Raw genomic sequence first — 230,686 nt, 5'->3', positions numbered from 1 at the left:
TCCTTATGGTTAAACCAGCAATCTGTATCGATACCGAAATTTGTATTATCTTTCCGGCAGGCAATTTTGCTGTTTAGAAACTGTTCCATTGTAGGTTTTTCTTTTTGTAAAAGCCGCGTACAAGCTAAATGGTACTCAATTTTCCGCGGTGATTGATCCACCTCAGAAACAAAAATAGTACCATACTCGTTTTCAAATTTAACAGCTAATACGTCGCCCACCTTAAAATAAGGTTCTCTCTTTGTTTTAGATTTACGAACCTTAAGCGGCTTTGGATTTTTGCTCTGTAGCTGCAGGGCTAACTTATCTAATACCTTTTGACGCTGTTTAAGGGCCTTACTATCGATGTCTAGCCAAAACTCATGAGGGCCCTTAGCAATTACGTTTAATGCCTTCTCTTTAACGTCATCTGGCAGATGCCCTATCTTCCACAGCGAATAGGCCACAGCAGTCCAATAAATTTCTGTGTAAAACTCATCAGTACAAAAATTTTGTTCCTCACCTAAGATTTCAGAAATTATAGTATCGACACTGATACCATCCTTGTACCGCTCAACAATAGCATTATAAATATCATGACCGTCATCGCTGTCTATGATCTTTACTCCATCAATTGCCATACGATTCTCCTATTACAACACAAAACCTCTTGAAACACTCTTTTTTTGCTGATTATTTTCCCATTTTACATATTAAAAGAATAGACCTTCATAAGGCGTAATACTACCATCTTCTTCATGGTAAAAGCCTTGGTATACAGGTTCTCGATGTGCCGCATCGTAAAACTTTTGCAGTACAGCAGCCAAGTTTGCTTCAGAAGGCATGCCTAGCGCCTTAACAACTGTTTCCCATTCGTCCATTTCTGTATAAGATGTAATTTGAGCATATCGCTCCTTAGCATACGATTCAAGAATTCCTACATCCGTATATTGGCTAGAGTCACAATAGTCATGCCAGCAAATGCTATACACCAATAAACAAATTAAATCGTCTATACTTTCAGCTATGCGACCGCATTCACCTTCGCTACTCATATATCCAATTGATCCATCCTCTAGTTGATGATATTCACCGCCTGCACCATCACGAGCAAAGGCTACTCCATCCACGGAAAAGGTATATCGCCCCTCTACCTCATCACGTTTTGTAGGTTCATCAAGCAAAAAGAAATCAAATAGTGCATCAAAATCTGCTGCTAAGTTAGAATCTTCATGTAATATTTTTAAATACTCCATATTGTTACCTCTTATAGATTCGCCTATTCTCTCTATTTCATCTCTTATTTTCTCGTAATTCTAACAACGCAGAAACCTCGCTCATCCTGAGATTAAACATGTTGCTTTCTAAATCAATAGGTACAAAATAATAACAAACTATATCTGCACCAAACTCATCTTCTAGCTTTAGCCATTCTGTCCCTGAAAGCACGGTAAATCCGAGCGTATCATCGCCAAGGCTTTCAGCAAACCAGCGCACCTCATAATCAGGTTTAACGAAGTCGTTGAAATATTTGATAGTCACATCCCGGTCTTTCTCATCACCATAGGGAATTAGCAATTTTTTATTGCCCTTTTGTAGTACAATATCGTCACCATACTGCTTTCCATTGCTAACGGTTTGAATGTCGATAGGCTCATCCATCATATCATTGAAATAGTTCACCACATCTTCGTCATCCTCGCGCCAATCAATCCAGATAATAGCCTCAGAATCAAATAAATCATCTAAATCCATATCATGACTAAAGAAATCTTTGACTAATTTATACATATCTTCCATAGTCTCTCTCCTGCATATCACTTATATTTTTAGGTAGAATACAACACCAGTATCACCACTTTAAAACAACTCTATAAGGTTTCGTATATCACATCTTGTTGAGCCGTAAAGTTTTCATCAAAAGGAACTAAAACATATAGATGTCCTGCTGGGGATTCTCCCACATCATAGCCTAGTGCAAATGCATCGTAACAACCTGATTTATCCAGCATTATATCCGTTAGCGTTAGTACAACAGACTCTTCTTGCGGTATTCCCTTTTGTATGAGCCCCTTCGCCAGTTGGTCTAATTCATCTAATTGAACATATAATTGCTCCCATATTGATAGTGAAAGTACATCATCTTCAGTATAACCGGTACAACTAATATTAAGTTTTTTAAAGGCTTGTCCTTCATTCTCTAAACGATTAATGCCCAATCGGCGAGATACAAAGTAAACGCCATACGGTTCTTCAGACCAGCTTTCAACATTCCATAATGTCATTAATTCCGATTTTCTCATTAGGACTCTCCATTAATTGATTATCCTGCAATATCTGCATCAATAGGGTTCCCATCCGCATCAATATAAGCTATGATACAGTGCCCCCAGAAGATATCATCGTCGTCATAATATACCTCTATGGTGCCATCGTTACGAAACGCCAATTCGCCCATCGTAATACGCTTGGCAAATACGTCTGATGTAATCGGATTCTGGTCATCATTGTCGAGCCAATCATTAGCAAGGTCTAGCAATTTTTCACTAATATATGTACTAATTCGTTGTTCAAATTCTTTGAAATTATCGATTGTATTGAAAGCAGCCAATGCTATGGTGCAGCTTTCATCAGAACCCTCATCTACATCAAGGGTGAATGCATAATCATCAATTCTCGCTGTGTAATATTGATACTCTCGATTTAAAAGGAAGTCACCCCTGTCGGTATGAAGGTATTTAGGGGTTTTCAAATACGCCGACAACGCCTCCAACTCGCTATGTTTAGCATGCTCCTCTAATACCTCAAGCACATAATAACGATTATTCCAAGAAGGACGCATATAGCCCAAGTCCTCTAATGGTTTTGCTTTCTTAACTAATAATTTATAGACCCCATGAGGCTCAAAACTATACCCCCATCTATCGTCAAGGCCCTCAATAATCCACGTCAAAATGCCTTCGCTACGGTCAAGCACGCCAGTTCGAGTATCTAGAATAGCATCAGTAGACACCAGTGGTCTATGGTACTTCTCTAAATAAGGACTAGCCCCATTCGCATCACTCCGCGGCAATGCATAGATTTCAAACTCTTCCGGCTCAAACTCTGCTTCATATTCTGGTAGACGTACAATACTCATATGACTCTCTCCTACATTATAATCACACTACTCATCATAATTTCTGTTATATCATAAGCGTTCAGCTACATTGATTCTATGTAATAGTTCTTTCGCTAATTCTTGGGCTGTTTTGAATTCCTCATTTGAAAGCACCATAAGTACAAAGCTATCGGTTCCGATATCCATACCTACTAACTTATAGGTTTCCCATGTGGCATTAAGATCCGCACTCCAGTCCGTAATACATTGGTCTTCATCTAATGCTGCTGTATCAATAGTTAGATTTTCGCTAGTATCTAAAGACTTGTTACGTATTAATTTCTGTACATTATGAATAAAATCCTCTAGTTCACACTTGCAGCTTAGCTCTACAGCATATCCTTTAGATACTAGTTTCTCATAAAGGTTCCACCAACTATCTTCTAATTCTTCCATGGAGCGCAACTTAGCCTCGGTCATAAAAGATTTAGCTTGTTTAGCATCGCCTAGTAATAACATTGCTAGCTCTGTAAATGTCGGTTTCATCTGCTCTATATCTAGATTTGCTACTTCTACACACAAACTACAATCAGGTACTCTGCGTTTTTTCACAAAAGCCCGCATCATCTTCACTGCATCAGGATAACTTACATCAGCCATACGATACATCTTACCATCTCTTTCTAAGAATATATCCACTGCATCCTGTGTTTTCCCTACACGGGCTTTCATCGCAGTACAACCATTGATCGCATGAGGTGGGTATAACTCCATATACATAAAAAATCCATCATGCATGGCCTTTAATGTATTATCTATGCCAACTATATTAAAACCGTTTCGATTATAATCAGGGCACTTCAAACGCCATTCTTCGTAATCATCAAACAGTTTTTCTTGAATCCAATTGTAAAAGCTCATATACTACTCTCCACTATATACTATCGCTTACATATAATGTTTAACTGAATATGTATCTTAATTATATCATTATTAAGGAATACTTATCATAAAACTTATGTTTAATTAGCATAAGAATAGTTTCTGATAAAATAGGTTTTCAAACCTATTCTGCTCTATGAGACAGTGTTTTAGGTTTCAAAACCTAAAAAGAGCCAAGATTTAATTCTTGGCTCCTAAAAAGACATAATACTAAAAAACATATGCCCATTAATTATTTTATTGGTGCGCCTAACCGGAATCGAACCAGTGACACGCAGTTTAGGAAACTGCCGCTCTATCCAACTGAGCTATAGACGCATGTACACTTTATTATATCGTTTTTAATAAAGTATACGCAAGACGTCCTTATTGTTGTAAATATTGATTATTCACTTGTTTTTGTTCTTCTGGGCTCAGGTTTTGGTAGCCTTTAGCTAATGCACTTACCCAAGATCCGTAAGCAGGGTTTGGGAATACGACAAAGGTAGTACCAAAGTCTTCTTTATGATTGTCGATGATGGCATTTCGTTCAGCTAAGGTCTTACCTTTTGTGCCAATAGGAAAATCACCGGCGTTATCGCCCATATATACAACGACATAATATTTTTTAGCAATCATATCAAAGCGAGGTTGTTTATCAGAGTCTTTTTCGAATAGTAGTACATGGTCTTTATCAACAGATGGGAATCCTAGTTCTTTAAAATTCTGTATCGTTACGTCAAGGTTTACAGGTGCGTAGCGATTTGAAACATAGAAGATTTCTACCCCTTGTTTATGAACTTCATTTAAAAATTCAACGGCTCCAGGCATGGCTTGCGATTTGCCTTGATGCACGGCTTGACGCCACCAAGGAGCATCAAAACGACCATTACCGTTTGCTATACTTTCACCCATCAATTGGGTATTGTCCACTACGGTTTCGTCCGCATCAAGAACGATAGCTAAAGGTTTTCTTTGATGAGATGGATCAGTAACGGCCATCTTAACGGCATTCATTGCCACATTGTACCCTTGATACGCCAATGCTCTGTACTCTGCAGAGGTGCGCATCCATAGCAAGCCCATCGTTTCAGTTTCGGCTTGGTACTGTTGTTTTTGCTTGAGGGCTTCCTGTGCCGCTACATCATTAGTTACTACATTATTAGTTACTGTATGATTTGCTGTAGCACTAACTTTATCATTCTTATCTGCTGTAACAGTAACAGGCTGAGCTACTTGGGCTTGCATTACAATAGCTGCGGGAACAGAGTTATTTGCTTTCACCGTCGCTGGAGAATTCGCCTGTACTACGGATCCAAGACAAAGACTTCCTCCAATGCAAGCCACCATCACATACCATGCCAAACTACTAGATTTCATAACTGCCTCCTATTCACATGTAACATTTCGTGCAAATTCAACACATCATATATTTCTACATAGTTATACTAAAATCCTTTTAAAATTTGTATATTACTAACACAATAAAAGAGCCTTTGCTACATATCTTTAATAACATTTAGTTTAGATATGATTAGCAAAGGCTCTTTCAAGGGGTTTATTTGTTTGTGTTTATAAGATAATTGGTATCAGTGTATAAAAATTTTGTGTGAATTTAGATTTTTATAGATTAGTATTTTGTATAAATGTGAAAGTGTTATTAGTTAAGAAAGTTCTTTTCAATCGTTAGTATTGTTTAGATAAACTATTTTAATATTGTTTAAATAGTATCATTAATCTTATTTTACATCGCTGAAATCGATGTTCATGCCCAAGGCTTTAGCAACGCCTTTACCATAAGCGGGATCGCATTGGTAGCAATGTTTTGCATGACGTTCTTTGATAAAATCAGGTACGCCATTCATAGCTGCTGCGGTGTTATCAAATAAGACTTGTTGTTGTTCAGGGCTCATGAGGCGGAACAGTTTACCTGGTTGTGTAAAGAAGTCAGAGTCGTCTTCATAGAAGTCATATTGGTAGGCTGGGCCAGATACGTCGAGAGGAGGATTTTTGAATTCCGGTTGTTCAGCCCATTCACCAAAGCTATTTGGTGCGTAGCCAATTGTAGACCCATGGTTTCCATCTATACGTCCTTGACCATCGCGATGATAGATATTTACAGGACATTTAGCGGCATTAACAGGGATTTGATAATAATTTGCCCCTAGACGATAGCGTTGCGCATCCGCATAGGAGAACAAACGACCTTGTAGCATTCTGTCAGGAGAGAAAGAGATACCAGGAACGATAGTTGTTGGTGCAAATGCAGCTTGTTCTACATCTTGGAAATAATTTTCTGGGTTGCGGTTAAGTTCCATCACACCAACTTCGATTAATGGGAATTCGTCATGATACCATACTTTTGTTAAATCGAATGGATTGTATGGCATATTGTTAGCTTGTTCTTCGGTCATCACTTGGATGCATAATTTCCATTTAGGGAAATCGCCTCTTTCAATAGCCTCAAAGAGGTCACGTTGGTGACTTTCACGGTCACTAGCTACCACATTAGCCGCCTCAGCATCGGAAAGATTTTCAATCGGTTGTTGGCAAACCCAATGGAATTTAACCCATACGCGCTCATCGTTTTCGTTAATAAGGCTGTATGTATGACTACCGAAACCATGCATTGTGCGATAGGATTTAGGAATACCACGATCACTCATAACGATTGTTACTTGGTGGATTGCTTCTGGTAAACTAGTCCAGAAATCCCAGTTTGCTGTCGCATCGCGAAGATTTGTTTTCGGATTACGTTTTACAGCACGGTTCAAGTCAGGGAATTGCAATGGATCGCGGATAAAGAATACAGGTGTATTGTTACCTACGAGGTCCCAGTTCCCTTCTTCCGTATAGAACTTTACGGCAAAGCCACGAATATCGCGCTCTGCATCGGCTGCACCGCGTTCACCGGCAACTGTAGAGAAACGCACGAATAATGGCGTTTGCTTGCCCACTTCAGAGAAAATTTTTGCTTTCGTATATTTTGTAATATCGTTAGTTACTGTGAAAGTACCAAATGCACCGGATCCTTTAGCATGCATGCGGCGTTCAGGAATCACTTCGCGCTCAAAATGCGCTAATTTCTCCATGAGCCAAACATCTTGCATCAATACAGGACCACGTTTACCTGCTGTAGCAGAGTTGCGATTATCTGGTACGGGAGCGCCAAAGGCGGTTGTTAGTTTCTTTTCATTATTCATGTTACAAACTCCTACTTAGAGATCAAAATTAAAGTAATTTACTTTACATAATTTTTAAATCATATATCTCAATTACGATAAAATTATTAATGGATAATTATTATCCATTAATATGTAATTAGAATAGCACAAATTTTTTAACATAACAACCCTAAACCTTTATAAATTTTGTATACACGATATCATTTATAATTTTAAAATGAGAATTTCAATGTTATATATTTAAATTCTGTTAAGATATACCTACAAAAATACGCAAAACAAAAAACACCTTGTTTCTACTAACTTGTAGATCACAAGGTGTTTTCATTCAATTTATGCCGGACGACTCCAATCAACTTGTACGTCGATCGCTTCCCACATACGTGTTAAAGCTAACTTAAGATTATCCAAAGATTCTAATGGTTTTACGGTCAATCGTTCATACGTATCAAGACCTGTAGCATGCTCAATAGCATGTTCATTATTCAAGTAAGCGATTACCTTATCAACCCACTCTTGTTCAGGTAAATCTACGGACACTGTTTTTGTTTCTGTATCATAGGACAAGAAACCATTGCTGTTTACGCCATAATGAATGGCCACACGAAATAAACTCATATCTATACCTCTCTTGCGGTAATTTATTAACACTCCACCCATATTGTAACACGAACAATTATATTAGCGAAAGTATTCAATATAATCTTTATAAGTCCTTTTTGACGGTCTTTTTAGGTCCTTCAATAGATGGCTGTGTATCTGCAATTGTAGACCGATTAGCCTCTTTAGTTGAGACTACATCAACATTAATAGACTCCCCATCCTCTTGATCAGGCTGTGCATCCACTGCCGCTTTCAACTCTGACCGTTTTCTGCGTATTCCATTGTCTCCGTGAAAGCGTTGCCATAACGCCCCACTCATGACAGCGGTTTCACCAAATTTAGACTCTAAGGAGTCTAACACACTAGATAGCTTATCCTCTGTTTTATCCTGTGGGGATTCAAAGAGACTGTCCTGCATAGGAACCTCCTCATCGAGACCACTCACAGTAAGGCCTAATAAACGGATAGGACCAGGCGGATCCATAAAAGTAATCTCACTAGAACTACTATATTTAGAAGTACTATATTTAGAACCAATATGGTTAGAACGATTATCTTTAGAACTACTATATCTAAAATCAGTAGATTTCACTTTCATAGTTGCCCCTAGTGCTTCTACGTCTTTCTTTGTACCTTTCGGATTCTTACTCATTTTATCTTGCATGAGCTTATTCCACAAGAGCAGCGCAGTTTCAAAAAATACATGCTCATGATCTGACGGCGTATCTAGCCGCTTCTGCCGTGATACGGTAGTGAAATCATCATACCGAACCTTGATAGATACAGTATGTCCATAAAGGCTACGTCTCCGAAGCCGTTTCGATAAACGGTTTGCAAAGTACCTAAATTCTAATTCAATAGCACGGCCTTCTGTGAGATCTTCTTCATAGGTTTCCTCAGCGCCAATCGATTGTGTCTTGCGTTCTGTTTCAACAGGTCTATCATCGATACCATTCGCCAGCTCCCATATGCGCTTTGCCTGATTTCCCACAAGAGGAATTAAAGTGCTTTCATCAGGCAAAGACTGAATATGACGTATCAGATGAAAGCCACCAGCTTTTAAAATTTTCTCTGTCCGAGGGCCAACACCCCAAATACGTTTAATAGGCAAAGGAGCTAGCACCTCTTTTTCACGACCGTATGGGATGACCACAAGACCATCTGGCTTATCTAAATCAGAGGCTAATTTAGCAAGAAATTTATTGGGTGCTAAGCCTGCAGAGATAATAAGTCCTGTTTGCTCGAATACACGATCTTTAATGGCTTGTCCTAGCGCTTTAGGACCACTATACATGGTAGACATGCCGCTCACTTCAAGAAAGGCTTCATCAATAGATAGAGGCTCAATATAAGGGGTGAATTCTTTCATGATGGAAAAAATTTGGTTCGACACTTCTTTATATCGATCCATCCGAGGATATACATAGATGCCATCAGGACAGAGTTTCTTAGCCCTCGAGATTGGCATCGCAGAGTGAACACCAAATTTTCGAGCCTCATAGGAACAGGTAGCTACAACACCACGTGAAGAAAGACCACCCACGATTACGGGGTGGCCTTTATACTCTGGATGATCCAGTTGTTCTATGGACGCGAAGAATGCATCCATATCAACATGCATAATCCAACGTCTCATTGTTACGCTTCTTTTTCGTGCTCAGAAATGCGGCAGTATTTAATTTGCGCGCAAATGCACTCATCTTTAGTTTTGTATAATTGAGGGAGAATATCTAAAATATCCGCAAATGTAGCTTCATTAATGGAGTAACGCGTCCATAAACCATTACGTTGAGAGTTAACTACACCTGCATCAATTAAGATTTTCATGTGGTAACTCAACGTAGATTGAGACAAATTGAAGCTCGCTAAAATATCGGCTGCACATAATTCATTGCAAGACAACATATCGATGATGTGTAATCTCGTTTCATCACTTAATGCCTTAAAAATCGTCGCTAAACGTTCGTAAGAAACTTCAACCATATCTTTAACTCCTCAGATCCTTATCAAAAAATATCAATCTACTTCTTGGTATTATTATATACTATTTCTTAATGTAAATCTATTTTTTTCTTTATATTTGTATCTTAATAATTTATTATGAATACAAAAAAATTATAGATAAGTAAATTTCGTCTTATTATAAACTAATTTAAGCACGTATCTCTTTGTATAAAATGAATATTTTAAACAAATTTTCATTTTATAGATTTATCTGAATATACATTTTTTTGTATATATAACAATTGCGCTCTATTATCCATTATATATTTCTCGATATACTCACACTTTAATAACTATATAGCATACTTCGATATACCGCACCACTGTAGCAACCTAAAGGATTAGATATAGAGTATCCACGTTTATATTCTACATCTATTCAACACAAAAGACCCCTCTACGAGGGGTCATATCTGTATAATTCTATAAATCGATTGCATAGCAAAAAATATTAAAATGTATAATATTATATCAATGCTACCAAATACAAATTTCCTATTATATCAAATTAGTATAGCTTAGAATACATTTACTAAGTCGATAGTTTGGCTGCGGTTAGGACCAACAGATACAATGCCTAAAGGCACGCCTGTTACTTCTGCAATACGTTCTACATATTTACGAGCATTTTCAGGCAATTTATCATATTCACGGATACCAGAAATATCTGTTTCCCAACCTGGCAATGTTTCGTAAACTGCTTCGCAGGCTTCAAGATCTTTTAAGTTAGCTGGAAACCCTTCTACGTCTTTACTATTCAATTTGTAACCTACGCAGATCTTCAATTCTTTAAAGGTATCAAGAATATCCAACCGTGTAATAGCTAAGTAATCAAGGCTATTAAGACCTGCTGCGTATTTTACAACCATGAGGTCTAACCAACCACAACGACGAGGACGACCCGTTACAGTGCCGAACTCATGACCAAGTTCACGAAGGTTATCGCCAGTTTCGTTAAGAAGCTCTGTAGGGAACGGACCTGCACCAACGCGCGTAGCGTAAGCTTTTACTACACCGAAGATGTTTTTCAAGTAGTTAGGACCCACACCAGCGCCTGTGGAAGCACCACCTGCAATTGGATGAGAGGATGTTACAAATGGATATGTACCATGATCAAGGTCGAGCATAGTAGCTTGAGCACCTTCGAACAATACCTTTTTATCCTCTTTTACAGCTTTAAGAACAGCCGCATTAGTATCTGTTACATAAGGCTTCAACGCTTCAGCGTATTTGATGTAATCCGCTAAGATTTCATCGTAGTTAACAGGTTCAGCATCGTATACCTTCGTAAGCATTTTATTTTTGAACTCTACATTGTACGCTAATTTTTGTTTAAATGCTTCCATATCATACAAATCGCAAATACGGATACCGATACGATTGATTTTATCAGCATAGCAAGGACCAATACCATTTTTAGTAGTACCGATTTTAGCATCCCCTTTAGATGCTTCTTCCGCAGTATCTAGAGCGATATGGTATGGCATAATAACATGTGCACGGTCGGAAATTTGAAGGGTTTTAGCAGATCTGCCTTGCTTTTCAAGGCCTTCAATTTCTTGTAACAGAACTTTAGGGTCGATAACAACACCAGTACCCACAATATTTTGTTTGTTATCGTATAAGATACCACTTGGCAAAAGGCGAAGTGCAAACGCTTTATCATCAACTACAACAGTATGACCCGCGTTATTACCACCTTGACTGCGCACCACAACATCCGCACGTTCTGCGATCCAGTCAACAATTTTACCTTTCCCCTCGTCACCCCATTGAGTGCCGATAACCATACTAGTTGCCATATCTATATCCTCCATATGAAAGTCTAAATAATTCAATATCATTATACAACAATGTTCGGATTCTGTGAAAGTATTTATACAAATTCAATCTTTAGTTTCTTTCCAAATGCATGCGCTATTTTCTGTAAAGTTTTTAAGGATGGATTGCCATCACGTCTTTAATATGGCTCTATTACTCTATTACAGAGATGTCATTTTGGTTCTTTTAACCAAAAACTCATCAATAAGCCTATAACACCTACCGGTATCAAGGTCATCAATGCCGTTTGTACGTCATAGATATCTGCTAGATGTCCTACATAAGGAGCCACAAGGCCACCTAAGGTAATACCAAGACCTAGCGTAATACCTGATGCAAAGCCTGCATTTTTTGCAAGGTATTTTTGACCCAGTACCGTAATTGGTCCGTATTGTGAGAATACGCCAAAGGCCATCGGTATCATAGCACCAAAAAAGCCCCACAAATTAGGCACAAAAATAAATACTAAAACAGAAGGCAAGAAAATCAGATTACCTAAGCGCACAGTTTTAAGAAATCCAAGTCTATCCGATAAGGCCCCTCCCATATAGGTAAGGACGGCACCCATCGCAAAGTACGCAGTAAGGGCCAAACTAGATGCACTAGCTTCACCATTAATAACAGTAATATACAAAATAGGAATAAAGATAGCCAATACAGAGAAGAGTATAGATCGAGAAGCAATCACAAAAAATAACTTACCGAAACTCACCCAATCATTTGTACCGGTACTAAGAACCTTAGCACGGCTTTCACGGTTACCAGCATCAGCAACATCAGCAATATCAGTATCATCGGTAGCTTCACCCTCACCCATAAAGGCATAGAGATATAACAATACACCAAGTAGCGCGATAAGCGTAAATACCCAAAGGAATTGTCCCCCAAAGACGTAAACACCACCAGCAATAAAGGGTCCCAACGCAAAGCCCGCACTGCCGCCGACTGCAAAGCGGCCCATGGCGTTACCGATTTCATGAGATTGCGTACAATTTACAAGAAGAGCCGCCTCGGGATGGAATAACGCGGCCCCTACCCCGGCCAAGAGCGACAAAGCAAGAATCATTTCGTAACTCGTAGCCAATGCCATAGCGCTAATCGACACAAGAGTCACCGTAAACCCAACGGGAATAAACCAGGGTACGCGCCACCGATCTGCCACATAGCCCAATACGGGCTGTGCCACGGAAGCCACCACGGTATTACAGAAAATGATGGAAGCCGATTGATAATAATTAAGGCCAAAGTTAGCGATAAAAAACGGTATGAGGGCCGCCAGCGAACCTTGACCAAAGTCATTAATACAGTGAAAAATAGGCGGTCCGTACTTCCGTATAATACGTTTCATATAACCTCCTAAAACAAATAGATGGTTTCCTAATGTAAGACGAATATATAAAAGCCTGCTAGAAAACTAATTTATAATTATCTGTTAAAATAATATACTTCTATCTAAAATGGCATATTGCTTTCAAAACAAAAAAGGTAGATATAGCCAACACCTACTGCATGTACCATAGGCTTGTTGGTCTATACCTACCCTAGTCTTTCATATGTTATGTGGGAAGTACCCTACAATTATAGGCCAAAGCGAGCCATGATTGTATCTACATGTCTTAGCAATTTATATGGATCGAAGCATGCATCAATTTCCTCATCAGTCATGTATTTCTTAATATTTTCATCAGCTTTTAAACCTGTTGCAAAGTCTTTGCCTTCAAGCCAGCGTTCCATAGCATGTTTTTGAACCCAACGATATGCTTCGTCACGTACCGCACCTTTGTCTACAAGGTGTGTCAAAATTGTTTGGCTAAATACGAGGCCCCCTGTAAGGTTAAGATTTTTAAGCATAGTTTCAGGGTATACCAACAATTTATCAATGGTGCGAATTGTTAGGTGCAACATATAATTTAACGAGATTGTCGCATCCGGCAAGATAACTCGTTCTACAGAGCTATGAGAAATATCGCGTTCATGCCACAATGCTTGATCTTCGTAAGCAGATTGTGCATAGCCACGAAGTAAGCGAGCCATACCGCAAATTCTTTCACATGTGATAGGGTTGCGTTTATGAGGCATCGCAGAGGAACCCTTTTGTTTAGGGCTAAAATATTCTTCTGCTTCGCGCACCTCTGTACGTTGTAAGTGACGGATTTCTAAAGCGATTTTATCCAATGTGCCGCCTACAACAGCAATAGTGGACAACAATTCAGCGTGACGGTCACGTTGCACCACTTGTGTAGCAATTTTAACAGGTTCAAGACCTAATTTTTCACACACATATTGTTCTACGAATGGATCGATATTGGAGTATGTACCAACAGCGCCAGACAATTTACCAACGGCAACGCTTTTACGCGCATGTTCCATGCGTTCAATATCACGTTCTACCTCTGCCATCCACAACGCCAATTTCAAGCCGAATGTAGTTGGTTCGCCGTGGATACCGTGGGTACGGCCAATCATAGGTGTGTATTTGAACTCAGCTGCACGACGACGCAATACTTCGTGCAAACGCTTTAAATCATCAATTAAGATATCACAGGCTTGTTTCATCATATACCCAAGCGCCGTATCTTTCACATCTGTAGAGGTAAGACCAAGATGGATGTATTTAGCCGCTTCAGGACCTACGTATTCGCCCACTGCTGTTACGAAGGAAATGATATCATGATTCGTTTCCTTTTCGATCTCATGAATGCGCTCAACGTCGAAATTGCCCTTTTCCCGAATTGTTTTCGCCGCTTCTTTAGGAATAACGCCCAACTCAGCTTGTGCCTCAGAGGCGAGGGTCTCTACCAATAACATTGTGTCGAATTCGTTGCGTTCGCTCCAAATATGGCCCATTTCTTCTCGTGTATAACGTGGTATCATGATGTCTCCTTTGCATGATAAAAGCTAGATTTATAGGATTATTGTACCATATGTGAAAGCTCCATTCAACGAACGGAGCTAAATTTTCCGAATGATAATTATATTAATTTTACTTATTGTTCGTATTTATTAAATTAATTATCACTTTAACGATTTTCTTTAAGACTTTGCTTGAGATTATATACCTCTATCCCTTCATTGATACGTTGTATTCGCTTAATCATTTTTGGATGAGTAATAAACAAGCGACTGAAAAATCCTGTACTTTCACAATCATATAATTCACCATTCTCTAGAATACCAATTTGTTCAGTAGCAAGGCCTAATGAAACCAGCCCATCACGCAGCTCCCGCCCCAAACCAATCGAAACGGCATAGGCATCAGCAGCATACTCTCGACGACGGCTATCAAAATAATAGGTAATCCACTTCGGTAATAGAAGTACATATTTCACGATTGCAATCATAACGATAAGAATTAATTGAATAATACGTACTACGATATTAACAATTGGTATAATAGCCAGTATATTTAAAGCAAAATTTAGATATATTACAAGATTTAAAATTAATTGCCCTAGTCGATCCATAGCATAGGTAATGGTTAAATAGATAGTATCACGATGTCGTAAATGGCCTAATTCATGGGCAAGAACACCTAATAAATGCCGTTTATCTAACGAATACAAGGCTCCTGTATAAATCGTAATGTGATTTAATCCAGATGCAAAGGCATTAATTTCCTCATCTGTACGCATGCGCAATATCAGTGAGTTACGTGCTACACCGCTAAATGCACATAATTCCTCAAACAGCGGTTCAATATATTCAGATTCTTCTGCATTTGGTTTTCTTTCACCTTGCAATACATGGACAATCCAACTAAAAGGTGGCAAAAATAATCCGATGGCCACAATAATAGGCAACGCAAAGGATATAATAATATATACATCGAGCTTATCCACTAAATGTAGCGGTTTTATAAGCCAGTCCCATGAAAACGGATACACATATTGAACTACAGATTCTAAAATAGGAAAAAATACAAATACAATAATAACATTAACAATATAGGTAAGAATAACTTGAATCATAATCTCTCACTTTGATTTCTCATATAGTTATATAGTAATAAATTAATTTATAATATATCATAGCTATACATTGTGATATATAATAAACATACAGACTAAATGTACTGCGAATAATTGCTCAATCTATACACGAGCTTTATACTAATAGTAACAAACATTTCTACTATGGGGGAGGCTTTCATGGCAACTTTAAATCGTAAGGAACGCCGCGCACAGCGCAACGAATCTAATACTATAGGTATTCTATTACGTCTATTCTTTGGGCTCAGCTTTATCGGCTTGGCGGTAGTCCTTTTTGGCGAGTTTGATTATAACTTTATCTTCTCCATCTTTACGGCAGACATCGTAGTATCTTTAATTTACGTAATGACGAATAAATCGCGTATTACTACATCCTTAGCAGTAAACACAAATGTACGCGTTATCATCGCATTTCTCATCATGTTGATTACCATGTTCTTCTATGCTTTTGCATTGTGGCGAGCTGATCAATTCAGCACTCCTATGCAAGTCACATTATTCATCGGCGGCGCCATCGTATATCTAGCCGTCTTCAACTCCACGAAAACAATACTTACCAATCAAAATTAATACAATACATATAATTAATCCTTGAAATATAACTCAACATGACTCAGATAGAACAAGTATTTCATAGTAATACATAGTATCAATCAATACAATCATTTTTTACAACCATAACAAAGAGGCATATCCCATACTAATGTATGTAAGATATGCCTCTTTATTGTCCTAATACAACAGGAACTGCTAGATATACAGGTTCCCCTCTTCGATTGATAATAGAACCACTGCTTTTAACGATGCGCATTGCTTCCTCTTTGACTGGTTGCGGTACATCCTCTGCGATGAGCGGTGTATGTTCTCCTACGATGACATGTCCATTAACGTCAAAGTTAACGCGCACTACAACCTTACCTGTTACAATTGACCCCTTCCCCTGTTCTTGTACAGTTCGTAAATATTCTTGGGGGTTGATATCCGACTTTTGTAAAAGCGCTTGTTGCCCTGGTGTTAGGAGCCCCCACGCAAGATCAGATAGGAAGGATAAATCACTAGCTTCGGCAAAGCCGTTTCCATTCGCATTCGGATCAGATGTTATATCCTTACCTATAGGAGCATTGTCAGGCTTAGAGGATTTCCCGTATTTGGAATCATTTCCACCCGTAACTACAGCTTGTTCATTATTAGTCGTTTCCGATTCTATGGCCTTGGGAACGGCCCATTCACGACGAGCATTAGATGTAGTCTTATTGGCATTTAAATTGTGAGCACTTTCATCACCTGTATTTTCCGTTACAAGAGGATCTGCCTTAGGCGCAGGCCCTTCTGGAGTCGGAGGTTCAACCGGTGGCTTATCCTTAGGTATAGGCTCAATAGCGGTAGTTTTCGCATCACTTTCACTATCCTCAGGCAGATGAAAGCTAACCTCTGCGGCATCATAAGCCACACCGGTTCCAACGATACCACGCAAGGAAAGCCCCATGCCAGAGATAAGCATGATGGTAATGCCTAAAGATATAATAAAAGGTTTCAGATAATGTGATTCAAACATGGAATCACTTCCGTTCCGTAGCGACGCTAATATATTTAGCACCGTTCACCTTGAGCATGTCCAAAAGCTCGATAACATCGTTATAATATACATCTTTTGAAGCACGAATCACAAAGGCTTGTTGAGGTGCTTGTGTAACGATAGATTTGACCTCTTGCGCCAAGCGATCCGAAGAGATTTCCTGATTATCGATATACAGCGTGTGCGTTGTGGTCAAGGTAATGGTGATAGGTTCGATAGATTTCGCTGTAGACGTCGATGCAGATGGTAAATTAAGCGGAATTTGTTGCTCTGTATTCATGTACAGCGTGCCTACCATGAAAAATACTAATAAAAAGAATACGATATCAATCATGGGAATAATCATGATGGTAGGCTCTTTTTTAACCCCTAACGTGCGTCGTCTCATATATCATGTTCCTCGTTGTACGCATCAAGAATGTTGCCGCACTCATGTTCTAATGTCGCCACAGAATCATTGACCTTTGCCGCACAGTAACTGTGAAAGCCAAGGGCAATAATGGCCACGGTCAAACCTGTAGCCGTTGCCACTAAGGCTTCAGAAACACCACCTGTAATAATGGTCGGAGCCCCAATGTCGCCACCTACCACAGCAAACGCACGAATCATACCGAGGACCGTCCCTAGCAACCCCAATAACGGAGCCATTGTTACAATCATGCTGAGCCAACTAAGGCCGCGTTTTAAACGTTCATCAGCGTACGACACTACATCTTGAAGGCGGTTTTCCAAGCCATTATAATTCTTTGCATTGCGGATAGCACGGGCAAATAAAGAACCAAGTTCCTCTGTATCCCGTTCCAAAACACTTGGTAACATAATCCAAGATTGATTCTTCTCTAAGACCTTATTAAAACGGCGCAAATCCTTTGTAAACTTGCGATATAGAAAGATACGTTCAATGCCAATCATCAAGGTAAACAGTAAAAAAATCACCAGCGGATACATAACAAATCCACCAGCTACAAATAAATGCGCTATACTACTCATACTAACCTCCAAAAGCCACATACTTTTAGGCTCTATCCGGGTTAATTATACCACGTTTTATCCCACCGAAAACAGATATAGAGCGTAAAACCACAACATAAATAGATATAGGATGACTTGCAAGATAAATATAGACTAATTCGCTAGATAGACATAAGCTAGCTAAAGTCCACAGGATAAAATTAGGGTTATAGGGCAAAACCAACACGTTTTGTCCTATAACCCTAAAATTAAAATACAAAAAGGCTGCACTAGAAATGATATACATTCTAGTACAGCCTTTGATACGTTCCTAAATAGATTAGTCTTTTTTAATAAAGCCTACAATGAAGCCACCTACTGACAGTGCAATGCCTAAACCGCTACAGAACATACCAATAGAATACCACAATGTGTAAGATTGGTTATTCTCAGAAATCGCCTTTGCTGCCGCTTGAGCATTTGTAGCATTTCTCGCAATTTCCAAATTAGCCGCCCCTGGATCTGGATTTAATAATAGAATCGCAATACCAATAATTAGAACGACTACACCTACAGGTAATAATAATTTTTTGTTCATTTGAATGCCCCTCTCGTAACATTAAACGATTAATAAATAATATAACTTAATTATACACTGATTTTTGCATTTTAAAAAGATGAACTTATATATTAATCATCTTTTATTAGACAATTAATAGCAAATAATTAGTCGCAATTAGTTATTATGACATAGAAAAAGGCATAGTATGCAACTACTATTGGTCCAAATCCAACAGTGAACATTGATACTATGCCTTTTACAAATACATCTGTAGTTATATCGAAATGCATACGATTGCTAGTGGAGTGCGTATTAAGATAAGTTATGCCGGCTTATCTAATATATATTTAGCAATACGATTATATTTAATAATACAATATGTATTTACCGATCTACTTATTGTAAAGACTTATCGAAAACGCCAATAAGTTCTTCAACGGCTTGAGATTCGCTCATTTCACCGTCTAAGACAGCGGCTTCGACTTCGCCCATGCGACCTTGAATGACTACATTGTTAAAGAATAGGTTGTGCAAGTGTTCGTCAATCATATCGCGTACCCAACGGAGGGATTGTTCTTGACGACGTTTTAAGAAGACCCCATTTTCTTTGCCTTGTTCAGTAAACTCTTGGATAACATCCCACAATTCATCGAGGCCATCCTTTGTAACAGCTGAACATGTATAGGCTTGAGTCTTCCATTTTTCCGTAGCTGGACGGATATAATGTAACATCCGATCGTAATCACTACGAGCAATGAGTGCTCGTTTGAGATTATCTCCATCAGCCTTGTTGACCACAATAGCATCAGCAAGTTCCATAACGCCTTTTTTGATGCCTTGCAATTCATCGCCTGCCCCCGTTAAAACGATGAGCATAAAGAAGTCTACCATGGAACGCACGGTAACTTCGCTTTGCCCAACCCCAACGGTTTCAACGAGAATAATATCGTACCCAGCAGCCTCACAAAGTAGCATAGTTTCTCTACTTTTACGAGCCACACCGCCTAGTGTACCACCAGCTGGCGATGGACGAATATAAGCCTCTGGGTGTTTCGTCAACGTTTCCATCCGCGTTTTATCACCCAAGATACTGCCTTTTGTGACTTGGCTCGTAGGGTCTACAGCCAGTACGGCAACCTTGTAACCCGCTTCAATGAGCATGTTACCGAAGGCTTCAATAAACGTACTTTTACCGGCCCCAGGCACACCAGTAATACCGATGCGCAATGCCTTGCCCGTGCGAGGCAATACGGCTTGCAACACCTGTTGAGCTAGTTTGAAATGGTCCTTATTATTACTTTCTACTAATGTGATAGCCCGTGAAAGTATAACGCGGTCCCCCTGCTCGATACCGCGTACATAATCAGCGACAGTCAATTTCTTTCGCCGCTGTACGGGACGTACCGCTGGAGCCAGATGAGCTGAACTAGATAAGAGGCCGTCATGCATTTCCTTGACGCCTTTCATTACGTGACACGCGTAAGTATCATCTTTCTTCGCTTCTTCTGGCACCCAGTCGGGACGATAGGTACTACCCTCGGTGCTTGCGTTTTTTACACCTAATTCAGGGGCTTTGCCTTCACCAGTGGTGAAAGTTGCGTCCTGTGTATTGCGCAATTCATCCGGAGTAGGCCGTTTGTTATCAGTCATGAGACTCGTCTTGAACGTGACTAGTCAATGTTTCTAGTAATTTTTTCGCCGCTACTGGCAAAACTGTACCAGGGCCAAAGATAGCCACTGCGCCATGTTCGCGTAGGAATTCATAGTCCTGAGCAGGGATTACGCCGCCGATGGCAACTAAAATATCTCCACGGCCCCGCTTGTTGAGTTCCTCTACAAGTTGAGGCAATAATGTCTTATGCCCCGCCGCAAGAGAACTAAATCCGACAATATGAACGTCATTATCCACCGCATCTTGTGCTGTTTCTTCTGGAGTTTGGAACAAAGGTCCGATATCCACGTCAAAGCCCATGTCCGCGAAGGATGTAGCGATAACTTTGGCACCACGGTCATGACCGTCTTGGCCCATCTTCGCAATCATGATACGAGGGCGACGACCTTCGAGTTCTTCAAAGTTATCTGCCATTTGGCGTACTTCTTTGATTACATCGTCATCTTCAAATTCGCTGGAGTATACACCGGAAATAGAGCGAATAACCGCTTTATGACGACCGCATACCTTTTCAACAGCAAAGGAAATCTCACCCAAGGATGCACGAGCACGAGCCGCTTCAAGTGCAAGGGCAAGCAAGTTACCTTCACCCGATTCTGTAGCCTTTGTGATCGCTTCAAGACATGATTGAACCTTTTCTTCATCCCGGTTAGCACGCAATTGTTCGAGACGACGAATTTGCGCTTCCCGTACAGCTGTGTTATCTACGTCGAGGATATCCAATGGATCTTCTTTATCTAGACGATATTTATTGATACCGATGATTGCTTCACGACCAGAGTCGATACGAGCTTGGCGACGTGCGGCAGCTTCTTCGATACGCATCTTAGGAAGCCCTGTGTCGATAGCTTTCGCCATACCGCCAAGGGATTCGATTTCTTGGATATGACCCCAAGCGCGACGAATCAATTCATCAGTCAACGCTTCTACATAGTAGGAACCGCCCCATGGGTCGATAACCTTACATACCTTAGTTTCATCTTGGATGTAAAGCTGAGTGTTACGCGCAATACGTGCAGAGAAGTCCGTAGGCAACGCAATGGCTTCGTCAAGCGCATTTGTATGTAGAGATTGCGTATGACCTAACGCGGCACCCATCGCTTCCATACATGTACGAGCCACGTTGTTGAACGGATCTTGTTCTGTAAGAGACCAACCGGATGTTTGGCTATGTGTACGAAGTGCCATGGATTTAGGATTTTCAGAGCCGAAGCTATTGATAATCTTAGCCCACAACATACGAGCCGCACGCATTTTTGCCACTTCCATGAAGTAGTTTTTACCGATTGCCCAGAAGAAGGACAACCGTGGTGCGAACTGGTCAACATGAAGGCCTGCATTAACACCGGTACGGATATATTCGAGACCATCGGCCAATGTGTAACCTAATTCGATATCTGCAGTAGCGCCCGCTTCTTGCATATGGTAGCCGGAAATGGAGATACTGTTGAACTTAGGCATGTACTGGGATGTATACGCAAAGATATCACCGATAATACGCATAGATGTAGCTGGAGGGTAAATATAGGTATTACGTACCATGAACTCTTTCAAAATATCATTTTGAATTGTACCAGCCATAACCTTTTTATCTACGCCTTGTTCTTCACCAGCCAAGATGTAGAACGCCATTACTGGCAATACGGCGCCGTTCATTGTCATGGATACGGACATTTGATCAAGAGGGATACCGGAGAATAGAATTTCCATGTCGAGGATGGAGTCTACCGCAACACCCGCTTTACCAACGTCACCTACTACACGAGGATGATCGGAATCATAACCACGGTGAGTAGCAAGGTCAAAGGCGATAGACAAACCTTTTTGGCCCGCTGCCAAGTTACGACGATAGAACGCATTGGATTCTTCCGCTGTGGAGAAACCAGCGTACTGACGTACTGTCCAAGGACGAGTAACATACATTGTGGAATAAGGTCCACGCAAGAATGGAGGTACACCAGCCATATAGTCAAGGTGTGTCATTCCTTCATAATCCATCTCTGTATAGAGAGGCTTTAGTTGGATTTGCTCCATTGTTGTATTATATAAATCTTCAAAGCTTTTTCCTGTTTCTTTTTGAAGTTCAGCAAGCCATGCATCGCGAGATGTTGCTGTCTGAGATCCCAAGCCAAGAGAGGAGAAGTCTGGATTTTTAAACATGAGCTCACATCCCTTTCTTATCTTGTAACGTATTCAAGATTTCGTAACAATTTGCACGAACAGAAATGAAGTCGTCCACGCCAGCTTCACGGTATACAGGTTCTAAGTCCTTAGGAGGTGCCCCTGCTAAAATAACCGTTACATGTGGCATAGTTTCTTTCAATTCCTTAGCGAGTGGTGGTACCAATTCTGGATAGGTATCATCTGTAGAACAGATAACAACAACATCAGCACCACTTTCACGAGCAGCTTTCGCCGCATCAGCCGTTGTTTCATGACCATCATTTTTGATAACTTCAAAAGCCCCTACTTCGAAGAAGCCTGTGGAGAAGTCCGCACGAGGTTTATGTTGAGGGATTGGCCCCATATTGGCCAAGAATACCTTCACATTATCTTTCGTACGTTGTTTATAATTCTCAGTGCGCATGCGAAGTGCTTCAAACTGTTCAGTCCAGCGATGGGCTGCAATGGATTCAATCGTTTCGGATGCAATATCGCCAGCATCTAAAGCCTTGCGGATTTGACGTATTGTTAATTTTTGTAATGCACCGAGTTCAATAAGGCCAATCAAAGCGCCTGGCTCTGTCGTACCTGCTTCTAGGGTAGCCTGTGCTTTCACAACAGCATCTGGCTCCGCACTCGCCAAGTACTCTTCGATTTGAGCAACCCGTTTTTGACGCAATGTTTCTTGATTTTCTGGTTTTGGATCAAGCAATTCTTCAGTCATATTCGCATACATGTTGTTACCTACAGCCACATCTTTGCGGAATGCAAGGTTTTTGAAGCGTTCATCAAGAACTGCTTTAACTTGAGCTTGTGGATAGCCTTCTTTCAAGGCTGCTATGATACCACCTTTAGACTCAATAGTTTGGAACTCGGCCCAAATTTTTTCGCATAATTCAGCTGCCAATGTTTCCACATACCAAGAACCACCTACAGGGTCCACTGGTTGACGTAACTCGAACTCAGTTTGTAACATCACTTGAATATTACGGGCAATACGGCGAGAGAAATCGTCAGCTTTGCGAATTGGTTGGTCGAATGGGGACACTTCAAGGCTATTCAAACCGCCTACAACGCCAGAGAATGCTTGTGTTGTATTGCGCAACAAGTTTACATATGGGTCGTATACAGTTTTTGTGAAAGCCGATGTTCTGCCGTGTACATGAACAGCACGGTCAGCTTCTTCGGCACCGAACGCTTCCATGATGCGCGCCCAAAGCACACGTAATGCACGTAATTTAGCAATTTCCATGAAGAAGTTTGCACCCAAGGAGAATGTAAACATCATGCTGTTAGCAATAGTGTGAATATCGATGTTACGTTGTGCCAATTGACGTACGTAGCAAACCGCTGTCGCCAATGCATACGCAACCTCTTGCACATCGTTCGCGCCACCATTAGCGTATACATCGCCAGATACAAGTACAGTTTTAAGCTCTGGAGCTTGTTCTTTAGCCCATACAACAGTATGTGCCATTTCATCAAAGGCTGTATCTAAAGACATATGCAATGTACCATCTTTAGCCCAAACACCAATAGGGTCTGCGCCAACGAGACCTTTCAAGTCAGAGGTCTGTTTTTTAGAGCCTTTCACCGTAGCGGCTAGCATACCGAGCAAGATAGCTGCAGAAGCACCTGTTTCAATGTATAAAGGATTTTCCTTTAAATTAAAACGTTCAATCAATTGGCTACAATCATCCATAGTAGACAGAGATGTACCGCCGATACCAACAGCTGCGCCTACTTGCACATCTTGATCATGGCGTGTTGCTTCATCAAGGCGAATATTGTGAATGGTGCCACCTTTTACAATTTCGTATAAACTTGCATGGTTAGCATCCTTAGGAAAGGATTCGTCTACATATTGGGATACGCCCCAAGAGTCTTTAATATAACCACTTGCCTTTGTGCCACGTAGGAACTCACCTGCTCCAGGATATACACCCTTTGGAATTTTTTCTCCATGCAATGCAGGCGTGTAAATTGGTTGTAACGTAATTCCCTCATAGGTCTTAGTGAACATCTTCTTATGGAAGTCGCCACCTTTTAACGCTTTTTCAACCTCGGCCTGCCATTGTTCATACGTAGGTTTCTTAAACTCATCAAAGGATACAGGTGCTAATAAATCACGTTCAGCATCCTTTGAAGTCTTTTTGTCAGACATATATGTGCCTCCTTTTCAACTCGAAACCATACCGAGAAACAGCGCACCGTACCTGCGAATTGTTAGATATATGAATCACTCGAGCTTTATCTTATTGGACCACATCAACCTCAAAATGTGTCCATCGGTTTAATGTCTATAAAACTTGACGCATATACTCAACATCCACTCTAAGGGCAATAAAAAACGTGCCACCTAAAGTGACACGTAAGGTTTCTTATTGAAAGGTACACTAAAAAATACTGTAGCCAGCATACCCCAATCCCCTTCCTATCGCTCGTAGGTACATAACGGTGATTATCAAATAGGCAGTTCTCCTGGCTCGGGATCATCACCTCGCTTTCGCCTTCCCAGATTACTCCAGTGACATATATGAAAGCAGGCTCATCCTTACAGTGGCGGGACCGCATCGGCTTATACCGATTTCTCTATTAAGTCTTACGACACCTATTCTCTATATTCGTTGTTCTAAGTCCAATATAGTGTAACAATATGCACAAAGTCAATGAACATAACATTTAATCATAAGTACCAAAACTAAAGTTATAACTGAAAATCATATGCAATAACTAAAATGCATGAGTTAAGAATTTAAGGATTAATGATATAATAAGTACTATCACGAGGAGGCATTATGGACCATACAAGTAAAAAAGGGTTAATCACAGCCCTTAGTTGTTATATAATTTGGGGCTTACTCCCTCTATATTGGGCATTATTAAACCATGTTTCACCGTATAATATACTGGCACAACGCATTATCTGGTCAGGTATTTGCATGGCGATCGTTGTATTTGGCCTACATTTTAAACAATTCAAAAAGGACTTTCAATTACTAAAAGAACAACGTTCACAACTATTCCTACTTTTAGTTGCGGCAGTCATCATCAGTGTAAACTGGTTCACCTACATTTGGGCCATCGCCAATAATCAAGTTATGAACACGAGCCTTGGCTATTACATCAACCCACTCTTCAATGTAGTATTAGGTGTCATCCTATTTAAAGAGGTTCTATCTATACCGAAAAAGCTGAGTGTCCTCATCGCTACCATCGGCATCGCCTTACTCACCTATCAGGTAGGATCCTTGCCATTAGTGTCGATGATCCTCGCCGTTTCCTTCGGTCTCTATGGAGCCGTAAAAAAGAAACTGCTCATCTCTCCCTTTACGAGCATCGCCTTTGAGGCTTGGTTATTAACACCGCTAGCCTTACTATATACGACCATGGTCGATAATACCGTGTGGTCCTATTTCGGCACAGACTGGTATACGACCATATTGCTCATAGCCTGCGGTCTAACTACATCTGTCCCATTGGTTCTATTCTCCTATGGTGCGCAGCTATTGCCGCTCAACCTACTAGGTTTCTTGCAATATGTATCCCCTACCATTGCCTTGTTGCTAGCCATCTTTTACTTTGGTGAAAGCTTTGGCACACCACAGATGATTGCCTTCGGTTGTATCTGGATAGCCTTAGTATTATTCTCGTTATCGAGCCAAATTACAACGCGCATTAGCCTAAAAAAGTAAGGTATATCCTATATATCAACTAAAAAGCTGTATCAAATGATACTCTCATTTGATACAGCTTTCTTTTATATAAACGTATTAATCTAACTCATGTTAATCTAACTCATTCATATTGGTCGTATTCAGATTAGAAATGTAATGGTTATAGGCCTCAATCATACGATTATAGTCATTATCTTGTTTTGAACCCATATAGGTACGGATTGCCCCAATTGTAGAGTTTACAGAGGTTTTAACAGAATCATACTTAGGACTAGTAATACCATTTGATACATCACCAATAGCTTGCAACTCTTGATTGATAGCATTTACATCTAATTGTTTTTCACTATCGATCTTTTCTAGGACCGCAGTAAGTCGCAAATGAACCTCTTGTGCTGCAGCTGCATTTTTCTTGCCTGCATCACGCAATTGTTGTAACCGTTGTTGCAAGCGGTCCGTATTGATTTTATGCATAACATTATCAAAGTCAGCATAAATAGGAACAAATTGTTCATACAATTGAACATATTTAGGACCTAATTGTTGCTCCTTAGCATAGTTATCTGTGGTATACCCTTTAGATTTATAGTATGCATCGAGCTCTTCGGCCACCGGTGTAATTTCATTCAATTTTGAAAGCAACTTATCTAAAGGCTCCTTCATTTCATCATAAGGAATACCGGCTTGCTTAGCCTCTTCTAATTCTTTTTGTAGCTGCTTAAAGTTCGGCGCATTAAATACAGTTAAATGCTGCCCAGCTTTTAACTCATTAAGAGTTGGCGTATTCGCATAATCAAACATTACAGCCATGCGATTGTATCGACTTACAGCTTTCACATATTGATTAAATAACTGCACCTGATCCTGCTCAGACCGTTGCGCAATTTCCTTACGGCTCTGTTCAGTACCCTGCCATAGTTCTGACATACTACAACCGCTCAAAAAAAATGGGGATGTCAATGTCGCCGCACACAACACAGCCATTACTACCCTTTTACCAAATGGTTTCATGATGAATCCTCTCCTTCCATCAATACACAACCTAATTTATACATATTAATTATATACTAATATGATTTTTATGAATAGGATTAATATATAAAGGTCATTTATCAATTTTGTCAAGTGACTAATAGAATCAGGGGTGACCAATGGTCACCCCTATTTTCCTTTATATACTGTTAGACTATAAATAAGAATGTATAACTCCTAATAATTGTTTTGTACGTATACACGTGTTATCATAAAAGGAGAGAATATGAAGGATAAGGATTTACTTAAATTATTACTGCAAAATGGCTGGAAGGATGTACGGCAACGAGGTAGTCATCATCGTTTAAAAAAGGATGATCAAGTTGAAGTTATTGCCGTACATGGAAAAGATGTACCTATCGGTTTATTAAATGCCATTTTGAAACGTACGGGACTAAAATAAGGAGGACCTATGAAATTTATATACCCTGCCATAATCCATGATGATGCCGATGGTTTCTGGGCCGAATTTCCAGATCTCGAATACACTAGTAGCACCGGCTCAACACTAACAGAATTAATAACCAATGCACAAGAGGCTATGGAACTCTATATATTAGGCGCTTTAGAAGATGGACAAACTCTACCTACCCCCACATCTATTCGCAGCTTACCATGTACCGATACAACATATCCTACATTAGTGCAAACAGATATTGATTTAGCTAAAAATAGTAAGTCCGTAAAGAAAACCTTAACGATTCCTGCATGGCTTAACGACAGAGCATTGGCTAAAGGAATTAATTTTTCTCAACTTTTACAAGAAGCATTAGTAGAGAAAACAATGTAATTTACATCATCAATTGCTCAGTAAAATTAGAACTATTGTCCATGCAATAGCTGCTAAGATGAGTAATAGTATACAGATCATCCACAGGATTGTTACAAAATAGAGCAGTAGCTTGAGTACATATAGCACATCAAACCATATACTATGTTGGTCCTCTAGACGGTTCATATAGGCACTAAGACATCGCACCAAATAGGGCGGTTTAACATTAGGATTCAGTTTTTTCCAATAAAACACCAAATAAGGCATAACAATACACCCTACCACCACTATATAGCTAAGGAAAATTGGTGTTTCAATATTGTACCGAGTCATAAACCCTGACCAGTCTACGACCATTAGACCGCCAAGGTATAGAAAAATAAGCCAATATATAAATCCTATCACCTTTATAATAAGGCGAATCACCTGTTTCACATCCATGTCTATAACCCAACCAATGTTTTAAATCGCCTATTATTGTGAAAGCGTTCAAAGTGGTCTTGTTCAGCTGCAACAGCTTTTACAGAAGGATCAATTTTTATAGCCTTTTCTAGCCAATCAAGGGCCTTAGTATCATCCCCTTGGTCTGCATAAATGGTAGCAATACCATACACAGACCAGGTGTTACTAGGGTCCTTTTCCAATACCTTTTCAAACCATTGTTTAGAATCATTTAACTGACCTTGTAACTTATATACCATGGCCATATTATAGTAATTAGCCACATTGCTAGGATCTAAATCATAAGCCTTTTTAGTATCTGTCAACCCTTTAGCCGCATCACCATTTAATGCTGTTGCAAAGCCGCGTACAGAATAGGCTTCTCCGTTGTTAGCATCTTGTTTAATAGACGCAGTGGCTTCCTCTATGGCTTTCGCATACTCACCAACAGATAAGGCTTGCTTTGCTGTAATTAGATGGTCATCTTGCTTGGTAGTCGCTTGGCTGTTTCCCGCAGCAGATGTAGAGGAACCCGTTCCAGTGGCGGAACTAGTTGCATTTGATTCTGTTTTATTACTATTCGTATTTTGATTCAATCCACATCCCGTAAGAGCTATTATTAAAAGAAAGAAAAGCACAAATTTCTTCATTAAGAATTCTCCGATCATTAATTATATACAAGACTCCTTAGCATGATGATATAATATAAAATACCTCCCGAAAGGAGGTGGTATATTGCAGGAGCTGTTTTATGCACTCTGGGGCACCTTGCTTGCCCCTATTATTGTTGCCTTAGTTGTAACTACCTACAGCTACTGGCTTAACAATAAAAACAAAAAATAAGCAAGAAAAAGGACGAGCTGCCACTCGTCCTTTTTTTGGTTATATTGCAGGTAATTTCATACACTCTACTACCTACGTTTAGTATACCACATTTCTTAGAAAAATAAAGAATTAGCAATAAATCTCATAAAACTCCTAAAAACTATTAGTAGTTTTAACATAATTTACGAGCAATATTAAAGCAACATTAATATAAACTACCAGTTACTTTAACCCAACCTACTAGTACCCTTAGTGTAAACTACTAGCACCATTAACGTAAATAGCAATAGATATACAAGACTTATTTCTTAGCCTTAGAACAACGATCTAATAAGAATGCAACGCCAACGAATGGGATGCCGCCGTTTTCGCCAAGGCCGATTTCACAGGTAGAGCTGGAACTTACGCCTAATGTTGCGCCGTATTCAGCGATTTCAGCTGCGAGGTCTTTGGTAGCAGATTTATTGAGTTCTGGTGTGAAGAAACCTTTTTGACCGGCAAAGCCATCGCATGCAAAGGATTTAATGTTGAATACATGGTCTGTACATAGACGAGCCAAATCTTCAATATATTGAGATTTATTCAAGGATTTAATCTTACATTGTTTGTGTACGATGACCCGTTCATCACATTTTTCAATATCGAGATGAGGTACAACGTATTTACACAAGAATTCAGAAATATCGTTGATTTCTAAGTCTGGCATGTATTTGAAAGCATGGTTGAAACATGCACTATGATCGATCACGATTGGATATTTACCGTTTTGAGATGCTTGCATCAATGCATCGTGTAAGTCCTTAACAGCGCGCTCATGAACGTCATCATAGTTTTCAAAACTCAAGCCACAGCAGAGGTTTTCGATATGTTGAGGATAGATAATATCGATATGGGCCTTGTTGCAAAGGCTTTCCACTACTTGTTGCAAGCTGCGTTCATCGTCGTAACCTTGATTAGGTTTGAAGGCGCGGTTCGCACAAGTACTAAAGTATACAACCTTTTCAAAATTAGTCGGTTTAATACGGCTTCTCAATCTGTAACGATTGGCCTTAGGTGTAGTCTTAGGAATGTACGGAGTAATACCTGTTACACCATGTAAGCCTTCTGTAATCTTGGAAATCGCTTTTTGTGTAACGATAGAACCTGCAATACCTTCGAGACTTACGCCGGCACGAGCCATTTGAAGTGTAGTAGGGAAATTATCGTAAATCTTCTTAGCTAATTCCGGTGCTGGAGGATTGATGCGGCGCATGGATAATGCAATTTGAGCAGTATCGATGCTGAGCGGGCAAAGACCTTTACACATGGAGCACGCAGCACAGGTATCTACACCAAAGTATTCATAGCCTTTTTTAAGTTCCGCAGCCAATGTGAAATTGCCTTCGTTTTCAAGGCGTTTTGTTTCACGCAACAATGCAATACGTTGACGAGGAGTCAATGTTAAATTGCGGCTTGGACAATGTTTTTCACAGAAACCGCATTCCATACAGATTGTAAAAGCATCATCGATAACGCATTGAGCTTTAAGATTTTTCTTATACACATCTGGGTCATCAGTAATGATAACATCAGGATTCAAGATACGTTCAGGGTCAAAGATAGCTTTAATACGACGGTTGATTTCGTACGCTTTACGCCCCCATTCCATTTCAATAAACGGTGCCACCATACGGCCTGTACCATGTTCAGCTTTTAAAGAACCACCGAAGCCAGAGACGCGTTCAGACATTTCTTTTACCAAGTCACCGAAGTTCTTAGTATCTTTAGGATCGCTGAAGTCAGGTGTAATGTTAAAGTGAACATTACCAGATAACGCATGTCCAAAGATTACGCCACCGTCTACGAAATCGTATTTGTGGAATAATTCGGTAAGCATTTCGATGCCCTTAGTGAAGTCTTCGATTTGGAAACATACGTCTTCTGTAATAACAGTGGTGCCTTTTCTACGTTGACCACCAACGATTGGCAAAATGCCTTTACGGATAGCCCACCAAGAATCGTATTCTTTAGGATCTTGGGAGTAAAGACTTGGAATAGCTGTTGGAATATCTTTCAATTTATCTTTAATAAAAGCTAAGTTTTCATCGACAGTTTCTTTGGAGTAGCTTTCAGTTTGGAACAAAATAGCACTTGTACCTTCAGGAACTTCGCGAACGAAGTCAGGCACATTGTCTAGCGCTTGAACGGCCTTAAGGGATTGATAGTCCATCATTTCCGCAGCAACAACCTTGTCACGACCCATATTAGCCAAGGCTACAACAGCAAGAGATGCATCGTTCAATGTTTTAAAGAACATGAGACCGCAACCTTTATACGGTACGTCCTCAACAGTGTTATATACGATTTCAGACACGAAACCTAATGTACCTTCAGAACCGATGAACAAGTGGTTGATGATATCAATAATATCTTCAAAATCAACAAGGGAGTTCAAGCCGTAACCTGTGGTATTTTTGATTTTGTACTTATGGTGAATCAAGTGTGTCAATTCTTCATCGGCCAAAATATCCTTACGCAATTGTAAGATATCCTCTACCATTTGAGGTTTTTCTTTAAGGAATTGATCAATACTCTTTTGGTCAGACGTATCAAGGATGGAGCCATCTAATAATACAACGCGAATGGACCGAATTGTTTTATAAGAGTTTTGCGCCGTACCACAGCACATACCAGAGGAGTTATTATTCAAGATACCACCTACTAATGCTGTAGCAAGCGTTGCAGGATCTGGACCAATTTTACGATTGTACGGTTTCAATAAATCATTCGCATCGGAACCGATAACACCGCATTCACATTTCAAGGCTTTCCCATCATCAATAACTTCCATTTTCTTGAAGCCATCATTACATACGATGAGCACATCTTCACTGGAGCATTGACCAGACAAGGAGGAGCCGGCCGCACGGAATGTAAATGGTGTCCCACATTGTTGACACAAACGAATAAGTCGTCTTACTTCTCGTTCATCTTCAGCTTTAACAACTACCTTTGGTAAATAGCTATAGCAAGACGCATCAACGCCATATGCATAACGACGTAAATGATCGGTGTATACGCGACCTTTACAAATCTCATTTGCCTCCTTGGCAAAACGTTCATAATCTCTAATAAGTGTACTCACTTCTATTTCCTCCTATCCTTTCTTAAGGAATCTATTACTTTTAGTATACGCCGTTCTCATTCTCCTCACTATAATTATGCATAATTTATATCTCTTCTAATAAAAATCGATATGCATTACCCTTTTATTCCCTCAGTTGAAAGTACATCTCATTAGCATTATCATGTACCCATTTTTCCTCATATACAATCAAGAATCCTTATTTATTAAGCATGTATAGATATAGTCAGTAATTATATGCTAAAACCTCTCTAAACAACGATTCGTACTACCTATAATTCTATAGTAAATACATTACCAACATTATGCATAAAAATAGTATGATTTATATATTTTAAATTTTTCATTCTCATTTATAGTTCTCTATGACTTTTAGTTATACCCTTTTATAAAATGCTGAAAATACAGAAAGCTCTCTAATGATAAACGCTTACGAATCACCATTAGAGAGCTTTACTAAATTATGCTTATTAAAGATAGATTAATTATAAAACCATATTATCCCAAAATACCAGATTTAAGAATGAGGCGTACCGCCAATGCAAAGACAGCTATGCTCATGAGGGCGAGGATAGCTTTTGCTTTGAGACGTTTTGCAATACGAGCACCTACTTGAGCACCAAAGATAGCGCCAATACTAGTAGGAATAGCAATACTAAATATGATGTGGCTTTCAATTAAATGTGTAATAACCCCCACCGTTGTTGATACGGCGAGAATAGATTGACTTGTAGCCGTTGCCATATGGGTAGGAAAGCCCATGAGATAAATCAAAGCCGGCACATGGATGAGGCCACCACCGATACCAAAGATACTCGAAATAAAGCCAACAAAAAAGCTAATACTAATACCGATAGGTTTACTATAGCTCAACTGCTCAAGAGTAAGGCTTTCTTCCTTTCTTTCCCCTTTTCTAAAATTTTTAAAACCAATCAATACGGATGCACACAGCATAAAGCATCCAAAGGCAAACATAAAGCCTTTACCAGAGAACCATCCAGACATTTGGGCACCTAAAATAGCCCCCGGAAAGGTAGCAAGACTAAAGATGATAGCAGCGTTAATGTATACCTTTTTTTGCTTAAGATACGCTATAGATCCAGAAATGGCGTTACACATAACAGAAAAAAGCGATGTTCCTACGACCATGGACGGAGACCACTCTGGGAACCAGTACATAAAGAGAGGCACAAAGACAAGTCCTCCACCGGCACCGATGATGGTACCAATCATAGCAGCTAAAAAGCCAACTATGGTAAAAAATATATAGAATACCACTATATTATCAAGCACATTAACCCCTCCCATGCCGTTTGAATTATTGTTTCTCCATATATACAAAAGATAATCCCGTTTCATCCTGTATTTCTCTAACGGCTTTATACCCCATTTTTGTATATAACTTTATATTGATCCAGCTTTTCGTACATGTATATAATACACGCCGGTCTTGACTGCATTGTTCATCTACGAAAACTAATAACTTCCGAGCCAACCCTTGTTGCCGATGGTTTGGATGCACCATCAAGCGACCGACCTCTACCACGCCATCGTCATATTGATAGCGAATACCTCCGATGATTCTTCCCCCATCATCTACTAGTTTATAGGTATGCCATTGGGTGAAAGTAGCTTTAAACTCCTCTTCCGACTCCATCAACGCAGGAACCATTCGACTACCAATCATCTCCGCTTCGCTTTCAAATGTAAGCAATTGCAATTGATACAATTCTAATATATCTGACTCGGTAGCTTTTACAATCTTCATCTACTAACACTCCTAATTAGATTGAAAATACGCCTTCGCGGCTTTCAATCGGCCACGCTCACAAGAGACTTGTAATTCATCCCCTGGTTCGAGTTTTACATCGCCTAACGGCACAATATAGGTACCATTACGGCGAATACTTACGATCAATGTACCATCTGGCAATGCCAAGTCTTGTAGCTGTACATCCGTATAGTTTGCCACCACAGGCACCTTCGTTTGAAAGAAGGTTTGCACCGATTCTAGATTGCTTTGACCACTCATGGCTTGCAACAAGGAATCGTAAATCGGCGGTTCTTTTAAAAGCTCCGCCACAAGATAGGCCACGAGCGTAACGATACCGATAGCATAAATATTAGAGAAACTATCCGTCATTTCAAGAACGAGCAAAATCGCCAAAATTGGGGTCCGCATAGCGGCCGCTAACATGCCACCCATGGCACAGATAACGAACTGTGGTACAAAATCAGGAGAAATAAGTCCTAAGGTTGAAAGTAAGCTTTCACAAAAAGCACCTGTTGCGGCACCAATTACGAGCATGGGCAAAAATATGCCCCCTTGAGCACCACTGCCATAGCAGAAGGTGGTAAGTAAAATCTTGCCTAATACGATGCCACCTAAGAGCAATACGCCATGAGATTGAAAGGCAAGCTGACCCACAAGGTCATTGCCCCCACCCAAGAGGAGCTGCGAATCAAAGCCAATGGCTGCCACCGCCACAAAGGTAAGGGCTAATTTCAAGAATCGAGAACATTTGAGCCAGTCAAAGAACCTCTTGAAAGCAAAAATCATACGGCAAAATAACACGCCACATAGCCCCATGATAACACCAACCATGAGCAGTATCGGGAAATATTCAAGAGGAACCCCTGAGGTCACCGTAAAGCCCAGCGCTGGTGTAAGTCCAAAGATACTAACTGTAATATAGTTAGAAATCAAAGTTGCCACGAAGGTTGGTACAACGAGATACGGATAAAAGCTTTTATGTACCTCTTCAAAGACGAACATCGCCCCCGATACGGGCGCACTAAAGGCAGCTGTTAAGCCTGCCCCAGCACCTGCGGATGTCAAAATACGCTGTTCTCGTAGCCCCGAATTCATCCAGTAAGACACAATCTTCCCAGCAGAACCACCAATCTGTACGGCTGGCCCTTCACGACCTACGGAAAATCCTGCAAAGCCGGTCAGTACGCCACCAATCATTTTAGATACTAGTGTCCGATAGGGCTTCATATCAAAGAGTCCAAGCATTTCCCCTTCGATTTGCGGGATACCAGAACCACCAGACAATGGGGCCCATGCGAGCAATCGATCTACAATAAACGCAAAAATGACCATTACCATAAGCCAACCTATGGCCCATTCCATAGTAATATCATCCATCAAATGCCACCTGATATGCTCTGATTCAAGTATCAAATAGCGGTATGATGCCCCAAAAAAACCTGCAATCACCCCAACAAGAGCACCCTTTGCAATGAGCTCCGTTAAGAGCACTCGATTCATGGACATATCTGCCAAGGTAGAACTACGCTTATTAAATTTCCATAATTTCATAACATCCTCCTTAGCAGTGACCAAAACCAACCTTTCCTCTGCCGACATAGGTCTACACGAACTATGCATTCATATCCTTAGTATACTTATGTAAACCACCATTTTCAAGAAAGGATTACGTATAAAAATAGCTTTCTCACGGAACACGAGATCAAAGGTCCGAATCACAAAACAATAGATAGCGCTTTAAACACAAAGCTAGCCACCTCTAAAAAGAGATGGCTAGTTTTGTTAAGCAAGTGTGTAAATGTATTTTCTTTACACATTCGGAGGCATTTGAAATATGTAAAGACACTAATTAGAATATGGATTCATAGATGCCGATTATTTCTTCTAAAGATGCATCTCGTGGGTTGCCAGGTGTACAAGCGTCATTGAAAGCAGATTCAGCGAGGAATGGAATATCTTCTCGTTTCACGCCCGCTTCGCTAAGGGATTTAGGAATACCTACATCATCAGCTAGCTTTTGGATGACATCGATTGCTGCTTGACGATAGGTTTCTTGATTCATGCCATCTACATCAGGAACGCCCATAACACGAGCGATTTCACGGTATTTTTCGCCTGTAGCAGGGGCATTGAATTTCAATACCGCTGTTAACAACATCGCACAAGCCTTGCCATGAGGGATATCGTACACAGCACTCAATGGATGAGCCATGGAGTGAACAATGCCGAGACCTACGTTGGAGAAGCCCATACCCGCGATGTATTGACCTAAAGACATAGCTTCACGACCTGCGTAATCGCCAGCCACAGCACTGCGCAAGGAACGACCGATGATTTCGATAGCTTTCAAATGGAGCATATCAGTTAGCTCCCACGCACCTTTAGTGATATAACCTTCTACGGCGTGTACGAGGGCATCCATACCTGTGGCAGCGCAAAGACCTGTTGGCATAGATGCGGACATATCAGGATCTACGATGGCAACGATTGGGATGTCATGCGGGTCAACACAAACGAATTTACGGTTCTTTTCAACATCTGTAATAACATAGTTGATAGTAACCTCTGCTGCCGTACCAGATGTAGTAGTAACAGCGATGATTGGCAAGCACGGATTCTTAGTAGGCGCTAAACCTTCAAGGCTGCGTACATCGGCGAACTCAGGGTTCGTAATAATAGTAGCAATTGCCTTGCTTGTATCGATTGGGCTACCGCCACCAACAGCAACGATAACATCGGCGCCAGCCGCTTTACAAGCCTCAACACCAGCCGTTACATTTTCGATAGTAGGATTTGGTTTGATACCGTCATAGATTTCATAATCGATGCCTGCCGCATCAAGCAACTCCGTAACCTTTGTAGCTACCTTAAACTCAAATAAATCAGGCGTCGATGTAACGAGGGCTTTTTTGAAATGACGATTCTTAATTTCGTTCACAATCTCCTGAATCGCGCCTTGTCCAAAATAGGACGTACCGTTCAACATAATTCTACGAGCCATATACTTCACTCCTAACAAAACAAACTATACAATAAAAAATAAACCGACAGAGAATCACTTTACCTATTAATTCTCTATCGGTTTAATAAAATCCTTGAAAGCTCGTTATGTATACACTATATATTTTTCTATTGTAATGATTCTAAATTTTGCTCATTTTCATAAGCAAGATTCGTTTCACCGATTCGTCGAATCGTTCTTTCGAGATACGTCCGTCTTTCACGGCTTTCATAAGGCCATTATAAGCCTCTTGCATGTGTTCGTATTCGTGACATACGAGCAAGATATCGCTACCGGCGAGGATGGATTGTACCGCCATATCGCCAAAGGTATAGTGATTTGCAAGGGCACCCATGTCCATATCGTCCGTTACCACAACGCCGTTATAGCCCAAGTCCTTGCGCAACCAATCCGTAATAATCGCTTTCGATAAACTAGCAGGATGATCTGGATCGATTTGTGGGTACATCGCATGAGACACCATGATTGTATAGGTATTCGGTTTAGACTGTTTGATAAGGTCTATAAATACCTTTGTGTCCTCTGAAAGCAGCGTTTTTCTAGATACAGGAACGATGCTTGTATCCGCGTGCAAGTCTACATCGGTCTTACCAATGCCTGGAAAATGCTTATAGGAATACCACAAGCCCGCTTCATCGTAAGCCTTGCTAACGGCGCCTGCATAGCGAACGACCTCATCAGGGTTCGTACTATAAGAACGGCCATAGGTTAATCCCAAGTCCGCCACAGGAGCAAAGTTAATGTTAAAGCCCAAGTCTTTTAGTTCCGCACCAGACTGTTTTGCTAAGGATACCGCTTGCTCAACAGATGTCTTGCCCAATTCTTCTGCAGGAGGAACCTTGATGAGCTTATCATCCATGCGCGCTACCGCACCACCCTCTTGGTCGATGCCGAGGAACAACGGCGTTAAACCCGCGCTTTTGCCAGCCTTATTAATATCTGCAATGAGCGTTTTAACTTGATACTTGGACTCCATGTTACGGTCGAACAAGATGATACCGCCCACACGGTACTCGTTGAGCATAAATTTAGCGTCATCGTTTAGCGTTGTGCCGTGAATGCCAATCATCAACAATTGCCCCACCTTGTCTGCATCGGACATATTAGCCACTAACTTGTCCACCTTTTGCTCTGGTGAAAGCTCGCTTTGTGCCACGGACTCATAGGTCACAGGCTCTGCCTTTGAAGTAAATGGATTATGTAAACCGCAGCCCGTTGTGAGTGCTAATGCACCAATCATAGTGGCTGCTACGAAACGTCGAAACATGCATACCTCCCTTAAATCTCTAAAAAGTAATATGTATAGTATATCAAAAAATATAAACGAGCCCAACATAATCAATACACGACAAGCAGCAGTATAGTACATGCATCTTACAAAACAAAAAGATTGTTACTCGAAAACCCAACGTGTATATCCATTGAGAGAATCAAATAACAATCTTTATATGTTTCATTTTTGTTGTGTAAACATTATAGTTTACATTTTGGAGTGTAAACTATGTATCTTACATTTTGGATGTGTAAAATGTGTATGTCACATTTCGCAAATTAAATTTTTCCTTGCTCTTTCATTTCCGCTAAGAGCTTTACGATACGAGGCCCACAGCCTTTGCCACCGCAAGCGCCCGTGCCAGCACGAGTTGCTTCTTTTACTTGTGGAAATGTATGAGCACCATCTAAAATGGCTTCTTTAATCGTTTTGCGCGTAATACTACGGCATGTGCACACCTTTGTAAGCTTGTCCAGAATCGCCTCTGGCACTTGATTTTCTTCAAAATTCATATGTAATTCCTCATTTATTCACTTGAATATCTATATACAGTATCAATTTAGTGTATCGATTTAGTGTATCGATTTACTATATCAACAATATCTAGTGATGCACTATAATATTGCTATATCGAAAATTTACGATTTCTGTATTTATTATAACACAATTGAGGAACTACATCGATAGTTTTTAATATAAAATCCAAAGAACAGTCAAAAGTAAAATTGTTACTATAAAAAACGAAAAAAATTTACAAATACATTATATGTAAAGATAAGCTAAATCTATCTATAAACTATAAAAAACTACCATAAAGATATTATCTTTATGGTAGAAACTTTCACAAAATATAATTATAGTATGAGCCCAATAATGGCAAAGTAGATTTTAAATATCGTTTGTTGTAATGGACGAATAACCATGGAAATAATGGGTGTATTAATAAGGATGATAAAGAATAATAAATTAAGCATCCCTAATTGGTAATATCTCATCTGCCACTCTGTAGGCAACCACGGTAAGATAATATTAAAACCAGGCAATGGTGGGAACGGAATCAAACAGAAGATTGATAAGCCAATACTATATAAAATAATATATTGCATAACCATGGCAAGACCTTGGGACTCCATGAGGCCTAATTTTCCAAGGAGCATATATATAAAGGTGAATATGAAGCCTGCTATAAGACCTGCCACAGGACCTGCAAAGGCAAGCAAGCTTATATCACGTCGTGGATCTTTAAAGTAAGATGGATTAATTGACATAGGTTTTGCCCAACCAAAGCCAACAAGAATAATACAGATGGTACCAATTAGATCAAGGTGTGCCATTGGTGACAATGTGAGGCGTCCCGCCAGACGCGGCGTTGGATCACCAAACCAAGTTACTACCTTTGCCTCTGCATATCCAAAGATAGAAAAAACGATCATAATAGCAGGAATACTTGCTAATATCTGAACCGGATTTAAATCAAACATAGAACTCCTTTATTGTTTAGCTTCCCATGCGGTGTAGCCTTCTTGAATGCAACGAAGGGCATTTAAGGTACGAGGATAGCCGATATACGGCACGCATTGGGATGCGATGTTAATCAAATATTGTTTACTGTTCCCTACGTTCAAATTACCCTCTACATGAGCCTTGAGTTGAGCTTCACAGCCACCTTGAGCCGCAAGGAAGCAGAAAGTAATCATTTCACGATGAGCCACGCTAAGGCCTTTACGCGTATAGTAATCGCCGAACATATTGGCAAGCCATTTGTTGATGTGACGAATATCTTCTGGCCCTTCTTGGTAAGAATTACGCATAGGCTCGCCAAAGATTTCCACTTGCTTTTCTACGCCTTTTTCAAGACGAGACTCGCCAGTAATCGTGCTACGAGATGGATCAACAATAGCTTCTCCTCGATAGTCAAAAATCTTATTGGTCACCTTAAAGAATGGGCGCACACGTCCGATGCCAAGATAGGGTACCGCTTGATAAATGAGCTCTACCACTTCATCAGGAATAAGACCAAAGTTTAATGCTGCCGGTAGCATTAATGCATATTCATCAACAGCAGAGGCGCCTACTAATGTTGCAAGAATGGCTAAGAAGCGATCTTTTGCCGGTACATTACGGCCTTCTTCGGTGATGACTTCATCAAAGGCAAAATTATCAAACAATACTTCAAACTCTGGATCAATATAACCTGCTGGGGCTGCAATATCAGGGAACATACGCTCAGTGTAGGCTTGAGCAAATTCAGATTTAGACATAAAAAACCTCCATAAACAACACTGGTGAAAGCCCAAAAGGAGCTTTCACCAGCAATAGTTATGTAATTATTACGATACGGGCCATCAAATTATAACGCTGGGAATTCGAAAGTTGTGCCGTATACTTCTTTCCAAGCAGCCATGAACATATTGAACTCATTTGTTCCAGGTTGAATTTGGTAAACTTGACCATCTGGAGCGTAACGATATACAGTATGTAAGCTTGGATTAACAAGATATTTGAACAATGTAGCTTCCCCGTATTGGTTATTATGCATGTTAATTACATTAACACCAAATACGTTGTTACGGCTGCTATCGATACCTTTAAACTCAGATGCTTTATCAAAGAAATACGTTTCTGTACCATTTGCACTATTTGGAACCTCTGGGTAGTTAGCTAACCCATTCCAGTTTGCTGCGTTTGCAACACCACCTACTAATAATGTACCGGCTAATACAAATGCACCTAATAAATTTTTATTCATAATGATCTCCTTTGTGCCACGAGGGCAAATCATGAATCAGTCATACTCTCACATGACTTGAATACAATACGCTATATGTATAGTATATCACATTTTTAATAAAATTTTTAGATTTCCAAGGTTACAGAATATATGCATATGAGGTTGTATCAAATTAGCCCTTCATGTTCTCTGCTGTTTTTGCGTTTGCATTATCGATTGCTTCTAGTAATTTATTGAGCAACATACGCAATTGACGTGTCTCTTCTACATCAAAAATTGGACCTGACGCTTCAGCCAAGCGGCGTGGTATATGAACAGCTACATCACGTAATTCTTTGCCCGTATCAGTAAGGGTTACCATAACTACGCGTTCATCTTGACGACTGCGTTTGCGTTTCAAGAATGCTTTAGCTTCTAATTTCTTTAAAAGCGGTGTTAATGTACCGGAATCTAGGCGCAATACTTGGCCCAATTCCTTAACAGATAAATCACCATATTGCCACAATGCCATCATTACGATGTATTGAGTATATGTCAAATTTAAAGGATCTAAGTGATTACGATATGCATTAACAATTTCCTTCGCCACTACATAAAGTGGGAAGCTCAATTGGTTTTCCAATCTTAAATATTCTGAATCAGGAACATCTTCTTTATGTTTGTACCCTTCAAGTACACCAATTTCTGCCATATTCTACCTCCATATGCACACAATTATCTACTAATTAATTGTACACAATTTTACGGTAAACAGTCAACGCAAAAAGCCTACTTTGAACAGATATTTTTAAATTTGTCAATTAATTAATATTTATTTTCTTATTCGTTAAGAATTAGGCACTTCTATAGAATTTATGGGTAAAAATCATACCATAAAATTGTTACTTTATTTATAAATTATTTTAATATTAAATTAGAAAGTTATAACTTCTGTTTTCAATGAAATCTTTTTTCGTTGCAGGACCGTCTCCTAATAGATGACTTAGTAAAAATACGCCCCCTACTAGGTCCTTCCTTGTAGTATAATAAAAGAAATTCTATATCAAAGCTAACTTATAATAGGAGGCCTATATGAACACCTTAGAGTGCATCAAAACTCGTCATAGTACGCGTAAATTTAAAGCAGATCAAGTATCTCGAGAACTTATTGACCAAGTACTCGACGCTGGTCGACGCGCTCCATCCGGCGGTAATACACAATTAACACATTTCATGGTCATTACAAACCAAGATGTGCTTCAAGAACTAGTAACACTCATTCAAGAAGAATACGGCAAAATGCCGATTACAGAAAATACTTTACCTTACATGGTGAATATCATTAAGATGTCCTCCGAAGGCAAATTTGTATTCCACTATAATGCACCTGTGCTCATCGTATTAGCTAGTAAAGCAAACTATGCTAATAACTTTGCTGATGTATCTTGTGCTATGCAAAATATGATGCTTGCTTGCAATGAACTCGACCTTGGCAGTTGCTGGGTTAACCAAATCCGTCATCTTCAAGATAATGAACGCATCCAAGCCAAAATGCGTGAACTAGGTCTTAGCGAAGACGAAAAAGTCTACGCTAGCCTCGCTATCGGCTACCCAGATCTACCAAATGACCTTAACCGCCGCGAAATCGAGCCAAAAGGCTATCCTGTAACATACATTGATTAATCGAGACTAGAAACCATCGATTTCATACTATAAATGAAACAAAAGCGCTATCTATCCTACAACTCTATTTGAGTTTCGTTAGGAATAGATAGCGCTTTTTATTGACTATATTATTTTTTAACGCTCACCGATTTAGTAATCAAATCGATGCACACTCCATACTTATATTTATAATGAACTACTATTAAGCCTCAAACACGCGTTTACGTGCTGCTTTCACAAGAACGGAATGATCATCATCTACTACATGGTTAGATTTGTAAGCCCAACGCAATAGTAATGCAGAGTTTGCAACTACGAGAAGGCTCCCTCCGTTATGAACAAGGGCCCCCCACACTGGAGATAAAGTACCAACCATTGCCAAGATGATAGCTACGAAATTCAAAAGCAAGGAGAAAGAAAGATTAATTTTAATAGTAGTCATCATGCGTTTAGATAATGCTACTAAGTGAGGAATTTCCTTTACATTATCGTTTACAAGAACGATATCTGCTGCCTCTACCGCGATATCACTACCAACACCACCCATGGCGATACCCACATCGGATTTTTTAAGGGCTGGTGCATCGTTTACTCCATCGCCAACCATAGCTATGATGTTGCCGTCTTGTTGTAATTGAGCCACTGTATCCATCTTGTCTTCTGGCAAACAGTCTGCAATCACATTGGATACGTTCAATCGTTTACCAATCGTTTTCGCTGTTGCCACATGGTCACCTGTTAAAAGAACAGGCATCACATCAAGTTCGTTTAAGGACTCTACTACGGCGCACGAGGAAACCGTGTTGGCTCGCATTAGAAATAGCCGCCATAATCGCTGCCGGCGTTGCCAATACAAGAGCACAAGGACAGAACACAACGAGAATGGTTACGGCACGAATGATTTCTCCAGTTACCACATAGGTGCCAACCGCGGCCAATAACGCAATCACTACAATCCATGTGGCCCAACGGTCAGCCAAGCTAACGATTTTCGCATTACCTTGTGTCAATAACAAAATATGTACAATTACTCATATACACTCAAAAGTACAGGAAGAATGCGGATTCAATAAGATTATATTATTCATGCATAGCCTCATTACGCAAATGCATGAACAGTTATTCATATATATATTTGCAAATTGATAATTTTTACATAGAAGATATTCTGATATTTTCAACCTATTCAATACTATTTCACCCTAATTAATATTATCCATAATTCAGTTTTCTAATAACTATTTATTATAATAAAAAATTAAGTATAGTCGACTACATACCCTACATGGTATTATTACAAATGACATGTTGTAGAAAGGATGTGTAACGATGTCGATTTTCTCTCCTGCTCCTCATATTGAACGTTTACCAGAGGCGCAAATCGATTCCACCTACAAACGTCTTCGACGCGAAGTCTTTGCAGGTACATTTATTGGTTATGCTACATTCTATTTGATCCGTCAAAACTTTAGTTTAGCTGTTCCGTACATGATTGCTGAGTACGGCTACACCAAAGCGGATCTTGGTATAGTTATGACCATCTTATCCGTAGCTTACGGCGTAAGTAAATTTGTTATGGGTAATGCGTCTGACCGCTCTAACCCAAAATACTTCTCCACAGTAGGTCTATTGCTTAGTGCTTTAGTTATGTTATTATTCGGCACCTTACCAGGTGTTATGAGCAGTATTCCTATCATGTGCGTTCTTGCCTTATTAAACGGTTGGTTCCAAGGTATGGGCTACCCTCCATATGCGAAAAACATGGTAACTTGGTTCTCCCGTTCCGAACGCGGTGCTTGGTGGTCCTGGTGGAACGTTTCCCACAACCTAGGTGGCGGCATCATCGCTCCTCTTGCTACGCTTGGCATCTACCTATTCGGTACATGGCATAGTATCTTCTTCTTCCCTGCCCTTATCTCTATCGTGCTAGCGATTATTACCTTTGTATTGTTGAAAGATACGCCTCAATCTTGTGGCTTACCACCTATCGAAGAATACAAACATGAAGTCGTTCATACACATACAGAAAATGAAGAAAAAAGTACTTTTAAAGAAATCTTCTACAAATATATTTTGCATAATAAATACTTATGGTATCTTGCGATTGCAAATATCTTTGTATACTTCATCCGTTACGGCGTAGTTAGCTGGGCTCCGACCTATTTAACCGCTGTGAAAGGCTTCACAAAAGAAGGTTCCCGTTGGGCTTACTTCTTATACGAATGGGCTGGTATTCCAGGCATGCTCGTAAGTGGCTACTTGAGTGACCGCGTATTCCGTGGCCGTCGTGCTCCAGCTACGATTTGCTTTATGTTATTCGTTATTTTGGCGATCCTCGTGTACTGGTTTAACCCTGCAGGCAATATTCTCATCGATAACTTAGCACTCATCGCTATCGGCTTCCTCATCTACGGTCCTGTTATGATGATTGGCCTTCAAGCAGCAGATATGGTGCCACGCGTAGCAACAGGTGGTGCTACTGGCCTTACAGGCCTTCTTGGTTACCTCATCGGTTCTGCCGGTGCTGGTGCTTTCATGGGTCTCATGGTTGACCTCTACGGTTGGGATGGTGGTTTCATTGCCCTCGTTGGTGCATGTATCCTATCCATCGTATTCCTACTCCTCACCCTTGGAGACAAAGGACAACAATAGAATATGTACTGTATAATACATACCATATAATACGTAATGTAAAATACATACTGTGCAACTCACTGTTGTATATACAAAACTCCCCTAGTAATACTTATGATTACTAGGGGAGTTTAATTATTTATGCGACGCACAAGGAGCCGTTTAATACTTTCAAATTATACACGAGACCGAGTCGCGCCAAGCCGTGCAATGCAGCGGCCGTTACAGGATTGATAGATCCTAACACACCAGCACCGATAATGACAACGTGGAACAAAATGGACACGATGAGTAAACCCAAATGGCATTGTTTCGCCTCTTTTGAAAGCCCCGCTGTTGGAGAGTTTTCATCTACGAGAGAACCCATCATGAGTGCCACAAGAACGAGTTCCAAAGAGCATGGGCAAAGGATAACTAGCAATGTAATGGTATGCATAAAGTTCTGCGTCAATGCATAGGAACCCATGGAAAGCAACATGACAGCCACAACAATAACAGATGAATAATTGTTGATGCCCTGACGCAAGGCTACAAGCTGTGTAGGCATGGTCGGCAACATATCATCATCCAATGTATAATGTACGTCGCCCGTAATAAGCTGCTCTAAGAAAAAGCCACCATGTACGATGAGTCCTACATAAGCCGCCGTATGATAATCTCCGATCGCAATAAGCGCCACCATAGCTATCACGATGAGAAAATTAGCGTGAATCTCTAAATGATCCAAAATACTTTGCACGCTATTGATGAGCAATGGCAAGCCACAAATGATGACCGTTACCCACGCCAAATCAATAGCTGGGTTCATAGGCTCCGTAAGCGCATCTAATATAATAAATAACAAGCCGAGTGCCAAAATAGCCCCCTGCGTACGCAGAGACACCTGCGCTGATAAAGACTGTAAAAACTTCATATAGACCTCTCTATAAATGAAATACCGGCCTTACTTAATCCGGAAATACCTTTTACTTCTATAATTAATACTATTAACACTTATATTGCTAACGCCTAAAATACCTATAGGGGTATCTCTATGGTGTAATCATTATACAAAACATAAAAGAAATATACAAATCAAATTTTTTAATAAATGAAAACCCCTATCTTTAAAAATGGCTTAGCCGTTAAAAGGTCCTAGTTGTGAGCTCTAATTTCTTTATTAAAACGTAGAAAGAACAGGTCCCTAAAAACGACTTAGCTCGCTATGGAGCTCCTTTTAATAGGCACTAGTTGAAGATCCTAATTTCATATAAAAGGAAAAGCCCCTATCTCTAAAAATGACTTAGCCGTAAAGAGGCCTTAGTTGTGAGCTCTAATTTCTTTATTAAAACGTAGAAAGAACAAGTCCCTAAAAACAACTTAGCTCTCTATGGAGCTCATTTTAATAGGCACTAGTTGAAGATCCTAATTTCATATAAAAGGAAAAGCCCCTATCTCTAAAAATGACTTAGCTCGCTATGGAGGCTTTTAGAGATAGGGGCTTTGACCCAAGGTTATGAAATTAGAGCTTCAACGCCTCAATCCATTCTGCTTCTTTAAATCCAACGAGTACTTTGTCTTCAAGAACCAAGATAGGACGTTTTACAAGCATGCCATTAGATGCTAATAAAGCTAGTTTTTCTTCTTCGCTAAGGTTTGGCAATTTATCCTTTAATTGTTGTTCACGGTAAATCATACCAGACGTATTAAAGAATGCTTTCAAATCCTTACCAGATTGTGGATACCAAGCAGCAATTTCCTCAGCTGTAGGGTTTTCGGACTTGATGTCACGATCTGTGTACTTGATGTTATGATCATCTAAGAATTTCTTTGCTTTTTTGCATGTTGTACATTTAGGATATTCAACGAATAACATAGGTTCTCCTTATATCAATATTCAATGTTATAACAACTTACTAATTTAAGATAATTGTACCAAATACATCGAAAATTATCAATCTCTTATTGACAATCTACGGGGTCTAATGAAGCACAATGTGCAATAGAGGATAATACTTCATCCATCCCCTCACTAAGTTTTGCTGTACGCAAATCAACATCCATCTGTAAACGCAAGAAATACCCTTCCGAAACATCAAAGTATTTCGCTAAACGCAACGATGTATCTGCTGAAATAGATCGTGTACCATTCAATATTTCTTGAATCCGTGAAACAGGCACATGTATATCCTTAGCCAATCGATATGCAGATAGTCCTAATGGATCCATAAACTCTTCTTTTAATATTTCACTAATGGTAGGTGTAGGAATAAACTTTTCCATATTAATTTCCTCTCTATTAATGATAATCTACAATTTCTACATCATAAAAACTACTACTATCTTTCACTTTAAAACACAGTCTATATTGACCATTAATCCGCAAACTATACTGACCAAATCGATCTCCTTGCAACAACTCCAAGCGATTACCTGGTGGCCAACGTAAATCTTGTAATGATTCAGCATTATCTAACAATAGTAATTTACGAAGAGCTAACCTTTGTATAAACGGAGAAAAGCGTTTAGAAAAGCTTTGATAGTAAACTTTTTCTGTTTCCTTATCCTTAAATCCGATAATCATAGAATCTCTCTTTCAATTATACCTGTTAAACAGGTATAATTCAATAACATATACTTGATGAATAACTATACATAGAATTAAAATTATTCTACAAATAATTTTAATAAAGAGATTCTATAAAACATCATCTAAATCCTACACTTGAGATGACTCTATTGGCCACCTATTTCGGAATGTAATCAATTTACCCTATCGTCATAATTGAATTAAAACTGTCATTAATTCCCACTTCAACTAAATTAATTTTAAAAAGTAAAAAGACCTACATCCTCGACCGTATCATGTATAAAATACATATTAAAGGTTGAGAGAATATAGGTCTCTTATAAAAATCTATGTATTATTTATAATGCTAGTTATAGCAAAAATGTAAGCCCCATTGCCACGAAGATGGCTGGCAAAAGGTTTGCAATACGTACTTTACCAGGCCAGATGAGGTCGATACCAACGCAGAAAATCAGAATAGATCCAACGTAGGATAGGTTATCGATGGCACTAGGTGTCATCAACGGCGCTGCGATATGTGCCATTGCCGTGATGAGCCATTGCGTAATACCTACAGGAATAAAGGAGAACAGCGCCCCTTTACCCATAGAGGATACCATAACCATAACGATGATGCCGTCAAGGATGCCTTTTAAAAGTAATGTCTGATAATTTCCAGTAAGACCGTCTTGAATAGAACCAAGTACACCCATAGCACCTACGGTAAACGTCAGAGATGCAGTGATAAAGGCGTGCGTAAACTTTGGATCACCAGCGTTGCCAGTGCGAGCTTTCACCCAGTCACCAAACACAGTAATCCAATGATTAAGGTCGATAATTTCACCAATAACGGCGCCTACGACCATGCTAATAATCATCAACAGCGGGCCCGTTGTCTGTAGAGATCCATTGACAATGACAAGCATATACTGCATGGCCCCGCTCATACCGAGGAGGAGCACGATAATACCGCTCACAATCATGAGCGTTTGCTTTAAATTTTCTTTCATAAAGCGACCAAACGCGAGGCCACATAGGCTACCAGCTATGATAAGGCCAATGTTAATGGCCGTTCCCAAACCAATCATATATTTCCCTTCTTTAATTGTGAAAGTAACACTATCAATTTACTTCAGTATAGCAATCATATCGAAATAAATCAATTTATATGGCGTAAAATATATAGTTGAAATTGGATTAATTAAAGTTTTTTAGGACCATACATAGAGCCTGATTAATGCTGCTATAGGTTTTCCTAATACAGTATGACTCCTTTTATAGCATTATATACAGCAAAAAGCCTCTATCCAATAAAGATAGAGGCTCTGTATAGTTTATAGCGTTGAGAGAGAACTAATGATAGACCCGCTTAGGAGAGAGAGAGTATATGTGTTTATATATAAAGCGGGCCGACATGAGATGAGTCGCTATCGCCTCATCGACTTTAGTGTACACCCAATTCCACATAACAACAAATTCAATTATGTAAACACAAGTATGCGCAAAAACTATTGTTAACCGATCTATGCTTATCTCCCTTACGCTTCATCGTCTACAGGTAAACGTATGATATCTGCGGTTTTATTAATCTCCTCAAAGCAAGGACAGTCTTTACCATGATCATTGATGAGGCCACTGGCTTGTAGATGCGAATAAATTGTGACAGGGCCTACAAACTTAAAGCCCCTCGTCTTTAGGTCTTTGCTAATCCGCGTAGATAAACCATTCTTTGTAGGGAAATGACCTTCTGGATGGTTTTCATAAATAATCGTTTTATGATTGGTAAATCCCCAAATATAGTTGCAGAACGAACCAAATTCAGATTGAATACGTTTAAAAGCAGCAGCATTATTGATAATAGCTTCAATTTTAGAACGATGCTTAAGCATCCCTTCCGTCTGCATGATGCGTTCAATATCACTTTCACCATAAGCAGCCACCGCATCAATATCAAAATGATCAAAGCATTCTCGAATGATGTTCCGTTTATTCAAAATCGTAAGCCAACTGAGACCACATTGGAGACTTTCAAGACAAAGATGTTCAAATTGATGTTGGTCATCATGAATTGGTCGGCCCCACTCGTAATCGTGGTAATCCTGATATAAAGGCGTCGTCGGCCATTCACAAGTCGTCATCACACACCTCCATGAGCCCATACGAGGACGTCATACATGAGCGCTACTACGAGGCCCATTACGAGATGACCACCCACATAAAATGGCACTAGATAATAAATGAATAAAAGCAAGGAATGCAAGGCTTTACGAAGCCATACAATCGGCGTAGATGTGTCGCCCCCTACCTTACTATCAAGCCAATTATGGACGGTGTAAATAGGCGTTCCTAAACGGCGAATCCAGTCTGGAGCACGTACCCCAGGATTCAAACCAGGGCAATAGAAGATCACCAAGGGCAACGCCACCACATCAATGACGAGCAATAGGGTTAACATAAAAGCAAACCAATCTAATTCACCTTCCCACGTGAAGGGTTGTGCCATGAAACGGGCACCCCACAAATAGGCTTTATATACGATATACGGTTCTAATAGCCATAATAAGGGCTTCACTACACTCATGGGACTACCTACACCAAACAAAAAATAATAAAAACTACGCATTTGCGTAGTCATTTCATATATACAACATTCCGATTATATCGACTGAATACCAAGGACATAGCGATTTTCTAGGTTAGAAAATCACTTCATACACACCATTTTTAGTCCTTACATACATCGATTTTCATATTAATATTATATCAGATTTTGTAGTTCTTGTGGGATTATATTTTATAAAAATTTTATCAATTTACACTATTTATAGTACTGATTAATAAAAGAAGTCACTATATAAGCCATTTTCTGTAGTCAGCTCTTGTATATTCATTTTTCATCAAAGTCATGACCTCTCTTAATCATGGGCTCTAAAAAATATAGGATTCAAATCAGATAAATTTATTCCAATAATATGTGGCATTTTATACTCATTAACTATGTTATTATAAATGCAGGTAGTAAATACCGTCTCACTTTCTCCTTTTGATAAAAATAGCAAAAAAGGCAGTCCCTAACGTAAACTGTACCTCTCAAAAATTGTGTCCAATTTTTGGGGATACAGCTCAGGGCTGCCTTTTTTGTTTGTCGTTTATTTATCTGTATTTATTTTATCTATCGTCTACACAATCATATGTTATATAGGATCTATCTATTATGCATTCTGCCCTATCTTGCTAAGTAGCTATTAACTAAACAACTATTATTCTATATTTCTATTGTTCTATATTTCTATTGTTCTATAGCCTCTACTACTTCGCCAATGTACATATAATGTGGTTCCCAACGATCATGCCCAGCTTGTGTATATACAGCAGGATTAGATGCGTAATAATCTTTTACCTTTTCTGCCAAATAGGCTTCATCGAATTGGTGTTCATATAGCTTTTTACATACAAAAGTTAACTCTGCTTCTTTGAAAGTTACCCCATCGCCTGCCGCAACTGGCGTTAGTCCAGAATTTGCCACCTTATTTTCGTCGCGGCCAGAATGAGAACCTAAATAACCAAGAGCCTTGCGATAACTTTCAGGGAAAAAGCTAACTGTAAAGGTATCATATTTCGCCATAAACTCTTGAGTGTAACGCGCTGGATGAATGTACACTGTCACCGTGGATATATCGCCACCATTAGGGCCCCATATGTTGCCCATACTGCCCCAACTAACCGTACATGTATTAAAATCATCAAGCATTCCAGCCGTAACAAGAGCCCAACGATTCTCAAACATGGTAAAAGCTTTATAATCCTTTGTTTCAAATGCTTTCATAAGAACCTCCAGTTTATCTCAATTTGACGATATAAATCTTTACCCCTATAATATAGGTAGATAGTCAGACGAGTCATACCGTCAGGCTCATCTCTGAAAACAAAAAAGCTTGAGAAATGGCCTTTCAGTTATCGAATCATCTAAGATAACGAAGGGCTATTTGTCTTTTGTGAGACAAATAAGCGCTATTAAAGCTCCAAAAGCAATAACCACAGTTATCACCTGTAATAAGAGCATGATTATTTCATAATCACTCATAGGCTTATCCCTCCCTTCGATGACGAAGAGAGGCCCAACCTCGTCTAACTATCCTATGCTTATTATATAGCGAACTAATATGCGATACAATAAGCATTATATTATACAAATATATGAATACAGTAATAAAAGCCGAGCTAATTCTATGAATTAAAAGCTCGGCTTTTTTCATAGATATGGTAAGAATATAATCATTTATAAATCAAAATCTTACTGACTTTATCGCCTTTTTGTTCAAATTGTATGCCGTTCATCATATCAGTTCTATATTGTAATAATCCATAAAACCAACGATCATCATAATCAATGTAATCTGGGCGCCCATAAACTTTTAAGACTTTTCTCATAGAGTCTCCCACAGCTATTCCTCTATAAGTTACCGCATCACGATTCGTAATCGATATATACGTAACAGTATTATCCATACCTCCCAATATAGTATTACCAAAAGTTACCCCACCATAGGATAAGCCATATCTAGTTTCCTTTGTTGGTTGGCCTAGACTGGCTTTCACCGCATCAAAAGTACTACCTAATGGAACTCCAAGCACCATAAGTTCTTCTTGTGGCAATCTCTCACCTACATACTGACCAATACTATAATGTCTATATTGCTCAGCTTTCGGCCAATCGTAAGACTGTTTCGCTGCATTTGTTTCAAGGCGATCCCACGTTTTGCTCAACCAACTTGCATCTGTCACATAACTATAACCACTTACCAATTGCAGGCCGATAACAAGCCCCGTAATCATGTATTTTCTTTTCATGTTCTCTCTCCTGAACGATCTTATAAACAACTGAATTACATTTTATCTTTACTTTGCATACGGATTACTTTATTCCGCAGTGTCTCAACATTTGCAAAATCAGAATATTCTACCGTATTACGCAGCTGAATATGAGAATATGGCGTAGCCCCATCAATATAAACTAAGCTCATTATATATACATTCTTGTCATCACGTAAGAATCGATGCATTAAAGACGTTTTTCCTGGTTGATAGTTATCTACTAAAAGACTAGGAACGCCATTATTCCAAACAGATGCTGATTGAATAGGTGCATCACCTATGATTTGACTTTCTGGCTTTATTTCCGAAATCTCGTCAATAAATGAATAGATATATTTATCATCTACTTTTACAGGTTTCTTAGCTACAATAAGTCGGATACCTGATCCACGATAGTCTCTCATTTCGGCAGAGTCCTTTAACGATTTCTGTGCTATTAGTTTGAGCCCTTTAGGAATACGATATGTGAAATTATCCCATTGAATACTTTCACTATAATGATCCATGTCATCTAACGATCGAATCGACGGAATTACATAATTACTCATAACGTGCTCGAGCTTGCCGGTAACAGGCTGATTTTTGTAGCTAAGACCTACCATATATTCTTGATTCGGTTGATTAAATAAACCAACTACAGCAACCATAGCAGGCGTATTCTCACCGAAAGACTCAGTTTCAATAGCCCATTTACCATGTGTGATACCCGGATATGTAAACTCCCCTTTTCGCTCTGATTTTAATTTGCCTAATGCATCATCATAATTCTGTTTTGTACCAATCGCAAAAAATATGGAATTCTCTCTTACAATAGATAAACGTTCACCATCACTGCGTTTTGGGTAATACTTACTTGCTAATAGTAGTCCAGGAACAGATGCCCGAATGTTATTACGCTCATCATGCAACAACACAACTGCAGACTCATTAACAAGTAAGTCCATCAACTTCTCCGAATCGCTTGCTATCTGATTGACTTCATCTCGTGTTAGTCCCCAGTCAGTTACATACATGTCCATGCGTTTTTTAGATTCAGAATGTAATTTTATAACATCACTAGCTCCTACATTGCTCAAGCTACCGGCCCGATAGTTTTCATAGGCATTGGCAGGGATATTCGCATCTGCCCCTGGTATAGGTGGCTGTCCTGCTGGCACTTCTATCTGTACAGCGCTTACATTCATGGTGAAAGCAGCTAGTACAGCCATGATAATCAAACTTTTACGTAACATAAAACCCTCTCTTTTTTCTCTCACATTACAACATAAATAAGCACAACCTTATTAGCATAAGTATACTATGTAAACAAGGCTGTGCCTATTATTAATAATTTTATAATTTAGTATATGTATGATATATCTATAATTGGTATATATAAGGTTTATCTCCATTTGACGATATATCCCTTTATCCCTATAATATAAGTAGATAGTCAGACGAGTAGTGACGTCAGGCTCATCTCACAAACAAATAACATGTAGAAATGGCCTTTTCGTTTTATCTAATTTTCGAAGAAACGAAGGGCTATTTTGCTATTTCTAGACAAATAAGCGCCACAAGTGCTCCAAAGGATATCATGACTGATAAAATCCCAAGGATAATCATAATGATTTTATAACCACTCATAAGCAACCCTCCCTTCAAAAACGAAGAGAGGCCCAACCTCGCCTAACTATCCTAAGTCTATTATAGAACGAACTAATATGCGATACAATAAGCATTATATTATATAAATATACGAATAAACTAATAAAAGCCAAGTTATTCCTAACTATGAATAGCTTGGCTTTTACATTATGTAAATAAGTTAAAAATATATCAGAAATCTAATATGCGTATTTAGGAGCTTTCAAAAGCTAATGAAATATCAGTCCAATAATAATCAGAATCGGAGCCAGGTAAGAAACACAAAAATAACAATAGCTAAAACAATAATAGTGCCATACATTAATATCCCTAGCTTTATAACAAAATCTATACTATAAAAGATAAATGTCCCCACTAAAGATTGGTCTTTCAAAGAAAAGTACCAAGCTTTCACTCTATAATAAATTTTTGGTTTATCAAACGCTGGATATAGTTTCTCATGCCACAAAATAAGCCACGGTAAAACCCAAATATTCCCGAAGGTAAATATCAATACTGGCAAATAATCCCTTAATGGATATGCTTCTAATACATATCGATCATAGAGCAATGTATAGAAAGCCCAAATAGAGATTCCCCAAATAAGTAAAAGCACAAGCTTTATTAGGAGTCCAAAAACAAGTTTTATCTTTAATCTATGTTTATTCACTGTTTTAACCACTCTAGTGCCATACATAAATATTACAACTCATCATCATAAGATAGTCCAAAGATCTTTTTATAGATCAAATTAGGCAATTTATATTTTTCATCACCAAATTCAGCAGGTAGAATCATAGCTTTTAGATTTTCTGCATATATACGTTGTTGGCGAATTTGTCCATTATTGTAATAGGTACCGCCATCATTAACGGTCCCTGTAATTCCTGAACTTCCTTGCTTTGCACGCCAAATAGAGATATATGGGGTCTTATCACCTTGTTTTAAACTTCTATCATGATCATTAATCAAATGGCGCAAAGAACGATCCATTTGGTAATCGTATTGTACTGAAAGTCCTTGAATCATATTCGCAGCAGGCATGGAAACATAAATGACGGCTTCAATACGACGATGGCCATTCGGCGCCGTTACAGACTTAACAGATGAAAGATCCAAATATTTTCCATCTCCTCTTCCAGAGTCAGCACTCGAATCGATGTGTTCAAATCGTTCTGCGTTTAATAAGTCAGCTTGTGATACGGCTTGGATTTGCATTGGCAACACGAGGCAGCTTAGTAACCATAGTGAAAGTAAATATATGCGTTTCATCATCCACCTCATTGGGCCACAATATCATCAAAATGCTGCTGATATACAGATACAAACATAGCATCCGCTATATCATATATAATAGTATTATTACGGTTAAGTGGGACCTTACGCGTATCGTTTACATAATGCATTGGCTTTGTCGCCCCATCAAATGTATATCTCGCTACATCTACCCCTGTCATAGCTAAACCAGACTTACTTTCACTAGCCTCAATCAAAGCCAGCATAGACGGGCTCGGATTCATGATACGAGACGAATGAATAAGTGTCGCTAACGAATAGTTAGTATCATAATCCACGGTGAGCTGTCTCTCATTGATGATAGATTGATAAGACGTATCCATCACAATATAGTAAGTCCCGCGCAAGGAATACTGTGGCGGTGCATAGCGTAGGGCCTCAATCGAATAAGTGTTTAAATAGATATACAAGCCACCACTCTCTATGGGCCCATTAATCGACTGAGAATAAACAAGCTTAAACTGTGGCGACGTTTTCAATTCCTGATAAGTAATTGCCTCTGTAGGCATGGTGAAAGCCAGCAACACAAGAGCTAGCATCAAAATACGTTGAATCATAAAAACCTCTCTCAAAAAATGAATCTTGTCTCTTAATAAAATAAGCACAGTCTTATTAACATAAGTATACTATGCAAACAAGGCTGTGCCTATGATTAATAATTTTATATTTTAGTTCCTAATATATATACATTCTCCAACGTTCCAAGAAACTCCTCTTTGTATTTTCCCCAGTTTTTATGGATAATTAAACTATACTTGATATATGCACCGCAAGTAGTAAGGGTGATTTAGTATGAATCTCTAGATAGTGTAAATTTTTGGAGGTGTCATATGGATTCTCTGACTATTATTTGGGTTATTGTTTGCGCCTATTTATTACTGAATTTATTAGTCGGCGTGTATTGTCATATTCGTGTAAAAGATAGTACTGACTATCTACTCGCAGGTCGTCGTATTGGGGTTCTTATGACGGCAGGCACATTAGCGGCTACAGAAATCGGTGGTGGGAGCACCGTAGGTGTAGCAGCGAAAGCGTATGGTTCGTGGGGCTTATCTGCAGGTTGGTACGTCGTATCTGCAGGGATTGGTGTTATTCTCGTTGCTTTCATCGCACCGCTTTTACGGCGTGCCATGGCAACAACTGTACCGGAGATCATCGGCCGTCGCTTCGGCGCGTCCAGTCATCTCATTACTTCCATTCTGTCCATGCTGGCAACAATTACACTAGCAGGCGTACAGATTACAGCAACTGCAACCATTATTAGCGTTCTCACCGGACTTTCAACAGAGCTCGCCATCCTCATCTGCGGTGCGGTACTCGTAATTTACACCATGTCCGGCGGTATGTGGAGCGTAACGATGACAGACGTTATCCATTTCTTCGTTCTCGTTGGGGGCTTCTCCCTCGCGGTGCCGTTTGTGTTGCACAATGTAGGTGGCTGGGAATCGGTAGTGACAAAATTGCCACCTGAACAGCTAGGCTTTACAAAGGGGGGTTGGAAAACCATCATCGGCCTTGTCATCATGTACTTCATGACATTCTCCACTGGGCAAGAGTCAGTTCAACGGTACTTCGCAGCGAAAAATGAAAGAACGGCCGTTCTCGGTTCTATCATTTGCGGGATTATTATGGCTCTATTCGCCTTTGTTCCTGCCGTATTAGGCCTTGTAGCATTAGCTGAATTCCCCGGAATTGAAGCCAACAATGCAGTGGCAACGGTAGCACTCAACCTCATGCCTCCAGTAATGGCAGGCTTTGTTATGGCCGCTGTCGTATCGGCAACGCTTTCATCAGGCGCAGGCGACCTCTTAGGCGCCGCAACTGTATTTACTAAGGATATTGTGGAACATCATTTTGGTAAAAGCCTCACCGATGCTCAGCTCACTAGATATAGCCGTCTATGTGTGCTATTCCTCGGCATCATCGCTATCATAATCTCCCTCGTAAGCAAAGCCATCATTCCGATGCTCGTATTTGCTTTCACAATGAGATCCGCTGGCCCATTCGCCGCATTCCTACTTGGTCTCACGTGGAAAAATGCAACAGCTGGCGCTGGCATTTGGTCCATCGTGCTCGGCTCCATCGCAGGCGTGTACTGGGAATTCGTTGGCAACCCATATGGCATTATGTCCATCATCTTTGGTTCCATCGTCAGCCTCATCGTCTTTGTCGCTGTGGTATTTATTGAAAGATTCATGGGTAAACCACCGGCTCCACCGGCTATACCTGATGATGTAAAAGAAATATAATCAATTTGTTATAATCTGTGTCTTAATAATAGTCCTAAAAGTGCTATAAAATTACAATTATAAAACCAAAAACTCCTATCGGTGAAAGTCAATAGGAGTTTTCTCATTTTACAATACCCTCATCAAACTGTATGCCATACACGTGTTCATCATAATTTGACGATATATAATAACCTTACTATAATATAAGAAGATAGTCAGACGAGTAGCTACGTCAGGCTCATCTCGGAAAATATAAGATTTTGAGAAATGGCCTTTCAGTTATCTAGTTACACTAGGCAACGGAGGGCTATTTGTCTTTTGTGAGACAAATAAGCGCTATTAATGCCCCAAAGGCAATAACAACCGTTATTACCTGTAATAAGAGCATGATTATTTCATAATCACTCATAGGCTTATCCCTCCCTTCGATGACGAAGAGAGGCCCAACCTCGTCTAACTATCCTAAACCTATTATAGAGCGAACTGATATACGATACAATAAGGAACGAATAATAGAAATATACAGATAAATATATAAGGAAAGCCCGTCTTAGGACGGGCTTTTTAGTATTCATAGGATAGTGATTTATTTATATTTTTGTAGTACTCGATCTGCAAATTGAACGGCTAGACCAAGGTAGTTATGAGGGTCTAGCATATAGTCGATTTCTGTTTCTGTAAAAGCTTCCGTAACCTCTGGTTCAGCCATCAAGGCATCTTTCATTTGTGCTTCTTCTTCATAGGCTTTCATACAGGTACGGTATACGATAGAGTGTGCTGTCATACGGCCCAAACGAGGTGCCAAATGCATCATGATACATTCGCTCATCATCAAGCCACGTAGTTTGTATAGGTTTTGTTCCATATGTTTTGGATATACAATAAGATTTTCTAATACGTCTTTAGATTTTTCTAAAGCAGCAGCCAATAATTCACAGGCTCTTGGGATGGATTCCCATTCTGTTAATAAGCATCCCCAATCGCGTTCATTTTCACAGATCATGGCTTCCGTAATACCAGGTGCAATGGTACGTACGCTACGGCAGACGGCGATAATGTTTTCTAATACTTGAGGATTACGTTTATGTGGCATAGTAGAGGAACCAACTTTACCCATAAAGAACGGTTCTTCTAACTCAAGAATTTCTGTACGTTGTAAGCTTAAAATCTCATGAGCGATGCGGCCTAATGTACCGGCACATAAAGCTAGTGTACTAGCAAACTCTGCTTGGCTATCACGAGCAACATGCCAGGAGATGGTCGGTTGACCGAGCCCCAAAATTTCCATCATGCGTTGTTGTGTTTCTAAGCCTTTTTTAGGTTGTGATGCTAATGTACCAACCGCACCAGACATTTGCCCCACAAATACACGTTTTTCAATCTCTTCTAACCGTTGAATATCGCGCCCCAATTCATCGGCCCATACAGCTACTTTATAACCTAATGTAATCGGCAACGCATGAATAACATGAGTACGACCACACATAATGGTATCTTTATATTTTTTTACAAGATTGAGTACATGTTGTTGGCACACTTTCATATCTCGTAAGATAATTTGGTATGCCTCTTTCTCTTGCAAGATAAGACCTGTATCGACAATATCTTGGCTTGTGGCTCCCCAATGGACATATTCGCCTGCATTATCTGGCAGGATTTCTTTGAAAGCTCTCAACAAAGGAACAATGGTAATAGAGGATTTGTAGAACTCGCCAATCTCATCAATATTAAGAGCCTTAGCATCAGCATATTTAACGATATCTTCAGCTTGAGTTTTAGGAATGACACCGAGCTCACCTTGTGCCTGTGCAAGAGCTGCCTCGGTATCTAACCATTTCTGTACAAGATTTAGATCGCTAAATACACGTCTCATTTCATCAGTACTAAATAATGCACCAAACACTTTACTATCGATTACTGTGCTTGCCATAATATGCCCCTCCTATTCTCCAACTACATCATTGAATTGCACACCATACACATTCACATATGCGGTTTGCCAAGAGTATACCTAATGCAAATTATGTTGCTTGAATCACTATACTTTATTATACATCTTATTATTAAATTTAATTGTCAGTACTCAAAAATAAATCCGTTCAAGAATACTAATCTAATACAATTGTACATATTCATCTTAATTTGATGATATACCTTTATCTCTATCATATTAAAAAATAATCAGACGAGTCGTAACGTCGAGCACATCTCGAAAATAATGAAATCTTAGGAAATAGCAAATGATATTTATCCTTTGAAAGCTCCCCAATCTTATACACACTAAATAATAAATATAATTACTTAATATATTATAAATATCACTTATTTTATTTCAATAATCCACCCCTCATTTTAAGAGAGAAAGTAACAAAACCTTAAGTATTTATAATACAAAACAATTAAACCCTTAGATTATACATAAGGCACTACCTACAATAATAAGGTAGTGCCTTTCGGTCCCCTAAAAGGGGTTATTTAATTTAACTTTGACAATAACATCATCACTAATAAAATGCTACAAGCCAATTCGTTTCCGACCCCTAATGAGGATTATTTAATTTAACATACAGATGGTACGGCTCATGTATACACTTATAATCCATGGAAGTTTCCGTCCCCATCAGGGGATTATTTAATTTAACCTGCTTTAAAATGGGCGGCGTCCATATGGATTATTGGATCCATGTTTCCGTCCCCTAATGGGGATTATTTAATTTAACATGTAAACGGAATGCACTTTATGATTCCCAAGACTGCAGCTGAGTTTCCGTCCCCATCAGGGGATCATTTAATTTAACTTTAATAAATGTAAAAAACATAGTTGCAGTTATTGCTATTCTGTTTCCGTCCCCATTAGGGGATTATTTAATTTAACTCTTCGATGCAAAATAAACGAATGGTTAAAAGATATTTTGGTGTTTCCGTCCCCATTAGGGGATTATTTAATTTAACTCTATGATTTCTCAATTGACGATATAATTTTAGAAGACTATACGTTTCCGTCCCCATTAGGGGATTATTTAATTTAACTCTAATGCTTTGAATGTAGCAATTAGATCTTTTGTAATAGAGTTTCCGTCCCCATCAGGGGATTATTTAATTTAACCCTGTCTTTGAAACAACAGATATTTACTGGTTCCAAAATGCAAAAAACGGCGGAGATTACAAATTAATCTCAAAAAGCACTTTAGCAAGTTAAAATAACATCGTTAAACCGCACCACTATCACAACGGCGCAGATTTAATTTCTCAGGAGTTAAATTCTAGACCCATTATATCATATAAGAAAATAGATAATACAATAATAGAATCATCAATACAAAACATCAAGCTCTGAAATACTTTTACCAATATTAATGATTCTATTATTATTAATTACACCTCTACATCGTAACAGTATTAATCGAGAGTAACTATTTATATTTAAAGTACGATACAGTCTTGTTCCTTACGTTCTCCAATACCCCAAGTATAGATATTTATAATGTCATCAAGGACATAGACTCGTAAGGAGTCCTCTATAGGATTAATCATCTTACTAGCTCGCCGCATCATAGCATCATATTGTTTCCTATTAAGCAATGCTTCAAACGCAGACTTTTGGACACGAACGCCATAACGCTCCAGGCATTTAACAAGACGGTTACGCGTTTTATTATCCACCACATCATAGATAACTAGGACGATAAACTTTTTCATATCAGTGAATCTCCAATGGCGTATACAAATCTACATCTTCGTGTATAATTGCACTAGCAAATTGCTTGCACTGTTTATAGATAGATTCACGATAGCTTTTACGATCATCAATATATTGATTTTCAGAACGAATTTTCTTATTATAGGCCATTAGAAATGCCTTACGCCCCTCTGCTGTCAGGTAGCAACCTTTATCAGAATTATCAAATTCGGATAAATCTACCATATTACGGCTCACCATAGATAGCACCATAGAATCTATAATTGGCGCCCGCCATTCTTCAATTAAGTCAGATGCGAGGGCTGGATGACCTTTAGCTAGGCTATGCATGACTCCTACGAATGGATGGAGACCTGCATTAATAACACCAGCTAAGATTTCATTAAACAGCATGCTGTAACCTAATCCGAGCATGGCATTAAACGGATCTCGAGGCGGTTGTTTTGTACGTTTTGTAAAAGCAAAGGCAGATGGCACAATTTTACCGAGTGCTTCAAAATAAAGACGACTTATCAGCCCTTCATACCCCATGAGTTCAGATACACGCATACATTCACCAATATGACTACGTACAGATTTAATATTCGCAATCTGTACATCTATATTGATATCCTCTTCCAAATTACGTGCGTAGCGGCGAAGAATAGTCAGCTGATTACGCACCTTTGCCCGAATAATTTTACGTGACATAGCCACTCTAAATGCATTATCATCTAACAGATCAAATTGCTTCTTATGTTTGTTAATGTCAATAGTATTCGTATTGATTATAGTACCAAAATACTTGCCATAACCAGATAGCCATGTAATCGGTACGCCACGTTCAATAAAGTCAGTTACCAATGAGCTTGTTATAGATACTGAGTCAAAAACAGTAATATCTTCGATTCGCTCTAAAGGGACCTCAAACAATACTTCATTATTACGACCAACTACAACATGACCACCGTCACGCTTGATAAACGATCCTGCTTCTGTAACATATAAGGATGACATATAGTCGCCTCCTTTTATACAAATGAATATGCTAAGGAATCAATTTAGGTCTAAAGATGATAACGATTAAATTTCTACAGTAGTACAAATGTCTTAGCCTTCACATCGCCGCCAAACACTACTAAGAATTAAAGCTCTCTTTTTTCATTATATATTCATTTCCAATTTAATCCAATAGAAAACTACCAGATTTATACAAAAAACCAGTATATTCACTAAAAAGAATATACTGGTTATATTTTTGTACTCATATGAGTTTTTGAGATAAAAACCGACTCCTAGTGGGGATTATCTTTTTAACTTGTACCGTTGGCGAACACTAAGGGTATTCGTGGTGGCGGGTTTCCGTCTCCTAATAGGGATTATCTTATTTAACCGATGCGCCAACAAATTATGAATAATCTTGTATTTACGAAAGAGTTTCCGTCCCCTAATGGGGATTATTTTATTTAACCGTGTATTCCATTTCCGTATTGCGACAAGTGGTGCTATTGTTTCCGTCCCCATCAGGGGATTATTTAATTTAACGATCTACGCCCACGCGTAGATTATACTAGATACGAGGGATATAGGTTTCCGTCCCCATCAGGGGATTATTTAATTTAACCTGCATCTGTAGAAACAAAGATTGCAGCTCAACAAAAGGTCGAGTTTCCGTCCCCATCAGGGGATTATTTAATTTAACGTTCTATGGCTGAGGCTATCAATACTTTAGAAAAAGGTGGATAGTTTCCGTCCCCATCAGGGGATTATTTAATTTAACTTTAGAGGAGCTAAACGATAATATGAATCTTGGTGTTTTATTGTTTCCGTCCCCATCAGGGGATTATTTAATTTAACTCTTCGTAATTAGAGCATTCATACAATATTTTGATATCAATGTTTCCGTCCCCATCAGGGGATTATTTAATTTAACAAATGAAAGCACAGAATGCTATGCTTATGCGTATTATGCAAGGTTTCCGTCCCCATCAGGGGATTATTTAATTTAACTACTAACTGTTACAGTACCCGTTGAGTGGAATAAATCTAAAACGTTTCCGTCCCCATCAGGGGATTATTTAATTTAACTTGAAATGAAAATCTTTATCAATCGAGAATTGCTGCAAGCCAGTTTCCGTCCCCATCAGGGGATTATTTAATTTAACTTGATGTAGTCATGTTTGATAATAATATCAAAGAAGATGATTTGTTTCCGTCCCCATCAGGGGATTATTTAATTTAACTTAAAAAAACAGCATGCGTCCGTTCTCCCTTTATCGGCAAACCGTTTCCGTCCCCATCAGGGGATTATTTAATTTAACCCTGTCTTTGAAACAACAGATATTTACTGGTTCCAAAATGCAAAAAACGGCGGAGATTACAAATTAATCTCAAAAAGCACTTTAGCAAGTTAAAATAACATCGTTAAACCGCACCACTATCACAACGGCGCAGATTTGTTTTTGCAAGGATCAAAACTACCTACATTATATCACAAACAAAAGAAATAGAACCATTAGCTCTAATACAATAGATCTATCAAGATACCATACTAACGCTAATGATTCTATTAATATATCGTACATACTCTAAATAGTAAGTGCTATTGTAATAGGTAAAATATGTCAGATTAAAGAAATCAAGTTAATATTCCGTTTCAATACCGTAAACGGTAAGCACTGTTCCAACTGGTCGTCGGTAATTTTAAAAATGCCGAAGATGCGGTTTCAATACCGTAAACGGTAAGCACTGTTCCAACAATCAAAGTAGGTTCTCAACCGTTACATGGAAAATCCAGTTTCAATACCGTAAACGGTAAGCACTGTTCCAACTGCAACTCTGTCTCCAACTTGAAGCTGACGAGAAGTTTCAATACCGTAAACGGTAAGCACTGTTCCAACAGCATACCTCAGAAGGCCAGTATTCATGGGGCTTAAAAATAGGTTTTAGCAAACCTCACACCGTAAACGGTCAGATTAGACTCCCATGGGATTAAAAATGCCGATGAGCATAGGTAAATACTGGTGGTAAATGATTTTTCTAAGGTTATAGTAATTATAAGGTTTTTCATATTTTACGTCAATATTTAATTCATTTTCTTTTCATTATATTTTAAGGAAATACTATTAATAAAATTTTGATAGTTAATTTTTTTCAATAAATAGTTTAAACAAAAGAACCCTCCTAACGTTTTGTTAGGCGAGTTCTTTTATTCTTTAAGGCATAAAGATCATAACTATATAGTTATGTTTTAGGCTCATAACCTCAATCTATAAATAAAATTTTGTATGGAAATCTTTATAAAAATAGGTATATAAATTTTTCTATATAGTCTCTACTTATACATATAAAATACATACTTATCTAATGCTTTTTTGTATTCTTCTATCGTTTTATAGGTCACGGTACTATCTTTAATCCAATCTTCAAATTTCAGATCTGGCCCACTATAGCCAAAATCTTTGTAGGTCTTCCATATGCCACCATGTTGTTCTTCGTATTGTTCCCAGCGTGCTTCACCGAAAGTAGCCATGGAAAGGGCTTTGTGATAGTTTTCTTTTGCTATTTCTATATTTCCTAACGTTTCATTAACTTGAGCTATTATATAGCAATCGAAGAAAGGCCATGTATATCCACTAGGTGCATCCTCCATAGGTTCTTTCTTATTAGGAAGAGCCATATCAAATTCTTTTTTATATTTCTCGGCTCGTTGCATATCTCCAAAATGAACAGCTAGCTTAATCATATAGTTAACACATAGCTCATAGTCATTTATGCCATAAAAAATAGGTATGTAGTCCTGTTTTTCCCATTGTTCTGCCAATTCATTCCAGAATTCTTTATCAATATCAGATAAATAGAACGTCCACAATGCTCTTAGCCATAAATAGAAATCTCTATTAGAATAATTTTCACAGTACTTACCATCTTCACCGTATAACAGTATATTCTTTTGTACTTTATAGTCTGAATCTATTCCCAATATTGGTGGATATAATTCTTTAATATAACATTCATAGCCAAGTTGATTATTGGTTTCTATGTAATAATGTAGCAATGCATAGCGTAAATGTTCTGTATTAAAAGCATGTTCTGGATCGTCTAAATTCTCAAAAATAGAATCTATATGTTCTTTATACAAAACTGGATCTTGCTGTTGCATAACCATTAAATCTTGTAGTATTGCCTCTATTCTTTCATCTCCTAAACAAGCATAGGCTAGTGCTCGATACCACTGAGATATGCGAGATACTTTCACCAAATATTCAACTTGCCAAGTATCTGTCGCAGAAATTTGTACCTTTGCAAGTTGCACATCTAACTTGTCTACAATCGGTAAAATATCAGCATACATGTGTCTATTAAAAGCATGTCGACATGCATCAATCATACAATAAAATGTACAGCACAGGCGAACGTCTAGAGTTAGTACAGTTGCTAAGTCTTGCTGCTTATAAATGTCTCGTCCATCTATCTTTTTTTCACATATTTCCTCAAAAATAGACTGCACTGCCTCATCATAGGTGAGTATAAAGTTAAGATAGTCCTTACGCTGCTCATTTTGAGGAGATAACTGAACTAACAGTTTCTCTCGTGTGAGTTCTTTTACAAGGTTATCAAGTAAAGGTCCTACAAGATATTGTTTCTCATAGCCGATTACCCCATCGTCATAGGATGGAAACTCATCATTATAAACGTTAAGAATCTGTAAATAATCATGTATAGCATAAGCATCTAATATTTTATCTACCCAAATATTACATTCATCATAAATGGATATGCTAAAACATCTATTGTTAATCATAAAACACTTATGTAAACTACAACACATCTCACAGACAAATGGATCCTCTGTTAAAGCAGCTAACTGTTCACTCTCTGTATCACCTTCCATTGCTTGTACCATGTAAGCACCAAAGGCATCAGCGATTAATAGGAACTCTGTATTAATTATCGTAGGTTCGTCCATGGTATGGGTATTGGAAATTGAGGAAACCGACAATGGAGAGGGTACTGCTTCACGCTCGAGATCTTCCAAAATCTGTTGAACTGTTGTGACAGATAAGGGGGTATCAATATGAAATGCACCGTCTAAATAACCAAAAAAAGCATCTGGTTCAAAGAAGGCCTTTAAAAAATATCTAAGCATATGATCGAATATATACTGAGCCTCCTCTTTAGAAGATTGATGTGTTGGGAATAGCATATCTCTACCTCGATAGCTTTTATACATAGGATAAATAGTATAATATCCATCACGAGGTTCAGATAATAATGGTTCCCCATTATAGGTACCATGACTAATAAACTCTGGCAAACAATTGATAACTTCTGTTCGCAACTCCTCTATAGGCTTTCCCCAGTCATTGCAAAGTGCTTTTACAAAAGCACGAATACGTTTACGTTCTAAATCATACCTTTCTCGAGCTGTCTCCACATCCTTTTGTTCATCTTCTAAGAAACATCGATCTGGTACATAATAATCCAAAGCAAGTAAAAATGTCGTTGTTTCTTTCCCTTCTATAGGTGGAAACAACGATGGTCGAATAGCATTAAATATACCTGTTGTACTTAAGGTTAAAAATCTCATAAATCCTCCCTGTGCATAATACTACATAAAAACAAACTCTCTTTATTTAAACGGTTTAACATATAACAACTATTTGCTCAATTATTACATTAAATCTTATTTCTCTATTTAATACCCTATGCAACTGTTTTCGCTTTCACTTCAACAGCCATTACGGTCAGCCCTAGCTTCCGCAGATGATTAATAACCTCAGGATTGTCTTCGTGAAAGCATAGTTCCTCTGGTTCACAGTCAAAGAGCACACAGAAATCTTGCACCATATGGGATATATCGTTCTCTGTTTTATTGCTAAAGCGTATTGCTCTATAATCAGTGACCATATGGTGTCTTAGCAACATGCGTATCCGTTCAGGATTAGCCGCTGTCCATAAGGCACATCGCTCTCTGCCATATGTGCTGAGCACACGAGCTACAGAGGAATTCAATTGAGACATATCTAAGTGGCTTTCTACATATGCTTGTTTTAGGGTAGCCATATGAACTAAGTCATACTCTGACAGCTGTGGATACCATTCCTGTACGATTTCACGTGTAATACGTGGCACGACCTTACGGGGTTCTAGTGCCATACATGCCAAAGCGTGTACATAGCCAGCTGTATTTAATTCGTCGGTAAAGACCAATGTATTATCTACATCTACAATATGAAACATGAGAACCCCCTTTAGTCATATACATATCAAAATAGTTTTTGCTGTGCCTCTAGAGCTGGATTTACAAGGCTTACTAGATCATCCACCGTTACCGATGTATACCCTGCAGCACCTACCTCACTTGGAATTGTCACTAATTGTTTTGCTTTTTGCTGTGAAAGTAGGCTACGGTTCAATTTCATCTCAAGTACTTCGCTATCTGTCGTTTCATCGTACATAGCACAGGCAAGATGTCCGTAAGAATGTGCTTTTCCCATAGCATGGCGGGATCCACTGTCTCCATCACGGCCTTCATAGCTTGCGATGAGCACTACAGCCTTAGCAAATAACGCTTGCAACCGATCTCGCTCTACATAACGGTTTATGGCCTCATGACGACTACGGGGACCATTGTAGTATTCAGAAATAACAAGACCACCTTTTTCGATAATTTGATGGGCCATGTCCCGATGGTCTGCCGGTGAAATAGCATTTAATGGTGATGGCAAGATGGCAATTGTTTTTCCTCCGTAATCCATACAAACGGTATGCCCAATAGCATCACAACCTTTTGCAAGACCGCTCACAATATGCTGACCGCGCTGTACTAATTGCTCAACAATCTTACTTTCACGAGCCATGATGTCCTCGTTCGGCGTTGTGTAACCAATAACAGCCACATTCCGATTCAAATCACTCAACAAAGACAAGTCACCCTTATAAAACAAGAGATACGGGCGATCCCCTTTAGGGGCGCTTTCATTAATAACTGGAAAATCCGCATCAAAGCAGCATACCGCGCCGTCCATCCAGTCCATGTCATCTACCGCAACGGATAGGTCATGCACTACATCATCGATGTTTGGAATATCGCTCATCATGGCGAGGAATTCATCCTCTGTTTTCCAGTTATCATGAAAGCTCTTTCTCGTTGTAATGCGACTCGTCGTATTATGGACGGCCCAGATTTTTAGAGCTATCGGTGAAATATTCATATTATGCCCCTTTTCTATAAGAAGAACGACGGTAGGTGTATGCCACAGCATAGAATATAACACGAGCTGCGCCCGCATCATATAATGCCTGAATACAATCCTCATCAACGTTCACTGTTTTTGTATAAATATCATCAATTAAAATAACCGTTTTGTCTCGAACTACATCGGCATTGATATGGCAAGTGTCATTTGTAATCCCCACATAGGGCTCCCTACCACAATTATCAAAGCCTGGCAAATTTTTATGAATATGTGTTGTCTTCGTATTTGTATGTCGCATAATACAACTGATGCCATCTGTGATACCTGAGTATCCGTTGGCCTGTAATATTCTGACACACTCTTGCACCGCATCGCGGAAGCCCAACTGGTTAGGTGACATAAATGCTTTAGATCTAGGTACAACGGCAACAACCGCCTCCTCAAGCTTTTCAGCCTTCATGATATCGGGTATATCCCTTTTTACTCTATCATACACTTCCTGACGGGCAGATTTTAGGACACTAGGACAATAGTTGTTCAATGTATTTTTTAAGGTATTAAGAAAATCAGGATTTCCAGGCTCACGAAAGCGCAAATACAAGTCACGATAATAACCAACACAGTCACGAGATAAATATTCATTGCTAGATAAAGTAAAACGTCTAATTAACTGTTCCATATGAACCTCCATGTATAAAAACTACATAATTATTGTTAAACCTGTGGAGTGCCCATCACTCAATTTCAAACCGTCAAGGACGGTCTCCAAACAAAGGAGATTTATATATGTAGAGAGGAGAAAATTTATTTTTAAAAGGAGAACTATCATGCTACTTGATGTTTCAACCCCTCAGGTTTAACTTGTGTGTTCATTATACGGATTAAACAAAAATAGAGATAATCAAAAAAACTAGGAACCAAAAAAGAGGTCTCAAAGACATCTATAACAGATGCCTTTAAGACCTCTTTACTTGAGAGTAACTATATTTGAACTCCAATTGAGTTCAGTTTGTATGAGGTATAAATCCTATTTATTTTGTAATGTCACACGCACTTGACCAAGACTTTGGCTAGACAAACGACCTATGCCACAATGCTGTCCAAAAAGAGCCAAAATAGTAATCAGTTGATTTTCTTCTTCTGTTAATTTGGAGATATTAAAGGTAAACTTACCTACAAAACCAGTAAGCCCTCGATCACGACCATAAAACACTCGTTTTGTATGACCTTCCCAACGTTCAAGGATAACCTTGTCAACGACCGACCGTATTAAATCCTTATCTAATACATCGGTCATATCGCCAGCATTCCATTTATCTACGAGAGAAGAAAAAATAAGACTTGATGTAGGGAATGTTATATCTCCATAGGTTCCGTTAAAGGATGTAGGCATCATAACCTCAAAGGTTATGTATTTCGCCGGTTTTGCAGAGAGACGGCGACTGATGAGCTCTAGTTCATTATCTACTTTCAAAGGTAAATTGAAAGGTGCGCCATACCGAATACCTATAATAGTAGTACGTAAACGTCCGAAGATGACCTCCAGTCCCTCAGGTATACCTTCTAATAAGCCCCATAACTCACTATGCCATACAGAAACATGTAAATATAAGATATCCCCACTTCGAATGATATTATCTTGACGAGGCTCTTTAAAGGATAATTGTAGTGAGAAAGGCTTTATTCCTTCCATATCATGCCACCATGTAGCCTCATCTGCATCTACATGACTAAGAATAGAGAAAAGTGCCGCATGTAGATATCGCCCAGGAAAGGCAGGTAAGCTGCTTCTATTTTGAGCTTCTAAAGCAATAGTAACTGTTCCAAGCATTATTTAGACCACTTTGCAATGAAGGATTTAGGTGTATCTAGCTTGCTACGGAATCTGATACGAGGATCCATTTTATTATTCTTAATAGTCATCATAGAAATACCTTCAGTCCAGTTTTTAGCTGCATTTGGGCCATTAGCAATATTCCAATCTAGCATCATGAATAAATCATCTAACACAGCTTTATAAGAGGATATGTTAGAACCTAGTACTTTATCGCGATACTGAGTGAAAGATTCTACATACTCATTAAGAGTAGTTATGCTAGCGCCAGTATTCCAAGTATCACCACCGAATAGGCTACCATAGCGTTCTTTACTATCGAAAACCGTTACAGCAGACTCTAGTTTAATACTACCAAAACCAATGGATTTCCCCATACCAAGTTTATAGTATGTACGACGATTACCGCCAGAGTAATGATCTAAATCTAGGGACATCAACAATGCACCTAGCTCAACGCTGCTTAATCGGTCAAAATGAATGCGGCTTTTAAAGGTGACGCCAGTATCAACTGGACGGATTTTACGAGTACCTTTAATGGCCTTTTCCTCTTTTGTACGAGTCCAATCTTTTGCTTTTGCTAAAGGTTGATGCCAGTACATTTTATAACCGCGAATGGACGCCCTTTCGTGCCCCCAATGGTTATAATTAGAATGATCATCTACATCTTGCTCTAAATACAATTGGAAGGATGTTGGATTAGGCCCCATTAATGGATGCGGATAGTCGGATTGGCACATTCTCACAGGCCCCACAACATGAGCATCGGAAAAGGATAAGCGGCCTGCCCAATTATCGCCATAACCAAATACACTATCACAAAGATCCACACCATTATTATGTTGCTCTAATGTAGTTGGTAAATGGTCACTAATTTTCAAGTCATATGCAATACGATAAAATCGACCATGACCAAAATGCTTTACGATACTATCTTTTTCAGAGAAGAAACATGGCACTACAAACTTAACATCATTACAACGAGTATAATTCTTGGCTGCATTGCCAGATTTACCAACTTTTTTATCCAATAGGTTTAATGTACCGCGGTTCTTATCATCTTTATAACTATCAATACATTCTTGAAGAATTGGAATGCGCTTATCTGTAAAGTTACCAGGTCGAGTAATACGCATATAAGACATTTTAGAGTCCATGCTACCAGTATGAATGTTTACATACTGATCATTCCAATCGATAGAACCTCTGCCCTTCTTATTCTTCTGCATTTCATAATCATCAGTATAAGACATTTTTCTAGATTTACTAGGCACAGCAAAATAGTTATTATCTACAGTCTGAATGATAAAGCCTGGTGTCGCTTTTGTAGCAGGCTTCATTTCACCTTTGCCATTCTTTTCCTCCCCTACCATACGAGAAGTATAGTATTCTTTGAGGGATTTAATAGAGCTTGCAAAATCACGGAAATAAAGATATCTATCTTCGAAATCACCAAGCCCCGTTCCCCGTTGGTATGGTCTAAAGCTACTAACTGTAACAATCTTGAAGATTTGTTTTACCATACCTTTAAGACTTGCCCCCGGAATTGTAGGATTATCTTGGCCACCATAAAATTCAAGTGGTGTCTCCTCATCTTGTTTAGACGGTCCACCAATGAATAATGGTGTTTCAGTAGTAATCGTAAGGTCGATATAACCTGTATGCATGTCAGCTTGTTGTACATGATCACAGTATGCTTTTAGCACATCTTTTGTAACCCCTTCAAAGTGACCATTGTAAAACTCAGCTGGAATTACATGCTCTGGCAAGCGTACAAAGTTGTATGCCGCACTTGCTGGCCTAGTAGGATATTTACTACTCTTACCACGATTACTGCTATTTTGATTATTATTGGAATTATTATGATTATAAGAAGAAGATTTTTTTGGACTATTTTTTTTACTTTGTTGTTCTACATAATCCTGTCCATTAACTTCTTCTAAACGAGCACGACTAGCCTTCTGTCTGTCAGCGATTGTTTTTGCCATACTAGACCTCCTTATCTACGATTTTGACATATCGATAATCTGTATAGCTCGCTTGATGATTATCTAAATAGCCAATGTAATTGCGTGTCGTTAAATAACAGTATTGTTTTATTGTGAATACAGGGATAATTTGTGAAAGTTTACGTCCTGTATCAACTAAGCTTGTAAATCCTTCTACTCGGTTCAACTGAGTACGACCTGCATCAACTTCACCAATCATACGGGAGGAAGAATCAACGTATGTTACAGGTTCACCAGCTTCATCGTTAATATAGCGATACACAATCTCACCATGTTGTATGGTGAGACGCAATTCTTCCGTTTCATTAAAGATACGCATATCTTGTAGATATGCCAAGTCTATATCAGTTGTTCCATCAGAAAATTGGAAGCCACCTTGCTTGTAATAGCCCCATTTAACTTCATGGACAGACCAAGTAATAACTCGGCCCTCTTGTTTCATGTATTCATTTACTACAGCTAGTACGTTCACATTAGCTGTAGGGCCGCATGTGCCGCAAGTACGTGTATATACACCTTCATGGCTATGTAATTGTTTACTCATGAGCACCCTCCTTAGCTAACATTGTATCCTCTGTAGATTGATGTAACGCTTGTACCAAAGCTTCAAGTTTAGTGGATTCACCTTCCGTAACCTTACCAGTACCATCGATACCATAGCTTTCACCATGATATTGAACCGCAACAGAGTTACCTTTAATGCGACCATAACCGATTGTACGATTAGCGCCCAACGTAATTTGACCTGTCATAAGATCTTTTACAAGGAGTAGCACAAGGCCCGCTTCACTATCACTACAGTCTTTAACAGTCATATGCAATGGAAATACTAACTGTTTACCTTTACTCTTACGTACAGGATGGTCTTGGAATAAAGCACCATTCATGGCACCACCTGTAAAGCGGTCCACTCGAATGCGAGGTTGTTCCTCTTGTATAAAAGATTTATCAAAGTAAACTTCATCTACCATGACACGACCTTTACGGCTTTCATTTGTTTTTTCAATGCTATAGCCAAAGAGTGCATCCACCGCTTGATTGCTACGGCTTAACGCCTGTAGTATACGGCTACAATGGTGACGTAATACGCCCTTAATGGATGTACCTGGAATAAAGAGAGCTACGGACTTATCTTCCCAAGCCTCTTCGAAAATAGATTTAATAAGAACTGTATCTTCTAAGCAGCATTCTATATCTATAACAAGGTCTTTTTCAGCAATCATGCATCGCTCAGGAATAGCAACAGATGTACCCGCTTTACGTAGTAACCACGCTTTTACATGTTCTGGCTTAGTGAAGTCATAATGCTCTAAAGAAATATCTTTACATGTTACGCGACCTAAACCATTCACCGTACGAGCACCAATGGAGATGCCGTTTTTAAGTAGATTAGCTAACGCTACAAGAGCTCGCTCAATCTTATCCGCTTGATTTTCGTGGCATTGACGAATCACGCAATCGATACGCAATCGACCAGTCGCACCAGACTCGATGACTTCAAAGTCATATTTTGCGCCATCTTTAGTGACACCACGCACATCGTCTATACAGATGCCATCACGAACGACAATATTTGTATTATCTAATGGAATATCATTGATCTGTAATGCGCTTTGTGTACCTTTGTCATCAATGGAACCAAATAATACATCTTCAGATACAGGTTCAAGGCCTTGAATCGCTTGGCGCAATACGCCTGCTAAGGATGTACCAGGAATGAATGGTTGGCCATCGTGATATGTTACCACGATATCATCTACTGTATCATTTAAAATATCATTACTAACACCAGCTCGAATAACGAGAGGGCTTGTGAGATTGACAGTACCAGTTAGAGTGTACCGCCCTATTACACTTGCAGAGTTTAACATACGACGGTCCTCCTTACTTAATCTTTCTAATATGTCTAAAGAAATATGTCCAATATTCGTAGGCCACTACATTTGAAAGTTTTTGTTTGTCGAGCCCTACCATATCGACTAATTCAGCAGGAATTTCGTAGTATGTTCCACTTTCGCCAGATTTTGCTAAACAAGCTGCCACTAATGTAGGCGCATCAAAATCAATGATATACTCCATCAAGTTAACACGTTTTGTTTCACTGCGCGTATAAGCATGCTCTAAATGGAACTCACGCAAGTTCTTTTCAATAACTCTAGGCTCATTTTTCTTTTGCCCTTCTGCCTTCTTGTCTTCCAAGAATTGTTGTAATTGCTTATGACCAGTTTCATGATTTGTACCAAGTTCAGTCAATAGTACAGATGCAAAATGCTTAGATATACCACTTCTAGACATAGTACGTTTAATATACGTATCTACATCGTGAGCAGCACGCAAACGAGCATTTACAATAACTTGTTTTTCCAATACCTTTTTTGCAATTTCTTGGGTTGGCATATGTAAAGATTTGAGCTTAGGTACTTCTTGCTTACCTAATTTCACTAGTTTGAACTCGCCAGGAATCCATAAACGGCCTTGACCGTAGCCCTCTTGAAGTCGAGTACCCATGCCGTTATACAAGATATTTTGTAGTTTATCTAGATCATCTTGAGACCAACCAGATTCCTTTACAAGCTCTACGATACTACCAGCTGATGCAGACGCTTCAGCGCTACTACGAACGCCCCAAATACTATTAAAGCTTTGCTCCTCTTGATAAGAGGCAAACACCGTACCTACAGAAATATCTAAACCAATTGATTGGACTGCTTGAGCTACTACATGACCAATAGACTCATTACCTAGCACTAATGGCGTATGAAGTCTTACATATACAGAGTTACCACTATTTACTGGCGTTGGAACAGCTGTAATATCACCAATTTCAACGAGACAATAACCATATTCAGTACGACGAGAGCGACCGATATGACAATCCAACTGTTTAGGGAATTGACGTACAAACTCTTCTAATGTAGCTTTAGGCCCCACCACACAGCCAACAAACACTTGATTTGGTTCAATGTATTCATAGTTAAAAATATTTCTGCCCTCATTACTGCGACCTTGCACACGTTCTTGCTCTAAGGAACGAGACATATGTAATTTAATAGCCGTTTCAATTTGTACAGGGCTACATTCTTTGCCATCTACAATAACAAAACCTTTAACACCTTTAAAACCCAAAATATCTTTACCAGTGTAGAAGTCTACGACATCATCACTGGCATAGCCTTCTGAATTTTTGTTCTTTTGTAAGCTCAACGGCGCTGGGAAAGACGTACCTTTTGGCGTATGCTTATAGGCAGCAACAAATCGCAAGTCACCATAGAATAACTTCATAAAATCTTGATTTTTATGAGCCTCTCTACCAAGCTTATGAGAGGAAATAAACTGAGATGCAAAAAGACCGCGTAATACTCGTCCATCAATGGAGCCACGTGTAGATGTTAATACACCTGCTGTGGAGGAATTCGCAATAAGCGTTGGGGATTTAACAGTAATCGTAATATTTACTTGTTCCATAATGTACCCCCTAAAGATTCTAAATCAAAAGATGTGTCATCAATTATGCATTCCACTTGACCAAAGCCGCGGTTACGTTTACCACCAATGCCAGTCAAATTACGCACTGCACATGCTAAAATCAATCGTTCTAATTCCGTCATATCTTCCACATCGATTTGACCACTGAAAGCAAGACCTCTATTGAGAACGCGAGAGTTATGCAACGTCCCCTCTAGTGCTGTACCTGTTACTTGATCGATAGATGTGTAATAACGCATAGATGTGTACTCTTCGAGGACACGTTCCTTCGTAAACACTGCTGGATATTGCTCTTCAAGAGCCGCTAATTCACTAGCTACCACGTCATAATCAGCAATTGTTAAATTAGAAATAGATAATCTAGGGTTATCCTCTGCACCTTCAAGGCGATTAAACAATACCTTTACATCATCAATAGTAAAGGTATTCAAACCTGCGGCATGCATCATTTCAGCTACTTCAATGGCACTTTCATATAAAACACCACGCACACGTTTAGCAGGAATAAAAGGAATTCCATAACGATCATGGACGATAGTGCTGTCCGTGTTGACATCGCCTTGGCCGGACATAAGCATCGTTGGCGACAATAATTTAATAGTTAATGTGTACATACTTACTCCAATCCAGGCAAAACATAATCCATTAATTCTATGGCATCAACATATGGCGTACGCATTTTACCATTTACCTTAGCCCATAGTTTTTCTTTGAAAGCATCCCAACCAGACACAGTAGGCATAAATTTATTAGTGTTGCGCAGCTGCTCGAGGAATACAGTCCACATATGTTCATTATCTTGTAATACAGAACGCAATTCTTTGACCTTATTATGAGCCAGTAAATCACCTGAATATGCTTTATCCTTAACCAAAATAAATTGATGTGTACACTCTAATAATTTTGAAAGAGCAAATATATCTTTTTCAGCCTCAATATTATCATTAAACACTTGATATGGCCCAAAATGCATATTACCGGTTAAGCTACTATATTCATTAGCGAAAAACTGCTCCAAGGTAGGTGCTGTTTCACCATGAAGGAAGGCAAAATCCATCCAACAAGACTCATTAACCTTGTGCACCGCATTATATTCACGCATTTTAGATTTAGCGCTATCGCAAAGCTGCTCTGCCATTTCATAGCCTCTAAAGAATGGGTAAGACGTAGGAATTACAGCAATACCAGCACAAGAAGAAATGGATATGCTGTTCTTATCACTCAAGAGTTGTTGCATTAAATAGTGAGAGGCTTGCACTGCAATACGAGCATTGCAAATAAAAGTAATATCATCGCCACCAATGATAATCGGACGGATTGGCAACATATTCTTAGACAATTCGAGGTTTTCATCAAGAATATCGTATTTATCAATAATCCATTGCACCAATGCTTTAAAGCTCTCCAATGTCTTTGTAGCTACACGTTTAGAAAGAGCACTTCGTTCTTCTAATGTTTTACATTGTCTAAAGTGAGCACCCATGTTATTACCATCGATATGAACGATTGCAATATCATTAATTCCTGTTTTACTCTTTTCGGTAGATTGGTTTTGACCTAACTCTTCAAATTCAGATGGAAATACCCAATCAGTCGTTTCCGTACCAAATAAGTCTATTTTTAAACGGCTATTCGCAGCCTCAAAGGCTTCAAATTTAGCTGTGAAGGATGTAGCAACTAAGCGCTTGTCATCACCAAAGCTTTGCGTTGTATCTGCTACCTCACCACTGAAATCACAAATGGTTGTCAAACCTGTATTAGCAGGATGCACAATTGGATTCAATGCAAATTGATTAGCTTTCAATTGTTTATATAATTGGCCAAGATCTGCAGAAAACTGTGTTCCATCAAGAGTAATGTGACCAGTTGTGGCACCTACTTTTAGACCTGGATACTGCACCAAAACTTGAGTCGTAAATTTCTTAACAATATCTTGAACCAAACTTTCATGTTTATCATCTATAAGAACCAGAGCATTACCGCCGCCAATATACGCAACGTATACAGGTTCTGGAAGAGATGTAATGCTATCACTACGAGTCAACCAAGATGTAGTGTCAGCCTCTACCCCAAGCTTATTGATAATTTCTTTACACAATACATACTCAAACAATCTATCCACAATAAACGATGCTCCAACATTAGCCTTCAGTTTATTGTTAGCAAAAATATACTTTTGAATAGACTGCACATCAAACAATATGGCATTTACTTGCATAGGCTCACTCCTTACCTATTAACACAACATTTATAAATGACAATATTCTCGAAATTGAACAAACTGAAAGTTGACGATTTTCTCATTTATGCCTGCTTCGTAAGATTCACTCACCAAGCGCTCACTAGTGGCTACTAATACAGTAATTCCCACTGCTAATAGTCGTTCCACTAAAGCGTGACAGTATACAAATTCCCCCTGGCACAAGACAGCCTGTGGATTGAGACTTATAATCCTCCCTGCATATTCCTGTACTAGCTGCCCAATTTCACCAGATGGTAACGCTGGATCAATGAGGGGAAATGGTATATCTACCACCTCACCATATTGATGAGCTGCTGCCAACTGTTCATCCGACCAATATTGAGAAGGATGATTCGTATGATTGATAAACATAACCACTCCTCACTATACAAACTACAAAACAGAATTCATTTATTATTCATCTTTAATAATAGCAAATCGTATAAAAAAAATCACTCATAAATACATGATTTATGAAAGATTTTTCATATTTTATAAATTGTATATAATTACACGAATGTATAGGCTAATACCATATTTTTACATATACATCAGCCCCTACTATCAAGATATATTCTCAGATTTTTCAATATCTACTGTTTCACCTAACGATTTGAGATATGAAATAAAAGCTTGTATTTCTTGTTGAATCCATTTTCTTGGTGCTAGATTATCAAGGCGAGAAAGCTCCGCTTTCATATAGTCCTCATAAAGCTCCACCCATTTCTTATTGGTCTCTTTAGATAAAAAACAACCTCGTTCTGATAGATCAAAATCTTCAGGGAGTATCATATGACGATTCAATAGTTTTAATACAAAGCGATCGATTATATCTTGTCTAAATATATCCATTACATCGTACACTAAACTATCCTTTCGATTATTCGTGCTATGTAGAACACCTATGCGTACATCTAAACCAGCAGTCAGTAAACAGGCACGGACTTCCCGTTCTAAAAACGAATAGCCATAACTCAAGATAGCGTTAACAGGATCAGGGCTAGGATGACGTTTACGCCCAGAAAATTCCCATGGTTCAGATAATACATGCCCTAATACAGAAAAATAAGTCCTAGATGCTAATCCCTCTATACCACGTAATGTGTCTACTTTTTTTGTTCTTTCTACACGTTTCAGCAACGCTTGCATCGTTCTATGTACGGCCACAAAATTTGGAATGCATTTACTCTTTTTGTACTGATTCAACAAGGCTATCTGACCTTTAATCTTACGTCGAACAATATATTTTGCCCCATCTAAGGCAAATTCTTGATTTTGAAAGCATGCTACTTGCCACAACAAACGTTGTAAAGTCGTATGCTCATCCCCTAAGATTCCTACAAGCTGATACTTATAATCTACAAACTGAATGAGAGAACCTTGCTTCACTAAAGAAAACATAACCTGCGTAGAAATTTGAATCGTTCGGCCTAATACAAGATTTGATACAGTCGCTATAGGAATTTCTTTAATAACAGAATGATCTTTTTCAAGTACTAACAATCCTCCATCTTGTCGTATCGATATACCAGGTGTCATTACATATAAAGTTTCTAACATCACAACCTCCTAGAAAATTAAATAATCAACATCTTATCCTCTGTTAATGGAATCATTTTATTACACCATATAGGTGTCTTAGCTGTGTCAGAAATAGAGACGATGAGGAGGCGCCGTGTTTCATCCCCTTGTGTTAGCACCTCGAGCTTTTTGGCAATCGTTTCTACTCTAACGTGAGCATAAACACATAAAAACACACTATACTGTACGCGGTAACAGAAGGATTCTAAATACTTAACTACCTTATTTCTAATTTTAGTATCGGAAATATCATAAGAAATAAGATACCGCATCAGAACCTCCTGTATCTTTACTTTCTACCATTAGTCAGAGAATCAAAAATCATAAGCAATACAATCCCACATAAAAATATCCCTATGAAGCCAGTCATTCCATTTACTCCTTTACTAAACAACAATCATTGAATCCGGTCTTTCACCATAATGATTAGGATCTTCATCCCCTGGCATCAGCACTAAACCAATTTTTACAAATCCCATTATTTTAGCCAAAGTGGGCTCAAAAATAGCTATTATAGCGGCCACAATATAAATACCTGCTAAATAAGTTGGTCCATTTAAATCATGAATACGTCGCGATGCAATAGCTAACTCTCGAACAACAGAATACCCTATGATTGACCAACCCAATACCCAGAAAAACTTTGATACAGGGGCAAGACTAATACAAAGGCCCCCAAGATAGCCAATACCAATAATCATCAACAAATTCATAAAATAAGAGCGACGATTCATACGCCCTGATAAGGACAACATAGACTTTAATTCTTGCTGTAAATTTTCCATAATACCCTCCTTAATAATCATTCCGTGATGGTAATACAAACCACACCAATAAAGTTAAAAACAACATTGCCATATACTACCTCCTATATAAGACCAATTAAACTTGTTGAGTTCATTATACGAATCATACTGAAAGTGAACTAATCAGAAAAACTAGGAACAAAAAAAAGAACTGTATCTTTGTGTGACATACACAAGAACACAGTTCTTTATTATTATGTAATTTTTAAGTTAGATATTCACATTCTTCGACGCATACTGTAAATGGTAAGTGCTGTTGCAACTTTTTCTGGAAAAAAGAAATCACTGCAAATACAAATTCTGACGTGTTTCAATACCGTAAACGGTAAGACTATTACCTCATCATATCTGTTTCACCTTCACTTTGTTCAGGTATTTGAGATGTGCGGACCTCATCGTCGCTTTGCGCCTCTGTTGTCTCGCACCCTTCTGCGCACATCGTAACCGGTAAGTACTGTTGCAACTACATTTGCGAAATAGTAGGTGATCCAATTATCTCCGAGCGTTTCAATACCGTAAACGGTAAATATTGTTGCAACTTATAATAATGATGGGGCTGGTCTGATGTACTGGGACTCGTTTCAATACCGTAAACGGTAGGTACTGTTGCAACTCGACTTAAGGTGAAGTAATGATACAGCAAAGAGAAACTTTGTTTCAATACCGTAAACGGTAAGTACTGTTGCAACTGACAAATACGGAAAGCCGACGCAACTGTATGTCGGGTTTCAATACCGTAAACGGTAAGTACTGTTGCAACTGATAAATATCAAGTTCCTTATAGATGGGCTGAAGCTAGTTTCAATACCGTAAACGGTAAGTACTGTTGCAACTTAGGAATCAACTCTAAAGGCAAACGCGCAGAATTAGAAGGGTTTCAATACCGTAAACGGTAAGCACTGTTGCAACTCCCTCATAGCGCTAGGGGTGAATTCGCTCATGTGCTATGTTTCAATACCGTAAACGGTAAGCACTGTTGCAACCTATTAAACCTGGCGATAAGGTTGCAGTACCTATCTATCGGTTTCAATACCGTAAACGGTAAGCACTGTTGCAACGAGTATGCAACAATCGCTATGTCTGCAGCATCATTACGGTTTCAATACCGTAAACGGTAAGCACTGTTGCAACTAAGCAAAGAAAGGATAGAGGCTAAGCCCCTACGTTTCAATACCGTAAACGGTAAGCACTGTTGTAACTTAATGAGTTCTCCTATGAGTAAAATTTCTAATTATGTTCGTTTCAATACCGTAAACGGTAAGCACTGTTGTAACAGCATACCTCAGAAAGCCAGTATTCATGGGGCTTAAAATTAAGTTTTGGCAAACCTCACACCGTAAACGGTCAGATTGGGCTCCCATTAGATCAAAAATACCGATAAGCATAAGTAAATACTAGTGGTAAATGATTTTTCTAAGGTTACAGTAATTATAAGGGTTTCTCGATTTTACGTCAATATTCTTTATCGTTTTCTTTCTGACTTATGGCTTATTTTTAATTAAATGAAGATAGTATCTAAGTTTAACAACCTTTAACTTAATTTGACTACCTAAAAAAGGATTTAGTCTATCTACTACATATAAAAAGACCTATCCATACATCATCATATGAATAGGCCTATATACAATTATATTCCATCATTATTTCTACTATTAAGCCTCAAGATACCAAGCGAATATATACAGCAATAATAATCCTATTAGAGTTGACATGTACACCTCTCCTATACTCAATCAAATAATTCGTCTAGTACAAAATCTACTGCTTCATCAACAGCTATTTCTATTACTAGATCCAATAGTTCATCCATATTTTTACCTCATTACAATTAAAACCTTTTAATACAATCCTTAAAACTTACATCTCCTGTTTTCTACTAATTTATATTGTAACAATTGTTTCATACTATTTTCTCCTTACATTAGTCCTCAAATAATTTACATACTATTAATCCTACGGCAAAGCCTATATATGGATACATACTATCATCTACCTTTCTTAATATATCAACCAACAACTAGTCATCAGACTTAACGGCTTGATATACGGACACACCTAATAATACACCTGCTGCAAAACCTTCCCATGCGGCTGCGGCCGCTGCTGCTGCAAATAATGGTAGCATATTAATTCCTCCTAAAATACATATAAACAAAACAAATCCTTTGACATTTACAATTTCAAATATCCAATTCTACAAGTCATTCATTACCTCCCAACTCATATGACTAAATTAACTATCCATAGTATAACCTTATCAAAGATACAATTGAATTCATAAAAACTAAGGCGAACTATCATCTTTATAATTCATAGTATTTCCCTTTGGGCTACAAAATAATTATAGAATGAAAATCGACAAGTCCATATTCAAAAAAACTAAGACGCAAAAAAGGGTGAATCTAAAGATTCACCCTTTTACATTAAATATGAAAATACACAATTATAAACGATAAAAACTGTTACTTTGTCACCTTCGTTTTACCTTCACTTCGTTCAGGTACTTGAGATGTGCGGACCTCATCGTCGCTTCTCTCCTCTGCAGTCTAGCACCCTTCTGCGCATACCGTAAACGATAAGTGCTGTTACAACTATCCAAAGGCGATAGCATGGCATTCATGAGCTATGAGTTTCAATACCATAAACGGTAAGTACTGTTGCAACAATCTAACATGACTCAATTTATTAATATGGCAGTCTCAGTTTCAATACCGTAAACGGTAAGTACTGTTGCAACTGCCTTATTATGCTGTAGCACATGGTTTTGCATGTGGGTTTCAATACCGTAAACGGTAAGTACTGTTGCAACTGATAAATATCTACGAAAAGATATCAAAGAATTTGATAGTTTCAATACCGTAAACGGTAAGTACTGTTGCAACGAGGATATAATCATGACAAACTTAACATTCTTAAAGTTTCAATACCGTAAACGGTAAGTACTGTTGCAACGACAAGATAGCAGTACCTATCTATCGTTAGTTTATTAAGTTTCAATACCGTAAACGGTAAGTACTGTTGCAACTAAAAAAGTGATTACAACAAGCAATAGAACAGCAGAACAGTTTCAATACCGTAAACGGTAAGTACTGTTGCAACAGATTGTTGGTGTTCGTCATACTGAAGTTTTTGCTAGTTTCAATACCGTAAACGGTAAGTACTGTTGCAACAGTGTCTCTCAGAAAGCCAGTATTCATGGGGCTAAAAAATAGGTTTTGGAAAACCTCATACCGAAAACGGTCAGTTTGTGCTCCCCTTAGATTAAAAATGCTCATGAACATAGGTAAATACTGGTGGTAAATGATTTTTCTAAGATTACAGTTATTATAAGGTTTTTTGAATTTGGCGTCAATATTCCTTATCATTTTCTTTTTTAATCATCTTAGCCAAATACAGATAAAACTTATATTCAGCAAATTTTATAATACATTTATTACAGTAGAAAATGATTGTGACCAAATGTTACATATATAAAAGACCTACTCATATGAGACATCATATGAATAGGTCTAATTAACATCAGATTCAATTATAATGATCAAAATTACTCCTCAACACAAACATGAACTAAACCAAACTCAACAAATAGTGCCATACAAACACCTCCTCCAATACTAAAAGCTTGAAACAACAAAAGTACAATTACATATCTACACGACTAATCTTTCTACACATGTTACCTCCTTATTATATGAACTTAAATTAACCATCTAAAGTATGAACTAATCCGGTCTACCTATGAGTTCATAAAAGTAGAACGAATCTTTGGTTTTATGAATCAAAAGGTATTTTATTTAGGTTACAAGGTTATTATAAAATGTGAACCCATATATCCCTATTCAAGAAAACTAAGACGTAAACATAAATTTTAAGATTCGCTTATATATCTATTATTTTACTATGGGCTAGGCTCTATGTAATTTATATAAAATTTGGTATAGTATTCATAAAAGCTTCATTTTTAATTCTCGATTCTCTAGGAGCCATATTATGGAACATCATATTTACCTAACATTTTTAAGCACCTTACATACGAAAGATAATCCATATAATCCGCAAAAGCTAGAAAAAACAGTTGTTAATCTTACTGAGATAGCTCCCTTTGATGTCATCCGTCAAACCAATGAATCCGCTTTAAAGTATCTTTTACATAATAAAAGAAAAGAGAACTCTGCTTTCAAATTAGATAAGCTATTCTTTTTTAAATCACCAGAAATGGAGAATACGTTTAAAGAATCTACCATATCAAGCCTAAACGTATTTGAAGAGCAAATGTGTGATTATATCAATAAAACCAGTATACCTATTACGTGGGACCCAGAAACAATTAATTATATAGATTGTGGTGACATCGACTATATAGACAATCTAAAGGACAGCATCATAGATATGTCTCAAGCTATAATGGAATATTACAAAAGCAAGTCATCTGACGACAGGGTTATCTTACATGTAGACTTATCTGGTGGCCCACGAACAGCTATTATGCTGATGATTGCCATCATTAGACTAGTAGCTTTTCAAGGTATTGAAATTGGATCTATTTTATATGCCAATGTAAATGCAAATAACAATAGCATAGTGCGAGTATATGAAGGGAACTCCATCTATAATATTTACGATATGATTACAGGATTTGCTGAGTTCAACCAATTTGGTAGTGTTGATACATTAAAAAACTATGTAAACACCTTAGATAACCCCGATGTCCAAATCAAAGAACTAATCTCTAGCATGGGAGATTTTTCAGAAGCCGTTCGTCTATCTAGTCGCGGTATGTTCCAAAGATCCATGGAGGACATTCATAAACTTTTAACAGATATCGAATCCTCTAAACAAGAAATACCTGCAAATAATAGGGAAAACCATAAAAACTTTGAAATTGAGGCACTCAAATTAATGAGTGGCAAAATTCAAAATAACTATAAAACAGTGCTAGCTAATAAAGAAGACGATTTAGCATACATTGATTGGTGCCTAGCTAATGGTTATCTACAGCAAGCCTTAGCACTATTCGCTGAATTTGTACCTCGTGCTATTTTAGAATCTAAAATGATTATTTTAGACGACACAATCTTCCCTACAGACTCAGACAATGAATTGAGTGCCTCTATGGAGAACTTTAATACGATTAATGAGTATACCGCCAAAACAATGGAAATCGTAAACAATAGAGCGACTAAGATTAATAATAAAATAAAAAGCGTATTACTGAAATACTTTAGTGGTGATTTTTCAAAAGAGTCTAAGCAAATTATCCAACGAACTTTAAAAAACAAGAAAAATAACATTAGCACTAACATTACTAGAGAGGATACACAATACCCTAAATTTGAAGAGCAACTAATAAACGATATTAATCAAATAATCTTAAAAGAAGCAGAAAAAGAGCCACATAATTATTTGAAATACAAAACGTTTACCAATAATAATGTTAATGTGCCTAGTAAGCTACTTCGACTTATCAGTAATATAGGTATAAATACCAAATCTATTGTAGGTATAAATGAGTTCAGTAAAGATATTAGAAGATATTTTACTGCTGCACTTGTACAGCAATTAAAAGAAATTAAAGATTTACCTAGCAATGTTGTAACAGTTAATGATCAATATGAAATTACACTTAACGACACTAATAAACTCTTTAAGGTAAGAGATGCATTTATTTCAATCTTCACGAACTCAAACAATGATGATATATATCGTTTTCTATTTGCTAATTTTGTATCATATCAATATCCAATAGATTTATTCCCCCATCAACTTTATGGAATAGATGGACTCACACTTAATTCAGTATTAAAAAGCAATCCAGAAAAAATAACACAAGTAGCTCGCATATTAAACCTTTATAGAACATTAAAAGGTAGTCGAAATGATACGGCACATGCACGTGAAGAAAAACGGGGCCAGTTTATTGAAAGTGAAGACATAAAAAGGGAATTAAAACAATGTCTTAACGATATTCGTGAGGTTCGTGAGTATATCTGTACGTATAATCAACAATAATTTCATAAAAACCAAAAGGCTATAGATTATTATTATCTATAGCCTCTTATATTAAATATCCTATTTTCTGCTCAATTCTCTTGCCATTGCCACACATTTGCGCATCTCATATAGCAATTCTTGTGAAGTAGTATATTTACATAATGCTTCTTTATTCGCATAATTACTATCATTACGTGCCTTTTTTATCTCAAAGTATTGCTCAATAAACTTCATTGTCTTAGTTACATCCTCTAATGCTACATGCGGAATATATACACCCGAAACCTCAAATAAAGGAACCCCTTTATCATACGGTTTTCGTTGTGATAACAAAAGCTCAGCCGCAGTAACTGCACTATCTTTAGTATCTGGTAATTGATGCATAATAAGACTCTTATATGCCTTATATTTTTTTTCTTCAATTAAATGATTTAATATAGCATTACATACCATATTACGCGCTAACATACTTGTTTTTTTCAACCTAAACGAAGAATTATCTGCATCACAAATAATATACTCTTTATATTCCTCTTTACTTAAAACTTCAGATATTATATTTTTACACAATGACTCTAATATATTATTAAAGTTCTCTATATTCTCTGAGCTTTCTAGAATATCTTGTAAAAACGAAATATATTCTAATAATGTATAATTATCAGCATATCTACCGTCTTGTAAATAAAGTGTAAACCCATATTGATTTAAGAGAACCTCACATTTTTCTCTAAGTTTAATAGTTTCTTCATCCACCATCAGATGAATACGTTCTTTCTGCTTTTGGAGGTCTCTTTCAACAATTTGTATTTTCTTTTTTTCGTTTCTTACGAATTTAATATAATAAGTAATTACTTTATCGATATTAGGAGCTACTTCATCTTTTTTTGCATTTATCATAGCTGCCAAGCATTGCATACGAGCGTTATTAATAGAATTAAATAAGCGCATAGGCATAGACCGTACATCTTTTTCAGAAGTTTTCTTATCATGATCGGGCATGACTACATTATAAAATGCACTAAACTGGATATTATTCCCCGCTCTATTCCATGCGTTTATAGCAGCTTGGAGCAATCTCTTTTCTTTATTCTGTTGCGTATCTTCATAATATGCATTAAACACGAGTGGATCACACTCTATAATACCTTTATCTACTGCGTATTCCGGTACATATTCACAAAATAAGGTAAGTGCTTGTTGCAAATAATCATGATCTAAACACCAGTCAATATAGGCTAGTTCATCAGAGGCATGATTACGATGATGTTGTAAAAGGGTAGTATATGACTGCTCAATAGGTTTATGCAATAATTCAATTAATTCTTGGTCAAAGGTCTTATTGTTATCTGTATTATTTGCCATACTATGTACTAAGGATAAGCTATCATCAAGACGAGCTATAGATTTTTCAAATGCACCACGGCTTGAAATATTAATAGCTTCTGAAAAGCTGTCCATGGCTTTTAGCAATTTTTTTGTAGCGGTAGCAGTCGATTCAATATTACCTGTTCCAATATTTTCAGGAGGCTTAAAATAAGTATTTAATTTTTTGGCACTACCAAATAGTTTAAACTCTTCAAATCCTGCAATAATATCAAATAGCTCATAAATATCTAGCACTTTATGAACTGTAATTTCTCCTGGGCCGTTCTCAATCTCCTTATAACCAGAGTAATATACATCATCAACAATGATACCATGATAGGCGAGCAGTCTACTAATAACAAGGAGAATCATAGCTGCATTGCGTGGGCCACCAGTGATATCCATATAGAGGCGGACCTCATCTTTATCATTGGTGAAAGTATCTTTAAAATCAAGAATCTTCTTTGACATCTCAATGATGCTAGACTTAATACGACTAATATCATCTAAGTCTGTACCACATGGGACATGATCAAGAGCATCAAAAAAGGCCTGCTCATTGTGGCCCATCACGTTATAAAACTTACACATTTGATTAACAAAGATATCATAAGATGATGGACTATTACTTTGATGTGCCATTACACCATCAGTACATAATAAATATATCTTATCAAAGGATATATCTCTTGTTTTTTCATCCTTCCATGTATGGTATAAAATATATTTCAAAGACGACTCATTCGTGGCAATGCTACTACGAATAGCATCTTCCATATCTGCATTTACAATCGTCTTTATACTCGTATTAGACACCTTACTCAAAAAAGATAAAAATATATTATGAATTGCCATAGCTTTCACCAAACTTACATTAATTGATTAACTACACTTGGTCATCCGTGTATTATCAGAACCTAACCTCGAATTTTATCCTTACATTTTATATTGTATCATGTTATATTCATAATTAAGAATCGTTTTGTACAGTCGGGAATGTACATATTTAAAAGGGAGTCAATAATGGCAACAACAACTAATTATCTAAATGATTTAGCTAGTATGCGCCAATTTATCCGCAGCTTAACCTTCGGGAACCATAATAGAGGTAAAGCAACAGTTCGTGGTATCAAAGAAAGTCAGCACGACGATATGATTCGTCGCCTTGATTATTTTGATATCATACGTCACATTTACACGCAAAGAATTGGGAAAACATCCATTCATCATTTGGCAAAAGATGATTTTGTAGATGGCTATAATTATCTTAACAATTTATATGAATTATATGCTGCCGTTCCAGAACAAATTTATGTACAGCTCTGCATCTTATCATATATTGGAGCAAACGATGATGTAACTATTACAGATTTATATACTAATTTAAACCAAGAACCATACTTGGATCACTATATTGATTTAGTAGAAAACCTATATGAACAACGAAATAAAAAACAAGAGCCACCTTGCATTATTGACCAACAATATATTCAACGCCAAGTAAAGACATTAGAAATTTTAGGTGCTATCACCAAAACAGAGCTCACAAAAGGCTATACATATTCAATAAAACCAACTATTATAAAGGAACTATCAAAACAGCAGTTGCAAGAGCTAGCAATGGCAGTATTCTTTTATACTAATGTTTCTATTACTTCAGCAGCAGGTCATATCTTACTCAAGAAAATTATGTATTTAATTAATGACTTTTCTTTAAAAGACCAACAAAAGTGTATGTACTATGACTTTAATAATACATATTTTTCTTTCAAGGATAATAACCCAAATAATGTAATTGATGGAGATATTTTCTACCCTTTAGCCGATGCCTTACATCGACAAAAAAAGGTGCGTCTATCCTTTTATGAATCTGGGAAACCTAGGGAAATCGTTAGTCCATTAGCGTTACAAACCTATTATGGGGAAAATAAAAATATACTATGTAGTATTAATAATGGACGTATCCAATGGAATCGTATTGATCGCATCAAGTCTCTTGAGGTTACAAAATATAACAGTACTAATACTGTACCAAAAATACAAACAAGAGATAAAACATTTGATACTTGTATCATTCACTTCTTGACCTTAAAAGATTATGAGTTGGTCTACGATAAATTTATTCGTCATTTCAAAGAGTCACTAACAGTGCTCTCAAGAACAGATGAATATATAGAATTACAACTAGAAGTACAAGATGCATTACAATTATTACCGCAATTACGTAGCTATTTACCTTATGTATATATTACATACACAAACAAATCCAGTATTAAGGATAAATTCTACAATAATTTATACGCCTCTTTAAATATAGATTTTGTAGAACCAGAAGGATATAAAAAGCGAAAGAAAATTAATCGATTCCTTCATCCACTCCAAAGAAAAGAATCTGATAATAACAGAACTAAAAAAGACAAAGACTTAGATGGTACCTATGTATCATCCGTTTTAAACGATATCAATGCTATTACCTTTACGACACAATACCAATTGCAATTAGACTTAATTAATGGTGTTGTCCATACAAAACAAGATATAGAAGGATTAATTAATCATCGTAGGCTGCTCACGCCAGCCCCATACAAAAAAACATTGCGGAATGATGATTATGAGCAATTTCTAGCCGATGCATTAGTAGAGCCGAATGAAAATGGCGAAGAGGTTGAGTCTATTCTTCCAGATTTACCTCTTATTATTATCTCTGATGCTGAAAGAATGTTCTTAAAGGACCTCATTTCTGATATTCGAGCTAACTGGCTGCTTTCACCAGAGCTATGTCAAATATTATCTACTGAATTAAAAACTGTAGACACTACCTTTCCAAAAGGATCATGGACACGTGTTCCAACCATGACAGACGATACTCCGTTAACAATGCAAGTAATCACCCAGTGCTTACAAGCTATCCAAAATAACGAACGTATCATGATTCAAGATAAGGAGCTATCTCCTTGTCGGATAGAATACTCTGTAGGAAGCAATGGCTATACGCTTATTGCCTATGACCATGCAACGGATACCTTTTTAGACTATCCACTACGCAATGAATCTAATATCATAAAAACGGCTGCACCACGACTAGAAGATATAGAAACTATATATGCTAACTATAGAGATGAATCAAAGCGAACCGTAACATTTACCTTGTACGATGCAAACAATGCAGTTGATCGTTGCTTTAACTATTTTAGCAACTATACAATTCAAGCTAAAGATATCAACGATGAAGAGTTTACCATTGAAGTTAGCTATCTTCCCTTCCAGGAAATAGATATCTTACGACATTTATTAAAACTAGGCTGTGCAGTCCGAATTACAGATGATAGTCCGTTAAAAAAGCAACTAGAAGCAATTTATAAAACAGCACTCATTCATGCCCCTAGTATCTAATATTTATAAAATTATACGATTAAAAGGATATCTTTATATACAATAGAGCTATCCTTTTAATAAACTAAAAGACCTAGTCACATATCTCTATGCACTAGGTCCTTTAACTTTCTTGTATCCAAATCAAAATCTACACCAATTATACAATAATACTATGTACTAAAACTTAACGAATCCAAAAAACCGAGGTCACTTACTACGCTCTGTTCGAGATAGTATGAAGCCTGACATATGATTAACTGTCTATACAATTTAACAAAATAATTACTTTTCTAATCCAATTCTATACTTACTCAAAATATCACCACCTTACAAACTTTAACCGATCAACATACATAAATAAAATTACTCTTCAAGTGCATCAAGCACCGCTACTAACACTGCTACTGCAGAATCCACTGCTAAAGGCGACATAACATCCCTCCTATCATTACAACTAAATATACTATTATTAGAATAATCCATTCCAATTAACGTTCATATACTACCTCCTATACCTAACACTATACATATTTTCTACAATCCCCAACAAGCTACCAATGATTTAATACAAAACTAAGATACCCTAAGCATATTAAAATTATTACCGCTTATCGGCTACATCTTTAGTATAGGATGAAATCTAATATAACCAAATTCAAAAAAACTAAGACTAAAAAACGAGTGAATCAAAAAATTCACTCGTTTTCTATTAGATATAAAAATATAGTGCAACCCCTTATCACCTTTATTTACCTTCAATCTGTATAGATACCTGCAATATGGGGATTTCATCGTTGCGCTGTGCCACTTCTATCTCACAGTCTGCGACATATATCATAACGGTAAGTACTGTTGCAACTAAAAGCCGTTCTCATATCGGCAAGCTAGTTCGATTGTTTCAATACCATAAACAGTAAGTACTGTTGCAACTCAGAGAAATCGAGAATAACATTCGTGATATGCGAGTTTCAATACCGTAAACGGTAAGTACTGTTGCAACACTCCAAATGAAGTACTAAAAGGTCTTATCCGTGGTTTGGGAGAGTTTCAATACCGTAAACGGTAAGCACTGTTGCAACGTTATGCAGATCTAAGACAAATCAAATAGTTTGTATAGTTTCAATACCGTAAACGGTAAGCACTGTTGCAACATGGAGAATTAAAAGAAGGCGATGTATTATAGTTTCAATACCGTAAACGGTAAGCACTGTTGCAACTATCGTCATTAGACACACTAATGATAAAACAATCATTTAGTTTCAATACCGTAAACGGTAAGCACTGTTGCAACTTTCTGAATTGTGCAGATCTACTAAAGATGAATCAGTTTCAATACCGTAAACGGTAAGCACTGTTGCAACCTTGAGTCTTATAAAAAAGGTTCATTCGGCGGAACTGGGTTTCAATACCGTAAACGGTAAGCACTGTTGCAACTCGTTGGTCGAGATATATCTACTGACCTCAATCCTGAAGTTTCAATACCGTAAACGGTAAGCACTGTTGCAACCAAAAAAAGAAGTAACGGCTAAAATCAACGCTCACTTCAGTGGGTTTCAATACCGTAAACGGTAAGCACTGTTGCAACGGTAGCACAAGGCTTTCGCAAGGAGGATTCAAATGGCGTTTCAATACCGTAAACGGTAAGCACTGTTGCAACGATAAGAATTAGAGATAATGAAAGATATGATACAAGTGAGTTTCAATACCGTAAACGGTAAGCACTGTTGCAACAGCGTGTCTTAGAAAGCCAGTATTCATGGGGCTTAAAAATAGGTTTTGGCAAACCTCACACCGTAAACGGTCAAATTGTGCTCCCATTGGCTCTAAAATGTCGATGAGCATAGGTAAATACTAGTGGTAAATGATTTTTCTAAGATTACAGTTATTATAAGGATTTATAGATTTTACGTCAATAATTAAACTCATTTTCTTTTCATTTGTTTTCAAAAAGAATTAAATCACTTAGCTATCAGTATTACCATTAATATATTAATTTAGATACTTTCATAAAACTAAACTATAATTTCGCTCTTCACACCGCCCATGCCAAGTGCCGTTTTAATACCTAGTCCAGTAAATTCGCTATAGTAACTCAACAACGCCAAAATCCTTTGCAACTCTGGATTCCTTTTAAATTGCATAACGACTTGCCCACGAAAGCCTCGGATTTTTACACCTTCAAGACCATATATACCCATGCGTAGATTGTAATCTTTAATAAAAGCTCCAGTCTCGAGAGCACCTAAAAGTAAGTCTGTATCCATCGTTCCAAAGGTACTAAATTGATTCCATTGACGTAACAAATACCGATAAATACGAAATGCTTCAGGAAAGATTGTATATTGTTGATCCACCTTAAAACTTGTAGTACTCATGCAATGTAATTTGGCCTGAGTATATGATGAATCACTACTCCAGAACTTATTGATTAAAGCCTCGTAACAGGTTTCTTCCAAAATAGTTCTGCTTTTAATATATATATGACCTCGTTTTTGCTTTAAAAAAATTTTCTCACATATCTCTAACGTAGGTCTTACTATGCGATTAACTGCGTCAGCTGTTACAGCTGAAAGACGCCATATATATTGTTTTTTATCTTTATCAAAATAAATATATTGGCTATAAGGACGTAAGCCAGATTCATGTAACTGACCTGCATACTCTGTACCTACAACCTCCATCAGTACACCATGTAAAACACTACCTATGGACTGTACAATTTTTATAGATGGATCAGCCGCTATAACTAGCTCTACAGACATAATCTCTACAGTATTAGTCAATAAAATGCCTCCTTCCACTATGCTCATGACATAAATATCATAAACATGCTTTATCGTTTTCATTATATAGTTAGTTCTGATTAAAACCAATAGAAAATCACTAGATTTATACAAAAAACCAGTATATCCACTAAAAAGAATATACTGGCTATTTGTCTTCATATAAGTATTTGAGATAAGAATCCGGCCCCATTTTATTTAATCATAATAAATATATCCGTATAAACGCAAATAATATGACTGGAGGGTTTCCGTCCCCTAATGGGGATTATTCTGATTAGCTTAGTTACAAGCTGATATGATTATTGCCAAAAACGCAGTAGGGATACCGTCCCCTACCTAATAGGGATTATGTATTTTAATTACACCAACTATCATAAGAACGTAGATTTAATTTCTAAAGCTAAAATATACGTTTATTATATCACATAAATCATAAAGGAAAATAACAATAGAACCATTCTTATTATATGAACTATAGCACGAATGGTTCTATTATCCTTAACAGCTTTATTCTGTATTACATTATGGAACTTGTTTTAATAATAATTTTTCCAAGACTTCTACAAGTTTTTGACCTCGTTCGTCAATTTGAGTTTTATCCCAATATGTTATTTGTTCAGGGTTATCCACTGTAAAATATGTATTTTGGAAGTTAATTAAAGGTTGTTGATTTTGAACAGGGCTGTCTATTTCTTCTGCCAAAGCTCTTGTAATAACAAATTCACAGGCTTTATAATGATCTAATTTATCAGCAAAACTACCATTCTTAACAGAGGCATTTAAACTCTTATCTAAAAGCGTCAAATTACCTAGATGATTCAGATATTCCTTTCGAGTGTCTTCATCATCAAAGGAGTAATTTGCATTATCTGCAGCTTGTGGCATGATATGTTCTAACTCAATCTTTTTATTTGTTTTTATACTGTCTTTTTGGTTCAAGTATAGCTCGATAAATTTAAGAATTTGGAATGCTTTTGGTGCTTTTTTCTTGTCTTTAGAGCCAAAATCTTTCACAGGCAATAAAGCACGAATCAAGTCGACATATGGTTTTGTTCGTAACTCTAACTCTGTTACTGCAACCTCTAGTCTGCGTGCTGGATCAGATTCATGCAAAATCTTTTCTATAATTTCAGGCAATTCCGCTTCAATAGCATTCGTCTGTGTATACGAAAATATTACTGCTGCTACATATCTCACAGCCGCATCAACAAGTCGCACCTTATCTACACGTGGAGCATTATAGAACGGCATTAACAACGGATGAATTTGAACGGTATTAAACAATGTAAATAACGTATACATCCCATCATCATTAGACAAAAAATCGTTAGATAGTGGATCTTTATTGATACTAGCATAGACCTTACTGATAGAATTGATATCTGATGAAAGTTGCAAAATATCGTTAGCTACGAGTTCATTGTCTTTAAAATGTTCAAACAAATCCTTCTTCTTTACATTAATTGCTTTTGTACCAATAATAAAATGTTTAATGAAAGTAGATGTTTCAATCGCTTTTGATTTGCCTGTATCTTTCAGATTTTTCAAGAACTGACTCCAACTGTCAGAGAAGTCCTTAATCTGATTCTGTGTAATGCCAGGTGCAGAGGTAAGATTTTTCAGTAAGTAATTTTTTAAAAGATCTAATGGCTCTAAAGACTGACCACGATTATTTAAAATCTCAAACAACTGGAATGCACGTTCAATCGATGGTGCTGTAGTTTCAATTAACTTAACTTTAGTAGTTAAATACTGCAAGAAATACAATAATTTCTGAGGCTCATCATCATAAATGCTTCTTAAATGCTGAAGAATAGATTCATAAACAGCCTCTAAGTTATTAGCACTTGTATTATCCTCATCACTCACTAGAGCACCTTGCTTGATGATACTTTTATAAGTCTCTTTAAAATCTAAATCCTGAGTATGAAGAATCTTATAATCTACAAACTGTAAATTATTATCTAGTATTCTAAAGTACTCTTTAAAGCTAAATGTATGCCCCATCCACATATCTGCATTGGCACCTAAATTTCGACGCGTCTCTTCCACAATATCCATAAATAAATTATTTAATGCACAGAAAATGAGCGTTAATGTTGTAAGCCTTTGCTGACCATCAATCACATCAAATCTAGTCGGATTATTTTCATTGCTAATCAAAACAATATTGCCTAATAAATACCCAGGCAACGTATCAAGCCTATCCGTGTAATTATCTGTATCTTCCTTAAAATCAGAAAAAAGTGTATCTACATCTTTATCTGTCCATACAAAACTCCGTTGAAAATCAGGTATAACAAATTGATTTTTATTATCTAATATCCCCTTAATATCCTTCATTAAGGACGTAATTTCAGCCATGATATCCTCCCCATACCAAAATTTAGTTTAACTTATCTCTATTAGATCATAAAAATAAGATGAAGATCAACACTTTAAATATATTAGACTAACCAAAGAAGGAAAATCTTCATTACATAAAATAACCACCCTATAAATAAGAGTGGTTATTTTTGTCTTTAAAACTTTATAGCAATTTTACTCTGTCCCCTAATGGGGATTATTTAATTTAACTGCTAGTCAAAGATGAAACAAAATATTGCTGGTGTGAGAATGAAGTTTCCGTCCCCTAATGGGAATCATTTAATTTAACTGAATTTAACAATCGTAAACTATGTATCCGCTTTATCTGATAAGTCTCCGACCCCTAATGGGGATTATTTAATTTAACTATTCTAGCCTAATCGGTAGTACTAAAAGTGGTAGTGAGTACGTTTCCGTCCCCATCAAGAGAGTATTTAATTTAACATGCGGTAATAGTGGATAGCTACGTCGATGCATGAGATATAATGTTTCCGTCCCTATTAGGGGATTATTTAATTTAACCAGAAAACCAAAAGAAACGTAATAATGTTTCAGCTATTCAAGCGTTTCCGTCCCCTAATGGAGATCATTTAATTTAACATGGCTACAACTTACCTGGTTTTTACTGGGAACTTATTTTATAGTTTCCGTCCCCTAATGGGGATTATTTAATTTAACCCTGTCTTTGAAACAACAGATATTTACTGGTTTTAAAATGCCAAAAACGGCGGAGATCGTAATTCTTCCCCAAAAGGTACTTTAGCGAACTAAAATAATGCTGTTTAACCGCGCCACTATCACAACGGCGCAGATTCGATTTTCAAAAGATTAAATCTAGGTCTATTATAGCACATCACTAGCATTAATGAAAAACATATGAAAATAGAGCCACCTTCTATAAGGTAGCTCTATTGAGGTGCCATATGTAACTTATTTTCAATAATTCATCTGCTCCCGCAGTTTCTTCTTTTTCTTATACGCCTATCCTCCTTTTCCAAATTTCTCTCCACCCTCCTACTTCTACTTTCACCGTCCAACGAGTTATCTCGTTAGGTCTCTCCAGGCGATAAATAGTTCGGCCACGACTTGAGGGTTTTGGCTGAGTTTGATGCGGGCTAGCATTTTTCGGACATAGTTGCAGTGTTCTAGCATCGCTTCATTCAGTTTGTGTTTGACATGACGCGGAGATTGGTACACCAAGATGGGTGCAAAGTCCGCCACATGAATATAGCTCGTATCGGGTTCTGGACCTTCCGTAACGATATATTCATAGGGTATAGCCACGTTAAAGAGGCCGTACACCACGTCCTTACCGATAGGGCGGCGACATTTAATATGAGCAAAGGTTAGATGCGGACCATAGGTCTTAGGCGCGGTATAGCTGCTACGTCGACCATCGCTAGTCATGATGTAATTGGGTCTCAGCCCTTCCTGCATCGCTAGCTCTCGCGTGATCGTGCGCATCGGCAAATGAACCATTTCTTCCCGTCCATCCACAAAATAACACTTCGTACTGTCCCCACCACTAGGTTGATAGGTAGGAATAAAACAAACAATGTGATTCTTTGGATTCGTATAGATCAAATCCAAATCTTCTCCCTTAGATAGCCGAGTGGCCATCAAATCTGTTAGTTTATCATCTATTGCCATGGAATCCTCTCCAATCTGATCAGGAACATTCCTTTCAACAATACAATGAACACGTGTTCTGTGAAAGCAGATTAGCATGCTTTAATCTGCTGCTGACTTAATTGTATATCAGCCTGTATAATTTGTAAATATATATACAAAACTATAGAAATTTATGTATATTTAAAGACTTTATGATCTTGTAAAAGTTATATATACCTTGATGTGTCATTATTTTCTCATTTAAATTGAGAATTGCATATTTTATGTATATTTGTTAATCGAGATTAAAAGAAATATGCAATATATAGGATATAAATAAGAAATTAAATTATAATAACTAATGTACGCGCACGTCTGTAAAGTCCGTACTTAAATACCTGCGCAGCTTCCGAATGGCTCGTTCGTGGCGCCGTTGAATGGCTTGACGACTGCAGTTCAGTTCTTCACTAACCGACACCAAGCTTTGGCACTCACCATAGACACGGCGCAGTAGGTCTCGTTGATCAGGAGATAGTCTGCCTAAGGCCCATACGAGGCGTGCTCGCAGCCTATGCTCTTCATCGGCACTCATCACCATATCCGCTACATTCTCGCCAGATGCGAAGATATCCATGCCAAAGGCGACTTCTCCATCATCGGTGGTGCGATCTGGGATGTGTATTTCACGGCGATAACGCAATCGCTCACGCTTCCAGTACCGCATATAACCATACATGATGCCAGCTTTCACAAAGCCTGGGAACGGTACAGCCCCGTTCAAATCAAAGCTATAAATCGATTCTATGAGGATGGCCCAGAGATAGTTCTCTACGTCCTCGCGGAACTCGCGGTTTCCCATGCGATTCGTATAGTGCAAGATGAGCGGTCGATACCTGCGACAGAGCTCGATTTGTGCCGCATCATGACGAAGCTCATCAGCGGACCACGGTTGATAGCCTACCGTCTGAATCCGCATATTCGGCTTTTGACAGATGGACACGAGGCTCTTGTCCGACAAGGACGATAAAACTTGATGACCACAGACGAGGGTCTGTAATTTCAATTCCTCTGGAATACTTTCCTTAGACTCATTAGCTTTCGATAGTAAAGAATGAGATGGTAATGCCTGTGTTTCTAACGTTTCTGACTGATAGTTGTCATGTTGTAAGTTTGCAGTTTTAATACATGTTCTTTGTACTAAAGGTTCTTCGTTTGTGTATAACATAAATCCCCTTTCCTGCCATGGCATAGCGCTTATGTACACAATACCGCGGAAAGAGTGTTTTGACAAATCAGCAATTCCTTGGAATTTCCCTATATTCTGTTATATTTGAACCTTAATTTCTATCCAAAGTACAACATAAGTATGTAATCCAAAGGATAATTACTGAAAATATATAATTACTAAAAATGACACCACATATGTAATGTGGTGTCATTTTTTAGAGGAAATATATACTATCATTGGGTAATAGTATTCCATCTTTAGGTAGTAGTATTCAATCTGAAATTGTCTGATTAAATCGCAATACACGCGGCTTGGACAAAGTCCTTTAGCTGCGGTTTTACATGATTATAATATACATCAGCGCCATAGCCGCGCACGATGTCTCCCCAGTATTTATATACATAGCGATACCAGAAATGGAACATACTGTTCGTAAAATGGTAATCCGCGTACTTTGCGTTCCCACGGTTACTTGCTTGAATGCGACCCACGAGTCCCATAGACATGAGATCGTTCAAACGAGATGTAAAGGTACCACTTTTAATTTGGCTTTCTTGTAAAAGCTCCACGTAATACGGTCTTTCCAAGCTAGCAAGGCCCGTTAAAATAGCATTGGCTCCGGTTATATTTTTCATATCTCGATGCAAGATATATTGTGTTTCTTCAAAGAGAGCTCCCGTTACTGAGAAGAACAAATTAATAATATTCGTATCGATGCTTTCACCATTATCAAAGTATTGCACATAGGCAGGTAACCCACCGGTTACGGCAAAAACAGTGCGCAAATCATCCTTTGCATAGTGAAGGCCCAAGGATTTCATATCAACTAAGGAAAATGGTTTCACTTCAAGATATTCGGACACGAAAGGCCCGATGAGGCTACGATCGCCAATGATGCGGCCATCGAGCTGTTCCAGACCATTAGCCATCAATATGATATTCAAACGGCTCGTATCTTTGTAGGTATCTAACAAATCGCGCAAGTGAATGGGAAACTGAGGAACTGCTTCCACCAAGGATGGATAATCGTCAATCACCACAGTCTGAGGTGTTTTCACACTGCTTTCAAAAAGTCTCACAAAAGCCTGCTGCAAACTCTCTACAGGCTCGAATGTATCTTGAGCATTAACAGGAACAAAACGTGCCTCAAGAGCTCTATTTATATCAGCTACATGGACGGATTCATTAGCCATGCGCCCCGCCAAATATATCGCCTTATGACGGCGCACAAGTTGCGAAGCCACATAGGATTTACCACTGCGATGAGGACCATATACAACACATAAACTCATTTGGCCCATTGCAATTCGGGACTGGATACGCTCTATAATTTCAGCACGTCCCACAAAATTCATATACTCACCTCCAACTATTTACGGAAATTATTATATCATAATTTTAAATCATTATTAAACTTTTTTTCATATAGTTAACATAGCTTTTTATTATGTTAATTTTTTTACGCATCAAATCAGAGCTTTTATGCGATACGTATTGCCTTACCATCATAAAAGGCCTTATGATTACTTTATTCCCAGATACGTTTGATATCAACATATCCTATAAGGCATGGTTATATAACTTATACATTATAAGATATACATATTAAATTATAGATTTTAATTTATATAGTTTAATCTATATAATTTAATCTATATAGTTTAAAAATGACGTGCTAACCAAAAGGTATAGCACGTCATTTGCATATTAAGCATATTAAATTATTACTGAATTTTCTTATACTAAGTCTATTAATGGTAAATATCTAACTTGTAAATATCTAATTCGTAAATTCCTGATTACAAAATCTGATATTCCTAAATATCTTATGGATCAATTTGCGTTTGCATTTTCATCAATAAGATGCGCTTAACCGATTCATTGAGGCGCTCGGTCGTAATCGTTCCATCCGCCACCGCTTGCGTCAGCGCACGATGGACTTCATCGATATGAATCGTATCCGCATCAACAAGAATAAGATCACTGCCTGCCAAAATAGAGGCCACAGCGTAATCGCCTATCTTTTGGTTAGATTGCAACGCACCCACATCGATACGATCCGTCATAACGATACCCTTATAACCGAGCTCCTTGCGAAGCCAACCGTCTATAATCGGCTTAGAGGAACTCGCCAAGTGTTCGTTATCGATAGCAGGAATCTGGATGTGACTCATCACAAGCATATAGCTATTCGCCGTCGTCTGCGCAATGAGCCGTTTAAAGACGGCTACATCATTATTGCTGAGATACGCTTTCGCCTCATTAGCTGAGCCAAAGGACGCATCCCCTAAGGTCACTGCCGGAAAGTAGTTATAAGCGGACCACATATGATTAATTTGGTAACGCTCCACCATGGCAAGGTTTATGTGACCTGCCCACGTGGGGTCCGATGTATAGGACATATTCGGTACACCAAGGTTAGCATTAGGTCCAATAACCAAGTTAAAGCCCATATCCCGCATTTCAATAGCAGATCGCGTGGCCAAGTTAATGATACGATCCATAGGCAATTGCCCCCATCGATTGGGCTTCGGCAACCGCAAGAAACTTTCATTCCCATGCAATATGCGATCACGATGCACCGCAATATAAGGTGTCACCATGCTAGAGGTTATCGCTGTTTGCATAATATCACTGGTGAAAGTTTTCACTTGGTTCTTATTAATAAGATTTTCATTCGTTAGCATAACGCCACTGACACGGTATTTTCGGATCACATCCTTTTGGGATTGTCCTATCGTACTACCATGAAGGCTGATCATCATCAGCTGCCCCACCTTATCCTCTTGGGACATAGCCGCAATCCAAGTGTCCACCTTTTCAGACACGGGTTTGTTGGACTCCAGGACGGCACGGTACGATACGGTTCGTACCGTTTCTTGTTCTGCCTGACTCTCATGTTGGCATCCAGTTGTACCAACGACAGCAACTAGTAAGGCGAGGCCACTCAGGACCCGCCGAAAAAACTGGTTCATCTCTCCTAAAAGCTCCTTAATGCTTACGCAATATTATGAATATTATGGGCTTTCTATGTTGCTCTCCCAATGCAACACCCATAAGTCCCCTCTTGATCCGTACAGTATATTTTTATATTATACACTAAATGATTCATCTTTTCCTCATAATAAAATAATTTTTTTATACTGAATTATTATAATAAAGTTATACAGTAAAAATATGTGAATTTTGAATAATTATATAAAAAAATCCTACGAATCGTTTAAAAAGTGACCGCACTGTAACAAAAGGCTACGTGAGTATCAAGTCACTCATGACCCGTAGGATTTTCTATTTTATGTTGTTGTACCCTAAATAGCTAACGCTACTATGAGTGTATAAGCATTTAATTTCTTTATAACAGCCTGCTGTTTGAGTAATCGACTATTATTAACCTTTAAATTTTTCTTTATTTACTGGCCACATCGTCAACACCAACTTTTACCATATTTAAGCAATCGGCTATCATTAGCCTTTGAATTTAGGGGATGTTGGACATGTTTCAGGTGTTACGTCTTTACGAGTACCAAGAACCGCGCTGCGATCTGTGTAGTGTGTATGTAAAAGTTCGTGTGCCTTATGGCCCAATGGTTCGCCCAAGAAATCTTTGTACAATGTTTGGATTTCTTCATTTTCATAGGACGCAACCCATTTGTAGTTTTCGTCAGCTTCATAAAGACCGCCGATACGGGCTTCCTTAGTTTTAACTGCTTGCGGCAATTTAGTGCGCGGTTGGCCACCGCCACCAATACAGCCACCTGGGCATGCCATAACTTCGATGAAGTCGTAGTGTTTACCGCTATCTTTCAATGCATTCAAGAAGTCACGTGTATTTTTACCGCCATGAACAACAGCAACGGACAATGTTACGTCATCACCCAATTGAACAGTTGCCTCTTTTACGCCTTCCATACCGCGAACGTCCTCGAGGTGAGTCAACGCATATGGAGGTGGCTCTTTATCAGTGATGAGTTTGTAAGCCGTACGCATCGCAGCTTCCATAACACCACCTGTGTTACCGAAGATGATGGATGCGCCAGTTTCCATGCCGATTAAGTCGTCAAATTGAGATTCTTCTACTGTGTTGAAGTCAATATGTTCCTCTTGAATCCAACGGATGAATTCACGAGTTGTGATGGAAATATCTGTGTCCATGCCAAGAGATTCATCATTGTGGTAACGAGCCGCTGCATTTTCTTCTTCCCGTTTCGTTTCTGCTTTTTTAGCCGTACAAGGGTTTACAGATACGGATACGATCTTACGAGGATCGATGCCTTTTTTCTCTGCAAAGTACGTTTTAATCATAGCCGCTTCCATAGCGATACAAGAACGTGTGGAAGACAAGTTAGGAATCAATTCAGGGAAATAGATTTCCGCAAAGCGTACCCACGCTGGGCAACAGCTTGTAAACTGAGGAATTTGACCACCGTTTTTAAGGCGTTCCACAAGCTCGGATGCTTCCTCCATAATGGTTAAGTCCGCACCAAAGTTAGTATCTACTACATAGTCTGCACCAAGTTTACGCAAGGCACCAACCATTTTGCCTTCCAAGAATGTACCTGGTTCATAGCCAAAGCCTTCACCGATGGATACACGAACTGCTGGAGCTGTTTGGATTACGACGATTTTCTCAGGATCAGCAAGGGCTGCTTTTACCTTTTCAAGCTCGGATTTAGCATGCATGGAGTCGAATGGGCATGCTGCCGCACATTGACCGCAATGGATACATACAGGCACATCGCCGTTTGCATCAAGGTCGTAGTAATCAAGTACGCTCATTACATCCGCACAAGCGCGACGGCATAACGTACAGTTTTTACACTTGGAAATGTCGTGATAAATGGATGGATTGTCGAGTGCAATCGGCACGCGTTTATCGATAAATTCGTATTGAGACATGAGGACCTCCTCTAACAAACTATAACTACCAAACCTATTGGGGCAAAATATGCCAAACTACGGAGCACTGCGCCCAAGCCATACTTCTGCATCTTACCTATAGTATACGCTATGGTGAAAGTTTATACTATGTAGAATTGTTACACTTTTGCACAAAATCTCCAAAAAAGTGTAATGTAAATCACATTTTAACATAGAATAATGAATAATTCATCTATCTTAAGGGCGTTAACTAACGTGCCTTAATAAGTGACTTACTTATTAGCACTATAAAAACTAATGGCTTAATTGTTAATACTATAAGAACTAAAACAAAATTATATTGTACATAAAAACGCACGTTCTTCTAAAGAACGTGCGCAAGTGAAGCTTTCACAAAATCATTCAATCTAGACAAGCCTGTACTAATCAACAGTGTACTGTCTATAGGATTCAATTATTTACCGCCCCAAATAAGTTGGAATACAGCGTACGCAGGCGTACCTGGCTCAACTTTACGGCTATTTTTATTAACTTGTTCCTCTTTCACAACATAACCTTGTGGGTTATAAAGAGTCACCTTAAGATCCTTAACTTCCCGTTTTTTATGATTGAACTCTTCAGTCACGATGTAGTGGTAACCTTCGTAGTCCATAGCTTTAATGTCCATTACCGCTTTTTTATCATCTTTTTTAACGGAATCATTGTCGATAGACCAAGTAACACCATTACTATCAGTGCCTACTGTATACCAATTAGCCGCATCAACACTACCAATACCGCCGATTAATAATGCACCTGCTGCCAAAACAGCTGCCAATGTTTTTTTCATATTAATACCTCTCAAAGAAAATACAAAAATATACAAATTAGTATATAAGGAAAAACTAAATATTTTATGAAAGACAAACATACTCAATAATTAGGTATAGAGATTAATTATTAACGTAACAATTAACGTAATGATTAGGCTATCGTATCTAACTATTGAGCCCATGACTTAAAGCTTCACATAATAGGTCGAACGGCCGCCACCTTTACGCTGAATACGGCCAGCCTTCACCAGAGAACGTATAGCTCCTTCAATAGCACTATCGCTGATATTTGGACACCATTCTCTAATATCTTGCTTTGTGAAAGCCCCTAAATGCCTATCGATGGCAGCTTGCACCTGATTCATCGCAGAACCGCTATTTATTAGCAAAGCACTACGGTCCTCAAAGTCATGATAAGCGGCCAATAACATTTGTAACCAATACCGAATAAAAGCCGTAGGGCAGGAGCTTTCACCATACCACGCATCACTAGACTCGCGTAAAGCCGCATAATACATGTCCTTATTTGCTGCAATTTTAGCCTCCAAGGACACATATTTACCGACCATAAAACCACTGCGATACAGCAATAACGTCGTCAACAATCGACTCATACGACCATTTCCATCATTAAACGGGTGAATACATAAAAAGTCATGAATAAATATAGGAATCACTAGAAGTGGTTCCACCTCACCATTACCTACAACCCGATTATATTCCGCACAAATCTGATCTAAAGCCTCAGTTGTTTCATAAGGAGCCAACGGAGTAAATAAACCCTCGGTATGCCCATCCGGATATGTAGCACTAATATAATTCTGTACGCTCTTTAACTGCCCACCACGAGCATTAAACTGGTAATTATACAAAATCTTGTGCAACTGCAAAATATGGTTCCGCGACAACGATATGGAATCATAACTCTCATGGATAACATTTAATGCATCACGATATCCCATGATTTCCTGCTCATCCCGATTTCGCGGTATCGTCTTGTCAGCCACTAACTGCCGGAGACGTGTACTCGTCGTCACAATCCCTTCAATCGCATTTGAAGCCTCTGTACTCTGTACCTTTGCCAACTCCACAAGCGAGTCTAATATGGCAGGACTCTGTGAAAGCAAAACCTCCTCCTTACCATTTGCCCGATAAATCCCCGCAATAAGACTCAAAATATCCATCTTCCACGACAAAGATTGAATCTGGCCATACTCAAAACGACGCATACACACACCTCCATTCCGCTCTAATCCCTTACAAATAAAACTATTCCCTTAAATTATACCATAAAATAAGGGAATAAATAACTCTCTACTTCTCTACCGTGTGTGATCCAACGAATTTGAAAACTGATATTCGCCCTGTAAGAGTACTAATAATATAGAAAGCCCCGAACTATTCTGAAAACGACTTAGCTCACTTTTCTCTAGAGGGTGGTATGCAGAGCCCTATGGGATAAAAGAATATTCGCAGTTAAGGGATGCCAATACTAATGCTAAGGTAATTTAGTAAAGAAAAGACCCAACACTGCTATGAAAACGACTTAGCTCGCTTTGGAGGCTTTCATAGCAGTGTTGGGTCTACTATCTAAACACACAGTCTAGAATTGGCATCCCTTCACAGAAGGATTATTTACCCCATAGGGCCTGCATAACTTCCGCCCCCATGGTGTCCGGTTCAATTTTCGTAGGTTTTTGTGTTTCTTTACTGGATAGCAATGCTATACCAGCATTGCTATATACTGTTGTATCAAGTTCTGTCCATGTTTTTTCTTTGCGATCGATCCGTACTGTGTAGATATATGTAAAGCCTTCTACATTGTTAATTTTAACAAGTACTGTAGCCGCATCATCTGTTTTATATACAGAAGAGTTGTCAATAAACCATGCCGCATCGTCAGCATCAGCATCGATATAGTACCAATCAGCAGCACTAGCTTGACCAAAGCCACCTACAAAGAAAACTCCTGCTGCAAACATAGCAGCTAGCCATTTTTTCATTTTTAAACTCCCCAACACTAGAGGCGACCATCTAAGATGGTCGCCCATGATTACTCAATAGTTAATATAGTGTTTTATATTATTCTACTTCTTCTTCGATTTCAGCGCCTGGAATAACAGCAATACTAGCTACCTTATCGCCTTCGTCGAGATTTTGTGTTTTCACACCAGAAATAGCTTTGCCCTTCTTCACAGCGATATCGTTCATGTTGAAGCGGATGATTTTGCCTTGCTCAGAAATAAGCATAACTTCATCATCATTATGAACAACCTCTACGGCCACTACATCGCCGGTTTTGTTCGTAATCTTGAAGTTCTTAGAGCCTTTACCACCGCGTTTTTGCAATGTATAAGCTTCCGCATCATTGCGTTTACCAAAACCTTCTTCAGAGATAGTAAACACTTGTGCTTCGCTTTCATCAGTATTAAGAACACCAGCGCCTACAACTACGTCGCCTGCATTCAATTTAATGCCACGCACACCGTGAGCCGCCCGTTTCATAAGGCGAACATCATGCTCGCTAAAGCGAATAGCGATACCCAACTTAGTACCAATCAAGATGTCTTGATTGCCAGTCGTCACGTTAACGGAAATCAAACGATCGCCTTCGTCGAGATTAATCGCATTAAGGCCAGAACGACGGATATTACGGTATTCTTCAATAGCCGTACGTTTTACAACGCCAAATTCAGTGACCATAAATAAATTTACATCTTCATGGACACGTTCAAGGTCGATCATAGTCGTAACGGATTCGCCTACCGCGAGTGGCAATACGTTAACCATAGCGGTACCGCGAGAGTTGCGGGAACCTGCTTCCGGCACTTCGTATGCCTTGAGGCGATATGCACGGCCTGTAGATGTGAAGAATAACAATGTATTATGGGTCCGCACATGCATAATTTGCGTTACATAATCATCTTCCTTCGTCTTCATACCGATAACGCCAGCGCCGCCTTTATGTTGGTTGCGATATACGTTCGCGTTCATGCGTTTGATGTAACCTTGTTTAGTCAAGGTAATAACCATTTCTTCGTCAGCAATGAGGTCTTCTACATCAAGGTCGGACGTATCGATGGTGATTTCAGAACGACGAGGGTCGCCGTATTTTTTCTTCATATCATCGAGTTCGTCTTTGATAATTTGTCGTTGACGCGCTTCGTTAGCCAAGATAGCTTTCAAATCTTCGATCAATGCCAACAATTCCTTGTATTCCTCTTCGATTTTCTCGCGTTCCAAGCCTGTTAAACGGCGTAAACGCATGTCGAGGATGGCAACCGCTTGTTTTTCTGAAAGCCCGAATTTTTGCATTAATGCATTGCGTGCAATTTCGTCAGTTTGGGAACTGCGGATTGTAGCGATTACTTCATCGATGTGGTCGAGGGCAATCAACAAGCCTTCCAAGATATGAGCACGCGCTTCGGCTTTGTTAAGCTCGAATTGAGTGCGGCGTACGATAACATCTAGACGATGATCTAAGTAGTAACCCAATACTTCTTTCAAATTCAATACGCGAGGATGTCCATCTACGAGAGCGAGCATAATCACGCCGAATGTTTCTTGAAGTTGAGTGTGTTTATATAATTTGTTAAGTACGATGTCTGGTTGCACGTCAGCCCGTAATTCGATAACGATGCGCATACCTTGGCGGTCAGATTCATCGCGAAGTGCTGTAATGCCATCAATAACCTTATCACGGCTCAAGTTCGCAATTGTTTCGATAACGCGAGCCTTATTAACTTGGTACGGAATCTCAGTCACTACGATTTTATGCTTTCCCTTAGACATCTCTTCGATGGTCGCACGAGCACGCATTTTAACGCTACCACGACCTGTAGAATACGCTTTTTTGATGCCTTCTCGGCCCAAAATGAGCGCTCCAGTTGGGAAGTCTGGACCTTTAATAGCGGTCATCAATTCATCTACAGTCACATCCGGATTGTCGATGAGCATCGCTAGGCCATTACATACCTCGTTGAGGTTATGTGGTGGAATATTTGTCGCCATCCCTACGGCGATACCGCTGGAACCATTGATGAGAAGATTAGGAATCTTCGCTGGCAATACAGTTGGTTCTTGCAAGCTTTCATCATAGTTCGGCATGAAATCAACAGTTTCCTTGTCGATATCAGCGAGCATTTCTTGCGTAATTTTCGCCATACGTACTTCGGTATAACGCATCGCAGCGGCACTATCGCCGTCGATGGAACCAAAGTTACCGTGGCCGTCTACCAAGAGGTAGCGCGTATTGAAATCTTGCGCTAAACGAACCGTAGCGTCGTAAACAGAAATATCACCATGTGGATGATACTTACCAAGTACGTCACCGACGATACGAGCGGATTTCTTGTACGGTTTATTTGGCGTCATGCCTGTTTCGTGCATCGCGTACAAAATACGACGATGTACTGGTTTCAAGCCATCGCGCACATCTGGAAGAGCACGCATTACGATTACGGACATCGCATAATCGATATAGGCGTTCTTCATTTCTTTATCAATCTGAACGGGATGAATATTCCCGTGGGACCATTGTTGGTCTGCCACAATCTCACCTCATTTTACTAACACTGATACTAATTCATCATATAATTATAGCATTTTTAAGGTGTTAACGCTATCTTTTATGTCTATTTACATACTAAATATCGGTTATATCGAGCTATCATTTTTCAATGTATATTACCATAGCTCTCAAAGTTAATGCACCGCATGTTGTATCATATCATCTAAAATGCTAGCAAAGTCTCGTTCTACAGCCGAAGTGTCGTTACCAGTACTACCAATACCTGTTAGCATGGTTTCTTTCCAATCATTTTTTGCCATAAATCGAAAGGCGATCAAATACTTAGCTTTTGTTTTGTCCGCTTCTCCTTTTGGTAGATAATAAAAGCCTACGCTTCTATCAGAACGAGGGTGCAATAACGCTGGGTTGTCTTGCGGTTTATACAGGCTATATATAGATTTCATAAAGGTTAGAATATCTCCACCCTTTACAGATTCGTCTACAAAGATAATCTCATCATATGTGAATAGAGATATCTTATTAGTACCTGCTACACGTGTCGCTTTAGACTCAGCTAGCTCCAAGGCTTCCTCGTGCGTCGCCATCCGTATGCCATACTGCTTAGCACGTTCCACTAACGAACCATTCAAATGAACTAAATACGCTTGTGAATACGCAAAATCCGCATCATTTTTTCGCTCGCCACCAGGGGCCGGCAATGTTGGCCTCTTGATTACAGAGTTTGTAGTAAAGGAAATACCATTACTTTCATCATAAAACACATACACATTTCGCTGGAATGGTTTCTCCTTCTCCACAACAGATGACTGAAGAACAAGATTCGGATGCACAACCGAGAACTCCTTCTCCACGCTAGACTTGATATCCTCTGGTGTAGCAGGATCACCATTCTCCGTCGTCCAAATGAAAGAACAACCACTCAACACTACACTACAAACACCAACGATACCTAACAACACAAACTTAACAAACAACCTCATACACAAAACCTCCCCTCTCTCTATGTAGAAACTATAGAATGAATATGCTGGGATAACTATGGATAGGACTATATTATTATTGATGGGACACCTCTATAGCTAGTGTTTTAAAAAGTGCTATTACCTATTGATGAGCGACTTAGGTCACTATGGAGCGAAGAGATAGGTAATAGCACTTTTTAATTAATTACGTATATAGTTCTCGGGCCCCATCAATAATAATTACCTATTAACTAGTTCATCTAGCATATTCATCCTGTAATTTTCTATTACGTTCATAAATTTTTTATTATGTATCGGGTTTTCGCTCATTCCGAATAGATGACTGTTGCACCCACAGTCGCTGCACCCAAAGTTCGGTACATTCCATTCCGCAATAGCTCGCACCGCATCAGCGAGAGCACATTCTACGTCAATTTTAGTTAAATCTACATCTGCACTTTCACGAGCAGCCGAGTCATCATCAGAGAATTTACCTTTACGCCGTTCCTGAGCGGAAATTGTCATAGCCTGCGGTCGCCCACTAGTACGAATCGGCAAGCCTGCTATCATTTCGCAGTGACCTCGGAAGTAATCTAAATGCCAGTGCATTTTCTTCCGTTTTCGTTTATGACGTTCAATGCGTTTTGTTAAATTTGCCTTCGCAGAACCAACGTACATATAATAACCAGATTTGAAATGCATTATCCCTTTAGAACCGATTTCGAGATCTAGATCGTGATCGAGGTGCATGACCATCACATACACACCACTATCATGAGCCTCTGTATCGAGAATGCTACTAGGATAGGAACATTCATGTGTCACCGTAGGCATGGTGAAAGTCTCATCCCACGCCACAGCAACGGCTTTCCAATCTAACGAAGGTGCCACCTCTTTAAAGGTTTTGGCAAATTCCAAATCCGTATGATAATCTGGCAAGAACCACTGCGCTTGGTCCCATTGTACGAGGAATAGAACGCCTGTGTGGTAGCCTTCATTTTGCAATTCTTTCAGATGCAATAAATGCTTGCGACCCCGTTCTGTAATAGCATCAGGAAACATGGCACCCGTTTTGGAGAACAAAGTACAGGACTTAACCTCTAGTAAGAACTCATCGCCCTTATCATTGGTGAGGAGCAAGTCAAAGCGAGATGATGTGCCGTGTAGTTTAACCGTATACTCCCGTCTCACTACGCGCCACTCCTCCCAACCAGGGATCAGTTTATTTTCGATTAAATGTTGCGCCACATCGTTGCTGTAGTTTGTATCGAGCATGATAACAACGCCATCACGTTCTATACCTACCACACGGTATTTCGTCTTCGCATCCGGCTTATCGTGAGGGACGATGTACATCGTTACCCCCGTAAACAAAAGCTCCCACATGCGACCAGGATTTGGCAAATGAGCGAGTATGCTTTCACCATTCAAATCTAAAGTCACCACAAAACGATTCGGGCGACCTATATATGTTGCTTTTAAAATAGTATCGTAAAGGACTTTCATCGTTTCTCCTACATCAAAACATTCTATGTGTCTATTATACGATATGTTACCCTTGGGTTTCATCTATAAACAGTATCGTATATAATTATAGTTAGTAACAATCAATAATTAATATTAAAAAGTTCTATTTTTGTAGCTTGGGTTACATTATTGTTTGTTAAAATGGTTTATACTAAGAGCGTCGGGTCAGTATTCTAAATACCCATACTGATCATTACGCCGGGTTTTGATGAGGCATCGCCTAGTTGATCTCATCCCACTTGTCCGTATATATGTGCGAAGCTTTCACAAAACCCTAGGGCGTAAATAATTAATATATAAAGAGTTTTATAGATTAACTAAGTAGTTTTAGCCACTATTCTCCGCAGAGAGGGCTCGAGAAAGGATTTATCATGGCACAAATTGCAGCAAATTTACAACGCATTAAAAACGGCCAACGCCGTTATGCAATTACACCTCGCATTCCAGGAGGTTTCATTCAACCTGATCAATTACAAAAATATATCGACGTAGCGAATGAGTTCGGCGCCGTTCTTAAATTAACTGGCAGCCAACGCATTATGATTACGAATTTGAAAGCAGAAGACGTAGATAAAGCATGGGAAATGCTTGGCATGGAGCCAGCGTACACTGTATCTAACCGCGTACGCAGCGTAAAAATCTGCCCAGGTACTACCTTCTGTAAACGCGCTAAACAAGACAGCGTACATCTTGGCATGCAAATCGAACGCAAGTACTTGTCCCTTGAAATGCCAAGCAAAATGAAAATTGGCGTGTCCGGTTGTCCAAATTCTTGTACTGAAAGCCGCATGAAAGATGTGGGCGTTATCGGTACTGTAGAAGGTTGGAATGTATACGCTGGCGGTAGCGGCGGCGCGCATCCTCGCATCGGCGACCTCATCGCAGAAGTTAAAACAGAAAAAGAAGCTCTTGCATTAGTTGATCGAATCATCGCATACTATAAAGAAAACGCACAAATCGAACGCATGGGCGAATTCATCGACCGCATTGGTTTAGAGGCTTTCAAAGCAGCTGTATTGGGCGACCTTGAAGGGGCTCCAGCCGAAAGCAAGTCCGAAGAACCAGCTGTGTTCTTGCCTGGTCAAGGTAATGATCCTGAAGTGGAAGCACCACGTCTCGAAGCAGGTGCCCCTATCACTCCAGACACAATTATTCGCGACATCGTTGAAACCTATCCAAATGTTGTACCTGTATTACAAGGTATTGGTATGGGTTGCCTAGGTTGCCCTTCTGCAACAGCTGAGCCATTATGGCAAGCCGCAGAAATCCACGGTTTTAATGTATACGATTTAGTAGAGAAATTAGAAACAGCACGAAAAGGAGCTTAATATGTCCGCATTCTTAGGTCACATCCATTACTGGTTATATCGCAAAATTCAATTGCTCGTTGAGCGTGAAAATTTGATTTTAGAAAAAACTTCTAAAGTTGTTGATGATTTGGCGGAGGAACTACACTCCATCTCCGTAGATACATACGGCGAACCAATTAATCCAAGCATTCCTTTGGAAAACATCATTGACCACGGCAATATTCACGGCTGGTTAGCTAACCAAATCAACATTGCTTCCGTTCGCGAAGCGGCTTTCATCAAAGACATGCTCGACACAAATTCTGGCGATGAAGCAGTACACGTAGTAACCGCTATCCTCGATGCCTTTGCAGTACAAGGCCAAGCATGTGGCGTTGTGGCTCAAGACAGCCTTGAAGAACACACCGCACCTGCGATTTACAATGCGTTACAAAACTTCTACGTAAATGGCATGCCTTGCGATGGCGGTGACCAAGTGGTTTCTGAAAGCCCAGAAGAATTTACCTGGGTTGGCGACCACAGATTACAAGCAGGCTACTGGCGTACAGCAGGCGTTGACCCTAAATTCATGGCATTAGCCTACCAAACATGGTTCGAAGCTTTTGTGAAAGCTATCGATCCAGCCTTTGAACTTGTAACAACAGAAGAAAACGGCACACGTTTATATACAATTAAGAAAAAATAAATCCATAACAGTTCGTTTGATTAAGAAAATATAAACGGATGAAAATGGACGAAAAAACGAACGTAACATGTTACGTTCGTTTTTTATATAGTAAATGTATCGTTGTATATTTAATTAATCTATATATATCCAATCTACCAACATTTACTCCACCCTATTTTACTCAATATAGGTAAAAAAAGCATACAATGTTGAATGTAACATATTTTTTCAAAACTGTAGCTATAGACACAGCATTGATAAGCAATATCATTTATAATATAATTATAAGGTAATTACACAATGTAAAATTAAATGTTAGCGTAAGCTTTCAGAACATAAAAAGCTAGAATTAGGAGGTCTATTATGGCAGGCACAGTTAATCAAGAATTAGGTTTATTATTCCAAGGCCCTAACTATGTAATCGTAAAAAAAGGCGGCAAAGCTGGTGAAAAGGTGGAAAAACACAACCACCCTGAAGCTAATGTCATTTTTACAGTTGTAAAAGGTAAAGTTCAAGTGTTCCTTAACGAAACAGAAGAACATGTACTCGTACCAGGCCAAGTATTGGAATTCAACGGCGATAACTACATCCAAGCAACACTCGTAGAAGACAGCGAGTTCGTTGTAAACCTCATTCACAAACCTGAATAAAATACCAAAGGACAGTTGATACAAGCAACTGTCCTTTTTATATGGTGTATGTATTAAAAAGAAATAATATAGTTATTAGGTATTATATAGCTATTTAGTGATTCAATTATATCCATAGTTATTAAATACCCACAAGATAATACATAATCTAAAGAGTATTCTTTTAAAAGGAATTATAAATTGTAAATTCCCCCACATCAAAGCGTTTCGTATGACCTGGTGCAGGAACACAGTCTGGATGCGGATATCCTATTGGAAAGATGGCTACAGGAATGATATTATCAGGCAAGTTATATGCCTTGCGTACTTTAGCAGGATCAAAGTGAGCAATCCACGTTGTACCTAAACCGATATCGGCTGCGGTAAACATAATGTGAGAGCCTACAATGCTGGCATCTACAACGCCTAAATCTTCATCATCGTATTCCCGTTTCCAGCTCACCGTATTATCGTAACAAACAATGATTGCCAACGGTGCATTAAAGTGACCATTTGTGCAGCCTTTTAGTTTGTTTAAGCTCTCTTCAGTATTTAATACAAGCAGTCTTTGCGGCTGGTAGTTATGAGCCGTAGGTGCTAATCTAGCTACTTCTAACAAAATATCAACCTTCTCTTGCTCCACTGGTCGAGTATCGAATTTTCGAACCGAATACCGCTCTGTGGCTAATGCTTTAAAATCTTTCATTAGATCTCACTCCTTTATCGGATTTATCAAAATATATTTTAAACAGTAAGTATCCCATACAATAAACTACCCCCTATCTGATTACTCAGTTAGGGGGTTTTGTACTTATTATTTTTTAAGACGGCTAATTACTTCGTTAGTAATGTTTTCGATTTTGCTGTTTGCGTCAGCAGCACGAATTGTGTATGGATCATCCAATACTACGTCCATTTGTTTTTCAACACGGATAGCTTCAACAGTGTTATGAATTGCTTGCATCATAGGTTGAGCAATTTTATTGATTTCTTCGTTTTCTTTTTGAAGCAATGGAGCTACAGTTTTGTTGAATTCTGCTTCTGCTTGTGCAGAGTCTTTAATTTTTTCAATTTCTTGTACTTTTTTTTCAATTTGTGGACGGTATTGAGCGTCTACTTGTTGCATTTTCATATCTAATGCACCGTAGCCAGGGTAGCTATTTACTACTTGGCTCATATTTACTAAGCCAATGTTAGCAGCACTTGCTACTGCAGCAGTAGCAGACATAGCACCAACGATAGCTAAGGTAGTCAATTTTTTAGATAATTTCATCTGAAATCCTCCTCGATTAAAAGTGTCACTATACAATCCAATAGTGTACTATTTTTACTATAGCAAATCTTGCTAAATTTCACAAGACTATGATAAATAGCATAATAAAACCCTATGAACTACTTATGAAAGTTATTAGAACTTAAAATAATACCCACAAGCATACTCTGAGACCCTTAAAGCAATTGATACAGACATATTCAGAACACACATGTGGGCATTTCGGCTTTCACCAATTATTTATAATTTGTCATCAAATAATGGTTTATTATTCACCGAATTATTGTTCATCATTTAAATAGATGTATTTATCGGATTTCAATTTAGATACGAGATCAGGCACCAACCCGATAAGGCGATCAAAGCTGCTGCTGTAAGGGTTGCCTTTAATGTTGAACAATTCGATTCGGTCACCTTTAATAACAAGGATTGCACTTGGTTCCATTTTGGCACCACCGCCACCGCCGCCAGATTCTTGGCTTTTATTGGCTGTGCAGTGGTTTGTACCAGTACCGAAACCAAAGGTTACATCAACAAATGGAACGAGCGTGGTATCGCCGATTTGCACAGCTTCACCAACTACAGTTTCCACTTTGATCATATTTTTAAACTTCTCGAATAGGACTTCCAAATTCTCTTTTACATTACTGTTCTCCATCACAGTACCTCCGCTTTTTGTGAAAGTATCATAGCTATAATAATACAGCTCATATACTCAATTGACATAATATATCCTTACGCTGTTTGGCCTTGTGCGGCTTTTAGCTTTTCTAGTTGCTTTGCTTCCTTCCGTTTAACCCAGAAGACACGAGCACTTTCACCCAATAGGGAACGCATAGGTTTAGATACCAAAAATCTAGTACCATACCACGCCAATACGGCAAGAATCATACGACCTTTGATATGACCGCTACCTTCAGCTACCCGGTTCACATAATCTATCTCAATAGACTCTGCTTGCTCAGGCCAAATGCTATACAACATAGATGCAATAAGCCCCATCCGATACGGATCGCCAATGCCAAATCGGCCCTCTATAGCCATATCACGTGGTTTAGAGTGGTTATAGCATCGTTTCGACACAAGGAATATCTGACGCCACAACTCTGTATTTCTCAAGTGTTTCATGAACCAGAATGTAGGAATTTCAGACTTGAATGATGCTACCGGATCATTGGGATCAGGCTTTCCAAAACGTTGTTTCACAGTCGTTTTAATATCATTTACCTTTGTAAATACCTTTTCCTTGATAGATCCGTCACTATTGAAAGTAACATGACTTATTACTTCATCATCATCTTGAATATGAGCCGTTGGATCTTGTTGTATCGAATCATACCGCTCAGCACGAGCTTGTGCATCCATATCCTTAGAAACCGCATCAGGTCGTTCAATACGTTCCTTTGGACTAGGTGAGCTACCCGCCCCTGGTGATTCATCGTCATCAAAGATTGTATTGGAGCCTTGGGCGCTCTTCAAGTCATCAAAGCTTGTGCCGCTGGAGCTTGCAGTTGGACCTTGTCCGCCTCCTTGCATAGCCTTTGCAAAAGCTTCTGCTTGTGATATGTCGCCGTCATCATCCATTACCTTTTGATATTCTTCATCTACACGATTTTCAAGCCATTGTTCATAGTCTTTCACAGGACCGATCTTAAGTACACCTAAAACGTATAATTCCTTAAAAAATGGTTTATTTTGAATGTACGCTAAGTGGAGTGAAAATACGCGCCACAGCCATTTGATGCGCAGTTCACCACGATATGGCGTCCGCCCATCAATTTCGATGCTATATGTGATTGGTGCCAGTAGGATAGTCAAGATGAGTGCTACAATGATGGCCACAATAACAAGGGCCACAATAGCCACTGTACTCAACCACATCACCTCCTTAGGTGTTCCTATGATTAGTTTTCAATGCCTTTTCGAGCCATTACGCCTTGTAGGTAGTAATGTTTAATCTCTTTCATCTCCGTTACGAGATCGGCCTCATCAATTAATTCTTGAGGAGCCCCACGGCCCGTAAATACGAGTTCCGTTTCTGGATGACGAGCATCGAGTAAAGCTTTAGTTTTATCCCATGTAATGAGTTCAAAGAAGAGAGCCATATTGTACTCATCAAGTACAACGAGGTCGTACTCACCACTGCTAATCGCAGCGAGTGCACGTTCATAGCCTTTTTCAATGAGAGCTACATAATCCTTCGGAGGATTACCAGACTCAAAGACAACGACTTCATCGCCCCATTTAGCAAGTTCATCCTTACTCTTCATCCCTTCTTTGATGATAAAGAATGGCTTGCCCACAGTTTCTAAGGTTAAATTTGTTAAGGTAGGTAAAATAGTATGTTCACTATATACTTTAGATTTCATAAATTGTAAGAAGAGGACTTTCTTGCCAGCGCCGATGGCACGAATGGCTAGGCCAATTGCGGCAGTCGTTTTGCCCTTGCCTTCACCGGTATAAACTTGTACATAGGCCTTCATAGATATACCTCCGTTCATATACTTTTATTTTACAATATATATATATAAAAAGAAAGAAAAAGAACTTGCTATAAGCGCATGTGCAAGCATAACAAGTTCTTTTCATATGTATTGTATTTAATTTTGAGTATATAGTATTTGATTTACGTGTATCACAATTGATTTTGCGTATCTAATTACTAATTGGTAAGAAAATCATAGGATCTACAGGCGTATTGTTGAGGCGTACCTCGTAGTGAACGTGGGCACCCGTACTTTTACCAGTACTACCCATCAAAGCTATGGTTTGACCTTGTTTCACGCTCATCCCTACCGTTACCAATACGGCACTATTATGGCCATAACGGGTAACAAAGCCATTGCCATGATCGATTTCAACGAGGTTACCATAACCGCCGCTTGTATACCCCGCAAAGGTTACCACCCCGGCCGCAGTAGCCACGATTTGAGAACCATAGTCGTCGGCAATGTCGATCCCTTCATGGAATGCGCCAATAGCACCCGTAACAGGGTCAACACGGCTACCAAATGGAGATGTAATAACACCCTTACTTGGCCAAATACTAGGTGTCGTACTATTCACAGCACCACCGGAACCAGCGGAGAAGTTGATGGATTGTAATGCCATCAAATCTTGTGCGCCACCATCGCGAAGGATATTGCGCATTGTATAGAAACTAACAAGCAATTTTTGTGCTTCCTTATCCATTTTGGATAGTCGAGCTGATAATTGTGCCGCTGTTAACGTCTGTGCTTCGCTATTATCAGCGGCTTCCTGCTTTGGGTCACTACCATCCCCGCCACCTTGAGCTGGTGTGCCAGATTCAGCGCCCTTCAACATTTGCTTATTCTCTTCACTAATTTGATTTAAGTTTTGAATTTTCTTATCCAGAACCTCTGTTTTTTGTTGTAACAATTTCAACTGTTCCGATTGCAATTGCGTTTGTTGACGTAATTGCACAACCTCAGCTTGGCGCACAATGCCCCAAATACCGAGTACCAATGCCAAGACCAATACTACAGAACCAATAATAGCAACGAGTTTCGCTTGCTTGGTAGTTAATGTCAATATGCAGTTGTCACCATTTCTTTCAACTTTGTTTGAAATGAATGCCGGTATTTTCAACATAAAACTTCCTTATTTCGAGACGATAGCGCTCGTCAACGCTTCCTCATTGGTACGCTCACCCAACGCTTCGTTCAAACTTTCTAATTCTTCTTGTGAAAGACTTACTAAACTTTTACCTTTCACAATAGGTTTACTAAAAATACGAGATTCGCTACGACCGTAAATACTGGAGATACAAATGCCATTATTGTTGCCATCTAGCAAGGTAAGCGCAAAGGACAGATCATTTCCGATATTTTCAAAGGCATTATACTTAATAAAGCCAATTTTTTGTATCGTATTACTCTGAATATTGCGGATTGCCACTTGCTCGGATAACAAGGACTCAAGGCCCTTCGCAGCATCGCGAATTTCACTAACCTCTACAGATAATTTACGTTCTAGGCTCGCACCATGCTCCCCTTGCATAAAGAAATCGTATTTCTTTTTCAAGCTACCTAAACGGATGTGTAAGATTACACAATATACGAATAACACTATAACAAGAACGATGGTAACCATGCCTATCCACGGTTGAATCGATTCGAACATGTATTTTCCTTCCTATACAATCATCAAAACTCCAACAGTTAATTATACCATTCCTATTGTGAAAGTTAAATGACTGCATGCAATTTAATTTAATATATTTAATATATCTAATATAGATAAACGATAGCTATATAACAATATATATAACAATATATATAACAAGTATGTAATGTATATCTAAATGTATGTGTTACATACATATTACAATCCTATTTATTAGCCCTCTAGTTCGTCAACAAATGGGCTTATTGCTCGTTCTAGTATACCATGTAGAGCTGCTATGAGTACACCGTAATTTACGATGGGCGTACCTTGTACAACAGCGCATTCTATACGGCGTAACACCTCGCGGCGTGTTAACATACAAGCACCGCAGTGGATGATCAAATCATACTGTGATACATCCTTAGGGAATGCTCCCCCACTAGTGAATTCTAACTGTAAATCTGCATAGCCTTGCTTCTTTAAAAGATTGGGTATTTTTACAGTCCCAATATCATCGCATTGACGACGATGTGTACAACCTTCACTGATAAGCACCTTGGAACCAGCTTTCAGATTCTTAATAGCCTTAACACCAGTTACTAAATCCTGTAATTTTCCCTTAAACCGTGCCATCAAAATAGAAAAAGACGTCAACGGAATCGAATCAGGCGTCAACTCATCAACCCGATCAAACGCTTGGGAGTCACAGATTACCATTTTAGGTGGATTCTTAAGAGAGTGAATCATAGCCGGTAATTCTTCTGTTTGACAGACTAATGCTAAGCCTTTGTGATCGAGAATTTCTCGGATAGTCTGCACCTGTGGCAAAATAAGTCGCCCCTTTGGTGCAGCACTATCGATAGGACATACAAGAATAATTGTATCCCCCTCTTCAACTAAACCTTGTAAAAGAGTTTGCTCCCCTTCTACATCAAGAGGTGTCAATCCACCTAATAGGTCAAGCAACTCTAATCGCTTAGCATCAGAGGTGAAATCAGCAGAACCAATGACAGTAACCAAATCGGATAAACCTGTATGGGCTGTTATATACTGATCTCCTAGTATATCATTACCCACACTATCTTTAGAAGCATCTACACTATCTTTAGACCCATCTAAATTATTTGTAGTCGCATTAATCTCATTAATAAAAAGCGCGACAGGCACATTATTTTGTTTCAACAGGCCTAACCAGTGCATATCATCGGAGGTTGGCTCTTCATCGGTACGAAGCACATAAACAGCCAAGTTAATTTTTTTCACAACCTCTTCTGTTTTCTCCATGCGCAATGTACCTAATTCAGTTGTATCATCTATACCAGCAGTATCAGTAATCACCACAGGGCCAAGTGGCAAGATCTCCATAGCTTTGCTTACTGGATCTGTTGTAGTCCCTGCCACATCGGACACTAACGATACTGGCTGACCAGTTAACATATTGATCAATGTAGACTTACCGGCATTACAACGGCCAAAAAAGCCAATATGTATGCGGTTTGCCTTAGGTGTTTGTTCCATAACCTATCCTTGTTACTTAACCTTCACATATATTACAAATATATTATAAAGCTTCTGATAAATTATCTAATAACTTATCATATTATTTATTATAATCTCTTTAGAATACAGTAAAAGCGCAGCCCGTAGACTACACTTTTACCGCAGATTGTTATTATTACTATTACGACTATTGCAATTGCTATAGCTGTTATTATTGTTGTTATTATTATCGTTACTATTATTGTTGGTGTTACGGCTATTGCTATTACTATTGCTTTTGCTTTTGCTTTTGCTTTTGCTTTTACTTTTGCTTTTGCTTTTGCTTTTGCTTTTGCTTTTGCTTTTGCTTTTGCTTTTGCTTTTGCTTTTGCTTTTGCTTTTGCTTTTGCTTTTGCTTTTGCTTTTGCTTTTGCTAGCCAATTATACTCTAAACTCTATTGTTTCCGCATCTTCTGTTTGATCTTGCCCATCCATATATGCAATAAGTCTTTCTAATTCAGCTTCAGAGGAGAAAGCAATTTCAATTTTTCCTTGTACCTTTTTGCCTGCACGGAATTTAATATTCACAGGAGACCCTAAGCTTAGTTTTAAACGGTCCATTAGAGCACGAACCTCTGCCGTATTTTGAGGTTTACCAGTCTTTGCTTTAGACGATTTATTTTGCATAGACTTAACAAGGGTCTCTGCTTGTCTAGCACTTAGCTCACCCTCTTTAATACGTTCAGCTGCTTCCATTTGTTGAGCTGCGCTTCTTAATGCTAATAATGGACGAGCTTGACCAACCGTTAAATCACCTTCGATAAGATCCTTTTGTACAGAATCACATAATTTTAAAAGACGAACCATATTAGCAATATATGAACGGCTACGGCCAAGACGAGCGGAAATCATTTCTTGCGTTTGCTTATAAGTATCCATCAATCCTTGATAAGCCAATGCTTCTTCAATGGGATCTAATCCTTCTCGTTGTAGGTTCTCTACAAGAGCAACCTCTGTCATTTCTTCGGTATTATATTTTTTAACAATAACTGGTACTGTTTTCAATCCAGCAATCATAGCAGCACGATAACGGCGCTCACCAGCCACAATTTGATATTTATTCTTTTGTTTACGAACTACAATAGGTTGGAAAATACCAAGATTCTTAATTGATTCAGCCAATGTAGCTAGACTATCTTCATCAAAACTTTTACGAGGTTGATCTACATTTGGAACTAGCTCAGAAATCGGTAGTTCATGTATCTCCTTATCAGGCAATACAGACTCTACAGAGTCAACCTTCATTAAATTCTCAAGGCCCTTCCCCAATCCAGACGCTTTGCTTTTTTTGCTTTTAATTTCTCTTGGCATACAACTAACCTCTCTCGGACTTACAAATATTTACAAATTTAAAATATGTAAATCACAAAAACCACCAAAAACTAATATTCTTAGCATTAGATACATACATATAACAGATACTTATTACCTTTAGGTACTTACTTCGCTTTTGTGTTTATTGAGCTTTAATACTTATTTATCTCTAGTGCTTATTTAGTTTTAGATGCTTTAATTACCTCTTTAGCTAATTTCGTATATACATCAGCACCTTTGGATTTTGGATCATATACAATGATTGGCTCCCCATAACTAGGTGCCTCACTTAAACGTACATTACGAGGAATAATTGTTTTATATACTTTATTGCCAAAGAATTTTTTTACTTCATCGGCTACTTGAATCGATAAATTTGTGCGGCCATCAAACATAGTCAATAGCACGCCTTCAATTTCAAGATCCTTATTTGATGTTTGTTGTACAATTGTTATCGTTTTAACTAATTGACTAACCCCTTCCAATGCGTAAAATTCACTTTGAATCGGAATCAATACACTATCAGCAGCAGTGAAGGCATTTAATGTTAATAACCCGAGAGATGGTGGACAATCAATAACGATAAAATCATATGTATCTCTTACTGACGCTAATGCTTTTTTCAACATTGTTTCACGTGAAACAACGGAAACTAGTTCTACTTCAGCACCAGCTAGTTGAATTGTTGCAGGCGCCACAAATAGGTTTTCAAGCATTGTAGGTTGTACAATATCAGCAATTGGTTCTCCATCAATTAGAACATCATGCACACAGAGCTCTAAATCATCCTTTTCAATACCTAACCCAGAACTAGCATTACCTTGTGGATCCAAATCAACCAGTAATACTTGTTTACCTGCATCAGCTAAACAAGCACTCAAATTTACTGATGTTGTAGTTTTACCAACACCGCCTTTTTGATTAGTAATAGCTATAACTTTGCCCACTTAATTCACCTCACATCTTCGTTCAAAATATTTCTTTTCCATTATAACATAAAACAATGCTAATTACGGTATTTATAAATCAAATTCTCATTAATTTTTTATCTACTATATTATTTTATTTATCTACTACATTTTTCCCACTTACATTTATATTACGCACATAAACTTATAGGTAAATAACTTCATTAATATAATTACAACACTTATTTTTTATTGTTTCACGTGAAACATAGCAATTTATTCCTTTACTATATAGTACAACACAAAATAAGAAAAATTACATCAAATGTTTTATAAGTTTTACGATTAAATGTTTCACGTGAAACATTTAAGGATTAAAATCTAACGCAAAAATTAAGTTATAAAATTAATAAAAAATTTTACAGTAAAAAATTATCATATTAATATAAATCTATACCAATAGACAAATATACACAAAATTATTTTATATCATCTTTTTTATTTATAGAACAACACCATTAGCGAAAGGTATAAAGTAATCAACTTTTGATCGGTAACATTATATATAACAATAATATACGAAATGTAATTTACTATACTAATATTAATATACTTATATACTCATCACAAACTATTAGATTATATTTAACAAATTGTTTCACGTGAAACATTAAGATTAACATTAAGTACATAAAAACTTCATCGATAATAACTTTTACGATCAAAAAATCATTTTGATATAACTTTAAACTATACCTATATACTACTAAATTATATGAGAATACAGACCCCATATACTTTGACAGGTATTATTCATATCTATATACTATTAGTTAGATAGTAATTAGATTGATAATCTTAAGAGTCTAGAAAAATCACTCTATAAGATTTATATATACAATTAATAACAGTAAGCACACGCTCTACGGACACGCAGAGCTTTTTATTTTGAAGAGGAGGCGTTTCTATGCCCATCTATAACGGAATGCTTCCTGCCATCGATAAAGCAGAAGTAAAACGATACGCAGGACTTCGTCACGCTGAGGATTTCCCACAAAACTATGTTGACGAAGCATGTAAGGAAATCCAATTATTGGCTACACCTAGGGGTGTATATCAAGAATATGATTACGATGCAGAAACAAAAACAATTTTAAGCAATCCACCGCTTAAAATTGAAGGGTCTATCATTGAAAAACATCTAGAAAAATCTACTAAAGTATACGTATTAGGTGTAACAGTTGGAGAAGATGTAGAAATTCGTAGTGAGCAGTTATTTAAACAAGGTAACTATACGGTAGGCTTATTACTTGATGCAGCAGCCACAACTGCTGTAGAACAGGTAGCTGATCAGGTAAACGAAGTAATCAATACAATTGCTAAAAAACAAGGCTATAAGCCAACTTGGCGTTTTAGCCCTGGTTATGGCAACTGGCCACTAGAAATTCAACCACAATTAGCTAAAATTATCAAAACAGAGATGATTGGCTTACAAGTAACAGAGAACTATTTATTATTCCCACGTAAGTCTGTAACGGCTATCATCGGTTTAATGCCAGCAAACGAAGATATTAAAACTAAACGAGGCTGTACATCTTGTTCACAACAAAACTGTGCATCTCGAAAATTACCAGAGAAGGCAACAGTCAACACCCAAGATGGGGGAGAAGAGGAAGGTAGTAAAACCACTGCCGACATTTCTGGTATTGCCATGAAGGGGCAACCAATACAATAGTGTTTCACGTGAAACATTGTAATTTAGGATGTTAAAGGAAGATGTTTATGTATATATTTGACGGTGCTATGGGCACAATGCTTCAAGCGGCAGGCTTAGAAGAGGGCTATTGTCCAGAGCTATTTAATATTGAAAGACCAGAAGTAGTAAAGGATATTCATGCTCAATACTTACAACATGGCAGTGATGTAATCACTACCAATACATTCGGTGCTTGTGGTCTTAAATTAGAAGATTATGATTTACAGGATCGCGTAAGAGAAATCAATATTGCAGCTGTGAAGGTAGCAAAAGAAGCCATTGCAGAGACTAAACCAACTGCTCGTGTAGCAGGTTCTATGGGACCTACAGGTCGTTTTTTACAACCATTAGGCAATATGAGCTTTGACTCCATTTATGATACATATCGTGAACAAGCCGAAGCATTAATCGAAGGTGGCGTTGATTTTATTATCATTGAAACTATCATCGACGTACAGGAAATGCGTGCCGCTTTATTAGCCTCTTTAGATGCTCGTGAAGCAGCAGGGAAGACAAAAGATGATGTACAAATCATCTGTCAATTTTCTTTTAGTGAAGACGGTCGTACTATTACAGGTACACCACCAGCAGTAGCAACTACTATCGTAGAAGCTATAGGGGCTGATATCATTGGTATCAACTGTTCCCTTGGACCTGAACAAATTACACCACTTATCGAAGAGATTGCAAGCGTTACAAATTTACCAATAAGCTGTCAGCCAAATGCCGGTATGCCTCAATTAATAAATAAACAAACTGTATTCCCACTTTCAGCTGAAGAGATGGGGCCTTTGATGCTTCCAATTGTTGATGCTGGTGCAAGCTATGTTGGCGGCTGCTGTGGTACAACACCAGCTCATATTCAATCTATTTCCGATGCTGTGAAAGCTCATACGCCAAAAGAACGCGCCCACATTGCACCTAAAACAATTATTACAAGCCGTACTAAACTTTTAGAGTTGGGCCATCATACAAAACCACTTATCATTGGCGAACGTATTAATCCAACTGGTCGTAAAGTCCTTGCTCAAGAATTGCGCGATGGTTCTTTCATCCGTGTAAAACGGGATGCCTTAGACCAAGTAGAGGCAGGTGCAGATATCCTCGATGTAAACATGGGTGTAGCTGGCATGGATCAATCGCCCTTAATGGAACGTGCCATTTTTGAGTTATCCATGCTCGTAGAAACACCATTATCCATTGATACATTAGACCCAGTAGCTATGGAAATAGCGCTTAAAAACTATCCAGGTCGTGCCCTCATCAACTCTGTAAATGGGGAGGAGGAGTCTATTACGCACGTAATGCCTTTGGCTAAACGGTATGGTGCAGCATTGCTTTGTTTGCCAATCTGTAGTGGTGACTTACCTGAAAAAGCAGAGGACCGCGTTGCTTTAGCTGAAAGCATCGTAAATCGCGCTTACGGTTATGGTCTTAAACCACACGACTTATTACTCGATCCATTGGTATTAACACTTGCCAGCGGTGAAGATAGTGCACGCCAAACATTACGTACATTACAATTATATAAAGAAAAATTTGGCTTCCCAACAGTAATGGGCTTGTCCAATATCTCCTTCGGTATGCCTCAACGTCCATACTTAAACGGCCAATTTTTAACAATGGCCCTTGCATGTGGCTTAACAACACCGATTATGAATCCACTCAATTATCCAGCAAAAAAAGCATTTGTATCTAGTACTACCTTACTAGGCTGGGACCCAGGTTCTGCTGAATTTATTAAAGAATACGGCTATGAAGACGAAACGACTGCTCCTGGTAACTCTGCTCCTAAAGGGCCAGATAAAAAATCATTCGATAGTAATGATCCTTTAGCCAATATCCGCGCATGTGTAGAACAAGGTGAAAAAGAAGCTATCATTGATCTTGTAAAAAAAGCCTTAGCAGATGGTATCGATCCATTAGATCTTACGAAAAAAGGCTTATCGGAAGCGATGAACGTAGTAGGGGATAAGTTTGGTTCTGGTAAGTTATTCTTACCACAAGTAATGCTTGCTGCTGAAACAATGCAGGCTGCTTTCAACACCATTAAAGAAATTATTCCTGCTAGTGAAAGTTTAGATAAAGGCACCGTTGTCGTGGCTACAGTTAAAGGCGACATTCACGATTTAGGTAAAAACATCGTAGCAGCATTGCTCGAAAACAATGGCTACAAAATCGTCGACCTTGGTAAGGACGTTGATCCAGAAGTGATTGTACAAGCCATTAAAGATAACAAGGCTGCCCTCGTTGGCATCTGTTCCTTGATGACGACTACAATGCCACAAATCGACAATACTATCGCTGCTATCCGTGCAGCAGGCCTTAAAACTAAGGTCATGGTTGGTGGCGCTGTAGTATCTCAAGACTACGCAGACCAAGCAGGTGCAGATATCTACGCTAAGGACGGCATCGCTGCTGTTAACCACGCCAATGACTTCTTTGAAACACTAGAAAAATAATGTATAGTAACGAGGTACATGATGACATTAAAAGAAAAACATCAACAAGGGCAGTTCACCATTACTGTTGAATTAGATCCTCCTAAAAGCAGTTCTGCGGAAAAGACCTTCGAACAAGCAGCCCGTTTAAAAGGGAATGTGGATGCTATCAACATCGCTGATAGCCCTATGTCCAAAATGCGCATGAGCCCAATTTCTCTTTCTTATTTGTTACAGCATAACAAAGAGATTGAAACCATTTTCCACCTTACATGCCGCGACCGCAATATTATCGGTTTGCAATCTGAATTACTCGGTGCAGCAGCATTGGGTGTGCATAATATTTTAACCCTCACTGGTGACAAACCAGATAACGGGGACCATCCATTTGCACAATCTGTATTTGAAGTCGACTGTATGGGACTACTCAACATCGCTAAAACATTAAATGCAGGCAAAGACCTTGCAGGTAATGATCTAGACGCACCTACAAACTTCTACATCGGTGCAACTGGTAATCCTGGTGCTCCAGATTTAGAGATTGAACGCCAAAAATTGGCTGCTAAAATTCAAAATGGTGCTCACTTTGTACAAACACAACCAATTTATGATTTAGAACAGGCAAAACGCTACATTGATAAAATGTCTGAATTCGATGTACCTATCATGCTCGGTTTGATTCCACTTAAAAGCTTTAAAATGGCCACATACCTCCACGAAAAAGTGCCTGGAATCAACCTTACTCAAGAAATATTGGATCGCATGGAAAAAGGTGGTAAAGAAGCGGGTACAGAAATCGCAATCGAAACACTTGAACAAATCAAGAAAATAGCAGCAGGCGTACATATTATGCCTTTAAATGATATCGATACAACATTATATATTATTGACCACGTATAAAGTCATTCTAAGATTAACATATAACACCTTTCCCACGACCTCCATAGTGAACTAAGTCGTTCTTAGGGAAAGGTGTTATATGTATCTTTATCTCCGCCTCATATAGTGAACAAAATATATAATTTTGTCGTAAACGATATCATTTAATAGATATAGGGTGGGAAAGGGAATACGAACTAATTCGTTACTACATAAAGGAAAAGAGGATGCAGATCTAAGATTTGCATCCTCTTTTCCTTTATGTAGCAATGTAGCATTTAGTTTATTTATATTAGTTTCTACGCCTAAATCATTAACTGCTATACTAACGGTTTGTCTTTGATTTCTTTTGGTTTTCGTGGATATTGTTTTGGTGTTTTTCCAATTTTCTTTATATACACGATTGCTCGTTTATCCTCTAAGGTTGGTAATGCAACGGTTCTTACTTCTTCGATAGTAGCTTTTAGTGTGCTAAGGGCTTTATTAGATTCTTTAACTTCTTCTTCGTATATAGCGCCTTTTAGAGCAACGACGTAGCCACCTTCTTTTACGTATGGCACAGTCCATTCTAAAAGAATCGGCAAGCGTGCCACGGCACGGCTCGTAGCAATATCAAAGCTTTCACGGTAATCTTGATGACTCAAATCCTCCGCACGTCCGTGTAAGGTAGTACAGTTCGTCAGTTTCAGTTCATCTATAACCGATTCCAAAAAGTTAAGCCGCTTTTTTAAAGAATCAAACAGGGTAACCTTGAGGCTACGGTCATAGATAGCCAACGGAATACCCGGGAAGCCTGCACCCGTACCGACATCAATAATGGACATGCCAAATTTGATAATTTCAGAATTATAACAGGAGAGGGAGTCAATCATATGCTTAATCACGACCTCTTTCATGTCTGTGATACCCGTTAGATTAAGATATTTATTTGTTTCAATCATATGCACATAATACAAGTAAAAGTCTTTTGCTTGCTCTTCCGTGCACGGCAAACCAAAATGACTCATTTGCTCCATCATATATGAAACAAATTCAGACAGAGGTGCTATAGGCACATCGTATTTTTCTTTCATAAGTACTCCTAATGAATTGTCTAATATGTATACGACAATAAGATTTGTAGGAAATATCTTTTAAAAAGTTCATATAAAATGCATGTTATTACATGAATTCATATTATTACATGCTATTTTTATTTACTTCTGTTGTATTGCTCTAATTGGATCAATAGAACAGATACGTCTGCAGGAGAGACGCCAGAGATACGGCTTGCTTGGCCGATGGAGTGAGGACGAATTTTGTTGAGCTTTTGTTGAGCTTCAAGGGAAATACCCTTGATTTGTGCATAATCCCATTCTTTTGGAAGAATTTTTTCTTCTAGTTTACGAACCTTATCGACTTGCTCCATTTGCTTCTTAATGTACCCTTCGTAAGTAATAGAAATGTCGACAGCTTCCTCTACATCAGGTGTATAGCGTTTCAAACCAAATGCATCGGCTACGATGGCGTAAGAGAGTTCATTACGTTTTACTAAATCATAAGCATGAATACCTGTTTTAATAGATGCTGTACCTAGACTTTCAAGCAAAGCTTGTGTTTCCTTGGATGGATTGACAGGTGTATTTCGTAACATGTCCATTGCTTCCTCGATAGCAGCTTTTTTAGCTGTAAATTTAGCCCAACGATCATCTTTTACAAGACTGATTTCACGGCCTTTTTCCGTAAGACGCATGTCTGCATTATCTTGACGAAGCAATAAGCGATATTCACTGCGGCTTGTCATCATGCGGTACGGTTCATTTGTACCTTTTGTTACAAGATCATCGATGAGAACACCGATGTACGCTTCAGAGCGAGCAAGGATGAACGGTTCTTTACCTTCAAGCCACAATGCTGCGTTAATACCAGCCATAAGACCTTGTGCAGCCGCTTCTTCATAGCCAGATGTACCATTGGCTTGACCCGCAGAGTAGAGACCTTCAATATGTTTCACTTGAAGGGCTGGTGTTAATTGTGTTGGATTCAAGCAATCGTATTCAATAGCATAGGCAGGGCGCATAATTTCAACATTCTCAAGGCCTGGGATGGTACGCAAGAACGCATATTGTACATCCATTGGAAGAGATGTACTCATACCTTGTACATACATTTCATTTGTACCCGTACCTTCTGGTTCTACGAATAATTGATGGCGTTCTTTATCAGCAAAGCGCACTACTTTATCTTCGATGGAAGGGCAGTAACGAGGGCCTACGCCTTCGATTTTGCCACTATACATAGGAGCGCGGTGAATATTGCTATGAATGATTTCGTGCGTTTCCTTGTTAGTATACGTCAACCAGCATACATCTTCATTACGGTTAATCCATTCATCCATAAAAGAAAATGCGTGATGATGTGCATCGCCTTCTTGAACTACCATATTATCGAGGTTTAAAGTACGTTTATCTACACGTGCTGGTGTACCCGTCTTAAAGCGCATCAATTCAATACCATTATCGAGCAAGGATTGAGAGAAATGTTCCGCTACGCGTTGGCCATTTGGACCGCCCACATAATCGATATCGCCGATGAGGATTTTACCTTTCAAATAGGTACCCGTACAAAGAATTATCGCCTTAGCGCCATAAAATTCACCAAGCTCTGTAACGATGCCTGTTACCTTGCCATCCTCAACCTTAAGCTCAGTCACCATGATTTGCTTAACATTGAGATTATCTGTATTCTCCAATGTTTGTTTCATCAAATGTTGATATTTAATCTTGTCGGATTGACAGCGCAAAGAATGAACGGCAGGTCCCTTACCCATATTGAGCATACGCATTTGGATAGCCGTAGCATCCGCATTAATACCCATTTGACCGCCTAATGCGTCAACTTCGTAAACAAGATGGCTTTTACCAGGACCACCCACGGCAGGGTTGCACGGCATAAGCGCAATATTATCTAAACTGATGGTCGCCATCAACGTGCGATGACCCATGCGGGCAGTAGCGAGAGCCGCCTCACAACCAGCATGACCACCACCGATGACGATGACATCATAATTATCTACTGTGTACATATCAATTAAATTCCTTATATTTGTTACTTATCTTATTGTGAAAGTTTAAATCATTTACCAAGGCAAAAACGACTAAACAATTCATCTATCATGCTTTCTCGGATTGTGTCGCCTGTGATGTCGCCTAGTAATTCCCAAGCGCTACGCAAGTCGGTAGCTACAAAGTCTACAGGCATGCCCATGTCGATGGAGGAGAGGGCTTGTTCGACTTGTGCCTTTGCTTGTTCCATAAGGCTAATGTGGCGCACGTTACTAATCATGGCTCTGTTGTCTTGTTTTACGCGACCGCCGTAGACGAGTTCTTGCACCCATTTGGAAAGAACTGCAGAGCCTTCGCCTTCTTTAGCACTAATGCGTTCAATAGCTGTAAAATTCCCGTGTTCTTTAATATTTTCATCTGTAACGACTTGTGCCACGTCAGACTTATTAAGGAGTACGATGGTGTTTAAACCGCTCACAGAGGTCAAAATTTCGATTTCTTCAGGGTTTAACGGAGTAGATCCATCAATAACACAGAGCACGATGTCTGCTTTGTTGATATAATCACGAGCACGCTCCACACCAAGGGCTTCTACCGTATCTTGTGTATCCCGAATACCTGCCGTATCGATGAGGCGTAGAGAAATGCCTTCTACGGTCATATATTCTTCAATGCTGTCCCGCGTCGTACCAGGAATATCCGTTACGATAGCGCGGTTTTCGCGTAAAAGAGCGTTCATAAGGCTCGATTTACCTGCATTTGGACAGCCTACAATAACCGTTGTAATGCCATCGCGAATGAGACGACCTGTATTCGCTGTGGACAAGAGATCCTCCATGGCTTTCAAAATAGGCTGCAACTGATCGCGAACCTCTTGGCTCGTTACATCCTCGATATCCTCCTCAGGATAGTCGATGGTTACCTCTAAATGAGCAATCATGGCGATGAGCTGTTCACGCACATCTTTCACAAAGGATGAAACAGTCCCATCTAGCTGAGATACAGCAAGGGAGAGAGAGTCCTCTGTTTTTGCTTCAATAATATCAATGATCGCCTCCGCTTGAGTGAGGTCGATACGTCCGTTCATAAAGGCGCGCTTCGTAAATTCGCCGGCCTCAGCCATGCGTACATTGTGATTGACGAGCAATTTCAGAATTTGTCGAACTGGCACAATGCCACCGTGACACTGAATTTCCACCACATCTTCCGCCGTGTAGGAATGAGGTCCTTTCATTAATAGTACAAGAACCTCGTCGATGGTCTTGTTCGTCATTGGATCCACAATAGTCCCATATTGAATCGTTCTATTTTGGCGGTCCATCAAAGGAACGGTGCCAGTGCTCTTGAACAGGCTATTTACAATAGGAAAACTATCCTTGCCGCTGACCCGAATAATACCCACCCCACCGATGCCGGGCGGTGTCGCAATGGCCGCTATTGTATCATCTATATACATACATATCTCCGTATTTCGATTATCTAGTATTTGTTTTTGTATATGTTCTTCGCCTGTGAAAGTTAAACTAAACTAATCTTTGCATGCGAAGATTAACTTAGGTTAGCTTTCACCATAACCTAAAGAATAAAGGGAACAGCCCTCAAGTAACGGAAAATCCTAGCTACTTGAAAGCTGCACCACTATATTTTATTTTTTGTACGAAATCACAACGTGACGGAATGGTTCATCCCCTTCACTGTTGGTAACAACGTTTTTATCCCCTTGAAGGGCAGTATGAATGATTTTACGTTCAAAAGCATTCATCGGTTCTAAGGAAACCTTTTGACGGTTACGTTTCACCTTAGAAGCCAAACGTTTCGCAAGATTTACCAATGTTTCTTCTCGGCGAGAACGATAGTTTTCCACATCTACCACGATATGGCAGTGGCCAGATACATCCTTGTGAGCCACGAGATTTGTTAAGTATTGAATAGCATCCAATGTTTGACCATGTTTGCCGATCAAAATACCTAAATCTTCGCCGTGTACTTGGAATGTAATCTTGTCTTTGGTCATCATCTTTTCGATAACCACAGTGAGGCCCATTTGCGTAAACATATCATCGAGGAATTGTTTACCTTTTTCAGCAATTTCTTGTTGATCTTCTTTTGAAAGTTCTTTTTTAGAAGGTTTTTCCGTTACAGTACTTTCAGAAGTTTCAATTGCTGTATCTTGTACTTCTGTTTCGCTTGTTGCCACTGGTTCGGAAGCAATAGCTACAGATTGTTCTTCTGCATTAGCTACTTCTTTTGCAGTAGCAGATTGAGCCAAAGCAGTGAAGAATAAGCGAACAACTGCTGGTTTACGACCAATGCCTAAAAATCCACTAGAAGGTTGTTCTAAGACTTTAGTTTCTACCAATTCTTGACCTTCAGCGGCTAATTGAGCTACACCTTTAGCAATGGCATCTTCAATGGTTTTAGCAGATACATCGATAAATTCCATAATTGCCTCCTACTTAGCGTTCAAATTTTTGTAAATGAAATGCTGTTGAATCAATTGGAATACGTTAGAAACTACCCAGTAGATAACGAGACCAGATGGGAAGCTCAAAGAAATGTAACCAATGAATAAAGGCATAAAGATTGTCATAATCTTTTGTTGTTGCGCAGCTGCACCAGTTGCACCATTACTAGTTTGACGAGACATAACCCATGTGGATAATGCACTCAAAATAGGTAAGATGTACATTGGATCTGGATCGCCAAGGCTAGGCAACCACAAGAATTGTACAAAGTTTGGATCGTATGGGTAATCTTTCAAAGCCCAGTAAATCGCGATCAAGAATGGCATTTGTACCAACAATGGCAAGCAACCAGCCAATGGGTTAACGCCCATTTCTTTGTACAATGCACCCATTTCCGCTTGCAGTTTTGCAGGATCGTTTTTGTATTTATCTTGCAATTGTTTCATGCGAGGCTGCAATTCTTGCATAGCCTTCATGGATTTGATTTGCTTAACAGTAAGTGGTGCCAAAATCGCTTTAATAACGATTGTTAAAAGGATAATAGCCACACCGTAGCTTGGATAACCTATCATTTGAGTCAATTGGAACGCATAAGTTACCAATGTGCTCATTAAATCAACGATAGGTTGGAAAATACCACTTAAAAAGTCCATTGTTTCTCCTTTTTCATACAGTCCGAAATCGTCCTTTGCGCATCTATATATCGTTATGGTATGGTCTAAATTTCATCCATACAGATGCTCAGGTATTTCCAAAACTGTGCTCGATGGTGATGGTGAAAGTAACTTTCACAGAACACATCCAGCCTAATCCCACGTGGGTTAGGGAACTGGATCGTAGCCACCCTTATGGAAAGGATGACAGCGAAGAATGCGTTTTAAACCCATCCAGCTACCTTTCAAAGGACCATATTTTTCGATGGCCTGCAGAGTATATGTGGAACATGTCGGATAATAACGGCAACATCCAGGTTTTAAGGGAGATATGGCGAGCTGATAAAACCTAATTAAAAGTCGTAAAAGCATGGTTATACAGCGTTTCATGGAAACCTCCATATACACAAAAAGGACCAAAGCCTCTAACTTGTGGTCCTATTTATCATTTTGTATCAATAATTTGCTTTTTCGCAAGAGATACAAAATCTCCTTTTCCGCTTTTTCGTAGGTAGCGTTTTTCAGAGGGCCACGTCCAACAATTACGATATGATACCCTTCGCGAATGGCGTGCTGATTGAGGCGATATACCTCTTTCATAAGGCGTCTAGCTCGATTGCGCTCCACTGCACAACCAACCTTTTTACCTGTTACAAAACCAATGCGCGTAGGTTGCTTTGCCACGGGCATACGATACAGTACACACATGCGGCCTACTTCGTATTTTCCGTGCTTATACACAAGGCGATATTCATTATTGTGCGTCAGTCGTCTTGCTTTATCAAGGCAATAATCCATATGCATTGTCCTTAAGTCCTAAGAATAGAAAAACTTGGCAGCAGCGCCAAGTTTTTTCTCCTGCTTAACAGCTATTATATTATGCAGATAAGCGTTTTCTGCCTTTTGCACGTCTTCTTTTCAAAACGAGACGGCCACCAATAGTTTTCATGCGTTCACGGAAACCATGGGTACGTTTTCTCCAAAGAGTATTTGGTTGGTAAGTACGTTTCATTAGTAAAACACCTCCTCGTCATTCTGTATTGTTTTACTTATACCATAACAGGGTAATTATAGAGGTAAAACGTAAATTTGTCAATATAATAAAGGGGTTCTGCCGTGAGTTCTTGTATTTTTGAAAATAATTCTACTACACATTTATCCTGTAATTGATGTTACGTTTCCAGGAGGAGGAATATAGGGCTCCTTTATCGCTCCATACTCATCGTAAAGTCGCTCAAAAGGACCCTATATTCCCTCCCAAGGTAAATCCTAATTTACCTTTCAACACCACTACACGATGTAAACGTAACATCAATTTATCATCAACCCAAGAACTCACCATCTCAATCTTTTTATATTTTGGCAAATTTACATTTTTATCTCTATTTATGGAAAGGGGAGGAACAGATGTGGTTTTCTCCCTCCATACTAGTCGTAAGTCGGTCAAAAATCCACATCTATTCCTGCTCCTAACACACTCTAATGACTACTCATACACCTACCACCAGTATAAAAAGTAGTATCAGTTTTTATAACAAATCTAAAAGTCTTTCAGAATACGGATCTAAGATTTAACAAATCTTACCTTTTAACCTCTTGAGGGGAAAGGGAAAATTGATGCTGTTAATTACTTCTGACTCCTCTCCCCAATTTTCATTTAAGTTGTGTTGATAACGTTTTATAAACAGATCTAATGTAGATTGATAAAAGGTATATCTATTACTTTTTCGGTTATATGTATAAAAATCATAAAATTATATGGTTGGAGGAGGGGAAGTGAAACTACTTTTTGAGCGACTTGCGTCAGGATGGAGCGATAAAAGTAGTTTCACTTCCTATCCCAAAAGTAATAGATATACCAAGAGAAAATTAAAATATACATTATAAACAGTTTATAAAAGTTATCCACAGATTGAATGACAAATTACTTATTTTTTGGTACAATCATACTTGAAATTAGGAAAAATTATATATTTTTATAGGTTTTTGATGGATAACTTTCGAGGTTATCCACATTTTTTCTCTTTTAGTTTATAAAAACTAAAAAGTCAGTAATTATCTATATAAAATAGACTTTTATTTTTACTTATTCACAGGTTATACACAAGTTATTCACAGGAATAATAGTTTTTTCCACAGCTTTTACAATGGTTATACACATTATTCCTAAAGTTATACACATTTATCGCAATAGTTATTCACAAGAGGCACGTCATGCAATCATTTGATTTAAATAATATATGGGAGCATATATTGCAAGAGGCGAAAAAGAATATGCAACATTTACCTGACGCATTGTATTTGCGCGTCACGTCATCGTTGATTCCCATGGCTCTCGAAAGTCATTCGATCCATATTGGGGTCATGCAAACATTTGTAAAAAACTTAATCGACCAGCAGCCACAGATTAGCAAGGCTTTGCAGGATGCTATTACTACGGTTATCGGTTCCCATCGGGATATGGTATTATTCGATTTCAATCAAGAGAGTGTAGATACTACCTTTGTTGATGAAAGTCTCATCGATACGTCAGTTGTAGCACCGCCAATGCCTTTACCACCTATAGTAGAGGAAAAGGCTCATCAAGAGGAGTTTTACACACCAGTCTATCAAGATCCTGTCTATATCGACCGCGCGCCAGCGCCTGTGGATATTCCAGACGAACCAATGATAGCGACACCAAAGAAACCGACAGAAACAATGCCAACATTGCAGTCTGATAATGTTCCTGTAGACTTGTCATTATCTAATCTCAATCCGGCGTACCGTTTTGATAACTACGTAACGGGCAATGCCAACCGCATTCCTTTTGGAGCTGCTCAAAATGTAGCTGAATTTCCAGGCGGCGACTACAATCCGCTCTTTATCTACGGTCCATCTGGCCTCGGAAAAACACACTTGATGCATGCCATTGGCAATGCTATCAAGGAAAATCATCCACATATGAAGGTCATGTCCATTACGAGCGAAAACTTTATGAATATTTTCGTCGAAACATTGCAGCGCAACCAAGGTAAATTATTCCGCAATACATTCCGCAATATCGATGTTCTCATGATTGACGATATTCAGTTCCTTGAAAGCCGTGAAAGTACGAAAACTGAGCTATTTAATACATTTAATGAACTATTAAATAACAACAAACAAATCGTGCTTACCTCTGATACGATGCCAAACGATATGGAGCAGTTCGAAGATCGTCTTCGCTCTCGTTTCCAAGCTGGCTACATTGCCACAATGGAAAATCCTGATTTAGAAACGCGCATCGCCATCTTCAGATCACTGCTCGAACGTGAATATAAAAAAAACCGCATTATTCGCATCGATAATGATTCTATTAACTACGTAGCATTGCAATTTAGCGAAAACGTCCGTGTGTTGCAAGGTGCTTTCACCAAACTCATCGGTACAGCGTCCATCGATCAACGTCTAGAATCTATTGACCTAGAATACACAAAACACGCCTTGGCGGGTCTCGTTCATACAGAAGAGGTAAATATAGTTAATATTGAAAGCATCCAAAATTTTGTAAGTTCCTATTTCAATATTAAAAAGCAAGACCTACTTGGCAAGAAACGAAAAGCCCAATTCGCATTTCCACGACAAATCGCCATGTATCTATGCCGCGATATGATCAATGAAAGCTATCCACAAATCGCAGCAGCTTTCTCTCGTGATCATACGACAATTCTCCATGCGTACGATAAAATAACGAAGGAAATTGAAAAAAACGAAGAAACTAAACGAATGGTTGCCGAAATTAAACAGAAATTAACAACCTGTGGATAACTCTGTGGATATATAGTGAATAACTTTGTGGATATCACAAAACTCGTACTTTGGTGTGAATATGTGGATAAGTGGGTACAAACTATTAACATAGTTATGCACAGCTCATAATTCACACAATTATTGGCGCCGATTCACTTTTACACATATAAACAGACCCCTACTATTACTACTACTAAAACTAAGAAACAATCAGAAAAACAGTAGAAACAGATCTATCGTAGAATATATATATAGCATCTACAATAGCAAACATAGAATATTACAAATAAAACAAGTAATTATTAGTGCTTCTACAATATATATAAATCGTAATCACAAACAACATATATATTAGAAATAATATAGTAGTTAATAATAAAATCCAATTATATAAATTAATATAAAACTTTCAAAAAGGAGTAACATATGCATATTACATTCCCAAAAGCAAATCTCCAAAAAGCAATCAACGTATTGCAAAAGGTATCTCAAAATAAAACAAGTTCTAACTTACCAGGTGCTATTTACATAACTACAAAAAATGGTCAAGTAGAATTGCAAGGTAACGACTTTGAACTTGGTATCCGTTTAACAATTGACGGCGACATAAAAGAACCTGGCACATTAGTAGTAGGTTCCCGTTATTTCCAAGAATTAATTCGTAAATTACCTGGCGATACTATTGAACTTTACAAACCAGAAGACGGAAATTCTTTGACAATCACATCTGGATCTTCCGAATTTAATCTTGTTACATTACACCCAGATGATTTCTCCTTGGTTGAACAAATTCACGACCAAGATCATGTAAACATCGATAGCTTTGCTATGAAAGAACTCATCGATTTAACAAACTACGCAGCAGCTACTGATGAAGATCGTCCTGTTTTTACCGGTGCTCTTCTCGAAATCAAAGAAAACGAAGTGACTATGGTTGCTACCGATACACACCGTATGGCTGTTAAAAAAATTACAATTGATGAACCAGCAACGACTCCAATGCGCGCTATCATTCCTACAAAAACGTTAGCTGAAGTATCTCGTTTATTACCAACAGATAATCCAGCAATGATCAATATCATTTGGAATCGCACACAAATCGTATTTAATTTTGAATCTATTTATATTATTTCTCGCTTAATCGAAGGCACGTATCCTGAATATGAAAAGGTAATTCCTTCCCAATTCGATTCTAGCGCTGTAATCGACCGCCGCGAATTCGCTGGTGCTGTTGATCGCGTATCCTTATTGGCTAAAGACATCAGCTATAACGTAATTCGTTATGATTGGTCTGAAAGCAATGTCATATTGTCTACTCAAAATACTGAAATCGGTATGGCTAAAGAAGACGTAGCTGTTGAATTTAAAGGTACACCTTTTACAATCTCCTTCAATGGTCGTTACATCTCTGATATTTTGCGTCACAGCACAGGCGACAATATCCACTTGTTCTTAAAACAAAATGGTCCTGTTGTCATTCGCCAAGACAATAATCCGAACTATACATACGTAGTAACACCAGTTCGCACAAATGCATAAAAGTAAAAGCAGGGCAGTAGTCAATGGAGGAGCTTGCGACGACAGAGACACTGCATCGCTTTGTTCTGAACGTAAGATTTTCTAGATAACAAAGTTATCTAAGAAAATCCACAGTGAAGAACTGTGCTTTGGGCTCCAACCAAATATAACTTTGGTCGGAGCGTGCAATTTTTCAAAGAAAAATGCTCAGCGAGCGACCTGGACTCAGTATGATATATATGCTTATGTTAATTGTCTACTTTAGGAGAACTTTATGAAAGAGCAACAGCAGGTACCCATTCATACGGAGTACATTCAAATTGATCAGTTGTTGAAGTTAGAAGGCATCATTGAAACAGGTGGTCAAATTAAATCTTTCATCGATGAAGGCAACCTTACCTTGAATGGTCAGGTTGTAACGGAAAAACGCAAGAAATGCCGCGTTGGTGATGTGATTTCTTGTGAAGGTCTCGATGTAGACCTCATAATTACACAAGAGGAGGCATAATCGGTGAGAATTGACTCACTGCAATTATTCCAGTTTCGTAATTATAAGGATGTACAGATACAGTTTAATCCTGAGATTATCGTTCTGCACGGCACCAATGGGGCTGGTAAGACGAATATCCTCGAATCGATTTATGTTGGTACCATTGGTAAAAGCCATCGTACTAACGATACATCGGATATGCTCATGTTTAATGCTGAAGAAGCAGGCATAGTTGTAAAATTCGAGAAAAAAGATACACCTCAAAAGGTAAATATTAAATTATTCCGTCAAGGCCCTAAGGATATTCGATTAAATGATACAAAAATATCTCAAAAAGAACTGATTGGTACATTAAATACAGTTATCTTCTGTCCTGAAGATTTACAGCTCATCAAGGGGACTCCATCGGGACGTAGGCGATTCCTTGATATGGAAATATCTCAGACCAGCGCTACTTACTATCATCAATTGATGCAGTACAATCGGCTGTTACAGCAACGAAATGCAGTTCTAAAAGAATATAGAGGAAAGAATACTATTCCTCTTGAAGAATGGGATTTGCAGCTAGCAGATATGGCGAGCTTTATCGTAAAGAAACGATTAGAAAGCTTAAAAAAAATCAATCTGCTCATCGATTTGATGAATCGTAAATTGACAGGTGGCCTTGAGAATTTAACCATTGGTTATGAACAGCCGTATATGGACAATGGTTCATTGGAATATACAAAGGAAGGCTTTTACGAACGTATAAAAGCAGCGTTGCCGCAGGATCGTCATCGTTTAAGCACTAGCGTTGGCCCTCATCGCGATGATTTACGATTCTTTTCCGATGCGATGGATTTAAAGAAATTTGGATCTCAAGGGCAGCAACGAACCGCTGTATTGTCCTTAAAGTTGAGTGAACTTGAATTTATCAAGTCAGAGGTAGGAGAATATCCAGTACTTCTCTTGGATGATGTATTGAGCGAACTTGATGAGTCGAGACGAACGAATTTATTGCAGTTTATTCATAAACGAATTCAAACATTTATTACCACTACAGATATTCACGATTTTAAAGATTTGAAATCCGTTCAATTTATTTCTTGTGAAGGAGGACAGGTTCAGTATGGACAGCCTTGATCTTTGTTTACCAAAGGCCTTAGCAGAACTGAATTTACTGGAACAATATAAATTAAATACCCTTGTTCACAAGTGGAGTGATGTAGTAGGTGATGTCATTGCGGATCATACAAAAATTGTGTCCATCAAGCCTCCAAATATGGTTATTAGTGCAGATAATTCCATGTGGATGCAGGAATTACAGATGCAAAAACGTCGTATTATCGAGGCTATCAACAAGTATTATCGTCAAGATGTAATCACCGATATTCGCTTTATCATGAAACGTCAGAGCTATGTGAAAGTAGAAAATAACACGTCTCTCACGATTCCTGATGAACAAATTATTACAAAACGTATTAACTTTGCAGATATCGTACTTTCAAAAGAAGACGTAGATGCCATTGATACATCGTTGAAACAAACGGATAACGAAGCATTAAAAGCTGCTTTCCGGAAAGTACAGATTACGGCTCGTAAGAGAGAAATCTATTTAGAGCAGCATGGATACCATCGTTGTAAGCGATGTGGCATGCATATGAAATCTAAAAAGGAAATCTGTCCAACTTGTGAATATGAATTGCATCGAAAACATATTAAGGAGATTAAAGCTGTTATTCGAAAATATCCGTACTTTAAATATAGCGACTGCCAGCAATTTATACAGTGTAGTTTTTCAGACTTTGCAGAAGCGATGCGGGAATCTATATACTTTTACCTGGATAAGATTTATAAAGGATCCATCAATCGTCGTCATATGTTTATGGTGGCCATGCTCATCACCCACAAAAAGCCTGATGAGTTGACGGATCAGCACGTCATCAATTTGTGTAATAAATATCGGTCTAAGTTTCTCGCTGAAGAGGAGCAACGCAAAATCGATGCCCTTAATGGGACATTAGAAAAGTAGAGGGGGCATTCTTATGTATGTTCATATTGGAGATACCATTTCCGTGCCCATAGAATCCATTATTACGATGGTGCATGCCAAGGGCGGAAAGTCCCATAAAAGTCCTATTCATCACTATGAAACGCTAGAATATATTGCCATGGTGCCAGAGGAGCAAATCAAGACATATGTGGTCACAGATGACTGTGTGTATGGATCTGGTATCAGTATTAAGACTTTAATGAGACGGATTGACGAGTTTTATAGTATAATAAAGAGATAAAGTTTAATCCTGTACATGTTTTGTCAATTTATTTCAATCAAGTGCAGTATGATAGATTGTTAGGAGGAGTTTGTTTCATGCCTGAACAAAATTATGGCGCTCAGAATATTCAGGTTCTTGAGGGTCTAGACGCGGTGCGTAAACGCCCAGGGATGTATATTGGTAGTACGTCTGCTCGTGGTTTGCATCACCTCGTATATGAAGTTGTAGATAACTCTGTGGACGAAGCGCTTGCTGGTTATGCTACACATATCGAAGTATCCATCAATCCAGATAATAGTGTTACCGTTGTCGATGATGGTCGTGGTATTCCAACAGGGATGCATGAATCCGGTATGTCTGCGGTAGAGCTAGTATTAACGAAATTGCATGCCGGTGGCAAATTCGGCGGCGGTGGCTACAAGGTATCTGGTGGTCTTCACGGCGTAGGTATTTCCGTAGTCAATGCATTGAGTGAATGGACTAAGGTTCAAGTATCTCAAAATGGTATTGTTCAAGAAATTTCCTTTGCTCGTGGTCATAAAACTTCCGAGTTGCACGAAATTGGCAAGGCCGAAGGCACTGGTACTACAGTTATTTTCAAGCCAGATGCAGAAATCTTTGAAACTACCGTATTTAGCTTTGATACATTGAAAATGCGTTTACAAGAATTGGCATTCCTTAACAAAGGCCTTCGCATTACATTGAGCGATTTGCGCTTAGAGGAACCTCGTGTTGAAAGCTTCCACTATGAAGGTGGTTTGGTTTCTTTCATTACCTTCTTGAACGAAAATAAAGAAGCAATTAATCCAACTGTTATCAACATTGAAAATACAAAAGACGATGTTGTGGTAGATGTGGCATTGCAATATAACGATAGCTATAGCGAAAATTTATTGTCCTTCGTAAATAATATCAATACGATTGACGGTGGTACACATCTATCGGGTTTTCGTGCTGCTTTGACTCGTACCCTCAATGATTATGGCCGTAAATCTGGTTTGATCAAGGAAAATGAGTCCAATCTTTCTGGTGAAGACGTACGTGAAGGTTTAACAGCTGTCGTATCTGTAAAAGTGTTGGAACCTCAATTTGAAGGCCAAACAAAAACTAAACTTGGCAATAGCGAAGTTAAAGGTATTACAGATGTTATCGTTACAGAAGGTCTTAAAACATTCTTCGAAGAACATCCTCAAGATGCGAAGAAGATCATCGAAAAAGCAACGATGGCAAGCCGTGCTCGTGAGGCTGCTCGTAAAGCCCGCGACTTAACACGCCGTAAAAATGCGTTGGAAGTATCTAGCCTTCCTGGTAAATTGGCGGACTGCTCCGAAAAAGATACATCTATGACTGAAATTTATCTTGTGGAAGGTGATTCTGCGGGTGGTTCTGCAAAACAAGGTCGCGATCGTCGTTACCAAGCAATTTTGCCATTGCGTGGTAAAATACTTAACGTAGAAAAAGCACGCCTCGATAAGATTTTGGCTAATAACGAAATTCGCTCCATGATTACCGCTTTTGGTACAGGTATTGGCGATGAATTCGATATTACAAAATCCCGTTACAATAAGATTATCATTATGACAGATGCGGACGTTGACGGTGCTCACATTCGTACCTTGTTATTAACATTCTTTTACCGCTATATGAAACCATTGGTAGAGGAAGGTCATATCTATATTGCTCAACCACCTTTGTATCAAATCAAGAAGGGTAAATCTCACTGGTATGTATACTCTGATGCAGAGTTGACTGCTAAACTTGATGAAGTAGGCCGCGATGGTACTACAATCCAACGTTACAAAGGTTTAGGTGAAATGAATCCTGAACAATTATGGGAAACTACAATGAACCCTGATAATCGTACGATTTTACAAGTTAGCTTAGAAGATTCTATCGAAGCTGACAAAATCTTTACAGTCCTCATGGGTGATAAGGTAGAGCCTCGTCGTAAATTTATTGAAGATAACGCAAAATACGTGCGTAATCTAGATTTGTAAGAGGTGACCCATGTCTGAAAATCATAATAGTAACGTAGAGTTTACGTCTAACAAAGATCAACACCTAAAACGGTCCCTAAAAGCTCGTCATATGAATATGATTGCTTTAGGTGGTGCTATCGGTACAGGTTTATTCGTTGCCGGTGGTGAAGTCGTAAGTACAGCTGGCCCTGGTGGTGCTCTTGTAGCTTATGGCCTCATCGGTATCATGGTTTATTTTCTCATGACATCTCTTGGGGAAATGGCTACATACTTGCCAATTCCAGGTTCCTTCGGGACTTATGCAAAACGCTATGTAGATCCTGCTTTTGGTTTTGCCTTAGGTTGGAATTACTGGTTTAACTGGGCTATTACCTTGGCTGCTGAAGTATTAGCAGGGGCGCTTATCATGAAATATTGGTTCCCTGATGTACCTGCCATAGTATGGTCTGCTCTGTTTTTGTTTATTTTATTCGGCTTGAACTATTTATCTACTCGTTTCTTTGGTGAAAGTGAATATGTGTTCTCTAGCATCAAGGTAATTACCGTATTCGTATTCTTATTCTGTGGCTTCATGCTCATCTTTGGCATTGGTGGCACATCTCCAGGATTTGCGAACTGGACCGTAGGAGAGGCTCCATTTGTAGGTGGCTGGGAATCTATTCTGGCTATCTTTATGGTAGCAGGATTTTCCTTCCAAGGTACTGAGCTAATCGGTGTAGCCGCTGGTGAAGCGGAAGACCCTGAAAAGAACGTGCCAAAAGCGATTAATACAATCTTCTGGCGTATTCTATTATTCTATATCGGTGCTTTCACGGTTATCGGTTTCTTGATTCCATACACAGATCCAAATTTGTTGAACTCTAGTGTAGAGAACGTATCTATTTCTCCATTTACACTCGTATTTGACCGCTTTGGTTTTGCCTTTGCTGCTAGCTTTATCAATGCTATCATCTTAACGGCTGTATTGAGTGCTGGTAACTCTGGTCTATACTCTTCTACGCGTATGCTGTACGCACTCGCTAAGGAAGGTCAAGCACCTCAAATTTTTGCTAAGTTAAATAAACGTGGCGTTCCAGTGCCTGCGTTAATCTTAACGACAGCAATCGGTTTATTTGCATTCCTTACGAGCTTTATTGGCGAAGGTACAGCTTATACATGGATTGTTAATATTTCTGGTCTATGCGGTTTCATCGCATGGGTTGGTATCGCAGTATCTCACTATCGTTTCCGCCGTGCTTTCATTGCACAAGGCAGAGATCTTAGTGAATTGCCATACAAAGCGTGGTTATTCCCAGTTGGCCCAATCTTGGCGTTTATTCTTTGCGTCATCATCATCTGTGGTCAAAACTACTCCGCTTTCACAGGTGATACCATCGACTGGTACGGCGTATCCGTTGCCTACATTGGCTTACCAATCTTCTTCGCAGTTTACTTTGGTTACAAATACATCAACAAAACTAAAGTTGTGCCGTTGAAAGAAGTTAACCTTGATCGTGACTTCGATAGATAACATAAAATTAGACCTGTTCATTATGAAAGTAGTGAGCAGGTCTTTTTCTTATTTATGATATGTATTTTTACGATATGTAATATGTATTTTTTTGATGTATAATATGTAATTGTTTTATGTGAAAGCTATATTTATATTTGTTTTTCTCTAAAAGTCTTGTTATAATAAATCAAAATATATTGTAGTCAATTAGAAAGGATACAATTATGATTATTACAACAACTATGCATATTGAAAATAAACCTGTACAAGAGTACAAAGGTATTGTATTTGGTGAAGTCGTAGAAGGACGTAACTTTGTGAAAGATTTCATGTCTGGTATTCGAGACATTGTTGGTGGTCGTAGTGGCAGCTATGAAGATTCTTTGATGAATGCGCGCAAAGCAGCTCTCGACGAAATGTCTCAACGAGCTTCTAAATTGGGTGCTAATGCTATTATTGGCGTATCCTTTCAATACAGCACAGTAGGTGCACAAAATGGCATGCTTATGATTACATGCAATGGTACAGCTGTAGTAGTTTAATAATAAATAATATAAATCCCCTAATCGATGTTTAAGTGTAAACTTTCACAATGATTAGGGGATTTTTACTAAGGAAATGAAGTTACTAGCTAATGCTAGATTTTATGATGTTACGTAAATACTAGATATTTCGTTAGAAAAATATTATATATTTTATTAGCTAAATATTAGTTATTTTACCTTATACCAGCTTGCATACATGACAGGTAATACGATAAGTGTTAGAACTGTTGCCACTAGTAAGCCGCCGCTAAAGGCGATAGCTAATGGGCTCCAGAATACAGATCCCATGAGCGGAATCATGCCTAAAATCGCTGCGATAGCGGTGAGCATGATAGGGCGGAAACGAAGTGTAGCAGAGTTGATAATCGATTCACGAGGTTTTTGTCCTTCTGCCTTGTGAATTTCGATTTGGTCTAACAAGATAATGGAGTTACGGATGATCATACCCGAGAGGGCGATAATCCCTAGAATAGCCATAAAGCCTAATGGTGTTCTCGTAATATTGAGTGCTAATACAACACCGATTAGTCCCAATGGAGCCGTGAGTAGAGCCATTATCATGAGGGCGATACGCTTTAATTGGAACATGAGGATGGTCATGATTACAAAGAGCATAATCGGCATTGGTGTTAATAGCTTTTGAACGGCTGTTTCGCTCTTTTCAGCGGCGCCGTCTAGGTCAATAGAATAGCCTGTAGGCAAGGAATTGCGAATGTCTTGTAAGGATTTGTAAATCTCTTTCGTTTTCGCATTACCAAATATACCTGTTTTTACATTGGCATGCACACTAATGGTTGGCATCATATTGCGATGCCAAATAATACCATCCTCTTGTGTCATGGCAATGGTTGCAATTTGGCTTAGTGGTACATAGGATCCATTTCCTGTTTGAATTGGCAAGGATGAAAGAGCACTTAAGTTATGTTGCTCGTTGTCACCTAAACGGAAGGTAACAGGAATGGTTTGGTTCCCTTCGTAGTATTCACCAGATTTAGTACCAGACAATAGACTTTGCAAGTGCAAGGATACAGCATAGCTATCGATGCCGAGTAAACGTGCCTTGTTTGGATCGATGTGAATATTGGCTACAGGTTCTGTATCTGGCCAGTCAAAAGCGATATTTTGTAAGTCTTTATCGTCTTGCATTTTAGCTTTTACTTGATTTGCAATTTCTTTTACCACCTTTTGATCAGGGCCAGCAACGCGAAGCATGACTGGATATTTAGATGGTGGACCGATTTGTAAGAATTGCGTATTTACAAGGGCTGATGGGAATTGCTCGTTTAAATAAGGAGTCAATTCAGCATAAAGTTTATCGCGATCCTCTAAGGATTTTGTAACAATTACATATTGCAAGAAGTTGTTCCGTTGCAATTCCGGTTCCAAGGTGAGGACAAAACGTGGAGAACCTTGCCCAATGTAGGAGGTGAAGGTTGCAATGCGTTCGTCATCTTTCAAATGTTCATCGATGAGTTTTGCTTGGTTAGCAGTATACTCGATGGACGAGCTTTGAGGAAATTGCATGGATATAATGATTTCATTACGCGTTGATGATGGGAAAAATTCCTGTTTGATCAATGGTAGTGAAAGCAAGGATAAAACGAAGGCACCTAGGGTGGCCAGTAGGACTACCTTGTGATGTCCTAGAGCCCAATGTAATAGTTTTTCAAACTTATCATAGAAGGTTACATTGAGCTTGTGCATGATACGGTCTCGTTTAGTCCATTCCGATTCTGGTTTTGGAGCCTTGTTTTCAATGATTTTATAACCCAATACAGGGCTGACGAGAACAGAGGCAAACCAAGATAGAATAAGTGCCATAAATACAACGATAGATAGGGATTTTGTAAACTCTGCTACCATACCTTGTGCCAATGCTAATGGCAAGAAACCTGCACAGGTAATGAGCGTACCCGATAGCATTGGGAATGCTGTAGATTGGTAAGCAAAGGTAGCCGATTTAAAGTGGCCCCACCCTTCTTCGAGCTTAACGCTCATCATTTCTACAACGATGATGGCATCGTCTACAAGGAGGCCTAAAGCTAGAATTAAGGCACCTAAGCTAACCTTATGTAGATAGATGCCGCTTTCATACATCAAGATGAACGTCGTAGACACAACGACTGGAATGGTGAGGGCTACAACGATACCGGTTCGTAAGCCGAGAGATGCAAAGCTTACGAGCAATACGATGGCGATGGCTTCAAATAAGGATTGAGAGAAATCGCCGATGGATTCTTTAACGATATGCGGTTGATTCGATACTTGATTGAGTTCGAGACCGGCAGGAATCGTTTTCTGTAATTCCTCGAGTTTTTTGTCGATGGCTTCGCCGAATTCGATATTATTAGCCCCTGCATCCATAGAGATAGCGATGCCAATGGCTGGCTTACCTTTGTAATAAAACTGTGGATCGCTAGGGTCTTGGTAGGTCATGGTTACATCAGCCATGTCACCGAGGCGCAAGGTTTGGTTATTGATGCGGATTGGCATATCTCGCACCGCTTGAGGGCTATCGAATAGGCCGTTGACGCGGAGATATACATTGTTTGTATCTGTTGTAATCACACCAGCTGGAACCATCATACTTTGCTGTTTAAGCGCTGTTAACAGCTGTTGTGTACTGACTTTATAGGATGCGAGTTTATCCTTGTTTATGGTTACATTGAGGGTTTGCTGTTGAACCCCAATGAGGCTGATTTTCTTAACATTAGGAACAGATAAAAGCTGACGTTTTAAGTCTTCTGCTTGTTGTCGTTTTTCTTCGTACGAATATTCATCACCACTGATGGCATAGATAATACCATATACGTCATCGAACCTGTCGTTGATGGTCGGTCCTTGAACGCCTGCAGGCAATGATTTCCATTCGTCGTTGATCATATTCCGCGCTTCTTCCCAAGCGGGACGAATCTTATCGGATGGCAAATCCTCTCTTAAATTGATATAAATAACGGATTTGCTGCCATCTGTGAAAGATTTTGTATAATCTACACCAGGAAGATCGCGTAGTTTTTCTTCGAGTTTGTCCGTTACCTGATCCGACATTTCTTGTGGAGAAGCCCCCGGCCAAGCAACACCGACCACCATGGTGCGCATCGTAAAATCAGGATCTTCCATGCGTCCCATATGGGTGAATGAGAAGATACCGAAGGTGAGGAGCACAGCCATGAAGTAGTAGATAATGGACTTGTGTTTAAGAGCCCATTCGGCTAAGTTAAATTGTTTCATTGACTAACCGCCGTCCCTTCTTGTAATTGTTGGGTACCTGCGGTGATGACAATGTCACCTTTAGCTAAACCAGATGTGACGATGACGGAGTTCTTACCAAACTCACCAGTCTTGATAGGCACGAGATGAGCCTTTTTATCACGGATAATATAAACCGCATTATTACCGTTAGAGTCTTTCACAAGAGCCGTCAACGGAATAGAAATGTTGGTACTATCTGTGGTAGATAGATTAGCATTGACCGTCATGCCTAGTTGTACCTCTTTAGGCGCATTTTGTAAGGTAATTTTTACGGTATACGTTCTGGCTACAGGGTCAGGAACTGGTGAAATTTCACGCACTACACCTTGTACGGTTACATCTGGTAAGGCCCAGAAGGTAATAGTAGCAGGGCTTCCTACATGAATTTTACTCAACTCTTGTTCGGGAAGGGCAATGACTGCTTCTGGATCGTGACCAGCCGCTAAGGTACCAACGCTTTGACCGGCTGCTACGACTTGTCCTGCTTCAATATTGAAAGCGGTAATAATACCTGTATCAGGGGCCGTCAAATTAGTATAGCTATTTTGATTACTGCTCAAATTAAGGCTTGCTTGCGCTTGTTGTAATTGAGCAGATGTGGCGTTCAATTGGTTTTCAGCTTGGTCTAATTGCAATTTACTAATCGCTTGTTGTGCATAGAGCTCGCGGTATCGTTTAGCATTGGTTTCTGCCAATTCGTAGGCCGATTGAGCAGCTTTCACAGCACCTTCAGCATTTTGCACCTGAGCTGATGTATCGGAACCATTGATTTGAGCAATGACTTGGCCTGCTTGAACGGTATCACCTACATTTACAAATTTGTTGATGACACGCCCTCCAATTTGAAAGGCTAAGTTTGTTTCTGTTTTATTATGAATGGTGCCTGCATAGCCAGCATCAGTAGTTCCAGACTCTTCACCTATAGTGATGGTACGCACCTTGAGACTTGTATCTTCAGGGGGCTTTTCTGATCCACAACCACTTATGATGGCGGTCCCTATTAATAGGGCTCCTATGGTTGCTATGATTCGTTGATTCATAGAATCTCTCCTTTGACTATCGCATATAAGCCCTATGACACAGAACTACACATAGGTAGTAATCATAGGACTCTATATGTATATTAGAAAACTCTAATTTCTAATTATATATTTTATAGAAAAAACTAATTATATATTTTATACAATTTAATAATACTATATTTATATTGAAAGTTCTAGCCTTTATGCAGAAAATTAAAGAATTATATACTTAATTTATATAATTGATGATAATTTTTAATGATAATTTTTAAAAGTAATCTATATTTTGCTAGTATTTGTATTACTTATATTATGAATACAAAATTGTAGCAAAAAAAGTGAGTTCTCTATTGATTGAGCTGTATCCAAAAATATGTCCAATTTTTGGGGTACAGTTCATAGTAAGAGAACTCACTTCTTTAGCTTTTGTCTATATAATTTGAACTTTATTTTTCTTCTTCTTGTTCTACAATAGGTTCTTCATAGGTTACAAGGATTTTATCGATACGAGTATGATCCATATCGATGACTTCAAAGGTATAGCCGTTCCATTTTGCCTTGTCTAATTCTTTTGGAATACGACCGAAGAGGACGTTTAAGAGGCCGCCCATAGTTTTGTACAAGTCGTCTTCTTCGCCTGGCAATTCTTGATCGATGTGGAAGAATTCTTTAAATTCATCTACGTTGAGAAGGCCATCTACAAGCCACGCTCCATCGCGTTCGATGATCTTGTTTTCTTCTTCCTTGATTTCTTCTTCACCGGAAGGCATAAGGCCTACGATTTCCTCCATGATATCATGCAAGGTGACAAGGCCTGTAAAACCACCATATTCGTCGAGGATAATTGCTTCATGAACGCCTTCTGTACGTAGGACGTTCAATAATTTCATGAGTGAAATGGATTCAGGAACGAGAACAGGTTCTTTCAAACAAGCTTTGATGATATCGTGAATAGAACTTTCACTAGGACGTTGCATAATTTGAACTAATACGTCGGATACGGTAACGAGACCCTTTAATTCATCTAAGGAATCGGTACCTACAGGAATGCGGTAATGGTTGGCATTCTTGAGAACCTCCATGATTTCGTCTTCCATACCGTTAAGATCAATCCATTTGAGCTGTGTACGAGGCGTCATGATATCACCTGCGTTCATATCTGCGAGATGGAAGATATTTTCTACGAGGATAGGTTCTTCCTCTTCATAAGCACCCATGGCAACGCCTTCGGTAAGCATTTTATTAATTTCAGACTCTGTAACAGGGGCTTCTTCTTTTACGGTAACGCCTAGAATTTTTAAAAGAAATTCTGTGGAAACGCCGAGGAAGCTAACGATTGGTTTTAACGCTACAGATAGCCAGTAAATTGGTTTTGCTACTACAACGGCAATGCTTTCAGGGCTATTTAAGGCCAAGCGTTTAGGCACGAGTTCGCCGATAACGAGGGATAAATAGGTAATGATAGCAACGATAATGAAGGAGCTCACAGAGGCTGCGTAGGGTTCGATGCTTGGAATATTTGATACTAAAATTTCTTCTAATGGACCAGAGAAGGTGGCACCAGAATACAAACCAGTTAAAATACCTACGAGGGTGATGCCGATTTGAATGGTAGAGAACATTTCATTTGGGTGCTCTGCCAATTCAAAGGCCTTTTTCGCGCGTTCATTGCCTGCTTCAGCTAATTCTTCAAGCTTACGTTTTTTAGCGTTTACGATGGCTAACTCCGTCATAGAGAATAAACCATTCGCGATAATTAATACGATGATAATTATAAAATCTAAGGTCAGATCACTGTCCATGTAAGTAGATACTCCTTTTTAATGACATATAATTCTGCACATGAGAATAATAGAAATATTACTCCTAGTATACCATATCGACATTAATAAGTGTTTCATATAACAAAAGCACCCGATTGTGGATATTTTTGTTATATACTATAGGTGTTACTGAACTAGTAAATAGTGCCCTAATAAGGGTATAGTATGTATAGAAATTAAGATTAGTATTAAATATTAGGTCATATATTTTGGCCTCATAATAGGATTATATAGATGGCAACAGAGCAAGAGTGGGAAAGTGTATTACAAATTAAAACCTCTGGTCGCGATGATAGTCGTTCCGATACGGAGCATCATCCGTACGAGCCGACAGATTATTGCGTGCTGGAGCGCTTGGCAAATAGCGGTCATATTCGCAAGAAAAATACGCTCATCGATTATGGCAGTGGCAAGGGCCGAGTGAGTATTTTTATGGCTTACCAAACGGGCTGCCATTCCATAGGCATCGAATATGATGAACGGCTCTATGAAAAGGCTTTAATCAATGGTGAAAGCCCTGCTGCTCGCAATCGTGTAAGCTTTGTACTAGGTGATGCGGCGCTGTATAAATTGCCAGATCAGTCTGATCGATGCTTTTTCTTTAATCCCTTTGCACTCCATACGATTAAGCGGGTATTAGGAAATATCTTTGATTCGCTATATCATAATCCTCGGGAGATTAAGTTATTTTTCTACTATGTTAATGAAGAGGTGGAGAACTTTTTAAATAACCATGTGCGCTTGGAACAAGAGGAACCTATTGATTGTAGTGACCTCTTTGAAGCCAGTGATGCAAAGGAACGAATTCTCGTCTATTCAGTTAACTTGTTTTAGTGCAGTAATTTAAGACTTTTATAATGAAATAATTTAAGACCTTTAAAGACATTTATGTAACAATTAGATATGTTTTGATGTAACAGTTAATTAAATAACCTCGGTTTGAATAGTGTTTTAGTAGTATGAAATGCATACTATTAGGAACGTATTTAAATTGAGGTTTTATTCTATTTTTAAGGAACTTTTACACATATTATTAAGGAAAAAGCAGATAAATTCTGCTATAATAATATATTAGAGATTATAAAATCAATTCATTTTTATGATTCTATACATTGATTCGTATACGCTAATGTAGCGGGTAGGACTGAGTGTATTGAATACAGGAGGTGCATATGGAACTCATCGATACAATGTTGATTGAACGCATTCGTAAAGCGTTAATTAAACGATATGACCGAGATCAACAGATTCAACAAATGATTGAAGAAATTGGTGCAGAGGAAGGTCTTAATGAGACCGAATTATCTATCGTTTACCAAGCTTATTTAGAGGTAAAAGAACGGGTGTACTATACATCTTCTCTCGTTGATTTGTGGAATCAAATTGAAGATGTTCAAAAACGTATGTCCTTATTGCATTCTTACGAATCTTTAGAAGAAGATTTATTTGGTGATGTGTTAGGCGACGATAAGGAAGATATCGTCATTTCTAATACATCTGAACTTGGCAAGGGCGCTAGTTATAATGATGATGCATATGCTATGGAACAGGTACAATTATCTGATGTTCCTGTGCATCATGATTCTACGGTGGGCATGAACCATATTAAATTAAACGAATTAAAATCTATAGGCGGCCTCTTTACTGGTTTTGGTGAAAGCTCCGGTAAGGAAATGGCAGATTTTGAAGATACTGCGATTGAGCACCTTGATGTAAAACCTTTAGAAGGCGTTGAAAGCTTAGCAATTCATCATTTAGATGAAGATGAAGCGTTAGATGTAGATGGTCTTGATGAATTATCGAAACATAAGAAATCAGAGGAAGCTAAAGTGGATGATGAGGATATGTCCTCTATCGATCCATACACGGCGGTGAATGCTTTATTATTTGGTAAAGCTGGTTTAGAGTCCGATAAAACAAATAAGAAGATGGAGAAGCTTCTTAAAAAGAAATTGAAACGCGTTGACGATGAATGGGCGCGTATCAACGGTTCTGAAGATAAGAAAACTAAGGGCGATAAAAAATCCAAGGAAGACAAAACATCTAAAGAGGATAAGAAATCCAAAGAAGACAAAAAGTCCAAAGGCGAGAAAAAATCTAAGAAAGATAAAAAGTCTAAAGAAGATAAAAAAGAGAAAAAACATAAGAAGTCTAAGGAAGAAAAACGTTCTAAAGATGAAGAAAAGTTAAAGAAAAAGAAAGACAAGGCTGAAAAGAAGCTTAAAGTTTTAAATGATAAGTTAAAAACAGTCTTTTTAGCTGATACTTTCAAGAAAAAAGATAAGAAGAAAGACAAGAAAAAGGATAAAAAATCCAAAAAGGATGAATCCGCAAAAAAGCAGAATCGATAGCTTCCGTATGGAATAGTAAGGCCTCTGAAAAGATGGTCAAGGAGAGTGCTAGTGCAAAGAAATCAGCAGGTGCTGAGACTATCGACCGTGGATGCGGTAAATGCAAACGATGTAAAGGTCCTAAATGTAAGAAATATCCAAAATAATTGATAGTTATGTAATTAGTAGAATATTACGTAACATATTACGTAGGATATATATGTAGTATATCTAGTTTATGATGTTTTATTACTCATTTAGGCAGTATAGTTATGTAGTTTTGTTACGTTTGTAACAATATAGTTGGATTATGTGATATACCAATTAGGTTATAAGATTCAACAGTTAGGGGTTAATGATGAACCGATGGCAGCGATTATTTGAAGGCATACGAACAGAGATTAAGGTATTTATCTTTTTCTCTGCTTTGTTGACTGCATTTAGAATCGTGTTTCTTGCAGTATTTCAATCACAACTGGCTTCCGTGACGATGGAGAATATCCTCACGTCCTTATGGCTAGGATTTAGATTGAGTCTCAAGACCGTCGGTTCTTTGTGTTTATTGGGATTTTTAGGGGGGACGTTGGTACATACCTTTGTGCCAAAATGGCCGTCCTTGCGCATTAAACAGGTCCTCTACTCCATTGCGACTGTACTGTTGACCTTCTTGTTTTTGGGGCGCATTCCGTTCTATAAAATTTTCAATTCCTCCTACAATGCGATGCTCATCAACGGTAAAAACGATGATATCGGCGCCATTGTAAATACCGCTATCAATGAATATAATGCCCTCATGTACATTATTGGGGCCGTTGTATTGAGTGGAGCTCTTTGCTGGTTCCTAGTTCGTTTTTTAGCGTGGAACACGAAGAAATATAGTGACTACGCTGTTGACCTAAGGAATGGTGATGATGCGGATAATGTAAGAAATAGTGATTCTGCAGATAATCGACGACTTTGTACTACTTGGTATCCTAAGACGAAGAAAACACAATGGATGACGGGCATTGCATTGACTGTCGTTATCGGTGTACTAGGTCTATTCTTTAGATTTGGCGGTGCTTTCAGCTATACAAATTCTATCAACTGGGAAAGTGCAGCCCGTCTTAGTTCAAATCTGTTAAACGAAAATATCCTCGACGATGTACAAGCGCTCTATCGTGTTAAAAGCATTGCAAAACGGACGGCTGAGCTTGAGGTTATTAACTTAACGCCTCAAGAGTTAAATGAAAAAATAACTGCCGTTGGTGGTAAGTTTAACGGTATAAATTTTGACGGTTCTTTCACGAGAACCATTACGACACAACGATTAGCGGATCAACCGCAGTCTATAAACCTTGTTCTTGGAGAATCCTATGGCTTGTGGCCGTTCCTTGCTGAATATAACGATCCTGGTGCGTACCTAGTTGAGCAAGGTCGTAAATACGCTGCCAGCCCTCATGCGATGAGCACGCAGCTAGCCCTTGCCCAAGGCACAGGCACGATGCCAGCCATCAATGGTTTGTTGACGGGTATGCCTGATACAGGGCTATATCCTAACTATGAAGGTGAAAGTTTCAAAGAACCTTACGGTTTAGGCATTGGTCCTGTTATGAAAAAACTAGGCTACAAGACTGTATTCTGGTATGGTGGCTTTAGCACATGGCAAAATGTTAAAAACTTTGTTTTATCTCAAGGTTTCGATGAATTCCACGATGCCTCTGAAATGCCAAGCGAAGACGGCAATGCTTGGGGCGTAGGCGATAAAGACTTGTTTAAAGCTATTTCTGCCTACATGGATCAGCATAGAGGGGAAAAAATCCTCAATGTGATTATGACCACCTCTAATCATCCACCGTATAGCATCAATGTGGCTAAGGAAGGCTACGATGTGAATAAGGTAAAAGGGCATTTGCCAGATTCTATCGAAGAAAACGATAAGCAATTGAACGAAATGGGCCATATTTGGTACGCAGACCACGTAATGGGTGATTTTATCGCTCGCGAAGAAACAGCAGATCCGTCTGCACTGTTCGTCATTACAGGTGACCATAGCGAACGCTTTAACTTTGCTCGTGAAGTAGGTCCTAATGTGGCATCTACTATTCCTATTATTTTTTATGGTCGTGGTATTCATAAAGATTGGCTTGCACCTAATGCGTTCGGCATGAGCATTCAAATCATTCCAACCTTGGCGGAATTGGTAGGCCGACCTGGTCAAACCTATGAAGCGATGGTACCAAGCTTGTTTACACAAGAGGAATTTGTATTTAATCATAGACTATATCTTGATAAAAGTGGCAAAGTGTTAGAACAAAGTGCGAGCATGCCTCAATCCTATGGGGATATGATTAAAAACATGCGTGAACTTGCGGCATGGCGCATTAAACATGGGGATGTCATCAAATAAAGAAATATACATTTTTATCCATTAAATTTAATTGATTTGTAAGTTAAAGGATTATCTATGAGTACTGTGACGGCTATTATCTTAGCGCGCAATGAAGAACAACATATTGTAGATTGTATTAAGAGTATTCAATTTGCTGATGAAATTTTAGTCATCGATGATGGCAGTACAGATCAGACAGTATCACTTGCTACGGGATTGGGTGCAAAGGTTATACCACATCCCTTAAATGGAGATTGGTCACAACAACGACGGTTTGGTATTTTACAAGCCCAGAGTGAATGGATTCTATTTGTCGATTCTGATGAACGTGTATCACTAGAGTTAGCAAAGTCTATTCAACGAGCTATTCAAGGTGAACCGAAGGCGTATTGGTTACGCAGATATAATCTATTCCATTATAATCAGGCAACCCATGGTGTGGTGAGGCCTGATAAGGTATTACGATTGATGCCTCGAGAGGGAGCAACTGTGGAAGGGGCTGTTCACGAAGCTTTTATCAGTCCGTATCCACAAGATACATTAGAGGGAAAATTGTATCATTATACGTATGATAACTGGCATCAATTTTTTGAGAAGTTCAATAAGTATACGACGGTAGCAGCTAATAAATACAAGGCACAAGGGAAGTCTTGTAATTTTTTAGGGGATATTATATTGCGCCCTACATGGGCATTTTTCAAGATATATATTTTGCAAGGTGGCATATTAGACGGAAAAATAGGTTTTTTATTATCGATCTATCATATGATGTACACCATGACAAAGTATGTAAAATTGTATTATTTGAATAAATCTAATGGACAATTATAATCAGTAATGTAGTATAAGTAGGTTGCTATGGGGAAGTATTGTTCTTTAAGTAGATATGGAAGTATAAATGAGTGAACAATTTTTTCTATCCCTACAACAAAATATAAAATTAATGATTTGGGCACCCATATTGAGTAGTATCTTTCGAATCATTTTTATGATTATTTATAATCCGTATCCAACATGGAAAGGTCGTTGGAAATCAGCTCTAGGTTCATTGCGTTACGGCTTTTGGTGGGGCATGGATTTTGATGCCTATGTATTCTTACTACCTTTAGTCTTGGTGACACTCCCTGCACTATGGTTTGAAGGGTACCATCAAATAGAAGATTCCATACGATTAGTAGGTCTAACGATGTATTCCTGTGTACTGTACGCAGCCTTTGCAGGAAAAATGATCTTCTACAAGCATTTCCATGATACGTACAACTATATGGTTCATTATGGAAATCATGCAGAGAAACGGAATTTGATTGATGTATTCTTTAATCAAGACCGAGGAATTCTTGTCATTCTAGGATTGATTCCTATTGCAGTTATATCCTGGTTCATGGGAGGTTTCTTCTTATCCTTGCCATCTATACCATATCCAAATATTGAAGGAACCTGGCCTACTGTAGCTTGGAATATAGGACTTGTGGCGGCATCTGTTCTAGGATTCTATTGGTTCCGCTACGGTGGTACCTTATCTCATGATGATAAACCAGAATGGGATACGATTCCTACAGTGGTAAAAGAAGATATATTCTTTGCTCGTGCTACAGTGCCAGATTTATGTGCCTTAGAAACGGTGTTTAAACATCCGCTACGTGATGAATATACCGCATCACCTGAGGATATTGATGACGCTATACATCGTATTGTTCCTAACAAATACAAAGATTCCTGGCAGGATTTGAGTACACCGCTTCATGCATTTAAACGTGTTGCATCAAGTCCTCGTATTGATAAACCGCAGCATATTTTCTTTATTGTTGGTGAAAGTATCCCTCAATGGTCTCTTGATGAACCTTATAAGGATCTCAATATATGTCCTGGTTTATGGGATTTTAAAGATAATCCTCATACGGTGCAAGTACCTAATTTCTTGCCTGCTGGTAATGTGTCTCGTCCATCCATTGTAAGTCTATTATCCGGCGTCTATGATGCGGGTATGGAAATCAATGAACGGGAAGCTTTTTGGCATGAACCGTTGCCGACCTCTTTGGCAGCTCAAATGAAGCGATTAGGCTATGATACGATTTATTGGTATGGTGGTAATGCGTCGTACGGCAACTTTAATCACTTCGGTAAGGCTCAAGGCTTTGACCGTGTGGAAAGCGCTTCTGTTTTCTGTGGTCCTGATGCACCTAAAACTTGGGTGGGCGTATACGATCACGTATTTTTAGAGAATATAACGGAACAAATTAAAGGATTAGATCATCCGACATTCCATTTTATTTACACTACATCCAATCATGGTCCTTATAAAATGGAGGATTCCTTATTAGATTATGATCCTGAAAAGGTCATGCCGAATCTTGGGGATGATCTAAAATCTAATAAGAAACGCAATAAAGAATTGGCTACCTATCGCTATAGTGATAAGGCAATATTTAACTTTGTAAATGCTATGAAAGAGGCCTTTCCAGATAGTTTATTTGTTGTTACAGGTGATCACTCTAATCTATTTGGCTCATTGAATAATACATCTTTAATTCAACGGGACTATACCTTGCGCGATACATTCTGTACCGTAGGGTTGTTACAACATCCTGCTTTCACTAAGGATGTGATTACGGTGCCCATTGGCACGCATATGAGCCTCATGCCTACCATTATTGAAACCATTGCACCAAAGGGTTTTGAATATTATTCCATTGTGCCGTCCTTGTTTGATGAGCAGCCAGAAACTTTAGTTACGCCGTACCAGTGGATTACGCCGCATATGATGGGCGATGTTCGCATGGATTATGGTGAAAGCAACATACCGTCCTATAAACCGGTTGAGCCAATTCGGCCTATTGATAATCATGGGGATGATGCTCGTGATTGGACATTGTTGACCATGTGGCTCATTAATCATGAGGACAGTATGAATAAGTCGTAGTATAATTAGACGATGATATCTATTGATGTATATGTAAACATTATTTCGAATACATCAATGGATGCCACTATATGTGTATTGATCTGTATATGATAGGAGGAACCTATGTCTATAATCAATATTGTAGGCGCCAAAATTTGGGGCGGTGGTGAACAATATGTATATGATATTTGTAAACAATTACAACAACGACATAGGGCTGCTTATACCTTAGTAGACCAATCAAATGAAGAGATGCAATCTCGCTATGCTCAAGTCGGCCATGTGATGACTGCCAATCTCTATACTTTGAAGGGTTTTCTATCTGTTAATGCAGTAGCCAAACAGATGAAAGCACAAGGAATTAATACAATTGTATGCCACTCTGGTAAATATATCTTATTCTGTATTGCTCTTAAGCAGTTAACGGGTGCTAAATTGATGTTTATTAAACATAATCTTGTACCTGGTAAAATAGATATGTATCATAAATGGATCAATTCACAAGTAGATGCCTTTGTATGTGTATCTAAACTCGTTTATGATGACCTTATGACACCTATTATTAAGAATACTAGTAAATATTATATTGTTTATAATGGTATTGATCCAAATAGATTTCTTTCATTTGCAGATAATGTGCCAATGAAATCTAAAGTTACTACATTTGGATATAGTGCGCGTATTACAGAACGTAAGGGTTTATATCTGATTTTAAGTGCTCTTGAACAGATTCATCAAAACAATCCAGATATTCGGTTGATTATATCGGGGGCTGGTACAGAGGATCAAATCAAAAAACTTAAAGACTATATAGATGCGCATTACATGCATTCTTATGCTGAATTTATAGGTTTTACACCTGATATTGAAGGTTTATATAGATCAATTGATTGTTTGTTATTGCCAACTGTAACGCGTGAAGCCTTTGGTCTTGTTATTTGTGAGGCTATGTATTGCGGTGTACCAGTCATTACGAGTGGATCTGGGGCTCAGAGAGAAATTATAGACGATGGTATATCTGGATTTATTGTTGATCCTTTGAATGAACATACATTACAACAAGCGATGGAGCATGTGATGAGTGATGCGGTAGATTTATCAAGTATTATCACAAATGCACGACGTGTTGTTGAGGAACGATTCATCATTAATCGTGTAGCTGATGAATTAGTTGCGATTATAGATAATTTACACTCCACTAATCATTAATGATAAAGTTTGTTAGTTGTATTAGTGGATAGGAGTAAGAGATGGGATATTTACAAACACAATGGCAACGAGGTCGTAAGATTTACGGAAAGCGTAGTTGGAGGGAAACACGTCGTACTTTTTTACATACAATGCGCTCCATACGAAATAAACGAGAAATAGAGGCGCTAGAGAACTACTTTGCAAATTACACGCCTGATTTAACACTATTAGATCGTCAAGTTGGTTTATTTGAGTTGATGACAAGATTTTTCTTGTTTAAAAGTTCTACACCTCAGGAACGATTAGAGGCCATTGTTAATCATTTTGATTATTTGAAAGATATATTTACAGATGAGGCGATTCGTGAAATGTACTCTGTAGATCCAGAGAATATTTATGATGATGTAAGTCGTATGAATCGTGGCTTTATCGTATGGGAATCAGAAGACCTTGATATGGTGGCCCGTTTATATTATGGACCTGGTCAGCGTAAAGAAGGTTTTTTGACCTTGTTACTCACCTTGGGTAAGCAGGGCGTATACCATGCTAATTTTCGCTTTGGCAAAGGCTTTAATGGGGAATCTGCTATGTGGATTGGTACAATTCAAGGTTATAAAGATGGTCTTGATAATGCTAAAATAGTTACAAAAAAGATGTTTGGCTATCGTCCAAAAAACTTTATCATGTTCCTATTACGTCATATTGCAGCCATTTGTAAGGTAGAATCTATTTACGCTGTATCTGATGAAGGCTTTTATGCGAATACTCATTTAGTTCGCGGTCATCGTGCAAAGGTAGCTGAGCTAGATTCATTGTGGGAGGAATCTGGCGGTGTACTATGTAGTGATGAACGTTTTTTCAAAATTCCTTTAGAGGAATATCGTAAGCCTATTGAGGAGATAAAGTCACAAAAACGTAGCCAATATCGTAAACGCTATGAATTACTCGATCAATATGAACAAGAAATTCAAGAACATATGAAAAATTTAATAAAATAAGTATACATTTATACGTTATATGTAAGTCGTAACTATACTTAATTATTAGATAATAACAATAAGGGGATAAGGGTGTTAGTATGAAATCTTGGATACTTAAGAATTATGAAATGATACTTACTGTACTCATTTCAATTATGATATGTACGACGCGGTCATCTATGGCTTTTGGTAATTTTATTTATGGACTTATAGTACTCGTTACACTTTTAACATGGTGGTATAAAAGAGATGAAGTTTCTATACCAAATTCGATACGCCAATATGGATGGGCGTACTTAGGTATGCTGTTATGTATATTACCGTCTGCATTTATTAGTGATAATATACGAGTGACGACTAAGTACTTCTTTAATATTTGGATTTGGAAGATTTTAATTATCGTACCAATCTTGCTATTTATCAAGAGTTCTCGCAAATTATATACTATTTTATCAATATTTTTTGTGTATATAGGCATCGATGCTCTATCTGCCTTTGTACAATATTTACTGGGGTATAATGTAGGAACAGAGGGTCGTGCAGGTGGTGTCATTAATGGCTCTATGATGGGGCTAGCTATGTTGTTAACGCTCGCTTTTTCATTAGCTTTAATTACTGTTTATGATAAAACATTTCCTTCTTATGTAAAAAAATCAGCTGTATTCTCTTTATTTAGTATAGTGTTGGGAATGTTAGGCAATCAAAGCCGTGGTTCTTGGCTATTTAATGGTATTAATGGTGTACTTATTACATTGCGCTATTCCTTTGTTAACATTCGTTATTTATTGGTACTTCTTGTGGCTACTATAGGAATCAGTTTTATATTTACTAGTAATCAAGCTTATATGGCTCGTTTTGAAAGCACCTTTAATGTAACTACTGATGGCTCAAATTTAGGCCGTATCTATGTATGGGAGTCGGATAGAAAAATGATTATGGATCATCCTGTAATTGGTGTTGGTCCAGGTTTGTGGCAGAAAACATATCGAGAGCAGTATAAATCAGAAAAAGAAACCCAAGACTTAGGTCATTCTCATAATAATATGTTACAAATAGCCTCTGAATCTGGCATACTAGGTCTAATTGGGTTTTTAGGATTCTCAATTTTCACAATCTATAAATCAGTAAAAAGCTATATTATATCTACAAATCCTTATGATTTATCAATCATTGTAGGTTTTATTAGTTATTTATTTTTATTTGGATCTATTGATTATACTTGGGGTAATTCATCGGGTATTCGCATTTTTTGGGTTGTTATGGGGATTATGCTTCAATTGCGGGATAATTGAGAATTATATAGCTGTATTGGAAGGCATCTAACTACTATTTAATAGACAATTAAGTAGGATTTAAATAGACTTAAAGAATAAATAACTACATAAAAGATAGGTGAAATCTATGTTTTTTATAGTTTTATATATTTAAATATGATACAATATATGTAAATATTGGTACATTGTATTCGTATGATAGAGAGGTTGTTTTCTTAATATTTTGAGATTAAGAAAACAACCTTTTCTTATAATTGGGGTATTAGTATGAATCGTTCTATCTGTAATAACAATAATAAAAAGTTATTTATAAGTAAGCTCATAGTACTTATAGCAGATTATATTGCTATTGTTTTGGGGATATTAGCAGCCTATTATTTGCGTTTAAACTTATCAATTTTACCAGTAAGTTCAAATTTTAAGGTAGAAGAAATTTACGTATATGGTATTGTGCCTATCGTATTTTTAACTATCTTGTTGCTTAATAATGTCTATTCTGTGGTAACACCTTATTGGGATACGATGAAAAATTTGTTTCGCAGCATTACCATAGGGGTTGTCGTATCGATTGTTCTCATGTACACAGGACATGTTATTAATGATGTGTCTCGTTTATTTGTTGCCTTTGCTTATATATGTATGCTCGTATTTATCTTTAGCGAGCGTTTTATTGTAGGAAAATTACTTTCAAAAGCAGGATATTTAACAATTCCGATTCTTCTCGTTGGGGCGGGAAAGACAGCAGAACTTGTACAGAGATCATTAGAGCGTATGCCGATTACTACCTATAAGATTATTGGTTATGTAGATGATAATCCTAAATCATCATCCATCGCTAAAGAATATCCATGCCTTGGAGCCTTTAAAGATGTAGAAAGCGTTATTAAAGATACAGGCGTTCAAACTGTACTGATTTGTGCTCCGGGACTTGAGTCTAAAAAATTAGTATCCTTGATTAATCGATTACAAGTATTAGTAAAACGAGTAGCATTTGTTCCTGAATTATTCGGTTTACCAGCCAGTAATATTACAGCACGTGGCATGATGGAAGAACAAGCCGTCGTATTGCGTGTGCAAAATAACCTAGCACGCAAATCTAACCGTGTTTTCAAACGTATTTTTGATATTGTAGCTACGGTATGTGGTGGCTTTTTGATTTTACCAATTCTCGGTATCATTGCTATATTGATTTACTTAGATTCTCCAGGATCTATCGTATTTGGACATAAACGCGTTGGTCAAGGTGGGAAATCATTTTCTTGTTATAAATTCCGATCCATGGTGCCAAATGCACAAGAGGCTTTGGAGCAATATCTAAAAGATAATCCAGCTGCTCGTGAAGAATGGGAGCGAGATTTTAAATTGAAAGATGATCCTCGCGTTACAAGAATCGGAAAATTCCTTCGAAAGACAAGTCTTGATGAATTGCCACAGTTGTGGAATGTTCTCGTTGGGGACATGAGCCTCGTAGGGCCAAGACCTATTGTTCGAGATGAAATTGTAAAATACGGCGACTATATTAATGACTTTTACCTTGTACCACCAGGGATTACTGGTGTTTGGCAGGTAAGTGGTCGCAGTGATACCACCTATGAAGAACGAGTTCTCATGGATTCTTGGTATGTGCATAATTGGTCTGTATGGATTGATATTGTATATCTGTTGAAAACTGTATTGGCTGTTGCTAAATCGAAAGGGGCCTATTAATGAAATACGATTATTTAGTAGTTGGGGCAGGCCCATTTGGTGCTGTATTTGCTCATGAGGCGCACAAGCGTGGTAAATCTGTACTTGTCATCGACCGTCGCAATCACATAGCAGGTAATCTATATTGTGAAAGCAAAGATGATATCAATATTCACGTCTATGGTGCTCATATTTTCCATACATCCTTGAAACATGTGTGGGATTATGTCAATCAATTTGCTGAGTTTAATCACTATGTAAATAGTCCTGTAGCAAACTATAAAGGCGAGATGTACAATTTGCCGTTCAATATGAATACATTCTCTAAAATGTGGAATATTCGAACTCCAAAAGAGGCACAAGATATCATTACTAAACAACGAGCTGCTATATCAGGGGAGCCAAAGAACTTAGAAGAGCAAGCTATTAGTCTTGTAGGTACGGATATTTATGAAAAGCTCATCAAAGGGTATACGGAAAAACAATGGGGCCGTAAATGTACAGAGTTACCAGCTTTCATTATTAAACGATTACCTGTGCGTTATACATACGATAATAATTATTTTAATGATCGCTTCCAAGGTATTCCTATGGGTGGTTATACTAAGATGATTGAACGCATGTTAGAAGGCATTGAAGTCCGCTTAGGTGTAGATTTCCTTAAACATAGGAATGAATACGAATCTTTGGCAGATAAGATTATCTACACAGGCCCTATAGATGAATACTTTGGTTATTCTGAAGGGATATTAGAATATCGTGGTCTTCGCTTTGAAACAGAGCGTCTCGAAGAGGAAAATCATCAAGGTGTTGCGGTGGTGAACTATACGGAAGGAGAAATTCCGTATACTCGTATTATTGAACATAAGCATTTTGAATTTGGTACACAGCCTGTTACATATGTAACAAAAGAGTATCCAAAAGACTGGAAAATTGGTGAAGAAGCGTATTATCCAGTAAATGACGTGAAGAATTTAGATCTTTATGCTAAATACGTTAAAAAGGCCGAAACGATTTCCAATGTTATCTTTGGTGGTCGTTTAGGGGAATATAAATATTACGATATGGATAAAGTCATTGCTAGTGCTTTAGCACTATGTAATAAGGAGTTTCAGGAATGAGAATGGAGTGGCTAGATTCGCTAAAGGGTTTTGCTATATTTTTAGTTGTTGTTGGTCATGTTAATCGCAATTGTATTTTAGTTATCTAAATATTATGCAACATTGTATGAGACTATCTAAATGAGTAATCATTTTAATCTAGTTGATTTAATGGATATTTATATAGCCCATCTTTCTTTGGTAATTCCAAGTTAATATAATTGAAATCATAAGATGAGAGTAGTAGGATGAGAGTATATGTCTAGTAATAAATATATTGATAGTTTAATAGGATTAAGTTTTATATTTGTAATATTCCCTGTAATTCCTATGTTTTTACGAGTAGGTTTTTTGGGGGGCGAGTTTTCAGCAAAAGCATCATTTTATACACTATTTATTTGTTTAGTATATAGTGTATGGCTAAAAAGGTATAGTCTACGTCAATACCATTTATATTGGAAAGAATTATTATATATAGTTTTTTTAGGTTTCAGTATTACTGTATCTTTAATTCATGGTTTAATTAATTTCCCTTATTATGATTTAGTTCCTGGCACTAATTATATAAATCATAAATTGGAAGTCATAAATCAATTTATATTTAATAAAGCTTTTAGTGAATATACTTTATCGGTCATTCATTTTGGTTTTAGAGTATTAAAGAACTCTTTGACTCAACTTATTTTTACATTTGGATTTTCTTATTTAATTTTCTATTGGTATAAAGATCGTTCGGAAACAATTTTGAAAATAGTAAGTAAGGGTTCATTAATTTCTGCTACTCTAGTTGTTATTTTTGGTGTCATTGAACTATTTTATTTTGGTAAACAACAATGGGCACTCTCATTATTAACATATATAAGGCCTATTGTTCATGCTATTGAGATTAATAATACTTGGTGGCCACCATTGTTTTGGCCTGAATTACAATTTCGTTCTCTTTTCCCAGAGCCGTCCTTTCTAGGTATTTATACTGTTATTACAATTCCTTTTATATGGAATGTTATTTTTTCATCTAAAAATAAGAAATTGCTAATCTTTTCCTCTATTCTTTTATTACTTTTAGAAATGATCACTTTATTGGCAAATAGTAGAACGGCAACTGTTTTATTGATAATAGATCACATATTGCTTGTAGTGGCACTTTGTATTCAGTTTAGAAACAAAAAATTTGTAGTACATACAGTTCTTGTAACTTTAATAGGTCTTTTAGCTTTTATAGGAAATATAGTATATACATCTAATGTTCTTTATGTACAAGATACTTCTATTAAAAGTACAACTAGTAGAACAGTTAAAAATATATCAACTCAGCAGGTTGCAAATGAAATTAAATCTTATGGGGAAAATAATATTTCTTCACTATCTAAAAAAGACAGGAGAAGTAATAATCAAAGATATGGTGTTATGAAAGCTGACCTAGATATTTTCAAAGAAAATCCATTATTAGGAATTGGACAAGGGTTACGTACCCCATATGTTTTGAATCATTTAGATGAAGATACATTAAATGGTGCGGAAGTAAAAATGTGGATTGAAAATATTAAAAATAAGGGCCTAATTAATATTTCTATTCCCATGTTAGGAGAATATACCTCTCGTTTATCGGAAACAGGGATCATAAGTTTTGTATTGTTTATGGGACCTATTGCATTCTTATTAGTTAGATTGCTTATTTATGTATTTAAAAATCCAAAAGATATATGGATCATATTTTTTACAATTGCTTATATAGAGTCTTTGTTGACAGGGATAGGAATGACTTTAAATGAACTGTATTATTTTTGGATATTATTAGGGTTTGGTTATGCATTAGTATATACGAGAAATTCATATCGTAATAAGGTGGATGAAATTAGTGAATATTAAGATTTTAGTAGCAACACATAAACAATATTGGATGCCTGAAGATTCTGTTTATATGCCGATTCATGTAGGACGAGACGGTAAGGCTGATATTGGTTATACAGGGGATCATACAGGAGATAATATATCTTCAAAGAATGCAAATTACTGTGAATTGACGGGTCTCTATTGGGCGTGGAAAAATCTTGATGCGGATTATATTGGTCTCGTTCATTACAGACGTTACTTTACACGTAAAGAGGTACGCTCTGTGGAGGACAAAAAGAATCAAATTTTAACGGGAGCAGAATGGGAGAATCTGCTTTCACAATATCCTGTAGTAGTAGCAGATAAGCGTAAATATTATATTGAGTCCAATCGTTCTCACTATAATAATGCCCACCATAGCTCAGGACTAGATGCGGCAGAGCAAATCATCGCTGAAAAATATCCCGAATATAGCGCTGCTTTCACAAAGGTATGCAATCGCACCTGGGCTCATATGTTCAACATGTTCGTGATGCGTAGAGATTTATTTGATCAATACTGTGAATGGATGTTTTCCATCTTAGAAGAAATCGAAAAACGTGTTGATATTTCTGATTATGATACATATGAAGCGCGTATCTATGGTTTTGTTAGCGAAATCTTGCTTGATGTATGGATTGAAGCTAATAATATTAGCTATAAAGAACAAAATGTATCTTTCATGGAACCTCAAAATTGGATTAAAAAAGGTGGATTATTTTTAAAACGTAAATTATTTGGGAGATAATATACTGACTATGATAAAGGTAATAGAACTTCCTATAGATAAAGATATGGGAGGTTTAACATCTTATGTTCTTCAATTATATAGAATGATTGATAAAGAAGAATTTGAATTAACATTACTGAGTTATGATGATCCTCAAAATTTTGATGTAAATTATAATGTAGAGACGGTTAGTAGACCATATCATACTATTCAGTTTTATAAAAAAATGAAGTGTCTGCTTTCTGAAGGAAAAGATATCATTCACTTTCATCAATCTTATGTCAATATTATTCCTATTTTGATTGCTAAATTAGCTGGATTTAAAACTATTATTTTACATGCGCATAGCTCTAGTATAGATGATAATCGAAAAATCGTACGCTTTCTAAAGACAGGATTACATAAGGTTGGAAGATTTTTATTACCTTATTTGGTTGATACTTATGTAGGTTGCTCTACTAAGGCCTCAGAATGGATGTTTCCTAGAAAGTGTATAGATAGTGATTCATATTATTTATTACATAATGCGATTGATTTAGATTTATATGATAGAAATATAAATCTAGGGTTGGAGGTTAGACAAAAATTCAACATTCCTAAGGATGCATTGGTAGTAGGACATATTGGTCGTTTTACGCCTGTTAAAAATCATCCTTTTATTATCGATATATTTAAAGAGGTATTAAAACAAAATCCTAATAGTTATTTATTTCTCTTGGGGGATGGTGTAGAACGTCATAAGATTGAAAGTCTTGTAAAATCAGCAGCTATATCTGACAAGGTTATTTTTATGGGGTATGTAAATAACACTGTGGATATTATGCAAGCTATAGATATTATGATATTACCTTCTTTATTTGAAGGACTACCCCTAATTGCTATTGAGTCTCAAGCATTAGGTATACCAATATTAGTATCTGATACGATTACACAAGAGGTTGTGTTAACTGATTTATGTAGGACTCTACCAATTGATAATCCTAAACCATGGGCTTATGAGATTATATCTAAATTTGGTAAGAATAAATATATTGATTATAGAGCTAGAATTAAAGAGTTAGGTTATGACTCCAGTGTTGCTATAAAGAAGATTGAAAATATATACAAGGGAAAACAATGAGTCTTAAAGGTTATATAAAAGAGAATCTACCATGGATTCGATCTATTTATAGAAAAAGATTGGCTCCAATTAATTTAATCCATAATATTTATGATAAGCCAGTAGTTGTTTTACTTTATCATAGAGTTAATTATTTGAATCGTGATTTATTTAATATTAATGTAACTCCTGATAATTTTGAGAGACATATTCGAATCTTAAAAAATCACTACAATGTAATAACTTTTAATGATTTAAAACGCAATGATATAAAGGAACCATCTGTTATTATTACCTTTGACGATGGATATTATGATAATTACAAATATGCCTTTCCAATTTTAAAAAAGTATCAAGTCCCAGCGACGATTTTTATAACATCTGGCGGTGTAGATACGGGTAAAGAGTTTTGGTGGGATCGATTAGAAACTGTTTTATTCGAAAATAAAAATCTACGAGAATCAATTGAGTTAGATATATTAAATCAAAGACATATATTTGATGTATCTGATGATAAAAAGCGATTACATAGTTTTTATACATTACACCATATGCTTTTTTCTCTACATCCTAATGAAAGAGATATGATGTTAGACAGATGGTATGAGTCTTATGGATTGAAGGTTAATCCTAATAATAGAACTATGACCTCATCGGAGTTAATAGAGTTATATCAAAGTCAGTTAGTTACATTAGGAGCGCATACTATTCATCATCCAGCGTTGAAACAAATTAGTAGAGAAGAACAAATACAAGAAATACAATCTTCTAAGCTTTTTTTAGAGAACTTGTTACATACGGATATAGATATTTTTGCGTATCCTTTTGGTCATAAAGAAAGTTTTGATCAAGTAACAGAACAAATTGTTCAAGATCTAGGATTCACATATTCAGTTAGTACTAAAAGAGCACAGCTTCATTCTAATACTAATCCATTTTCTATACCTAGATTCGGCATTGAAGACTGGTCAGAAGATGAATTTATACGACAAATGAAGTTAGTATGGTTTGAAAATTAGGGGATTTTTATAATGTTGACTATATCTGAAATTCAAGATCATTTATATATAATGCTTAAAGAGTTTGATTCCTTTTGTAAAGAGAATGATATTAAATATTCGCTATCAGGAGGATCATTATTGGGGGCCATTAGGCATAAAGGTTTTATTCCTTGGGATGATGATATAGACATTTGTTTAAGTCGACCAGATTATGAAAAATTAATTACTATATTTCCAAAGGTTTTTCATAGCAATTACCTGCTTAGATCTATTGAGCGTAATAACTCAAAATATCCTTTTGCGCGATTAGAAAAGCTTGATATCAAGATTGAAGATGAGTACAGTAATGCTAATCAGTTTTTATTTATGGATATTATGCCTGTTGATGGATTACCAAATGATAAAAATGAAGTTGTTAGTATTTATAAAAAACGTAAAATTTATAGTAAAATGCTCGAATTGTGCGATGCTAAATTAGGTCATGGTAAATCATTTAGTAGAGCATTTATCAAGTCTATATTAATTATTTTTGCTAAATGTGTGGGATATAAATATTGGGCTCATAAATTAGATCAATTAGCAAAACAGTATGATTATAATACTTCTGATTATGTAGGAGCTATTACTGGGGGCGTTTATGGTGAAGCTGAATGTATGGTAAAGGATGCTTTTGAAAAACGTGTCCCTATAGAATTTAGAGATTTAAAATTAGAGGTTTTTTCATGTTACGATACATATTTAAGTAATTTATATGGTCGTAACTATATGGAAATACCGCCAGAAGGTAAACGTAAAATATCAAGTATTAGAGCATATGAGATTTAATGTATAGGGGTATAGCATGAATATAGGTATTATTTTTGCTGGAGGAACTGGACAACGCATGAGTTCAACTGGCACACCGAAACAATTGCTAGAAGTTAATGGGAAACCAATATTAGTGTATACGCTAGAACACTTTCAAAATAATGATAATATTGATGGAATTGTTTTGGTAGTATTAGAGTCTATTATTGGAGAGGTTAGTAAATTAGTACAAAAGTATAGTTTGGATAAAGTCAAATCGATTATTCCAGGTGGAAAAACAGGGCAAGAGTCAATTTATCTTGGAATTCAAGAGTCTTCAAGACTATATGATCAAGATAGTATAGTTTTACTACATGATGGAGTTAGACCTATTATTTCTGATGAGCTAATTAATATGTGTATATCGTCCACAAAAACATATGGCAATGCCATTACTGTTTCACAAGCTATAGAAACTATTGTTTTAAAAGATAATGAGCTTTCTCATGTAGGGAAAATACTTTCTCGAGATGAATGTTTACTTGCCAAAGCTCCACAATGTTTCTATTTAAAAGATATTTATAAGGCACATGAAAAAGCAAGATCTGAAAACTTGGAGTTCATAGATTCGGCATCTATGATGCAGTTTTATGGGACTGAACTGTTTACAGTAATAGGACCAGCTGAGAATATTAAGATTACAACACCTATTGATTTTTATACATTTAAGGCTTATTTAGAAGTAAAAAATAGCCTCAATATTATGGGATTGTAGGCGGATATTATGCGGACAGTTAGTGCTATTAAGAACATAAATTCCACGTTAATTGTATATGGATTTAATATGGTATTACAGTTCATTATCCGTTTTGTATTACTATATTATTTATCTATTGAATATTTAGGCTTGAATGGTTTATTTGATAATATTCTGACTGTATTATCTCTTACTGAATTGGGCATTGGTCCAGCTATTATATTTAGTTTATATTCTCCTTTAGCTAATCATGATTTAGAAACAGCAAAATCAATCATGAGAATATTTAAAAAAGCATATATTTATATTGGTACACTTATTCTATTCTTAGGGTTATGTATATCGCCTTTTGTTCAACATCTTATAAAGGTACCTCCTAATATTGCATATTTAAATATTTTCTTTTTACTTTTTGTTGTTGATACGGGTATTAGTTATTTTTACTCTTATAAAAAATGCTTGCTTATAGCTGACCAAAAACAATATATAGCTAACTATTACAGAGGGATTACTCAACTGATAGGGAGTTTATTCCAAATTGCCTTAGTCATTTTAACTCATAGTTTTTGGGTATATATTATTCTACGTATATGTATGACCTTTTCTGAGAATTTTTTAATAGCTAGAAAAGCCGATCACTTATATTCGTTCTTAAATGAAAAGAATATTCAGCCTTTAAATAAAGATATATACCAAAGTATTATTAGAAATATAAAGGCCTTAATACTTCATAAAATTGGTGGTGTTACTGTTTTTGGAACATCAAATATTATTTTATCAAAATTTGTAGGTTTAAGTGCTGTTGCGTTATATACGAATTATTATTTGATTATTAATGGTATCGATAAGTTGTCTGATCAGGTATTTAATGCACTAAAGGCATCTGTAGGAAATTTGAATGAGTCTCATGATGATGCTCATAAATTAGTCATTTTCAAGAGATTAGAATTTATGACAGCCTATTTGGCTTGTTTTATCTGTAGTAACTTGTACCTTTTATTAAATCCGTTTATTACCATCTGGCTAGGAAATAGCTATCGTTTTGATGAAAGTATAGTGCTTTGGATGGTCATCAACTTTTATCTAATGTTTATGCGTAAAGGCGTCTTAGTATTTAAAGATGCTATGGGGCTCTTTTGGCAAAATAGATATATGTCTTTAATAGAGGCCTTAATAAATTTAGGATCTTCCATTGTTTTGGTTCAATATTTTGATGTTTGGGGCGTGTTATTGGCTATGTTTATTAGTACGATTTGTATGCCTTTTATAGTTGAACCATATGTTTTGTTTAAATACGGATTACGTTGGTCTTTGGTTAGTTATTTTAAACTTTATTTCCGTTATACTCTAATTACATTTATATTAGTTTATTTCAGTAAATTCTTATCACAGTTTATTGCTTTGGATAGTGGCTGGTTTGGGCTTTTACTGGGGGTTGTATGTAATAGCATCTTTATAATAGTGGCATGGGGAATATTATTTTTTAGAAGTAAAGAATTAAGGTTTTATCTTGATTTAATAAAAAGTAGGCTATAAGAAGGGGATAATAATGAGAATAACTGTAACTGGTGGGGCTGGGTTTATTGGCTCTCATTTAGTTGATCGTTTAATAGAGGATGGTCATACTGTACAGGTTATTGATAACTTATATACAGGAAACAAAGAATTTGTTCATTCGAAAGCACAATTCGTAGAATTGGATATTAGAGACCCAAAGTTATACTCTGTCTTAGAAGAATTTCGTCCAGACTATATATTTCATGAGGCTGCACAAACTGAAGTTTCCACATCTATGAGTGATCCAATGTTAGATTGTGATATTAATTTGATAGGGTTAATCAATTTACTTAATGCAGCAGTAAAACTAGATGTTAAAAAGTTTTTGATGCCATCTTCTGCAGCGGTTTATGGTAATTTAGATACATTACCATTAAATGAGGAAATGATTGGAAATCCATCTTCATTTTATGGATTAACAAAGCTAACTACAGAACATTATCTTCGTATTTATCATGAAGCTTTTGGATTACCATATATATGTTATCGCTATTCTAATGTGTTTGGTCCACGACAAGGTAATGGTGGAGAGGGGGGCGTTATTAGTATTTTTGCTAAAGCGATTGTACAAGGCTCTCCTATTATTATTTACGGTGATGGAAAACAAACAAGGGACTTTATATATGTGGATGATGTAGTTGAAGCTAATATTTTAGGTATGCAACACCAGGTTACAGGTATTTATAATGTAAGTACTGGTATCTCAAGCTCCGTCAATTTGTTAGTTGATGAGTTTAGAAATATTAGCGGTAAAGATATAGAGGTAGTTTATGATAAGCCTAGATTAGGCGATATTAGAGATTCTGTTTTGGCAACTGATAAATCAGAAAAAGAGCTTTTATTTACAGCAAAATATAATTTACACGATGGGTTAATAAAAACATATGAGTATTTTAAAACAGTAGAGGGCTAGTATTTATGAATGATGTTTTATCTTATGAGTTGGAACGTACTGCTAAAGATATTCATATTTTCTTATCTAAACTTTCAGGGAAAACTATTTTGATAACGGGGACAACTGGATTCATAGGATCTATGCTCACCCGATTATTTTTAGTTAGTAATATGAAATATGGAACAGATATTAATATTATTTGTTCCGTGAGAAATATAGAAAAGGCAGAGGCTTTGTTCTCTAACCTTAAGAATTCAGAACAGTTAGCCTATATTACTAATGGCCTTGTTGCATGTAATGATTCTGTTGATTATATATTTCACACTGCAGCACCTACTACATCTAAGTTTTTTGTTACGCAACCAGTTGAAACGTTAAATGGTAGTATCAGTACAACATTAGACGTCTTGCAATATGCAACAAAGAATAAAGTTAAAAAAATCGTATATTTATCTTCTATGGAGCAATATGGTATTCAGCAAGTAGATTATCAAAATATGACTGAAGAAGATTTAGGTTATATTGATCATTTAGATGTTAGAAGTTCGTATTCTGAGGGTAAACGCATTTGCGAATGTTATTGTAGTGCTTACTTTCATGAATATAATGTGCCCGTTTGTATTGCTCGCGTTGCACAATGTTTTGGTCCAGGTCTTTCACTATTAGATAATCGTGTATCTATGCAATTTGCTAAAAGTGTTATGCACAATAAAAATATTACTTTACATACCGCAGGACAATCTGTATCAAACTTTTGTTATATAACTGATGTACTTTCCGCTTTGGTACTATTACTGATTAAAGGAGAATGTGGAGAAGCATACAATATATGTAATAGTAATGAAACAAGAAGTATCAAAGATATTGCAAATTTAGTAGCAAAAGAAGTCGCTAGGGGTAAAATAGACGTGGTATTTGATATACCAGATAATGCCAATCAATATGGATATGCACATGATGTAAAATTTATTCTAAATAGTGAAAAAATCCAGTCATTAGGGTGGAAACCCAAGATTAACATGGTAACAGGATATAGAAATTTAATTGATTATATAAAATATGAGAAGAACATCTCATAAGGGTAAAAAATAGTCGTACCGAATCGTATATGTTAAAAACAAGTATATTAGAGTAACTTGGTAATATATAATTTGTAAGGACAGTTGATTATATCAGCTGTCTTTTTTATGTGTAAAATTTGTCACAACATTCTCATATATTTCATGTATTTTATGATGTATACAAGTCATCTAGGTAGTTACTAGTTGGCGTAGTATTCATATAGTTTGAGAGGAAGAATATGAGGTATAGAGAATGAGAGCGAGCAATATTGAATTGTTGCGTATCATTTCGATGATACTAATTATTATGCACCATTTCAGTGTGCACGGTTGTTTCCCCTTTACGCCAGATTTAACGTTTAATAAGGTGTTTCTTCAAGTATTTGGACTTGGAGGTAAGGCTGGTGTAGTTGCCTTTGTTATGATAACGGGCTATTTTATGGTTTCTAGTAGTTTTAAGCTACACAAGTTTGCCAAATTAGTTGGGCAAATATGGTTTTATAGCATTGCCATGTTGGGCGTGGCTATGGGTTTAGGACTCGATACGGTGACGTCAAGGAATATGATGCTCGCTTTATTGCCCATTGGTGCCATGAGTTGGTTCGCCCAGAACTTTTTAGTACTCTATTTATTAACGCCTATTATTAATCGAGTACTTCATTGGCTACAGCATACATACTACGTCATACTCCTAGTGGCTTCCACGGTAATTTGGTTCTTAATACCGACGGTGCTGAATCTGTGGCCTAATGTACCGCATACCACCTTTGGCTTTAAGCATATCTTTTCCTTTATCGTGTTCTATTCGATGGGGGCGTACATTAAGCTGTACGGCTCACATTTAACAAGAACAATGGGTGTTATTGTTAGCGCCATAGGCTTTGTTGGGGCTTTTCTAGGGGATATCCTTGTCGACGTACTAGCCATGACAAATCCAGTGTATATGAAACAGATTTTCTACTTTACGCAAAATGATTATGGCTTCTTTCAATTGCTATTAGGCATTGGCTTATTTATTATTTTTTTGAAAGCAAAGATCACTTATCGCCCTTGGATTAATGTGGTAGCATCTACTACCTTTGGCATATACCTATTGCATGATAATAAGCTATTCCTCCATTATATGTGGGACAATGTATTGGCAACGTATCAGTACTATGATTCAATAGTATTACCTCTGTATGCAATCTTTGTAGTGGCGCTCATTTTTGTCGTCGGTATGACCGTAGACTATGTGCGGTTAGCTTTCATAGAAAAACCTGTGATGAAAGCAATTACGCCAAGCCTCGACCGGATTCAGTCAAGGGTTGAGAAAGTACTGCCATTATAATGCGATTATCGGTGTTTTTTGGTATAATATATAAGTATTCTTACCATAAAACGGGAGGTAATTATAATGCGTAAATTCTTGTATATGTTAGCGGTATTGCTTGTATTAATTGGCATTAGCACAAACGATGTAGAAGCTCGTCAAGATGTGTATGCTACGACATATCTCGGTAATAACTGGTATGTAGATCAAGACTCTGTAAAGCGAGTGGGGGATATACTCAACTTTACAGTGTACACCACAGCAGGTCTTAGCTATAAAGTGACATCTAGTGATGACAACTATTACAATGCAGACGTGTTTTACGATAATAATAAACTCGTATCGGATAATGGCCAATCCGTCTGGAAATCTCCAGGCATGATGGCAGCTATGCGCGTGGCGCGTAAATAAGAATAAAAGGCAGCGATTAAATCGCTGCCTTTTTTGTTAACATACTTTCGTATATTTCTATATATAGATTCTTATTGATTCGCTTATATGTTCGCCATATAATTATCTTAGGATAGCCGGCGAGGTTGGGCCTCTCTTCGTTAATGAAGGGAGGGGTGTCTATGAGTGATTATGAACTAATCATGCTCCTGCTTCAAGTAATGGCTGTTGTCATCGCTTTCGGAGCTCTAGTAGCACTTATTTGCTTTGGAAAAAGCAAATAGCCCTTCGTTACCAATAACTGGATAACTGAAAGGCCATTTCATCAATTATTTATAGTTCTGAGATGAGCCTAACGGAACCACTCGTCTGGCTATCTACTTATATTATAGGGATAAAAATATATATCGTCAAATTGAGATGAAATACATTATTATAATAACTACATATAAATAATCATAAAAGCTGTACATACATAGATTAGACTGAACGGCTTTGATGTCAAAACGAATGTAACATCAAAGGCGGTTCAAAAATCGATTATGTGTGTACAGCTTTTTGGTTTTAGTGTGTTTTTGTGAAAGTAGTCATAGGACTACCATAAAGGGATCTTATTATTTTTCAAGTTTCTCTACTAAGCGTTTTACTGTTTCTTGTAGATCTTTATTTTGAGCTTCTAATGCTTGTACGCGTTGTTCTAGTGCGTTATAAGAGGCAGGGGACATAGCAGTAGATAAAGATTTTCCTGGTCTATAGGTGATGCCTACATTGGCCATAACGTGATTGTTCATCGTAAACCCTGTGGTGAGTAAAAGATTATCTTTGTGATAATAGCCTACACCTAGAGCTACTGCATTTGCATTTTTATAATGACCGTAGCCCGCCATGTATTGAACGCGATTATCCGGATCATATGGTAATGGATGTAATGCAGCTAATGCAGCGGCACGAGCATCACCTTTATTGGATTCCGATTCAACACGTTGTACCTCTTGAGATACATGTTGTACAGATTTTTCAATAGTGCTAATAGAATTATTAAGCTGTTGACTTGTACTTTTACCAAGGGTATCAATCATTTGATGAACGCCGTAGAGTTGGGATCCGTTGACCGCATCTGTAGAGGTAGCACTCACGCGACCTGCTGCGAGATTGGTAATCGTCCGTTCCTTGCCCTTAGCCCCTACGGATACTGTTGATACAGGGGCGGTGCCGGCATAGTTGACGGTAGTACCATTTTCAAAGGTATGACTTGCTGTACCGACTACATCGCCGTCAGCGGAATCATTGCCAAGGACAACGCCATTTTTTAGAGAGGTAGTCACATTATTGCCGAGAACAAAGGTGTTTTCTCCAGAAATGTGGTTGTAATTACCTATACTGTAAGAATTGGCTGCATCAATAGCTGTTTTACCGTATTCGCCCTGGCCGAATACACCGGATGCGGTCGCTTTCTCTGATAGTGTATTATAAGAGCCTACAGCCAAACCTTTTGCGGCTTTTACATTCACATAATGCCCTACGGCAAGGTCGAACTGACCGTTTACTGTTGAATTCGAGCCGATGGCTACAGAATTGCTGGCCTTACTGTTAGCACCTTGAAAATTACCAATCCACACGTTTTTATCACCTGCGGAGTTTTCCCCTGATTGAGTCCCCATGACAATGGAGTTCGTCAACTGGCTTGCATTACCTGCGGCGAAACCGACGGTTACGTTAAAATCGCCAGTACTGCCTCGGAAGGACTTCGCCCCAAGGTTGATATTGCCGCCGCCTGATGAGCCGGCCCCAGCAGCTGCACCTAAGGCTATGTTATTACCTTGCGCATTAACATTCTTACCCTTGCCGTTCGCCGCACCGGCATTCTCACCGAGGGTGATGTTGCCGCCTGTTCCTGCGGTGAAAGTTTGACCTTCCTTGCCGATGTTACCGTTGTTATCAACGATATTGACCGGCGCCGCATAAACTGAGGCGGACAAAGCTACCATTACAACACTTGCTAATACAAAACGTTTCTTACTCATCGTATACACTCCTTTGTGTACAAACAAACTTTCACAAAACTTTCATAAAAAGACTTACATGGCTACTATAATACCAAAAAGGTATATTGTAAATAGAATATTCACATAATTCCAATAAATATACAATATATTCTATAGGTATTTATAGTTAATAAGAAACCTTTGACACATATTTATAAAATTTAAATATTTATTTATTCTATAAATTGTATTCTAGCATTTTATATGTATACATTGCATTCTATATGCATTGACAAGCCTCTATATATTTATATAAAATAGAAATAATTTCATGTTTTGTTCATGATAAAAGCATGAGTCATCGGCGAGTGTAATCGTGTGTAATGACGTATTAAGTACATAATTAAATAAATAATTATGTGCGTAATGAAAAGTGTGTTTGTACGTAAGAGTGTGTAATGAAATATATAATCGTGTTGATGAGTGCCCTTTATATGTTTGTCATGCCTGTATCGGGGGAGCAGGTAAGTAAAGCAGAGCAGCCTATACAGGGGACTAGGGTAAAACAAGTTCATAGTGAAAGTACGGTCGCCTTATCTGACGACTCAGATACATTCCATGTTAATTCGTCTCATACTCCAGATCATGTCATCGGTCAGGGCGGATTGGAGATGCCGGACTCCACAGATAAAAAGACGACTCGTTATTCCGATACGGATGCAGTCAACTCTGCGTTGCAGGCGGTGGTTATGACTGGTGTTCATTCCGCAATGCACGGATCGAAGGCAAAACCGTGGATGCAGAGAACCGTCGTGTCATTGCGCTTTCAGAAAAACTGGAAGCCCTTGTACGGTGTGGAAACATTGCAACCACTAGGTTACTATGATGAGACATCTCGTCATGTGTGGTTTACACAGGAGAGGTTGGCGAATGCAGCGGATACAGGAACGACGGCGAATGTGGGTATCGGCTATCGCCGAATCGCAGCGAACGATGACCATTATTACGGTGGTAATCTGTTTTATGACCATCGGTTCAGAGGTAATCACAGTCGCATGAGTGTCGGGCTGGAGTATGTATCGGGTATCGGTGCATTTCGCATGAACTGGTATCGCGGTGTGTCCAGCGAGCGTTCCCTTGACGGTGCGACACGCTTGGAGAGCGTGTCTAACGGATATACTGCGGAATATGGGACTAGCTTTAAGAATGCCCGTTGGGCGCGCGTGTACATGGAAGCCTATCGTTGGCAGTTGCGGCGTAGTGAGGATAAGCATGGCTTGCGTATCGGTACGGAGTTGCAGCTCACGCCGAGGATTTCCGTGGACATGGGATATAATAAGCCCGAGCATGAGCATGGCAGTCCGTACGGAAAAATCATGTTCCGTCTAGCCGGGGTTGATACGGCATGGTTTGGTGGTAACCATCGATCGGATGCAAAAGCATCGGTTCGTGCGAATATGCTAGAAAATGTGCGCCGCCAACATACGGTGCATGTTGATTGATAGATTGAGATATATATATATTTATTATTTTGATAAAAGTAACATAAGAATCCATATTTATTTTTTAGATAAAAGCAACATAGAGAACTGTTTTATCGTATTAGATGATTGTCATCTGATATGAAAAGACAGTTCCTTTTTTTATACATTAATTCATAAAAATTTATTTTGTTTACAAAATAGAAAAAGAGTGGCACAATATTCATGAATCTATAATGAAGAATAAGTTACACGTGGAATTCATTAGGGAATGGAGAGGATAAAATGAGCAAGCGTAAACTTATATTATCTGTATTGATTAATGGTGTGTTGTTATCGAGCCTATATGTGGCCGGAGCGGTGGATATGACACTGGGCAGCGGGAACGGTGTAGCTATTGGCACGGGCAGTAGTGCACCGAAGGCGGAAAACGTAGCCGTTGGCAAAGGTGCTAGTATTTCTTATTCGAACGGTGCTAGTGAGGCTACAGGTGATGTAGCTATCGGCAATGGAGCAGGTATTAATAACTATGCTAGCCAGGGCGGTAGTATAGCTATCGGTAAAAATGCAAAGGTTGAAAATATGGCCGGTGGTGGAGAGGCTAGTTTTGCGTTGGGGCAAACGACCTATAGCTGGAATCTGTTTTCTTCTGCTAGAATCCCTGCGGATCCTACAAAGGTAGTAGGTAGTGTCGCTATCGGTGACAATACATTTGCTCGTACCGGCAGTACCATGATTGGATCTCATAATTATAAAGGGGAACTTGGTGATACTACTGTAGATAGTGCGTCCACAAGAAAAGATGCATTAAACGTATATGCTACAACAATTGGTGCTAATAGCTTTAGTAATGGGGCTTTCACTACAAGTACAGGCGTATATAATATTATCTCTAGCGAATATAATGGCGGCCGGCTGGCAAATCCTTTAAAGAATTTCGGTGCCACCATTAATGGTGCATTGAATAGTGTTGAGTCAAAAACGGGTAGCTATTATTCGGGTGTTGCAAATAGTATCGTTGGTATTGCTAATCGGACCTTTAACTCCAATGGGTCTCTCGTATTTGGTGCTGGCAATGAAATAACGAATTCTGTAACTCGTATCTCAGCGCCAAGTTCGGGAGGTAATTCCGCTAAGGAATTAGCTGAGACATTACGTTCCGCTGTCAAAAATTCTAACGGTGGCGGTTCTACTATGGCATTTGGTAGCGGTAATAAGGCGGATTATACACTTCGCTCTGCACTTATGGGTGTCAATAATACATTGACCGGCTCTCAAGGCAAAGAAAGTGAGAATACCATGTTGACGGGCTTTCACAATACGGCGGATAAGGTGTCCAATACGACCGTAATAGGGTCTGAAAATACGGTGACTAATTCTAAGAACAGTCTTGTGATGGGGGATAATCGTGAGGTAAAAGATGTCAATCATGCGGTTCTTATCGGTTCTACAGACAGCAAGACTACGACATCTGTTAATAATGCGGTCGCTGTCGGACATAATACGAATGTAACCGTAGAGGGCGGCGTTGCATTGGGCAGTGAATCGAAGGCTACTGTGGCAGCTGGATCCGTTGGGTATGATCCGAGTACAAAGGCACAGTCCACGAATACGGATTCTACGTGGAAGGCGACTAAATCGGCCGTATCTGTCGGTGATGCAAATAACAATATTACGCGTCAGATTACATCCGTAGCAGCCGGCACAAAGGATACGGATGCGGTGAATGTGGCACAGCTCAAAAAGTTGCAAAATCAAGTGAATGCGAACGGCTCCACTACCGTCAGTGCAGGTAAACATATTAATGTGACAACTACGACGAACGGAACTACTAAAGATTATAAGGTAAGTCTATCTGATGATATAACGAATCAGATTACAAATAACACGACAAACATTAACAATATACAAGGTGATGTGACCAATATTAAAAAGAATGTAACCAATATTCAGGGTGACATTACTAATATCAAGCAGGATGTAACGAATATGGGGCGGAATGTAGCTCGCCTCGATAAAAAGGTTAACAAATCTGTGGCCGGAGCGGCTGCACTTGCCGCCTTGCATCCGTTGGATTTCGATCCTGATGCAAAATGGGACTTTGCTGCTGGTTATGGCCACTATCATGACGGCAACGCCGCTGCATTGGGGGCTTTTTACAGACCGAATGAGGACTTGCAGTTTAGCGTAGGATCTACTGTTGGTAATGGCGAAACCGTTGTAAATGCAGGTATGTCTGTGAAAGTAGGTGCTCACAGTAATGTATCCCGTTCTCGTGTAGCTATCGGTAAGGAAGTTTTGGAACTTAAGAAAACTGTAGCGGTACAAAATGCGCAGATTCAAAAGTTGACTGCTCTTTTGAATGGCCTGGCTGGAACAAATATGAAAGCAGACCACAGCACATTATTCCCTGATGTGCCGAATAATCACTGGGCATATGCGGCGGTTAGCGATCTATCTCGACGGGGTCTTGTGGAAGGCTATCCTGATGGTACATTCGGAGGGGATCGTATGTTGACCCGTTATGAATTTGCTCAAATTGTGTACCGAGCTATTCAAAACGGTGTTGCTGTCGATGATCGACTTGTATCTGAATTTGGTCCTGAAATGGCGTTATTCCGTGTGGATACTATTGCCAAGAACCATGAAGGACAACCGACTATTGAACGTGTAAGGGTTAATAAAAAATAGAATATATATATGATTTATATTGTGAAAGCCGAGGCTCTAGGGCCTCGGCTTTTTCGTGTACCTGTAGGTGATAATTTTTCTGTATATAAAATTATCTTATCTATGAAAGTACTAAACTGAAAAGTCTAAAAATATGAAATTGATTACGTAATTACAATAATCGTTATATTCCGATATGTGGATTTATCGTAAATTTTAATAGGAAAGATGAAGATTTTATTTCTTAAAATTAAAAAGTATTAAAATAGAAATAAATAAATGACAAAAATGAAGAAAAGATGAAAAAGTTGTTTACAAGATAGAAATTTTTTGATATTGTATTGCCGTGGATGAGTATATGATGAAGAATCATGAATAATTATAGTATTCAGATCGTAATTTGGAATACTAATATTTGGTGTAAGAAGTGTAGATGATAATTAATCTTTATACTTCTTCTTTTTATTATCTTTGCAATATTATGCAACACAAGTGGTGTGTTTTACTGAGTTTTCGGTAAGAAAGGATAATCATGAATCGAATTTATAATGTTATTTGGAGTAAAACAAAAAAATGCTACGTTGTAGTATCTGAAATTGTAAAAACAGGTGGCGGTAAGGTGAAATCCGTACAAAACGGTACAACCTGGGCACGCATGAGTGCGATTATGGCGGTGGCTGCATTATTAATGGGTGGTAATATTACTACAGTTAATGCTGCTACATATACTGCTATGACGATTAATGATGTAAATGGCGCTGGTTATGCTACTGGTAATGTAGTTTATAGTGAAGGTAGTTATTTATACAATTATCAAAACCCTGGGAACCTGACACCATTTGATAACAGTCATTTGTACAATGGTACAGATAGAGGTAACTATACAGAAAATAGTTTTGCTGGCATTGCTATCGGTAAAAATACAAATATTCAGGAAACTGGTAATCCAACTTATTATTCCGGTTTAGCTATCGGTAACTATGCTCAGGCCACAGGTGGTATTTCTTTTGCTTTAGGTCATTATGCTCAGGCTTTATCACCATCTGCTATGGCTCTTGGTACAGCTACAAAGGCGAGCGGATTTAACTCTTTGGCTATGATGCGTCAATCCGCTGCAGAAGGTGAGTTCTCCACAGCATTGGGTACTGCATCCTGGGCAAAGGGTAATGGTAGTTTTGCCATGGGTTACTCCGCTACAGCAAAAGCGGATCAATCCATTGCAATCGGTGCGGCAGAAACTATAAAATTACCTGGTCAACAACATGGTACTCCAAGTGCTAAATATAATGGCGATGGTAATACCGTAACAGAAGGGGCTCGTTCTCTTGCTTTCGGTACAAAAGCTCGTACTGCAGTTGGTGCAGATGATTCTATGGCATTCGGTTCTTCATCCAGTACTGGTGGCGCTAATGCGGTAGCTATGGGTTATAGTGCTAATGCTAGTGCAGAGAATGCCTTTGCTATCGGTAATACGGCGCAATCATCCGCACAAAATGCGGTAGCGATGGGTAAAAGTGCAAATGCAAGTGGTGTAAGCAGCTTTGCCATGGGTAGTAGCTCTAATGCTGCTGGTGCTGATGCTATCGCTATGGGTAGTTCTTCCCAAGCCAAATTATCCAACTCTATCGCATTAGGTGGTAATGCAAAATCCTTGGGTGCTGATGCGCTTGCACTTGGCGGTGCGGCTAATGCATCTAAAGATGGTGCCATTGCAATCGGTAAAGAAGCGAAAGCAAACAATACTAATACGACAGCTATCGGTCTTGGTGCTACTGTTACAGGTACTAACTCCATGGCTATCGGTACAAATGCTGTTGCAGAATCCAATAATTCCTTGGCATTGGGTACTGGTACGGAAGTAAGAGGTGCCTTGGTTAATGGATACTCTGCTTTCACTAATCAACAAAACAACAATGTTGCAAACGGTGTTGTTGCGGTAGGTAACGTAGGTTCTGAACGCCGTATCATCAACGTAGCAGGTGGTGAAAACGATACTGACGCAACAAATGTAAAACAATTAAAATTTGTAAACAGTAACTTGGCAAAATCCATCGCAGGTCCTACATATACGGGCTATGAAGCGAATGGTTCTACATATAAAGCGCCTGATTTCAATATCAAGAACAGCACGTATCATACGGTAAAAGAAGCTGTTGAAGCGGCGCAAACGAATTTCTTCAGTGCTAAAGGCACATCTGCCGATGCGAACTACGATAACACAGGTGCTACAGGCAATAATGCGACAGCAGCTGGTGTACGTACTTCCGCAGCAGGTAATTTCGCGACAGCTGTCGGTGCTGATGCGACTGCAGCTAATACGAACAGTACGGCTATCGGTTATAAAGCTAAATCCAGTGTAGATGATGGCGTTGCATTGGGTGCAAACTCCGTTGCTTCCGTTGCAGCAGGTACAGCAGGCTATAATGTGAAAACTGCAGACAGCCGTACAAACGGCTATAGCGGATTGACAGGCGCTGCGTTGACTTCCACTATGGGTGCGGTGTCCGTAGGTGACGGCGGTACAAAAACTCGTCAAATCACTAATGTGGCTGCAGGTACAGCTGATACTGACGCTGTTAACGTGGCACAATTGCGCAATGTTAATTTGAAAGTAGCTGGTAACACTGGCAAAAATGACGTTTTATTGGATAACCAAACATTGACTGTAAAAGGCGATGGTTCTTATGTTACGACATCTGTTAACAACCAAACAATCGATGTAGCGTTGACTGATGCTACTAAGAATAAAATCGACAATGCGGCAAATAAAGACTTGTCCAATATTACAGACGGCGGTAAATCCGTTATTCGTGATGAAGCACAAAAAGCCGTAAAAGTTGTAGCTGGTAAAAATACAACGATTACAGAAGGTACTGACGGTACATATAAAACATATAAAGTTGACGTAGATGCTCCTGACTATCAATTAGTTGAAAATAGCAGTGCTGCTGATAAAGCATACACTGTATCTGGCAATAAAGTTGACTTAACTGTACAAGATGCTAAAAACCCTGCGAATAAGAAAACTGTAACTATCAAGGATATCGCATCTAAAACAGAACTTGATACTACAAAAACAGAGCTTATTAATAAAGGTCTTAAATTCGACGCTGATAATGGCGGCGAAAAAACAAATAAATTAGGCTCCAAGGTAACAGTAGCTGGTGATGGTACTAACATCAACACTACAATTACACAAACTGGCGACGATACAACGATTAAGGTTGCATTGGGTCAAGATATCAATGTTAATACGGTAACTGCTACAAGAACTGTAAAAGCTGGTACTGCTACTATGGGTACCCAATCTGTAACAGATAACAAAAGTGCTGCTCAGAACGGTAACTTTGTATCCGGTTTGGACAATAAAAATTGGACATTAACTGATCCTGCCTATGTATCTGGCCGTGCGGCAACAGAAGATCAACTTAAGATTGTTAGTGATGCTGTGAAAGCGGCTAACGCAAGTGCTTCTGATTATCGTTTAATCACTAATCCGAACAATGCGGCAGATGGTTCTTATAAGGTTGATAACAATAAAGTTGATTTACAAGTGAAGGACGATAAATCCGGTACAGTTAATACTGTGACAATTAAGGATATTGCGTCTAAAACAGAACTTGATAAAGTAAAAGATCGTTCTGTGAAATACGATGGTAACACAGGTCATGACACAGTAACATTAGAAGGGGCTAACGGTACAAAAATCACTAACTTGAAGGACGGTAACGTAGCAGCTGGTTCTAAAGATGCTGTCAACGGCGGTCAATTACATCAAGTTAAGCAAGATCTTGGTGACCAAATCACAAATACTAAGAATGAATTAAACAATAAGATTGATACAACTAAACAAGATCTTATTGATAAAGGTTTGAAATTCGACGCTAATACAGGTGGTGAAAAAACAAATAAATTGGGCTCCAAAGTAGCAGTTAAAGGGGATAACTCTAATATCATTACGGAAATCTCTCAAGATGCTAACGGCGATAGCACAATTGATGTGAAACTTGGTAAAGACCTTACAGTAGAAACGATTACTGCTACTGGTACAAACGGTAAGGACGGTAAAATCGGCATTAACGGTAAAGACGGTGTAACAACTAACATTTCCGTTACTCGTGACGGTCAACCTGGTGTAGACGGCGCTCCTGGCACGACTACAACTCGTATTATGTACCAAAAACCTGACGGCACGAACGAAGAAGTGGCAACTTTGAACGACGGTCTTAAATTCAAAGGCGACATGGGTGCTACATCTAATGTTAAACTTAACAAACAAGTGGACATCACAGGTGGCGTAACAAGCGCTTCTGATCTTGCTACAGGCAATAATATCGGTGTTACTTCTGTGGCTGTTGGTGCTGATGGCAATGCAAAATTACAATTGCAATTGGCGAAAAACTTGACAGGCTTGCAATCTGTAACGGCATCCGACACTGTGAAAGCAGGTACTGCCACTGTAGGTAATCATACGGTAGCAGATAACAAAGGTGCTAACCAAACTGGTAACTTTGTAACAGGTTTAGATAATACATCTTGGAATATTGCAGATCCTGTATATGTACCAAACCGTGCGGCTACTGAAGAACAGTTGAAAACGGTTAGCGATGCTATTAATAAAGCTAATGCAAGTGCTACAGATTACCGCTTAATTGCTAATCCGAACAACGCGGCAGACGGTTCCTATAAGGTTGAAAACAATCAAGTAGATTTGAAAGTAAAAGACGAAAAATCTAAAGACGTTAAAACTGTAACGATTAAGGATATTGCGTCCAAAACTGAACTAGATAATGTAAAAGATCGTTCCGTAAAATATGACGGTAACACAGGCCATGACACAGTAACATTGGAAGGTCCTAACGGTACAAAAATTACTAACTTGAAAGATGGTAACGTAGCGGCTGGTTCTAAAGATGCTGTAAACGGCGGTCAATTACATCAAGTAAAACAAGACCTTGGCGATCAAATTACTAATACCAAGAATGACTTGATTAACACAGGTCTCAAATTCGATGCCAATGTAGGTGGCGTAAAAACTAATAAATTAGGATCTACAGTGACTATTCAAGGTGAAGGCACTGCAGCTGACGCTGATTACAGTGGTGAAAACCTCAAAACTTTCATCAAACAAGATGCGGTGACAGGCAATACGACTATCGACGTGAAGATGAATAAAAACCTTAAAGCTGAATCTGTGAAGGTTGGCAAAAATGGTAAGGACGGCGTATCCATTACTGGTCCTGACACAGCGAATGGCACAGATGGCAAGGTAGCTGTTACTGATAAAAACGGTAAAGAAGCAGTTTCTATTTCCGGTAAGGACGGCGTAGGCCACATTGGCTTAACTGGCCCTGCTGGAACGAACGGCGTGAACGGTACTAATGGTATCGACTTATCCGTAAAACCTGGTTACAATGATCCTGCTACCGGTGTTAAAGGCGAAAAAGGTGTAGACGGTACAAACGGTCTTACTCGTATCGTATACACTGACGGCAACGGTGAGCACCAAGTTGCGACTATGGAAGACGGTTTACAATTCACTGGTAACAACACTGGTACCGTGAATAAACAAAAATTGAACTCCTTGGTGAAAGTACAAGGTGAAGGTGTAACTGAAGCTGAGTCTACTACATTCAAGAGCGCATCCGGCAACATCAACGTAAAAGCTGATGGCACTGACAAATTAGAACTTCAATTGGCGAAAGACCTTAAAAATCTTGATTCTGTAACGGCGGCTAAGACTGTGAAAGCAGGCGACGCTACTATGGGTGGTCAAACTGTTAACAACGCAGCTGGCGACAGCGAAACAGGCAATTATGTAACAGGTCTTGATAATAAAGATTGGGATGCAGATAAGATTGTATCCGGTCGTGCCGCAACAGAAGATCAATTGAAAAAAGCGTTGGATGCTCAAAGTGCTAACTCCACTGATTATCGTTTGATTAAAAATCAAGCGGCAGGCTCTAATGGTGACTATACCGTGGATGCGAATGGCGATGTAGCCTTGACTGTACAGGATAAGAATCATCCAGATAAAACAGAAACCGTTACAATCAAAGACATTGCTTCTAAATCCAAACTTGATAAATTGGATGACCGCGCTGTTAAGTATGATTTGGATCCTACAGGTAACCTTGATAAATCCAAGGTAACTTACGAAGGTCCTGCATATAACAACAAACAAGGTGGCACTCACGTAACGAATGTGGCATATGTTACAGGCAACGATGGCAGCGAAGCGGTTAATGTGGACTACTTGAATGACAAAATCAAAGATAGTGCGGATGCATTGACTAATAAAGGTTTGAAATTCGATGCTAACCAAGGCGGCGAAAAAACTAACAAGCTTGGCTCCAAAGTGACTATTAAAGGTGAAGGCACTGCAGCTGACGATGATTACAGCGGTGAAAACCTTAAAACTTTCATCACACAAGATCCAGCATCTGGTGATACAACTATCAATGTGAAGATGAATAAAAACCTTAAAGCTGAATCCGTGAAGGTTGGCAAAGATGGTAAGGATGGCGTGTCCATTACAGGTCCTGACAACGGTACAGACGGCAAGGTAGCTGTTACTGGTAAGGATGGCAAAGAAGCTGTATCTATTTCTGGTAAAGACGGCGTAGGTCACATCGGACTCAACGGTAAAGACGGCCGTAGCGCTGATATTTTTGTTGAAAAAGGTGATCCGGACCTCAACGGTAACGAAATCACTCGTATTAAATACACTGATGAAAATGGTAAGACACATCAAGTGGCAACCAAGGATGATGGTATGGCATACGGTGGTGACTCCGGTAATGTGATTAAGAAAAAACTTAATGAACAATTGGACATTAAGGGCGGCGTAACAAACGAAGCTGATTTGACTGAAAACAATATTGGCGTTATCAGCAAAAATAATATCCTCAATGTTCGTTTGGCAAAAGACCTTAAAGACTTGAACTCCATTACTTTCAACAACGGAGCTAACGGTGCAAACGGTAAAACCGTTGTAAACGGCGCAGGCATGACTATCAATGATGCAGCAGGTAATCCATTGACAGCTGTTACAAAAGACGGCGTGAAGATTACTGATGGTCCATCCATGACGAAAGATGGCATCGATGCAGCTGGTAATAAAATTACAAACGTTCAAGACGGTAATGTTGCAAAAGATAGCAAAGACGCTGTAAACGGTGGCCAATTGCATGATGCTGTTGAAAGCCTTAAATCCAAAGGCTTCGGTCTAGAAGCAGAAGACGGCCAATCTGTGAAAAAAGCTCTTGGTGAAACTGTTAAAGTTAAAGGTGATGACACGAATATCAAAACATCCGTAGACGACGGCGCTGTTAAGGTAGAATTGAAAAAAGACATCACTGTAGACACTGTAACAGCTACCACTGTAACAACAGGCGACACTAAGATGGATACAAACGGCGTTACTATCAAGGACGGCGCTAATGAAGCAACTAAGTTGACTAAAGACGGCTTGCAAATCAATGATGGTGGTAATAAAGCTGTTACTATCAACAAAGATGGCTTAACAATCGAAAACGGTCCTAAGGTAACAAAAGACGGTATCGATGCGGCTGATAAGAAGATCACTAATGTAGCTGATGGTACTATTGGCGCTGGTAGCAAGGACGCTGTAAACGGCGGTCAATTGCATACAGCTATTGAAGACATCAAATCCACAGGCTTCGGTCTTAAAGCAGAAGACGGTAACTCCGTGAAGAAACCTCTTGGCGAAACAATTGACCTAAAAGGTGACGGTAATATCAAAACTTCTGTTGATAACGGTGCTATCAAGATGGCCTTGAACGATAAGATCACTCTTGGTCAAGACCCAGCAAAACAAGTTAAGATTGACGGTTCCGAAGGTACTGTTACAGCCGGCAATGGCGATAAAGAAGTTAAGTTGGATGGCTCTGCAGGAACGATTACAGCCGGTAAAGGTGATAATCAAGTTAAAATCGACGGCAACAACGGTTCTGTAACGGCAAATACTGTGAAAGCCGGTGACGTAGTTGTAGGTAAGCAAACTTCCGACGGTAAAGAAGGCAACTTCGTAACAGGTTTGGATAACAAAACTTGGGATCCTGAAAACCCTGTAGCTGTTCCTGGTCGTGCGGCGACAGAAGATCAATTGAAAGCTGTTAATGATGACTTCAACAACAAGGCTAGAACAGGCCGTGTATTCCAAGGTGACCAACTTGGCGATAGCGGTAAAGTGGTTCGTGGATTGGGAGATACTATGAACCTTACTGGTGGTGCTGATGTGAACCGTTTGGCAGATAATAATATCGGTGTTGTGAAAAACGCTGCTGGTGATGGCTATAACATCAAGTTGGCTAAAGACTTGAAAGGTCTTGAGTCCGTAACGACTACGGATGCTGCTGGTAATACAACTGTTATGAACGGTGGCGGTATGACAATTACACCTGCTCAAGGTAATGCTGTAAGTCTTACTAAAGACGGCCTCAATAACGGTGGTAATAGAATTACTAATGTAGGCCCTGGTGTAGATGGTACTGATGCGGTTAACGTAAATCAATTGAGCAGTGCTATGCGTAGCGTGGATGGTAAAATCGCTGATGTAGGTGCTACTAGTGCAGCTATTTCTGGCCTCAAACCATTACAATATGATCCATTGGAACCAACTCAAGTATTGGCTGCTGTAGGTCATTATAAAGGCAGCACCGCTGCAGCTGTAGGCGTGGCGCACTATACTAATGAATCTACAATGTTCCATATGGGCGTATCTCTTGGCGGTCATGACAACATGATTAATGCGGGCGTATCCTACAAATTCGGTACTTCCGATGCGAAGAAAGCGGTTCCTGCACGTTATAAGGCCGGCCCTATCAGCTCCGCGTATGTATTGCAGGATGAAGTGACTGCATTGAAAGCTGAAAATGAACGTATGAAACAACATGATCTAGAGTTAACTGCTAAATACGATCAAGTACAACGCGATAATGAAGAAATGAAAGCTCAAATCGCATTGTTGATGCAACAAGCAGGTCTTACAAAATAATCGAATCTGAATATTCGAGTTCTTAACCACTCATGTAAGGATTGTGAAAGCCGCCCTTTCCGGGGCGGCTCATCATAAGGAGGAAGTATGAAATTCAAAACATTTATGCCTGTATTGGCACTGGCTTATGTATGCGCGGTAGGTCAAGCGGATGCGGCTCAAGATCGATTGATGATGCCGGAACAACCAGCTGAACCATTAAACGTAATTGAAGCAGAAGTGGCCATTCCTGTACCTAGCGAAGAAGTTCGTGACGTAGTGAATGCTTTTACACAATTCCAATTGGATCAAAAAGGCAAATATATCATGGACGACTCTCGCGTTATGAAGGGGCAAGAACGGTACCGCAATAATGTATTGTATTATATGAACGTTCGTCGTAGCTGGTACATCGTGAGCCATCGTTATAAAAATGACAGCTATGCGCGCATGGCGTTAGATCGTTTGTACAACGATTACAAACAGTTCTTTACAGAACATGTGACTGTATCTGAAGATGCTAAATTGGACTATGCGCAACAAATCATCGATATCTTGGATCGCAATACGGCCAATGTACATGATGATGAATTGCGTTTCTACATGAATGAAATGGTGATCTTCAGCTTGAACGAAGCCATGAAAGACGGCAATAATCGTGTAAAACCTGTAGATGAAAAAGTAGCTCCTGCGATGGACGAACTTCACACAGTGGACCTTCGCAAAGCGATTAATGCACCTACAATTCAATAAAATCTAGAATATATCATATTACGAAAGCCGAGGCACAAACTGCCTCGGCTTTTGTCATACATAGACTAAATCTTTTGTATGTGAATATGTAAATTTAATTCCATAAATATATAGAAAAGATGAAGAATTTCTATCTTATTTTTTAAATCTATTAAATAAACTATAAAAATGAATGAAACATGAAAAAGTTGTTTACAATATTGAATATTTTTGATATAGTAGTCGCTAGAGTGAGTATCTTATAGGAAAAGATATACGTAATAGTACTTAAACTATAGTATTGAGTACTATTGTTTTATGTTAGAAGTGTAGATGATTTTTTATATCTATTACTTCTTCTTTTATTTTACTTTTTTATATGAGGCTATAAACATAATGCGTAATCGGCAAGTCCGGTAGTTCGGTGAGAAAGGAATAACATGAATCGAATTTATAATGTAATTTGGAGTAAAGCTAAAAATTGCTACGTTGTAGTATCTGAGTTAGTTAAGAGCGGTGGCGGTAAAGCTAGTGTGAATTCTGCAAGAACGAGCATTACTTTTCGTGCGGCTTTATGCGCGTTTGCTATTACGGGTTGTTTAGTATCGGGAATTGCAGAAGCAAATGTAGTACAAGGCCCTGGCGCTGCTGCTACTGGTAGCAATAGCGTGGCAGTCGGCGATAATGCAAAATCCGCAGGTGCTAAGTCTGTGGCGATAGGTAATGACGCGGCTACATTAGCAACAAGTGAAAATGGTATTGCCATCGGTAATGGTGCGAAGGCTGAAGGTCAACAACGAGTGAAGGTTCCATATCCTGCGGGTACTATTGCTATCGGTCAAGGGTCTGTGGCAAAGGAAAATGGTGATATTGTAATAGGTCGTCAAGCGAAGAGCACGATTTCCAAGTATCATCAACAACCTGGATCCGGTGCAGTTGTAATGGGTGCAGAAGCCGCTTCTTACGGTTCTCGTGGTGACGTGGTTATCGGTGCTGCAGCGGAAGCTAATATAATTAGAAAGAATGCTACTGTTGATGGTGACGGACAGCTGTTTTCACAATCTGTAGCTATCGGTAGCGTAGCGAAGGTATATGGCACACAATCTGTGGCTATCGGTGGTGATGTAAGATCTATTGGTCAGTCTTCTATCGCTATCGGCGGTGATGATATCGATCAGGCAAAGCCTGATTTATATAAGGCTATTCCTGATTTATCGGTGCCAGGTACGCAAAAAAACTTTAATCGTGAAGTGGCTGCATTATATCCAAGTGGATTGGGTACAGCAGGGCTTAATGATAGTAAGAACTATGTAAATACTGCTTCTATCGGAAATGCAAGCCTTGCTATTGGTATGATGACACAGTCTTTAGGCACGGGTTCTAATGCTATCGGTGCTAACTCCTTGTCAAAAGGTGTGGCTAGTTCCGCTATTGGTGCTATGGCTCGTAGCTGGGGGAATAACTCTCTTGCTATCGGTAGCCAAGCCGGTGCGTATGGTGAGAAATCCACATCCCTCGGCGATGCGAATATAGTAGGCTTTGATATGACGAATGCCACTCTATCTGGTTCCGCTGCAGGTGCTCTAGGTAGAGGCAATAAGGTGTATGGTAATAATGCATACGCTATCGGTAGTGAAAATACAGTAGGGACGGCTACTGTTACTGAAACTACAGAGTCTAATGGCGATAAAATTAAAAAGGTTACTGCTGGTACAGTTAAAGGTAATACAGCTGGTGCGTTCGGTTATAAGAATACCATTACAACAGATAATTCGTATGTAGTAGGTAGTAACTCGACTATTTCCGCAGATAATGGCATGGTTTTAGGTAACAGTGCTACTGTAACAGGGGCTAACGGTTTAGCTCTTGGTAATAATACAAAAGTAGCCAATGACAATGCCGTAGCCATCGGTAATGGCTCTGAAACAGCAGCGGCTGTGGCTACTTCTTCTGCCACAATCAATGGGGTAACTCATAACTTTGCAGGCACAAACCCTGCTTCCACAGTAAGCGTAGGTAAGGCAGGTATGGAACGGACTGTTACTAATGTAGCGGCCGGTCGTATTTCTGCTACATCCACTGATGCTATCAATGGTAGCCAATTGTTTGCAGTTAAAACGGAAGTAGAAAAAGGCGTATCCTATGCAGGCGATGTAAAAGCTGCGGCAGCTGCAGATAATAAATTCACGCGTAAACTAGGCGAACAAACTAATGTTGTGGGCGGCGTGACTGATGTAACTAAATTGACAGATAACAATATCGGTGTTGTTTCCAATGGCACTGATACGCTAAATATTAAATTGGCTAAAACATTGACTGGTTTGGACAGCGTTACAGCTGGCGGCACTACTATCAATAACGGCGGTTTGACCGTAGATGGTAAAAACTATGTATCTCCAAACGGTATCAATGCGAATAATCAAAAGATCACCAATGTAGCTGATGGGACTAACTCTAATGATGCGGTTAACTATGGTCAATTACAAAATGCGATTAACTCTATCGATAAAGCGCCTACTGTGAAAGCAAAAGATGCAAATGTAACTGTAACAGAAGGTACAAATGTAGCAGGTGGTAAGGAATATATTGTTGGATTAGGCAATACAATTAATGTTGGTACTGCACATCCTGTAACTGTAGATGGTAATGCAGGCCATGTTACAGGTCTTCAAAATACAGATTGGAATGTAGACAATCCTGTAGCTGTTCCTGGTCGCGCGGCTACAGAAGATCAGTTGAAAAAGGTTAACGATACAGTTAATACCAATAAGGATCAAATCAATAAAAATAAACAAGCTATCGCTGATAACAAACAAAATATCACAACAAATGCCGGTAATATTGCTAATAATACGCAAAATATCGCAAAGAACGCTGGCGATATAGTTACAATCAATAAAACTATTGAAAAAGGTTTGAACTTTGACGGTGACTCCGGTGCGACAATCAATAAGAAATTGGGTGATACTGTTGCCGTTAAAGGCGGTGCTACAGGCACATTGTCTGACAACAATATCGGTGTTGTATCCGATGGTACTGGTACATTGAATGTGAAATTGGCTAAGACATTGACAGGTTTGGATAGCGTTACAGCTGGTGATACTACCATCAATAACGGCGGTTTGACCGTAGGTGGTAAGAATTATGTATCTCCAAACGGTATCAATGCAAACGACCAAAAGGTAACGAATGTTGCTAACGGCGACGTGGCTCCAAACTCTAAAGATGCAGTTAACGGTGGTCAATTACATCAAGTTAAGCAAGATCTTGGTGACCAAATTACAAATGCCAAGAATGATTTAAATAATAAAATTGATAATACTAAAACTGACCTTATCAATAAAGGCCTTCGTTTTAACGCGGATAATGACGATGAAAAAACAAATAAATTAGGATCTAAAGTAACTGTAAACGGTGATGATAATATCACTACAGAAATTACTCAAACTGGTGATGATACTAAAATTGCTCTTAAATTAAACAAAAATCTTAATGTTACATCTGTTACGGCTACAGACACTGTGAAAGCAGGGGACGTAACAATGGGTAAACAAGCTGATGGTGCGAATCCTGGTAATACAGGCAACTATATTACAGGTCTTGATAATAAGACTTGGGATCCAGGTAATGTTGTATCTGGTCGTGCCGCAACAGAAGACCAATTGAAACAAGCTTTGGCAAATCAAACGGCAACAGGTCTTAAATTTGATGCCAATGTAGGCGGTGTACAAACTAGTAAATTAGGTTCTACAGTAATCGTACAAGGTGAAGGTAAAGCTGCTGATAGCGATTATAGCGGTGAAAATATCAAGACTTTCATCAAACAAGATGCAGCAACAGGCAACACGACCATTGACGTGAAGATGAGCAAAAATCTTAAAGCTGAATCTGTAAAAGTTGGCAAAGGTGATAATAAGGATGGTGTATCTATCACAGGTCCAGATGGTGCGAACGGCACAGATGGCAAGGTAGGCATTACTGGTAAAGACGGTAAAGAAGCTGTATCCATGTCCGGCAAAGACGGTGTAGGTCACATCGGTCTTAATGGTAAGGACGGCCGTAGTGCGGATATTACTGCTGAAAAAGGTGACCCTGATATTGAAGGCAACGAAATCACGCGTATTAAATACCAAGACGAAAATGGTAAAACACACCAAGTGGCAACCAAAGACGATGGTATGAAATACGGTGGCGATAGTGGTGCGGTGATCAACAAAAAGCTTAACGAACAAGTAAACGTAATCGGTGGCATTACTGATGCTAGCAAGTTGACTACTGAAGACAATTTAGGTGTCGTATCCGATGGTAGCAATAACCTCAAGGTTCGTATGGCAAAAGACTTAAAAGGTCTTGAAACAGTAACAACTAAAGATGCTGCAGGCAATACTACGGTTGTGAATGGCGGCGGCATGAAGATTACACCTGCTAGCGGTAACCCTGTGAGCCTAACTAAAGATGGTTTGGATAACGGTGGCAACAAGATTACTAATGTAGCTGCTGGTACAGCTCCAACTGATGCAGTTAATAAATCTCAACTAGATCAAGCTGCAGCTGCTGCGACTACGACGGTAACAGCGGGCGATAATATTAAGGTTACGCCAAGCGACAATCCGAATGGTTCCAAAAACTATGAAGTAAGTCTTAAAGACCAAGTAACATTGGGCTCCGATCCAAAGAAACAAATCGCTATCGATGGCAATACAGGAACAATCAAAGCTGGCGACAAGGTTGAAATCGACGGTGATAAAGGGACTATTAAAGTTGGTAAAGATGGTCAAGATGGCGTATCCATCACAGGCCCAGATGCGACGAATGGCACAGACGGCAAGGTAGGTATCGCTGGTAAAGACGGCAAAGATGCTGTATCCATGTCCGGCAAAGACGGTGTAGGTCACATCGGTCTTAATGGTAAGGACGGTCGCAGTGCTGATATCTCTGTTGAAAAAGGTGACCCTGATATCGAAGGCAACGAAATCACGCGTATTAAATACCAAGACGAAAATGGTAAAACCCACCAAGTGGCAACTAAAGACGATGGTATGAAATACGGTGGCGATAGCGGTGCGGTGATTAACAAAAAGCTTAATGAACAAGTAAACGTTATCGGCGGTATTACTGATGCTAGCAAGTTGACTACAGAAGATAATTTAGGTGTCGTATCCGACGGTACTGGTAATCTCAAGGTTCGTATGGCTAAAGACTTGAAAGGTCTTGAAACAGTAACCACTAAGGACGCTGCGGGCAACACCACAGTTGTGAACGGTGGAGGTGTAACAATTACACCTGCTAGCGGTAATGCTGTAAGCCTTACTAAAGATGGTCTCAACAACGGTGGTAATACAATTACCAATGTTGCGGCTGGTGTAAACGGCACTGATGCGGTTAACGTAAATCAATTAAAAGGTGCAACAGATAAGATGGCGAATGCAATCAATGCTGTAGCGGGCGAAACACAACGTGTAGGCGCACATGCAGCGGCTATGGCTGCGTTGAAACCAATTCAATACGATCCATTGGAGCCAACTCAAGTAATGGCTGGTGTTGGTAATTACAGAGGTGAAACTGCGGCGGCGTTAGGTGTTGCACATTACTCTGCAGAAGACACAATGTTCCATGTAGGCGTATCTGTTGGTGGTCATCATAATATGGTGAATGCTGGTGTAACTCACAAATTCGGTAACTCCGATGCGAAGAAAGCGATTCCAGAACGTTATAAAGGTGGCCCTATCAGCTCTGTTTATGTGTTGCAAGATGAGGTAATAGCATTGAAAGCTGAAAATGCACGCATGCAAGAAAGCCTTAACGAATTGTCTTCTGTGAAGGCTGATAATGCACGTATGCAACAACGTATTGATGAATTATCCTCTGTGAAGGAAGATAATGAACAAATGAAGGCTCAAATTGCATTGTTGATGCAACAAGCAGGGCTTACAAAGTAAATTTGACTTGATTAAATGGGTTATTTAGTATACTCTAGTCATGTAAGAATCATGTAAGGAATATGAAAGCCGCCCTTCGGGGGACGGCTCATCATTAGGAGGATTTATGAAATTCAAAACATTTATGCCTGTATTGGCACTTGCTTGTGTATGCGCGGTAGGTCAAGCGGATGCGGCTCAAGATCGATTGATGATGCCAGAACAACCGGCTGAACCATTAAACGTAATTGAAGCGGAAGTTGCAGTTCCTGTACCTAGCGAAGAAGTTCGCGACGTAGTGAATGCTTTTACACAATTCCAATTGGACCAAAAGGGTAAACGTATCATGGACGATTCTCGTGTTATGACCGGTCAAGAACGTTACCGTAATAATGTGTTGTACTACATGAACGTTCGTCGTAGCTGGTACATCGTGAGCCATCGTTATAAAAATGATAGCTATGGTCGTTTAGCGTTGGATCGTTTGTATAACGATTATAAACAGTTCTTTACAGAACATGCGACTGTATCTGAAGACGCTAAATTGGACTATGCGCAACAAATCATCGATATCTTGGATCGCAATACAGCCAATGTACATGATGATGAATTGCGTTTCTACATGAACGAAATGGTGATCTTCAGCTTGAACGAAGCTATGAAAGACGGCAATAATCGCGTGAAACCTGTGGATGAAAAAGCAGTTCCTGCGATGGACGAACTTCACACAGTGGATCTTCGTAAAGCGATTAATGCACCAACAATTCAATAATTTTAGATTATCCAATTATAAGAATTAAGTGTTGTTGTGTTGTATTTCTTATAATTGTATGACCGATAAAAAATATCGGGGTGTTGTTTGTATTAACAATACCCCGATATTTTTATGCATATAATTTTGCAATCAATGTGATTCGCTGACCTTGAATCACCTTATATGTAATTTTTTTTACGATGGCCGTAAAGTTGTGATGCAGAAATTGTAACTGATCGTTAGGTTGAACGTCCGCATCATATGTGAATACGCCTTCTTCCCCATTAAAGCGACCTTTGATTGTGAAAGTTTGATTATCTCGTGTAACTACGATATCTTCTTCGGTAACCGTATTTGGTTTATCTATATTTTGTTGTAAGATATTGAGTTCTGACATAGATTTCTTCCTCCTTTCTGCTTTCAGTATAACAATAAAAATTAAAAAACACATGGAGTAATCGTATAAATTGTTTTTATACACATATGCTCTATTTCTATAAAGCCTATAAAGCCCGCCGATACGCCTTTAGAGGGACTTGGAATAAAAAAAGGAATGAAGGCGATTTGAATTTCACCTGTCATTCCTTTTACTATATAATAAAATGCTACCTTTATTGATTGTGCAATAGTTAATTGGCTTAAGTAGGTATGTAGTAATTGTGTACGTACATTGAGTCAAAATGGCAGAAACACTGTACGATATCCGTTTATGAAAAGATATCATTCTATTATATGGTCTATCATAAATCAGAATGATGAAGAGAAAATAAATTGGTTATATATGATGTGATATTGGCACATAATTATGGAGAGTTTGGTATTATTTATGAAAGTAGGTGAATAATAGTTAAAAAAATACAGTGTTTATGCAGAATATTCAGTATATTTAATTATATCGAAATTATTAATAACTTAAACACAAAAGTTTTATGAAAATAAAATGAAAAAAAGTTTACTTTTCCTGTAATATGTGGTATTTTAGATATACACATTCAAGAATATCGATGAATTCTCAATACATCATCGATCCATCATTGTTATTTCATTAAATATGTAAATAGTTAGTTAGTAAGTTTTATAAGTTTTATAGGAGAAAGATTAATGAATCGAGTATTTAAAGTGATTTGGAATCGCACAAAGGGCTGCTATGTCGTTGTGGCAGAAACAGCAAAAAACATGACGAAACGTTCCTCTTTGTCGGTTGTATTCTCTAAAATGGTAGGTGCTACAGCAGTTGCCGTTATGCTGACAGGCGTTATGATGCCTACCGATGCCTTAGGGGCACCTATTACAAGAGGTAACGGTGCACAAGCTGAAAATGACGGTGGTATTGCTATCGGTGATAATACGGCATCTAAGGGTGACTATAGTATTTCAATCGGTACTAATGCATCTGTAGGTAGAGGTGATACTGATGAAGGTAAAACACAGAGCGGTATTGCTATCGGACAAGGTGCAACTGTAACTGTTGATGTTGCCAAAGGGGCAGATGTTCCAGCAGATCAAAGAACAGGTGGTATCGCCATCGGTCAAGGTGCAACGACCAAGGTTGTTAATGCAATTGCTGTTGGTTCCGGTACTAGTGCTGATGGTGCACAAGCTGTAACTATCGGTCATAACTCTCGTTCGATTACCAATAACAGTGTAGCATTAGGTAATGAAACACGCGTGGCATCTCTTAATGGTTTTGCTCTTGGTAATAATGCGCGTGCCGGCTATGATGAAACCAATAAATTGATAGGTCTTCCTAATGACCAAGCCTTCGGTTCCAATGCACGTGCTTATGGTGGTTCTTCCATGGCGTTCGGTAATGATGCGAAATCCAGTGGTGGTGGTGCGGTTTCTATAGGTAACGGTTCTCAATCTAGAGGTGATTGGGCGGTAGCTATCGGTAATGGCTCTAAAGCTTTGAAACAGGGCTCTTCTGCATTGGGGACGAATGCTACAACTAATAGCTCTCACTCTACTGCACTCGGTTGGGGTAGTACTACAAATGGCTACGCTGATATCGCGGCTGGTGATGGTTCTGTTGCATCTGGTGGTAATTCCCTAGCAATAGGTGTGCAATCTTCTACATCTACTGGTGCGGTAGGTGCTGTAGCATTAGGTTTAAGCAGTAAAGCTGAGCAAACAAACTCTATGGCATTAGGTGTATCTGCTAATGCTGCACATGAACGTTCCGTTGCACTAGGTGCTAACTCCAAGACTGATGCTACAGTAAGCACACCAAATCAATTGGTAAATGGTTTATGGTATAAAAACTATGCCGGCGGTTCTGCTGATTCCACAATCAGTGTAGGTAGCGATACGGTAAAACGTACCATTACAAATGTAGCTGCCGGTCGTGTGAATGCACAATCTACAGATGCAATCAACGGTAGCCAATTATATGGTGTTGCTAATACTTTAGGTAATTTGGCAAGTACTACAAAAGGCATTTTAGGTGGCAATGCAGCGCTTGACCCTGATACGGGTAACTTGTCGATGAGCAATATCGGTAACACAGGTAAAGGCACGATTCACGATGCTATTAAATTCAATAAAGACACAATAGATAAAGGCCTTAACTTTGATGCTAATACAGGTGGCACGAAAAATAATCTATTAGGTTCTAAAGTTACCATCAAAGGTGACGGCAACAATATTAATGCCGCAATTACACAAGCTAATGGTGATACAACTATTAATATGACTTTGGGTAACACCGTTACAATAGGTGCAGCGAACCCTGTAACGATTAATGGTACTACAGGCCATGTAACAGGCCTTCAAAATAAAGACTGGAATGTAGATAATCCTGTAGCTGTATCCGGCCGCGCTGCTACAGAAGATCAGTTGAAAAAGGTAAACGATAAAGTTAATACCAATAAAGCTGACATCGATAAAAATACTGGGGATATCAATACTAATAAGCAAAATATCACAAAAAATGCTGGCGATATTGCTAATAACAAAACTGATATCGCTAAAAATAAGCAAGATATTTCAACAATTAATACGACAATTAATAAAGGCTTAAACTTTGCTGGTGATACAGGTACTGTAAGTAATAGAAAATTAGGTGATACTGTAACTGTTAAAGGCGGTGCTATAGGCGCATTATCTGACGGTAATATCGGTGTTGACTCCGATGGCAATGGCACATTAAATGTGAAATTAGCTAAAACATTGACTGGCTTGGACAGCGTTACAGCTGGTAATACCAAGATTGATAATGGTGGCTTGACTGTAGGTGGTAAGAACTATGTATCTACAACAGGTCTCAATGCGAATAATCAAAAGATTACTAATGTTGCTAATGGTAGCGACCCTAATGATGCAGTTAACTATAGTCAATTACAAGCTGCTATCGGCGGTACAGCTAAAGCATCCACTGTAAAAGCAAAGGATGCGAATGTAACTGTAACAGAAAGTACAAATGCAGCAGGCGGTAAGGAATATACTGTTGGTTTAGGCAATAAAATTACCGTAGGTACTGCAAACCCTGTAACTGTAGACGGTGATGCTGGTCATGTAACAGGCCTTACAAATACAGATTGGAATGTAGATAATCCTGTGGCTGTATCCGGTCGCGGTGCTACAGAAGATCAGTTGAAAAAGGTTAATGATAAAGTTAACACTAATAAAACTGCTATTGATAAAGGTTTGAACTTTGATGGTGACTCCGGTGCAGTTATCAATAAAAAATTAGGTGAAAAACTGTCTGTCAAAGGCGGTGCAACAGGCACATTATCCGACGGTAATATCGGTGTTGAATCTGATGGCAATGGCACATTGAATGTGAAATTGGCGAAAACGTTAAGCGGTTTAGATAGCGTTACAGCTGGTGGTACTACTATCAACAACAGCGGTTTGACTGTAGGTGGTAAAACATATGTATCTCCAACAGGTATCAATGCAAATGACCAAAAGGTAACGAATGTTGCTAACGGGGATGTGTCTGCTAATTCCAAAGATGCAGTCAACGGCGGTCAATTGCACGATGCTAAAAATGAACTTATCAACAAGGGCCTTCGTTTCGATGCTGATAATAACGATGTAAAAACGAACAAACTTGGTTCTAAAGTAACAGTAAATGGTGATGGTAATATTACTACTGAAATTACGCAAACCGGCGATGATACTACAATCGGCGTTAAATTGAACAAAAATCTTAATGTTCAAACATTGACGGCTACAGATACTGTGAAAGCCGGCGGTGTAACAATGGGTAAACACGCTGATTCTAACAACTATGTAACTGGTCTTGATAATAAAGATTGGGATGTGAATACATCTAATCCTGTAAGCGGTCGCGCTGCTACAGAAGATCAATTGAAAAAGATTAGTGAAGTTATTAATAAGCAAGGTGCTGCTGCTACAGATTATCGTTTGGTAAAAAATGCAGCTGCTGCAGATGGTGCTTATACAGTTGATTCTAACGGTGATGTTGACTTGACTGTAGAGGACAAAAACCATGCAGGTACAAAAGAAACCGTTAAGATTAAGGACGTTGCGTCTAAATCTAGCCTTGATAAATTGAATGATCGTGCTGTTAAGTATGACTTGGACAATAATGGTGCCGTTGATAAGACAAAAGTAACTTATGAAGGTTCTCCTTATGCTAATAAAACTGGTGGTACTCACGTAACAAACGTGGCATATGCTACAGGCAACGATGGCAGCGAAGCGGTTAATGTGGATTACTTGAAAGATAGAATCAAAGATAGCGAAGACGCATTAACTAATAAAGGTTTAAAATTCGACGCTAACAGTGGTGGCGTAAAAACTAATAAACTTGGCTCTACGGTTACTGTTAAGGGTGAAGGTGCTGATGCTGATGCTAACTACAGCGGTGAAAACCTTAAAACTTTCATCACACAAGATCAAGATGGTAATACAACTATCGATGTGAAGATGAATAAAAACCTCAAAGCTGATAGTGTGGCAATTGCCGGTAAAAACGGTCAAGACGGCGTTACACTTAAAGGTGGCGACGCTAAAAACGGTGTAGATGGTACAAGCATTAACCGTTTAGTGACTGAAGATAAAGACGGCAATACACATACGCTTGCAACCCTTGATGATGGTATGATGTATGGCGGCGATACAGGTAATGTAATTAAAAAGAAACTTAACAATCAAGTGAATGTTAAGGGTGGTATCTCCGATGAAAGCAAATTAGCTGCTGAAGATAACATCGGTGTAGTTTCCGACGGTTCCGATACATTGAAATTGCGCTTGGCGAAAGAATTGAAAGGCTTGACGTCTGCTACTTTCACAAACGGCGGCAATAATACTGTTATCAATGGTGATGGCATGACCATCAATCGTGCTGGTGGCGATGCAGTAAGTCTTACAAAAGACGGCTTAAATAACGGCGGTAACAAGATTACGAATGTTGCTGATGGCACGGACCCTAACGATGCAGTTAATAAATCTCAATTGGATAAAGCTACAGCAGCTGCATCTACAACGGTATCTGCAGGTAATAATATTACTGTGACACCTAGCACCAATGCGAATGGTTCCAAGAACTATGAAGTAAGTCTTAAAGATCAAGTGACATTGGGCTCTGATGCTACGAAACAAATCGCGATGGACGGTACTACAGGTACCATCAAGGCTGGTGATAAAGTTACAATCGATGGCAATAAAGGCACGATTAAAGCTGGCAATGTAACAATTGACGGTGAAAACGGTACCATTAAAGCTGGTGACAAGGTAACTATTGATGGTAAAGATGGTAAGATTGCGGCAGGTAAAGTGTCTGTTGATGGTAAAGACGGTTATGTGACAGGTCTAGAAAACAAAGATTGGGATCCTGACAACATCACAAGCGGTCGTGCTGCTACAGAAGATCAATTGCAAAAATCTCACAAATCCTTGGATAACAAGATTAATAACCTAGGTGATGAAATCACGAAAAAAGGTATGAATTTCGCCGGTAATACAGGTGAATTCCACCGTGATTTAGGCCAAAAGGTTACTATCAAAGGTGAAGGTACAGAGTCTGACGATAAATACTCCGGCGAAAATATTAAAACAGTAGCCGACCAAGATGGTAATGTTAATATCAAGATGGCGAAAGACCTTAAGACTGACAGCTTAACCACCGATAAGGTAAAAGTTGGTAAAAACGGTAAGGACGGCGTATCCATTACAGGTCCTAATGGTGCTGACGGTACAGACGGCAAAGTAGGTATCACAGGCAAAGACGGTAAAGATGCTGTATCCATGTCCGGTAAAGACGGTGTTGGTCATATCGGTTTAACTGGTAAAGACGGTCGTAATGCGGATATTACCGTTGATAAAGGTGATCCAGACTTAGACGGTAACGCAATCACACGTATTAAGTACCAAGACGAGAATGGTAAAACACATCAAGTGGCAACTAAAGACGATGGTATGAAATACGGTGGCGATAGCGGTTCTGTAATCAAGAAAAAGCTTAACGAACAAGTTAATGTAGTGGGTGGCATTACTGATGCTAGCAAGTTGACTACAGAGGACAATTTGGGTGTCGTATCCGATGGTACTGGCAACCTTAAGGTTCGTATGGCGAAAGACTTGAAGGGTCTTGAAACAGTAACCACTAAGGATGCTACAGGTAATACTACTGTTATGAACGGTGGCGGTGTAACAATTACACCTGCTAGCGGTAATGCAGTAAGCCTTACTAAAGATGGCCTCAATAACGGCGGTAATACAATTACCAATGTAGGTCCTGGTGTAAACGGCACTGATGCAGTTAACGTAAATCAATTGAAAGGTGCTACAGACGGTTTAGCTAATGCTATTAACTCCGTAGCAGGCGAAACACAACGTGTAGGCGCACATGCAGCGGCTATGTCTGCATTGAAACCTATTCAATATGATCCATTGGAACCAACTCAAGTAATGGCTGGTATCGGTAATTACAGAGGTGAAACTGCGGCAGCTCTTGGCGTTGCACATTACACAGCAGAAGATACAATGTTCCATGTAGGGGTATCTGTTGGTAGCCACCATAACATGGTGAATGCTGGTGTAACTCGTAAATTCGGTACTTCCGATGCGAAAAAAGCGGTTCCTGAACGTTACAAAGGTGGCCCTATTAGCTCCATGTACGTAATGCAAGATGAAATGACTGCTTTGAAAGCTAAGTACGAAAAAGTACAACGGGACAATGAAGAAATGAGAGCACAAATTGCATTATTGATGCAACAAGCGGGCTTGAAATAATATGAAATAACATATTGATACGGCAGTGCTTATAAAAGGCGCCAAAAGCGAAATGCTTTTGGCGCCTTTTTGCATGCAAAAAATAGATGAAATGGTTGTTATGAGCATATATATGTCATGGTTAACTTGTAATGTAATTAAAATAGGTGAGTGATATAGGTGAATAATAATTGGATCATAATAGTTTACTAAGGTGAAATACATTTTTTTCATGAAGTTAATTTTATGCGAAAAAATTAGTACATTTAGCATATTCATAAGGTATATGACGGCCTTTTTGTATATTCATAAATATTTATGATTTAGAAGTGAGTGTAGAGTGAAAAATTTTTTACTTTTAGTATAGAATATGATATGTTTAATATGATATGCATCGATAAATAGCCATATATTAACTGTATTTTTACTTTTTAAAATAGTTATAAAATATTTTATTATATTCGTATAATTTGATAGTTTTATGCAAGGAGTAAGATGAGATGAACCGAATTTTTAAAGTAATCTGGAGTCGTACAAAAGGATGTTATGTCGTTGTGGCTGAAACAGCGAAGAATATGTCGAAACGCTCGACAATGACATCTGTGTTTGCCAAGATGCTCGGAATTTCTATCTGTACTGTTATGTTAGCAGGAGGGATTATACCAACTGAAGCGCAGGCATCTACATTAAAATGGGGTGATAATGCTCAGGCTAAAAATGGTACTGTAGCGATAGGTGACAATAGTACAGCAATGGCAGATAATAGTGTGGCCTTGGGTACAGGTGCTACTGTTACAAAAACTAATAGGGCTAATGTTGGTAATGTGCAAGGTGTTGCAATCGGAAGAAATGCAACGGTTGAAGTAAATAATGGTGTTGCTATCGGTAATTTGACAAAAGTAGCTTCTTTAAATGGCTTTGCCCTTGGTAATACATCCTGGGCTGGATATGATGAGGCCGGTAACTATGTGGGTGCCGATAATGATCAGGCATTTGGTACCAATGCCAGAGCTTGGGGTGGATCATCCATGGCATTTGGTAATAATGCGAAGGCATCTAAAGGCGGTGCCGTTGCTATGGGTAACGGCTCTCAATCCAGAGGCGAGTGGGGCGTAGCCATCGGTAACGGTGCAAGAGCATTGGCAGCGGGTGCTCGCGCAATCGGTGCGAACTCTACAGCTGACGCTACTAATGCTGCTGCTATGGGTTGGGATAGCGTGGCTAGCGGTGAGGCTTCTATTGCTATCGGTGAGACGGCAAAAGCGACGAAAAATAATTCTATTGCTATGAGTAAAGCTGCAATCGCAGCTTCAGATGATTCCATTGCCATCGGTAAAAATGCATTAGTTGATGTGAATCAACAACGATCAATTGCATTAGGTGCCAACTCCAAGACGGCTAATGTGGTAAGTACGCCAAATCAGCATGTAAATGGTTTATGGTATAAGAATTTAGCTGGCGGCAGTGCTGACTCCACGCTTAGTGTGGGTAGTGATACGGTAAAACGTACGATTACCAATGTGGCGGCGGGACGCATGAATGCTTCGTCTACAGATGCTATTAATGGTAGTCAACTATATGCCGTAGCAAATAGCTTGGGCAATTTAGCCACTACTACTAAAAATATCCTTGGTGGTAATGCAGCGCTCGATCCTGATACCGGTAAATTAACGATGAGCGATATCGGTTTTACAGGTAAAAGCACAATCCACGATGCTATTAGATATAATAAAGACAATATCGATAAAGGATTGTTCTTTTATGGTGATAACTTTGTTCAGAACCAAGTAAAATTAGGTGACACAGTAAGAATAAAAGGTGGCGCTAGCGGTGCTTTGGCTGACAACAATATTGGGGTTCAAGCAGACGGAAATGGCACACTAAATGTGAAATTGGCTAAAAAATTAACTGGTTTGGATAGCGTAACAGCAGGAACTGCTACGATTGATAATAAAGGGGTGTCTGTAGGCAATAAACTCTATGTGTCAACCGGTGGCCTTAATGCCAATAATCAACAGCTTAGAGGTGTTGCAGACGGTACAGGTAGTCAGGACGCAGTTAACTACGGTCAGTTGCAACGAGCAATTAACGGTACAGCTAAAGAAGCCATTGTAAAAGCAAATGATGATGGTAATATTACGATAAGGGAAAACTCAACGGCGAAAGGTGGTAAAGAATATACTGTCGGCTTAAACTATAAGATTACTGTAGGGAAAGGGGCGGCCTCGCATCCTGTAACCATAGATAGTGGTACAGGAACGGTCACAGGTCTTACCAATACATCATGGAATGTAAATAATCCAGCACCTGTTACAGGGCGTGCTGCTACGGAAGATCAGTTAAAGCGGGTTAATGAGAGAGTTAATTCCAATCAGTATTTTATTAATCAAAATACGCAGAATATCTCAGATAACTCAAGCCGTATTGGTGCCAATGCACGAAATATCACAAAAATACAAGGTGATATTACTACTAATAAGAATGATATTAACACTATCAATAATACTCTTGAAAAAGGGCTCTATTTTAGCAGCGATACAGGTGCTTCGATTAAGAGAAAATTAGGTGATACTCTAGTCATTAAAGGCGGTGCTACAGGGGCATTATCCGATAATAATATTGGTGTTGTATCCGATGGTACCGGTAGATTGACTGTAAAGTTGGCAAAATATTTAACAGGATTAGAGAGCGTTAATGCAGGAAATACTACTATTAGTAAAAATGGTTTGAGTGTAGGTGCTAGAACCTATGTAACACCTGATGGCATCAATGCCAATAATCAAAAGATTACTGGTGTTGCTAATGGTACAGCGCCTGATGATGCGGTTAATTTCAGTCAATTGCAAAATGCTATTGGTGGTACTGCTAAGGCCACTACGGTAAAAGGGAAAGACGCGAATGTAACTGTAACAGAAGGTACCAACGCAAATGGTGGTAAGGAATTCACTGTTGGATTGGGTAATAAACTTACGGTAGGTACGGCACATCCTGTAAATGTGGATGGAACTGCAGGGACTGTAACAGGTCTTACTAATATAGCTTGGAATGTAAATAATCCGCAAGCTGTAAGTGGTCGTGCTGCAACGGAAGATCAGTTAAAAACTGTTAATACGCAAGTTAACACAAATAAGGATAAAATAGCTCAGAACACAACTGACATTGCTCAAAATGCGACTGATATCGGTAAGAATAAACAAGATATAACTAAGAACAAGACTGATATAGCTCAAAATACTACTGATATCGGTAAAAATAAGACTGATATTGCACAAAACAAGCAAAATATTACTCAGAACACACAAGATATTGCGACCAATAAAAATGCTATCTCTACAATCAATACAACTATTGCTAAAGGTCTTAACTTTGATGGAGACAGCGGTGCTGCAATCAACAAACAGTTGGGCGATAAGCTTAGCATCAAGGGCGGTGCCGCAGCTGCGAATTTGACGGATAATAATATCGGTGTCGTATCTGATGGCAGCACATTAAATGTAAAACTAGCTAAAACATTAACCGGTTTGGATAGCGTAACGGCTGGTGGTACAACGATCAATAGTAGTGGTTTGACCGTAGGCGGTAAGACCTATGTAACTCCGAACGGTATTAATGCGAATGACAAGAAAATAACTAATGTTGCTGATGGTGAAGTGGCGGCTAATTCCAAAGATGCAGTTAACGGCGGTCAACTTCATGCGGCTAAAACCGAATTAAATAACAACATTAATGATGCTAAAACTGAATTAAACAAAAATATCGGTGATGCCAAAACTGAACTCAATAAAAATATTAATGACGCTAAAACTGAACTGAATAGCAATATAGATAATGCTAAAACCGAGCTAAACAATAATATATCGACTGCGAAGAATGATGTGATTAATACAGGTCTCAAATTTGATGCGGATACAGGCGGTGCTAAGACCAATAAATTGGGTTCCAAGGTAACGGTAAACGGCGATGATAATATCACGACAGAAATCAGCCAAACTGGTGACGATACTAAGATCGGTCTTAAATTAAAGAAAGATCTCAATGTTACTACTATTACTGCCGCTGATACTGTGAAAGCCGGCACTGTGACTATGGGCAAACAATCAGGTGGTGCAGGCGGTGCAAACGGTAACTTTGTAACAGGGCTCGATAATAAGTCTTGGAACGCGGATAATCCTCAAGCTGTAAGTGGTCGAGCTGCTACGGAAGATCAGTTGAAATCCGTTAATGATAAGGTCAATACAAATGTAACCAATATCAATAAAGGATTAAACTTTAACGGCGATAGCGGTGCTGCGATTAATAAAAAATTAGGCGACACTGTTACCATTAAAGGTGGTGCTATGGCGGATCTTACGGATAATAATATCGGTGTCGTGTCTGATGGCAGCACATTAAATGTGAAACTAGCTAAAACATTAACTGGTTTGGATAGCGTAACGGCTGGTGGAACAACTATTAATGGTAGTGGTTTGACCGTAGGCGGCAAGACCTACGTAACGCCAAACGGCATCAATGCAAATAATCAAAAGATTACCGGTCTAGCAAAAGGCACAGATCCTACTGATGCGGTTAACTTCAGTCAGTTGCAGGATGCTATCGGTGGAACTGCTAAGGCAAGTACTGTGAAAGCTAAAAACAGCAACATCACTGTAGAAGAAGGTACAAATGCAGCCGGCGGTAAGGAATATACTGTCGGATTAGGGGATAAAATCACTTTAGGAACTGCTAATCCTGTATCTGTTGATGGTACTACAGGCACAGTAACTGGACTTACAAATACTACTTGGGATGTAGATAATCCTCAAGCCGTAAGTGGTCGAGCTGCAACAGAAGATCAGTTGAAATCTGTTAATACGCAAGTTAACACAAATAAGGATAAAATAGCTCAAAACACAACTGACATTGCTCAAAATGCGACTGATATCGGTAAGAATAAACAAGATATAACTAAGAACAAGGCTGATATTGCTCAAAACACGACTGACATTGGTAAAAATAAGACTGATATTGCACAAAATAAACAAAATATTGCTCAAAATACGCAAGATATTACGACTAATAGAAATGCTATTTCTGCCATCAATACGACTATTGCTAAAGGTCTTAACTTTGATGGAGATAGCGGCGCTGTAATTAACAAACAGTTGGGTGATAAGCTTAGTATCAAGGGCGGTGCAGCGGCTGCTAACTTGACGGACAATAATATTGGTGTCGTATCCGACGGCAGTACGTTAAACGTGAAGTTAGCAAAAACATTAACCGGTTTGGACAGTGTAACAGCGAGTGGTACAACTATTAATGCTGGTGGTTTAACAGTAGGTAATAAGACCTATGTATCTCCAAACGGCATCAATGCGAACGACCAAAAGATTACCAATGTTGCTAATGGCGACGTGGTGGCTAATTCCAAAGATGCGGTTAACGGCGGTCAATTGCATGACGCTAAAACTGAGTTAAATAAAAACATTAGCGATACAAAGACCGAGTTGAATAAAAACATCGGTGATACCAAAACTGAACTTAATAAAAAAATTGGTGACACTAAAACCGAACTCAATAATAATATTAATGACGCTAAGACTGAACTTACTAATAAAGGCCTTCGTTTCAATGCGGATAATGACGACGAAAAAACGAATAAACTAGGCTCTAAGGTAACGGTAAACGGCGACGACAATATTACGACGGAAATCAGTCAAACTGGTGAAGATACAAAGATCGGTTTTAAATTGAAGAAAGATCTTAATGTTACATCTGTTACGGCTACGGAAACTGTGAAAGCCGGCACGGTAACTATGGGTAAACAATCCGATGGTGCAAGCCCTGCTAATATGGGCAACTACGTAACTGGTCTTGATAATCAGGCATGGAGCGTAACTAATCCGACTGCTGTTAGTGGACGTGCTGCAACAGAAGATCAATTGAAGACAGTTACTGAAGCTATCAAAACTCAAGGCGCTAATGCAACGGACTTTAGTCTCGTTGCGAATCCTACGGCAGGTTCCAATGGTGACTATACTGTAGCTGCCAACGGTGACGTAGCATTGACAGTCCAAGATAAGAACCATCCGGCTGCTCAAACAAAAACCGTAACGATTAAAGATGTGGCATCTAAATCCGAAGTGGATAAAGGCTTGAACTTTGACGGTGACTCTGGTACGACTATTAACAAGAAGTTAGGTGGTACTGTTGCCATCAAAGGCGGAGCTACGGCTGCAGATCTAACAGATAATAATATTGGCGTTGTATCTGACGGTACAGGCACATTGAACGTGAAGTTGGCTAAAACATTGACTGGTTTGGACAGTGTGACAGCTGGCGGTACAACCATTAATAGTGGTGGTTTGACCGTAGGCAATAAGACCTATGTATCTCCAAACGGCATCAATGCGAACGACCAAAAGATTACCAATGTTGCTAACGGTGATGTGGCGGCTAATTCTAAAGATGCGGTGAACGGCGGTCAATTGCATGACGCTAAAACTGAGTTAAATAAAAATATTGGTGATACTAAGGCTGAATTAAATAAAAACATTAGCGATACTAAGACCGAGTTGAATAAAAATATCGGTGATACCAAAACTGAGCTCAACAATAATATTAATGACGCTAAGACTGAACTTACCAATAAAGGCCTTCGTTTTAATGCGGATAATAATGACGAAAAAACGAATAAGCTAGGCTCCAAGGTAACAGTAAATGGCGACGACAATATTACGACGGAAATCAGTCAAACTGGCGATGATACGAAGATCGGCCTTAAATTGAAGAAAGATCTTAACGTTACCACTGTTACTGCAGCGGAAACTGTGAAAGCCGGCACTGTAACCATGGGTAAACAGTCCGATGGTGCAACCCCTGGTAATATGGGTAACTACATAACAGGTCTTGATAATAAGACTTGGAATGCAGGTAATGTCGTATCCGGTCGTGCTGCAACAGAGGACCAATTGAAACAAGCCTTGGCAGGTCAAACTGATACAGGTCTTAAATTCAATGCCAATGTAGGCGGTGTACAAACTAATAAATTAGGCTCTACTATCACTGTTCAAGGTGAAGGCAAAGCTGCTGATACCGACTATAGCGGTGACAATATTAAAACTTTCATCAAACAAGATGCAGCAACAGGTAATACAACAATTGATGTAAAAATGAACAAAAACCTTAAGGCTGAATCTGTGAAAGTCGGCAAAGACGGTAAGGATGGCGTATCTCTTACAGGCCCAGATGCGGCGAATGGCACCGACGGTAAAGTAGCTGTTACAGATAAAAACGGTAAGGATGTAGTGTCTATGTCGGGTAAAGACGGCGTAGGTCACATCGGTTTAACTGGTAAAGATGGTCATAGTGCGGATATTATCGCTGATAAAGGCGCTGCTGATATTAATGGAAATGAAATCACGCGCATTAAATACCAAGATGAAAATGGCACAACCCATCAAGTGGCAACCAAAGATGATGGCATGGCATATGGTGGTGACTCCGGTACTACCATCAAGAAGAAACTTAATGAACAATTGGACATTAAGGGTGGTGTCACCAATGAATCTGAGTTGACCGAAAACAATATCGGTGTTATTAGCAAAAATAATATCCTTAATGTTCGTTTGGCAAAAAATCTGAAAGGCCTAGATTCCATAACTTTCAACAATGGCACTAATGGTGCAAACGGTAAAACCGTTGTTAATGGTGAAGGCATGACCGTTCAAGATAAGGATGGCAACCCGTTGACTGCTATTACAAAGGACGGCGTGAAGATTACTAATGGTCCATCTATGACGAAGGATGGTATTGATGCAGCCGGTAACAAGATTATAAATGTAGCGGACGGTACAAATCCTAAGGATGCGGTTAATAAATCTCAATTGGATAAAGCGGCTGCCGCTGCTACTGCAATTGTAACAGAAGGTAATAATATCAAAGTTGATAAGACCACTAATGGTGATGGCTCTACAAATTACAAAGTGGGCCTCAAAGACCAAATAACAATGGGATCTGATGCTACGAAACAAATTGCGATGGATGGTACAACCGGTACAATCAAAGCCGGTGACAAGGTTACAATCGACGGCAACAAAGGCACCATTAAAGCAGGTGATAAAGTTGAAATCGATGGTGATAAGGGCACAATCAAGGCCGGCAATGTTGCAATCGACGGTACAAACGGTACGATTAAGGCTGGCGACAAGGTAACTATCGACGGCAAAGACGGAAAAATTGCGGCAGGTAAGGTGGCCGTTGACGGTAAAGATGGTCATGTGACAGGTTTGGAAAACAAAGATTGGGATCCTAACAATATCACAAGTGGTCGTGCTGCTACAGAAGATCAATTGCAGAAGTCCCATAAAGCCTTGGATAATAAGATTAATAATTTAGGTGATGACATTACGAAGAAAGGCATGGATTTTGCCGGTAATACAGGTGATTTCCACCGTGATTTAGGTCAAAAGGTTACCATCAAAGGTGAAGGACAAGGGGCCGATAGCGATTATTCCGGCGAAAATATCAAAACAGTAGCCGAAAATGGTAATGTTACTATTAAAATGGCTAAGAATCTTAAGACCGACAGTATTACTACCAAAACAGTTACTGCTGATACGGTCAATACTGATAAGGTGAAAGTCGGCAAAAATGGTCAAGATGGCGTTTCCATTACAGGTCCAGACGCTGCGAATGGTACAGACGGCAAAGTAGCTGTTACAGGTAAAGACGGTAAAGATGCTGTATCTATGTCGGGCAAAGACGGCGTTGGTCACATCGGTTTAACTGGCAAAGATGGTCGCAATGCGGATATAACTGCTGATAAGGGTGATTCTGATCTCGGAGGCAATGCTATTACTCGTATTAAGTACCAAGATGAACAGGGCAAGACACATCAAGTGGCAACCAAAGACGATGGTATGAAATACGGTGGCGATTCCGGTAATGTGATTAACAAAAAGCTTAACGAACAGATAAACGTAGTCGGTGGCATTACTGATGCTAACAAGTTGACTACAGAAGATAATGTAGGCGTCGTATCTGACGGCACTAATCTTAAAGTTCGTATGGCGAAAGATTTGAAAGGTCTTACATCTGTAACTACTAAGGATGCTGGAGGTAACTCTACGGTTGTAAACGGCAGTGGCATAACCATTACTCCTGCTAGTGGTAACACCGTAAGCCTTACTAAAGATGGATTGAATAACGGTGGTAAAACAATTAGTAATGTAGGCCCTGGTGTAAACGGCACGGATGCGGTTAACGTAAATCAATTGAAGGGAGTTACGGAGGGAATGGCTAATGCTATTAATTCCGTAGCGGGCGAAACGCAACGTGTAGGTGCTCATGCGGCAGCTATGTCTGCGTTGAAACCGATTCAATATGATCCGTTAGAACCAACTCAAGTGATGGCTGGTATCGGCAATTACAGAGGTGAAACCGCAGCGGCGTTAGGTGTTGCTCACTACACATCGGAAGATACTATGTTCCATGCAGGCGTATCTGTTGGTAGTCGTCATAATATGGTGAATGCCGGTGTAACTCGTAAATTCGGTTCTTCTGATGAGAAGAAGGCTATTCCTGAGCGCTACAAGGGCGGTCCTATCAGCTCTATGTACGTAATGCAGGATGAAATGACTGCTTTGAAAGCTGAAAATGCACGCATGAAAGCGCAGGATGAAAAATTAACTGCAGACTATGCGGCATTGAAAGAAGACAACCTTCGTCTACAGAAAGATAACGAAGAAACTAAACGACAATTAGCTCTTATTATGAGTCGTTTAGGTATGTAAATCATATAGATTTCATTTTATATTCATGTGATAAAAATTTGTTGATGTACCAGAAAATACCCATGAAGATTAGATGATTTTAACCCTATATGGTATATAAAATGAAAGAACGAAAGTCTACTGTGAAAAGACTTTCGTTCTTTTTTTGTATTTGGCTTCACAAACCTTTCATAATAGTGTATAATACAGAACATATAATTTTAATCGAAAATTATGAATATGATTAATTTACTATAAAATCATTAGTTTTAGATTATAAGTGTTGTTTGGCCCATTGTTGTAAGGGTTTTTATGATTGAAAATATATTTAAATGAGTAAGAAAATCAATTTTTAAAAGAAGTTTAAAGTTCTGAAAATAAATGAGCGAAATGTGAAAAAAATATATTTACATTCATAAACTAATCTGATATTTTATATGTATAGTAATTAAATTTTTGATGAAAATTTTATTATTTTTAGTGTTTTAGTGTTGGTTTTAGAATCCCTTATAAAACTGTGTGAAAGGTAGGTACTACTAAATGAATCGTATTTATAGGGTAATTTGGAGTCAGGTACGAGGCGCATATGTCGTTGTATCTGAAATCGCAAAAAGCCATACTCGTGGCTCCAAAAGCTTTGTTAGTAATTCCGCTAAAGCTACGGTAAAAGTTGGCTTGGCGGCTATGGTTTTGACCTGCGGTAGCGGATTAATTTCGGGTGTTGATGCAGCACCTATTAGAGGTCTTTCTTTATCTCCTGGTGAAGGTGAACGTGATGGCGGGTTTACGTATTTATACCCTAGCGAAAAAGCACCTTACATTCAAATGTATGATTACAAAACACCAGGAAATCCAGGACAAGGACACTTATATACTGATAATAAGGTGTTCGGTATTCAAATTGGTAATCGTGCGAATGCACGTTCTAATGATGGCTCCGTATCCGGTATTTCTATCGGTGATTATTCCCAATCTCGTGCGTTGGGTATCGGTTTAGGCCATTATGCTCAATCTGAACAAATCGGTGCTATTGCTGTCGGTTCAGCTGCAAAGGCAAAGGGTTTTAACTCCTTGGCGATGATGCGTCAAGCTTACGCAGGAGAACAATATGCGGCAGCTATCGGTACGGCAGCATCCGCACAAGGGTCTGCTAGCTTGGCCATGGGTCACTCCGCATTGGCAAAAGGTGCTCAATCCATTGCTATCGGTTCTGCAAATCCTGATCCATTGACAGACGCAAAAGGTACACCGTATACAGCATATGACGGAAGTACTAATACCCAAGCTAACGCTGCTCGTGCTATTGCTATCGGTCAAGGTGCTAAATCAAATACTGTAGATAGTGTTGCTATGGGGACAGGTGCTAATGTAGCAGCAGGTACAAATTATAAAGGCGAGAATTTTACTCATGGCATAGCTATCGGTAGTAATGCCCTTTCTCAGGGAATACAAGGCGTAGCTATCGGTAACAGTGCTGCTCATTATCGTGATAATGGGGTTGCTCTTGGTAACAATGCCAAAACTCGTGCAATGGACGGCATAGCTATCGGTAATAATGCTGAATCCGGTATTCAAAATGACCCTCAATATAAAGTAAATAACTCCGTTGCTGTAGGTAACTCTGCGCGTGCTCATGGTGGTTCCGGCGTGGCATTAGGTAATGATACATATGCATTGGGCGGATCTTCTGTAGCAGCAGGTAATGCTGCATGGGCATTAGGTGAACGTTCTACAGCTATCGGTAATAACGCTCATTCCGAAGGTTACGGCTCTATTGCTATGGGTCGTGAAGCTAGTGCTTTGAGCACTCAAGATGGGGACAAGAAAAATGTTGTGGCTATCGGTGATGATGCACAAGCAACTGGCTCCCGTTCCATCGCATTGGGCGTAAGCGCTCAAGCTGGTACATTAGAACGTGTACGTGATCGTAGCGTTTACAAAGATAATCCTGAATTAATCACTAAACTTAAAGCTCAAAAAGAAGTAACTGATGCAGTAGCAATCGGTAGCGAAGCAAGTGTACAAGAAAACGAAGGCTTAGCTCTCGGTAGCAAAGCAACAGTAAATAATGTTCGTGGCGTTGCATTAGGTGCTAATTCTGCAACAGCTGCCCCTGTAAGCACAGCTAGTGAAACTATTAATGGTTTAAAATACAACTATGCAGGTGGTACTGCTGATTCCACAGTTAGCGTAGGTAATACTTCTACAAAACGTACAATTACAAACGTTGCTGCTGGTCGTGTAAGTGCACAATCTACAGATGCTATTAATGGTAGCCAATTATATGGCGTTGCTAATGCAGTAGGTAATGTAGCTAACAGCACTAAGAATATCTTAGGCGGCAATGCTCAGGTTGACCAAAACGGCTCTATCACCATGACTAATATTGGTGATACAGGTAAAAACACTATTCATGAAGCTATCAAATCCGCAAATTCTGGTTGGGAACTTCAAGTTAATGGCCAAAAGGTTAAAGATGTAAAAGCTCCAAACCGTACAGTGAACTTTAACGCTGGTAAAAATATTAAATTAGAAGGCTCTGGAGACAATGTTACGGTTGCAACAGTTGATAATGCAAACTTCAACTCCGTTACAACTGGTAGCGTATCTATGAGCAAAACCGGTATCAATGCTGGTGGTTATCAAATTACCAATGTACAATCTGGCGGTGATACATTAACAAATGCGGCTAATATCGGTGATATTTCTCGTATTGCTGCAAAATACGATAAATACTTGCAACGTGGTTCTGCAACGTATGAAGCAAACGGTAATGGCAAGATTAACATGACCGGTACAAATGGCTTGACTGCTGAAGTAACAGGTTTGAAAAACACGTATGTTACATCCGGTACAGTATCCAATGACGGTAAGAGATTGACATTGACACGTAATGACAATCAAACATTCGATGTTGATATCTCTAAAATTTCTAATGGTCTTTCCAAAACTGATTACCGTTTGATTGCAAACCCTGCAGCTGGTAGCAACGGCGAGTATAAAGTAGCTGCTGATGGTAGCATGACATTAACTGTTGCTGATGCTGATGGTTCTAACCCTAAACAAGTTAAGTTGACGAATCTTGCTTCTAAAGAGCAACAAGATATTAACACTACTAATATCACAAATAACACTAACAAAATCGCTAAAGGTTTGAGCTTCCAAGGCGATAACAACGTTAAAATTAATAAACAACTTGGCGATACTTTAGGTATTACTGGTGGCGCTACAGGTGCTTTATCTGACAACAACATCGGTGTTGTAGCTAAAGACGGTAACCTTAATGTTAAGTTGGCAAAAGACCTAACAGGTTTGAACAGCGTAACTGCAGGTTCTGTTCGTGTAGGTAAACATAGCGACAATAAAAACTATGTAACTGGTTTGGACAATAAAGAATGGAATGTTCAAAACCCTACAATCACATCTGGTCGTGCAGCAACTGAAGATCAGTTGAAAAAAGTGTCTGATGAAATCAAGACTACTAATGCAGCTAAAACAGATTACCGCTTGATCAACAATGCAAACTCTGCGGACGGTTCTTACTCTGTAGAAAACAATAAAGTTGATTTAAAAGTTAAAGATGAAGCTCATCCTAACAGCCCTGCTAATACAGTAACAATAAACAACATCGCATCCAAAACTGAATTGGATAAATTGACAGAACGTGCTGTTAAATATGATCTTAACGGTACTACTGTTAATAAAAACAAGGTTACTTTGGAAGGCCAAGGCGGTACAACAATTACTAACTTGAAAGCTGGTGAAGTATCCTCTACTTCTACAGATGCTGTAAATGGTAGCCAATTACATGATGTGAAAATCGAAGCAGGCAAACATTCTAAAGTAACTGTTTCCGATGATAACCTCAAATTGACAACAACTCCTGCTACAAGCACTGAAGGTGCTAAATATGATCTTCGTTTGAACAACAAAGTGACATTGGGTAGCGGTAACAATCAAGTAGTTCTTGATGGTACTGCAGGCAGAGTGACTGCTGGTTCTGTTGTAATGGGCTCTCAAACTGTTCAAAATACGAAACATGCAAGTGAAACTGGTAATTATGTAACTAACTTGAGCAATAAGAGTTGGGATTCCACATCTATCGTATCCGGTCGTGCTGCGACTGAAGATCAGTTGAAAAAAGTTAGCGAACAAATTACTCAACAAGGTAGCAGTGCAACTGACTATCGTCTTGTAAGAAACTCCAGCGCTGACGGTTCCTACAAGGTAAACGACAATGGTGAAGTATCCTTGACTGTAGAGGATAAAAACCATGCAGGCGTTAAAGAACAAGTTACAATCAATAACATTGCATCCAAATCTTCCGTAGATAAATTGACAGATCGTGCTGTTAAATATGACATCAATAACGGTGTTGTTGATAAAACTAAGGTAACATTGGAAGGCGCTAATGGCACTACAATTACAAATGTAAAAGACGGTGCTGTAACAGCTACATCTAAAGATGCTATCAACGGTAGCCAATTGTTCAAGACTAAAGAAGAATTGATCAATAAAGGCATGAAATTCGGTGGTGACTCCGGTAACGTAATCAATAAAAAACTTGGTGAACAAGTAAATGTTAAAGGTGGCATTACAGAAGCATCCAAATTGACTGCTGAAGATAATATCGGTGTTGTATCCGATGGCTCTAACGACTTGAAAGTTCGTTTGGCAAAAGACCTTAAAGGTTTGAATAGCGTAACTGTAGGCGATACAAAAGTTACTTCCAACGGCGTAACTATCAGCAACGGTGCTACAAACAATGCATCTGTATCTCTTACTAAAACAGGCTTGGATAATGGTGGTAACAAGATTACTAACGTTGCTCGTGGTACAATCGACAGCGATGCAGTAAACTTGGCACAATTAAAAGAAGTATCCAACAGTGCATCTGCAGCAAATACAAAGGTAGCTGAAGGTAAAAACATTAAAGTTGATGAAAGTATCGATAATGTAACTAAAGCTAAAACATATACTGTAGGCTTGAAAGATGAAGTAACATTAGGCACAGGTAACACAGCTATAAATATTAACGGTACAACAGGTATCGTGAAAGCTGGCACTGGCGATAATGCTGTGACTATCAATGGCACAAATGGTACTATCAACTCCGGTAAAGTAACTATCAATGGTACTACAGGTACTGTTAACGAATTAACTAACAGAACTTGGAACCCTAAAGCTATTACTAATGGTCAAGCTGCTACAGAAGATCAATTGAAAGTAGTAGATAATAAAATTGATACTACAAAAACTGAAATCGTAGAAAAAGGCTTGAACTTCCAAGGTGATGCAGGTACTGCAATTCATAAAGACCTTGGTCAAACTTTGAAAATCTCTGGCGGTCAAGCTGATGCATCTAAACTTTCAGAAAATAACATCGGCGTAGTTAATAACAACGGCGTATTGAATGTTAAACTTGCTAAAGATTTGACAGGCTTGAACAGCGTAACAACTGGTGCTACAACTATTAACAACAATGGTTTGACAATCGGTGGTAACACATTTGTTACAAGCAACGGCTTCAATGCTAACGATACTCAAATCACAAACGTGAAAGCTGGTACAGAGGATAACCACGCAGTTAACCTTAAACAGTTGAAAGAAGTATCCAATAACGCAGCGGCAGCTAAAACTGTTGTAAAAGCAGGTAAAAACATCAATGTAACTGATTCTGAAGATCCACTTACTAAAGCTAAGACTTATACAGTTGGTTTACAAGACACAGTAACATTGGGTTCTGGCAATACTGCTGTTAATATCGACGGCACAAAAGGTATTGTGAAAGCTGGCGAAGGCAATAATGCTGTAACTATCAACGGTACAAACAGCACAATTAATGCTGGTAACGTAGCGATTGACGGTGTAACAGGCAATATCAATTCCGGTAAAGTTCTTGTTAACGGTGCTAAAGGTACTGTAAACAACTTAACAAATATCACTTGGGATGCTGACCATATCACAAGCGGTCAAGCTGCAACAGAAGATCAATTGAAAGTTGTTGATAAGAAAATTACTGACAATGGTAGTAACTTGACTAAGAAGGGCTTGAACTTCAAAGGCGATGACGCTACAAGCATTCATAAAGATCTTGGCGAAACATTAGATGTTGTAGGTGGTACTTCCGATAAAGCTAAATTGTCTGACAATAACATCGGCGTGGTATCTGAAAACGGTAAGTTGAATGTTAAACTTGCTAAAGAGTTGACTGGCTTAACAAGTGTAACAACTGGTGCTACAACAATTAATAACGAAGGTTTAACAATTGGTGGTAATAAATTCGTTACAGCTAACGGTTTTGATGCTAACAACACACAAATCAAAAACGTAAAAGCTGGTACTGACGGTAATGATGCAGTTAACTTGAATCAATTGAACGAAGTTAAAAATGCGTCTAACACTACAGTAGAAGGTAGCGAAAACATCAATGTTGATTCCACAGTAGATCCTAATACACACGCTAAAACTTACAAAGTAGCATTGAAAGACAATGTAACTTTAGGTTCCGGCGATAAAGCAATCAACATCAACGGTACTACAGGTATCGTGAAAGCTGGTGACGGTGCTAATGCTGTGACTATCAATGGTACAAACGGCACTATCAACTCCGGTAAAGTGACTGTCAACGGTGCTACTGGTACTGTAAACAACTTGACAAACATTTCTTGGGATCCTGCACATATCACAAGCGGTCAAGCTGCAACAGAAGACCAATTGAAAGTTGTCGATAAGAAAATCACTGACAACAGCACTGACTTGACTAAGAAAGGCTTGAACTTCCAAGCTGATTCTGGCGAATTAATTCATAAAGATCTTGGTCAAACATTAGATGTTGTAGGTGGCATTACTGAAAAATCTAAATTGTCCGACAACAATATCGGTGTGGTATCTGAAAACGGTAAGTTGAATGTTAAACTTGCAAAAGATTTAACAGGCTTGAACAGCGTAACAACTGGTCAAACAACTATCAACAACGATGGCTTGACAATCAACAACAAACAATTCGTTACAGCTAATGGCTTCAATGCTAACAATACGCAAATCAAAAACGTAACAGCTGGCGTAGAAGACAATGATGCTGTAAATGTTAAACAATTGAACGATGTAAAAGCTGCATCTAATACAAAAGTAGAAGGTAGCAAAAACATCAATGTTGATGAAACCGTAGATAATGTAACAAAAGCTAAAACTTACACAGTTGCATTGAAAGACACTGTAACATTAGGTTCCGGTAATAATGCAGTCAACATCGATGGTACAAAAGGTATTGTAAAAGCTGGTGACGGTGCTAACGCAGTAACTATTAACGGCGTAAACAGCACAATCAATGCTGGTAAAGTTGCAATTGATGGTGCAATTGGTAATATCACTTCCGGTAAAGTTCTAGTTAACGGTGCAAACGGTACTGTAAACAACTTGACTAACAGAACTTGGGATCCTAATAACATCACTAACGGTCAAGCTGCAACAGAAGATCAATTGAAATCTGTAGATCAAAAAGTTACAGACAACAGTAAGAAAGGCTTGAACTTCCAAGCTGACTCTGGTGAATTAATTCATAAAGACCTTGGTCAAACATTGGATGTTGTAGGTGGCGTTTCTGATAAAGCTAAATTGTCTGACAACAATATCGGTGTTGTATCCGAAAACGGTAAGTTGAATGTTAAACTTGCAAAAGACTTAACAGGTTTGAACAGCGTAACAACTGGTCAAACAACTATCAACAACGATGGCTTGACAATCAACAACAAACAATTCGTTACAGATAATGGCTTCAACGCTAACAATACGCAAATTAAAAACGTAACTGCTGGCGTGGAAGATAATGATGCTGTAAATGTTAAACAATTGAACGATGTAAAAGCTGCATCTAATACAAAAGTAAAAGGTAGTAAAAACATCGACGTTGATGAAGCTGTAGATCCAACTACAAAAGCTAAAACTTACACAGTTGCATTGAAAGACACTGTAACATTAGGTTCCGGTAACACAGCTGTTAACATCGACGGTACAACTGGTATCGTAAAAGCTGGTAACGGTACTAATGCAGTAACTATCAATGGTGTAACAGGCAACATTAATGCAGGTAAAGTTCTAGTTAACGGTGCAAACGGTACTGTAAACAACTTGACTAACAAAACTTGGACTCCAGGAAATATTGTTTCTGGTCAAGCTGCAACAGAAGATCAATTGAAAGTTGTAGATAGCAAAATCGATAAGAACACTGAAGACTTGACTAAGAAGGGCTTGAACTTCCAAGCTGATTCTGGCGAAGTAATCCATAAAGACCTTGGTCAAACATTGGATGTTGTAGGTGGCATTACTGATAAAGCTAAATTGTCTGACAACAATATCGGTGTTGTATCCGAAAACGGTAAGTTGAATGTTAAACTTGCAAAAGATTTAACAGGTTTGAATAGCGTAACAACTGGTCAAACAACTATTAACAATAATGGTTTGACAATTGGTGGTAATACATTTGTTACAAATAACGGCTTCAATGCAAACAATACGCAAATCAAAAATGTTAAAGCTGGTACAGAAGATAGCGATGCTGTTAACCTTAAACAATTGAACGAAGTAAAAGCTGCGTCCGATACTAAGGTAAAAGGTAGCAAGAACATTCATGTTGAAGAAGAAATCAACGATCTTACAAAAGCTAAAACATACACTGTAAACTTGAAAGACACAGTGACATTGGGCTCCGGCAATACATCAGTTCATTTCGATGGTACAACAGGTATCATTAGAGCTGGCGAAGGTGCTAATGCTGTAAATATCAATGGTACAAACGGTACAATCAACTCCGGTAAGGTAACTATCAACGGTGGTTCTGGTACTGTTAACGATTTGACTAACAGAACTTGGGATCCTAATAAGATCACTAACGGTCAAGCTGCAACAGAAGATCAATTGAAAGTTGTAGACAACAAAATTGATAAAAATACTGAAGACTTGACTAAGAAAGGCTTGAACTTCAAAGGCGACTCTGGAGATAAAATTCATAAAGATCTTGGCGATACATTGAATATTACTGGTGGCGAAGCTGATGCTTCTAAACTTTCAAATGGTAATATCGGTGTAGTTAATGAAAACGGCAACTTGAACGTTAAACTCGCTAAGAACCTTAAAGGTCTTGATTCCGTAACTGTTGGTTCCGATCCAAACAAACAAGTTGTTCTTGATGATAAGGGCGTATCTGTAGGCGGTAAAACTTACATTTCTAACGAAGGCTTAAACGCAAATAATCAAAAGATTACTAACGTGGCAGCTGGTGTAAATGATACAGATGCAGTTAACGTTCAACAGTTGAAGAGCAGCATGGCGGCAGCAACTACAACAGTGAAAGCTGGCGATAGCGGCAATACAACTGTAGAAACTACAGTTAATGCAGATAAGTCTAAAACATACACTGTAGATATCAAAAAAGACTTGAACTTACGCAGTGTGATTACCACTACTGACGATAAGAAATTCTCTACTGTAACAAACGGTGTAGGTGTTACAAGCACTGATACATTTGGTAATAAGACTACTCTTACTGCAGATAATGTGAAAGTATCTGATGGTCAAAATAATACAACTCAAACAACAGCTAAAGGTGTACTTGTAGATAATCCAACTAAGTCCACTGAGTTGACTGTTAACGGTGTTGTAACTACTGACAAAAAGACTAAGAGAACAAGCACAACTGCAGATGGTGTGGTTGTTACATCTGGCATGGGTAGTGAAAAAGTAACTACTACTGTTAGCAGCAACGGTGTTGCCATTACTACTCCTCCAGCAGGTCAAGGTTCCCCTAAAGATGGTACTGGTGCAGTAACATTGACTAAGGACGGCTTGAACAATGGCGGTAATAAAGTTGTTAACATGGCAAGTGGTTATGCCGAAGGCGAAGATATTAACAATATCGCTGATAATAGCAGCAGCTTAACAAATGGTGCTAACATCGGCGACTTGAAGAAAGGTATCGACGGCCTTAAGAAAGCTGGTTTAGACTTTGCAGGTGATAAAGGTGAATTCCATCGTGACCTAGGTCAAAAAGTGACTGTTAAAGGTGGCGTTACTGATGAAAGCAAACTTTCCACTGCAAACAATATCGGTGTTATCTCTGACAACAACGGCAGCTTGAATGTTCGTTTGGCAAAAGATATTACTGGTATCAATTCCATTACAACTATGGATAACTCCGGTCATACAACTGTGACAAACGGTAACGGTATCACAATCAAAAATAATGGTGGTGGCAGCGTATCCTTAACAAGCTCTGGTTTAAACAACGGTGGTAATAAGATTACTAACGTAGCACCAGGCGAAATTAGCTCCACTTCTACTGATGCTGTTAATGGTTCCCAACTTAATCGTGTTGCTAACAGCATGAATAATGTTGTAAACGAAGTTCGTCAAGTTGGTGCGATGTCCTCCGCGTTGTCCGCATTGAAACCTATGGCTTATGACCCTTACGAACCTACTCAAATTATGGCAGGTTACGGTAACTACCGTGGCGACTCCGCATTGGCATTAGGTGTGGCTCATTATAAAAATGAATCCATGATGTTACATGCTGGTGTTGCTTGGGCAGGCAGCAATAGCCATATGATGGCAAATGCTGGTGTAACTTGGAAAGTAGGTAACAGAGACGGCGAAGCAGAAACTGCAGATCGTTATCGTAAAGGACCTATCAGTTCTACATATGCAATGCAACGTGAACTTGCTGCAATGAAAGCTGAAAATCAAGGATTAAAAGGTGAAGTAGCTGATTTGAAAGCTGAAAATGAACAAATGAAAGCTAATATTGCTGCAATGATGGCAAGACTAGGTTTATAATACGTTCATACTGAACATTACGGGTTGAGGATTCCCCTTTAGGGAATCCTCCCACCCGATTTAATTCGTTGATAGAAAAGAGGAATATATAATGAAAAAATCCACTTTGCTTGCTTTCACAGCGGCAGTATTATTCGGCAGTGGCGTATTACATGTTAATGCGGCATCTGCTACATTTGATGATCCATTGCTTTTACCAAATCCGGCTAAAGCGCCTACAACAGGTTCTGTTGTATTGGTTCCTGTGGCTAGCCCTCAGGCGGTGCAAAGTATCCATGAATTTGTGAAAGCATGGGAAAATGCGGAAAAACATATTGCTTTAGCTGAAAGCAAAAAGAATAATCATCAAGCGTTAACTAAAGAAGAAGCTAAATGGTTACATTCTAAAGATAAGCATAACTATGCTGATTATTTCCGTAAACATTCTTTAGGTTATGTACATGGCCAAGAAACTGCATTGAACTGGAATGGTGAAAACCGTAATAAAAACGAGTATAGCTATTACACATTCCCTAAATATGATAAGGACCAAGGTTATACAAATAGCTATGGTTACAATGTATTGCGCAGCATGGTTGATCGCATGAATGAATTGCTTCAAAAACAAAAGGCCGTTGGCGGTCCTTTGACTGATGAAGAAGCACAAGCATTGGAAGATGCTATGCTTGATATCATGGCTCAAGATCAAGAACATGTATCTAATGAAGAATTGCGTTATTACATGAACGAAGCAGTTTGGTTTGCTACAAAACAAACTGTGAAGAATATGTCTGCAGAAGAACCTTCTGTTGGCGATATGCACGAAATTAACCTTCGTGAAGCGATTCAGACAGATAACTAATCATCTAAATACACATATAATTAAATCTTTATATGTATAACTTTTGCTGTATAGGAAATGCAGATGCAATACCTTATATATAAAAGTTTTTAATATACAGTGTTGAAATGCAAATAAGGGATTCTATAAACACACTGTTATATAGGCAAGAAGCCGCAACTGAATGCAATATATGCATTCTTGTTGCGGCTTTTTTTTGCTTTAAATTCTCGTTATATGATATGTCTAAAAGAGTGATATAACTCAAGTTTCGAATCTGTAAAATTAGGCCGTGAAATTGTGCAAAAATAATGGTAAAAATTTTCTGAAATTTGTAGTAAAATTTGTCCAAATTTTGTTGACATGAGTATATGGAAATGTTATTATATTCAAGTACCCCATATGAAGGGGCACAGATCTTTGAAAACTGAACAATGATAGGTAATCAATCAAAACGATTGAACATATGCCAGAGTGCGGGTTTTGACATAGTCAAAACCAACCATAATTCAAAGCTACTTCAATGTAGCGACAACAAAAACAAATGAGCTATTCAAATAGCTTCAAGATATCTTGGAGAGTTTGATCCTGGCTCAGGACGAACGCTGGCGGCGTGCTTAACACATGCAAGTCGAACGAAGAGCGATGGAAGCTTGCTTCTATCAATCTTAGTGGCGAACGGGTGAGTAACGCGTAATCAACCTGCCCTTCAGAGGGGGACAACAGTTGGAAACGACTGCTAATACCGCATACGATCTAATCTCGGCATCGAGGATAGATGAAAGGTGGCCTC

At 38.6% G+C, this 230,686-nt stretch carries 160 protein-coding genes, 1 tRNA gene, 1 rRNA gene, 6 CRISPR repeat arrays and 1 riboswitch (1 of these 169 cut by a window edge); of the genes, 58 read left to right on the top strand and 104 right to left on the bottom strand.

Annotated elements, in window-relative coordinates; translation table 11 throughout:
• The 16 genes from HMPREF0873_RS04720 to HMPREF0873_RS04645 all read right to left on the bottom strand — a co-directional run.
• On the bottom strand, positions 1–620 hold the 5' portion of the coding sequence (locus tag HMPREF0873_RS04720) for a hypothetical protein (protein ID WP_008714701.1). 187 nt of this gene lie to the left of the window's left edge; only the first 620 of its 807 coding nucleotides appear in the window; its start codon is at positions 618–620; its stop codon lies off the left edge, out of view.
• A 72-nt stretch (positions 621–692) separates the two neighbouring features.
• Positions 693–1,235, bottom strand: a complete 543-nt coding sequence (locus tag HMPREF0873_RS04715; protein ID WP_008714699.1) for a hypothetical protein — start codon at positions 1,233–1,235, stop codon at positions 693–695.
• 37 nt (positions 1,236–1,272) lie between these two features.
• Complete coding sequence (locus tag HMPREF0873_RS04710; protein ID WP_038125657.1) at positions 1,273–1,779, bottom strand: hypothetical protein; 507 nt, start codon at positions 1,777–1,779, stop codon at positions 1,273–1,275.
• Positions 1,780–1,850: 71 nt separating this feature from the next.
• Entirely contained in the window at positions 1,851–2,282 is a 432-nt protein-coding gene (locus HMPREF0873_RS04705; protein WP_008714696.1) for a hypothetical protein, read from the bottom strand.
• 20 nt (positions 2,283–2,302) lie between these two features.
• Positions 2,303–3,118 carry a DUF2262 domain-containing protein gene (locus tag HMPREF0873_RS04700; protein WP_008714694.1) on the bottom strand — a complete coding sequence of 272 codons (816 nt, stop codon included), beginning with the start codon at positions 3,116–3,118 and terminating at the stop codon, positions 2,303–2,305.
• A 51-nt stretch (positions 3,119–3,169) separates the two neighbouring features.
• On the bottom strand, positions 3,170–4,000 hold the full coding sequence (locus HMPREF0873_RS04695; protein ID WP_008714692.1) for a DUF6630 family protein: 831 nt from the start codon (positions 3,998–4,000) through the stop codon (positions 3,170–3,172).
• Between the two features lie 262 nt (positions 4,001–4,262).
• A tRNA-Arg gene (locus HMPREF0873_RS04690) sits at positions 4,263–4,339 on the bottom strand.
• Positions 4,340–4,387: 48 nt separating this feature from the next.
• Complete coding sequence (locus tag HMPREF0873_RS04685) at positions 4,388–5,380, bottom strand: 5'-nucleotidase, lipoprotein e(P4) family (RefSeq protein ID WP_008714689.1); 993 nt, start codon at positions 5,378–5,380, stop codon at positions 4,388–4,390.
• A 359-nt stretch (positions 5,381–5,739) separates the two neighbouring features.
• Positions 5,740–7,203 carry a catalase gene (locus tag HMPREF0873_RS04680; protein ID WP_008714687.1) on the bottom strand — a complete coding sequence of 488 codons (1,464 nt, stop codon included), beginning with the start codon at positions 7,201–7,203 and terminating at the stop codon, positions 5,740–5,742.
• A gap of 315 nt (positions 7,204–7,518) precedes the next feature.
• Positions 7,519–7,803, bottom strand: coding sequence for a hypothetical protein (locus HMPREF0873_RS04675; protein ID WP_004694573.1), 285 nt, complete (start codon positions 7,801–7,803; stop codon positions 7,519–7,521).
• 88 nt (positions 7,804–7,891) lie between these two features.
• Positions 7,892–9,424 carry a DNA polymerase IV gene (dinB, locus tag HMPREF0873_RS04670; protein WP_071985144.1) on the bottom strand — a complete coding sequence of 511 codons (1,533 nt, stop codon included), beginning with the start codon at positions 9,422–9,424 and terminating at the stop codon, positions 7,892–7,894.
• A 2-nt stretch (positions 9,425–9,426) separates the two neighbouring features.
• Complete coding sequence (locus tag HMPREF0873_RS04665) at positions 9,427–9,771, bottom strand: helix-turn-helix transcriptional regulator (protein WP_004694570.1); 345 nt, start codon at positions 9,769–9,771, stop codon at positions 9,427–9,429.
• 539 nt (positions 9,772–10,310) lie between these two features.
• Positions 10,311–11,594 (bottom strand): adenylosuccinate synthase, encoded by a 1,284-nt coding sequence (locus HMPREF0873_RS04660; RefSeq protein ID WP_008714682.1) that lies wholly within the window; start codon positions 11,592–11,594, stop codon positions 10,311–10,313.
• A gap of 191 nt (positions 11,595–11,785) precedes the next feature.
• A complete protein-coding gene (locus HMPREF0873_RS04655; RefSeq protein WP_008714681.1) occupies positions 11,786–12,961 on the bottom strand; it encodes an MFS transporter in 1,176 nt (391 codons plus the stop codon).
• Between the two features lie 230 nt (positions 12,962–13,191).
• Entirely contained in the window at positions 13,192–14,487 is a 1,296-nt protein-coding gene (gene purB, locus HMPREF0873_RS04650) for an adenylosuccinate lyase (protein WP_008714679.1), read from the bottom strand.
• A gap of 146 nt (positions 14,488–14,633) precedes the next feature.
• Positions 14,634–15,581 (bottom strand): zinc metalloprotease HtpX, encoded by a 948-nt coding sequence (locus HMPREF0873_RS04645; RefSeq protein ID WP_004698199.1) that lies wholly within the window; start codon positions 15,579–15,581, stop codon positions 14,634–14,636.
• Between the two features lie 180 nt (positions 15,582–15,761).
• Between HMPREF0873_RS04645 and HMPREF0873_RS04640 the strand changes: the two genes are divergently transcribed.
• Complete coding sequence (locus HMPREF0873_RS04640) at positions 15,762–16,172, top strand: hypothetical protein (RefSeq protein WP_004698294.1); 411 nt, start codon at positions 15,762–15,764, stop codon at positions 16,170–16,172.
• A gap of 154 nt (positions 16,173–16,326) precedes the next feature.
• Here the strand turns inward: HMPREF0873_RS04640 and HMPREF0873_RS04635 are convergent, their stop codons facing one another.
• The 7 genes from HMPREF0873_RS04635 to HMPREF0873_RS04605 form a co-directional block, all read right to left on the bottom strand.
• Positions 16,327–17,157: a hypothetical protein gene (locus HMPREF0873_RS04635; protein WP_038125656.1), complete on the bottom strand. Its 831-nt coding sequence runs from the start codon at positions 17,155–17,157 to the stop codon at positions 16,327–16,329.
• 4 nt (positions 17,158–17,161) lie between these two features.
• Positions 17,162–17,566 carry a biopolymer transporter ExbD gene (locus tag HMPREF0873_RS04630; protein ID WP_004694558.1) on the bottom strand — a complete coding sequence of 135 codons (405 nt, stop codon included), beginning with the start codon at positions 17,564–17,566 and terminating at the stop codon, positions 17,162–17,164.
• The gene (locus HMPREF0873_RS04625) at positions 17,563–18,168 is read right to left on the bottom strand and encodes a MotA/TolQ/ExbB proton channel family protein (RefSeq protein WP_038125655.1); all 606 of its coding nucleotides are present in this window, start codon (positions 18,166–18,168) and stop codon (positions 17,563–17,565) included. The genes HMPREF0873_RS04630 and HMPREF0873_RS04625 overlap by 4 nt, the downstream gene beginning before the upstream one ends.
• A gap of 301 nt (positions 18,169–18,469) precedes the next feature.
• Positions 18,470–18,727 (bottom strand): hypothetical protein, encoded by a 258-nt coding sequence (locus HMPREF0873_RS04620; protein ID WP_004698152.1) that lies wholly within the window; start codon positions 18,725–18,727, stop codon positions 18,470–18,472.
• A 360-nt stretch (positions 18,728–19,087) separates the two neighbouring features.
• Positions 19,088–20,341 carry a methylmalonyl Co-A mutase-associated GTPase MeaB gene (gene meaB / locus HMPREF0873_RS04615; protein ID WP_004694551.1) on the bottom strand — a complete coding sequence of 418 codons (1,254 nt, stop codon included), beginning with the start codon at positions 20,339–20,341 and terminating at the stop codon, positions 19,088–19,090.
• Positions 20,334–22,523: a methylmalonyl-CoA mutase gene (gene scpA / locus HMPREF0873_RS04610; protein WP_004694550.1), complete on the bottom strand. Its 2,190-nt coding sequence runs from the start codon at positions 22,521–22,523 to the stop codon at positions 20,334–20,336. The genes meaB and scpA overlap by 8 nt, the downstream gene beginning before the upstream one ends.
• A 4-nt stretch (positions 22,524–22,527) precedes the next feature.
• Positions 22,528–24,690: a methylmalonyl-CoA mutase family protein gene (locus tag HMPREF0873_RS04605; protein ID WP_008714670.1), complete on the bottom strand. Its 2,163-nt coding sequence runs from the start codon at positions 24,688–24,690 to the stop codon at positions 22,528–22,530.
• Between the two features lie 289 nt (positions 24,691–24,979).
• Positions 24,980–25,156: riboswitch (cobalamin riboswitch) on the bottom strand.
• 168 nt (positions 25,157–25,324) lie between these two features.
• On the opposite strand from HMPREF0873_RS04605, the gene rarD reads away from it, so the two are divergent.
• Positions 25,325–26,221 (top strand): EamA family transporter RarD, encoded by an 897-nt coding sequence (gene rarD / locus HMPREF0873_RS04600; protein ID WP_008714669.1) that lies wholly within the window; start codon positions 25,325–25,327, stop codon positions 26,219–26,221.
• Positions 26,222–26,314: 93 nt separating this feature from the next.
• Here the strand turns inward: rarD and HMPREF0873_RS04595 are convergent, their stop codons facing one another.
• A complete protein-coding gene (locus HMPREF0873_RS04595; RefSeq protein WP_008714668.1) occupies positions 26,315–27,214 on the bottom strand; it encodes a DUF3829 domain-containing protein in 900 nt (299 codons plus the stop codon).
• Between the two features lie 247 nt (positions 27,215–27,461).
• On the opposite strand from HMPREF0873_RS04595, the gene HMPREF0873_RS04590 reads away from it, so the two are divergent.
• Complete coding sequence (locus tag HMPREF0873_RS04590) at positions 27,462–27,638, top strand: type II toxin-antitoxin system HicA family toxin (RefSeq protein ID WP_008714667.1); 177 nt, start codon at positions 27,462–27,464, stop codon at positions 27,636–27,638.
• 9 nt (positions 27,639–27,647) lie between these two features.
• On the top strand, positions 27,648–28,025 hold the full coding sequence (locus tag HMPREF0873_RS04585) for a type II toxin-antitoxin system HicB family antitoxin (RefSeq protein WP_008714666.1): 378 nt from the start codon (positions 27,648–27,650) through the stop codon (positions 28,023–28,025).
• A gap of 425 nt (positions 28,026–28,450) precedes the next feature.
• Here HMPREF0873_RS04585 and HMPREF0873_RS04575 read toward each other — a convergent pair whose 3' ends face one another.
• On the bottom strand, positions 28,451–29,098 hold the full coding sequence (locus HMPREF0873_RS04575; protein ID WP_038125720.1) for a tetratricopeptide repeat protein: 648 nt from the start codon (positions 29,096–29,098) through the stop codon (positions 28,451–28,453).
• Positions 29,099–29,183: 85 nt separating this feature from the next.
• Here HMPREF0873_RS04575 and HMPREF0873_RS09945 point away from each other — a divergent pair, with 85 nt between their 5' ends.
• A complete protein-coding gene (locus HMPREF0873_RS09945) occupies positions 29,184–29,291 on the top strand; it encodes a type I toxin-antitoxin system Fst family toxin (protein WP_227037232.1) in 108 nt (35 codons plus the stop codon).
• 283 nt (positions 29,292–29,574) lie between these two features.
• On the opposite strand, the gene HMPREF0873_RS04570 is transcribed toward HMPREF0873_RS09945, so the two are convergent.
• The 11 genes from HMPREF0873_RS04570 to HMPREF0873_RS04520 form a co-directional block, all read right to left on the bottom strand.
• Entirely contained in the window at positions 29,575–32,397 is a 2,823-nt protein-coding gene (locus tag HMPREF0873_RS04570) for an FAD-binding and (Fe-S)-binding domain-containing protein (protein ID WP_008714663.1), read from the bottom strand.
• A 498-nt stretch (positions 32,398–32,895) separates the two neighbouring features.
• Entirely contained in the window at positions 32,896–33,690 is a 795-nt protein-coding gene (locus HMPREF0873_RS04565) for a sulfite exporter TauE/SafE family protein (protein WP_038125653.1), read from the bottom strand.
• 25 nt (positions 33,691–33,715) lie between these two features.
• Entirely contained in the window at positions 33,716–34,165 is a 450-nt protein-coding gene (locus HMPREF0873_RS04560; protein WP_008714661.1) for a GNAT family N-acetyltransferase, read from the bottom strand.
• A 12-nt stretch (positions 34,166–34,177) separates the two neighbouring features.
• Positions 34,178–35,722 (bottom strand): ClC family H(+)/Cl(-) exchange transporter, encoded by a 1,545-nt coding sequence (locus tag HMPREF0873_RS04555; RefSeq protein WP_038125652.1) that lies wholly within the window; start codon positions 35,720–35,722, stop codon positions 34,178–34,180.
• Between the two features lie 298 nt (positions 35,723–36,020).
• Positions 36,021–37,172 carry a lactaldehyde reductase gene (fucO, locus tag HMPREF0873_RS04550; RefSeq protein WP_008714659.1) on the bottom strand — a complete coding sequence of 384 codons (1,152 nt, stop codon included), beginning with the start codon at positions 37,170–37,172 and terminating at the stop codon, positions 36,021–36,023.
• 142 nt (positions 37,173–37,314) lie between these two features.
• A complete protein-coding gene (locus tag HMPREF0873_RS04545) occupies positions 37,315–38,460 on the bottom strand; it encodes a glycoside hydrolase family 3 protein (RefSeq protein WP_008714658.1) in 1,146 nt (381 codons plus the stop codon).
• 284 nt (positions 38,461–38,744) lie between these two features.
• A complete protein-coding gene (locus HMPREF0873_RS04540) occupies positions 38,745–38,978 on the bottom strand; it encodes a (2Fe-2S)-binding protein (RefSeq protein WP_004694527.1) in 234 nt (77 codons plus the stop codon).
• A 342-nt stretch (positions 38,979–39,320) separates the two neighbouring features.
• On the bottom strand, positions 39,321–39,947 hold the full coding sequence (locus tag HMPREF0873_RS04535; protein WP_008714657.1) for a site-2 protease family protein: 627 nt from the start codon (positions 39,945–39,947) through the stop codon (positions 39,321–39,323).
• 9 nt (positions 39,948–39,956) lie between these two features.
• Entirely contained in the window at positions 39,957–40,727 is a 771-nt protein-coding gene (locus HMPREF0873_RS04530) for a carboxymuconolactone decarboxylase family protein (RefSeq protein WP_008714656.1), read from the bottom strand.
• 89 nt (positions 40,728–40,816) lie between these two features.
• Positions 40,817–41,215 carry a hypothetical protein gene (locus tag HMPREF0873_RS04525; RefSeq protein WP_038125650.1) on the bottom strand — a complete coding sequence of 133 codons (399 nt, stop codon included), beginning with the start codon at positions 41,213–41,215 and terminating at the stop codon, positions 40,817–40,819.
• A 154-nt stretch (positions 41,216–41,369) separates the two neighbouring features.
• Positions 41,370–41,888 (bottom strand): MarR family winged helix-turn-helix transcriptional regulator, encoded by a 519-nt coding sequence (locus HMPREF0873_RS04520; protein ID WP_008714655.1) that lies wholly within the window; start codon positions 41,886–41,888, stop codon positions 41,370–41,372.
• A gap of 380 nt (positions 41,889–42,268) precedes the next feature.
• On the opposite strand from HMPREF0873_RS04520, the gene HMPREF0873_RS04515 reads away from it, so the two are divergent.
• Positions 42,269–42,859, top strand: a complete 591-nt coding sequence (locus HMPREF0873_RS04515) for a nitroreductase (RefSeq protein WP_008714653.1) — start codon at positions 42,269–42,271, stop codon at positions 42,857–42,859.
• Positions 42,860–43,043: 184 nt separating this feature from the next.
• Here HMPREF0873_RS04515 and HMPREF0873_RS04510 read toward each other — a convergent pair whose 3' ends face one another.
• Entirely contained in the window at positions 43,044–43,655 is a 612-nt protein-coding gene (locus HMPREF0873_RS04510) for an HAD-IC family P-type ATPase (RefSeq protein ID WP_232192010.1), read from the bottom strand.
• Positions 43,600–43,857 (bottom strand): cation-translocating P-type ATPase, encoded by a 258-nt coding sequence (locus tag HMPREF0873_RS10060; protein WP_038125646.1) that lies wholly within the window; start codon positions 43,855–43,857, stop codon positions 43,600–43,602. Before HMPREF0873_RS10060 ends, HMPREF0873_RS04510 begins: the two co-directional genes overlap by 56 nt.
• 313 nt (positions 43,858–44,170) lie before the next feature.
• Between HMPREF0873_RS10060 and pgtP the strand changes: the two genes are divergently transcribed.
• Positions 44,171–45,493: a phosphoglycerate transporter protein PgtP gene (gene pgtP / locus HMPREF0873_RS04500; protein ID WP_004694513.1), complete on the top strand. Its 1,323-nt coding sequence runs from the start codon at positions 44,171–44,173 to the stop codon at positions 45,491–45,493.
• 121 nt (positions 45,494–45,614) lie between these two features.
• Here pgtP and HMPREF0873_RS04495 read toward each other — a convergent pair whose 3' ends face one another.
• The 12 genes from HMPREF0873_RS04495 to HMPREF0873_RS04435 form a co-directional block, all read right to left on the bottom strand.
• The gene (locus HMPREF0873_RS04495) at positions 45,615–46,388 is read right to left on the bottom strand and encodes a hypothetical protein (RefSeq protein WP_008714651.1); all 774 of its coding nucleotides are present in this window, start codon (positions 46,386–46,388) and stop codon (positions 45,615–45,617) included.
• 588 nt (positions 46,389–46,976) lie between these two features.
• Positions 46,977–47,330, bottom strand: a complete 354-nt coding sequence (locus tag HMPREF0873_RS04490) for a Spx/MgsR family RNA polymerase-binding regulatory protein (protein ID WP_005384960.1) — start codon at positions 47,328–47,330, stop codon at positions 46,977–46,979.
• 86 nt (positions 47,331–47,416) lie between these two features.
• Positions 47,417–47,737: a HigA family addiction module antitoxin gene (locus HMPREF0873_RS04485; RefSeq protein ID WP_008714649.1), complete on the bottom strand. Its 321-nt coding sequence runs from the start codon at positions 47,735–47,737 to the stop codon at positions 47,417–47,419.
• Positions 47,738–47,753: 16 nt separating this feature from the next.
• Positions 47,754–48,038, bottom strand: a complete 285-nt coding sequence (locus HMPREF0873_RS04480; protein WP_004694505.1) for a type II toxin-antitoxin system RelE/ParE family toxin — start codon at positions 48,036–48,038, stop codon at positions 47,754–47,756.
• Between the two features lie 356 nt (positions 48,039–48,394).
• A complete protein-coding gene (locus HMPREF0873_RS04475; protein ID WP_008714647.1) occupies positions 48,395–49,111 on the bottom strand; it encodes a DUF554 domain-containing protein in 717 nt (238 codons plus the stop codon).
• Between the two features lie 450 nt (positions 49,112–49,561).
• On the bottom strand, positions 49,562–50,161 hold the full coding sequence (locus HMPREF0873_RS04470; protein ID WP_038125644.1) for a DNA-3-methyladenine glycosylase I: 600 nt from the start codon (positions 50,159–50,161) through the stop codon (positions 49,562–49,564).
• Positions 50,161–50,604: a hypothetical protein gene (locus HMPREF0873_RS04465; RefSeq protein ID WP_038125642.1), complete on the bottom strand. Its 444-nt coding sequence runs from the start codon at positions 50,602–50,604 to the stop codon at positions 50,161–50,163. The genes HMPREF0873_RS04470 and HMPREF0873_RS04465 overlap by 1 nt, the downstream gene beginning before the upstream one ends.
• A gap of 708 nt (positions 50,605–51,312) precedes the next feature.
• The gene (locus tag HMPREF0873_RS04460) at positions 51,313–51,849 is read right to left on the bottom strand and encodes a flavin reductase (protein WP_008714640.1); all 537 of its coding nucleotides are present in this window, start codon (positions 51,847–51,849) and stop codon (positions 51,313–51,315) included.
• Between the two features lie 449 nt (positions 51,850–52,298).
• Entirely contained in the window at positions 52,299–52,874 is a 576-nt protein-coding gene (locus tag HMPREF0873_RS04455; protein WP_038125639.1) for a TonB-dependent receptor, read from the bottom strand.
• Positions 52,875–52,909: 35 nt separating this feature from the next.
• Positions 52,910–54,130 carry a hypothetical protein gene (locus tag HMPREF0873_RS04450; RefSeq protein WP_038125637.1) on the bottom strand — a complete coding sequence of 407 codons (1,221 nt, stop codon included), beginning with the start codon at positions 54,128–54,130 and terminating at the stop codon, positions 52,910–52,912.
• Between the two features lie 1,096 nt (positions 54,131–55,226).
• Entirely contained in the window at positions 55,227–55,796 is a 570-nt protein-coding gene (locus HMPREF0873_RS04440; protein WP_004698206.1) for a hypothetical protein, read from the bottom strand.
• 8 nt (positions 55,797–55,804) lie between these two features.
• The gene (locus HMPREF0873_RS04435; RefSeq protein ID WP_004698313.1) at positions 55,805–56,377 is read right to left on the bottom strand and encodes a hypothetical protein; all 573 of its coding nucleotides are present in this window, start codon (positions 56,375–56,377) and stop codon (positions 55,805–55,807) included.
• A gap of 273 nt (positions 56,378–56,650) precedes the next feature.
• Between HMPREF0873_RS04435 and HMPREF0873_RS04430 the strand changes: the two genes are divergently transcribed.
• Positions 56,651–58,069, top strand: a complete 1,419-nt coding sequence (locus HMPREF0873_RS04430) for a sodium:solute symporter (RefSeq protein WP_008714635.1) — start codon at positions 56,651–56,653, stop codon at positions 58,067–58,069.
• 568 nt (positions 58,070–58,637) lie between these two features.
• Here the strand turns inward: HMPREF0873_RS04430 and purB (HMPREF0873_RS04425) are convergent.
• From purB (HMPREF0873_RS04425) to HMPREF0873_RS04340, 18 genes are all read right to left on the bottom strand, one after another.
• Entirely contained in the window at positions 58,638–59,981 is a 1,344-nt protein-coding gene (purB, locus tag HMPREF0873_RS04425; RefSeq protein WP_008714633.1) for an adenylosuccinate lyase, read from the bottom strand.
• A 520-nt stretch (positions 59,982–60,501) separates the two neighbouring features.
• Positions 60,502–61,157: a CRISPR direct-repeat array (repeat unit 18 nt; unit sequence GGGATTATTTAATTTAAC).
• Positions 61,158–61,474: 317 nt separating this feature from the next.
• Positions 61,475–61,750 carry a CRISPR-associated endonuclease Cas2 gene (cas2, locus tag HMPREF0873_RS04420; RefSeq protein ID WP_008714631.1) on the bottom strand — a complete coding sequence of 92 codons (276 nt, stop codon included), beginning with the start codon at positions 61,748–61,750 and terminating at the stop codon, positions 61,475–61,477.
• 1 nt (position 61,751) lies between these two features.
• The gene (gene cas1 / locus HMPREF0873_RS04415; protein WP_008714629.1) at positions 61,752–62,747 is read right to left on the bottom strand and encodes a CRISPR-associated endonuclease Cas1; all 996 of its coding nucleotides are present in this window, start codon (positions 62,745–62,747) and stop codon (positions 61,752–61,754) included.
• 267 nt (positions 62,748–63,014) lie between these two features.
• Positions 63,015–64,051: direct repeats of the CRISPR family, unit length 35 nt; unit sequence GTTTCCGTCCCCATCAGGGGATTATTTAATTTAAC.
• Between the two features lie 332 nt (positions 64,052–64,383).
• Positions 64,384–64,630: direct repeats of the CRISPR family, unit length 35 nt; unit sequence GTTTCAATACCGTAAACGGTAAGCACTGTTCCAAC.
• A gap of 434 nt (positions 64,631–65,064) precedes the next feature.
• Positions 65,065–67,320, bottom strand: coding sequence for a hypothetical protein (locus HMPREF0873_RS04410; RefSeq protein WP_008714626.1), 2,256 nt, complete (start codon positions 67,318–67,320; stop codon positions 65,065–65,067).
• A gap of 116 nt (positions 67,321–67,436) precedes the next feature.
• Positions 67,437–67,973: a hypothetical protein gene (locus HMPREF0873_RS04405; protein WP_008714624.1), complete on the bottom strand. Its 537-nt coding sequence runs from the start codon at positions 67,971–67,973 to the stop codon at positions 67,437–67,439.
• 26 nt (positions 67,974–67,999) lie between these two features.
• The gene (locus tag HMPREF0873_RS04400; RefSeq protein WP_232192009.1) at positions 68,000–68,947 is read right to left on the bottom strand and encodes a DNA-processing protein DprA; all 948 of its coding nucleotides are present in this window, start codon (positions 68,945–68,947) and stop codon (positions 68,000–68,002) included.
• Position 68,948: 1 nt separating this feature from the next.
• Positions 68,949–69,611, bottom strand: a complete 663-nt coding sequence (locus HMPREF0873_RS04395) for an amidophosphoribosyltransferase (RefSeq protein WP_156778339.1) — start codon at positions 69,609–69,611, stop codon at positions 68,949–68,951.
• A 348-nt stretch (positions 69,612–69,959) separates the two neighbouring features.
• Positions 69,960–70,763 (bottom strand): CRISPR system precrRNA processing endoribonuclease RAMP protein Cas6, encoded by an 804-nt coding sequence (cas6, locus tag HMPREF0873_RS04390; RefSeq protein WP_008714618.1) that lies wholly within the window; start codon positions 70,761–70,763, stop codon positions 69,960–69,962.
• The gene (locus HMPREF0873_RS04385) at positions 70,763–72,754 is read right to left on the bottom strand and encodes a TIGR03986 family CRISPR-associated RAMP protein (protein WP_008714617.1); all 1,992 of its coding nucleotides are present in this window, start codon (positions 72,752–72,754) and stop codon (positions 70,763–70,765) included. Before HMPREF0873_RS04385 ends, cas6 (HMPREF0873_RS04390) begins: the two co-directional genes overlap by 1 nt.
• A 1-nt stretch (position 72,755) precedes the next feature.
• On the bottom strand, positions 72,756–73,319 hold the full coding sequence (gene csx19, locus HMPREF0873_RS04380; protein ID WP_038125633.1) for a CRISPR-associated protein Csx19: 564 nt from the start codon (positions 73,317–73,319) through the stop codon (positions 72,756–72,758).
• Positions 73,312–74,646, bottom strand: a complete 1,335-nt coding sequence (locus HMPREF0873_RS04375; protein ID WP_008714613.1) for an RAMP superfamily CRISPR-associated protein — start codon at positions 74,644–74,646, stop codon at positions 73,312–73,314. The genes csx19 and HMPREF0873_RS04375 overlap by 8 nt, the downstream gene beginning before the upstream one ends.
• Positions 74,647–74,659: 13 nt before the next feature.
• Positions 74,660–76,240, bottom strand: coding sequence for a hypothetical protein (locus HMPREF0873_RS04370; protein ID WP_038125632.1), 1,581 nt, complete (start codon positions 76,238–76,240; stop codon positions 74,660–74,662).
• Positions 76,228–76,875 (bottom strand): RAMP superfamily CRISPR-associated protein, encoded by a 648-nt coding sequence (locus tag HMPREF0873_RS04365; RefSeq protein ID WP_038125630.1) that lies wholly within the window; start codon positions 76,873–76,875, stop codon positions 76,228–76,230. The genes HMPREF0873_RS04370 and HMPREF0873_RS04365 overlap by 13 nt, the downstream gene beginning before the upstream one ends.
• A 2-nt stretch (positions 76,876–76,877) precedes the next feature.
• Positions 76,878–78,479 carry a hypothetical protein gene (locus HMPREF0873_RS04360; RefSeq protein ID WP_008714611.1) on the bottom strand — a complete coding sequence of 534 codons (1,602 nt, stop codon included), beginning with the start codon at positions 78,477–78,479 and terminating at the stop codon, positions 76,878–76,880.
• A 30-nt stretch (positions 78,480–78,509) separates the two neighbouring features.
• A complete protein-coding gene (locus HMPREF0873_RS04355; RefSeq protein ID WP_008601959.1) occupies positions 78,510–78,875 on the bottom strand; it encodes a hypothetical protein in 366 nt (121 codons plus the stop codon).
• Positions 78,876–79,067: 192 nt separating this feature from the next.
• Positions 79,068–80,063, bottom strand: coding sequence for a CRISPR-associated endonuclease Cas1 (gene cas1, locus HMPREF0873_RS04350; RefSeq protein ID WP_232192008.1), 996 nt, complete (start codon positions 80,061–80,063; stop codon positions 79,068–79,070).
• A gap of 17 nt (positions 80,064–80,080) precedes the next feature.
• Positions 80,081–80,356, bottom strand: a complete 276-nt coding sequence (gene cas2, locus HMPREF0873_RS04345; RefSeq protein ID WP_232192007.1) for a CRISPR-associated endonuclease Cas2 — start codon at positions 80,354–80,356, stop codon at positions 80,081–80,083.
• Positions 80,357–80,470: 114 nt separating this feature from the next.
• Positions 80,471–80,869 carry a DUF805 domain-containing protein gene (locus HMPREF0873_RS04340; RefSeq protein ID WP_232192006.1) on the bottom strand — a complete coding sequence of 133 codons (399 nt, stop codon included), beginning with the start codon at positions 80,867–80,869 and terminating at the stop codon, positions 80,471–80,473.
• 525 nt (positions 80,870–81,394) lie between these two features.
• A CRISPR array of direct repeats spans positions 81,395–82,164; the repeat unit is 31 nt; unit sequence GTTTCAATACCGTAAACGGTAAGCACTGTTG.
• A 1,282-nt stretch (positions 82,165–83,446) separates the two neighbouring features.
• A CRISPR array of direct repeats spans positions 83,447–84,060; the repeat unit is 35 nt; unit sequence GTTTCAATACCGTAAACGGTAAGTACTGTTGCAAC.
• Between the two features lie 820 nt (positions 84,061–84,880).
• Here HMPREF0873_RS04340 and HMPREF0873_RS04335 point away from each other — a divergent pair.
• Complete coding sequence (locus HMPREF0873_RS04335; protein ID WP_008714604.1) at positions 84,881–86,899, top strand: hypothetical protein; 2,019 nt, start codon at positions 84,881–84,883, stop codon at positions 86,897–86,899.
• Between the two features lie 60 nt (positions 86,900–86,959).
• On the opposite strand, the gene HMPREF0873_RS04330 is transcribed toward HMPREF0873_RS04335, so the two are convergent.
• Positions 86,960–89,104: a TM1812 family CRISPR-associated protein gene (locus HMPREF0873_RS04330; RefSeq protein ID WP_038125628.1), complete on the bottom strand. Its 2,145-nt coding sequence runs from the start codon at positions 89,102–89,104 to the stop codon at positions 86,960–86,962.
• 168 nt (positions 89,105–89,272) lie between these two features.
• Between HMPREF0873_RS04330 and HMPREF0873_RS04325 the strand changes: the two genes are divergently transcribed.
• Positions 89,273–91,642: a hypothetical protein gene (locus tag HMPREF0873_RS04325; RefSeq protein ID WP_232192005.1), complete on the top strand. Its 2,370-nt coding sequence runs from the start codon at positions 89,273–89,275 to the stop codon at positions 91,640–91,642.
• Positions 91,643–92,448: 806 nt separating this feature from the next.
• A CRISPR array of direct repeats spans positions 92,449–93,355; the repeat unit is 35 nt; unit sequence GTTTCAATACCGTAAACGGTAAGCACTGTTGCAAC.
• Positions 93,356–93,636: 281 nt separating this feature from the next.
• Here the strand turns inward: HMPREF0873_RS04325 and cas6 (HMPREF0873_RS04320) are convergent.
• The 13 genes from cas6 (HMPREF0873_RS04320) to sfsA form a co-directional block, all read right to left on the bottom strand.
• Complete coding sequence (gene cas6, locus HMPREF0873_RS04320; protein WP_038125626.1) at positions 93,637–94,407, bottom strand: CRISPR system precrRNA processing endoribonuclease RAMP protein Cas6; 771 nt, start codon at positions 94,405–94,407, stop codon at positions 93,637–93,639.
• 525 nt (positions 94,408–94,932) lie between these two features.
• Positions 94,933–96,774, bottom strand: coding sequence for a DUF262 domain-containing protein (locus HMPREF0873_RS04315; RefSeq protein WP_008714597.1), 1,842 nt, complete (start codon positions 96,772–96,774; stop codon positions 94,933–94,935).
• A gap of 1,044 nt (positions 96,775–97,818) precedes the next feature.
• The gene (locus HMPREF0873_RS04310; RefSeq protein WP_038125624.1) at positions 97,819–98,427 is read right to left on the bottom strand and encodes a hypothetical protein; all 609 of its coding nucleotides are present in this window, start codon (positions 98,425–98,427) and stop codon (positions 97,819–97,821) included.
• Between the two features lie 319 nt (positions 98,428–98,746).
• The gene (locus tag HMPREF0873_RS04305) at positions 98,747–99,613 is read right to left on the bottom strand and encodes a sigma-70 family RNA polymerase sigma factor (RefSeq protein WP_038125622.1); all 867 of its coding nucleotides are present in this window, start codon (positions 99,611–99,613) and stop codon (positions 98,747–98,749) included.
• Positions 99,614–99,906: 293 nt separating this feature from the next.
• A complete protein-coding gene (locus HMPREF0873_RS04300) occupies positions 99,907–100,971 on the bottom strand; it encodes an ATP-binding protein (protein ID WP_008714592.1) in 1,065 nt (354 codons plus the stop codon).
• A gap of 471 nt (positions 100,972–101,442) precedes the next feature.
• Entirely contained in the window at positions 101,443–102,591 is a 1,149-nt protein-coding gene (locus HMPREF0873_RS04295) for a glycoside hydrolase family 3 N-terminal domain-containing protein (RefSeq protein WP_008714589.1), read from the bottom strand.
• Positions 102,592–103,081: 490 nt separating this feature from the next.
• Complete coding sequence (locus tag HMPREF0873_RS04290; protein WP_038125620.1) at positions 103,082–104,512, bottom strand: [FeFe] hydrogenase, group A; 1,431 nt, start codon at positions 104,510–104,512, stop codon at positions 103,082–103,084.
• A 436-nt stretch (positions 104,513–104,948) separates the two neighbouring features.
• Positions 104,949–105,323, bottom strand: coding sequence for a hypothetical protein (locus tag HMPREF0873_RS04285; RefSeq protein ID WP_004694437.1), 375 nt, complete (start codon positions 105,321–105,323; stop codon positions 104,949–104,951).
• A 168-nt stretch (positions 105,324–105,491) separates the two neighbouring features.
• Positions 105,492–106,535, bottom strand: coding sequence for a Fic family protein (locus tag HMPREF0873_RS04280; RefSeq protein ID WP_038125619.1), 1,044 nt, complete (start codon positions 106,533–106,535; stop codon positions 105,492–105,494).
• Positions 106,536–106,937: 402 nt separating this feature from the next.
• Positions 106,938–107,309: a hypothetical protein gene (locus HMPREF0873_RS04275; RefSeq protein ID WP_038125617.1), complete on the bottom strand. Its 372-nt coding sequence runs from the start codon at positions 107,307–107,309 to the stop codon at positions 106,938–106,940.
• A gap of 79 nt (positions 107,310–107,388) precedes the next feature.
• Positions 107,389–109,857, bottom strand: a complete 2,469-nt coding sequence (gene gyrA, locus HMPREF0873_RS04270) for a DNA gyrase subunit A (protein ID WP_038125615.1) — start codon at positions 109,855–109,857, stop codon at positions 107,389–107,391.
• A 153-nt stretch (positions 109,858–110,010) separates the two neighbouring features.
• Positions 110,011–110,817, bottom strand: a complete 807-nt coding sequence (locus HMPREF0873_RS04265) for a hypothetical protein (protein ID WP_008714577.1) — start codon at positions 110,815–110,817, stop codon at positions 110,011–110,013.
• Between the two features lie 222 nt (positions 110,818–111,039).
• The gene (gene sfsA, locus HMPREF0873_RS04260) at positions 111,040–112,305 is read right to left on the bottom strand and encodes a DNA/RNA nuclease SfsA (RefSeq protein ID WP_008714575.1); all 1,266 of its coding nucleotides are present in this window, start codon (positions 112,303–112,305) and stop codon (positions 111,040–111,042) included.
• Positions 112,306–112,697: 392 nt separating this feature from the next.
• Here sfsA and HMPREF0873_RS04255 point away from each other — a divergent pair, with 392 nt between their 5' ends.
• The 3 genes from HMPREF0873_RS04255 to HMPREF0873_RS04245 all read left to right on the top strand — a co-directional run bounded on the left by HMPREF0873_RS04255 (position 112,698) and on the right by HMPREF0873_RS04245 (position 114,954).
• Entirely contained in the window at positions 112,698–113,654 is a 957-nt protein-coding gene (locus tag HMPREF0873_RS04255; protein WP_008714574.1) for a DUF1858 domain-containing protein, read from the top strand.
• Between the two features lies 1 nt (position 113,655).
• A complete protein-coding gene (locus tag HMPREF0873_RS04250; RefSeq protein ID WP_008714572.1) occupies positions 113,656–114,321 on the top strand; it encodes a hypothetical protein in 666 nt (221 codons plus the stop codon).
• A gap of 345 nt (positions 114,322–114,666) precedes the next feature.
• Complete coding sequence (locus HMPREF0873_RS04245) at positions 114,667–114,954, top strand: cupin domain-containing protein (protein WP_004694414.1); 288 nt, start codon at positions 114,667–114,669, stop codon at positions 114,952–114,954.
• 163 nt (positions 114,955–115,117) lie between these two features.
• Here HMPREF0873_RS04245 and HMPREF0873_RS04240 read toward each other — a convergent pair whose 3' ends face one another.
• The 10 genes from HMPREF0873_RS04240 to HMPREF0873_RS04195 form a co-directional block, all read right to left on the bottom strand.
• On the bottom strand, positions 115,118–115,639 hold the full coding sequence (locus HMPREF0873_RS04240; protein ID WP_008714568.1) for a nitroreductase family protein: 522 nt from the start codon (positions 115,637–115,639) through the stop codon (positions 115,118–115,120).
• Positions 115,640–115,747: 108 nt separating this feature from the next.
• Positions 115,748–116,206, bottom strand: coding sequence for an OmpH family outer membrane protein (locus HMPREF0873_RS04235; protein WP_004698051.1), 459 nt, complete (start codon positions 116,204–116,206; stop codon positions 115,748–115,750).
• A 280-nt stretch (positions 116,207–116,486) separates the two neighbouring features.
• Entirely contained in the window at positions 116,487–116,864 is a 378-nt protein-coding gene (locus HMPREF0873_RS04230; protein WP_004698027.1) for a GerW family sporulation protein, read from the bottom strand.
• A gap of 77 nt (positions 116,865–116,941) precedes the next feature.
• Positions 116,942–118,081, bottom strand: coding sequence for a hypothetical protein (locus tag HMPREF0873_RS04225; RefSeq protein WP_038125719.1), 1,140 nt, complete (start codon positions 118,079–118,081; stop codon positions 116,942–116,944).
• Between the two features lie 29 nt (positions 118,082–118,110).
• Entirely contained in the window at positions 118,111–118,689 is a 579-nt protein-coding gene (locus tag HMPREF0873_RS04220; RefSeq protein ID WP_004694402.1) for a cob(I)yrinic acid a,c-diamide adenosyltransferase, read from the bottom strand.
• A gap of 172 nt (positions 118,690–118,861) precedes the next feature.
• Positions 118,862–119,818, bottom strand: a complete 957-nt coding sequence (locus tag HMPREF0873_RS04215; RefSeq protein ID WP_008714564.1) for a M23 family metallopeptidase — start codon at positions 119,816–119,818, stop codon at positions 118,862–118,864.
• 9 nt (positions 119,819–119,827) lie between these two features.
• On the bottom strand, positions 119,828–120,349 hold the full coding sequence (locus tag HMPREF0873_RS04210) for a DUF4446 family protein (RefSeq protein WP_004694397.1): 522 nt from the start codon (positions 120,347–120,349) through the stop codon (positions 119,828–119,830).
• Between the two features lie 216 nt (positions 120,350–120,565).
• The gene (gene hydF, locus HMPREF0873_RS04205; protein ID WP_008714562.1) at positions 120,566–121,852 is read right to left on the bottom strand and encodes a [FeFe] hydrogenase H-cluster maturation GTPase HydF; all 1,287 of its coding nucleotides are present in this window, start codon (positions 121,850–121,852) and stop codon (positions 120,566–120,568) included.
• Between the two features lie 402 nt (positions 121,853–122,254).
• Positions 122,255–123,184: a ParB/RepB/Spo0J family partition protein gene (locus HMPREF0873_RS04200; protein WP_008714561.1), complete on the bottom strand. Its 930-nt coding sequence runs from the start codon at positions 123,182–123,184 to the stop codon at positions 122,255–122,257.
• Between the two features lie 179 nt (positions 123,185–123,363).
• Entirely contained in the window at positions 123,364–124,134 is a 771-nt protein-coding gene (locus HMPREF0873_RS04195) for a ParA family protein (RefSeq protein WP_008714559.1), read from the bottom strand.
• Positions 124,135–125,062: 928 nt separating this feature from the next.
• On the opposite strand from HMPREF0873_RS04195, the gene HMPREF0873_RS04190 reads away from it, so the two are divergent.
• The 3 genes from HMPREF0873_RS04190 to HMPREF0873_RS04180 are packed head-to-tail and all read left to right on the top strand — an operon-like array spanning position 125,063 to position 129,192.
• Positions 125,063–125,830, top strand: a complete 768-nt coding sequence (locus HMPREF0873_RS04190) for a hypothetical protein (protein ID WP_004698043.1) — start codon at positions 125,063–125,065, stop codon at positions 125,828–125,830.
• A gap of 47 nt (positions 125,831–125,877) precedes the next feature.
• A complete protein-coding gene (locus tag HMPREF0873_RS04185; RefSeq protein WP_008714555.1) occupies positions 125,878–128,313 on the top strand; it encodes a homocysteine S-methyltransferase family protein in 2,436 nt (811 codons plus the stop codon).
• Positions 128,314–128,334: 21 nt separating this feature from the next.
• Positions 128,335–129,192: a methylenetetrahydrofolate reductase gene (locus HMPREF0873_RS04180; protein ID WP_083788809.1), complete on the top strand. Its 858-nt coding sequence runs from the start codon at positions 128,335–128,337 to the stop codon at positions 129,190–129,192.
• Positions 129,193–129,491: 299 nt separating this feature from the next.
• On the opposite strand, the gene rsmG is transcribed toward HMPREF0873_RS04180, so the two are convergent.
• From rsmG to rpmH, 8 genes are all read right to left on the bottom strand, one after another.
• Positions 129,492–130,244 carry a 16S rRNA (guanine(527)-N(7))-methyltransferase RsmG gene (gene rsmG, locus HMPREF0873_RS04175; RefSeq protein ID WP_038125610.1) on the bottom strand — a complete coding sequence of 251 codons (753 nt, stop codon included), beginning with the start codon at positions 130,242–130,244 and terminating at the stop codon, positions 129,492–129,494.
• Between the two features lie 119 nt (positions 130,245–130,363).
• Positions 130,364–132,235 (bottom strand): tRNA uridine-5-carboxymethylaminomethyl(34) synthesis enzyme MnmG, encoded by a 1,872-nt coding sequence (mnmG, locus tag HMPREF0873_RS04170; protein ID WP_008714548.1) that lies wholly within the window; start codon positions 132,233–132,235, stop codon positions 130,364–130,366.
• Between the two features lie 50 nt (positions 132,236–132,285).
• The gene (mnmE, locus tag HMPREF0873_RS04165; protein ID WP_008714547.1) at positions 132,286–133,671 is read right to left on the bottom strand and encodes a tRNA uridine-5-carboxymethylaminomethyl(34) synthesis GTPase MnmE; all 1,386 of its coding nucleotides are present in this window, start codon (positions 133,669–133,671) and stop codon (positions 132,286–132,288) included.
• 189 nt (positions 133,672–133,860) lie between these two features.
• Positions 133,861–134,658 (bottom strand): RNA-binding cell elongation regulator Jag/EloR, encoded by a 798-nt coding sequence (gene jag / locus HMPREF0873_RS04160; RefSeq protein WP_008714545.1) that lies wholly within the window; start codon positions 134,656–134,658, stop codon positions 133,861–133,863.
• 9 nt (positions 134,659–134,667) lie between these two features.
• Entirely contained in the window at positions 134,668–135,333 is a 666-nt protein-coding gene (locus HMPREF0873_RS04155; RefSeq protein ID WP_004692948.1) for a YidC/Oxa1 family membrane protein insertase, read from the bottom strand.
• A gap of 168 nt (positions 135,334–135,501) precedes the next feature.
• Positions 135,502–135,723 carry a membrane protein insertion efficiency factor YidD gene (yidD, locus tag HMPREF0873_RS09870; protein WP_012865047.1) on the bottom strand — a complete coding sequence of 74 codons (222 nt, stop codon included), beginning with the start codon at positions 135,721–135,723 and terminating at the stop codon, positions 135,502–135,504.
• A 48-nt stretch (positions 135,724–135,771) separates the two neighbouring features.
• Positions 135,772–136,131, bottom strand: coding sequence for a ribonuclease P protein component (gene rnpA / locus HMPREF0873_RS04150; protein ID WP_004692947.1), 360 nt, complete (start codon positions 136,129–136,131; stop codon positions 135,772–135,774).
• A gap of 79 nt (positions 136,132–136,210) precedes the next feature.
• Positions 136,211–136,345 (bottom strand): 50S ribosomal protein L34, encoded by a 135-nt coding sequence (gene rpmH, locus HMPREF0873_RS04145; protein WP_004692946.1) that lies wholly within the window; start codon positions 136,343–136,345, stop codon positions 136,211–136,213.
• 1,202 nt (positions 136,346–137,547) lie between these two features.
• Between rpmH and dnaA the strand changes: the two genes are divergently transcribed.
• The 9 genes from dnaA (at position 137,548) to HMPREF0873_RS04100 (ending at position 147,380) form a co-directional block, all read left to right on the top strand.
• The gene (dnaA, locus tag HMPREF0873_RS04140) at positions 137,548–139,122 is read left to right on the top strand and encodes a chromosomal replication initiator protein DnaA (protein WP_038125608.1); all 1,575 of its coding nucleotides are present in this window, start codon (positions 137,548–137,550) and stop codon (positions 139,120–139,122) included.
• A 408-nt stretch (positions 139,123–139,530) separates the two neighbouring features.
• Positions 139,531–140,643 (top strand): DNA polymerase III subunit beta, encoded by a 1,113-nt coding sequence (dnaN, locus tag HMPREF0873_RS04135; protein WP_008714540.1) that lies wholly within the window; start codon positions 139,531–139,533, stop codon positions 140,641–140,643.
• 253 nt (positions 140,644–140,896) lie between these two features.
• Positions 140,897–141,130, top strand: a complete 234-nt coding sequence (locus tag HMPREF0873_RS04130; protein WP_008714538.1) for an RNA-binding S4 domain-containing protein — start codon at positions 140,897–140,899, stop codon at positions 141,128–141,130.
• Positions 141,131–141,133: 3 nt separating this feature from the next.
• Complete coding sequence (gene recF / locus HMPREF0873_RS04125; RefSeq protein ID WP_008714535.1) at positions 141,134–142,234, top strand: DNA replication/repair protein RecF; 1,101 nt, start codon at positions 141,134–141,136, stop codon at positions 142,232–142,234.
• A complete protein-coding gene (locus tag HMPREF0873_RS04120; RefSeq protein ID WP_008714533.1) occupies positions 142,221–143,123 on the top strand; it encodes a DUF721 domain-containing protein in 903 nt (300 codons plus the stop codon). Before recF ends, HMPREF0873_RS04120 begins: the two co-directional genes overlap by 14 nt.
• 13 nt (positions 143,124–143,136) lie before the next feature.
• On the top strand, positions 143,137–143,385 hold the full coding sequence (locus tag HMPREF0873_RS04115; RefSeq protein ID WP_004692940.1) for a DUF370 domain-containing protein: 249 nt from the start codon (positions 143,137–143,139) through the stop codon (positions 143,383–143,385).
• Positions 143,386–143,462: 77 nt separating this feature from the next.
• Positions 143,463–145,364 carry a DNA topoisomerase (ATP-hydrolyzing) subunit B gene (gyrB, locus tag HMPREF0873_RS04110; RefSeq protein WP_038125606.1) on the top strand — a complete coding sequence of 634 codons (1,902 nt, stop codon included), beginning with the start codon at positions 143,463–143,465 and terminating at the stop codon, positions 145,362–145,364.
• A gap of 10 nt (positions 145,365–145,374) precedes the next feature.
• The gene (locus HMPREF0873_RS04105; protein ID WP_008714530.1) at positions 145,375–146,856 is read left to right on the top strand and encodes an amino acid permease; all 1,482 of its coding nucleotides are present in this window, start codon (positions 145,375–145,377) and stop codon (positions 146,854–146,856) included.
• A gap of 206 nt (positions 146,857–147,062) precedes the next feature.
• Entirely contained in the window at positions 147,063–147,380 is a 318-nt protein-coding gene (locus tag HMPREF0873_RS04100) for a YbjQ family protein (RefSeq protein WP_004692937.1), read from the top strand.
• A gap of 171 nt (positions 147,381–147,551) precedes the next feature.
• On the opposite strand, the gene HMPREF0873_RS04095 is transcribed toward HMPREF0873_RS04100, so the two are convergent.
• The 3 genes from HMPREF0873_RS04095 to HMPREF0873_RS04085 all read right to left on the bottom strand — a co-directional run bounded on the left by HMPREF0873_RS04095 (position 147,552) and on the right by HMPREF0873_RS04085 (position 153,459).
• Positions 147,552–150,614, bottom strand: coding sequence for an efflux RND transporter permease subunit (locus HMPREF0873_RS04095; protein ID WP_008714528.1), 3,063 nt, complete (start codon positions 150,612–150,614; stop codon positions 147,552–147,554).
• Positions 150,611–151,675, bottom strand: a complete 1,065-nt coding sequence (locus HMPREF0873_RS04090) for an efflux RND transporter periplasmic adaptor subunit (protein WP_008714527.1) — start codon at positions 151,673–151,675, stop codon at positions 150,611–150,613. Before HMPREF0873_RS04090 ends, HMPREF0873_RS04095 begins: the two co-directional genes overlap by 4 nt.
• Positions 151,676–152,103: 428 nt before the next feature.
• A complete protein-coding gene (locus HMPREF0873_RS04085; protein WP_038125604.1) occupies positions 152,104–153,459 on the bottom strand; it encodes a hemolysin family protein in 1,356 nt (451 codons plus the stop codon).
• 255 nt (positions 153,460–153,714) lie between these two features.
• Between HMPREF0873_RS04085 and HMPREF0873_RS04080 the strand changes: the two genes are divergently transcribed.
• The 21 genes from HMPREF0873_RS04080 (at position 153,715) to HMPREF0873_RS03980 (ending at position 178,795) form a co-directional block, all read left to right on the top strand.
• Entirely contained in the window at positions 153,715–154,314 is a 600-nt protein-coding gene (locus tag HMPREF0873_RS04080) for a class I SAM-dependent methyltransferase (protein ID WP_008714524.1), read from the top strand.
• A gap of 338 nt (positions 154,315–154,652) precedes the next feature.
• Positions 154,653–155,831 carry a hypothetical protein gene (locus HMPREF0873_RS04075; RefSeq protein WP_038125602.1) on the top strand — a complete coding sequence of 393 codons (1,179 nt, stop codon included), beginning with the start codon at positions 154,653–154,655 and terminating at the stop codon, positions 155,829–155,831.
• 334 nt (positions 155,832–156,165) lie between these two features.
• Positions 156,166–158,199, top strand: a complete 2,034-nt coding sequence (locus tag HMPREF0873_RS04070; RefSeq protein WP_038125600.1) for an LTA synthase family protein — start codon at positions 156,166–156,168, stop codon at positions 158,197–158,199.
• 57 nt (positions 158,200–158,256) lie between these two features.
• A complete protein-coding gene (locus tag HMPREF0873_RS04065) occupies positions 158,257–159,012 on the top strand; it encodes a glycosyltransferase family 2 protein (RefSeq protein WP_008714518.1) in 756 nt (251 codons plus the stop codon).
• Between the two features lie 67 nt (positions 159,013–159,079).
• On the top strand, positions 159,080–161,101 hold the full coding sequence (locus tag HMPREF0873_RS04060) for an LTA synthase family protein (protein ID WP_008714517.1): 2,022 nt from the start codon (positions 159,080–159,082) through the stop codon (positions 161,099–161,101).
• Between the two features lie 105 nt (positions 161,102–161,206).
• Positions 161,207–162,292 (top strand): glycosyltransferase family 4 protein, encoded by a 1,086-nt coding sequence (locus HMPREF0873_RS04055; protein WP_008714515.1) that lies wholly within the window; start codon positions 161,207–161,209, stop codon positions 162,290–162,292.
• 41 nt (positions 162,293–162,333) lie between these two features.
• The gene (locus HMPREF0873_RS04050; RefSeq protein ID WP_008714513.1) at positions 162,334–163,272 is read left to right on the top strand and encodes a DUF535 family protein; all 939 of its coding nucleotides are present in this window, start codon (positions 162,334–162,336) and stop codon (positions 163,270–163,272) included.
• An 80-nt stretch (positions 163,273–163,352) separates the two neighbouring features.
• On the top strand, positions 163,353–164,546 hold the full coding sequence (locus HMPREF0873_RS04045) for an O-antigen ligase (protein ID WP_008714512.1): 1,194 nt from the start codon (positions 163,353–163,355) through the stop codon (positions 164,544–164,546).
• A gap of 249 nt (positions 164,547–164,795) precedes the next feature.
• A complete protein-coding gene (gene wbaP, locus HMPREF0873_RS04040) occupies positions 164,796–166,235 on the top strand; it encodes an undecaprenyl-phosphate galactose phosphotransferase WbaP (protein ID WP_008714510.1) in 1,440 nt (479 codons plus the stop codon).
• Positions 166,235–167,335 carry a UDP-galactopyranose mutase gene (gene glf / locus HMPREF0873_RS04035; protein WP_008714508.1) on the top strand — a complete coding sequence of 367 codons (1,101 nt, stop codon included), beginning with the start codon at positions 166,235–166,237 and terminating at the stop codon, positions 167,333–167,335. The genes wbaP and glf overlap by 1 nt, the downstream gene beginning before the upstream one ends.
• Before the next feature lie 237 nt (positions 167,336–167,572).
• On the top strand, positions 167,573–169,183 hold the full coding sequence (locus tag HMPREF0873_RS04030; RefSeq protein WP_008714506.1) for an O-antigen ligase family protein: 1,611 nt from the start codon (positions 167,573–167,575) through the stop codon (positions 169,181–169,183).
• Positions 169,173–169,934 (top strand): DUF4422 domain-containing protein, encoded by a 762-nt coding sequence (locus HMPREF0873_RS04025; RefSeq protein WP_038125716.1) that lies wholly within the window; start codon positions 169,173–169,175, stop codon positions 169,932–169,934. Before HMPREF0873_RS04030 ends, HMPREF0873_RS04025 begins: the two co-directional genes overlap by 11 nt.
• Positions 169,935–169,944: 10 nt before the next feature.
• Entirely contained in the window at positions 169,945–171,036 is a 1,092-nt protein-coding gene (locus HMPREF0873_RS04020) for a glycosyltransferase (RefSeq protein ID WP_024062523.1), read from the top strand.
• Positions 171,033–172,034: a polysaccharide deacetylase family protein gene (locus tag HMPREF0873_RS04015; RefSeq protein WP_008714500.1), complete on the top strand. Its 1,002-nt coding sequence runs from the start codon at positions 171,033–171,035 to the stop codon at positions 172,032–172,034. Before HMPREF0873_RS04020 ends, HMPREF0873_RS04015 begins: the two co-directional genes overlap by 4 nt.
• A 12-nt stretch (positions 172,035–172,046) precedes the next feature.
• Positions 172,047–172,841 (top strand): phosphorylcholine transferase LicD, encoded by a 795-nt coding sequence (locus HMPREF0873_RS04010; RefSeq protein WP_008601799.1) that lies wholly within the window; start codon positions 172,047–172,049, stop codon positions 172,839–172,841.
• Positions 172,842–172,857: 16 nt separating this feature from the next.
• Positions 172,858–173,577: a 2-C-methyl-D-erythritol 4-phosphate cytidylyltransferase gene (locus tag HMPREF0873_RS04005; protein ID WP_008714498.1), complete on the top strand. Its 720-nt coding sequence runs from the start codon at positions 172,858–172,860 to the stop codon at positions 173,575–173,577.
• 9 nt (positions 173,578–173,586) lie between these two features.
• Positions 173,587–175,095, top strand: coding sequence for a lipopolysaccharide biosynthesis protein (locus tag HMPREF0873_RS04000; RefSeq protein ID WP_008714496.1), 1,509 nt, complete (start codon positions 173,587–173,589; stop codon positions 175,093–175,095).
• 13 nt (positions 175,096–175,108) lie between these two features.
• A complete protein-coding gene (locus HMPREF0873_RS03995) occupies positions 175,109–176,029 on the top strand; it encodes an NAD-dependent epimerase/dehydratase family protein (RefSeq protein WP_008714495.1) in 921 nt (306 codons plus the stop codon).
• Positions 176,030–176,034: 5 nt separating this feature from the next.
• Positions 176,035–177,090, top strand: coding sequence for an NAD(P)-dependent oxidoreductase (locus tag HMPREF0873_RS03990; protein ID WP_008714493.1), 1,056 nt, complete (start codon positions 176,035–176,037; stop codon positions 177,088–177,090).
• A 235-nt stretch (positions 177,091–177,325) separates the two neighbouring features.
• Entirely contained in the window at positions 177,326–178,402 is a 1,077-nt protein-coding gene (locus HMPREF0873_RS03985) for an acyltransferase (protein WP_008714491.1), read from the top strand.
• A 66-nt stretch (positions 178,403–178,468) separates the two neighbouring features.
• Positions 178,469–178,795 (top strand): hypothetical protein, encoded by a 327-nt coding sequence (locus HMPREF0873_RS03980; RefSeq protein ID WP_008714489.1) that lies wholly within the window; start codon positions 178,469–178,471, stop codon positions 178,793–178,795.
• A gap of 593 nt (positions 178,796–179,388) precedes the next feature.
• Here HMPREF0873_RS03980 and HMPREF0873_RS03975 read toward each other — a convergent pair.
• Entirely contained in the window at positions 179,389–180,798 is a 1,410-nt protein-coding gene (locus HMPREF0873_RS03975) for a YadA-like family protein (RefSeq protein WP_038125595.1), read from the bottom strand.
• 419 nt (positions 180,799–181,217) lie between these two features.
• Here HMPREF0873_RS03975 and HMPREF0873_RS03970 point away from each other — a divergent pair, with 419 nt between their 5' ends.
• The 12 genes from HMPREF0873_RS03970 to HMPREF0873_RS03915 all read left to right on the top strand — a co-directional run.
• A complete protein-coding gene (locus HMPREF0873_RS03970; protein ID WP_038125593.1) occupies positions 181,218–182,261 on the top strand; it encodes an inverse autotransporter beta-barrel domain-containing protein in 1,044 nt (347 codons plus the stop codon).
• A gap of 264 nt (positions 182,262–182,525) precedes the next feature.
• Positions 182,526–184,931, top strand: a complete 2,406-nt coding sequence (locus HMPREF0873_RS03965) for a YadA C-terminal domain-containing protein (RefSeq protein ID WP_008714483.1) — start codon at positions 182,526–182,528, stop codon at positions 184,929–184,931.
• 511 nt (positions 184,932–185,442) lie between these two features.
• On the top strand, positions 185,443–193,929 hold the full coding sequence (locus HMPREF0873_RS03960; RefSeq protein ID WP_008714481.1) for a YadA-like family protein: 8,487 nt from the start codon (positions 185,443–185,445) through the stop codon (positions 193,927–193,929).
• Positions 193,930–194,016: 87 nt separating this feature from the next.
• The gene (locus HMPREF0873_RS03955) at positions 194,017–194,661 is read left to right on the top strand and encodes a hypothetical protein (protein WP_008714479.1); all 645 of its coding nucleotides are present in this window, start codon (positions 194,017–194,019) and stop codon (positions 194,659–194,661) included.
• A gap of 419 nt (positions 194,662–195,080) precedes the next feature.
• Positions 195,081–200,579: an ESPR-type extended signal peptide-containing protein gene (locus tag HMPREF0873_RS03950; protein ID WP_008714477.1), complete on the top strand. Its 5,499-nt coding sequence runs from the start codon at positions 195,081–195,083 to the stop codon at positions 200,577–200,579.
• A gap of 106 nt (positions 200,580–200,685) precedes the next feature.
• Positions 200,686–201,330 (top strand): hypothetical protein, encoded by a 645-nt coding sequence (locus HMPREF0873_RS03945; RefSeq protein WP_008714476.1) that lies wholly within the window; start codon positions 200,686–200,688, stop codon positions 201,328–201,330.
• Between the two features lie 151 nt (positions 201,331–201,481).
• The gene (locus tag HMPREF0873_RS10130) at positions 201,482–201,544 is read left to right on the top strand and encodes a hypothetical protein (RefSeq protein ID WP_353734512.1); all 63 of its coding nucleotides are present in this window, start codon (positions 201,482–201,484) and stop codon (positions 201,542–201,544) included.
• An 869-nt stretch (positions 201,545–202,413) separates the two neighbouring features.
• Positions 202,414–208,515: an ESPR-type extended signal peptide-containing protein gene (locus HMPREF0873_RS03935; protein WP_008714472.1), complete on the top strand. Its 6,102-nt coding sequence runs from the start codon at positions 202,414–202,416 to the stop codon at positions 208,513–208,515.
• A gap of 479 nt (positions 208,516–208,994) precedes the next feature.
• Complete coding sequence (locus HMPREF0873_RS03930; protein WP_008714469.1) at positions 208,995–218,264, top strand: ESPR-type extended signal peptide-containing protein; 9,270 nt, start codon at positions 208,995–208,997, stop codon at positions 218,262–218,264.
• Positions 218,265–218,783: 519 nt separating this feature from the next.
• A complete protein-coding gene (locus HMPREF0873_RS03925; RefSeq protein WP_008714468.1) occupies positions 218,784–229,073 on the top strand; it encodes an ESPR-type extended signal peptide-containing protein in 10,290 nt (3,429 codons plus the stop codon).
• A gap of 91 nt (positions 229,074–229,164) precedes the next feature.
• A complete protein-coding gene (locus tag HMPREF0873_RS03920; RefSeq protein WP_008714466.1) occupies positions 229,165–229,914 on the top strand; it encodes a hypothetical protein in 750 nt (249 codons plus the stop codon).
• A gap of 549 nt (positions 229,915–230,463) precedes the next feature.
• Positions 230,464–230,686: ribosomal RNA gene (locus tag HMPREF0873_RS03915) — 16S ribosomal RNA — on the top strand; the annotation flags it as partial.

The organism is Veillonella sp. 3_1_44, assembly GCF_000163715.1.
Taxonomy (GTDB): Bacteria; Bacillota; Negativicutes; order Veillonellales; family Veillonellaceae; genus Veillonella; species Veillonella parvula_A.
Note: the sequence above shows the minus strand (reverse complement) of the source record. Positions and strands in the feature narration are given on the sequence as shown.

Excerpts from the sequence above, each read along its gene's own strand:
- HMPREF0873_RS04595 (WP_008714668.1), bottom strand. The coding sequence starts at position 27,214 with ATGAAACCATTTGGTAAAAGGGTAGTAATGGCTGTGTTGTGTGCGGCG.
- HMPREF0873_RS04440 (WP_004698206.1), bottom strand. The coding sequence starts at position 55,796 with ATGAAACGCATATATTTACTTTCACTATGGTTACTAAGCTGCCTCGTG.
- HMPREF0873_RS04305 (WP_038125622.1), bottom strand. The coding sequence starts at position 99,613 with ATGTTATACACAAACGAAGAACCTTTAGTACAAAGAACATGTATTAAA.
- HMPREF0873_RS04485 (WP_008714649.1), bottom strand. The coding sequence starts at position 47,737 with ATGGAAAAGTTTATTCCTACACCTACCATTAGTGAAATATTAAAAGAA.
- fucO (WP_008714659.1), bottom strand. The coding sequence starts at position 37,172 with ATGGCTCGTAGAATTATGTTGAACGGTACGTCCTATTTTGGACAAGGC.
- HMPREF0873_RS03960 (WP_008714481.1), top strand. The coding sequence starts at position 185,443 with ATGAATCGAATTTATAATGTTATTTGGAGTAAAACAAAAAAATGCTAC.
- HMPREF0873_RS04295 (WP_008714589.1), bottom strand. The coding sequence starts at position 102,591 with ATGAACCAGTTTTTTCGGCGGGTCCTGAGTGGCCTCGCCTTACTAGTT.
- HMPREF0873_RS04200 (WP_008714561.1), bottom strand. The coding sequence starts at position 123,184 with ATGCCAAGAGAAATTAAAAGCAAAAAAAGCAAAGCGTCTGGATTGGGG.
- HMPREF0873_RS04045 (WP_008714512.1), top strand. The coding sequence starts at position 163,353 with ATGAAATCTTGGATACTTAAGAATTATGAAATGATACTTACTGTACTC.
- HMPREF0873_RS04490 (WP_005384960.1), bottom strand. The coding sequence starts at position 47,330 with ATGTTATTCGTTGAATATCCTAAATGTACAACATGCAAAAAAGCAAAG.
- HMPREF0873_RS04375 (WP_008714613.1), bottom strand. The coding sequence starts at position 74,646 with ATGTTAAACTCTGCAAGTGTAATAGGGCGGTACACTCTAACTGGTACT.
- purB (WP_008714679.1), bottom strand. The coding sequence starts at position 14,487 with ATGATACCACGTTATACACGAGAAGAAATGGGCCATATTTGGAGCGAA.
- HMPREF0873_RS03965 (WP_008714483.1), top strand. The coding sequence starts at position 182,526 with ATGAGCAAGCGTAAACTTATATTATCTGTATTGATTAATGGTGTGTTG.
- HMPREF0873_RS04255 (WP_008714574.1), top strand. The coding sequence starts at position 112,698 with ATGGCACAAATTGCAGCAAATTTACAACGCATTAAAAACGGCCAACGC.
- HMPREF0873_RS04005 (WP_008714498.1), top strand. The coding sequence starts at position 172,858 with ATGAATATAGGTATTATTTTTGCTGGAGGAACTGGACAACGCATGAGT.
- hydF (WP_008714562.1), bottom strand. The coding sequence starts at position 121,852 with ATGGAACAAACACCTAAGGCAAACCGCATACATATTGGCTTTTTTGGC.
- HMPREF0873_RS04220 (WP_004694402.1), bottom strand. The coding sequence starts at position 118,689 with ATGAAGGCCTATGTACAAGTTTATACCGGTGAAGGCAAGGGCAAAACG.
- HMPREF0873_RS04310 (WP_038125624.1), bottom strand. The coding sequence starts at position 98,427 with ATGGCAATAGATGATAAACTAACAGATTTGATGGCCACTCGGCTATCT.
- HMPREF0873_RS04545 (WP_008714658.1), bottom strand. The coding sequence starts at position 38,460 with ATGTTTCGACGTTTCGTAGCAGCCACTATGATTGGTGCATTAGCACTC.
- cas2 (WP_232192007.1), bottom strand. The coding sequence starts at position 80,356 with ATGCGGTATCTTATTTCTTATGATATTTCCGATACTAAAATTAGAAAT.
- HMPREF0873_RS04460 (WP_008714640.1), bottom strand. The coding sequence starts at position 51,849 with ATGAAAGCATTTGAAACAAAGGATTATAAAGCTTTTACCATGTTTGAG.
- dnaN (WP_008714540.1), top strand. The coding sequence starts at position 139,531 with ATGCATATTACATTCCCAAAAGCAAATCTCCAAAAAGCAATCAACGTA.
- purB (WP_008714633.1), bottom strand. The coding sequence starts at position 59,981 with ATGGCAAGCACAGTAATCGATAGTAAAGTGTTTGGTGCATTATTTAGT.
- HMPREF0873_RS04355 (WP_008601959.1), bottom strand. The coding sequence starts at position 78,875 with ATGTTTATCAATCATACGAATCATCCTTCTCAATATTGGTCGGATGAA.
- cas2 (WP_008714631.1), bottom strand. The coding sequence starts at position 61,750 with ATGAAAAAGTTTATCGTCCTAGTTATCTATGATGTGGTGGATAATAAA.
- HMPREF0873_RS04635 (WP_038125656.1), bottom strand. The coding sequence starts at position 17,157 with ATGTTTGAATCACATTATCTGAAACCTTTTATTATATCTTTAGGCATT.
- pgtP (WP_004694513.1), top strand. The coding sequence starts at position 44,171 with ATGTCGATTTTCTCTCCTGCTCCTCATATTGAACGTTTACCAGAGGCG.
- dinB (WP_071985144.1), bottom strand. The coding sequence starts at position 9,424 with ATGAGACGTTGGATTATGCATGTTGATATGGATGCATTCTTCGCGTCC.
- HMPREF0873_RS04525 (WP_038125650.1), bottom strand. The coding sequence starts at position 41,215 with ATGAATAAAAATTTATTAGGTGCATTTGTATTAGCCGGTACATTATTA.
- HMPREF0873_RS04530 (WP_008714656.1), bottom strand. The coding sequence starts at position 40,727 with ATGTCTAAATCTGAATTTGCTCAAGCCTACACTGAGCGTATGTTCCCT.
- HMPREF0873_RS04285 (WP_004694437.1), bottom strand. The coding sequence starts at position 105,323 with ATGAAAAAAACATTGGCAGCTGTTTTGGCAGCAGGTGCATTATTAATC.
- HMPREF0873_RS03950 (WP_008714477.1), top strand. The coding sequence starts at position 195,081 with ATGAATCGAATTTATAATGTAATTTGGAGTAAAGCTAAAAATTGCTAC.
- HMPREF0873_RS04325 (WP_232192005.1), top strand. The coding sequence starts at position 89,273 with ATGGCAACAACAACTAATTATCTAAATGATTTAGCTAGTATGCGCCAA.
- yidD (WP_012865047.1), bottom strand. The coding sequence starts at position 135,723 with ATGAAACGCTGTATAACCATGCTTTTACGACTTTTAATTAGGTTTTAT.
- HMPREF0873_RS04340 (WP_232192006.1), bottom strand. The coding sequence starts at position 80,869 with ATGGAAAATTTACAGCAAGAATTAAAGTCTATGTTGTCCTTATCAGGG.
- rsmG (WP_038125610.1), bottom strand. The coding sequence starts at position 130,244 with ATGAAAGAAAAATACGATGTGCCTATAGCACCTCTGTCTGAATTTGTT.
- HMPREF0873_RS04680 (WP_008714687.1), bottom strand. The coding sequence starts at position 7,203 with ATGAATAATGAAAAGAAACTAACAACCGCCTTTGGCGCTCCCGTACCA.
- HMPREF0873_RS04100 (WP_004692937.1), top strand. The coding sequence starts at position 147,063 with ATGATTATTACAACAACTATGCATATTGAAAATAAACCTGTACAAGAG.
- HMPREF0873_RS04540 (WP_004694527.1), bottom strand. The coding sequence starts at position 38,978 with ATGAATTTTGAAGAAAATCAAGTGCCAGAGGCGATTCTGGACAAGCTT.
- HMPREF0873_RS04655 (WP_008714681.1), bottom strand. The coding sequence starts at position 12,961 with ATGAAACGTATTATACGGAAGTACGGACCGCCTATTTTTCACTGTATT.
- HMPREF0873_RS03925 (WP_008714468.1), top strand. The coding sequence starts at position 218,784 with ATGAATCGTATTTATAGGGTAATTTGGAGTCAGGTACGAGGCGCATAT.
- HMPREF0873_RS04435 (WP_004698313.1), bottom strand. The coding sequence starts at position 56,377 with ATGATTCAACGTATTTTGATGCTAGCTCTTGTGTTGCTGGCTTTCACC.
- HMPREF0873_RS04455 (WP_038125639.1), bottom strand. The coding sequence starts at position 52,874 with ATGAAAAGAAAATACATGATTACGGGGCTTGTTATCGGCCTGCAATTG.
- HMPREF0873_RS04095 (WP_008714528.1), bottom strand. The coding sequence starts at position 150,614 with ATGAAACAATTTAACTTAGCCGAATGGGCTCTTAAACACAAGTCCATT.
- HMPREF0873_RS04470 (WP_038125644.1), bottom strand. The coding sequence starts at position 50,161 with ATGACGACTTGTGAATGGCCGACGACGCCTTTATATCAGGATTACCAC.
- HMPREF0873_RS04090 (WP_008714527.1), bottom strand. The coding sequence starts at position 151,675 with ATGAATCAACGAATCATAGCAACCATAGGAGCCCTATTAATAGGGACC.
- HMPREF0873_RS04280 (WP_038125619.1), bottom strand. The coding sequence starts at position 106,535 with ATGCGTCGTTTTGAGTATGGCCAGATTCAATCTTTGTCGTGGAAGATG.
- HMPREF0873_RS04405 (WP_008714624.1), bottom strand. The coding sequence starts at position 67,973 with ATGTTTCATATTGTAGATGTAGATAATACATTGGTCTTTACCGACGAA.
- HMPREF0873_RS04065 (WP_008714518.1), top strand. The coding sequence starts at position 158,257 with ATGAGTACTGTGACGGCTATTATCTTAGCGCGCAATGAAGAACAACAT.
- HMPREF0873_RS04370 (WP_038125632.1), bottom strand. The coding sequence starts at position 76,240 with ATGGAACAAGTAAATATTACGATTACTGTTAAATCCCCAACGCTTATT.
- HMPREF0873_RS04605 (WP_008714670.1), bottom strand. The coding sequence starts at position 24,690 with ATGTCTGACAAAAAGACTTCAAAGGATGCTGAACGTGATTTATTAGCA.
- HMPREF0873_RS04335 (WP_008714604.1), top strand. The coding sequence starts at position 84,881 with ATGGAACATCATATTTACCTAACATTTTTAAGCACCTTACATACGAAA.
- mnmE (WP_008714547.1), bottom strand. The coding sequence starts at position 133,671 with ATGTATATAGATGATACAATAGCGGCCATTGCGACACCGCCCGGCATC.
- HMPREF0873_RS04585 (WP_008714666.1), top strand. The coding sequence starts at position 27,648 with ATGAAATTTATATACCCTGCCATAATCCATGATGATGCCGATGGTTTC.
- HMPREF0873_RS04180 (WP_083788809.1), top strand. The coding sequence starts at position 128,335 with ATGACATTAAAAGAAAAACATCAACAAGGGCAGTTCACCATTACTGTT.
- HMPREF0873_RS04235 (WP_004698051.1), bottom strand. The coding sequence starts at position 116,206 with ATGAAATTATCTAAAAAATTGACTACCTTAGCTATCGTTGGTGCTATG.
- HMPREF0873_RS04640 (WP_004698294.1), top strand. The coding sequence starts at position 15,762 with ATGGCAACTTTAAATCGTAAGGAACGCCGCGCACAGCGCAACGAATCT.
- jag (WP_008714545.1), bottom strand. The coding sequence starts at position 134,658 with ATGGAATTTATCGATGTATCTGCTAAAACCATTGAAGATGCCATTGCT.
- csx19 (WP_038125633.1), bottom strand. The coding sequence starts at position 73,319 with ATGAGTAAACAATTACATAGCCATGAAGGTGTATATACACGTACTTGC.
- rnpA (WP_004692947.1), bottom strand. The coding sequence starts at position 136,131 with ATGGATTATTGCCTTGATAAAGCAAGACGACTGACGCACAATAATGAA.
- HMPREF0873_RS04115 (WP_004692940.1), top strand. The coding sequence starts at position 143,137 with ATGTATGTTCATATTGGAGATACCATTTCCGTGCCCATAGAATCCATT.
- HMPREF0873_RS04030 (WP_008714506.1), top strand. The coding sequence starts at position 167,573 with ATGTCTAGTAATAAATATATTGATAGTTTAATAGGATTAAGTTTTATA.
- HMPREF0873_RS04085 (WP_038125604.1), bottom strand. The coding sequence starts at position 153,459 with ATGGACAGTGATCTGACCTTAGATTTTATAATTATCATCGTATTAATT.
- HMPREF0873_RS04250 (WP_008714572.1), top strand. The coding sequence starts at position 113,656 with ATGTCCGCATTCTTAGGTCACATCCATTACTGGTTATATCGCAAAATT.
- HMPREF0873_RS04555 (WP_038125652.1), bottom strand. The coding sequence starts at position 35,722 with ATGAAATTATGGAAATTTAATAAGCGTAGTTCTACCTTGGCAGATATG.
- cas1 (WP_232192008.1), bottom strand. The coding sequence starts at position 80,063 with ATGTTAGAAACTTTATATGTAATGACACCTGGTATATCGATACGACAA.
- HMPREF0873_RS04075 (WP_038125602.1), top strand. The coding sequence starts at position 154,653 with ATGGAACTCATCGATACAATGTTGATTGAACGCATTCGTAAAGCGTTA.
- HMPREF0873_RS03935 (WP_008714472.1), top strand. The coding sequence starts at position 202,414 with ATGAATCGAGTATTTAAAGTGATTTGGAATCGCACAAAGGGCTGCTAT.
- HMPREF0873_RS04000 (WP_008714496.1), top strand. The coding sequence starts at position 173,587 with ATGCGGACAGTTAGTGCTATTAAGAACATAAATTCCACGTTAATTGTA.
- wbaP (WP_008714510.1), top strand. The coding sequence starts at position 164,796 with ATGAATCGTTCTATCTGTAATAACAATAATAAAAAGTTATTTATAAGT.
- HMPREF0873_RS04230 (WP_004698027.1), bottom strand. The coding sequence starts at position 116,864 with ATGGAGAACAGTAATGTAAAAGAGAATTTGGAAGTCCTATTCGAGAAG.
- HMPREF0873_RS03945 (WP_008714476.1), top strand. The coding sequence starts at position 200,686 with ATGAAATTCAAAACATTTATGCCTGTATTGGCACTTGCTTGTGTATGC.
- HMPREF0873_RS04400 (WP_232192009.1), bottom strand. The coding sequence starts at position 68,947 with ATGAATATTTCACCGATAGCTCTAAAAATCTGGGCCGTCCATAATACG.
- HMPREF0873_RS04660 (WP_008714682.1), bottom strand. The coding sequence starts at position 11,594 with ATGGCAACTAGTATGGTTATCGGCACTCAATGGGGTGACGAGGGGAAA.
- HMPREF0873_RS04245 (WP_004694414.1), top strand. The coding sequence starts at position 114,667 with ATGGCAGGCACAGTTAATCAAGAATTAGGTTTATTATTCCAAGGCCCT.
- HMPREF0873_RS04475 (WP_008714647.1), bottom strand. The coding sequence starts at position 49,111 with ATGATTGGTTTGGGAACGGCCATTAACATTGGCCTTATCATAGCTGGT.
- sfsA (WP_008714575.1), bottom strand. The coding sequence starts at position 112,305 with ATGAAAGTCCTTTACGATACTATTTTAAAAGCAACATATATAGGTCGC.
- HMPREF0873_RS04290 (WP_038125620.1), bottom strand. The coding sequence starts at position 104,512 with ATGTCTCAATACGAATTTATCGATAAACGCGTGCCGATTGCACTCGAC.
- HMPREF0873_RS04630 (WP_004694558.1), bottom strand. The coding sequence starts at position 17,566 with ATGAGACGACGCACGTTAGGGGTTAAAAAAGAGCCTACCATCATGATT.
- HMPREF0873_RS04070 (WP_038125600.1), top strand. The coding sequence starts at position 156,166 with ATGATGAACCGATGGCAGCGATTATTTGAAGGCATACGAACAGAGATT.
- HMPREF0873_RS04560 (WP_008714661.1), bottom strand. The coding sequence starts at position 34,165 with ATGAAGATTGTAAAAGCTACCGAGTCAGATATATTAGAATTGTATCAA.
- HMPREF0873_RS04685 (WP_008714689.1), bottom strand. The coding sequence starts at position 5,380 with ATGAAATCTAGTAGTTTGGCATGGTATGTGATGGTGGCTTGCATTGGA.
- HMPREF0873_RS04080 (WP_008714524.1), top strand. The coding sequence starts at position 153,715 with ATGGCAACAGAGCAAGAGTGGGAAAGTGTATTACAAATTAAAACCTCT.
- HMPREF0873_RS04620 (WP_004698152.1), bottom strand. The coding sequence starts at position 18,727 with ATGAACAAAAAATTATTATTACCTGTAGGTGTAGTCGTTCTAATTATT.
- HMPREF0873_RS04190 (WP_004698043.1), top strand. The coding sequence starts at position 125,063 with ATGCCCATCTATAACGGAATGCTTCCTGCCATCGATAAAGCAGAAGTA.
- HMPREF0873_RS04705 (WP_008714696.1), bottom strand. The coding sequence starts at position 2,282 with ATGAGAAAATCGGAATTAATGACATTATGGAATGTTGAAAGCTGGTCT.
- scpA (WP_004694550.1), bottom strand. The coding sequence starts at position 22,523 with ATGTTTAAAAATCCAGACTTCTCCTCTCTTGGCTTGGGATCTCAGACA.
- cas1 (WP_008714629.1), bottom strand. The coding sequence starts at position 62,747 with ATGTCATCCTTATATGTTACAGAAGCAGGATCGTTTATCAAGCGTGAC.
- HMPREF0873_RS03920 (WP_008714466.1), top strand. The coding sequence starts at position 229,165 with ATGAAAAAATCCACTTTGCTTGCTTTCACAGCGGCAGTATTATTCGGC.
- HMPREF0873_RS04300 (WP_008714592.1), bottom strand. The coding sequence starts at position 100,971 with ATGAATTTTGTGGGACGTGCTGAAATTATAGAGCGTATCCAGTCCCGA.
- HMPREF0873_RS03990 (WP_008714493.1), top strand. The coding sequence starts at position 176,035 with ATGAATGATGTTTTATCTTATGAGTTGGAACGTACTGCTAAAGATATT.
- HMPREF0873_RS03970 (WP_038125593.1), top strand. The coding sequence starts at position 181,218 with ATGAAATATATAATCGTGTTGATGAGTGCCCTTTATATGTTTGTCATG.
- HMPREF0873_RS04410 (WP_008714626.1), bottom strand. The coding sequence starts at position 67,320 with ATGAGATTTTTAACCTTAAGTACAACAGGTATATTTAATGCTATTCGA.
- HMPREF0873_RS04675 (WP_004694573.1), bottom strand. The coding sequence starts at position 7,803 with ATGAGTTTATTTCGTGTGGCCATTCATTATGGCGTAAACAGCAATGGT.
- HMPREF0873_RS04510 (WP_232192010.1), bottom strand. The coding sequence starts at position 43,655 with ATGCGAGCCAACACGGTTTCCTCGTGCGCCGTAGTAGAGTCCTTAAAC.
- HMPREF0873_RS04715 (WP_008714699.1), bottom strand. The coding sequence starts at position 1,235 with ATGGAGTATTTAAAAATATTACATGAAGATTCTAACTTAGCAGCAGAT.
- HMPREF0873_RS04130 (WP_008714538.1), top strand. The coding sequence starts at position 140,897 with ATGAAAGAGCAACAGCAGGTACCCATTCATACGGAGTACATTCAAATT.
- HMPREF0873_RS04215 (WP_008714564.1), bottom strand. The coding sequence starts at position 119,818 with ATGTTGAAAATACCGGCATTCATTTCAAACAAAGTTGAAAGAAATGGT.
- HMPREF0873_RS04450 (WP_038125637.1), bottom strand. The coding sequence starts at position 54,130 with ATGTTACGTAAAAGTTTGATTATCATGGCTGTACTAGCTGCTTTCACC.
- HMPREF0873_RS04625 (WP_038125655.1), bottom strand. The coding sequence starts at position 18,168 with ATGAGTAGTATAGCGCATTTATTTGTAGCTGGTGGATTTGTTATGTAT.
- HMPREF0873_RS04360 (WP_008714611.1), bottom strand. The coding sequence starts at position 78,479 with ATGCAAGTAAATGCCATATTGTTTGATGTGCAGTCTATTCAAAAGTAT.
- HMPREF0873_RS04365 (WP_038125630.1), bottom strand. The coding sequence starts at position 76,875 with ATGTACACATTAACTATTAAATTATTGTCGCCAACGATGCTTATGTCC.
- HMPREF0873_RS04185 (WP_008714555.1), top strand. The coding sequence starts at position 125,878 with ATGTATATATTTGACGGTGCTATGGGCACAATGCTTCAAGCGGCAGGC.
- rpmH (WP_004692946.1), bottom strand. The coding sequence starts at position 136,345 with ATGAAACGTACTTACCAACCAAATACTCTTTGGAGAAAACGTACCCAT.
- glf (WP_008714508.1), top strand. The coding sequence starts at position 166,235 with ATGAAATACGATTATTTAGTAGTTGGGGCAGGCCCATTTGGTGCTGTA.
- rarD (WP_008714669.1), top strand. The coding sequence starts at position 25,325 with ATGGACCATACAAGTAAAAAAGGGTTAATCACAGCCCTTAGTTGTTAT.
- HMPREF0873_RS03975 (WP_038125595.1), bottom strand. The coding sequence starts at position 180,798 with ATGAGTAAGAAACGTTTTGTATTAGCAAGTGTTGTAATGGTAGCTTTG.
- HMPREF0873_RS04480 (WP_004694505.1), bottom strand. The coding sequence starts at position 48,038 with ATGATTATCGGATTTAAGGATAAGGAAACAGAAAAAGTTTACTATCAA.
- HMPREF0873_RS04535 (WP_008714657.1), bottom strand. The coding sequence starts at position 39,947 with ATGTTTGATTTAAATCCGGTTCAGATATTAGCAAGTATTCCTGCTATT.
- HMPREF0873_RS04330 (WP_038125628.1), bottom strand. The coding sequence starts at position 89,104 with ATGGCAATTCATAATATATTTTTATCTTTTTTGAGTAAGGTGTCTAAT.
- HMPREF0873_RS04240 (WP_008714568.1), bottom strand. The coding sequence starts at position 115,639 with ATGAAAGATTTTAAAGCATTAGCCACAGAGCGGTATTCGGTTCGAAAA.
- HMPREF0873_RS03955 (WP_008714479.1), top strand. The coding sequence starts at position 194,017 with ATGAAATTCAAAACATTTATGCCTGTATTGGCACTGGCTTATGTATGC.
- HMPREF0873_RS04275 (WP_038125617.1), bottom strand. The coding sequence starts at position 107,309 with ATGAAAAAATGGCTAGCTGCTATGTTTGCAGCAGGAGTTTTCTTTGTA.
- gyrB (WP_038125606.1), top strand. The coding sequence starts at position 143,463 with ATGCCTGAACAAAATTATGGCGCTCAGAATATTCAGGTTCTTGAGGGT.
- HMPREF0873_RS04265 (WP_008714577.1), bottom strand. The coding sequence starts at position 110,817 with ATGAGGTTGTTTGTTAAGTTTGTGTTGTTAGGTATCGTTGGTGTTTGT.
- HMPREF0873_RS04385 (WP_008714617.1), bottom strand. The coding sequence starts at position 72,754 with ATGGCAAAAACAATCGCTGACAGACAGAAGGCTAGTCGTGCTCGTTTA.
- dnaA (WP_038125608.1), top strand. The coding sequence starts at position 137,548 with ATGCAATCATTTGATTTAAATAATATATGGGAGCATATATTGCAAGAG.
- HMPREF0873_RS04315 (WP_008714597.1), bottom strand. The coding sequence starts at position 96,774 with ATGGCTGAAATTACGTCCTTAATGAAGGATATTAAGGGGATATTAGAT.
- HMPREF0873_RS04210 (WP_004694397.1), bottom strand. The coding sequence starts at position 120,349 with ATGTTCGAATCGATTCAACCGTGGATAGGCATGGTTACCATCGTTCTT.
- HMPREF0873_RS04020 (WP_024062523.1), top strand. The coding sequence starts at position 169,945 with ATGATAAAGGTAATAGAACTTCCTATAGATAAAGATATGGGAGGTTTA.
- HMPREF0873_RS04015 (WP_008714500.1), top strand. The coding sequence starts at position 171,033 with ATGAGTCTTAAAGGTTATATAAAAGAGAATCTACCATGGATTCGATCT.
- HMPREF0873_RS04710 (WP_038125657.1), bottom strand. The coding sequence starts at position 1,779 with ATGGAAGATATGTATAAATTAGTCAAAGATTTCTTTAGTCATGATATG.
- cas6 (WP_008714618.1), bottom strand. The coding sequence starts at position 70,763 with ATGCTTGGAACAGTTACTATTGCTTTAGAAGCTCAAAATAGAAGCAGC.
- HMPREF0873_RS04050 (WP_008714513.1), top strand. The coding sequence starts at position 162,334 with ATGGGATATTTACAAACACAATGGCAACGAGGTCGTAAGATTTACGGA.
- HMPREF0873_RS04430 (WP_008714635.1), top strand. The coding sequence starts at position 56,651 with ATGGATTCTCTGACTATTATTTGGGTTATTGTTTGCGCCTATTTATTA.
- HMPREF0873_RS04105 (WP_008714530.1), top strand. The coding sequence starts at position 145,375 with ATGTCTGAAAATCATAATAGTAACGTAGAGTTTACGTCTAACAAAGAT.
- HMPREF0873_RS04590 (WP_008714667.1), top strand. The coding sequence starts at position 27,462 with ATGAAGGATAAGGATTTACTTAAATTATTACTGCAAAATGGCTGGAAG.
- HMPREF0873_RS04700 (WP_008714694.1), bottom strand. The coding sequence starts at position 3,118 with ATGAGTATTGTACGTCTACCAGAATATGAAGCAGAGTTTGAGCCGGAA.
- HMPREF0873_RS04060 (WP_008714517.1), top strand. The coding sequence starts at position 159,080 with ATGAGTGAACAATTTTTTCTATCCCTACAACAAAATATAAAATTAATG.
- HMPREF0873_RS04575 (WP_038125720.1), bottom strand. The coding sequence starts at position 29,098 with ATGAAGAAATTTGTGCTTTTCTTTCTTTTAATAATAGCTCTTACGGGA.
- meaB (WP_004694551.1), bottom strand. The coding sequence starts at position 20,341 with ATGACTGATAACAAACGGCCTACTCCGGATGAATTGCGCAATACACAG.
- HMPREF0873_RS04665 (WP_004694570.1), bottom strand. The coding sequence starts at position 9,771 with ATGGTTGAAGTTTCTTACGAACGTTTAGCGACGATTTTTAAGGCATTA.
- HMPREF0873_RS04155 (WP_004692948.1), bottom strand. The coding sequence starts at position 135,333 with ATGGACTTTTTAAGTGGTATTTTCCAACCTATCGTTGATTTAATGAGC.
- HMPREF0873_RS04645 (WP_004698199.1), bottom strand. The coding sequence starts at position 15,581 with ATGATTCAAGTTATTCTTACCTATATTGTTAATGTTATTATTGTATTT.
- HMPREF0873_RS04695 (WP_008714692.1), bottom strand. The coding sequence starts at position 4,000 with ATGAGCTTTTACAATTGGATTCAAGAAAAACTGTTTGATGATTACGAA.
- HMPREF0873_RS04465 (WP_038125642.1), bottom strand. The coding sequence starts at position 50,604 with ATGAGTGTAGTGAAGCCCTTATTATGGCTATTAGAACCGTATATCGTA.
- HMPREF0873_RS04120 (WP_008714533.1), top strand. The coding sequence starts at position 142,221 with ATGGACAGCCTTGATCTTTGTTTACCAAAGGCCTTAGCAGAACTGAAT.
- HMPREF0873_RS04055 (WP_008714515.1), top strand. The coding sequence starts at position 161,207 with ATGTCTATAATCAATATTGTAGGCGCCAAAATTTGGGGCGGTGGTGAA.
- HMPREF0873_RS04515 (WP_008714653.1), top strand. The coding sequence starts at position 42,269 with ATGAACACCTTAGAGTGCATCAAAACTCGTCATAGTACGCGTAAATTT.
- HMPREF0873_RS03930 (WP_008714469.1), top strand. The coding sequence starts at position 208,995 with ATGAACCGAATTTTTAAAGTAATCTGGAGTCGTACAAAAGGATGTTAT.
- HMPREF0873_RS03985 (WP_008714491.1), top strand. The coding sequence starts at position 177,326 with ATGAGAGCGAGCAATATTGAATTGTTGCGTATCATTTCGATGATACTA.
- HMPREF0873_RS03995 (WP_008714495.1), top strand. The coding sequence starts at position 175,109 with ATGAGAATAACTGTAACTGGTGGGGCTGGGTTTATTGGCTCTCATTTA.
- HMPREF0873_RS04010 (WP_008601799.1), top strand. The coding sequence starts at position 172,047 with ATGTTGACTATATCTGAAATTCAAGATCATTTATATATAATGCTTAAA.
- HMPREF0873_RS04395 (WP_156778339.1), bottom strand. The coding sequence starts at position 69,611 with ATGGAACAGTTAATTAGACGTTTTACTTTATCTAGCAATGAATATTTA.
- HMPREF0873_RS04520 (WP_008714655.1), bottom strand. The coding sequence starts at position 41,888 with ATGGCAGAAATTGGTGTACTTGAAGGGTACAAACATAAAGAAGATGTT.
- HMPREF0873_RS03980 (WP_008714489.1), top strand. The coding sequence starts at position 178,469 with ATGCGTAAATTCTTGTATATGTTAGCGGTATTGCTTGTATTAATTGGC.
- mnmG (WP_008714548.1), bottom strand. The coding sequence starts at position 132,235 with ATGTACACAGTAGATAATTATGATGTCATCGTCATCGGTGGTGGTCAT.
- HMPREF0873_RS04495 (WP_008714651.1), bottom strand. The coding sequence starts at position 46,388 with ATGAAGTTTTTACAGTCTTTATCAGCGCAGGTGTCTCTGCGTACGCAG.